The 215097-nt window shown below is 47.4% G+C and carries 194 protein-coding genes, 2 tRNA genes and 1 pseudogene; 117 read left to right on the forward strand and 80 right to left on the reverse strand.

Annotation, left to right across the window (positions count from 1 at the left end; genetic code table 11):
* Positions 1 to 74: 74 nt before the first annotated feature.
* Entirely contained in the window at positions 75 to 269 is a 195-nt protein-coding gene (locus AZ602_RS10165) for a hypothetical protein (protein WP_227525151.1), read from the reverse strand.
* Between the two features lie 18 nt (positions 270 to 287).
* Between AZ602_RS10165 and AZ602_RS10040 the strand changes: the two genes are divergently transcribed.
* The 6 genes from AZ602_RS10040 to AZ602_RS02515 all read left to right on the forward strand — a co-directional run bounded on the left by AZ602_RS10040 (position 288) and on the right by AZ602_RS02515 (position 2568).
* Positions 288 to 431: a hypothetical protein gene (locus tag AZ602_RS10040; protein WP_227525152.1), complete on the forward strand. Its 144-nt coding sequence runs from the start codon at positions 288 to 290 to the stop codon at positions 429 to 431.
* A 29-nt stretch (positions 432 to 460) separates the two neighbouring features.
* Positions 461 to 970 carry a hypothetical protein gene (locus tag AZ602_RS02495; protein WP_078318282.1) on the forward strand — a complete coding sequence of 170 codons (510 nt, stop codon included), beginning with the start codon at positions 461 to 463 and terminating at the stop codon, positions 968 to 970.
* A gap of 27 nt (positions 971 to 997) precedes the next feature.
* A complete protein-coding gene (locus tag AZ602_RS02500) occupies positions 998 to 1405 on the forward strand; it encodes a hypothetical protein (protein ID WP_078318281.1) in 408 nt (135 codons plus the stop codon).
* A 17-nt stretch (positions 1406 to 1422) separates the two neighbouring features.
* On the forward strand, positions 1423 to 1755 hold the full coding sequence (locus AZ602_RS10120; RefSeq protein ID WP_103033559.1) for a hypothetical protein: 333 nt from the start codon (positions 1423 to 1425) through the stop codon (positions 1753 to 1755).
* Between the two features lie 82 nt (positions 1756 to 1837).
* On the forward strand, positions 1838 to 2254 hold the full coding sequence (locus tag AZ602_RS02510; protein WP_103033560.1) for a hypothetical protein: 417 nt from the start codon (positions 1838 to 1840) through the stop codon (positions 2252 to 2254).
* 35 nt (positions 2255 to 2289) lie between these two features.
* Positions 2290 to 2568: a DUF4236 domain-containing protein gene (locus AZ602_RS02515; RefSeq protein ID WP_103033561.1), complete on the forward strand. Its 279-nt coding sequence runs from the start codon at positions 2290 to 2292 to the stop codon at positions 2566 to 2568.
* Here AZ602_RS02515 and AZ602_RS02520 read toward each other — a convergent pair.
* On the reverse strand, positions 2565 to 3551 hold the full coding sequence (locus AZ602_RS02520) for a GTP-binding protein (RefSeq protein ID WP_103033562.1): 987 nt from the start codon (positions 3549 to 3551) through the stop codon (positions 2565 to 2567). The two genes, AZ602_RS02515 and AZ602_RS02520, sit on opposite strands and share 4 nt — an antisense overlap.
* Before the next feature lie 140 nt (positions 3552 to 3691).
* The gene (gene ompR / locus AZ602_RS02525) at positions 3692 to 4426 is read right to left on the reverse strand and encodes a two-component system response regulator OmpR (RefSeq protein ID WP_078318275.1); all 735 of its coding nucleotides are present in this window, start codon (positions 4424 to 4426) and stop codon (positions 3692 to 3694) included.
* A gap of 321 nt (positions 4427 to 4747) precedes the next feature.
* Between ompR and AZ602_RS02530 the strand changes: the two genes are divergently transcribed.
* A complete protein-coding gene (locus tag AZ602_RS02530; RefSeq protein ID WP_227525153.1) occupies positions 4748 to 7111 on the forward strand; it encodes a Tex family protein in 2364 nt (787 codons plus the stop codon).
* 58 nt (positions 7112 to 7169) lie between these two features.
* Here the strand turns inward: AZ602_RS02530 and AZ602_RS02535 are convergent, their stop codons facing one another.
* Complete coding sequence (locus AZ602_RS02535) at positions 7170 to 7868, reverse strand: DUF305 domain-containing protein (RefSeq protein ID WP_103033564.1); 699 nt, start codon at positions 7866 to 7868, stop codon at positions 7170 to 7172.
* A 208-nt stretch (positions 7869 to 8076) separates the two neighbouring features.
* Positions 8077 to 9354, reverse strand: coding sequence for a citrate synthase (gene gltA / locus AZ602_RS02545; protein WP_103033565.1), 1278 nt, complete (start codon positions 9352 to 9354; stop codon positions 8077 to 8079).
* A 772-nt stretch (positions 9355 to 10126) separates the two neighbouring features.
* Between gltA and sdhC the strand changes: the two genes are divergently transcribed.
* From sdhC to AZ602_RS02600, 11 genes are all read left to right on the forward strand, one after another.
* Entirely contained in the window at positions 10127 to 10516 is a 390-nt protein-coding gene (gene sdhC / locus AZ602_RS02550) for a succinate dehydrogenase, cytochrome b556 subunit (protein WP_078318271.1), read from the forward strand.
* A 17-nt stretch (positions 10517 to 10533) separates the two neighbouring features.
* Positions 10534 to 10869, forward strand: a complete 336-nt coding sequence (gene sdhD / locus AZ602_RS02555; protein ID WP_199174079.1) for a succinate dehydrogenase, hydrophobic membrane anchor protein — start codon at positions 10534 to 10536, stop codon at positions 10867 to 10869.
* 65 nt (positions 10870 to 10934) lie between these two features.
* Positions 10935 to 12788 carry a succinate dehydrogenase flavoprotein subunit gene (gene sdhA, locus AZ602_RS02560; RefSeq protein ID WP_369803855.1) on the forward strand — a complete coding sequence of 618 codons (1854 nt, stop codon included), beginning with the start codon at positions 10935 to 10937 and terminating at the stop codon, positions 12786 to 12788.
* A 72-nt stretch (positions 12789 to 12860) separates the two neighbouring features.
* Positions 12861 to 13571: a succinate dehydrogenase iron-sulfur subunit gene (locus AZ602_RS02565; RefSeq protein ID WP_078318268.1), complete on the forward strand. Its 711-nt coding sequence runs from the start codon at positions 12861 to 12863 to the stop codon at positions 13569 to 13571.
* A gap of 387 nt (positions 13572 to 13958) precedes the next feature.
* Positions 13959 to 16814 carry a 2-oxoglutarate dehydrogenase E1 component gene (locus AZ602_RS02570; RefSeq protein WP_103033567.1) on the forward strand — a complete coding sequence of 952 codons (2856 nt, stop codon included), beginning with the start codon at positions 13959 to 13961 and terminating at the stop codon, positions 16812 to 16814.
* A gap of 87 nt (positions 16815 to 16901) precedes the next feature.
* Positions 16902 to 18125, forward strand: a complete 1224-nt coding sequence (odhB, locus tag AZ602_RS02575; RefSeq protein ID WP_103033568.1) for a 2-oxoglutarate dehydrogenase complex dihydrolipoyllysine-residue succinyltransferase — start codon at positions 16902 to 16904, stop codon at positions 18123 to 18125.
* Between the two features lie 89 nt (positions 18126 to 18214).
* Entirely contained in the window at positions 18215 to 19663 is a 1449-nt protein-coding gene (gene lpdA / locus AZ602_RS02580) for a dihydrolipoyl dehydrogenase (RefSeq protein ID WP_103033569.1), read from the forward strand.
* Positions 19664 to 19785: 122 nt separating this feature from the next.
* Complete coding sequence (locus tag AZ602_RS02585) at positions 19786 to 20766, forward strand: YafY family protein (protein ID WP_103033570.1); 981 nt, start codon at positions 19786 to 19788, stop codon at positions 20764 to 20766.
* A gap of 60 nt (positions 20767 to 20826) precedes the next feature.
* The gene (locus AZ602_RS02590; RefSeq protein WP_103033571.1) at positions 20827 to 22179 is read left to right on the forward strand and encodes a DUF262 domain-containing protein; all 1353 of its coding nucleotides are present in this window, start codon (positions 20827 to 20829) and stop codon (positions 22177 to 22179) included.
* A gap of 11 nt (positions 22180 to 22190) precedes the next feature.
* The gene (locus tag AZ602_RS02595; protein ID WP_103033572.1) at positions 22191 to 24170 is read left to right on the forward strand and encodes a DUF262 domain-containing protein; all 1980 of its coding nucleotides are present in this window, start codon (positions 22191 to 22193) and stop codon (positions 24168 to 24170) included.
* A 610-nt stretch (positions 24171 to 24780) separates the two neighbouring features.
* The gene (locus tag AZ602_RS02600; RefSeq protein WP_103033573.1) at positions 24781 to 29895 is read left to right on the forward strand and encodes a YadA-like family protein; all 5115 of its coding nucleotides are present in this window, start codon (positions 24781 to 24783) and stop codon (positions 29893 to 29895) included.
* A 60-nt stretch (positions 29896 to 29955) separates the two neighbouring features.
* On the opposite strand, the gene AZ602_RS02605 is transcribed toward AZ602_RS02600, so the two are convergent.
* Together AZ602_RS02605 and AZ602_RS02610 are read right to left on the reverse strand one after the other, a co-directional pair.
* Positions 29956 to 30189 (reverse strand): YheV family putative metal-binding protein, encoded by a 234-nt coding sequence (locus AZ602_RS02605; RefSeq protein WP_103033574.1) that lies wholly within the window; start codon positions 30187 to 30189, stop codon positions 29956 to 29958.
* A 1-nt stretch (position 30190) separates the two neighbouring features.
* Positions 30191 to 32311: a M3 family metallopeptidase gene (locus tag AZ602_RS02610; protein WP_227525154.1), complete on the reverse strand. Its 2121-nt coding sequence runs from the start codon at positions 32309 to 32311 to the stop codon at positions 30191 to 30193.
* A 160-nt stretch (positions 32312 to 32471) separates the two neighbouring features.
* Between AZ602_RS02610 and AZ602_RS02615 the strand changes: the two genes are divergently transcribed.
* The 5 genes from AZ602_RS02615 (at position 32472) to clpX (ending at position 37504) form a co-directional block, all read left to right on the forward strand.
* Positions 32472 to 33215, forward strand: coding sequence for an endonuclease/exonuclease/phosphatase family protein (locus AZ602_RS02615; protein ID WP_103033576.1), 744 nt, complete (start codon positions 32472 to 32474; stop codon positions 33213 to 33215).
* A gap of 24 nt (positions 33216 to 33239) precedes the next feature.
* Positions 33240 to 33833 (forward strand): RdgB/HAM1 family non-canonical purine NTP pyrophosphatase, encoded by a 594-nt coding sequence (gene rdgB, locus AZ602_RS02620; protein WP_103033577.1) that lies wholly within the window; start codon positions 33240 to 33242, stop codon positions 33831 to 33833.
* Between the two features lie 259 nt (positions 33834 to 34092).
* Positions 34093 to 35427: a trigger factor gene (tig, locus tag AZ602_RS02625; protein WP_103033578.1), complete on the forward strand. Its 1335-nt coding sequence runs from the start codon at positions 34093 to 34095 to the stop codon at positions 35425 to 35427.
* Positions 35428 to 35548: 121 nt separating this feature from the next.
* Entirely contained in the window at positions 35549 to 36202 is a 654-nt protein-coding gene (gene clpP, locus AZ602_RS02630) for an ATP-dependent Clp endopeptidase proteolytic subunit ClpP (RefSeq protein WP_078318253.1), read from the forward strand.
* Between the two features lie 12 nt (positions 36203 to 36214).
* Positions 36215 to 37504 carry an ATP-dependent protease ATP-binding subunit ClpX gene (gene clpX, locus AZ602_RS02635; protein WP_103033579.1) on the forward strand — a complete coding sequence of 430 codons (1290 nt, stop codon included), beginning with the start codon at positions 36215 to 36217 and terminating at the stop codon, positions 37502 to 37504.
* A 57-nt stretch (positions 37505 to 37561) separates the two neighbouring features.
* Here the strand turns inward: clpX and AZ602_RS02640 are convergent, their stop codons facing one another.
* The 4 genes from AZ602_RS02640 to AZ602_RS02655 all read right to left on the reverse strand — a co-directional run bounded on the left by AZ602_RS02640 (position 37562) and on the right by AZ602_RS02655 (position 39632).
* Entirely contained in the window at positions 37562 to 38110 is a 549-nt protein-coding gene (locus AZ602_RS02640) for an acyl-CoA thioesterase (protein ID WP_103033580.1), read from the reverse strand.
* 262 nt (positions 38111 to 38372) lie between these two features.
* Positions 38373 to 38897 carry a hypothetical protein gene (locus AZ602_RS02645; RefSeq protein WP_103033581.1) on the reverse strand — a complete coding sequence of 175 codons (525 nt, stop codon included), beginning with the start codon at positions 38895 to 38897 and terminating at the stop codon, positions 38373 to 38375.
* 10 nt (positions 38898 to 38907) lie between these two features.
* Positions 38908 to 39255: a hypothetical protein gene (locus AZ602_RS02650; protein WP_103033582.1), complete on the reverse strand. Its 348-nt coding sequence runs from the start codon at positions 39253 to 39255 to the stop codon at positions 38908 to 38910.
* 11 nt (positions 39256 to 39266) lie between these two features.
* Positions 39267 to 39632: a hypothetical protein gene (locus AZ602_RS02655; RefSeq protein ID WP_103033583.1), complete on the reverse strand. Its 366-nt coding sequence runs from the start codon at positions 39630 to 39632 to the stop codon at positions 39267 to 39269.
* Positions 39633 to 39779: 147 nt separating this feature from the next.
* On the opposite strand from AZ602_RS02655, the gene AZ602_RS02660 reads away from it, so the two are divergent.
* Positions 39780 to 40160, forward strand: a complete 381-nt coding sequence (locus AZ602_RS02660) for a helix-turn-helix domain-containing protein (RefSeq protein ID WP_103033584.1) — start codon at positions 39780 to 39782, stop codon at positions 40158 to 40160.
* A 34-nt stretch (positions 40161 to 40194) separates the two neighbouring features.
* Here the strand turns inward: AZ602_RS02660 and AZ602_RS02665 are convergent, their stop codons facing one another.
* A complete protein-coding gene (locus AZ602_RS02665) occupies positions 40195 to 41307 on the reverse strand; it encodes a J domain-containing protein (protein WP_103033585.1) in 1113 nt (370 codons plus the stop codon).
* A gap of 343 nt (positions 41308 to 41650) precedes the next feature.
* On the opposite strand from AZ602_RS02665, the gene fadB reads away from it, so the two are divergent.
* The 4 genes from fadB to AZ602_RS02685 all read left to right on the forward strand — a co-directional run bounded on the left by fadB (position 41651) and on the right by AZ602_RS02685 (position 45994).
* The gene (gene fadB, locus AZ602_RS02670; RefSeq protein WP_103033586.1) at positions 41651 to 43804 is read left to right on the forward strand and encodes a fatty acid oxidation complex subunit alpha FadB; all 2154 of its coding nucleotides are present in this window, start codon (positions 41651 to 41653) and stop codon (positions 43802 to 43804) included.
* Between the two features lie 21 nt (positions 43805 to 43825).
* Positions 43826 to 44998 carry an acetyl-CoA C-acyltransferase FadA gene (gene fadA, locus AZ602_RS02675; RefSeq protein ID WP_103033587.1) on the forward strand — a complete coding sequence of 391 codons (1173 nt, stop codon included), beginning with the start codon at positions 43826 to 43828 and terminating at the stop codon, positions 44996 to 44998.
* Positions 44999 to 45070: 72 nt separating this feature from the next.
* The gene (locus AZ602_RS02680; protein WP_146025215.1) at positions 45071 to 45523 is read left to right on the forward strand and encodes a hypothetical protein; all 453 of its coding nucleotides are present in this window, start codon (positions 45071 to 45073) and stop codon (positions 45521 to 45523) included.
* 15 nt (positions 45524 to 45538) lie between these two features.
* The gene (locus tag AZ602_RS02685) at positions 45539 to 45994 is read left to right on the forward strand and encodes a hypothetical protein (RefSeq protein WP_103033589.1); all 456 of its coding nucleotides are present in this window, start codon (positions 45539 to 45541) and stop codon (positions 45992 to 45994) included.
* 71 nt (positions 45995 to 46065) lie between these two features.
* On the opposite strand, the gene AZ602_RS02690 is transcribed toward AZ602_RS02685, so the two are convergent.
* From AZ602_RS02690 to AZ602_RS02700, 3 genes are all read right to left on the reverse strand, one after another.
* Positions 46066 to 46518: a hypothetical protein gene (locus AZ602_RS02690; protein WP_146025216.1), complete on the reverse strand. Its 453-nt coding sequence runs from the start codon at positions 46516 to 46518 to the stop codon at positions 46066 to 46068.
* A 43-nt stretch (positions 46519 to 46561) separates the two neighbouring features.
* Entirely contained in the window at positions 46562 to 47068 is a 507-nt protein-coding gene (locus AZ602_RS02695; protein WP_103033591.1) for a hypothetical protein, read from the reverse strand.
* Positions 47069 to 47154: 86 nt separating this feature from the next.
* Positions 47155 to 48336, reverse strand: coding sequence for a patatin-like phospholipase family protein (locus AZ602_RS02700; protein WP_227525155.1), 1182 nt, complete (start codon positions 48334 to 48336; stop codon positions 47155 to 47157).
* A 359-nt stretch (positions 48337 to 48695) separates the two neighbouring features.
* On the opposite strand from AZ602_RS02700, the gene AZ602_RS02705 reads away from it, so the two are divergent.
* The 8 genes from AZ602_RS02705 to AZ602_RS02740 all read left to right on the forward strand — a co-directional run bounded on the left by AZ602_RS02705 (position 48696) and on the right by AZ602_RS02740 (position 59782).
* Positions 48696 to 49427 carry a phosphoadenylyl-sulfate reductase gene (locus tag AZ602_RS02705; RefSeq protein ID WP_103033592.1) on the forward strand — a complete coding sequence of 244 codons (732 nt, stop codon included), beginning with the start codon at positions 48696 to 48698 and terminating at the stop codon, positions 49425 to 49427.
* Positions 49428 to 49599: 172 nt separating this feature from the next.
* Positions 49600 to 50526 (forward strand): sulfate adenylyltransferase subunit CysD, encoded by a 927-nt coding sequence (cysD, locus tag AZ602_RS02710; protein ID WP_103033593.1) that lies wholly within the window; start codon positions 49600 to 49602, stop codon positions 50524 to 50526.
* Between the two features lie 54 nt (positions 50527 to 50580).
* Positions 50581 to 51891 carry a sulfate adenylyltransferase subunit 1 gene (locus tag AZ602_RS02715; protein WP_103033594.1) on the forward strand — a complete coding sequence of 437 codons (1311 nt, stop codon included), beginning with the start codon at positions 50581 to 50583 and terminating at the stop codon, positions 51889 to 51891.
* A gap of 72 nt (positions 51892 to 51963) precedes the next feature.
* Positions 51964 to 52533: a hypothetical protein gene (locus tag AZ602_RS02720; protein ID WP_103033595.1), complete on the forward strand. Its 570-nt coding sequence runs from the start codon at positions 51964 to 51966 to the stop codon at positions 52531 to 52533.
* Positions 52534 to 52642: 109 nt separating this feature from the next.
* A complete protein-coding gene (gene recG, locus AZ602_RS02725) occupies positions 52643 to 54739 on the forward strand; it encodes an ATP-dependent DNA helicase RecG (protein ID WP_103033596.1) in 2097 nt (698 codons plus the stop codon).
* Between the two features lie 29 nt (positions 54740 to 54768).
* Positions 54769 to 55434 (forward strand): Crp/Fnr family transcriptional regulator, encoded by a 666-nt coding sequence (locus tag AZ602_RS02730; protein ID WP_103033597.1) that lies wholly within the window; start codon positions 54769 to 54771, stop codon positions 55432 to 55434.
* A 76-nt stretch (positions 55435 to 55510) separates the two neighbouring features.
* The gene (locus AZ602_RS02735; protein ID WP_103033598.1) at positions 55511 to 56710 is read left to right on the forward strand and encodes an efflux RND transporter periplasmic adaptor subunit; all 1200 of its coding nucleotides are present in this window, start codon (positions 55511 to 55513) and stop codon (positions 56708 to 56710) included.
* A gap of 9 nt (positions 56711 to 56719) precedes the next feature.
* Positions 56720 to 59782, forward strand: a complete 3063-nt coding sequence (locus AZ602_RS02740; protein WP_103033599.1) for an efflux RND transporter permease subunit — start codon at positions 56720 to 56722, stop codon at positions 59780 to 59782.
* A 74-nt stretch (positions 59783 to 59856) separates the two neighbouring features.
* On the opposite strand, the gene AZ602_RS02745 is transcribed toward AZ602_RS02740, so the two are convergent.
* From AZ602_RS02745 to AZ602_RS02765, 5 genes and pseudogenes are all read right to left on the reverse strand, one after another.
* Positions 59857 to 60111, reverse strand: coding sequence for a BrnA antitoxin family protein (locus AZ602_RS02745; RefSeq protein WP_103033600.1), 255 nt, complete (start codon positions 60109 to 60111; stop codon positions 59857 to 59859).
* A complete protein-coding gene (locus AZ602_RS10380) occupies positions 60068 to 60355 on the reverse strand; it encodes a BrnT family toxin (RefSeq protein WP_103033601.1) in 288 nt (95 codons plus the stop codon). Before AZ602_RS10380 ends, AZ602_RS02745 begins: the two co-directional genes overlap by 44 nt.
* A gap of 243 nt (positions 60356 to 60598) precedes the next feature.
* Positions 60599 to 61018 carry a WG repeat-containing protein gene (locus AZ602_RS02755; RefSeq protein ID WP_103033602.1) on the reverse strand — a complete coding sequence of 140 codons (420 nt, stop codon included), beginning with the start codon at positions 61016 to 61018 and terminating at the stop codon, positions 60599 to 60601.
* Between the two features lie 56 nt (positions 61019 to 61074).
* Positions 61075 to 61814 (reverse strand): annotated as a pseudogene (locus AZ602_RS02760) (peptidase).
* 246 nt (positions 61815 to 62060) lie between these two features.
* On the reverse strand, positions 62061 to 62828 hold the full coding sequence (locus tag AZ602_RS02765; protein WP_103033603.1) for a circularly permuted type 2 ATP-grasp protein: 768 nt from the start codon (positions 62826 to 62828) through the stop codon (positions 62061 to 62063).
* 236 nt (positions 62829 to 63064) lie between these two features.
* Between AZ602_RS02765 and AZ602_RS02770 the strand changes: the two genes are divergently transcribed.
* Positions 63065 to 63622, forward strand: coding sequence for a DUF924 family protein (locus AZ602_RS02770; RefSeq protein WP_103033604.1), 558 nt, complete (start codon positions 63065 to 63067; stop codon positions 63620 to 63622).
* Here AZ602_RS02770 and AZ602_RS02775 read toward each other — a convergent pair.
* Genes AZ602_RS02775 through betB form a run of 3 tightly spaced genes read right to left on the reverse strand, consistent with a single transcriptional unit; the run spans position 63614 to position 67536 of the window.
* Positions 63614 to 64270, reverse strand: a complete 657-nt coding sequence (locus tag AZ602_RS02775) for an NAD(P)H-binding protein (RefSeq protein ID WP_103033605.1) — start codon at positions 64268 to 64270, stop codon at positions 63614 to 63616. The two genes, AZ602_RS02770 and AZ602_RS02775, sit on opposite strands and share 9 nt — an antisense overlap.
* Positions 64271 to 64298: 28 nt before the next feature.
* A complete protein-coding gene (gene betA / locus AZ602_RS02780; RefSeq protein WP_103033606.1) occupies positions 64299 to 66014 on the reverse strand; it encodes a choline dehydrogenase in 1716 nt (571 codons plus the stop codon).
* A 46-nt stretch (positions 66015 to 66060) separates the two neighbouring features.
* Positions 66061 to 67536, reverse strand: a complete 1476-nt coding sequence (gene betB, locus AZ602_RS02785) for a betaine-aldehyde dehydrogenase (RefSeq protein ID WP_103033607.1) — start codon at positions 67534 to 67536, stop codon at positions 66061 to 66063.
* A 403-nt stretch (positions 67537 to 67939) separates the two neighbouring features.
* On the opposite strand from betB, the gene betT reads away from it, so the two are divergent.
* Positions 67940 to 70003, forward strand: a complete 2064-nt coding sequence (gene betT / locus AZ602_RS02790; RefSeq protein ID WP_103033608.1) for a choline BCCT transporter BetT — start codon at positions 67940 to 67942, stop codon at positions 70001 to 70003.
* A gap of 58 nt (positions 70004 to 70061) precedes the next feature.
* Here the strand turns inward: betT and AZ602_RS10270 are convergent, their stop codons facing one another.
* Positions 70062 to 70322, reverse strand: a complete 261-nt coding sequence (locus tag AZ602_RS10270) for a hypothetical protein (RefSeq protein WP_199174076.1) — start codon at positions 70320 to 70322, stop codon at positions 70062 to 70064.
* A 429-nt stretch (positions 70323 to 70751) separates the two neighbouring features.
* Here AZ602_RS10270 and AZ602_RS02800 point away from each other — a divergent pair, with 429 nt between their 5' ends.
* Complete coding sequence (locus tag AZ602_RS02800) at positions 70752 to 71699, forward strand: MBL fold metallo-hydrolase (RefSeq protein ID WP_103033609.1); 948 nt, start codon at positions 70752 to 70754, stop codon at positions 71697 to 71699.
* Between the two features lie 157 nt (positions 71700 to 71856).
* Here AZ602_RS02800 and AZ602_RS02805 read toward each other — a convergent pair whose 3' ends face one another.
* The 5 genes from AZ602_RS02805 to AZ602_RS02825 form a co-directional block, all read right to left on the reverse strand.
* Entirely contained in the window at positions 71857 to 73152 is a 1296-nt protein-coding gene (locus AZ602_RS02805) for an alpha-hydroxy-acid oxidizing protein (protein ID WP_199174077.1), read from the reverse strand.
* Positions 73153 to 73469: 317 nt separating this feature from the next.
* Entirely contained in the window at positions 73470 to 74141 is a 672-nt protein-coding gene (gene coaE / locus AZ602_RS02810; protein ID WP_078318218.1) for a dephospho-CoA kinase, read from the reverse strand.
* 94 nt (positions 74142 to 74235) lie between these two features.
* Complete coding sequence (locus AZ602_RS02815) at positions 74236 to 75003, reverse strand: A24 family peptidase (RefSeq protein WP_103033610.1); 768 nt, start codon at positions 75001 to 75003, stop codon at positions 74236 to 74238.
* Positions 75000 to 76286: a type II secretion system F family protein gene (locus tag AZ602_RS02820; RefSeq protein WP_103033611.1), complete on the reverse strand. Its 1287-nt coding sequence runs from the start codon at positions 76284 to 76286 to the stop codon at positions 75000 to 75002. The genes AZ602_RS02815 and AZ602_RS02820 overlap by 4 nt, the downstream gene beginning before the upstream one ends.
* Positions 76287 to 76333: 47 nt before the next feature.
* Positions 76334 to 78118: a GspE/PulE family protein gene (locus AZ602_RS02825; protein ID WP_227525156.1), complete on the reverse strand. Its 1785-nt coding sequence runs from the start codon at positions 78116 to 78118 to the stop codon at positions 76334 to 76336.
* Between the two features lie 125 nt (positions 78119 to 78243).
* On the opposite strand from AZ602_RS02825, the gene AZ602_RS02830 reads away from it, so the two are divergent.
* The 4 genes from AZ602_RS02830 to gltS all read left to right on the forward strand — a co-directional run bounded on the left by AZ602_RS02830 (position 78244) and on the right by gltS (position 85798).
* Positions 78244 to 79467: a multidrug effflux MFS transporter gene (locus AZ602_RS02830; protein ID WP_103033612.1), complete on the forward strand. Its 1224-nt coding sequence runs from the start codon at positions 78244 to 78246 to the stop codon at positions 79465 to 79467.
* A gap of 44 nt (positions 79468 to 79511) precedes the next feature.
* Positions 79512 to 80081, forward strand: a complete 570-nt coding sequence (locus AZ602_RS02835; protein ID WP_103033613.1) for a DUF2799 domain-containing protein — start codon at positions 79512 to 79514, stop codon at positions 80079 to 80081.
* A 153-nt stretch (positions 80082 to 80234) separates the two neighbouring features.
* Positions 80235 to 84179, forward strand: coding sequence for a phosphoribosylformylglycinamidine synthase (gene purL / locus AZ602_RS02840; RefSeq protein ID WP_103033614.1), 3945 nt, complete (start codon positions 80235 to 80237; stop codon positions 84177 to 84179).
* Positions 84180 to 84526: 347 nt separating this feature from the next.
* On the forward strand, positions 84527 to 85798 hold the full coding sequence (gene gltS / locus AZ602_RS02845; RefSeq protein ID WP_078318212.1) for a sodium/glutamate symporter: 1272 nt from the start codon (positions 84527 to 84529) through the stop codon (positions 85796 to 85798).
* Positions 85799 to 85855: 57 nt separating this feature from the next.
* Here the strand turns inward: gltS and argA are convergent, their stop codons facing one another.
* Positions 85856 to 87187 (reverse strand): amino-acid N-acetyltransferase, encoded by a 1332-nt coding sequence (argA, locus tag AZ602_RS02850; RefSeq protein ID WP_103033615.1) that lies wholly within the window; start codon positions 87185 to 87187, stop codon positions 85856 to 85858.
* A gap of 298 nt (positions 87188 to 87485) precedes the next feature.
* On the opposite strand from argA, the gene AZ602_RS02855 reads away from it, so the two are divergent.
* The 8 genes from AZ602_RS02855 (at position 87486) to AZ602_RS02890 (ending at position 96955) form a co-directional block, all read left to right on the forward strand.
* Entirely contained in the window at positions 87486 to 88019 is a 534-nt protein-coding gene (locus AZ602_RS02855) for a DUF11 domain-containing protein (RefSeq protein ID WP_227525158.1), read from the forward strand.
* Between the two features lie 249 nt (positions 88020 to 88268).
* Entirely contained in the window at positions 88269 to 89291 is a 1023-nt protein-coding gene (locus AZ602_RS02860) for a siderophore ABC transporter substrate-binding protein (RefSeq protein WP_227525159.1), read from the forward strand.
* Between the two features lie 69 nt (positions 89292 to 89360).
* A complete protein-coding gene (locus AZ602_RS02865) occupies positions 89361 to 90350 on the forward strand; it encodes an ABC transporter permease (protein WP_103033616.1) in 990 nt (329 codons plus the stop codon).
* An 83-nt stretch (positions 90351 to 90433) separates the two neighbouring features.
* Positions 90434 to 91429 carry an iron chelate uptake ABC transporter family permease subunit gene (locus tag AZ602_RS02870; protein ID WP_103033617.1) on the forward strand — a complete coding sequence of 332 codons (996 nt, stop codon included), beginning with the start codon at positions 90434 to 90436 and terminating at the stop codon, positions 91427 to 91429.
* On the forward strand, positions 91426 to 92190 hold the full coding sequence (locus AZ602_RS02875) for an ATP-binding cassette domain-containing protein (RefSeq protein WP_103033618.1): 765 nt from the start codon (positions 91426 to 91428) through the stop codon (positions 92188 to 92190). Before AZ602_RS02870 ends, AZ602_RS02875 begins: the two co-directional genes overlap by 4 nt.
* A 296-nt stretch (positions 92191 to 92486) precedes the next feature.
* Complete coding sequence (locus AZ602_RS02880; RefSeq protein ID WP_158245109.1) at positions 92487 to 94697, forward strand: TonB-dependent receptor; 2211 nt, start codon at positions 92487 to 92489, stop codon at positions 94695 to 94697.
* A 99-nt stretch (positions 94698 to 94796) separates the two neighbouring features.
* Positions 94797 to 96614, forward strand: a complete 1818-nt coding sequence (locus AZ602_RS02885; protein WP_103033620.1) for an ABC transporter ATP-binding protein/permease — start codon at positions 94797 to 94799, stop codon at positions 96612 to 96614.
* Between the two features lie 20 nt (positions 96615 to 96634).
* The gene (locus AZ602_RS02890) at positions 96635 to 96955 is read left to right on the forward strand and encodes a MazG-like protein (RefSeq protein ID WP_103033621.1); all 321 of its coding nucleotides are present in this window, start codon (positions 96635 to 96637) and stop codon (positions 96953 to 96955) included.
* 23 nt (positions 96956 to 96978) lie between these two features.
* Here AZ602_RS02890 and AZ602_RS02895 read toward each other — a convergent pair whose 3' ends face one another.
* The 3 genes from AZ602_RS02895 to AZ602_RS02905 all read right to left on the reverse strand — a co-directional run bounded on the left by AZ602_RS02895 (position 96979) and on the right by AZ602_RS02905 (position 100359).
* Positions 96979 to 97956, reverse strand: coding sequence for a tRNA-dihydrouridine synthase (locus AZ602_RS02895; RefSeq protein WP_103033622.1), 978 nt, complete (start codon positions 97954 to 97956; stop codon positions 96979 to 96981).
* 61 nt (positions 97957 to 98017) lie between these two features.
* Positions 98018 to 99505 (reverse strand): UvrD-helicase domain-containing protein, encoded by a 1488-nt coding sequence (locus tag AZ602_RS02900; RefSeq protein WP_103033721.1) that lies wholly within the window; start codon positions 99503 to 99505, stop codon positions 98018 to 98020.
* 125 nt (positions 99506 to 99630) lie between these two features.
* On the reverse strand, positions 99631 to 100359 hold the full coding sequence (locus AZ602_RS02905) for a UTRA domain-containing protein (RefSeq protein ID WP_103033623.1): 729 nt from the start codon (positions 100357 to 100359) through the stop codon (positions 99631 to 99633).
* Positions 100360 to 100702: 343 nt separating this feature from the next.
* Here AZ602_RS02905 and AZ602_RS02910 point away from each other — a divergent pair, with 343 nt between their 5' ends.
* Positions 100703 to 102379 (forward strand): FMN-binding glutamate synthase family protein, encoded by a 1677-nt coding sequence (locus tag AZ602_RS02910; protein WP_103033624.1) that lies wholly within the window; start codon positions 100703 to 100705, stop codon positions 102377 to 102379.
* A gap of 56 nt (positions 102380 to 102435) precedes the next feature.
* On the opposite strand, the gene AZ602_RS02915 is transcribed toward AZ602_RS02910, so the two are convergent.
* The 6 genes from AZ602_RS02915 to AZ602_RS02940 form a co-directional block, all read right to left on the reverse strand.
* Positions 102436 to 102753 (reverse strand): DUF4298 domain-containing protein, encoded by a 318-nt coding sequence (locus AZ602_RS02915; protein ID WP_103033625.1) that lies wholly within the window; start codon positions 102751 to 102753, stop codon positions 102436 to 102438.
* Positions 102754 to 102755: 2 nt separating this feature from the next.
* A complete protein-coding gene (gene tatC / locus AZ602_RS02920) occupies positions 102756 to 103523 on the reverse strand; it encodes a twin-arginine translocase subunit TatC (RefSeq protein WP_103033626.1) in 768 nt (255 codons plus the stop codon).
* Positions 103520 to 104032, reverse strand: coding sequence for a Sec-independent protein translocase protein TatB (gene tatB, locus AZ602_RS02925; RefSeq protein WP_103033627.1), 513 nt, complete (start codon positions 104030 to 104032; stop codon positions 103520 to 103522). Before tatB ends, tatC begins: the two co-directional genes overlap by 4 nt.
* 9 nt (positions 104033 to 104041) lie before the next feature.
* Positions 104042 to 104263: a Sec-independent protein translocase subunit TatA gene (gene tatA, locus AZ602_RS02930; protein ID WP_103033628.1), complete on the reverse strand. Its 222-nt coding sequence runs from the start codon at positions 104261 to 104263 to the stop codon at positions 104042 to 104044.
* Positions 104264 to 104313: 50 nt separating this feature from the next.
* Positions 104314 to 105111: a bifunctional phosphoribosyl-AMP cyclohydrolase/phosphoribosyl-ATP diphosphatase HisIE gene (hisIE, locus tag AZ602_RS02935; protein ID WP_103033629.1), complete on the reverse strand. Its 798-nt coding sequence runs from the start codon at positions 105109 to 105111 to the stop codon at positions 104314 to 104316.
* 202 nt (positions 105112 to 105313) lie between these two features.
* Positions 105314 to 105667, reverse strand: coding sequence for a YnfA family protein (locus tag AZ602_RS02940; RefSeq protein ID WP_103033630.1), 354 nt, complete (start codon positions 105665 to 105667; stop codon positions 105314 to 105316).
* Between the two features lie 181 nt (positions 105668 to 105848).
* On the opposite strand from AZ602_RS02940, the gene rpmI reads away from it, so the two are divergent.
* The 8 genes from rpmI to AZ602_RS02980 all read left to right on the forward strand — a co-directional run bounded on the left by rpmI (position 105849) and on the right by AZ602_RS02980 (position 112974).
* Positions 105849 to 106043, forward strand: a complete 195-nt coding sequence (gene rpmI, locus AZ602_RS02945) for a 50S ribosomal protein L35 (protein ID WP_078254654.1) — start codon at positions 105849 to 105851, stop codon at positions 106041 to 106043.
* A gap of 30 nt (positions 106044 to 106073) precedes the next feature.
* A complete protein-coding gene (rplT, locus tag AZ602_RS02950; RefSeq protein ID WP_078254653.1) occupies positions 106074 to 106430 on the forward strand; it encodes a 50S ribosomal protein L20 in 357 nt (118 codons plus the stop codon).
* A 273-nt stretch (positions 106431 to 106703) separates the two neighbouring features.
* A complete protein-coding gene (pheS, locus tag AZ602_RS02955) occupies positions 106704 to 107750 on the forward strand; it encodes a phenylalanine--tRNA ligase subunit alpha (protein WP_199174078.1) in 1047 nt (348 codons plus the stop codon).
* 62 nt (positions 107751 to 107812) lie between these two features.
* A complete protein-coding gene (pheT, locus tag AZ602_RS02960; protein ID WP_103033631.1) occupies positions 107813 to 110209 on the forward strand; it encodes a phenylalanine--tRNA ligase subunit beta in 2397 nt (798 codons plus the stop codon).
* Between the two features lie 197 nt (positions 110210 to 110406).
* The gene (locus tag AZ602_RS02965) at positions 110407 to 110718 is read left to right on the forward strand and encodes a hypothetical protein (RefSeq protein WP_103033632.1); all 312 of its coding nucleotides are present in this window, start codon (positions 110407 to 110409) and stop codon (positions 110716 to 110718) included.
* Between the two features lie 270 nt (positions 110719 to 110988).
* The gene (locus tag AZ602_RS02970) at positions 110989 to 111297 is read left to right on the forward strand and encodes an integration host factor subunit alpha (protein ID WP_078254649.1); all 309 of its coding nucleotides are present in this window, start codon (positions 110989 to 110991) and stop codon (positions 111295 to 111297) included.
* A 192-nt stretch (positions 111298 to 111489) separates the two neighbouring features.
* Positions 111490 to 111750 carry a type B 50S ribosomal protein L31 gene (locus tag AZ602_RS02975; RefSeq protein WP_103033633.1) on the forward strand — a complete coding sequence of 87 codons (261 nt, stop codon included), beginning with the start codon at positions 111490 to 111492 and terminating at the stop codon, positions 111748 to 111750.
* 273 nt (positions 111751 to 112023) lie between these two features.
* The gene (locus AZ602_RS02980; protein ID WP_103033723.1) at positions 112024 to 112974 is read left to right on the forward strand and encodes a cell division protein ZipA C-terminal FtsZ-binding domain-containing protein; all 951 of its coding nucleotides are present in this window, start codon (positions 112024 to 112026) and stop codon (positions 112972 to 112974) included.
* 67 nt (positions 112975 to 113041) lie between these two features.
* Here AZ602_RS02980 and mutM read toward each other — a convergent pair whose 3' ends face one another.
* From mutM to AZ602_RS02995, 3 genes are all read right to left on the reverse strand, one after another.
* Positions 113042 to 113929 (reverse strand): bifunctional DNA-formamidopyrimidine glycosylase/DNA-(apurinic or apyrimidinic site) lyase, encoded by an 888-nt coding sequence (gene mutM / locus AZ602_RS02985; protein ID WP_103033634.1) that lies wholly within the window; start codon positions 113927 to 113929, stop codon positions 113042 to 113044.
* A gap of 72 nt (positions 113930 to 114001) precedes the next feature.
* A complete protein-coding gene (locus AZ602_RS02990) occupies positions 114002 to 116368 on the reverse strand; it encodes a bifunctional (p)ppGpp synthetase/guanosine-3',5'-bis(diphosphate) 3'-pyrophosphohydrolase (RefSeq protein ID WP_103033635.1) in 2367 nt (788 codons plus the stop codon).
* A gap of 264 nt (positions 116369 to 116632) precedes the next feature.
* Positions 116633 to 116845 (reverse strand): hypothetical protein, encoded by a 213-nt coding sequence (locus tag AZ602_RS02995; protein WP_103033636.1) that lies wholly within the window; start codon positions 116843 to 116845, stop codon positions 116633 to 116635.
* 29 nt (positions 116846 to 116874) lie between these two features.
* On the opposite strand from AZ602_RS02995, the gene AZ602_RS03000 reads away from it, so the two are divergent.
* From AZ602_RS03000 to AZ602_RS03020, 5 genes are all read left to right on the forward strand, one after another.
* Positions 116875 to 118812 (forward strand): DEAD/DEAH box helicase, encoded by a 1938-nt coding sequence (locus AZ602_RS03000; RefSeq protein WP_103033637.1) that lies wholly within the window; start codon positions 116875 to 116877, stop codon positions 118810 to 118812.
* 153 nt (positions 118813 to 118965) lie between these two features.
* Complete coding sequence (locus AZ602_RS03005) at positions 118966 to 119988, forward strand: WG repeat-containing protein (RefSeq protein ID WP_103033638.1); 1023 nt, start codon at positions 118966 to 118968, stop codon at positions 119986 to 119988.
* A 238-nt stretch (positions 119989 to 120226) separates the two neighbouring features.
* Positions 120227 to 120556: a helix-turn-helix transcriptional regulator gene (locus tag AZ602_RS03010; protein WP_103033639.1), complete on the forward strand. Its 330-nt coding sequence runs from the start codon at positions 120227 to 120229 to the stop codon at positions 120554 to 120556.
* A 56-nt stretch (positions 120557 to 120612) separates the two neighbouring features.
* Positions 120613 to 121611 carry an NADP-dependent oxidoreductase gene (locus AZ602_RS03015; protein WP_103033640.1) on the forward strand — a complete coding sequence of 333 codons (999 nt, stop codon included), beginning with the start codon at positions 120613 to 120615 and terminating at the stop codon, positions 121609 to 121611.
* Between the two features lie 31 nt (positions 121612 to 121642).
* Positions 121643 to 122860 (forward strand): NADH:flavin oxidoreductase/NADH oxidase family protein, encoded by a 1218-nt coding sequence (locus tag AZ602_RS03020; RefSeq protein WP_369803856.1) that lies wholly within the window; start codon positions 121643 to 121645, stop codon positions 122858 to 122860.
* A gap of 54 nt (positions 122861 to 122914) precedes the next feature.
* On the opposite strand, the gene rlmD is transcribed toward AZ602_RS03020, so the two are convergent.
* Positions 122915 to 124402: a 23S rRNA (uracil(1939)-C(5))-methyltransferase RlmD gene (gene rlmD / locus AZ602_RS03025; RefSeq protein WP_103033642.1), complete on the reverse strand. Its 1488-nt coding sequence runs from the start codon at positions 124400 to 124402 to the stop codon at positions 122915 to 122917.
* A 153-nt stretch (positions 124403 to 124555) separates the two neighbouring features.
* Here rlmD and AZ602_RS03030 point away from each other — a divergent pair, with 153 nt between their 5' ends.
* Entirely contained in the window at positions 124556 to 125281 is a 726-nt protein-coding gene (locus AZ602_RS03030) for a sulfite exporter TauE/SafE family protein (protein WP_103033643.1), read from the forward strand.
* 6 nt (positions 125282 to 125287) lie between these two features.
* Here AZ602_RS03030 and AZ602_RS03035 read toward each other — a convergent pair whose 3' ends face one another.
* Together AZ602_RS03035 and AZ602_RS03040 are read right to left on the reverse strand one after the other, a co-directional pair.
* A complete protein-coding gene (locus AZ602_RS03035) occupies positions 125288 to 125656 on the reverse strand; it encodes a type II toxin-antitoxin system VapC family toxin (protein WP_103033644.1) in 369 nt (122 codons plus the stop codon).
* Positions 125653 to 125895, reverse strand: a complete 243-nt coding sequence (locus tag AZ602_RS03040; protein ID WP_103033645.1) for a hypothetical protein — start codon at positions 125893 to 125895, stop codon at positions 125653 to 125655. The genes AZ602_RS03035 and AZ602_RS03040 overlap by 4 nt, the downstream gene beginning before the upstream one ends.
* A 177-nt stretch (positions 125896 to 126072) precedes the next feature.
* On the opposite strand from AZ602_RS03040, the gene AZ602_RS03045 reads away from it, so the two are divergent.
* A complete protein-coding gene (locus AZ602_RS03045) occupies positions 126073 to 126351 on the forward strand; it encodes a hypothetical protein (RefSeq protein ID WP_103033646.1) in 279 nt (92 codons plus the stop codon).
* 15 nt (positions 126352 to 126366) lie between these two features.
* Positions 126367 to 126699 (forward strand): type II toxin-antitoxin system RelE/ParE family toxin, encoded by a 333-nt coding sequence (locus tag AZ602_RS03050; RefSeq protein ID WP_103033647.1) that lies wholly within the window; start codon positions 126367 to 126369, stop codon positions 126697 to 126699.
* Between the two features lie 108 nt (positions 126700 to 126807).
* Here AZ602_RS03050 and AZ602_RS03055 read toward each other — a convergent pair whose 3' ends face one another.
* From AZ602_RS03055 to AZ602_RS03065, 3 genes are all read right to left on the reverse strand, one after another.
* Positions 126808 to 127584: a 3'-5' exonuclease gene (locus AZ602_RS03055; protein ID WP_103033648.1), complete on the reverse strand. Its 777-nt coding sequence runs from the start codon at positions 127582 to 127584 to the stop codon at positions 126808 to 126810.
* Between the two features lie 6 nt (positions 127585 to 127590).
* Positions 127591 to 128514, reverse strand: coding sequence for a cysteine synthase CysM (gene cysM, locus AZ602_RS03060; RefSeq protein ID WP_103033649.1), 924 nt, complete (start codon positions 128512 to 128514; stop codon positions 127591 to 127593).
* 217 nt (positions 128515 to 128731) lie between these two features.
* Positions 128732 to 130198: an NAD-dependent succinate-semialdehyde dehydrogenase gene (locus AZ602_RS03065; RefSeq protein WP_103033650.1), complete on the reverse strand. Its 1467-nt coding sequence runs from the start codon at positions 130196 to 130198 to the stop codon at positions 128732 to 128734.
* Positions 130199 to 130571: 373 nt separating this feature from the next.
* Between AZ602_RS03065 and AZ602_RS03070 the strand changes: the two genes are divergently transcribed.
* Entirely contained in the window at positions 130572 to 133529 is a 2958-nt protein-coding gene (locus AZ602_RS03070; RefSeq protein ID WP_103033651.1) for an ATP-binding protein, read from the forward strand.
* Between the two features lie 25 nt (positions 133530 to 133554).
* Here the strand turns inward: AZ602_RS03070 and asd are convergent, their stop codons facing one another.
* Together asd and AZ602_RS03080 are read right to left on the reverse strand one after the other, a co-directional pair.
* Entirely contained in the window at positions 133555 to 134397 is an 843-nt protein-coding gene (gene asd / locus AZ602_RS03075) for an archaetidylserine decarboxylase (RefSeq protein WP_103033652.1), read from the reverse strand.
* Between the two features lie 119 nt (positions 134398 to 134516).
* Positions 134517 to 135074, reverse strand: coding sequence for a biliverdin-producing heme oxygenase (locus AZ602_RS03080; protein ID WP_103033653.1), 558 nt, complete (start codon positions 135072 to 135074; stop codon positions 134517 to 134519).
* Between the two features lie 364 nt (positions 135075 to 135438).
* Between AZ602_RS03080 and AZ602_RS03085 the strand changes: the two genes are divergently transcribed.
* From AZ602_RS03085 to dtd, 8 genes are all read left to right on the forward strand, one after another.
* On the forward strand, positions 135439 to 135852 hold the full coding sequence (locus AZ602_RS03085; RefSeq protein WP_103033654.1) for a YbaN family protein: 414 nt from the start codon (positions 135439 to 135441) through the stop codon (positions 135850 to 135852).
* 154 nt (positions 135853 to 136006) lie between these two features.
* Positions 136007 to 137515, forward strand: a complete 1509-nt coding sequence (locus tag AZ602_RS03090) for a TonB-dependent receptor plug domain-containing protein (RefSeq protein WP_103033655.1) — start codon at positions 136007 to 136009, stop codon at positions 137513 to 137515.
* Positions 137448 to 139022: a TonB-dependent hemoglobin/transferrin/lactoferrin family receptor gene (locus AZ602_RS03095; RefSeq protein WP_103033656.1), complete on the forward strand. Its 1575-nt coding sequence runs from the start codon at positions 137448 to 137450 to the stop codon at positions 139020 to 139022. Before AZ602_RS03090 ends, AZ602_RS03095 begins: the two co-directional genes overlap by 68 nt.
* Before the next feature lie 151 nt (positions 139023 to 139173).
* A complete protein-coding gene (bioA, locus tag AZ602_RS03100) occupies positions 139174 to 140460 on the forward strand; it encodes an adenosylmethionine--8-amino-7-oxononanoate transaminase (RefSeq protein WP_103033657.1) in 1287 nt (428 codons plus the stop codon).
* A complete protein-coding gene (locus tag AZ602_RS03105; protein ID WP_103033658.1) occupies positions 140453 to 141634 on the forward strand; it encodes an 8-amino-7-oxononanoate synthase in 1182 nt (393 codons plus the stop codon). Before bioA ends, AZ602_RS03105 begins: the two co-directional genes overlap by 8 nt.
* Entirely contained in the window at positions 141631 to 142419 is a 789-nt protein-coding gene (bioC, locus tag AZ602_RS03110; protein WP_103033659.1) for a malonyl-ACP O-methyltransferase BioC, read from the forward strand. Before AZ602_RS03105 ends, bioC begins: the two co-directional genes overlap by 4 nt.
* A gap of 9 nt (positions 142420 to 142428) precedes the next feature.
* Positions 142429 to 143100, forward strand: a complete 672-nt coding sequence (bioD, locus tag AZ602_RS03115; RefSeq protein ID WP_103033660.1) for a dethiobiotin synthase — start codon at positions 142429 to 142431, stop codon at positions 143098 to 143100.
* Between the two features lie 74 nt (positions 143101 to 143174).
* Positions 143175 to 143627: a D-aminoacyl-tRNA deacylase gene (gene dtd / locus AZ602_RS03120; protein ID WP_103033661.1), complete on the forward strand. Its 453-nt coding sequence runs from the start codon at positions 143175 to 143177 to the stop codon at positions 143625 to 143627.
* A 35-nt stretch (positions 143628 to 143662) separates the two neighbouring features.
* Here the strand turns inward: dtd and AZ602_RS03125 are convergent, their stop codons facing one another.
* Positions 143663 to 144250 carry an NUDIX hydrolase gene (locus AZ602_RS03125; RefSeq protein WP_103033662.1) on the reverse strand — a complete coding sequence of 196 codons (588 nt, stop codon included), beginning with the start codon at positions 144248 to 144250 and terminating at the stop codon, positions 143663 to 143665.
* A gap of 72 nt (positions 144251 to 144322) precedes the next feature.
* On the opposite strand from AZ602_RS03125, the gene AZ602_RS03130 reads away from it, so the two are divergent.
* Positions 144323 to 145078, forward strand: a complete 756-nt coding sequence (locus AZ602_RS03130) for a CoA pyrophosphatase (RefSeq protein ID WP_103033663.1) — start codon at positions 144323 to 144325, stop codon at positions 145076 to 145078.
* 104 nt (positions 145079 to 145182) lie between these two features.
* On the opposite strand, the gene rsfS is transcribed toward AZ602_RS03130, so the two are convergent.
* The 3 genes from rsfS to AZ602_RS03145 are packed head-to-tail and all read right to left on the reverse strand — an operon-like array spanning position 145183 to position 146583.
* The gene (rsfS, locus tag AZ602_RS03135) at positions 145183 to 145551 is read right to left on the reverse strand and encodes a ribosome silencing factor (RefSeq protein ID WP_078317920.1); all 369 of its coding nucleotides are present in this window, start codon (positions 145549 to 145551) and stop codon (positions 145183 to 145185) included.
* A gap of 44 nt (positions 145552 to 145595) precedes the next feature.
* Positions 145596 to 146231 carry a nicotinate (nicotinamide) nucleotide adenylyltransferase gene (gene nadD, locus AZ602_RS03140; RefSeq protein WP_158245110.1) on the reverse strand — a complete coding sequence of 212 codons (636 nt, stop codon included), beginning with the start codon at positions 146229 to 146231 and terminating at the stop codon, positions 145596 to 145598.
* Position 146232: 1 nt separating this feature from the next.
* The gene (locus AZ602_RS03145) at positions 146233 to 146583 is read right to left on the reverse strand and encodes a hypothetical protein (RefSeq protein ID WP_158245111.1); all 351 of its coding nucleotides are present in this window, start codon (positions 146581 to 146583) and stop codon (positions 146233 to 146235) included.
* A gap of 175 nt (positions 146584 to 146758) precedes the next feature.
* Between AZ602_RS03145 and uvrA the strand changes: the two genes are divergently transcribed.
* The 3 genes from uvrA (at position 146759) to ssb (ending at position 151419) form a co-directional block, all read left to right on the forward strand.
* Entirely contained in the window at positions 146759 to 149647 is a 2889-nt protein-coding gene (uvrA, locus tag AZ602_RS03150) for an excinuclease ABC subunit UvrA (protein WP_103033666.1), read from the forward strand.
* Positions 149648 to 149652: 5 nt separating this feature from the next.
* Positions 149653 to 150540 (forward strand): NTF2 fold immunity protein, encoded by an 888-nt coding sequence (locus AZ602_RS03155; protein WP_103033667.1) that lies wholly within the window; start codon positions 149653 to 149655, stop codon positions 150538 to 150540.
* 132 nt (positions 150541 to 150672) lie between these two features.
* The gene (gene ssb / locus AZ602_RS10275) at positions 150673 to 151419 is read left to right on the forward strand and encodes a single-stranded DNA-binding protein (protein WP_103033668.1); all 747 of its coding nucleotides are present in this window, start codon (positions 150673 to 150675) and stop codon (positions 151417 to 151419) included.
* Positions 151420 to 151504: 85 nt separating this feature from the next.
* Here the strand turns inward: ssb and AZ602_RS03165 are convergent, their stop codons facing one another.
* Together AZ602_RS03165 and AZ602_RS03170 are read right to left on the reverse strand one after the other, a co-directional pair.
* Positions 151505 to 152656 carry a glutathionylspermidine synthase family protein gene (locus AZ602_RS03165; protein WP_103033669.1) on the reverse strand — a complete coding sequence of 384 codons (1152 nt, stop codon included), beginning with the start codon at positions 152654 to 152656 and terminating at the stop codon, positions 151505 to 151507.
* Positions 152653 to 153210, reverse strand: coding sequence for a hypothetical protein (locus AZ602_RS03170; protein WP_103033670.1), 558 nt, complete (start codon positions 153208 to 153210; stop codon positions 152653 to 152655). Before AZ602_RS03170 ends, AZ602_RS03165 begins: the two co-directional genes overlap by 4 nt.
* A 253-nt stretch (positions 153211 to 153463) precedes the next feature.
* Here AZ602_RS03170 and AZ602_RS03175 point away from each other — a divergent pair, with 253 nt between their 5' ends.
* From AZ602_RS03175 to ccmE, 3 genes are read left to right on the forward strand one after another with little or no spacing between them, the layout of a single operon-like run.
* On the forward strand, positions 153464 to 154261 hold the full coding sequence (locus AZ602_RS03175) for a heme ABC transporter permease (RefSeq protein WP_103033671.1): 798 nt from the start codon (positions 153464 to 153466) through the stop codon (positions 154259 to 154261).
* Positions 154262 to 154269: 8 nt separating this feature from the next.
* Entirely contained in the window at positions 154270 to 154473 is a 204-nt protein-coding gene (gene ccmD / locus AZ602_RS03180) for a heme exporter protein CcmD (protein WP_103033672.1), read from the forward strand.
* A 31-nt stretch (positions 154474 to 154504) separates the two neighbouring features.
* The gene (gene ccmE / locus AZ602_RS03185; RefSeq protein WP_103033673.1) at positions 154505 to 155026 is read left to right on the forward strand and encodes a cytochrome c maturation protein CcmE; all 522 of its coding nucleotides are present in this window, start codon (positions 154505 to 154507) and stop codon (positions 155024 to 155026) included.
* A gap of 986 nt (positions 155027 to 156012) precedes the next feature.
* On the opposite strand, the gene AZ602_RS03205 is transcribed toward ccmE, so the two are convergent.
* The 8 genes from AZ602_RS03205 to AZ602_RS03240 all read right to left on the reverse strand — a co-directional run bounded on the left by AZ602_RS03205 (position 156013) and on the right by AZ602_RS03240 (position 164026).
* Positions 156013 to 156861: a MetQ/NlpA family lipoprotein gene (locus tag AZ602_RS03205; RefSeq protein ID WP_078317933.1), complete on the reverse strand. Its 849-nt coding sequence runs from the start codon at positions 156859 to 156861 to the stop codon at positions 156013 to 156015.
* A gap of 154 nt (positions 156862 to 157015) precedes the next feature.
* Positions 157016 to 157705, reverse strand: a complete 690-nt coding sequence (locus AZ602_RS03210) for a methionine ABC transporter permease (RefSeq protein ID WP_103033677.1) — start codon at positions 157703 to 157705, stop codon at positions 157016 to 157018.
* A complete protein-coding gene (metN, locus tag AZ602_RS03215; RefSeq protein ID WP_078317935.1) occupies positions 157695 to 158741 on the reverse strand; it encodes a methionine ABC transporter ATP-binding protein MetN in 1047 nt (348 codons plus the stop codon). The genes AZ602_RS03210 and metN overlap by 11 nt, the downstream gene beginning before the upstream one ends.
* Before the next feature lie 162 nt (positions 158742 to 158903).
* Positions 158904 to 160505, reverse strand: coding sequence for an ATP-binding protein (locus tag AZ602_RS03220; RefSeq protein WP_103033678.1), 1602 nt, complete (start codon positions 160503 to 160505; stop codon positions 158904 to 158906).
* Between the two features lie 92 nt (positions 160506 to 160597).
* Positions 160598 to 161320, reverse strand: a complete 723-nt coding sequence (locus AZ602_RS03225; RefSeq protein WP_078317937.1) for a response regulator transcription factor — start codon at positions 161318 to 161320, stop codon at positions 160598 to 160600.
* Between the two features lie 244 nt (positions 161321 to 161564).
* The gene (locus tag AZ602_RS03230; protein WP_103033724.1) at positions 161565 to 162572 is read right to left on the reverse strand and encodes an HlyD family efflux transporter periplasmic adaptor subunit; all 1008 of its coding nucleotides are present in this window, start codon (positions 162570 to 162572) and stop codon (positions 161565 to 161567) included.
* Positions 162573 to 162688: 116 nt separating this feature from the next.
* The gene (locus tag AZ602_RS03235) at positions 162689 to 163267 is read right to left on the reverse strand and encodes a hypothetical protein (RefSeq protein ID WP_103033679.1); all 579 of its coding nucleotides are present in this window, start codon (positions 163265 to 163267) and stop codon (positions 162689 to 162691) included.
* 9 nt (positions 163268 to 163276) lie between these two features.
* Complete coding sequence (locus AZ602_RS03240; protein WP_103033680.1) at positions 163277 to 164026, reverse strand: PP2C family serine/threonine-protein phosphatase; 750 nt, start codon at positions 164024 to 164026, stop codon at positions 163277 to 163279.
* A 205-nt stretch (positions 164027 to 164231) separates the two neighbouring features.
* On the opposite strand from AZ602_RS03240, the gene AZ602_RS10180 reads away from it, so the two are divergent.
* Both AZ602_RS10180 and AZ602_RS03250 read left to right on the forward strand, forming a co-directional pair.
* Positions 164232 to 164483, forward strand: a complete 252-nt coding sequence (locus AZ602_RS10180; protein WP_227525161.1) for a hypothetical protein — start codon at positions 164232 to 164234, stop codon at positions 164481 to 164483.
* Positions 164480 to 164992, forward strand: coding sequence for a cytochrome b (locus tag AZ602_RS03250; RefSeq protein WP_103033682.1), 513 nt, complete (start codon positions 164480 to 164482; stop codon positions 164990 to 164992). Before AZ602_RS10180 ends, AZ602_RS03250 begins: the two co-directional genes overlap by 4 nt.
* Before the next feature lie 89 nt (positions 164993 to 165081).
* Here AZ602_RS03250 and AZ602_RS03255 read toward each other — a convergent pair whose 3' ends face one another.
* The 6 genes from AZ602_RS03255 to AZ602_RS03280 all read right to left on the reverse strand — a co-directional run bounded on the left by AZ602_RS03255 (position 165082) and on the right by AZ602_RS03280 (position 170083).
* Positions 165082 to 166035: a ribose-phosphate pyrophosphokinase gene (locus tag AZ602_RS03255; RefSeq protein ID WP_078317942.1), complete on the reverse strand. Its 954-nt coding sequence runs from the start codon at positions 166033 to 166035 to the stop codon at positions 165082 to 165084.
* A gap of 185 nt (positions 166036 to 166220) precedes the next feature.
* Positions 166221 to 166296 (reverse strand) — tRNA-Gln (locus AZ602_RS03260).
* Between the two features lie 71 nt (positions 166297 to 166367).
* Positions 166368 to 166443 (reverse strand) — tRNA-Gln (locus AZ602_RS03265).
* Positions 166444 to 166541: 98 nt separating this feature from the next.
* On the reverse strand, positions 166542 to 167414 hold the full coding sequence (gene ispE / locus AZ602_RS03270) for a 4-(cytidine 5'-diphospho)-2-C-methyl-D-erythritol kinase (RefSeq protein WP_103033683.1): 873 nt from the start codon (positions 167412 to 167414) through the stop codon (positions 166542 to 166544).
* Between the two features lie 7 nt (positions 167415 to 167421).
* Positions 167422 to 167997: a lipoprotein insertase outer membrane protein LolB gene (gene lolB, locus AZ602_RS03275; RefSeq protein ID WP_103033684.1), complete on the reverse strand. Its 576-nt coding sequence runs from the start codon at positions 167995 to 167997 to the stop codon at positions 167422 to 167424.
* A gap of 85 nt (positions 167998 to 168082) precedes the next feature.
* Positions 168083 to 170083: a hypothetical protein gene (locus AZ602_RS03280; protein ID WP_227525162.1), complete on the reverse strand. Its 2001-nt coding sequence runs from the start codon at positions 170081 to 170083 to the stop codon at positions 168083 to 168085.
* 471 nt (positions 170084 to 170554) lie between these two features.
* Here AZ602_RS03280 and hemA point away from each other — a divergent pair, with 471 nt between their 5' ends.
* Entirely contained in the window at positions 170555 to 171886 is a 1332-nt protein-coding gene (gene hemA / locus AZ602_RS03285; protein WP_103033685.1) for a glutamyl-tRNA reductase, read from the forward strand.
* A gap of 78 nt (positions 171887 to 171964) precedes the next feature.
* Here the strand turns inward: hemA and AZ602_RS03290 are convergent, their stop codons facing one another.
* On the reverse strand, positions 171965 to 173626 hold the full coding sequence (locus AZ602_RS03290) for an electron transfer flavoprotein-ubiquinone oxidoreductase (RefSeq protein WP_103033686.1): 1662 nt from the start codon (positions 173624 to 173626) through the stop codon (positions 171965 to 171967).
* Between the two features lie 350 nt (positions 173627 to 173976).
* Between AZ602_RS03290 and AZ602_RS03295 the strand changes: the two genes are divergently transcribed.
* From AZ602_RS03295 to AZ602_RS03305, 3 genes are all read left to right on the forward strand, one after another.
* Positions 173977 to 174612 carry a DUF1285 domain-containing protein gene (locus AZ602_RS03295; RefSeq protein WP_103033687.1) on the forward strand — a complete coding sequence of 212 codons (636 nt, stop codon included), beginning with the start codon at positions 173977 to 173979 and terminating at the stop codon, positions 174610 to 174612.
* 36 nt (positions 174613 to 174648) lie between these two features.
* Positions 174649 to 175521, forward strand: coding sequence for a glutamate racemase (gene murI / locus AZ602_RS03300; protein WP_103033688.1), 873 nt, complete (start codon positions 174649 to 174651; stop codon positions 175519 to 175521).
* A 165-nt stretch (positions 175522 to 175686) separates the two neighbouring features.
* Positions 175687 to 175869, forward strand: a complete 183-nt coding sequence (locus AZ602_RS03305) for a hypothetical protein (RefSeq protein WP_227525163.1) — start codon at positions 175687 to 175689, stop codon at positions 175867 to 175869.
* A gap of 75 nt (positions 175870 to 175944) precedes the next feature.
* Here AZ602_RS03305 and AZ602_RS03310 read toward each other — a convergent pair whose 3' ends face one another.
* Positions 175945 to 177354, reverse strand: coding sequence for a lytic murein transglycosylase (locus tag AZ602_RS03310; RefSeq protein ID WP_103033689.1), 1410 nt, complete (start codon positions 177352 to 177354; stop codon positions 175945 to 175947).
* Between the two features lie 264 nt (positions 177355 to 177618).
* On the opposite strand from AZ602_RS03310, the gene AZ602_RS03315 reads away from it, so the two are divergent.
* Positions 177619 to 178326: a nitroreductase gene (locus tag AZ602_RS03315; RefSeq protein WP_103033690.1), complete on the forward strand. Its 708-nt coding sequence runs from the start codon at positions 177619 to 177621 to the stop codon at positions 178324 to 178326.
* A gap of 23 nt (positions 178327 to 178349) precedes the next feature.
* A complete protein-coding gene (locus AZ602_RS03320) occupies positions 178350 to 178745 on the forward strand; it encodes a hypothetical protein (RefSeq protein WP_103033691.1) in 396 nt (131 codons plus the stop codon).
* A 73-nt stretch (positions 178746 to 178818) separates the two neighbouring features.
* Here the strand turns inward: AZ602_RS03320 and msrA are convergent, their stop codons facing one another.
* Positions 178819 to 179337: a peptide-methionine (S)-S-oxide reductase MsrA gene (gene msrA, locus AZ602_RS03325; RefSeq protein WP_103033726.1), complete on the reverse strand. Its 519-nt coding sequence runs from the start codon at positions 179335 to 179337 to the stop codon at positions 178819 to 178821.
* Positions 179338 to 179412: 75 nt separating this feature from the next.
* Between msrA and cmoA the strand changes: the two genes are divergently transcribed.
* From cmoA to AZ602_RS03340, 3 genes are all read left to right on the forward strand, one after another.
* On the forward strand, positions 179413 to 180174 hold the full coding sequence (cmoA, locus tag AZ602_RS03330) for a carboxy-S-adenosyl-L-methionine synthase CmoA (RefSeq protein ID WP_103033692.1): 762 nt from the start codon (positions 179413 to 179415) through the stop codon (positions 180172 to 180174).
* Between the two features lie 14 nt (positions 180175 to 180188).
* Entirely contained in the window at positions 180189 to 181214 is a 1026-nt protein-coding gene (cmoB, locus tag AZ602_RS03335; RefSeq protein WP_103033727.1) for a tRNA 5-methoxyuridine(34)/uridine 5-oxyacetic acid(34) synthase CmoB, read from the forward strand.
* A 186-nt stretch (positions 181215 to 181400) separates the two neighbouring features.
* A complete protein-coding gene (locus AZ602_RS03340; protein WP_103033693.1) occupies positions 181401 to 182324 on the forward strand; it encodes a DUF808 domain-containing protein in 924 nt (307 codons plus the stop codon).
* Between the two features lie 149 nt (positions 182325 to 182473).
* On the opposite strand, the gene AZ602_RS03345 is transcribed toward AZ602_RS03340, so the two are convergent.
* On the reverse strand, positions 182474 to 183184 hold the full coding sequence (locus AZ602_RS03345; protein WP_103033694.1) for an SPOR domain-containing protein: 711 nt from the start codon (positions 183182 to 183184) through the stop codon (positions 182474 to 182476).
* 196 nt (positions 183185 to 183380) lie between these two features.
* Here AZ602_RS03345 and AZ602_RS03350 point away from each other — a divergent pair, with 196 nt between their 5' ends.
* The 8 genes from AZ602_RS03350 (at position 183381) to AZ602_RS03385 (ending at position 195173) form a co-directional block, all read left to right on the forward strand.
* A complete protein-coding gene (locus tag AZ602_RS03350) occupies positions 183381 to 183617 on the forward strand; it encodes a DUF2788 domain-containing protein (protein WP_078317955.1) in 237 nt (78 codons plus the stop codon).
* A 71-nt stretch (positions 183618 to 183688) separates the two neighbouring features.
* Positions 183689 to 184015 (forward strand): hypothetical protein, encoded by a 327-nt coding sequence (locus AZ602_RS03355; RefSeq protein ID WP_103033695.1) that lies wholly within the window; start codon positions 183689 to 183691, stop codon positions 184013 to 184015.
* Positions 184016 to 184211: 196 nt separating this feature from the next.
* On the forward strand, positions 184212 to 186215 hold the full coding sequence (locus tag AZ602_RS03360) for a class I SAM-dependent DNA methyltransferase (protein ID WP_103033696.1): 2004 nt from the start codon (positions 184212 to 184214) through the stop codon (positions 186213 to 186215).
* A 2-nt stretch (positions 186216 to 186217) separates the two neighbouring features.
* A complete protein-coding gene (locus tag AZ602_RS03365; protein WP_103033697.1) occupies positions 186218 to 187546 on the forward strand; it encodes a restriction endonuclease subunit S in 1329 nt (442 codons plus the stop codon).
* A 109-nt stretch (positions 187547 to 187655) separates the two neighbouring features.
* On the forward strand, positions 187656 to 190940 hold the full coding sequence (locus tag AZ602_RS03370) for a type I restriction endonuclease subunit R (protein WP_103033698.1): 3285 nt from the start codon (positions 187656 to 187658) through the stop codon (positions 190938 to 190940).
* A gap of 12 nt (positions 190941 to 190952) precedes the next feature.
* The gene (locus AZ602_RS03375) at positions 190953 to 192302 is read left to right on the forward strand and encodes an ISL3 family transposase (protein ID WP_103033699.1); all 1350 of its coding nucleotides are present in this window, start codon (positions 190953 to 190955) and stop codon (positions 192300 to 192302) included.
* A gap of 150 nt (positions 192303 to 192452) precedes the next feature.
* Complete coding sequence (locus tag AZ602_RS03380) at positions 192453 to 193580, forward strand: aminotransferase class V-fold PLP-dependent enzyme (protein WP_369803853.1); 1128 nt, start codon at positions 192453 to 192455, stop codon at positions 193578 to 193580.
* Between the two features lie 90 nt (positions 193581 to 193670).
* A complete protein-coding gene (locus AZ602_RS03385; RefSeq protein ID WP_103033701.1) occupies positions 193671 to 195173 on the forward strand; it encodes an aminoacyl-histidine dipeptidase in 1503 nt (500 codons plus the stop codon).
* Positions 195174 to 195257: 84 nt separating this feature from the next.
* On the opposite strand, the gene AZ602_RS03390 is transcribed toward AZ602_RS03385, so the two are convergent.
* On the reverse strand, positions 195258 to 195995 hold the full coding sequence (locus AZ602_RS03390; RefSeq protein ID WP_103033702.1) for a dienelactone hydrolase family protein: 738 nt from the start codon (positions 195993 to 195995) through the stop codon (positions 195258 to 195260).
* A gap of 133 nt (positions 195996 to 196128) precedes the next feature.
* Between AZ602_RS03390 and AZ602_RS03395 the strand changes: the two genes are divergently transcribed.
* Together AZ602_RS03395 and AZ602_RS03400 are read left to right on the forward strand one after the other, a co-directional pair.
* A complete protein-coding gene (locus AZ602_RS03395; protein WP_369803854.1) occupies positions 196129 to 196596 on the forward strand; it encodes a YcgN family cysteine cluster protein in 468 nt (155 codons plus the stop codon).
* A gap of 151 nt (positions 196597 to 196747) precedes the next feature.
* Positions 196748 to 197623, forward strand: coding sequence for an HlyC/CorC family transporter (locus tag AZ602_RS03400; protein WP_103033703.1), 876 nt, complete (start codon positions 196748 to 196750; stop codon positions 197621 to 197623).
* Between the two features lie 74 nt (positions 197624 to 197697).
* Here AZ602_RS03400 and AZ602_RS03405 read toward each other — a convergent pair whose 3' ends face one another.
* Positions 197698 to 198429: a folate-binding protein YgfZ gene (locus AZ602_RS03405; RefSeq protein ID WP_103033704.1), complete on the reverse strand. Its 732-nt coding sequence runs from the start codon at positions 198427 to 198429 to the stop codon at positions 197698 to 197700.
* A gap of 227 nt (positions 198430 to 198656) precedes the next feature.
* Here AZ602_RS03405 and AZ602_RS03410 point away from each other — a divergent pair, with 227 nt between their 5' ends.
* The 12 genes from AZ602_RS03410 to AZ602_RS03465 all read left to right on the forward strand — a co-directional run bounded on the left by AZ602_RS03410 (position 198657) and on the right by AZ602_RS03465 (position 210549).
* Complete coding sequence (locus tag AZ602_RS03410; protein WP_078317963.1) at positions 198657 to 198995, forward strand: zinc ribbon domain-containing protein YjdM; 339 nt, start codon at positions 198657 to 198659, stop codon at positions 198993 to 198995.
* A 49-nt stretch (positions 198996 to 199044) separates the two neighbouring features.
* Positions 199045 to 199740: a DUF1345 domain-containing protein gene (locus AZ602_RS03415; protein ID WP_103033705.1), complete on the forward strand. Its 696-nt coding sequence runs from the start codon at positions 199045 to 199047 to the stop codon at positions 199738 to 199740.
* A gap of 65 nt (positions 199741 to 199805) precedes the next feature.
* Positions 199806 to 201098 carry a glutamate-1-semialdehyde 2,1-aminomutase gene (hemL, locus tag AZ602_RS03420; protein WP_103033706.1) on the forward strand — a complete coding sequence of 431 codons (1293 nt, stop codon included), beginning with the start codon at positions 199806 to 199808 and terminating at the stop codon, positions 201096 to 201098.
* 118 nt (positions 201099 to 201216) lie between these two features.
* Positions 201217 to 204021: a preprotein translocase subunit SecA gene (secA, locus tag AZ602_RS03425; RefSeq protein WP_103033707.1), complete on the forward strand. Its 2805-nt coding sequence runs from the start codon at positions 201217 to 201219 to the stop codon at positions 204019 to 204021.
* Between the two features lie 343 nt (positions 204022 to 204364).
* A complete protein-coding gene (locus tag AZ602_RS03430; RefSeq protein WP_078317967.1) occupies positions 204365 to 204658 on the forward strand; it encodes a hypothetical protein in 294 nt (97 codons plus the stop codon).
* Between the two features lie 152 nt (positions 204659 to 204810).
* Positions 204811 to 206391, forward strand: coding sequence for an apolipoprotein N-acyltransferase (lnt, locus tag AZ602_RS03435; protein WP_103033708.1), 1581 nt, complete (start codon positions 204811 to 204813; stop codon positions 206389 to 206391).
* A gap of 125 nt (positions 206392 to 206516) precedes the next feature.
* Complete coding sequence (locus AZ602_RS03440; RefSeq protein WP_103033709.1) at positions 206517 to 206942, forward strand: hypothetical protein; 426 nt, start codon at positions 206517 to 206519, stop codon at positions 206940 to 206942.
* A 179-nt stretch (positions 206943 to 207121) separates the two neighbouring features.
* Positions 207122 to 208918 carry an aminopeptidase P family protein gene (locus AZ602_RS03445; RefSeq protein ID WP_103033710.1) on the forward strand — a complete coding sequence of 599 codons (1797 nt, stop codon included), beginning with the start codon at positions 207122 to 207124 and terminating at the stop codon, positions 208916 to 208918.
* Positions 208919 to 209061: 143 nt separating this feature from the next.
* Positions 209062 to 209583, forward strand: a complete 522-nt coding sequence (locus tag AZ602_RS03450) for a hypothetical protein (protein ID WP_103033711.1) — start codon at positions 209062 to 209064, stop codon at positions 209581 to 209583.
* Positions 209573 to 210016, forward strand: coding sequence for a nucleotidyl transferase AbiEii/AbiGii toxin family protein (locus tag AZ602_RS03455; protein ID WP_103033712.1), 444 nt, complete (start codon positions 209573 to 209575; stop codon positions 210014 to 210016). Before AZ602_RS03450 ends, AZ602_RS03455 begins: the two co-directional genes overlap by 11 nt.
* 63 nt (positions 210017 to 210079) lie before the next feature.
* Positions 210080 to 210265, forward strand: coding sequence for a hypothetical protein (locus AZ602_RS03460; protein ID WP_103033713.1), 186 nt, complete (start codon positions 210080 to 210082; stop codon positions 210263 to 210265).
* The gene (locus AZ602_RS03465) at positions 210262 to 210549 is read left to right on the forward strand and encodes a hypothetical protein (protein WP_103033714.1); all 288 of its coding nucleotides are present in this window, start codon (positions 210262 to 210264) and stop codon (positions 210547 to 210549) included. The genes AZ602_RS03460 and AZ602_RS03465 overlap by 4 nt, the downstream gene beginning before the upstream one ends.
* Positions 210550 to 210596: 47 nt before the next feature.
* On the opposite strand, the gene AZ602_RS03470 is transcribed toward AZ602_RS03465, so the two are convergent.
* The 4 genes from AZ602_RS03470 to AZ602_RS03485 form a co-directional block, all read right to left on the reverse strand.
* The gene (locus tag AZ602_RS03470; RefSeq protein WP_369803857.1) at positions 210597 to 211985 is read right to left on the reverse strand and encodes an anthranilate synthase component I family protein; all 1389 of its coding nucleotides are present in this window, start codon (positions 211983 to 211985) and stop codon (positions 210597 to 210599) included.
* A gap of 124 nt (positions 211986 to 212109) precedes the next feature.
* The gene (locus AZ602_RS03475; protein WP_103033715.1) at positions 212110 to 213765 is read right to left on the reverse strand and encodes a hypothetical protein; all 1656 of its coding nucleotides are present in this window, start codon (positions 213763 to 213765) and stop codon (positions 212110 to 212112) included.
* A 139-nt stretch (positions 213766 to 213904) separates the two neighbouring features.
* Positions 213905 to 214195, reverse strand: a complete 291-nt coding sequence (locus tag AZ602_RS03480) for a barstar family protein (protein ID WP_078317973.1) — start codon at positions 214193 to 214195, stop codon at positions 213905 to 213907.
* Positions 214196 to 214696: 501 nt separating this feature from the next.
* Positions 214697 to 214906 (reverse strand): hypothetical protein, encoded by a 210-nt coding sequence (locus AZ602_RS03485; protein WP_227525164.1) that lies wholly within the window; start codon positions 214904 to 214906, stop codon positions 214697 to 214699.
* Between the last annotated feature and the right edge of the window lie 191 nt (positions 214907 to 215097).

The following is a 215097-nucleotide window of genomic DNA, read 5'->3' on the forward strand; positions in this document are numbered from 1 at the left end:
CCATTTTTCTTTATACTGTCACTGAGGCAGGTTGGACATTTGATTTCTAGAGTTATTCGCATTTCTCTATTTTATCAAAATTCAACCTGCTTTGTTTCAGCATACTTTTTGAAACACCACCAGAAATCTGTCCTGATGCAGGTGTCGAAAAACTGTTCTTTAGTGAAGATGAAATCGATGAGCTGATCGCAAGTGGCAACGAATGGTTTATCAATGGCAATGCCTGCTTTGATAAAGATGGTGAATGGCTTGAACTTGGTAATGGTCAAAAAGTGGCGTTCAATAAAGTGTGGACAGCAAAAAGCCTAGAAAAACTACAAGCTGCTTTGGAAGAGCATGGCATTACAGGCGAAGTCGGCTCGGTGGATAAATCAGCTGTAGCAGGTTATGTCATTGATTTCGACAATAGCACGCAAACCATTGTATTTTAATAAAATTTTTATCTATTAAAGGAAAAGTTGTGAGTAAAAAAATTACCAAAGCCCAAGTAATTGGCAAAAGCCAAAACCGTACTGCACTTGGCATGATGGCAGCTTTCGTTGCGATGCATCCATCAGTCACGGCAGCAGAACTACGCACCAAATTCCCAAAATCACCGATTTGCCCTGATGCGGGTATTGATCATTTGTTTTATACCGAGAGTGAATTTGCAGAGCAGACTTCTGATTGGTTCGTCAATGGCAATGCGTGTTTTACCAAAGATGGCGAGTGGCTGACTTTGGGCAATGGTCAAAAAGTCGCGTTTAACAAAGTGTGGACATCAGGCAGCCTTGAACGCTTGCAAGCTGAGATGGCAAAGTATGGCATCACAGGCAGTGTGGGTACGGTATCTAAATCTGCACCGGCAGGCTATGAGATTCGCTACGAATACGCCGAAGAGAAAAAGGGCGGTATTCCGATGTGGTTCTGGCTGATTATCATCATCTTGGCGGTGGTTGGTTATGCTGTGACCAATATGATGGCAGGCTAATTTTTATTAATTGATAAGGAAAAAATTATGGCACTAAGTACCAAAGTTATTGCACCATTTTTGGGTGCATCGGTTGTAGCGGGAGAAGGCGTTTATGACGAAATCGCTCAAGGCTGCGTTATCGGTCTGGCCGATGAACTGGGTTTTGCTGATCTTGACGCTGCTGTGGCAAGTGAGGTTGATAAGATCTCAGCGATGGATGATGATGCGTTTGATGAGTATCTTGCCGTAGCTGCTGAAGCGGTTGCTGACCAAGAAGCGGTATTGCTAATTTGCTTAAATGTCCTAGCAGCTGATGGCGTAATCAGCGTTAATGAGCTGGCAAATTATTTTACATTTGCAGATATTTTGGGTGTCTCAGAAGATCGTGCAAGCGAAATTTTTGATGATTTTGTCGATGAAATGGATGACCTAGTCATCGAAGATGAAGAGTAATTAAGGGAGAATATGTGATGAGCACTCTAAAAAGAACCGCCAGTGGTAAAGTGGATAAGCGTACCAAAGAGTACAAAGAGTTGGTTGAGCGTGCCAAAAAAGCTCGCCTAGCAAAAGCAAAAGCCGCTAAAGCGGCGGAAAAAGCAGCGGCAAAACCTGCTGCAAAAACCACCACCAAGACAACTGCCAAAAAGCCTGCAACTTCAAGCGTGAAACGCCGTGCAGACGGCAAAGTCGATCTGCGTACCAAAGAAGGTAAGGCAGTCGCTGAGCGCATGGCCAAAGCACGCGCTGCTCGTGGCAGTGAGCAAAAAGGCATTGCAAGCCTGCTTAAAAAGCTGCTGAAGTAATCCAAATGTAGTAGTCAGCCCAAGTCATGAGTTTTTGTGGCTTGGGTTGTTTTATATTCACGGGTCAAAATTAGGATTGGATATGGTAATCGCTTTATTTGTACTTTCTTTGATTATTATGATGTTCTTGATTTTGCGCATTTGTGGCCTATTGCCGTGGGCGAGTACTGCCTTTGTCCGCGCAGTGATTGTGTCGGTGTGTTTGACTGTTTATGCGTATGGGTATGACTATGTTGCCCAAAGAATTTTTGGTTTTGAGAACGACTTTATCGGTGCAGGTATGCTGTATCTTTTTGCAATTGGCTTTGTGGCTTTGTTCTTTGTGTCATTGCCATCTGCCACTCGCAAAACCAAAAGTGGCAAGGCGGATAAGCGATTTAAGCAGCGGTACAAGCCGCAAAGTGAAGATGATTTGCATTTGACGGCCTTTTCCCTATCGATGGCGATCAGCTTATTTGTCGTGCTATATCTTGCTAGGAAGATTGTTGGTTTTATTTAAGTGGTAACAGCTTTAATGAGTGATTGGAGTGGTGTATGGGATTTCGTTTTAAAAAGAGTTTTAAAATCATACCGGGGGTAAAGCTGAATGTCAGCAAAAAAGGCTTAAGCAGCGTATCCTTAGGTGGTAAAGGCGCATCGATGAATTTTGGCAAAAAAGGTCGCCGTACCACTGTCGGTATCCCTGGCACAGGTATGTCTTATACCAGTACCAGCAAGCGTCGCCGCAGAACTCGCAAGAAATCATCAGGTGGCTGTGGTGGATTGATCCTACTGATCATCATCGTGATGGTGGTGGTTTGGTTATTTTTCTAAGATTTCATCCCCATCAGCTCTCCATCCCATGCCTGCCATACGGCATCATCCACCATCTGCCCAAAGATCATTTCAAGACGGCTATCAGCTCTCTCGTCAGTGTCGCTGATACTGATGCCATCGGGGGTGATATTGAGCATCAGCCAGCCTTCGGTGGTGTGGATGATGCCTTTGATACGCAGATAGTCAGGGCGAGACAGTAGCCATTTTTGCAGCTCATAGCTATCAAACTGCCAATCGCTTGGCAGTCGCCATCCGCCCACATGATGCTCACCGATGCTTTCGTGATAGCGGTAGGGTAGGCTGATTGGCTCATCTGTCTTGTTATTGGTGTGTTGACGGGGTGCGGTCAGTGCGACCGTGCGAGCAGGGGTGGTACTATGATGTGCCAAATCAAGCAGTGCCTGCAACTCATCTGGTGTGCCAGTCAAGATGAGCTTGGCGTGTGGATTGATGGTGCTGACCCATGCTGTGAGCGCATCGATGTCAATCTCATCGGTGCGGTTACACACCACCACATCAGCGTGACGCACATGGGCGATATAGCCGTCGTGCGAGCGGTATTTGTCCTGTGCCCACTGTGTGCCTGATAGTACACAAAGGACGGCACGGATATTCAGGCTGGTTTGCCAGTGTGGCTGGCTCAGCTGACCGAGTAGTTCATCAGGATGTGCAAGCCCTGTCGGCTCGATGATTAGGCGATCAGGCTGATGCTCGCCAAGCAGCCGCACTAGGGCAACCTGTAGGGGTAGCTGACTGCTACAGCAGATACAGCCGCCGCTCACTTCTTTGATGGTGATGCCATCATCCTGTGCAATCAGACCGCCATCGATGCCAATTTTGCCAAATTCATTAATCAGTAGTGCCCATCTGCCAGCACGAGCTTTATGCCCGATCAGTTGATTGATCAGCGTGGTTTTGCCTGCGCCGAGAAATCCTGTGATGATGGTGGTGGGTGTACTGCTGATTGGCTGTAGGTTCATGCGTTGTCCTAGTGATGATTCATCATGATGTTATTTGTGTTTCGTCGTATTTTTCAAGGAGATGATGACGATTTTTCAGGATGACCAATGAAATTGGGGCAATAAATGCCCCAATTGATGAATTGCTTAGATGGTATCAATCAGCTCTCAGCCCCATCTGGCACGAACACATAGCCCACACCCCACACGGTCTGAATGTAGCGAGCCTGTGATGGATTGTCTTCGATCAGACGACGCAGGCGAGAGACTTGCACATCGATCGAACGCTCCATCGCACCCCATTCACGACCACGCGCCAGATTCATCAGCTTATCACGAGTCAGTGGCTCTCGTGGGTGCTGTACTAGGGCTTTTAGGACGCTAAATTCACCCGTGGTCAGCGTCACTACATTGCCATCACGCTTGAGCGTACGAGTCGATAGATCCAGTGTCCAAGGGCCAAATTCCACCACTTCGACTTGCTGACTTGGTGCACCAGGTAGCTCACGGTTTTGGCGGCGAAGCACGGCTTTGATGCGGGCAAGCAGCTCTTTTGGGTTGAATGGTTTTGGCAGATAGTCATCAGCACCTGCTTCTAGTCCTGCGATGCGGTCAGCGTCCGAGCCTTTTGCGGTCAGCATGATGATCGGGATGCCGGCATTGTCATTACGCAGTCGCTTGCAGATGGCGATACCATCTTCGTCAGGTAGCATCAAATCTAGTACAATCAGCGAAAACATCTCACGATCCAGCAGCTTATCCATCTGCTTGCCATCGTGTGCCACACGCACCACATAGCCATCATCTTCCAAGAATCGCTGCAGCAGCGCACGCAGACGCGCATCATCATCGACGACCAAAATGCGATGAGCAATGTTATCAAGAGCTTCTGTCATGTCATTATCCTTACAATCAAGCGGCAGGTTGCCTTTTTATCTTAGTGTACAATATTGCACACAAAAATGTAACTAGTTTTGTGTTAATTTTGGTCAATTCGCCAAAAAGTTATGCATGATTTTGCTTATCATAGCACGGCTTTGGACAAATGCTTGAGTCTTTTATGGGGGTTTAACAATTTTTAAACAAGTATGCAAAAAAATTGGTCATCATGACTTGTCTTTGGTGTGTTTTGTGGGTAATTTTGCGTAAAACTTGTTATAATGGGCGAGTTTTGCCCTGATGTGGCGTCATTGTAGAAAACCATTATGACTGATGTTATGACCGATGTAGCAGACCCAATTAACCATCAAGCCATCTATGATAAGCTTGCCAAAGATCACGCCGTCAAGGCATCACAAGTGCAGGCATTTGCCAAGCTGTTCGACGAAGGTAACAGCGTACCGTTTATTGCGCGTTATCGCAAGGAGCAGACGGGCGGTTTGGATGATGAGCGATTACGCACGCTCGAAAAATCGCTCGTCGCTGAGCGAGAATTGGCCGCTCGTCGCTTAAAGATTTTGGATTTATTGGCTGCCCAAAATGTGCTCAATGATGAGCTGACAGAGCGTGTCAATGCTGCCAATAGCAAGCTTGAGCTTGAAGAGATTTATCAGCCGTATCGCCCACGCCGTCGCTCGATCGCTGCCAAGGCAAAATTGGCAGGACTGTTGCCGATTGCTGAGGCGATTTTGGCAGGGGCAAAGCCAAGCGAGGCATTGGCAGGCTTTGTCGCGCCAGTGACGCTAACCGATGAGACAGGCGAAAGCTTTGAGGCAGGCTTTGAGGATTATGACAAGCAGCTGGGCGGTGTGCAGGCGATCATCTTGGATGACTGGGCGACGGCACTGGAGCTGCTTGATGAGGTGCGAACCGGCTTTAATGCCACCGCATCGATTCGCTCAGAGCTCATCGGCGAAGAAAAACGAGAAGTTGGCGAGAAATTCAAAGATTATTTTGAGCATACCGAGCCATTTGCCAAACTGTCCAATCATCGCTTGCTTGCGATGTTGCGTGGTCGTCAGCAAAATGTACTGGTGCTTCATGTTGATGGCGAAGATGAGCCATTCATCACCAAGATTGCTCAGCATTTTGGGGTGGATCAGAGTGCGGATAATGGCGAATTTTTATACGACACCGCCAAAAAACTTTGGACGGCCAAATGGCGTGCGCAGATTGAGCATCGCTTATTGACCGAGCGCCGCTTGACAGCAGAGACGGATGCGATTGCGGTATTTGCCGAGAATCTAAAGCATCTATTGATGGTTGCGCCTGCTGGTCGCAAGGTAATTTTGGGCGTTGATCCAGGGATTCGTCATGGCGTGAAGATGGCAGTGATTGACAGCACGGGCGATGTGCTGGCGACGCAGACGGTATATCCGTTTAATCCTTATAATAAGGTTGATGAAGCCAAAACTGAGATTGCAAGCCTTATCCAGTCGCACAATGTCGAGCTGGTCGCGATCGGTAATGGCACGGCCAGCCGTGAAACCGAAGAGCTGGTTAAATCAGTCATCGCTGAGCGTCAATTGACCGCCAAAGCCCTTGTGGTATCAGAAGCGGGTGCGTCGGTGTATTCAGCCAGCGAAATCGCATCAAGCGAATTGCCTGACTTGGATGTGTCGGTGCGTGGGGCGGTGTCAATCGCTCGCCGTCTGCAAGATCCCTTATCAGAGCTGGTCAAAGTCGAGCCAAAGGCGATCGGTGTCGGTCAATATCAGCACGATGTCAATCAGACTGAGCTTGAAGCAAGCCTTGATAAAGTCACCGAAGACTGCGTCAATGCTGTCGGTGTCGATGTCAATACCGCAAGTCCTGCGATCTTGGCACACATCTCAGGTTTGAATAAAAATGTCGCTCAGCAGATCGTTGAGTATCGCCGTGCCAATGGTGCTTTTGTTAATCGTGAACAGCTGAAAAATGTCCCACGACTGGGCGTGAAGACCTTTGAGCAGGCGGCAGGCTTTTTGCGTATCAAAGATGGTGATGAGCCGCTTGATGCCACAGGCGTGCATCCTGAGAGCTATGGTCTGGTGTATGAGATTTTGGCTAAGCATGGCAAATCGCTTGATGAGGTACTGGGCAATGAGACTGCTGCCAAATCGCTCAATGACAGCAGTGACAGCTTTAGTCAGCTTGCTACGGTGACTAGCGAACTTGCCAAGCCTGCACACGATCCCCGTGGTGAGTTTCGCACGGCGAAATTCCGTGATGATGTCAATGAAATCAAAGATCTACAAGTCGGCATGGTGCTCGAAGGCGTGGTGACCAATGTCACTGCCTTTGGTTGTTTTGTCGATGTGGGCGTACATCAAGATGGTCTGGTGCATATCTCTGAACTGTCTGATGACTATGTCGAGAATCCTGCCGATGTCGTCAAGCCCCAAGACATCGTCAGCGTGCGTGTCATCTCGGTGGATGAGGCTCGTGGTCGTATCGGCTTTAGTATGAAATCTGAAAAATCTGCCAAAGCTGATCAGTCAGCCAAGGCGGATAAAGCAGACAAATCGGCAAATCATAAGCCCAAAGCAGATCGCAAACCTGCTCGCCAAGACCGTCAAGACAAGCCAAAATCTACCGCCAAACCTGCCAAAGCGATGGGCAGCTTTGGTGCACTGTTACAGCAGGCAGGATTGGGCAAATAATTCGCTTATCTGACTTGCCAAACCCATCAAGCGCGATTGCTTGATGGGTTTTTGTTTATTATTGGCTGATACCACGACTGGCAAGCCACTGTTTCATCAGTGCAATCTCTGGGTCTTGGGCGTCGATGATGCCTTGGGCAAGGTTTTTGATTTGATCATCTTGACCGTATTTGAGCTGGATTTTTGCCATCTCGATTGCCCCTTGATGATGCGGAATCATCCCTTGAGCAAAGGCGATGTCAGCATCTTCGTGATGCACCCCTGTCATCATCGCATCATGCATGCTCATGTCACCAAGATAGGCTTTGGCGTGCTCGCTATTGGCATCGATGGCATCTTTGTCTTGGGCGGTGGTCAGCCAATTTTGCATAAACTCAATCTCGGTTTGTTGTGCTTCAATGATGTCTTGGGCAAGCTTACGCATGGCAGCATCTTTGCCGTATTTTAGCTCAATCTGTGCCATCTGTATCGCCCCTTGGTGATGCGGAATCATCCCTTCAACGAAAGCGACATCGGCATTGGCTTTGGTGGTGGCTGCCATCATCGCATCGTGCATGGTGTTCATCGACTGCATATACTCGCTGGTGTGTGCAGCCATCGGCACGGTGGTATCGTGATGGGCGTGTGCCGAGTGCTGCATCTCTTGTGTATTTTGAGTGCTTGGTGCGGCTGTTTGCTCGGTGCTAGTGGTGGGCTGACTACAAGCACTCAAGGCAGTAGCAAAAGCGACGGCAAGCAGAGATTTGTTAATGGTCATGGCAGACTCCTTGGTAGTGATTGATCGTATTATTATAAACCCATGCTTTTGGGCAGGGTCAATGTTTATGTGTAACACCTTCTTGCTAGGATGTACACTCAGGCGATTTGGTCAGTGCGGTGCTAGAAATGATGACATCTATCGCACAAAAAATTTCCCCAAGCGATCACTTGGGGAAATTTTTATAGTAAATCCGTTATAAATCGGATTATTTACGCTTGTCCACAGGGACGAACTCACGGTGTGTCTCACCAGTGTAGCGTTGGCGTGGACGACCGATTTTGAATGGCTCTGAGTGCATTTCAGTCCAGTGGCTGATCCAGCCCACAGTACGCGCTAGAGCGAAGATTACGGTAAACATTGAGGTTGGGATACCGATTGCTTTTAGGATGATACCTGAGTAGAAGTCAACGTTTGGATATAGTTTACGCTCTACAAAGTATGGGTCGTTCAAAGCGATTTGCTCAAGTTTCATTGCAAGCTCAAGCTTAGGATCGTTGATGCCTAGTGCGCCTAGTACTTCATCACAAGTCTCTTTCATCACTTTGGCGCGTGGGTCAAAGTTACGATAGACGCGGTGACCAAAGCCCATCAGCTTCACTTCTTTCTTCTTCACTTTTTCCATGAATTCTTCGACGTGCTCGACTGAGCCGATCTCATCTAGCATCTGTAGGACAGCTTCGTTCGCGCCGCCGTGTGATGGACCCCATAGTGCCACGATACCTGCTGCGATACACGCATATGGGTTGGCACCAGTTGAGCCAGCTAGACGCACAGTAGAAGTTGATGCGTTTTGTTCGTGGTCAGCGTGTAGGGTGAAGATTTTATCCATGGCTTTGACCAGCACTGGATTTACCTTGTAGTCAGGCTCACCTGGGGTCGCGAACATCATGTATAGGAAGTTTTCAGCATAGCTGAAGTCTTTGCGTGGATACATGAACGGTTCGCCGATCGAGTATTTGTAGCTCATCGCTGCCAAGGTTGGCACTTTTGCGATCAAATCAACAGCAGTATTGTCACGATGTGCAGGATCTGAGATGTCTAGGTGGTTATGATAGAAAGCGGATAGCGCACCGACGACACCGACCATGATGGCCATTGGGTGAGCGTCACGACGGAAACCTTCAAAGAATTTACGCAGTTGGTCATGCACTGACATATGATCAGAGACGCGCGCGTAGAATTTTTCTTTTTCTTCGGCAGTTGGCAGGTCGCCGTACAGTAGTGCATAGCAGACTTCTAGGTAGTCAGCATTTGATGCCAGATCATCAATGGCATAGCCGCGGTGTAGCAGCTCACCTTTTTCGCCATCGATATAAGTGATGGCTGACTCAACAGGTGCAGTCGCCATAAAGCCTGGATCATAAGTCCATAGACCAGCTTTTGCCACTGCGCTGATGTCTAGTACAGGGCGGCCCAGCGTGCTCTCTAGCACTGGCATATCATATTCGGTGCCATCAACGGTAAGAGTAACTTTCTTTGACATAATAGACCTCGTTTGGGTTAGATAACGCCTGAAAACCTTGTATTGCACATGACAAAAGTCACCGAACTTCCTTGTGGGTGCTTGATGATGCACCATACAATCAGACGAATAATTTCACACGAATCGGCTAAGCCGTCAGCCAAAATCCATGTGGCATCCTTGTTTTGTTATCAATTTCACACCTGTAGGCAGGCGTACTCAAGTGAGCATCTTGGATAATACAAAAACTTTGGCAAACTTACAAGCTTTTTTCGCATTTTTACCAAATTTTAGTAAACGAATATCCACTGCTTCGGTTTCGATTTTAGGGGGAATCGCATCACTTGGCAAGCGCTTTTACTGCTCTGACACGCTTTGTAACAATTAAAACTGCGCTCAAACTGCATAAATTGTATTATTTTTTAAATAAATCACGGAAATTTTGCACAAAATATAGGATTTTGTTTGTAATTATCGTGCAGCCGTTTTATAATTTAAATTATTTATGACCACATTTCCATAAACGATAATCACTTGCAATAAGTCATTGCAGAGGAATGTTAAGTTTGTCCAGCAAGTTTGACCACCCTGTGTTCTGATCTGAGCAAGATCGTGTGGATTTTTGTAATTTTGGTGCTCGCTGCACGCATCGTTATGACACATCAATATGATGATTGGTTATACCTGTGTGCTCATTAAGCTGGATGAACTTTGACCGCTTGGCCATCACAGTCATCGCTTAATCAAAAGCCAGCTACTTCTTGCCATTGTTCGGCGTAAAATTAGATGAAGGATGCCCGCTGTGAAAAGCAACCGACCGATTAATCTACCATTAAGCCAAGTCATCGCTGTGAACTCAAAGTCACCGATCGCGATGGCGTCTATTTTGCATCGTATTTCTGGGATTGTCCTGTTTTTATTGGTTCCTGTGATGCTTTGCATTCTGCAAACTTCTGTGTCATCGCCAGAGGGTTTTGATACTGTATTTAACAATGTTGCTCTGCGCTTTGTTGCTTGGATTTTTGTGGCTGCCACTGCGTACCACTTTGTCATGGGTATCAAGCACTTGCTGGCTGACCTAGGCATGAACGAAGAGTTCAATTCTGGCCGTACGGCGGCTGTGATCAGCTTTGTGATCGCTGCTGTACTGATTGTCGCATCGTTTGTATGGGTGATGTTCTAATGAGAAATAATTCTGGTATTAAAAGTGCGACTGGTCTAACAGGCTCAGGCTCGCGTGATTGGATTTTGCAGCGTATCAGTGCTGTCGTTTTGGCGGTGTATAGCGTTGTGATTGTAGGATTTTTCCTATTTAATGATGTGAATTTTGATGCTTGGCGAGGATTTATGCTAAGCCTGCCAATGAAGCTATTTAGCTTGGTTGCGATTTTGTCTTTGGTATTCCACGCATGGGTGGGTATGTGGACAGTTTTGACTGACTATGTCAAATCATCAGGATTGCGTTTGGTGATTCAGTCATTGGTCATTATCGCTGTTTTGGTGTATCTGTTCTGGGGCGTGATGATTTTTTGGTAATTGACCATTTGCATGAGCAATTTGGTAAATTTGCCCCATCAACACCAATAAAAACATAATTAGGAATAAACATGGCAACACAAGATACTGTAATCAATAACATCCCAACGCTAAACTTTGACGCAGTCATCGTTGGCGGTGGTGGTTCTGGTATGCGCGCTTCTCTACAGCTGGTTAATGGCGGTATGAAAGTTGCGGTTATTACCAAAGTTTTCCCAACCCGTTCGCACACAGTCGCTGCCCAAGGTGGTATCGGTGCGTCATTGGGTAATATGAGCAATGATAACTGGCATTTCCATTTTTATGACACTGTCAAGGGTTCTGACTGGCTAGGCGACCAAGACGCCATCGAATATATGTGCCGTGAAGCGCCAAAAGTCGTGTATGAGCTTGAGCACATGGGTATGCCATTTGACCGTAACGCCGATGGTACCATCTATCAGCGTCCATTCGGTGGCCACTCAGCCAACTACGGTGAAAAAGCAGTGCCACGCGCTTGTGCGGCAGCTGACCGTACTGGCCACGCACTATTGCATACGCTATACCAAAAGAACCTAGAAAAAGGCACTCAGTTCTTCGTTGAATGGATCGCACTTGATCTGATCAAAGATGACGAAGGCAACATCAACGGTGTCGTTGCACTAGACCAAGAAACTGGTAATATCTCTGTATTCCAAGCCCAAACGACCGTCCTAGCGACTGGCGGTGCAGGTCGTATCTTCCGTGCATCAACCAACGCCTACATCAATACTGGTGACGGTCTAGGTATGGCGGTGCGTGCTGGTATTCCGTTACAAGATATGGAATTCTGGCAATTCCACCCAACAGGCGTCGCTGGTGCTGGCGTACTATTGACCGAAGGCTGCCGTGGTGAAGGCGCAATCTTGCGTAACAAGCATGGCGAACCATTCATGGAGCGTTATGCACCAACCCTAAAAGACTTGGCACCGCGTGACTTCGTTTCTCGCTCTATGGACCAAGAGATCAAAGAAGGTCGTGGCTGTGGTCCAAATGGCGACTATATCGTGATGGATATGACCCACCTAGGTCACGCTGAGATCATGAAGCGTTTGCCATCGGTATTTGAGATCAGCCATAACTTTGCAAACGTTGACATCACCAAAGAGCCAGTACCTGTTGTCCCAACCATTCACTACATGATGGGCGGTATCCCAACCAACATCCACGGTCAGGTCACTGTACCAGTGCTAGATGGTGAGCGTGATGAGCAAGGTCTATATACTGAAGGCCGTGTGATCAAAGGTCTATATGCCATCGGTGAATGTGCGTGTGTGTCTGTACACGGTGCAAACCGCCTAGGTACCAACTCACTGCTTGACCTTGTGGTATTTGGTCGTGCAGCAGGTCAGCACATCCTTGATGAGTTCGCTAAGTCTGATCGTGGCTACAAGCCACTAAACCCACGCGTACTAGATTTCACTCAAGCACGCCTAGACAAGCTACAAAACTCAACTGAAGGCTACAATGCTCAAGAAGTGGCTGACGAAATCCGCTCAATCATGCAATCACACGCTGGTGTATTCCGTACCCAAGCCTTGATGGATGAAGGTGTTGAGCGCATTATGGCACTAGCACCAAAAGTTGAGCAAATCCACCTAAAAGACAAGTCAGCGGTGTTTAATACAGCTCGTATCGAAGCGCTAGAAGTGGCGAACCTTTATGAAGTGGCAAAAGCAACCATGCTATCAGCATCGCTACGCCATGAGTGCCGCGGCGCACACAGTGTTCTAGATTATGAACGCCCAGCAGATGACGCTGAAGCACCACTAGGCCGTGATGACAAGAACTGGATGAAGCATACCCTATGGTACTCAGAAGGCAACCAAGTCATCTATAAGCCAGTTCGCAAGAAGCCATTGACTGTGGATTACTGTGAGCCACGCGTTCGTACCTTCTAATTGACAATTTAAAATTTTGATTTTTGGGCGTTTTGCTGAAGCCTACGCCCAAGCATTTTGCGGAGAAAGACTATGAGTCGTGGAACTCGCACCGTTGAAATTTATCGCTATGATCCTGATAAGGACAAAGCCCCATATATGCAGACCTATCAGATTGAGCTGCTTGAATCTGATCGTATGCTACTTGACGTGCTACTACGTCTAAAAAAACAAGACGAAACGCTAACTTTCCGCCGTTCATGCCGTGAAGGTATCTGTGGTTCGGATGGTATGAATATCAATGGCAAAAACGGTTTGGCGTGTCTAATCAACATGAACACCTTGCCAGAGAAGATTGTGATTCGTCCACTACCTGGCTTGCCTGTGATCAAAGACTTGGTCGTCGATATGAACCAGTTCTATGAGCAATACGAAAAAGTTCATCCATATTTGATCAATAATCAGCCTGCACCACCAAAAGAGCGCCTACAATCACCAGAAGATCGTGAGAAACTGAACGGTCTGTACGAATGTATCCTATGTGCGTGCTGTTCAACTTCATGCCCATCATTCTGGTGGAACCCTGATAAGTTCCTAGGTCCATCTGCACTATTGAATGGCTACCGTTTCATCATCGACAGCCGTGACAGTGACACCCAAGCTCGCCTAGCACGCCTAGATGACCCATTTAGCCTATTCCGTTGCCGTGGCATCATGAACTGTGTATCGGTATGTCCAAAGGGTCTAAACCCAACCAAGGCAATCGGTCATATCCGTAGTATGCTACTGGATCAAGCAGGTTAATAGCCTTGATCAGCATAAAGCCGTGTCGTATGATGCGGCTTTATTTTTTTGGTGAAAGGGATAATTGATGACTGCAGGCACAGTGATCAAATCTTAGACATGGATTATGTTGATTGTTATAATAAATTATGCCAAAAAATCATAAAAAGTGCACATTTGTACTGACAAATTGATGGATTTTCCAAATTGTCACAAAACTGCAAGAACATTTAGTATTTTTGCAAAGATTTATCTGCCTCAAAACGCCATCACACCCTTGTTATCTTGATGCAAATGGCGTACACTATGCAGTAATAGCATTAATTTTTGATGCAAATTGATGACCAAGCAGGCGATCACGCATGACTTGGTGCACCCAACTTTTACTCATAAGATGGCGAAAGACTAATGACAAATAGTAAAGATACGGTGGCATTTTCAAACACCGAGTTGGCAGCAGACAGTGCCGCCTATGTCGAGGCGCTGTATGAACAATATCTTGCAGACAATAACAGCGTCAGCGAAGAGTGGCAGCGTTATTTTGCGGATTACCGTCAAGATACAGATGCGCCGCACAATGCGATTAAAGAGCAATTTTTGCTACTGGCGCGCAACCAAACGGGCGCGGCTGCGATTGCTGCAGCGACACCGACTGGCGACTGCGATCCAAAGCAAATGGCTGTACAGCAGCTGATCTCATCTTATCGCCGTCGTGGTCATCGCATGGCGAGCCTGGATCCACTGGGGCTACAAGACCGCCCACAGTTGCCAGAGCTGACTTTGGCATATCATGGTCTGTCTGAAGCGGATCTAGACACCACATTTCCAACCAATGATCTTGCAATCGGCAAATCTGAAGCTAAATTGCGTGAAATCATCGAAATTCTTGAACGCGTCTATTGTGGCAGTATCGGTTATGAATATGTGCATGTATTCACTGCGACCGAAAAACGCTGGTTTGAGAACTATATTGAGTCAAATCAAGGTCATATCCGCTTTGACAAAGCCAAAAAGCTTGAAATTTTTGAACGTCTAACAGCTGCTGAAGGTCTAGAAAAATACCTAGCGCGTAAATACACAGGCGTGAAGCGTTTTGGTCTAGAAGGTGGCGAAAGCTTTATTCCTGCGGTACATGAGATGGTACAGCGTGCTGGTGGCTACGGCTCAAAAGAAGTCGTCATCGGCATGGCACACCGTGGTCGTTTGAACTTGCTTGTCAATATTTTGGGTAAAAACCCAAGCGATCTATTTGATGAATTTGATGGCAAAGTACAACCAACGGTTGGTTCAGGCGACGTCAAATACCATAATGGTTTTTCATCAAACGTGATGACTCCAGGTGGCGAGATGCACTTGGCATTGGCATTCAACCCATCGCATCTAGAGATCGTCTCGCCAGTGATGCTAGGCTCGGTGCGCGCGCGTCAAGCCCGTCGTTCTGAAGAATACGGCTATGACATCGACAACAGCACTGTGATGCCAATCGTCGTGCATGGTGATGCGGCGTTTGCAGGTCAAGGTGTCAACCAAGAAACCTTCCAAATGTCACAAACTCGTGCCTACAAAACTGGTGGTACGGTACATATCGTCATCAATAACCAAGTAGGTTTTACGACTTCTCGCCCAGAAGATGCACGCTCAACTGAGTACTGTACTGATGTGGCCAAGATGGTTCATGCGCCGATCATCCATGTAAATGGTGATGATCCTGAAGCGGTGGTATTTGCTTCTCAATTGGCTGTCGATTATCGCCGTGAGTTTGGCAAAGATGTGGTGATTGATATCGTCTGCTATCGCCGTAACGGTCATAACGAATCAGATGAGCCATCAGCAACTCAGCCGCTGATGTATGCGGTGATCAAAAAACTACCAACCACTCGCACTCAATACGCTGACAAGCTTGTCGCAGCAGGCGTGATTACCGCCGAAGAAAACGCTAAATACGAAGATGATTATCGTGTCGCTCTAGACAATGGTCAAAACGTCGCAAGTGGCTGGGTCAGTGAGCCAAATACCGAACTATTCGTGGATTGGAAACCTTACTTGGGTCATAAGCTAGAAGATAACTGGGAAACTGGTGTCGATATCAATAAGCTAAAAGCTTATGGCGAAGCGATGGCAAAAATTCCAGAAGGCTTCACCTTGCAGCGTCAAGTGGCAAAAGTCATCGAACAACGTCTGGCCATGCAAACTGGTCAAGAACCATTGAACTGGGGCGCAGCTGAGACTTTGGCTTATGCAAGTCTGGCTGATGAAGGTGCATTGGTACGTATCACTGGTGAAGACGTGGGTCGTGGTACATTCTCACATCGTCATAGTGAGCTGTACAACATGAACGATGGTAGCATGTACATTCCGCTACAGCACATCTCGCCAAACCAAGCCCGTTTTGCGACTTATAACTCGCTACTATCAGAAGAAGCGGTATTGGCATTCGAATACGGCTATGCAACCACCGTGCCAAACGCTTTGATTATTTGGGAAGCGCAGTTTGGTGACTTCGTGAACGGTGCGCAGGTTGTGATTGACCAGTTCATCTCATCAGGTGAGACCAAGTGGCAGCGTCTGTGTGGCCTGACCATGTTGTTGCCGCATGGCTTTGAAGGTCAAGGTCCTGAGCATTCATCAGCGCGTCTTGAGCGTTTCTTGCAGCTATGTGCCGAAGACAATATGCAAGTCATCACACCGACGACTCCTGCACAGATTTTCCATGCATTGCGTCGCCAAGTGGTTCGCCCAGTGCGTAAGCCGTTGATTGTCATGTCGCCTAAGAGCTTGCTGCGTCATCCATTAGCGACTTCTGAGCTGTCAGAATTGGCATCAGGTAAGTTTGAAACCGTATTGCCAGAGATTGATACCATCGACAACAGCAAAGTGACTCGTTTGGTACTGTGTGGCGGCAAAGTTTACTATGATCTGCTTGATCAGCGTCGCAAACTGGCTCAAGAACATGTGGCCATCGTGCGTATCGAGCAGCTGTATCCGCTACCAGAAGCACGTATCCTAGAAGAGATCGCTAAGTATCCAAATCTAGAAGAGATCATCTGGTCACAAGAAGAGCCGTTGAACCAAGGTGCTTGGTACTATCTAGCACCAGAACTATATCGCATCGTGGTGCCTGCACCAACCAAGGCAAAAATCATCGCACCATCAGCTCGCCCAGCGGCAGCTGCCCCTGCGACTGGTTCACCGAAGATGCACGCAGAACAACAAAAAGCCCTAGTTGCACAAGCACTTGGCGTGACTGTTGATGAGCTACAATAATTGATCCGCAGCCAAATCATTTGACTGGTTTGGCTGTTACTTTTACGACTATAAATTAACAAATTTATAAACTTGAAGGAGTTTATTATGGCTGAAATCAAAGCCCCAGTATTCCCAGAATCAGTTCAAGATGGTACGATCGTTGAGTGGCATGTTGCCGAAGGCGAAGCAGTGAGCCGTGACCAACTATTGGCTGAAGTTGAGACTGATAAAGTTGTTCTAGAAATTGTTGCCCCTGATGATGGCGTGATCACCAGCATCGTTAAGAATGTCGATGACACTGTACTGTCAGCAGAAGTGGTTGCAACCTTTGAAGCGGGTGCTGCTGCACCGGCAGGCGAAACCAAAGTGGCCAGCGAAGATGAAGCTGATGGCAACACCACAGTAGATCCTGCATCTGTTGCTGCCCCAGTACAGCCAAAAGCTGACACTGGCGCTGAAGGTGATTTTAAAGATCAAAGCCCAGCAGTGCGTAAAGCCGCCAAAGAAACTGGCGTAAACCCTGCTGATGTCCAAGGCTCAGGCCGTGGCGGTCGTGTAACCAAAGCAGATATGGTGAACCCAACCCTAAAAGGTGACAACGGTCAAGTGATCGCAACCGCTGTCGGTCAGCGTATCGAGAAACGCGAGCCAATGACGCGTCTTCGTAAGCGTATCGCTGAGCGTCTATTGTCAGCTACCCAAGAAACTGCAATGTTGACCACGTTCAACGAAGTGAACATGAAGCCATTGATGGATCTGCGTGCCAAGTACAAAGATCGTTTCGAAAAACGCCACGGCGTGAAACTTGGCTTTATGTCACTATTTGTGAAAGCGGCGACCGAAGCACTGAAACGCTTCCCAGCGGTGAATGCATCAATCGACGGTAACGACATCATCTATCATGGCTACTATGATGTGGGCGTGGCGGTATCTTCAGATCGTGGCTTGGTTGTGCCTGTACTGCGTGATACTGACAACATGAGCATGGCTGATGTGGAAGCGGGTATCCGTGACTATGCAATCAAAGCGCGTGAAGGCAAACTATCTATCGAAGAGATGACTGGCGGTACTTTCACCATCACCAACGGCGGTGTGTTCGGCTCACTACTATCTACTCCGATCATCAACCCACCACAAACTGCCATCCTAGGTATGCACGCAATCAATGAGCGTCCAATGGCAGTCAATGGTGAAGTGGTTATCCTACCAATGATGTATCTTGCGCTATCTTATGACCATCGTCTAATCGATGGTAAAGAAGCGGTACAGTTCCTAGTGACCATCAAGGAGCTGATCGAAGATCCACAAATGCTACTACTAGACCTATAATGTCTGTGGTGTAATTCATACAAAGGATTGTCAGCCGATGGCTTGGCAATTCTTTGTCCATTTTATAAATCGATAATAAAGAGTGTGTTATGAAACAATCATATGATCTAGTCGTCATCGGCGGTGGCCCGGGTGGCTATGAAGCGGCAATCCGTGGTGCACAACTTGGCTTTAGCGTTGCGTGTATCGAAAAGCGTGTACACAAAGGCGAACCAGCACTTGGTGGTACTTGCTTGAACGTTGGCTGTATCCCATCAAAAGCATTGCTTGACAGCTCACATCGTTATGAAGCAACCAAGCATGAGCTGGCTGAGCACGGCATCACCACAGGCGAGGTGAATATCGACATCGCTAAGATGCTTGAGCGTAAAGATGCCATCGTCAAAGGCCTAACTGCTGGTGTGGCAGGCCTACTAAAAGGCAATGGCGTGGACTGGCTACAAGGCTGGGGTACGCTAGTCGATGGTAAATCTGCTGAAAAACAAGTGAAATTCACTTCACTAGAAGGCGAAGAGTCTGCCATCACTGCTAAGTATGTTATCCTAGCGGCAGGTTCTGTGCCAATCGAAATCCCAGTAGCGAAGACTGATGGTGAATACATCGTTGATTCAACAGGCGCACTAGAGTTCGCCGAAGTGCCAAAACGCCTAGGCGTGATCGGTGCAGGCGTTATCGGTCTTGAGCTGGGTTCTGTATGGCGTCGCCTAGGCGCTGAGGTTGTCGTTTATGAAGCGATGCCTGAGTTCTTGGCAGTGGCTGATAAAGAAATCTCAAAAGAAGCAGCCAAGCTACTGAAAAAACAAGGTCTGGACATCCGTGTCGATACCAAAGTGACCAATGCTGAAGTGGTTAATGGCGAAGTTGTGGTTACCACTGATGTGAAAGGCGAAGTGAAAACCGAAACCTTTGATAAGTTGATCGTTTGTGTAGGCCGTCGTGCTTATAGCGAAAAACTACTTGCCGAAGGCTGTGGCATCGAGCTGACTGAGCGTGGCTTGGTGGCGGTCGATGACCAATGCAAAACCAACCTAGACGGCGTCTATGCCATCGGCGACCTAGTGCGTGGCCCAATGCTTGCACACAAAGCAATGGAAGAAGGCATGATGGCGGTTGAGCGTCTGCATGGCGAAAAAGCACAAGTTAACTACGACACCATCATCAGCGTCATCTATACCCATCCTGAGATTGCATGGGTAGGTCTGACCGAAGAAGCAGCCATCGCTAAGGGTTATGAAGTGAAAACTGGTAACTTTAGCCTATCAGCGAACGGCCGTGCATTGGCACAGGGCGAAGGCATGGGCTTGGTGAAAGTTGTGGCAGATGCCAAAACTGATCGTCTGCTAGGTATGCACATGGTCGGCGTTGGTGCTGGCGACATCGTTCACCAAGGCATGATTGCGATGGAATTTGTATCTAGCATCGAAGATCTACAGTTGATGACATTTGCTCACCCAACCGTCTCTGAAGCAGTACATGAAGCAGCACTATCTGCAGATGGTCGTGCGATCCACGCTATCCAACGCAAAAAACGTAAGTAATCAATTTAACTGATTGATTTAACTTAAGTTTGATACACCCCAAAAGTTTTGCGCTTTTGGGGTGTTTTTGTGGCAAAATAACACAAAATCTAGCACCCATCGATGACAGGAGTATCGATCAGATGGTGACAAAAGCACGCAAATCCAATAAGCAAGGGGCGGTTTACCTGCTTGAAATGCTCAAGAAAATTCCCAAGCAGCCCAAGGGTATCAGCAGTAGTGAGCTGTATCATGCGCTGACGGCACAGGGCTACACACTCAGCCTGCGTACGCTACAGCGAGATCTGCAGTCATTGTGCGATGCGTTTGGGATTATTTGTGATGATCGTCAGACGCCTTATCGTTATCAGTGGTCAGCACAGTCTCGCGGATTGAGCATCTCGCAGATGAATGATCAAGAAGCGCTGCTACTGCAGTTGGCATATCAGCATCTGAAGCATTTTTTGCCAAATTCTGCCAAGGCATCGCTGGAGTCTCTCTTTGCGCAAGCAGGTTATGAGCTGCATCATCGGGATGCGACCGATGATCATGCCAAAGCATGGATGAAAAAGGTTGCCATTGCGCCGATGGCTCAGCCATTATTACCCCCTGTGATTTTGCCTGAAGTGCTTGATGCCATCAGTACAGCCCTGTATGACAATCGATATTTGACCATCCGATATGCCAATCAAACACAGCGTCGCCACAATCTTAGCAGTGAATATAGCATAAAGCCTTTGGCGCTTGTGCAACAAGGAAGTAATCTGTATCTAGTCGCACAGTTTGATGGCTTTGATGATATTCGTCATTTGGCACTGCATCGCTGTCAGGCGGCGTCTGTGTCGTCGCTGACATTTGAGTATCCGAGTGGGTTTGATTTATCGGATTATATCAATCAGCAGGCGGGTTTTGGCTTTGGGCGAGAGCGGATTTGCCTTGAGTTTTGTATTGATGCAATTGAAGGGTTTCATCTGACCGAGACGCCATTATCAGCCGATCAAGTGATACAGGCGCATGATGGCTATTATCATGTCCGTGCCACCGTGATGGATAGTGATATGCTAGATCGCTGGCTCAATGGCTTTGGCGAGAGCGTGTGGCAGGTGAAGAAGACGAAGGCGTGATGTGCGACACAGATTGTCGCCAAATCGTGTTATCATGATAAAAAATAGCAGGAGAGTGTTATGAGTACGACAGGTTCAGATCCAAAATTGGGCGTCTATCAGATTGATAAAGTGTACGAACAAGATCTATCCATCCCTAATTATCAGCGGCCGTATAAATGGGGCGTGGAGAATGTGCGGCAGCTACTTGACGACCTAAATCATCATCGCATCCATCAACCAAACAGCGCCTATCGTTTGGGCACTTTGGTGATTCATAAAAATAAAGATAATAAGTATGACATCGTTGATGGTCAGCAGCGCTTGGTGACTTTGGCGTTGATTTTGTATCATTTGGATAATAATGATGAAAATATTAAGAAATTTTTGGATAATAAATTCGCCCACCCAATCAGCCAATATAATATCAACCATAATTATCAACTGATTAAGCAGTATCTGGGTGCATTGGATGACAACAGTAAAACAAGCTTGCGGGAATTTATCCAAAAGCAGTGTGAGTTTGTTTGGATTGAGCTGACCAATCAAAGTGAAGCATTTCAGTTTTTTGATTCACAAAATGCTCGTGGCAAAAGTCTTGCACCGTATGATTTGCTCAAAGCGTATCATCTGCGTGCCATTCCGTCTGATCATCCAAATAAGCTTGACTATGTCATGCGTTGGGAGCGAGCTGTAGATGGCAAGCCGAGCCTAGATCAAGTCATTAGCGAAACATTGTTTAGCTTGCGTCAGTGGTCAAAATCTCGTCGAGCAGATGAGTTTACGACCAAGCAGCTGTCTGTATTTAAAGGCGTAACGCTGGATACGCCTTATCCTTATCTTAACGCCGTGCGTGCCAATTTGGCATTGTACCAAGAGCATCAAGCAAACCCATGGCGTATGGTACAGCCGCCACCATCGCCGTTTCAGACCACGCAGCCATTGATTGATGGCGAGTTGTTTTTTATGTATATCGATCATTATGTGCAGATGTATCATCGGCTGTTTGATCAAGATCACGGCGTGTTAAATGGCTATTTTTTACCCTATGGCGCCAGTGATGCTAGCTCAGATAAAGTCAGCTACTTGGATGCGATGAACTATAATGGCGCACACCGTACAGGCGATGGCTATTTACGCATCTTATTTTATGCGATGGTCTTGATGTATTATGATAAATTTGCAACGCATGGCTTGGATGTGGCGTTATCTCAGATTTTTTATTGGGTGTTTCGAGTGCGTCTGGAGCAAGATCGCATTGATTGGGGTACGATTGAAAAAATCGTCGCTAAGCGTGATGACTTGTTCGATGTGTTGTTGTACGCCATCCATCCTAAGCAAATTGCCAATTTTGTCGTGACACCTTTATCTAAGCCTAATAGCAAATCCGATAAATTGGCAGAATATCTATCAGCACTAAAGCCATTATCATAAGGGGATAAGTAATGAGCAAAGCAGTCAAATTATTAACAATCAAGCATCTATTAAGCCAAGATCAATATCTAATCCCTGTCTATCAGCGCAACTATGCATGGGGTAGCGATGAGATTGGGCAGCTGGTTTGGGATTTGTATAAAGCTTTTGAGCAGGATAAGAATAAGGCTTATTATCTTGGCACTTTGGTGGTGTATCAGCGAGCTGATGGCAAGTATGAAGTCATCGATGGTCAGCAACGCTTGACGACTTTGCATATTTTGAATCAGTGCTTGTCCAAGTTTGATGACAGTCTTACATTGCGTGAAGTTCAGTGGGATGAGAAAACGATGACCAACCTTGACTTTGAATCTCGTCCAGAGTCCAAGGCGCAAATCGATAATCCAGAGATAGCGATAAAAACCGATAGCAGTATCGCTTGTGGCTTTGATGAAATGTGGCAGGCATTGATGAATCTTAAAAATTTGAATGGTGCAAATATTGATTCATTTAAAAAATTTATCAATGAACAAGTTAAAATCTGCCGCACCATCGTGCCTAAAGATACAGATTTGAACCATTATTTTGAAATCATGAACACGCGTGGCGAACAGCTTGAAAAGCATGAAATCATCAAGGCGCAGTTGATGGGTAAATTAGACCAAAAAGACCAAAAAGCGTTTGCGACGATTTGGGATGCCTGCTCGGATATGAGTCGCTTTGCGGTATCGGGCTTGCCGACAATCATACGAGCAGAATTTTTTGTGGACAAATTACCCTGTCGCCTAAAGCAGGATTTTGACTTGGGCAAGTTTAAGGGTTTGTTTATTGACAAAAAAGCAGAAGGATCAAAGCCTGAAGAGTTAGAGAAAAGAAAAGATGAAATCAAGCAAGATCTTGAAACTTGCGAATTAGAAGACGGTCTTTCTATCCGTGATATTATTGGCAAATCAATCAACAAACCCAAAGATGATAATCATACCGATGATGGCAAATACCAATCGGTGATTGATTTTCCAAACTTTTTATTGCATGTACTAAAAGTGCGAGAAAAGGAAGCAGAAAAAGAAAAAATCAGCTTGGATGATGAGTCATTGCTGACAGCATTTGAATCTTTGAAGGATGCAGATGCGGTTAAGCGATTTGCGATGAATTTGTTAAAATGCCGTTTGTTGTTTGATTATTATGTGATCAAGCAGGACAACCGCAAGGCAAATGATGGCACGGATGTCAAGTGGGCGATCTTACAGCCCAAGCTAAGTAATAATAGTATCTATGCCAAAAATACTTTTCAAACCGACAAGGGTGGGGCGTCTGAATACAACGAGCATCTGGTGATGGTGCAGGCGATGTTTCATGTGTCGCACTCGAGCCGTATTTATAAAACTTGGCTACAGGATGTTTTGGCGTATTTGTGGAAAAATCGTACTCAGACTAAAGATGAAGATTTTGATAAGAAGTTTCTTGATGAATTGCATCATTTGGCACATGTGGCACATGACTATTACCAAAAACAGCAGGGCAAGTTAAGCTATCCTAATGTGTCTTATTTTATGCTTAATTATGTTGATTATCGTTTGTGGTATCGGTGGAAAAAAGAGCGTACAGAGTTTTTTGGTCAGTATGTAGAGAGCCAAAACAAAGATGCCGAAAAATTAAAAGCAGCTTTTCATAAGTTTGTCTTTATGCATCGTTCATCGATTGAGCATTGCTATCCACGCAATCCAGAAGATCCAGCTGCCAAAAAACTGGAAGATGATCAATTGGATAAGCTGAATCAATTGGGCAATCTGTGTTTGGTGAGTCATAGTGAAAACTCACGGCTATCTAATATGCTACCTGCTGCAAAATGCGAAAAAGTCATCGCGCGGCTCAATAGTGGGCGTAGCACCCAAAGCCTAAGTCAGCTGATCATGCTGATGCATGAAACATGGGATATAAGTGCGATCGAACAATATACAGGTAAATTAAAAGACTTGATCGAAAATCAAATTGAACCCATTGCTCAATAATAAATAACCGCCATTGTGCGGTTATTTTTTATGCACTCTCCTGTATGCGACACAAAATGTCGCACTGTGTTGTTATACTGCCCTCAGTGCCTAGTAAAAAAGTGATTGTCTCACCAATAGCAAGTCTGCGCTTGATATGCTCGGCATGAGTGATCTTGATCAAAAAACATCATCTGTTGCAGCTGATTGGGTCTGTGGTGTGAGTCAATGGTGGCTAGGCACTATTAAGCGTGGTGTTATTTATAAGATTTATCTATAAATTACAGCGTATTTCAGGCATGAGATATTAATAAACTGATACTCTGATTATGCAGATATTCCGACATATTTATTAGAAAAAACATAGAATCAGCCGAGAGTTGATGGCTAAAACTTTAGACAAGGGGCAATTTATAAGTTATTTTTCTGATAATAGTAAAAATATCTGAAATATTGACAGGTGGTGCCGATGGGTGTTTTTTTATTCCAAAATTGCATAAAAATTATAATGATTTTTTAAGAAATTGGCTTTTACTTTAGACCGAATTATGGTTTAATTTAGTAAATTTAGAAACAATTAGCAGTAATTGGCAACAATTTTTATACATATCAGCTTCAATAGGATTTTGTGATGAATAAAGTATTTAAAGTGGTGTTCAATCGAACGACTCAACAATGGACAGTGACATCTGAGCTGGCTCGTGGTGCGGTCAAATCATCAAGCAGTGAGGTCAAAAAACCATCCTTAATAAAGGCGGTGAGTACGGCTACACTGGCGATGGTGGTGGCGTCTGCATCGGTGACTGCGGTGGCTTTTGATGATCTTGAGCTTGATTTTGAAATGACGGATGAGCAGTATCATAAAAATGTCGCCGCTCAGACAACGCCTACTGCACCAAACACGACGCCTTCGCACACCGTTGAGATCGATGGTACTGTGCTGCCGCCAGCAACCAGTCCGACGCCTGTGCATGAAGTTGTGATCGATGGTGAGGTCTTGGTACCTGCACCAAAAACCGAACCGATGCCAAGCACACCTGTGACACCACCGACTTCTGGGCATAATGTGACGATCGATGCTGATCCAAATGAAGTGACAAATCCGACGCCAAACACGATGCTTGCGACGGTGGCTTATGTCGATGCACAAAATCAAGCGCAGGATGCAGCGATCGCAACCAAGGCTGATCAAGTTACGCTGGATGCGCTGAATGAAAAAGTCAAACAGATCGACATTGCTAAAGCAACTAAGCAATCGGTAAGTGCTGCGACAACGCGTATCAAAGAGATCCAGACTCAGTTAACCACCTTGTCTGATCAAGTCGATGCTAAAGCCGATGCTACCACTGTCAATGATTTGACTACAAAAGTAGAAGCAAACACCCAAGCAATTGCCACTAAAGCAGATGCTACCACTGTCACCACATTGGCAGAAAAAGTAGACACCAAAGCAGATACTGAAACTGTTAATGCTTTATCTACAAAAGTAGATACCAAAGCAAGCAAACAAGAAGTATCAGCAGCACTTTCTCAAGTCGCCTCACACGCAGAAGATTATGCCGATCGTCAAGATGCAGCCATCAAAGCAATTGCTAATAAAGCACAACAAACGGCTGATGCAAACACTCAAGCAATTGCCACCAAAGCAGATGCTACAACCGTTGCTGCTTTGACAGAAACTGTGAACACCAAAGCTGACACCAGCTATGTCAATGCTCAAAACCAAGCACAAGATGCTATCATTGCAACCAAAGCAGATGCCACAACAGTCACTGCTTTGACTACAAAAGTAGACACCAAAGCAAGCAAACAAGAAGTATCAGCAGCACTTTCTCAAGTCGCTTCACATGCAGAAGGTTATGCGGATCGTCAAGATGCTGTTATCAAAGCAATTGCTGATAAAGCACAACAAACGGCTGATGCAAACACTCAAGCAATTGCCACTAAAGCAGATGTTACCACCGTCACTGCTTTGTCTGACAAGGTAAACACTAAGGCAGACACTCAAACTGTCACTGCCTTATCTACAAAAGTAGACACCAAAGCCGATCAATCAGCTTTAAATGATCTAAGCCAAACTGTTGCAACCAAAGCAGATGCCACAACTGTGACCACATTGGCTGACAAAGTAGAATCTAATACTCAAGCCATTGCAACAAAAGCAGGTAAAGATGAAGTATCAGCAGCACTGACTCAAGTTGCTTCACACGCAGAAAGCTATGCCGATCGTCAAGATGCAGCCATCAAAGCAATTGCTGATAAAGCACAACAAACGGCTGATGCAAACACTCAAGCAATTGCCACCAAAGCAGATGTTACCACCGTCACTGCTTTGTCTGACAAGGTAAACACTAAGGCAGACACTCAAACTGTCACTGCCTTATCTACAAAAGTAGACACCAAAGCCGATCAATCAGCTTTAAATGATCTAAGCCAAATTGTTGCAACCAAAGCAGATGCTACCACTGTCACCGCTTTGACCGAAACTGTGAACACTAAAGCTGACACAGCAACAGTCAATGCTTTATCTACAAAAGTAGATACCAAAGCTGACATCAGCTATGTCGATGCTCAAAACCAAGCACAAGATGCTGTCATTGCTACTAAAGCAGATGCCACCACTGTCACTGCTTTGACCGAAACTGTCAATACCAAAGCAAGCAAACAAGAAGTATCAGAAGCACTTTCTCAAGTCGCCTCACACGCAGAAGGTTATGCTGATCGTCAAGATGCTGTTATCAAAACACTTGCAGAGACCGCTCAAGCCACGGCTAACAAAGCACAAAAAACCGCTGATGCAAACACTCAAGCAATTGCAACCAAAGCAGATGTTGAAACTGTCACCGTTTTGGCAGAAAAAGTAGGCACAAAAGCCGACACAGCAACAGTTAATGCTTTATCTACAAAAGTAGATACCAAAGCCGATCAATCAGTTTTGAATGACCTTAGCCAAACTGTTGCAACCAAAGCAGATTCTACAGCCGTTGCTACTTTGACAGAAGCTGTCAATACCAAAGCAAGCAAACAAGAAGTATCAGCAGCACTAACTCAAGTTGCTTCACACGCAGAAGGTTATGCGGATCGTCAAGATGCCGCCATCAAAAAACTGGCGGATGCCGCTCAAGCCACTGCTGACAAAGCACAACAAACTGCCGATGTAAACACTCAAGCAATTGCCACCAAAGCAGATACTGAAACTGTCACTGCTTTGACTGAAACTGTCACTGCTTTGACTGAAACTGTGAACACCAAAGCTGACACCAGCTATGTCAATGCTCAAAACCAAGCACAAGATGCTGTCATTGCTACCAAAGCAGATGCCACCACTGTCACCACATTGGCTGACAAAGTAGAATCTAATACTCAAGCTATTGCAACAAAAGCAGGTAAAGATGAAGTATTAAAAGCACTAACTCAAGTCGCTTCACATGCAGAAGGTTATGCGGATCGTCAAGATGCTGTTATCAAAGCAATTGCTGATAAAGCACAACAAACGGCTGATGCAAACACTCAAGCAATTGTCACCAAGGCAGACGCTCAAACAGTCACTGCCTTGTCCGCAAAAGTAGATACCAAAGCTGACACCAGCTATGTCGATGCTCAAAACCAAGCACAAGATGCTATCATTGCAACCAAAGCAGATGCCACAACAGTCACTGCTTTGACTACAAAAGTAGACACCAAAGCAAGCAAACAAGAAGTATCAGCAGCACTTTCTCAAGTCGCTTCACATGCAGAAGGTTATGCTGATCGTGTTGTTCGCGATATGAAAGTGGATATTGACAAGGCTCAATTGGCTGCAGAAACTTCAGCAACCACCGCCAAAGCGTCACAAGATGCGGCAGCCCAATCGGCAAGCACTGCCCAAGCCGCTCAAGTTAAAGCAACTGAACAAGCAGCTGCCGCTGCAACTTCAGCTGATAAAGCGCAGACTGCTCAATCAGCTGCTGAAAAATCAGCCTTTGATGCCAATGCCTCAGTGAGTGCAGCAACTCAACAAGCAGCTGCTGCCAACGCTTCAGTAACAGCCGCCAAAGCTTCACAAGATGCGGCTAAGGCCTCTGCAGAAAAAGCAGGTGAGCAAGTCACCCTAGCAACTGAACAAGCACAAGCTGCCAAAGCATCTCAAGATGCTGCTAACACATCAGCACAAGCTGCTTTAGCTGCTCAAACCCTTGCAACCACTCAAGCTGGTCTTGCTCAAAACTCAGCTACTGCTGCAAGTCAATCAGCAACTGCCGCTGACTTATCAGCCAATGCTGCCAACGCTTCAGCCCAAACTGCCGCTACTGCTCAAGTTAAATCAGCCGAGCAAGCAGCTGCCGCTGCAACTTCAGCTGATAAAGCGCTGACTGCTCAATCAGCTGCTGAAAAATCAGCCTTTGATGCTAATGCCTCAGTGAGTGCAGCAACTCAACAAGCAGCTGCTGCCAACACTTCAGCTGCCAATGCCGCCCAATCAGCGACAACTGCTGCAGAACAAGCTAAAACCGCAACTACAGCCCAAGCTGCATCGACGCAGTCTGCAAGCGATGCTCAAAAATCAGCCACCGCCGCACAGCAGGCACAAACTGCTGCGACTGCATCTGCGACAAAAGCAGCTGATTCAGTCCAAATTGCCGCTACTGCTCAAGTTAAAGCAACTGAACAAGCAGTAGCTGCCAAAGCATCTCAAGATGCTGCTAACACATCAGCACAAGCTGCTTTAGCTGCTCAAACCCTTGCAACCACTCAAGCTGGTCTTGCTCAAAACTCAGCCACCGCTGCAAGTCAATCAGCTACTGCTGCCAATCTATCAGCCGATGCCGCTAAAGCTTCAGTGCTAGCTGCTGAACAATCAGCAACCGCTGCAGCTGGCGCACAAATCGCCGCTGCAACTTCAGCTGATAAAGCTTTGACCGCTCAATCAGCTGCTGAAAAATCAGCCCTAGATGCCAGTGCTTCATTAACCGCAGCAGCCGACCAAGCAGCTGCCGCCAAAACTTCAGCAGCCGATGCCGCCCAATCAGCAGGCAATGCAGCGACTGCAGCACAAACCGCTGAAAAATCAGCCACTGCCGCACAGCAAGCACAAACTGCAGCCACTGAGCAAGCTGCCGCTGCCAAAGCGTCACAACAAGCCGCATCTGCATCGGCCGCCACTGCCACCGAACAGGCAAGCGTTGCCCAAACTGCCGCCACTGCCGCCACCGACTCAGCGCAGCAGGCCAAAACCTTGGTGGTAAATGCTCAGCAGCTGGCCAGTGAAGTGCGCACCACCGCAGCTAATGCAGAGCAGATTGCCAATCAGGCAAATACCACCGCAGCCAGCGCTTTGAGCATCGCTGAAAATAAAGCCGATGCTGGTGTAGTGACAGCGCTGGGTCAGCAGGTGGCTGTACACAGCACAGCGATCGAGACGCTAAACACCCAGACGCTACAACACACTCAAGCCATCAGCCGCTTGGACACCCAAGTCGGTGTGCTTGACAATAAAGTCACCGAGCTGTCTGGCAGAATGGATGTGCTAGAAAAAGACTTTGAAAGTGGCATGGCGGCGAACGCAGCATTGAGCGGTCTGTTCCAGCCATATGGCATCGGCAGATTTAACGCAACTGCAGCGATTGGCGGCTATCAGTCACAGCAGGCCGTCGCCGTCGGCGCAGGCTATCGCTTTAATCAGAACTTTGCTACCAAAATGGGTGTTGCCACCAGCACCAATGGTGGTGGTACAGCCTATAATGTCGGCGTTAATTTTGAATGGTAATTCGCCATCATCAAAAAAACCGAGCCATCATCAGCTCGGTTTTTTATTTATAAATACTTATTATTTAAACTTCACCACGCCCACGCCATCGGCTTTGGCATTTTGTTCTTGGATGATGGCGGTCTCATCAGGGGTGGGACGGCGTTCGCTATGACCACAGTCGATGCACTCGATGTATTCATCAAAATCGGGCGTGAATACCTGAATCTGTACGACGACATCGACTTTTTTGCACGATGGGCAAGCGACGCCAGCCAAGAACTGCCGCTTTGGGCGAGTGGATTGATAGCGCATCTTAAGCCTCCAGATTGCCGGTGATGCCACGATGGCGCAGCAGGGCATCGGGTGTGGCAGCGCGACCACGGAAGGCCAGATAGTTATCCTTGGCGTCACGCGAGCTGCCACGAGCCAAAATCTCAGCACGGAAGGCACGGCCAGTGGCGGGATTAAAGATGCCATCTTCTTCAAATTTGGCGAAGGCATCCGCCGATAGCACTTCAGCCCAGATGTACGAATAATAGCCACAGGCATAACCACCAGCGAAAATGTGGCTAAAGCCATTGCCAAATCGCTGATAAGCAGGTGGCATCACCACCGCGACCTCTTGGCGGACGGCATCGGCGACAGATAGGATGTCTGTATAGCTGACATGGCCAAAATTTGTCATCGTAGCGGTATGCAGACGCAAATCATACAGCCCAAACTCCATCTGACGCAGAATCTGCATCCCTGCTTGGAAATGTTGGGCATTTAATAGCGCGGCTTTTTTCTCGCTTGGCAATGCCTCACCCGTATCGACATGGCGGCTGATCAGTGCCAAGCCCTCATCAGTGATGGCAAAATTTTCCATAAACTGACTGGGCAGCTCAACAGCATCCCACTCCACGCCATTGATGCCAGAGACCTCAGCGACATCGACCTCAGTGAGCAGATGATGCAGTGCATGGCCAAATTCGTGGAATAAGGTAGTGACCTCATCAAAAGACAGCAGGCTTGGCTTATCACCCAATGGCGGGGCAAAATTGCCCACGATCACGCCTGTCGGCAGCTGCAAGTCATCGCCCGCTTTGCGCCGAGACCCAAAGCCATTTAGCCATGCGCCGCCTTGCTTGCCACTGCGCGCGAACAGATCCAAATATAAGCCGCCAAGCAGCGTATCATGATCATCATCCATCACTTGACAAAACAGCACATCCTCGTGCCAAGCGCTGTAGTCGCTTTTATCCACCATCGCAAGGCGCACACCAAACAGTGTGCAAAAAATTTCAAACATGCCATCTAAGACCACAGGCAGCGGAAAATAAGGACGCAGCTCATCGGAGGTGAGGCTAAATTTAGCTTGGCGCAGTTTTTCGCTGACATAGGCGACATCCCATGGCTTGAGCTCATCAATGCCCAAGGTTTTGGCAAAGTCTTGTAGCTCGGCATATTCCGCCATCGCTTGTGGTTTGGCAGCTTTTGATAGGCTTAATAAAAAGCGTTCGATTTCATCGCTGCTGTCAGCCATTTTGGGCGCCAAAGAGTACTCGCTGTAATCGTTTAGGCCAAGTAATTTGGCTTTTTGGGTGCGCAGATTTAAAATATCGACCATGACCTTGGCATTATCAAACGCTGTGGTATCAGGGCTTTGGTCAGATGCGCGCGTGTTATAAGCATGATACAGCTCTTCGCGCAAAGACGCATCATCGGCAAACTGCATCACCGCCAAATACATCGGCACATCCAGTGTCGCTACATAATCAGTCGGCGTTTTGGCATCAGGATGGGCAGCGCGGTAAGCATCACCTGCAGCCTTGAGTAGTGCCAAGCCATTCTCACTAATCCCCGATAACTCATCGGCGGTCAGTGGGTGAGCATAGTGGCGCGTGGCATCCATCACATTGTCGGCAAATTTGGCAGAAAGTAGGCTAAGCTTGCTTTGGATGTCGCCAAATTCTGCTTTTTTGGCATCATCGAGCGCCACGCCTGAGCGGATAAAGCTTTGTAATTGTTTATCGATCGCTGCACGCCACGCATCGGTCTGATAATCGCTAGGTAGGCTGTCAAATTGATCGCTGACCAGCTGATATAGCTGATACAAGGCGGTCGATTGCCCCACACGAGTGCCAAAGTCGGATAGTTTGGGTAGCATCTCATGATGGGCTTGGCGAATCTCATCGGTGCTTGCCACGCTGTTTAAATGGGACAATGCCCCAAAATAGCGCTCGATGGCGACATTGGATTCATCGAACTTTTCTATGAGGGCGATGGCGGCAGTGGCATCGGTTGGCAGTGCTTCAGTTTCAATGGCATCCAAGGCTGTGATGGCATCGTGTAGTGCCGCTTCAATGAGCGTCATCAAGGTGTCGGGCGTGGCCTTGGCATAATCAATCAGTTGTAGGCGGCCATCAAGTGTGGTGTTTGTTAAATCAATCATCATTTTCCCCGATTTTTGTATTTGATGGCATATAGATGCGTTCGATTTTCGATTTTACAAGCAAATCAGCAGGTAAATGATAACATGAATTCACACCAAATCGCTGCCATCGTGCTAAAATACGCTGCAAAATTTCATCCAAATTCACGGATAAGCACGCATGAACACCATCACCATCACCAGTTATAATATCCATAAAGGCATGTCGCCGATGAACCGTTTGGTGCGACTTTTGGGCATGAAAAATGCGCTGGCACAAATCGATCCTGACATCATCTGCCTACAAGAAGTCCAAGGGCAAAACCTAAAGCGGGCGCTAAGTTTTGCTGAATTTCCCGATGGCGCGCAGCATGAATGGTTTGGTGAGTTTTTGGGCGTATCCTCAAGTTATGGCAAAAATGCCGAGTACGAGCATGGTCATCATGGCAATGCCGTGCTGTCACGCCATCCGCTCGACCCCAAGCACAATCTGAACATCACCGTCAATCGCCTCGAAAAGCGCGGCGTGCTACACTGTGAGGTGCATCCTGAGGGGTGGCCGCATCCTGTGGTCGTGCTGTGCTGCCATTTAAATTTACTACATAAAGATAGGCTAAAACAGTATCAAGCGATCCGCGATTATATCGCCACATTGGACACACAAGTGCCATTGATTTTGGCAGGGGATTTTAATGATTGGTCAAAAAAGTCTTGCCAAGCATTGTCAGGACTTGGGCTGATTGAAGTGTTTGATGTCTGCCATGGTGCATATCCTGCGACTTATCCTGCCAAGATGCCTGTACTGAGCCTTGATCGTATCTATGTGCGTGGACTACAGGTGCATAATGCGGTGGTGCACGGCGGTGTGCCGTGGTCAAATTTATCCGATCATCTGCCAATCAGTGCGGTGGTATCACTAGTTTAATTGAATAATATTGAAGGAAATCTTATGAATCAATGGGTTTTAGCCAGCAATAACAAAGGCAAGCTTACCGAATTTCAAGCACTGTTTGATCAGGCAAATCTAGGCGTCGAGATCATCAGTCAAGGCAGCCTAGGCATTGATGATGCTATCGAAGATGGGCTGAGCTTTGTCGAAAATGCCATCATCAAAGCCCGTCATGCCTCGGCTGCCAGTGGCTTACCTGCCATCGCTGATGACAGTGGTCTGTGTGTGCCTATCCTGGGCAATGCACCGGGGATTTATTCGGCACGCTACGCAGGTACGCATGGTGATGATGCTGCCAATAACGAGAAGCTTTTGGCGGATTTATTGCCTTATCGGGGCGATGCACCGATTGCAGGGTTTTTTGTCTGTGTGCTTGCGATGGTGCGTCATGCCGATGACCCGCTACCGCTGATTGCGATTGGCAAATGGCAGGGTGAGATTTTGGATGCGCCCCGTGGTGAGCATGGCTTTGGCTATGATCCGCTGTTTTGGGTGAATGAGCTTGGCAAATCATCCGCCGAGCTTGAAAAGTCTGCCAAAAATGCCATCAGCCACCGTGGGCAGGCGATGGCACAGCTGTTGGCGCAGCTTTAAAGCGGTGCAATGTAGTCCAACACCAGCATTAGTCGATAGCATCAATTTGCACCATTTTGCCACAATTTAATACGAAACTTTTGGCGTTTTGGTTGTAATTTTTGCCATGATTGGCTATACTGTGTTACTTTTAGTATTTTTATGTGCTTATTGTTAATTATCATTAAAAAATGGATTTAGTTAGCATTGGCACAGCCAGATTTTTGGTCAGTTTTTGACCGACCTGTTTCGTTTTTTTATTTTAATTTTAAGGTGAGTTATGAGCGATCTACAAGTATCTGTGAATGTCATCTCTGACAAAGAAACACAGCTAACCGTAAAAGTGCCAGTTGGCAATATCCAAAACAAAGTTGAAAGCCGTATCCGTAGCGTTGCTAAGACTGCGAAGATCGACGGTTTCCGCAAAGGTAAAGTACCTGTATCACACATCCGTGCCCAATACGGCGCAGGCATCCAACAAGAAGTCATCAATGATGTGATTCGTGACACCGTATTTGAAGCGCTAGCAGCCGAAAAAGTGCGTGTGGTTGGCGTGCCAAACATCGATGATGTCAAGCTAGAAAACGATTTCTTGGTATATCAAGCGACTGTTGAAACTTTCCCAGAAGTGGAAGTTAAAGGTCTAGGCGAAATCGAAGTTGAGCGTCAAGTAGCGAGCGTCTCTGACGAAGATGTCGATGTGATGATCGAAAGCCTACAAAAACAACGCCAAACTTTTGAAACCAAAGACGGCGCTCTAGAAGATGGTGACCAAGCGACTTTCGATTTTGAAGGTTCGATCGACGGCGAAAAATTCGAAGGCGGCAGCGCTGAGAACTACAACCTAGTCATCGGCTCAGGTCGTATGATTCCAGGCTTTGAAGATGGCATGAAAGGCATGAAAGCTGGTGAAGAAAAAACCATTACCGTCACTTTCCCTGAAGACTATCAAGCAGAGCACCTAGCGGGCAAAGAAGCTCAATTTGTCATCACTGTCAAAGAAGTCAAAGCAGCTGCACTGCCTGAACTTAATGACGAATTCTTTGCACTATTTGGTGTGACCGAAGGCGGTCTTGACAAGCTAAAAGCCGATGTTCGTAAGAACATGGAGCGCGAGGTGAAGCATGCAGCACGTAACCAAGTAAAACAAGCGGCATTCGATGCGCTACTTGATAAGAACGAATTTGAAGTGCCAAAAGCAATGCTAGATCAAGAGATCGACCGTCAGCGTCAAATGATGCTAAACCGTTTTGCACAGCAGTTCGGTGCAAACCCAGCGACTTTTGATGCAAATATGCTACCAAATGAGCTATTTGAAGATCAAGCACTTCGTTCAGTGCGTCTAGGCGTATTGGTTAGCCAAATCATTGAAGCACAAAAGCTAGAAGTGGATCAAGAGCGTGTTTCTGCGTTCATCGCTGAGGCTGCTGAAAACTACGAAGATCCACAAGAAGTCATCGACTACTACACCAACGACAAGCAACAACGCGCTCAAGTTGAGTCTGTGGTGCTAGAAGATCAAGTTGTGGATTATCTACTGGGTCAAGCCAAAGTGACTGACAAAGAAGTCAAGTACCAAGAGCTATTGGCGGCAGCACAACAACAAGCCATCTAATTGCCCAGTACTTAGACGGCTAAAAGTTGAATTTAGCAAATTGACAAATGCCCCAAAGCGTATGCATTGGGGCTTTTGTTCTCAAGTATGGCAATTTACTCAATACAATGTTGGAAAAATTATGAATATCAAGCAAAATCCTTTTTATGATCAGCTGGCGGATGCCTATCATGCACCGCAAAATGCACTGGTGCCGATGGTCATTGAGCAGTCAGGCCGTGGCGAGCGTTCATTTGACATTTTCTCTCGTCTATTGCGTGAGCGGGTGATCTTTTTGACTGGTCAAGTCGAAGATAATATGGCGAACTTAATCGTCGCTCAGCTACTGTTTTTAGAGGCGGACAATCCTGAAAAAGACATCCATCTGTATATCAACTCACCCGGCGGTGTGGTGACGGCAGGTATGGCGATCTATGATACGATGAACTTCATCAAGCCAGACGTCTCAACCATCTGCCTAGGTCAGGCTGCATCGATGGGTTCATTCCTATTGTCAGCTGGCGAAAAGGGCAAACGCTATGCACTGGCGAACTCTCGCATCATGATCCATCAGCCGCTGGGCGGATTCCGCGGTCAGGCATCAGACATCGAGATCCATGCTCGTGAGATCATTGAGCTAAAAGCCAAGCTGAACCGCTTATTGGCCGAGCATACCGGTCAGCCTGTGGAGAAGCTTGAGCGTGATACCGATCGTGATAACTTTATGAGTGCCGAACAAGCCAAAGACTATGGCTTGGTCGATACTGTCCTACAAAAACGCCCAAAAGAACTGTAAGAGAAGAGTGCTATGACGAAAACACAAGTGCCAAGCTGCTCTTTTTGTGGCAAGAAAAAAACCGAAGTCGAAAAACTCATCGCAGGCACTGATGCCAATATCTGCAATGAGTGCATCGAGGTGTGTGGTGATTTATTGGGCAATCAAAAAGCCGATAAGGATCAGCCCGCCAAAGCCAAAAAAGCAGACAACGCCAAGGCAGAAAAATCAGCAAGCGATGCCGATGACTGGTTAAATCAGCCTCTGCCAAAGCCAAAAGAGCTGCGAGCGCATCTGGATGATTATGTCATCGGTCAAGATGCCGCCAAAAAAGCGCTGTCGGTGGCGGTCTATAACCACTATAAGCGTCTAAAAGTCGCCCAAAATGAGATCGCTGATGCGGGCGTGGAGCTTGCCAAGAGTAACATCCTATTGATCGGGCCGACAGGTTCGGGCAAAACGCTACTTGCGCAGACGCTTGCCAAGATGCTTGATGTGCCATTTGCGATGGCGGATGCGACGACCCTGACCGAAGCAGGCTATGTCGGTGAAGATGTCGAAAATATCGTCCAAAAACTGCTACAAGCAGCGGACTATGATGTCGAAAAAACCCAAAAAGGCATCATCTATATCGATGAGATTGATAAGATTTCTCGTAAGAGCGAAAATCCATCCATCACCCGTGATGTCTCAGGCGAAGGCGTACAGCAAGCCCTACTAAAGCTCATCGAAGGCACGGTGGCAAATATCCCACCGCAAGGCGGTCGTAAGCATCCACGCCAAGAGATGATTCAGGTGGATACCAGCAATATCTTGATGATTGTTGGTGGGGCATTTGCAGGGCTGGATAAAGTCATTCGTCAGCGTACCGAGAAGACAGGTATCGGCTTTAATGCGGATGTCAAGGCGGCGGATGAATCAAGCATCACTGAGCTGTTCCGTGAAGTGGAAGTTGAGGACTTGATTAAGTTTGGTCTGATTCCTGAGCTGATCGGTCGTCTGCCTGTGATTGCAAGTCTTGAAGAGTTGGACGAAGCGGCGTTGGTGCAGATTTTGACCGAACCAAAAAATGCACTGGTCAAGCAGTATCAGTACCTGTTTGACATGGAAGGGGTGAAATTAAGCTTTGAGCCTGATGCACTGACCGCCATTGCTAAGCGTGCCATGACTCGCAAAACTGGCGCCCGAGGTCTAAGATCGATCATCGAAAATGCCTTGATGGACACCATGTACGAGCTACCAAGCATGACCGATGTCAGCGAAGTCATCGTCACCCAAGATGTCATCGAGCAAGGCGCCAAGCCAACGATTAAGCACAAATAAGCAAATCAGCTTGGCATGATTAAGCCCATCGATCATCATATCGGTGGGCTTTGTTAATTATTCGCCAGTCGGAAAGGGGCGCAACTTGTCGGCATCGATCCATGCCTGCACCCATGTATCAGGTGGTATGCTAAGCTCACCCATCCCAAGCGCATCCAAGACTTGTTTGGTGTCAATGACTTTGCCTGTCATCAGATTGGTGACACCAGTACGCAGCAGTGCATGAGAAGTCGGCACGCCTTTGGCATACATGGTCTGTTCGATATAAAACCAGCGTTCATCGATGGCGCAGATGCGAGTTTTGATAGTGATTTTATCAAATAAGCGGATGCGTTTGCGGTATTGAATGGTGCTGCCTGCCACCACCAGTCCCCAACGGTTGGTGAGGAGTTTTTTGCCCAGTCCTGTACGGATGGCAAAATCATTGCGCCCCAAATCAAACAGCGTCAAAATCCGCCCATTATTCATCTCAAGAAAATTATCAATGTCATTGACATTACACACAAAGCTGACTTCGCCAGTGTCAGTCACGCCAAGCGTCTCGCCTTTTAGTGTGTGATAGATACTTTTGCCGATGCCAGTGCCAAGGCGGATAAATGGGTACATGGGTGATTCCTAATGTATGTAATGAGATTTGCCCATGATAGCAAATTTTACCCAATTTCCGTAGGGGAATGATGACTGGTGGGTCGTAGAATTCCCAAGTTCTAGAATCTAAAAAGCCTAAAGAATAAAATGTAGACTTACAAAAAAAGAACCAAATACAAAATCAATTTGACGCCTTATATGATAAACATCAAATTGATTTTTTTGATAAATGTCGCCGAACAGAAGCTGTCAAGATGCTAAATTTGATAGTTGCCAGATGTTATTTTATGATGTTGATTTCGGCAGTAGGAAATCTAATGCCATCAATATAAACTTGATGGGTGTATTTGCCAGTCGGCGTCTCTGGGTGAAATTTCCAGCAGTTATATATGCCTTCACCATTTTGATTGACACTAGTACCCAAGACGACAGCATCATTTTGGCTTCCAAAGATCTCAAACGGCATTGTTGATTTGGCTTGTAGTCGAGCACCATTTAAGCCGCTAAAAACTTCGGTGGCATTGTAGGCACGATAAGGGTCTAAATTGCGAACAGACCAACAAAACATATCTCCATCTTTAATGGATATGCGTTTTGACCATTTGCTTGAGCCATCAGAGTTTAAAAAATCATACGAAATAGTGGGTGATGACGGATAATAGCCGTAATATCCGCTTTGTCTATTGGCTTGCCTTGCTGCTTCTGCACCCCTTTCGTAAGAGCCGAACAAGTCGGGAATAACAATGGCCTGAGCGGTTGAGATGCCAAGCGTAAGCAAGGATGCAAGTAGTGTGAATTTTTTCATGAGATTGCCTTTAGATGCAGTAATTGGTTGTATTATCGCTAAAACGCCATTTGCGACCATTTTGATCATTGCCTTCGGTTTGGAACATCATGCCGCCTAGAACATAAGGTGATGTAATTTCGACCACAGTTGTGGGCGCATTTGACCAATTGATAAATGCATAGTTGACGTAACTTTTGATATTTGGGTTGTAAGCACCACGTGATAATTCCATGCCGCTATAGATCTGAATAGTCATGGCTTGAGAACGCGTCCATTGAAATCCGCTCTGATAGCTGCCACAGACTTTTTTGACTTCATAAGCATAAGCTTGACTGCTCAACACCAAAAGAGCGCCTATTAATAGTAATTTTTTCATTGCGACACCTATCATACTAGTAAACATCCTGGGCTATGGTCAGCGACTCGCCACTGGCGACCGCCCTGATCCACACCAGTTGGGCTAAGCAACAATGAGCCGCTATACATACCATCAAGCTTGATAACGCTGGCTTGACCATAATCCCACCAAATGACCACATAGCTGGTGAAAAAATTGGCAAACAGGCTTGATTGGCCTATGGCTTCAAAGTATTCTTGTTCGCTGTAGATTTGTGCTTGCAATTCATAGGCTTTTGACCAGCCTTGTTGGGTTTGGTATTTGGCACAGATATTTTTGACTTCATAGGCGTGAGCGTTAATACCAACCGCAAGCCCAATTAAAGACAATGCGAGCGTTTTTAAAATGCTTTTCAAAATGACTCCAATGACTAAAAAATAATCAATAATCCAATGGTGACGAAACAAATTTGTCTTGGCTGATGGTTTAATGATATGATAACTCTTGCTTAATTTCTACCAACTCATAATGTGCAAACGCACCCACTGCCAGTAGGTTTTTTTATGATGATTTATGACACAATTCGAGACTATCGAGAAGAACGCCAATGGTCGCAAGAACAGATGGCAGAAAGGCTTGGTATGTCAAAAAATGGCTATGCCAAAATTGAGCGCGGGGAAGTAACCTTGAATCTTGAAAGACTTGAGCAAATTGTACAGATTTTGGGTGTGGGTATTGTGGATTTGCTACAAAATAAAGATAAAAATGTCGTGGTACAAACGCAGAATCATAACGCAATTTATTATGCAAATTATGCCAGCGATAACATGGTTCTACAGGCGGAAATTGAGAAACTACAATTAATCATCAGTCATAAAGATGAGTTGCTTGCACAAAAAGATGCTTATATCACTGCACTTCAAGCATTGTTAAATAAGCAATAAAGCAAAAGCCCGTCAGATCTGACGGGCTTTGACCTTAATAATACGCCGCCAATTCTTCGGCGCGGGCATCCATCTCAGGCACTTCACACAGATAGCGAGCGATGGTTTGTTCAGATCGGCTGGCATAATTTTCTTGGGCAAATTGTCTGCAGCGCGCCTCACGATCGGCATTGATCATGCGCTGATCCGCACGCAGCGCTTCACGCGTCTCATCAGGCAGTGCATTCCACACACCATTAAGATTGGTGACGGCATCATCATACAGTTGTTTGGCTTCAGTGGTGCTCAGGTTATACACAGGGTCATCACTGCCCTCATTGATGTAGCTTGTATCGGTGTCGCTTGGCTCATCGACATAGCTGATTTGGGCAGCATAAATTTGTAAGGCCTCTGTGCGCGCATTTAGCTGCGGCACTTCACAGCGATAGCGCGCGGTCTCGATCTCGATGGCTGTCGTAAATTGGCTGGCTGCTTGGGCTTTACAATTGGCTTCGCGTTGATTGTTGATACTGCGCTGTTCAGCACGCAACGCCTCTTGGATGGAAGCAGGCAGATTGTTCCAAACGGCGTTGATTTGATTCACCGCGGCCAGATATTCGGCATGTGCTTGATCGCGGGCGGCTTGCTGCTTGGGCGTGACAACAGGCTCTGCTGGGGCGATTGGCTTGATGGGCTGCAGGTTGGCTGGGTTTTGTTGGGCAGTTGTTACAGGGGTAACGGGCGCTTCATTATTCCCAAAAAATCCTGTCGAGGACACCAAATAATAAGCCAAAGCCGCCACAGCAGCCAGCATGATGATCAGCCCAAGGATCCATCGCATCACCGAACCAGATTTCTTCTTGGCAGGCGCGCTGCTGCGATATTCTGGCGCCGATGTCGGTGCGCCATAATGTGGCGCGCTGTAAGCATTTGGCTGATGAGGGCTTGCTTGCATATGATTAAAACGCAGCCATGCATCATAATCAGCACGCTTGATCGGATCTGACAGCACATCATAAGCCTGACGGATGAGGCTGGTCATATAAGCGGCATCATTGGGCGGCAGAGCGGCGTATTTTTTGGTGAGCGCTTGATAAGCGGCATGAATGATTTCAAAGTCGGCCGTTTGGGAGACGCCAAGCATGTCATAATAAGTTTGTTGGTTCATGAGATATTTTGGTTAAGATTGATTAAAGTGGATATTATTTCGCTTATCTTACATAAAATACGAATTACTGTAAATCATTATTATGCCAAAAGCACGCAAATTGCCAAAATGCTCAGTTTCGTCGAGGGATGACTGATAAGCAGGGTGGGTAAAGCCATAAATTTCACGATGATTGTCTTATGATTTGTCTTAAAGCTACAAACAAGCCAAAACTTTGATGACCCATCGGTCATATTTGCCGAATGGGTCAATGTATGAAATGGGGATATGGGTGTGCTATATTATGGATTACCACGGTCGCGCGAGCAGCACGGCTATGACTAACACTCAATAAGGAGTAGGCATGATTTTCCAAGGAAATAAAATTCAGGTCGATTTTCTTGACCAAGCGGCGGGCATCGTCGAGTTTCGCTATGATGCCAAAGATGGCAGCGTGAATAAATTTGACCAACAAACCAGTACCGAATACGAGCAAGCGGTCAGTGCGCTCGAAGCTCGTGATGATATCAAAGGCCTGGTGGTCACCTCAGGCAAAAGCGTCTTTATTGCAGGGGCGGACATCACTGAGTTTGTGGGACACTTTCAAAGATCTCAACAAGAGCTTGAGAGCTGGCTGTACGAATTTAACCAAGTATTTAACCGTTTTGAAGATTTGCCATTCCCAAAAGTCGCCGCCATCAATGGTGCGGCATTGGGCGGTGGCTGTGAGATGACATTGGTCTGCGAATACCGTGTGATGGGTGCATCAGGTCAAATCGGTCTGCCTGAGACCAAGCTTGGCATTTTCCCAGGCTGGGGCGGTACGATTCGTGGTTCACGCTTACTTGGTATCGATAATATCTTAGAAGCGGTGGCGACGGCGAAGTTTTATAAGCCTGATGAAGCTTTGAAAGTGGGCTTTGTGGATGCGGTCGTGGCGGATGAGGCTTTGGTGAATTCTGCTGTCGATTTGGTCAAAAAATGCATTAAAGGCGAGCTGGATTGGCAGGCCAAACGCCAAGAAAAGCTTGAGCCGATTAAGCTTAATCAACTTGAGCAGGCGATGGCGTTCAATAGCGGTAAGGGCATGATCTTTGCCAAAGCCAATCCAAAGCAGTATCCTGCCATCGCACTTGCGGTCGAGGCCATCGAAAAGCACGCCAATCTTAAGCGTGATGAGGCGGTGAAAGTCGAGGTGGCGGGCTTTGCTAAGGCTGCCAAGACCCCGCAAGCAGCTGCCTTGGTCGGTCTGTTCCTTAATGATCAGCTGGTCAAAAAGCTTGCCAAAGAGCACAGCAAAGCAGCGCACGACATCACAGAGGCTGCCGTACTTGGTGCAGGCATCATGGGTGGTGGTATCGCTTATCAAGCAGCAAGCAAGGGCTTGCCAATCATCATGAAAGACATCAAGAGTGAGCAGCTTGAGCTTGGGATGAATGAGGCGACCAAGCTACTATCTAAGCAAGTGGAGCGTGGCAAATTCACCCCTGCCAAGATGGGTGAGACCTTATCTCGTATTCGCCCGACGCTCAACTACGGCGATTTTGGTGAGACTGACATCGTCATCGAAGCCGTGGTCGAAAATCCAAAGGTTAAAGAAGCGGTGCTTGCCGAAGTCGAAAGCTTGGTCAAAGAAGATGCCATCTTGGCATCAAATACCTCAACCATCTCAATCACTCGCTTAGCCAAAGCATTAAAACGCCCAGAAAACTTCGTCGGTATGCACTTTTTTAACCCTGTGCATCGTATGCCGCTTGTGGAAGTCATCCGTGGCGAAAAGACGAGCGAAAAAGCCATCGCCACCACTGTTGCCTTGGCTCAAAAAATGGGTAAAACACCGATTGTGGTCAATGACTGCCCAGGTTTCTTGGTGAACCGTGTCCTATTCCCGTACTTTGGTGCGTTCGATTTGCTGCTCAAAGAGGGCGTGGACTTTGTACAGATCGATAAAGTCATGGAGCGTTTCGGCTGGCCGATGGGTCCTGCTTATCTGATCGATGTCGTCGGTCTGGATACAGGCGTGCATGGCGCTGAAGTGATGGCAGAAGGTTTCCCTGATCGCATGAAGCCTGATTATAAAGGCGGTATCAAGCATCTGTTTGAAAATAACCGCTTGGGTCAAAAAAATGGCGTCGGCTTTTATAAATACGAAACGGACAAAAAAGGCAAACCGAAAAAACTTGCCGATAATGCCACATATGAGCTATTAAAAGCAGTGCAAACCGACAGCCGTCAAGTGGATGACCAAGAGATCATTGACCGCATGATGATTGCGTTTTGTAATGAGACCGTCCGCTGCCTAGAAGATAATATCGTGGCATCGGCAGGTGAGGCGGATATGGCGATGATCATGGGCGTCGGTTTCCCACCGTTCCGTGGTGGCCCATGCCGTTATATCGACCAGATTGGCGTGGCTAACTATGTCGAGCTGTGCAACAAATATGCACATCTTGGCAAGGCGTATGAAGCACCTGCCAAGCTTGTGACTATGGCTGCCAGTGGCGAAACCTTTTACTAATAAAAGATAAGGAATATTATAATGACAGTATTAAGTCCAAAAGATGTAGTCATCGTCGATGGCGTCCGCACGGCGATGGGCAAGACCAAAAATGGTATGTTTCGTCATGTGCGTGCCGATGAGCTGTCGGCAAGCCTGATCAGTGCTTTGATTGAGCGTAATGGCATCGATCCAAGCGAGCTTGAAGATGTGATTTGGGGCTGTGTCAACCAAACGCTAGAACAAGGCTGGAACATCGGCCGCTACGCATCACTATTGGCAGGCGTGCCAAAATCAGTCGCTGCTCAGACGGTGAACCGTCTATGTGGCTCATCGATGCAGGCACTACACACTGCAGCCGCTCAGATCATGACCAATCAAGGCGATATGTTCATCATCGGTGGTGTCGAGCATATGGGCCATGTGGGTATGACGCACGGCATCGATCCGAACCTAAAAGCATCTAAGCACTTCGCGCGTGCCTCAAACATGATGGGCTTGACCGCTGAAATGCTCGGTCGCCTAAACGGCATCACTCGTGAAGAGCAAGACCAATTTGGTGTCAATTCACACAAAAAAGCATGGGCGGCGACCGTCGAAGGCAGATTTGCTAACGAAATCGTCGGTGTCGAAGGTCATGACGCTGATGGCAATCTACAGCTATGCACTGTCGATGAAGTAATCCGACCTGATGCCAACATCGAAGCATTCCAAGCACTCAAGCCTGTCTTTGACCCAAAAGGTGGTACAGTCACCGCAGGCACATCATCAGCACTATCAGATGGTGCATCGGCGATGCTGGTGATGAGTGCTGCCAAGGCAAAAGCACTGGGGCTAAAACCACGCGCTCGCATCCGCTCAATGGCGGTCGCAGGCTGTGATGCTGCCATCATGGGCTATGGCCCTGTGCCTGCCACCCAAAAGGCACTCAAGCGTGCAGGCTTATCACTGTCTGATATTCAGACCATCGAGCTCAACGAAGCATTCGCCGCCCAAGGTCTATCAGTGCTCAAAGGTCTAGACCTACTGGACAAGCAAGACATCGTCAATCATAACGGCGGTGCTATCGCTCTGGGTCATCCGCTTGGCTGTTCAGGTGCTCGTATCACCACGACGCTACTGAATGTCATGGAGCAACAAGACACCCAAATCGGTCTTGCCACCATGTGTATCGGTCTGGGTCAAGGTATCGCCACGATTATTGAGCGTGTATGATGGACTGACCGTATTTACAACGCCAAACCCAATTGTGTACAATGCAATTGGGTTTTTTGTTGAGAGTAAATGATGAATAAATTTATCGTATCATGGATAAGCTGTGCATTATTGGGCATGGGTGGTATCGCACACGCCGAGTATCAATTCCCCAAAGAGATCTATCAAGGCTACTGGGCGATGACCGAACCAGTATTTGGCGACTATGGCGTGATTAATTTTCGTCAATCAGATAGTGGGATTATCGCTAGTAATCATCTGCGATTTGAATGTTTGGCGGATGGCAAATATCGCCAAGTGGGGCTTGAGATGACAGTCTTTGAGCCTAAGCAGGATAAGATGGCGATGATTGATATCAAGACCAAAGCACCTTTTGCTTATCTTGAAACTATGATGATAGTCCCAGAAGAAGGCATGATACTCAAGCAAACTTATGCAGACGAGACAATGCAAGAGCTATTCCCCGATGGCTTGTTGTTCGCCTATGTCCACACGCCAATACCGACACCGCTTTGTCCGCAATAAATTTGGTGATGGGGTATGGTAGATGTGGCAGATAATATATTAGAGTTTACACCTTGGCAGTCAGTTGGGCTTTTTAAATTTGATGATGATATTGCTAATTATCATGATTGTTTAGCTGATTGGCGATTTGAGCCAATGGACGAATATGGTGATGAATTTTACCATCATCCTAATGGCACAGTTTTTATAAGTGTTTATCGGGGCAAAAAAATTGGCAGTATTTTTTGCTATGAAACACTCATTTATCAAGGTATAAATCTTATCGGCTTGACCGTTGATGAATTTAAATCTGTTGTGGGAGCGGATTATGTAGGCGATGTTGATGTGTTGGATTTTGAAGATGATGACCACCCCCAAAGCATTTATGACTTTGAAAGTATTGGGGCGAGAGTCTGGGAAAAGCAAGGCAAAATCATCGCCATTATCGTAGCAGGCAAAGACAGCTACTCTGATGAGTTATGTGATGATTGAGTATAGTAAGGTGCGTACCACGCACCATAAATCCAAACCGTTTCAAGGGTGCGTTGTAGTACCTTACTGTACTATTTTTCATAAAAAGTTATACCAAAATCGCGGTCTTCTTCAAAAATAAGAACTTCAAAATCTCTGTCTGGATATCTGCCTTTTAAGGTATGCTCCCAGTTATTCTTAATTAGATTTGCTACATTCATCAATGTTTTGCGTTCTGTAACATTGGAGCGTGTATGCAGAAAAATACTACTCATATACTCTACATTGATAGCTCTTTGTGCTAAAGCTTTATCTTTTGTATGATTGAGCCAGTTATCAAAATTATCCATAATTTTTTGATTGTAATCTGCATCAACCGATATTAAAACACAGTTTTTATAAATCATTGTTGAAGGAATCAAAATGGACATAAAAATTTCTATGTCTTCTGGTTTGATATTAAAGGAAATATAATCCTCATAATCAACCTCAGAAAGCATTTGTTGTTTCCAATTGGTATAAACATAATTAGCATATAATTTCATTAAAATTCTCTAGTGATGGGGTGAGTACAACGCACCAAACCAATTATAATGGCTTATACATCCTAAATTGTTCATGGGGAATACTATCTAGATAACAAGTTTTGCTAAAATCGCCAAATTCTTCTGCATCAAAAACAATCTTTTTTCCTTTATTATTGATACACCAAGAACAGAAAAAAGTCCAATCCAATATCTCTGTTTCAATATCATCCCATGGTATATAAATATTCATATCAAGAAAAATTGCCAAGTCTTTAAAAAATTTTCTCATAAAATCAGTATCTAGATTGTTTATATAAAATAAACCCCTTGCTTGAATGTCTTCATACATATATTTATTGTCTTCAATCAAATCAATGATTGTTAATTGACAAAAAGATTGATGACTGTCGTTTTCTTTATAAAAAACCTTTGGGTTATCTGTATTACGAATAATTTCTACAAAGCTGATGTATGGCAAATTTTTAGCAATCCATTCTCCCAAAGTATCAATATCAGGAAGGGTTTCAAAGTCAATGTTATAATACCCATCAAAACCATTTAGTCGCATGATAAATCCCTGTTATTCTATCAAAATTATCTTATCCAACAAAAACGGTCAATATACCATTGACCGTTGTTTAAAACAAGAAAGCATTATTGAGCGTTGCCCACATAGCGATATTGTGCGGTGGCGATGGCTTGTTTGATGGCATCGATTTGGGCATCGGTGGCGGTTTTGCCAGCTTCAATCAGTGCGGTACGACCTGTGGTATCAAACACTGCCGACTTGGACAAATCAGGGGCAATCACCACATCACTGGCTTTGATATCGGCAGGATTGGCTTTGATATTGGCGCCGACATTGCCAAACAGTTGCCAAAATTCTGAGGGACTCTTTGGCAGGGTTTTGGGCAGTTCTTTTGGCAGTTCGATTTGGGTGTTTGCAGGGATGGCTTTTAGCACATTGCCAAAAATATCCCCAAGTGGCAGCTCAAACGGCAAGCCCTTGGCGGCATCATTCATCTGAGCGAGATCAATCGGAATACGGATGGTCTCATTGCCCCATTTGGCATGGACGCCTGTGTCATCACGGCCGATGCTGACGGTGTTTGGGATGTCTGGCTTGTCGGTGCTTGTCTTGGTATCGCTGTCGGCATCGACGGTATCGGCATTTGCCATCAAGTCCACCGCAATCACCACATCAGCGCCCATGTTCTTGGCGATGCGAGCAGGCAGTAGGGCAGACTGTGAGCCGTCGATGTATTTTTTGCCGCCGTTTTCGGGGATGCGTGGCGGGATAAATAGGTTTGGCACACTGGCAGAAGCCTGTACAGCTAGACCTGCTTCACCTTGGCGGAAAGTGACCGCTTGCTTGCTTTGCATTTCGGTGGCGACAGCAGCAAAGCGAATCGCAAATGCTTCTATCGGGCGATTGCCCACTTTGGTATTGATATACTGACGCAGGCGAGAGCCATCGATAAAGCCTTGTTTGGATGGTGTGATGTTGATCAAATCGCGCTCATTGAGCGTGGTTGCGATGTCGTGCAAGTGCTGCGGTGACATACCGCTGGCATACAGTGAGCCGACCATTGCGCCTGCACTGGTGCCGACGATGAGATCTGGGCGAATGCCATGCGCTTCGAGCGATTCGATGACGCCCACATGGGCAAAGCCACGCGCGCCACCACCGCCAAGCACGAGCGCTACGACAGGACGCTGTGGCGTATCGACTGTTTGGCTGATGGTTGATGTGGGTGTCGGCGTCGTACTGGCACAAGCACTCACAAATAAAGTGGCAAGCACGGCACTGACAGCAGGTACAAGGCGTGTCATCATCGCAAATTTTTCCTAATTTGGGTCAATTTCATGGTTCAATGCCATCCTGATGTCAGCATTGATGGATTGATTGTACACACTATAGCATAATTTATTGGCACAATTTTTATCATTTGACGGTGTTGTGTGGCAGATTTGTAGCGACAAAACCGACCAAAAAACAAGCAAAAAATCAGCGTCTGCTCAGCATCTGTGATGGTTATAATTTTCTAATGCCAAAAAGCGATTTACTTTGTACAAAAAGTAATTTTTGATTTTGCCGTTTCAGTGATAATTTTATCATGTTTATTTGAATGCTCATTTTCACGCCGCATTGACATCATTATAACAAGGCAAGCCACCTGCAATAGGGAGCCACTATGATTACTAAGCCAAAATTTTGGCAGATACCCACGCCAAGCGACGCCGATTTTGCCGCTTTGGATGACAAAATTATCACGCTACACGAGCGACTACGCCAAATCGATAGCCAACACAGCCAAGTCAAATTTGCAAGCTCTCTTGCGGTCGAAGATATGGTGATTACCGATGCTTTGGTGAATGTCGGTGCCAAGATTGAAGTCTTTACCCTTGAGACAGGGCGTCTGAATGCTGAAACGCTGGCTTTGATTGATGTGGTCAAAACTCACTATCCAAACTTGAATTTTAAACTCTACGCTCCTAATGCAACAGCGGTCGATGATTATGTCAAAACACAAGGGCTCAATGCCTTTTATGACAGTGTCGATGCACGCAAACAATGCTGTTTTATCCGTAAAGTTGAACCATTAAACCGAGCATTGGCAGATGCTGATGCGTGGCTAACAGGACAACGCCGTGAACAGTCGGTTACTCGCACTGATTTACCGTTTGCTGAACATGATGATGGCCGTAATATTGCCAAATATAATCCAATTTATGACTGGTCAGAAATCGATGTTTGGGCGTATATTTTAAAGTTTAACATTCCATTTAATGAATTATACCGTCAAGGTTATCCAAGCATTGGCTGTGAGCCATGCACCATGCCTGTCAAAGAAGGCGAAGACATCCGCTCTGGGCGTTGGTGGTGGGAAAACCGAGACAGTAAGGAATGCGGTTTGCACAAATAATTATTTTTCTTGTTAAATTGCTCAATGGCGTCGTTAAACTCGCTCGTAGTACTACTTGTACAACTTCGCTCGTTTGCCTAGCCCTTGAACAATTTAACGCAGAAAAAATGTAGAAGAATGTGGAAAAATCCCAGTTTGCACTTTTAAGATTCAATAAAATTAGGTACTGATTATGACAGAACAAACAACCTTGCAAAATAAACACCTTGACTGGCTCGAAGCTGAGTCGATTTATATCATTCGAGAAGTCATTGCCGAATGTAGCAATCCTGCTTTGTTGTTTTCGGGTGGCAAAGATTCGGTGGTGCTGTTGGCATTGGCACGCAAAGCCTTTGCCATCGAAGGACGAGACATTGAACTGCCGTTCCCACTTGTGCATATCGATACAGGGCATAACTATCCAGAAGTGATTGCCTTCCGTGATGAACAAGTGAAGAAATTAAATGCTCGCTTGGTGGTGGGTCATGTTGAAGATTCGATTGCCAAAGGCACGGTCGTTTTGCGTAAAGAAACCGATTCACGCAATGGTGCTCAAGCCGTCACTTTGCTTGAAACCATTGCCGAGCATAAATTTGATGCCTTGATGGGCGGTGCAAGACGAGATGAAGAAAAAGCCCGTGCCAAAGAGCGTATTTTCTCTTTCCGTGATGAATTTGGACAATGGGATCCGAAAGTCCAACGCCCAGAATTATGGTCATTGTACAATGCCAAACACCATAAAGGCGAAAATATGCGTGTTTTCCCAATTTCAAACTGGACAGAATTAGACATCTGGCAATATATCGCGCGTGAAAACTTAGAATTACCATCGATTTACTATGCACATGAACGTGAAGTTGTGGCAAAAAATGGCTTACTTGTACCTGTTACCCCATTAACGCCAAAAGGTGCTGATGATGTCAGCGAAATTCGCTCAGTGCGTTTCCGTACGGTTGGTGATATTTCATGTACTTGTCCTGTGGCAAGTACGGCAAGCACCCCAGAAGAAATTATTGCTGAAACTGCTGTGGTTGAAATCTCTGAACGCAGTGCCACTCGCCTTGATGACCAAGTCAGTGAAGCGGCGATGGAAGAACGCAAGAAACAAGGTTATTTCTAAATTGCCTGCCAAATGACTTGACCGTGATTAAACAGAATTAAAAAGGATAATAAGATGTCAAATTTAAATCAATATGCACCATTACGCTTTATTACTGCAGGTAGCGTGGATGATGGTAAAAGTACGCTCATTGGACGCCTGCTATACGATAGCAAGGCATTATTGACCGACCAACTCAACAACCTTGCTAAAACTAAAAATCAATCTGAAGTGATTGACTTCTCTGTGTTAACTGATGGCTTGGAAGCCGAACGAGAGCAAGGTATTACCATTGATGTGGCGTATCGCTACTTTTCAACGGCAAAACGCAAATTTATCATCGCTGATACACCAGGGCATGAACAATATACCCGTAACATGGTCACAGGGGCATCAACTGCTCATGCGGCGGTGGTATTACTTGACGCATCACAAATTGATTTTAGTCAAGAACCCGTCCAATTATTACCACAAACCAAACGCCATTCAGCGATCTTAAAGCACCTACGCTGTCCACACGTTTTAGTAGCGGTCAATAAAATGGATTTACTTGGCTTTAGTGAAGATAAATTTAATGCCATTGTCCGTGCTTACGAAACTTTAGCGGAACAATTAGGCTTAAATGATGTACGATTTATCCCAATTTCAGCGTTAAATGGCGATAATATCGTCCATAAAAGCGACAATACACCGTGGTATCAAGGCGGTGCATTGCTCGGTATTTTAGAAGATTTACCGACAGGCGAATTTGTCCAAGAAGATAAAGCGAATTTCCATTTCCCTGTACAATTTGTCCTGCGTGCAGATGGTGATAAACAAGATGATTTCCGTGGTTATCAAGGGCGTATTGAAGCAGGTCAAGTGGCTGTTGGCGATGAAATTCGTGTTGAGCCATCAGGTCATGTGAGCCGCGTTCACGAAATTATCAGTCCAAATGGGATTGTACAATCTGCCAGTAGTGGTGAACAAGTTACCATTCGCCTTAGCGACGACATCGACATTTCTCGTGGTGATACGCTGATTTCAAGCAATTCAAACCGTATGCCAACCAAAGAAATTAAAGCAACTTTATGCTGGTTTGATAGCCGTGCGTTAAACCCTGCTCGTAAATATTTATTAAAACATACCACGCAAACCGTGTTTGCCAAAGTCGATAGCATTAATCATGTGTGGGATGTACATACTTTAAGCAACTTTAGCGATAAAGATACTTTAAATATGAATGACTTAGGTGAAGTTACTTTACGCCTACAAAAGCCAATTTTAGCGACACCATATGCCGAAAATACAGCAACAGGGTCATTTATTTTGATTGATGAAGCAACCTACCATACCGTTGCAGGCGGTATGATTCTACAAAATGATAGCGAAGATGATGATTGGTAATCTTTATTTGTGTTAAACTTGAAAACCAGCGGTAACAATTTATCGTTGGTTTTTTTAATTAGTGAGTAAAAAATGTTTGATTTTATCAATTTGGATATTGAGCGGCAACTTGAGATTATGACTCAACTAGGTATTCATTCTCAGGCACGACTTTATACAATTTATCATGAAGAGTTGTATGCTCCAGATGAGTTAGATTCAGTATGGCTGCAACAGACAATTAATCAACTTTATGCCAAGCATGAAGCATACAAACAAACTTGGGAATATGAGACGGATAATGATAAATTAACAAAAGCATTTGCCGAATTAAATAGCGAAGGGATTATTTCTTTAGAGCATGCAGGGTTTACCAACAGCGATGGCTATGAAGATGTGATGAGTGTATATTCTAAAGCAAAAAATCCATCTTTATTTTATGGTTATGCGTTTTATCATGAGCAAGATGCGATATCTGCCGTTATGAATGGTACGCTTATGCTGTCTTTTGGTTCATTGGATAGTGAAAAAGAGCAAACTTTAGGAATAGAAGTTGGTCAAAAAATCGTAAATACTTTAAATCGATATGGTTTGCAAACCAGTTGGAATGGCACATTTGAGCAAAAAATTCAAATTGATAATTTTAAATGGCAAAAACGCTAAGAGATGGTAATCAATAGAATATGGCAAAAAGTCGGCAGGGTGTCGGCTTTTTGCTTTTTTGGGTGAATTATTTTAAAATTCTCTCATACAATTCATACTAGGTATCATCATGAACGCATCTGCCATGACCATCCATCTGCCTGTCACTGCCCTTGCTGGGGTGGGATCAGCCTTGGCAAATCGCTTGGCAGAGCTTGGGATTTATCGCATTTTTGATATGCTGATGCACTTGCCACGAGATTATGAAGATCGTAGCCGTATCGTGCCGATCGGTGAGCTTGAGCATGGGATGAGTGCGTTGGTGTCAGGGACGGTGACTTGGGTCGAAAAAAACAAAACTGGTCTGTCGGTGACTTTGGAGGATAAGACTGGGCTTGTGGTGCTCAGGTTTTTTAAGACTTATGCCAGTTTGCTATCTACAATGGAAGTGGGGGCGAAAATCACCGCTTTTGGTGAGGTGAAGATCAGTCGTTTTGGTACGCAGATGTCGCATCCTGAGTATCACATCACAGGCAGCAAGTCCTTTGAGACGGGGCTGTTACCCATTTATCCTGCGGTCAAAGGACTGCACCAAAATAAGCTACGCCAACTGGTGCGATTGGCACTACAGGCCGTGAGCCGTGAGGGCATCAGCTGTCTGTCGGATGATGAGCTGCGTGCGGTGGGCGTGGGGCTGTCGGGCGATTTGTTGCCTGCTTTGCATCAGATTCACTTGCCCAAGCAAGATGCGGATATTTTTGGGCAGACGGCACTGCTAAACGGACTCAAAGACCGCTCACACCCTGCGTGTCGGCGTATCATCATCGAGGAGCTGGTGGCGCATCAGCTAAGTTTCTTATTTCGTCGTAATAATGTCTATCATCACAAAGCGCCAAAATGCCAAAGTCATAGCCCATTGGCACAGAGTCTGGCAGGCAGTTTGCCATTTGCACTCACAGGTGCACAGCAGAGAGTGATCGGTGAAGCGGTGGCGGATATGGCGACATCGCAGCCGATGCTCAGGCTCATCCAAGGCGATGTCGGTGCAGGCAAGACCTTGGTAGCGGCGATGACGGCGTGCTATGCACTCGATAGCGGCTGGCAGGTGGCGGTGATGGCACCGACGGAGATTTTGGCGGAGCAGCATTTGCTGAATTTTAAAAAATGGTTTGAGCCACTGGGTATCGGTGTGGGTTGGCTTGCTGGCAAACAAACTGCCAAAGAGCGAGCGGCTGCCCTTGAACAAGTAGCCAATAATGAAGTGCAAGTGGTGGTAGGGACGCACGCGCTGTTTTCAGATACGGTTGCCTTTGCCAAGCTTGGACTGGTTATCATCGATGAACAGCATCGCTTTGGGGTGGAGCAGCGGCTTAAGCTGACCAACAAAGGCGTCGCAGGTGGTACGCCGCATCAGCTGACGATGACGGCGACACCCATTCCCAGAACGCTTGCGATGAGTATGTATGGCGATATGGATGTGTCAGTGATTGATGAGCTGCCGCCCAATCGCACACCGATTACCACTGTGACCATCAATCGTGATCGCCGTGATGAAGTCATCGAGCGTATTCGTGAAAACTGCAAACAAGGTAAGCAAGCCTACTGGGTCTGCCCACTGGTCGAAGAGTCAAGCGTGCTTGATGCTCAGTCGGCAGAGTTGTTGTACGAGGATTTGACCGACAGGCTGGATATCCGCACGGGACTTGTGCATGGTAAGATGAAGCCTATAGATAAGCAAGCGGTGATGACGGCTTTTAAAAATGGTGAGATTGATCTACTGGTGGCAACGACCGTCATCGAGGTGGGCGTGGATGTACCAAATGCGTCCCTCATGGTGATCGAAAATGCTGAACGACTCGGCTTATCTCAGCTGCATCAGCTGCGTGGGCGTGTCGGCCGTGGCAGTGCCAAAAGCTTCTGCGTGCTATTGTATCAGCTGCCGCTGTCACCGACAGGCATCGAGCGGCTCAATGTACTGCGTGATAGCACCGATGGCTTTGTCATCGCCCAAAAAGACCTTGAGCTGCGTGGGGCAGGCGAGCTACTTGGCAAGCGACAAACGGGCGATATGGGCTATTATCTGGCGGACATCGTGCGTGATGAAGCACTGCTAGAGGCGGCAGGCAAAATCGCCCATCAGCTGATTGCTACCCCTGATGCCATCCCAAAAGCCATGTCCATCATGAATACTTGGATACCTGCTGCCAAGGAATATGTCGGTGTGTGACATAAATTATTGAATAATAAGGAAAAACTGTGCCATTATCCATCCAAGACAAACCCAAGTTTGATATCTCGCCTGATGAGATCTGGCGGATGAATGCTGTTGACATCAAGCAGGTGATTAAGGCGCATCTGGGCGAGTGTATGCCTTCATTGGGTGATGATAAGCTTACCGCCATCACTGCGCCGATGACGGTGGTGCGTCTGCCCGCCAAGCACTGTTGGTGTCAGGCAGGACAAAGTATGGATAAGATGGCATTTATCGTCTCAGGTCTGTGTAAGCTTAGCTATCAGACGACGGATGGCGATGAGGTGAATGTGCAGTTTATGGCAGAGCAAGACGGCGTGGGTGATTATATGGCGGTGATTGAGAATCTGCCGAGCAAATACAGCGTCTATACCATCGAACCGACGATTTTGATGGCGTTTGATAAGTCGCATTTTGAGCGGTGTTTAGAAGAGTTTCCAGAATTTTTCCGCTATGTGCATGAACATACGCTCAAGTTGCTATTTAAATATATCGAACGCACTGAGAGTTTTTTGATCAGTGACGGCACCGCACGCTATGTCAGTTTTGTCACGGACAATCCCGAGCTTGCCAAACGGCTCTCCATTCAAGATCTCAGCTCGTATCTGGGCATGACTCGCCAAAGCATCACTCGTATCCGCAAAAAACTGGGGTGCAGTCGCAGTCACTGAATTTTCAGGCATAGCCAAGCTTTATCAGGTATAATAGACATCATTTGACAGACTTTTACAGACTAATGGAGCATTCATGACGGCGCGCCATAATTACAAAACTTCTTCACAAGCTCAGCGTCCGCTATGGCAGTGGCTGCTGCTATTTGCCATCGGTATCCTGCTAGGGGTGCTGATCGGTCGCCTGATGTGGTCGCCTGATCAGACAGTGCAGAGCGCTGCGACAGATGAGACAGTGACCAAAGAAGCTGCTGTGATGGCGGTTGAGGCAGCACGCCCTGCGCCTTTGATGATTGAGAATACTTTGTCAGCAAATGGGGTCATCGCAGCTGTCGAAACGGCAGAAGTCAGCGGCCAAATCAGTGGCGTCGCCATCGAGCGCGTATTGGTAGAGGTGGGTGATCGCGTGCGTGCAGGGCAAGTGCTGGCGGTGCTGGATACACGCACCTTTACTCAGCAGCTGCGTTCGGCTGAAGCGGAGTTGGCTACTGCCATCGCCGCCAGAGAAAAGGCACAGGCGGATCTGGCGCGCACCGAGCCTTTGCTTGCCATCGATGCGGTGAGCCGCCAAGAGGTCGATGCCTATCGCACCGCGCTAAGACAGGCTGATGCCAATGTCGCTGCCGCCCGTGCCAATGTCGATACTGCACGCACCAACCAAAGTCGCGGCAACATCACTGCACCTGTTGATGGTATCATCAGTGCCAAAAGCGCTCAGGTCGGCACCGTCGTGTCAGGCGCGCCTTTATTTAGTATCATCAAAAATGGCATCCTTGAATGGCAAGCAGCTGTCAGCCCAAGCAATGCCACCAGTATCCGTGTCGGCCAAAGCGCCCAAATCGATATCGCAGGCCGTATGGTGACAGGTCAAGTGACGCGCTTAAGTCCTGTGGCCAATGACAGCCGTGATATGACGGTGCATGTGCGCCTGCCAGCAGGCAGTGGCGCCAGTGCTGGCATGTATCAATCGGGTAAATTTATCTTTGACACCCAGACGCATCCTGCGATTCCGATGGCCAGTGTCATGACCTCTGATGGCTATGACTATGTGTGGCTGCTGACCGCCACCGACGAGCATCGTGGCTTTTATCGAGTGCAGCGTCAAAACATCACCGTCATCGCTCAACAAGATGGCCGTATCGCCACTGATCTGCCAACAGAGGCGCTGGTGGTCGCCAGCAGTGTCAGCTTTTTAAATGATAATGATCTGGTGACAGTGGCCACCATCGATGGCAAGGCAGTCGACGCCGTCGAAGCGACTGATGGCACGCGCTGAGGTGATCTGATGAATTTTTCTGCCTATTCGATCAAAAACCCGCTGATCGCCATCTTATTTTTCACGCTCATGACGCTGTTGGGGTTGTATGGATTTTCGCAGATGAAAGTTCAGCAGTTTCCCGATATTGACCTGCCGGGTGTGGTGACCACCATCACGCTGCCAGGGGCGACGCCAGATCAGCTAGAAAGCGACATCGCCAAAAAAGTCGAGAACAAAATCACCAACATCGAAGGCGTAAAAAACATCCGCACCACGCTACAGACGGGTGCGGTGACTGTCTTTACCGAATTTGAACTAGAAAAGCCCAATGACGAAGCGCTCGATGATGTGCGCTCAGCTGTCAGTGAGGTTCAAGGCGATTTGCCTGCTGCCGCCAATCCGCCGATCATCTCAAAGGTCTCGACTTCTGGATTTCCAGTGGCGACCTATTCGGTCTCTGTCGATGGCATGAGTGAGGCGGAGTTGTCTTGGTTTGTCGATGATACCTTAACCAGACAATTTTCGAACATCGCAGGCGTGGGTAGCATCAGCCGCATCGGTGGCATCGAGCGGCAGATTTTGGTGAAACCAAAGCTTGATGTGATGACAGCCTTATCAATGCCGATCAGTCAGCTGTCGCAGCAGGTGTTTGCCAAATGGCAGGATGCCTCAGGCGGTGAAGCTAAGATCGCCAATCAAAATCAGACCATCCGCGTGCTTGGCTCAGGTCAGCGCATTAGCGATTTGAATGACTTACAGATCACCACACCCACAGGTACCGCGATGCGACTTGATGGCATGGCAATGATCGAAGATGGTCATGCTGACCTCAGCTCACTGGCCGAGCTTGATGGTGAGCAGGTGGTGGCATTTAGCATCACCCGTTCAAAAGGTGCTGGCGAGGTCGAGGTGGTGGCCGCAATTGATGAGGCCATCGCTGAGCTTGAGGCTCAGATGCCGAATCTGAAGATCGAAAAAATCGTCGATTATGCCGCACCGATCGAAGAGAACTACGACGCCACTATGCGCATGCTGATCGAAGGCTGTATCTTGGCGGTGATCGTGGTCTTTGTGTTTTTAAGAGATTGGCGCGCGACCTTCGTGGCGGCGACTGCTTTGCCGTTGTCGATCATTCCGACCTTTTTTATCATGCATCTGTTCGGCTTTAGTCTGAATATGATTTCTCTATTGGCGCTGACTTTGATCATTGGAGTGCTTGTCGATGATGCCATCGTCGAGATCGAGAACATCGTCCGCCATCTGAACATGGGCAAGCCGCCAATGGTCGCTGCGATGGAGGCGGCCGATGAGATCGGACTTGCGGTGATTGCCACCACCTTTACGCTGATTGCGGTGTTTTTGCCGACGGCGTTTATGAGTGGTGTGGTGGGGCAGTTTTTTAGTCAGTTTGGCTGGACGGCGGTGATTGCCATTTTTATGTCGCTTTTGGTGGCGCGCTTATTGACCCCGATGATGGCAGCCTATATGCTAAAGCCCTCCAAACACTCCGAAAAACCTGCCGGCAAGCTCATGCGCCGTTATCTGGATATGGTGACTTGGACGCTGAAGCACCGTGCCATCACTGTGCTGGCGGCGATCGCGTTTTTTATTGGTTCATTGGCATTGGCAGGGCTTTTGCCATCGGCATTCATTCCGCCTGATGAGATGAATCAGACGCAGGTCACCATTGAGTTGACGCCTGATGCCACCATCGATGACACCTTGCGCATCAGTCGGATGGTACTGGATAAGGTGCAGGCAATCGAGGGCGTCGATAGCGTGCTATTGTCAGTCGGTGAAGGTCAAAGCACAGGCGATCCGAGCAGCATGCGCGGCGGCTCGGTGAATACAGCCAAGCTTGAGGTGAAGCTCATCGATCGCACCGAACGCCCAACCAAAACCCAAATTGAGGCTCAGATCAATCAGGCACTCTTGACAGTGCCATCAGCTCGGTTTAATGTTGGCATGTCAGCTGGCGGCGGCGAGAGCGGCTATGTATTTTCGGTGACCAGTAACGATGCCGATCGCCTCAATACCGCGGTGAATCAAATCGTCAATGACATTCGCCGACTGCCGACGGCAGCTAGCGTCATCAATAACCAAGCGCTGCCAAAGCCTGAGCTGTCTGTGATTCCTGATGAGTTGGCGATGGCGGATAAAGGCGTGACCACCACGGCGCTTGCTGATACTTTGCGCATCGCGACGATGGGTGATTATGATCAAGCATTGCCCAAGCTGAACCTGGACACGCGCCAAATACCGATCTTGATCCGTTTGGATAATACAGACAAGCAGACCTTGAGTCATCTGGCAGATCTTTATGTGCCAAGCAGTACAGGTGCACCTGTTCAGGTCAAAGATGTGGCCAAGCTCAGCTTTGGTACGGGTGAATCTTCAGTGAGCCGCCTCAATCGTGAGCGCGCCATTAAGATCACGGTGCTGCCTGCCGATGGTGTATCACTGGGTGATCTGATGAACTCTGTCAAGTCCGTGCCAAGCATCGAGACTCTGCCGATGGGCATCAGCATCATTGATGAAGGTGAAGCCCAAAACATGGCTGAGTTAGCGCAGGGTTTTGCTTTGGCGATGGCTGTGGGGGTGTTTTGTATTTTTGCGGTGCTGATGCTACTGTTCCACCGTGTGCTGCAGCCATTGACCATTTTGATGGCGCTGCCCTTGTCAATCGGTGGTGCGTTCGTGGGCTTGCTCGTCACGGGCAGCAGCATGTCGATGCCTGCCATGATTGGCTTTATTTTGCTGATGGGCATTGCCACCAAAAACTCAATTTTGCTTGTCGATTATGCCATCATCGCCCAAGATGAGCATGGCCTATCGCGCTTTGAGGCGCTGATCGATGCCTGTCGTAAGCGCGCTCAGCCGATCATCATGACGACCATTGCCATGGGGGCGGGGATGCTGCCGTTGATCATCGGCTTTGGCGGTGTGGATTCGACCTTTAGCCGTCCGATGGCGGTGGCGGTGCTGGGTGGGCTCATCACATCGACGCTGCTTAGCCTCGTTGTGATCCCTGTGTTTTATACACTGATGGATGATTTGGGTAGGGTGTTTCGTCGCAAGACTGCCCAATGATATCCGCTGATTAAACCAAACCCCAAAAGTTGTTCGGCTTTTGGGGTTTGGCTATTTGACGGTCTGTCTTTTTTCTAGTGTGTGGCGATATATTCACGCAGTGCTAGATTTAGGCGCGTCTGCCAGCCTTTGCCACCTGCTTTGAAATACTCAATCACATCTGCATCGAGGCGAATGGTCGTGGCTTGTTTGGGGTTATCAAGGCGTGGTCTGCCTTGGCGAACCAAAGTATTACCATGATACACATCCGCACGCTCAAAAAACGCATCATCAAGCTCTGGCGCATCATCGGTGGATAGCAGCGGTAAATTTCTTAATTTCTCGGTCATTGGCTCTCCTCATTGAAATAATACGGCGGTGTGTCGGTGCGTCGATAGGGCGATAAGTCCAAACACAAACCACTAATCTGCCTTGTAAATACCCCATGCTGATATAACGCATCTCACCATAATCTGTACGGTCATCAACGGCGGTCAGGTGTATGCCATCGAATAGTTGGGCAGCGTGGGCAAAGTCCAAACCACGCTCATCTAAGGTGCGCTGTCGTTTGTTTTCGTCGTATTCAATTAACACGGCAATGATCCATAGAGTTTGATTTATTGTAATAACAAAAAGTCAGGCTGTCAATATATTGATGATTGAACGCTATCCAAGTCGCTAATGAGATGGCAAGATGATTAAAAGAACAGAAACTGGATAAATAATGTATAAAAACCAAACTCATGGCGTAATGTCATGGGTTTGATTTAGCCAAAAGTAAAAAACTTAACCCCAAAAACATCACATATTTTTGGGGCTTAAAAACTGATAACAAAATCAGTCCACTCGCTGACCTTGTTTGTTGATATAAAATTCTTCACCGTCTTTGTAAACCCATGCCAATCCTTCATAAAAGGCACCAACATCATCATATTGCAAAGGAACAATTATTTTGCCTGTTTTATTAATAAAACCGTATTTGCCATCTTTTTTAACCACCGCCAAGCCTTCATAGAAGCTATAAGCATCATCATATTGCAAGGGAATCACCACTTTACCTGTTTTATTAATATATCCCCATTTGCCATCTTTTTGAACCCATGCCAATCCTTCGGATAGACAGCTAACGCGAGTATATCCTGCAACTTGCGGTTTGTGGCATTCCCAAATGTTCGCCCATGTAGGTTGGGCAAAACAGGCGGCACTGATCAAAGCAATAAGCAGAAGTTTGCGCAGGCCTTGGGGCAGATGGTTCATGATGATCTCTTTAAGTGTTATTCGCTGAGTGTGTTGACGGTGATTTAGGAAAATGACTACACCCAATAATCCTCTGGCGACTCTGGCACAGTATCAAAAATCTGCCTTAGTCCCTCTGACCAACGAGTGCGCAGCAGCCTAAAATACTCATCATTTTCATCGATACGCTTGCCGACGGGCAGGGCTAGGCTGTCGGTTTGATACACCATCAAATCAATCGGCAGACCGACCGATAGATTTGATCGCAAAGTCGAATCAAATGAGATTAAGATCGCCCTCAAAGCATCTTGTAAGCTGGAATCATAATCCAGCGAACGACCTAAAATGGGCTTGCCGTATTTAAATTCACCCAGCTGAAAAAACGGCGTATCGGTGGTGGCTTTGATGCAGTTGCCTTCAGGATAAATCAAAAAAATCTCAGGCGCTTGGCCTTTGATTTGACCACCAAGAATGAAGCTGCTGGTAAAGCCGCCACTGTCTTGGGCGAGTGTCTGTGAATAGATGGTCACCTCGCACACGCATTCACCAACCATCTGCGCTGCCTCAAATAGGCTGCTGGCGTTGTGCAGATTGCGCTCAAGGTTTTGGTCGATGGTCTGCTGAATTTTGCCAAACACTGCTTGGCTTGTGGCAAGATTACCTGCTGTCTGTAGGCTCAAAAACCGCTCACCTTCGATGCCGTATCGGTACATCTTTCGAAAGGTAGAGTAGAAATGTTATCAATCCCCGCATTGGTGCGTGTATCACTGGCAAAAATCATACCCACTTTTAGGCGAATGGCGACACAATAAGTCATAAAAAACTTCCAAATCAATCAGCGCCCAAAACCATCTTGGGCGCAATCGGCCAATTATACTGTAAGTCTTGGACGGATGGCGATAAAATTTTGTATCTGTCTTGTGCAAAATTTTATCACGCCATCACTGCTGATCCATCCGTTATAGCTGATGAATCAGTACTTGGCTGTACAGATTTTCATAGCCGCCGCCGATTCTGAGATACGCCGATAGATGACATCGACCTGCAGTCTGCCGCGCACACCTTAGATATAGACTTTGTTATCTTCGACGATCAGATCATAACCATGTACCAACGGTACATTCATCTCTCGTGCTAAATACGCATGCTCATAGTAAGCAGAATTAAAGCGGCCAGGGGTCAGCACGACGATTTGGGGATCGTATTTATTGGTGGCACTGCTAAGGCAGCGCTTGAGCCTTTTGGGATAATCCATGATCGGCTTGACCGCCATGCTGCGATACACATCGCCCATCAAGGCTTCTGAAATGCCGCGACTCTCTAGCATATAAGACACACCCGATGGCGTACGCAGATTATCCTCGAGCACTCGGTATTGACCATGCTCATCGCGGATCAGATCGATGCCTGAAATGTGCGAGTAGATCGGCTTATCCAACTTGATATTCATCATCCATGGCTCATAGCAGCCGCTGGCATAGACATAGTCGGCAGGGACGATGCCGTCTTTGATGATGGATTGATGATGATAAATGTCATCCAAGAAGTGATTGAGTGCTTTGATGCGCTGTTTGCAGCCCGCTTTGATCATCTGCCATTCAGACAGCTCGATGATGCGGGGGATGATGTCAAACGGAATCATCCGCTCGATGTTGTCAGCGTCGCTATAAACGGTAAAGGTGACACCTTTGCGATAAAAAATATTCGCTACTTGTTCGTTGAGTCCATTTAAGGTGTCGTTATTGGTGGCGGATAACCACTCACCGATGGCTTTGGCGCTAGTGCGATAACTGCCATCGCTGTTTTTGAGCTCATCAAAACTTCTGCTCATAATTCACTTCTCCTTATGACCCTATGACAGAAATTTATTATTAATGAGTTTATCACATTTTATCAAAAACCAAAGAGGCTGGATAGTAAAATTTTATCAAGCGCATACTTTGAGCGATCATCTGTGTACGCAGTGTATCTTAAGATGAGCAAATAACGAATTGATCAGATAAATAAAAGGGCGGATTTGCTTTTTGAATCTGTGCTACAATGGCCAAAATGATTTGGAGCATCCTCATGACAAGACAGTCACAAGATCAGGCACAAGCGGTATTGGATTTTTGGTTTGATGATCAGACCAAGCCTTATTGGTTCGCTAAATCAGATGAATTTGATCAGCTGATAGCAGATCGCTTTGGTGAGGTGTTGGTGCAGGCCAGTCAAGGCAAACTTGATCACTGGCAAGATACCGCCAAGGGCAAGGTGGCACTGATCATCGTTCTTGATCAGTTTTCGCGCAATGTCTATCGAGACACGCCAGAGGCCTTTGGTCAAGATGCGATGGCACTCATGATCGCCCAAAATCTTGTGGCATCGCCAGAGTTTGAGCAGCTCAATGAGGCCGAGCGCCACTTTGCCTTGATGCCGTACATGCATTCAGAGTCGGCGACGGTGCATGAAGAGGCGGTGAAGCTATTTGAGCGATATACAGATGCCAAGACTTTGGATTTTGAGCATCAGCACAAGGTGATCATTGACAGATTTGGGCGTTATCCACACCGTAACGCCATTTTGGGGAGAGCGTCGAGTGAGGCGGAATTGGCGTTTTTGAGTGAGCCGAATTCATCATTTTAGTGATGATGACGCCAGTTGCCAAATATCTTTAGGCTCCAGAATCTCGACACCTGCCTGCTTTGCTTTGGCAGATGTGATCATCGCAGTCGCCAAAGTATCCACCGCCATCGGACGCATATTTTTGAATATTGCAACGCTGCCAAGTGCCTTTAAGATGGGCAAGCTGATTTTTTCGCTCAGTCTGTCGGTATCAGGACGAATCAGGCTTGGTGGACGCAAAATGCTCAAGCGCTCAAAGCCAAGCGCCATCACATCTTGCTCAAGTTGTCCTTTTAGATGCATATAAAAGCTGCGCGAGCCTGCATCGGCAAAGGCGGATGACACCAAGACCAAGTGCTTGATGCCACCTGCTTTGGCAAGCTTGGCAAAGTGATATTGATAAGTGTGATCAATCCGCCACTGGGCATCTTGGCTGCCAGCGGCTTTGATCGTCGTACCAAGACAGCAAAACAGCACATCGCCAAAAATCAGCGCTTGATAATTCTCTAAATGTTCAAAATCAATCACATGCACAGTTAATTTGTCATGCGTGATGGCGACAGGCTTACGCACAAAAATACTCACCTGTGTAACGCTGTCATCTGCCAAAAGCTGCGATAGCAGTGCCAAGCCTGTTGCACCTGTGGCGCCAATGATCAGTGCGTGCATGATCGTCTCCTTATCAAGGCATCAAAGCTTATCTTAACATGCTGTCATCAAATGCACGCATCGGCTCTGCTCGTAAGACACTCGGATCGGCTTTATAGTAGCCTGCGGTGGATTTTGGCAGCTTTTTGCCACGGATGGCATCAGCGATCTTCTCACCGATCATGATGGTGGTGGCGTTGAGATTGCCTGTGATGATCAGCGGCATGATGGAGGCATCAACCACGCGCAAGCCTTCCATGCCATGCACGCGACCCTCGCTGTCCACGACTGCCATGTCATCTTCGCCCATTTTGCAGCTGCATGAGGGGTGATAAGCGGTCTCGGCATGCGCACGCACAAAGGCATCCAGCTCGGCATCGGTCTTGGCTGCGGCGCTTGGGCTGATCTCACGACCACGATAAGGGTCAAGCGCAGGCTGATGCATGATTTCGCGGGTAATGCGAATGGCATCACGGAACTCCTGCCAGTCTTGTTCGTGCGACATGTAGTTAAATAAGATGCTTGGGTGGTCGTGCGGATTTAAGGATTTTAGGCGGATGCGACCACGAGACGGTGAACGCATGGAGCCGACATGCGCCTGAAAGCCGTGTTCATTGACTGCATTGGTGCCATTATAATTGATGGCGACAGGCAAAAAGTGAAACTGAATGTTTGGCCATTCAAATTCTGGACGCGTGCGGATAAAGCCACCTGCCTCAAACTGATTGCTTGCGCCGATGCCCGTCCCCATAAACAGCCACTCAGCGCCGATGGCAGGCTGATTGTACCATTTTAGGGCAGGATACAGTGAGACAGGCTTGGTGCATTCGTACTGTAGATACATCTCTAAGTGATCTTGCAAGTTTTCGCCGACGCCAGGCAGGTCATGCACAACAGGGATGTTAAATTCATCGAGCAGTGCTTTATTGCCCACACCAGAGCGCTGTAGGATCTGCGGTGAGGCGATCGCGCCTGCTGAGACAATGACTTCGCGATTGGCGTGTACCACGGTCGGATTGGTGTCGTTGCCTTGTAGGTACTGCACACCGATGGCTTTTTTGCCTGAAAATAGCACTTTATCCGTCACGGCATGGGTTTTGATGGTGAGATTTGGGCGATGTTTTGCCATGTCCAGATAACCACGCGCGGTCGAAGAGCGACGACCGTTTGGGGTGACGGTGCGATCCATCGGTCCAAAGCCCTCTTGTTGATAGCCGTTCAAATCATCGGTACGCGGATAACCTGCTTGTACGCCTGCTTCCACCATGGCATTAAACAGCACATTATTGCCGATGTTTTGGCCGCGCTGTGAGGTGGTAACGCGCACAGGGCCATCACCGCCATGGTAGTCATTTTCGCCGACATCGCGTGTTTCAGATTTGCGATAATATGGCAAGCAGTCGGCATAGCTCCAGTTTTCAAGCCCTTTGATCGTCGCCCAATTATCCAAATCCATCGCGTTGCCACGAATATAGCACATGCCATTAATCAGCGATGAGCCGCCCAAGCCCTTGCCGCGGCCGCACTCCATGCGGCGGTTGTTCATGTGTGGTTCAGGGTCGGTCAGATATGCCCAATTATAGCGGCGACCTTGCAAAGGATAGGCCAGAGCAGCTGGCATCTGCGTGCGAAAATCCAAGCGATAATCTGGGCCACCAGCCTCTAATAGCAGCACACTGACATCAGGGTCTTCGCTCAAGCGCGTGGCCAGCACATTGCCTGCTGATCCTGCACCGATGATGATGTAGTCATAATGTTGGCTCATGGTTTTTCCTTATAAATTATTTATTAATATTAAAATTATACTTCACTTATTCGCTAAATACCGATGCAAAGTCACCCATCTCCACCTGTACCGATTTGATGCGGGTATAATGGTCTAAGGTGGTCATGCCGTTTTCGCGGCCAACGCCAGATTGCTTGTAGCCACCCACAGGCATCTTGGCGTCTGACTCGCCCCAAGTGTTGATCCAACAAATACCCGCTTGCAGCTGATGGATGATCTGATGGGCAGCATTGATATCGCGCGTCACCACACCGGCTGCCAGGCCATAATCGGTATCATTGGCGCGCTCGATGGCCTCTGCCGTCGTCTGATAAGTCAAAATGCTCATCACAGGGCCAAAAATCTCGTCACGCACGATGCTCATCTCATCGCTGCAGTCGCTAAAGACCGTCGGCACAACAAAAGCACCTTGTGCCAGATCACCCACCTCTGCTTCTGTGGCGCGGTAGCCGCCGTATAGCACGGTCGCGCCCGCTTGTTTGCCTTGTTCAATATAATCCAGCACTTTATTCATATGATCAAGACTGACCACCGGCCCCATGTTGGTGGCAGGATCGGTCGGATCACCAAGCTTAATGTACTGCATGCGTGCCAAAATCGCTTGTTCAAATTTTTGTTTTAAAGATTGTGGGACAAACACGCGCGTGCCGTTGGTGCAGACTTGCCCTGAGCTATAAAAATTTGCCATCATCGCCACATCGGCAGCCAGATCAATGTCAGCATCTTCACAGATGATGAGCGGTGATTTGCCGCCCAGCTCCATGGTCACTTCTTTTAATGATGAGCTGGCTGCACCGGCCATCACTTTTTTGCCGGTCGGTACGCTGCCTGTAAAGGAGATCTTTTCAATGTCGGGATGGTTGGTGAGCATTGCGCCGACATCGCCACCGCCTTGCACCACATTAAACACGCCATCAGGCACGCCAGCTTCGGTGTAGATCTCAGCAAGCTTTAGCGCGGTCAGTGGCGTCACTTCGCTTGGCTTAAATATCATCGCATTGCCCGCGGCCAGTGCAGGCGCGGATTTCCATAGGGCGATTTGGATGGGATAGTTCCATGCGCCAATGCCTGCCACCACGCCCAAAGGCTCACGGCGGGTATAAAAAAAGCTCGATTCGCGCAGCGACACCTGAATGCCCTCAACAGCCGCGGCCAGTCCAGCATAATACTCAAGCACATCAGCGCCTGTGACGATGTCCACTGTGCCAGTCTCGCTGATGGCCTTGCCTGTATCGGTGGTCTCAAGCTTGGCAAGCGCATCGTTACGCTCGCGCAAAATCGCCACCGCCTTTAATAAAATGCGGCTGCGCTCTACAGCAGTCATACTTGCCCAGACTTTTTGGCCTGCTTTGGCGGATTTGACGGCTTTGTTGACGTCATCTTGTGAGGCCGATTGGATGCTTGCGATCACCTCGCCTGTGGCAGGGTTGATGGTGTCAAAGGTTTTGTTGCTTGTGGCATTGACATAGCCGCCATCGATGTATAAAGCAAGTGCAGACATGAGATTATCCTTAATTAAATATCATAAATTTATCAACTTAAGGTTGGTTGATGTTAAATCAGTGCTGCTGATAGCACGCAGATTAAAATCAACAGACCAAGGGCAGCACTAAGTGCATCGCAAGTGTTGCCGTTCATCAAAAACTAAGCTATCATAACAAAAATGCGATATATTCGCAAATCATTGATTTTTATCATAAATTCTGTTACTCAACTGTAAATTATGTCGATGTGAGTGGTATTTTTACAGTTTTTTTGTAACCAAAATCGCCATGGCGCTATGATTGCCCATTGGATTAATGACTAAAAATCAGTGAAACTGGCAACTGCCACATGCTTTATGGGCTGATCGTCAAGCCTGTGAGTGTGATGGCTTGGGATTTACAACAAAAATCGGGACGCTTATGACAACCAACTCATCGTATGATGTCAAGGCCAATGACACTAAGCCTGCGCTTCAACCAGCAAGTACGCTCAATCGCGTGGTGTTCTTTTGTTCGGCGGCGATTATTGTGTTTTTTAGTTTATATACCATGCTGTTTAATGACAGTGCGGCGCTGATCTTGGATACTACTTTAGATTGGGTAAGTAATACTTTTGGATCTTATTACTTTTTTGCTGCCAGTGTGTATATCATTTTTGTGCTGTTCATCGCCTGTTCGCGATATGGCGATATTAAGCTTGGGCCCAAGCATTCGCAGCCAGAGTTTAGCTTGCTTAGCTGGTCGGCGATGCTGTTTGCAGCAGGTATTGGCATTGATTTGATGTTCTTTTCGGTGGCCGAACCCATCATTCAGTACATGAACCCACCTGTGGGCGATGCGCAGACGGCAGAGGCAGCCAGGCAGGCATTGACTTGGACGATTTTTCACTATGGCTTAACAGGCTGGTGTATGTATGCACTCATCGGCATTGCGCTTGGCTATTTTGCGTATCGCTATAATCTGCCGCTATCGATCCGCTCAGCGCTATATCCGATGATCGGCAAAAAAATCAACGGCGTCGCTGGTGATGCGGTGGATGTGGCGGCGATATTGGGGACGATTTTTGGCATCGCTACCACCTGCGGCATCGGGGTGGTGCAGCTAAATTATGGCTTGCATGTGATTTTTGATCTGCCTGAGAATATGGGTTGGCAAATTGCGCTGATTGCTTTGGCGGTTGCCATCACGGTCGTGTCAGCGACGACAGGCGCATCTAAGGGCATCAAAATTTTATCTGAGCTTAATATTTATTTTGCGCTTGGGCTGATTTTGTTTGTGCTGTTTTTGGGCAATACTGAGTTTTTGTTGGGGGCGCTTGCCACCAATGTCGGCGATTATTTAAGCCGCTTTCCGATGCTGACTTTGGATACTTTTGCGTATCATCAAACGCCAGAACAAGAGCAGTGGATCAAGGATTGGACGCTGTTTTTCTGGGCATGGTGGATTGCTTGGTCGCCATTTGTCGGACTGTTTTTGGCAAAAATCTCTAAAGGGCGCACCATCCGTCAGTTCGTCGTCGGCACGCTGTCGATTCCGTTTATGTTTACCTTGGCGTGGCTGTCGGTGATGGGTAATAGTGCGCTGGATCAAGTGTTTGCAGGGCATTTGGACTTTGCTAATGCGGTCAGTTTGCGCCCTGAGATCGGCTTTTATGAGCTGTTGTCGTTTTATCCATGGTTTGGGGTGACGGCGGTGGTGGCTTTCATCTCTGGGCTATTATTTTATGTCACCTCAGCGGATTCTGGCGCGATCGTGTTGAGCAGTTTTAGTTATAAAAGCGAGGATAATGATGCGCCAGTGCCTGTGTGGAATCGCATCTTTTGGGCGGTTGCGATCGGGACGCTGACGGCAGCGATGCTGATGACCGATGGGGTGAGCGCACTTCAAAAAGCCACCATCATCATGGGACTGCCGTTTAGTTTTGTGATGTTTTTTGTGATGGCAGGATTATTCAAATCCTTGCGCCTTGAGGATTTTCGCGAGGCATCGACCAAGCTGCACGCCGCACCAGTGGCTGGCAATGTCGATGTCCAAAATTGGCGCGCCAGACTCAACCGCATCACCGCCTACCCAGATGCCTCAAAGACCAAGCTTGCGCTGGATGTCGTCTGCTTGCCTGCCATCGAATCGGTGGCGGCGGCACTGCAGGATAAAGGACTGCCTGTGACGGTGACGGTCACGCCAGATGAGCAGACTGATTTATATCACATTGATCTGCAGATCAGCTACCAAAATGAGCATAACTTTATCTATGGTATTCATCCGATCGCCTATCCTGTGCCGATGCGCCCTGTGGTGCCAGATGCCCAAGAGGATTATTATCGATTGGAGACGATGCTGTTTGATGGATTGCAGGACAATGACTTGTCAGGCTATAACAAAGAGCAGGTGATCAATGACATCTTAGATAAATACGAGCGCCATCGCACATTCTTGCACATCAATCGCGAAACACCAGGCAGCCGTCCTGTGTTTGATGAATAAGATCAGCTTCGTGGATGGTTAATCCTCATACAAACCCAGCGCATCTGCTGGGTTTGTGTTATTGCGCCATCAATAAATAGCGCTCATGCAGCTTGCCAAGCTTGGCGTGCAGCTCATCGAGTGCGCCTGTATTATCCACCACATCAGCACCCAGCTCATAGGCCAACTGTAGGCGGTCATTATGGATGATCTGCTTATCGATGATGGCGACAGGCTTACGCACAAAAATACTCACCTGTGTAACGCTGTCATCCGCCAAAAGCTGCGATAGCAGTGCCAAGCCTGTTGCGCCAGTTGCGCCAATGATCAGTGCTTGCATGATATTCTCAGAGTTTTCTAAATTAATACAAAAATTTCAATCAACATTGTATTTAACATAGCGCAATTTTACTCAAATGCGATGATTTATTTTGAATTTTCAGGATCTTGATTGTATTTGGCAAGTGCGTTAAGTGCATCGCAATATTGAGCCACTATGGTGCATTGTAATTCATCTGGGTGTGGAGTCTTTAAGTTAAGACCAATGCCGTTTGATGCGCCTGTGATTTTTGCGTTTTGTTTCGTCTGCTACCTTATGGTATCTGATTGTCAAAAATATATCATCTGTGGTCACTGTTTGCTGTTGCCAAGCTTGGATTTTGGGCGTATGATGTGTTGCTAGATAAATGCAATTTTTGCATGATATCAGATATGATTAAATTTCTATTAATCATATATAACTTTATAACAAAACTAAGCGAGAATTATTATGCTAAAAAAAGCTTTGGCTGCGCTGATGGGTGTAACTTTGTCAATGACTGCGATGGCAGCATCCGATACAGGCACGCCATTTGACCGTTCTGCTTATGCTGATCGTGAGACTTTGCCGGATTTTACAGGGGGTATGTGTGACACTTATGCACCGACTTTGGTGCATATCAAGGACAATATCTATCGCCATACCAATGGTGGCGGACTAGCGGTGCATAGCGGTCTTGTGATGATCACCAAAGAAGGGGCGTTGGTTGTCGATAGTGGGGCGACTTGCGCCGCTGAATGGCTCAATAAAGAAATCAAAGCTCGCTTTGGTGTGCCGGTCAAATATGTCGTGATGACGCACGCTCATGCCGACCATATCACAGGCACCAAAGTGTTCCAAGATGCTGGCGCAACTGTCGTCGCCAATCAGCGTGCAGTTGAGCCGATCATCGGCGAAAAGCTACCAGTCGCACTGCCTGATAAGATTTTTGATAAGGACATGGAAATCGAGCTTGGCGGCGAAAAAGTACTACTACATCATGTCTCACCAAGTCACTCTGACAGCATGGTGATGGTGCTATTCCCACGCCAAAAAGCCCTGCAATGCACTGATGTCTGCGAAAGTAAATCAATGCCGTATAATGATTTTCTAGATTTTTATTATACTGGCTGGATCGATACGCTCAACTGGGTGCTCAAACAGGATGTCGAAGTCATCGATGTCGGCCACTACAGCCCTGCGACCAAGCAAGATCAAGAAGCGCTGCGTAATTATATGGTGGATCTGCACCAGCAAGTGCTTGACTTGACTCGTCAAGGTCAGTCATGGGATCAGCTGTATCGCAATGTCAAATTCAGCCCAGAAGTCCAAAGCTGGATCGGTTATGACACCATGCGTATCCCAAATACTTTGGGTATGTACCGCTGGGTATCAAATCACCGCCGTGGCAACTGGTAAGCTGATCAATCCCGCCATCTGATAACCATATCTGATGGCAAGCAGCCCAAAAAACCGTGCGTTTTTTGGGCTGTTTTTTTGGTGATATTTTTGTTTATACAGTTGAGCAATAAAAAACTGGCAACTTGTGATGCCAGTTTTGTTTTTGGGATGTTAATTAGACTCGATTGACATTGAATCTGGCATTTTCGCCGACGATGTCGATGAAGTTTGGGTTGAGATCACCAAGCTTGCCTGCACCTGTTAATAGCATGGCGGTTTTTAGATCGTTAGCAAGCCAATCAAGAGTGGATTGGACACCTTCGGCACCACCCATCGCCAGACCATACAGCATTGGACGACCGACAGCGACCGCATCTGCACCCATAGCGATCGCACGCACGATGTCAATACCACGGCGTACACCACCGTCCAAGATAATTGGTACGCGGCGATTCACAGCTTTGGCGATTGCAGGGAGAGCAGTTATACTGGCAGGTACGCCATCGATTTGGCGACCACCATGGTTGGAGACTTGGATGGCATCTGCGCCAGCATTGATGAAACGATCAGCGTCATCAGCACGCAAGATACCTTTGATGATGACAGGCAGACCAGTAAAGTCTTTGATAAATTTGATGTCATCAACAGTCAGATTGGTTTTTTGGGCGAAGAAGTTGCCTGAGCCACCACGCTTTGGATCGTGATTACCAAACACCATGTCAGAGCGGAATGGACGACCCATGGCGATGAAGGCATCAGATTGACCAGGACCAAGTGCATCAGCGGTCAAGACGATAGCACTATAGCCGGCATTTTTAGCACGAGTCAGCAGTGAACGAGTGACTTGTTCATCTTTGTTGTAGTATAGCTGAAACCATTTTGGACCTGTAGTAGCAGTAGCAATCTCTTCTAGTGATGCGTGCGATGCGCCTGATGAGCAGTAGAGCGTCTTGGCAAGTCCTGCGCCTTTGGCGGTCAGGATTTCGGTGCCTTCATGCACCATGCCATGCACGCCCATTGGTGCAATCATGATCGGCATCGGTAGGGTGAGATCTAGTAGCTTAGTGGAGATGTCAATGTCGCTGGCTTGTAGTCCGACCAAGCGTTTTGATGCGATGCGATAGTCATCAAAGGCACGGCGGTTTTCACGCAGTGTCCATTCATCGCCAGCGGCACCAGAGACGAATTTATAGCCGGCTTCTGGGATGACTTTTTTAGCTTGTTCTTCAAGTAAGTTTAGATTGACGATATTGATTTTGCCTTGTCGAGTACTTGCACCGTAGGCAGTCTTGGCGAGTGTAGGCGTACTAGCAGTAGGGGCGACGGTGGTGGCCACGCCATTACCTGCGGCCAAAGCAGCCTTACTCATCAAAGGCAGTGTGGCAAGCCCAATGCCAGTGGCGGTCAGCAGCTTGCGGCGAGAAAGTGAAATGCTGTGATCGTCTTGTACTATCGTTTTGTTATTTTCCATGATAATTCTCGATAAAAAGTTAATTTATTTTATATAGTTTATTTTAGATAACCGCTGAATTAATCCGCTCAAGGCTATCGTGTGATATGATATACCCATCAGTAGATCTATGCAACAAATAATATATTTCTATTTAATCAATGAAATTAACAATAAAGTCACAAAATCCTTGTGGAATGTGTAACAAAGCGCAATGATCACTTGATTTGGCGAAAATTTTGGCGGAATGATGGGTATTTCGCCCGAATTTCATCATATTTAGCATGGTTATCGCCTTCAGTCAGGTGACAAATCAAGGCGGAGTGGTCACACCAGATTTATCGATTTAACGGTCTTGCTTGGGCTGGTCTTGCCATCAATAAATAGCGCTCATGCAGCTTACCAAGCTTGGCGTGCAGCTCATCGATCGTGCCTGTATTATCCACCACATCAGCACCTAGGCTTTTGGCGAGGCTTAGGCGGTCATCACGGCTGATCTGCTTATCGATGATGGCTTGGATCTGGGTGATGGCATTGGCATCACGGCGACTGGCGCGCTCTAGCTGCACAGATACTGGCACATCGACGACGATGAGGTGACTGCACAGCGCGAGCAGATTGGACGTTTTGTGCCGACCCTCAAACAGCAGCGGCACCGATAAGATGGCATAAGGTGAGGTGGCGTGTGACAGTTGATGAAGTATCTGCTCATAAATGGCAGGGTGCATGATGTGGTTTAATTTGGCAAGCTCATCAGGCTTATCAAAGACATAAGCACGCATGGCAGCGCGGTCATAGTTGCCATCAGCATCGACGACCCAGTCGCCAAAGGTGTGTTTGAGCGTATCCAAAATAGGACTGCCCTTGGCGGTCAAAGCATGGGCGATGACATCAGCATCGATGACGGCTATGCCCATCGTGGCAAAATAATCACTGACCGCGCTTTTGCCGCTGCCAATGCCGCCTGTCAGACCGATGACGATGGGCGGTGTGTGTGCTGAGGTGTCCATAGTACTCCTTTGTTGTTTGAGTGATTTTGTTGTTTGGGTAATTTACTGCTAAACTGTGAAAGCGGTGAGCTGTTGGCCGCTCGTATCTAAAATATCACTGCTCAAACAGCCCTAAATACAGCTGTGTGATCTGATCGCCATACAAAAGCGACAGCCAAGCAGCGATGATCAGATAAGGACCAAAGGCAAATGGCTGTGAGCTGCCCAAACGCATCTGATGCATGATGCCGACCAGCACCCCAAGCGTGGCTGCGATCAGCACCACCACAGGCAGCTGATGCACCCCTAACCAAGCACCGCAAGCGGCCAATAACTTGGCATCGCCCAAGCCCATGCCATCATGGCCACGCAGCAGTCGATACAGCGCATTGATGCCCCATAACGCCACAAACCCGATCACCGCACCAAAACTGGCATCGCTGGCACTGGTGATCAGCCCAAAGCCATTGGCAAACAAACCGATCATCCCCAAAGGCAGCACCAAGCGATCAGGCAGCAGCTGCACGCGCAGATCGATGCCGCCAAGCACCACGCCAAACCACATAAAAGCCAGCGACAGTGCGTACAGCATCGTCCAGCCATGCACAGCATAAGCCCAAACGCTCAGTAGTGCGCACAGCAGCAGCACAGCCAGCTTGCCTGCAGGGTGGGGTGCCTTTGGCGTCATCACTTCTGATGCGTGGTCTTGTTGTGTTGGATCTGTTTGGGTGTGTTTGTATCTAGTCAGAACATCCAAGGCATCGCGATGCCATTCATCATACATCTGCTCAGGCACGCGCACGATCGTGTGCCAAGCTGCCATCCCCAAGACTGTGCCAATACCAAGCGCCAACGCACCGATCATCCACTGTGACTGTATCATCCGCCCATCCCTAAGTTAAAAATCGGTAAATACATCGCCAGCACCAAGCCGCCAATCAGCACGCCCATCACCAAGATAATCGCAGGCTCAAGTAGACCAATCAGCGCATCGGTCGTCTGTTGCACTTGCTTGTCATGATGGGTGGCGACCTCATCGAGCATCTGGGTCAGCCGTCCTGCTTCTTCGCCCACTGTCACCATCTGCACGCTCATCGGCGAAAACAGTCGCGTCTTGGCCATCGCCGCACCAAGCGAGCTGCCTGTGGTAATGGCTGCCGCGATGTGTTGACTGGCTTGTTCAAATAACGGATGATCGCACGCCTTACCTGCCAGTAGCACACTTTGGGCAAGTGGTACGCCTGAGGCGAATGTCAATGCCAAAGTCTGTGCAAAACGGGCGCTGCCCACCGCTTGAATCACCGCACTGATGACGGGCAGTCGCAGCATGGCTGCCGCGCACCACAGGCGTAGGCTGGGACGGGTTTTATAAAGCCATCCAAACATCAGCGCGCTGATCACGAGCATACCGATCAGCCACCAAAAACTTGCCCTAAGCCAGTTAGACAGCGCCAGCACCCATACGGTGATGGCAGGCAGTCGCGTATCGATGCCATCGAATGTCACCGCAAAACTTGGCACAATTTTTAATAATAAGATGGCGCTCACAACCCAAGCCACCGCCATCACCAAGGCAGGATAGCGCAGGGCTTTGGCTAACTGAGATCTTCTGATGGCTTGCAGTTGGGCGTGCTGCGCTGCGCGCTCAAGCATGGTGTCTAGCTGGCCTGATTTTTCGCCAGCATCGATGAGTGCAAGGGTGATCTTATCAAACTCACGATGTTTGGCGATGGCTTGATAAAAGCTTGAGCCTTGCTCGATGTCGGTCTTGATTTGTTTAAGTGTGTTGGCAAGTTTTGGGTGCTGAGTAGTGCTGGCGGCGATCGATAAAGCCTTTGTCAGCACCACGCTGGATTTTAATAAGGTGGCCAGCGTTTGCAGTGCCAATAAGATGTGCTGGCGAGGGATCGATCGAGGTCGCTGCCAGCGCATGGTGCTGCTGCTGATTTTGATGTCGGTCAAACCCTGCTTTCTAAGCCGTGCTTTGGCCAAGATCGCAGTACTGGCGCTGATCTCACCACGAACCACTCTGCCGCGCGCATCATAAGCACGATAAGAAAACAGGCTGTCGGCGGTGGATTTTGGTAAGTTATCCACAGTCAAAGTACGTTGGGAGTCATCTGAGTTAAGTTGATGATTTAAATTGTCTTTTTTAATTTTTAGCATATATTTTTAAAACTTATCCACAGATTAACAGTCAGTTATCCACATGATCACTGGCTGATGACGCGATGCATTTCGCTTAGGCTGATGTCTCCAGATAGCACTTTTTGGATGCCTGCTTGTCTGAGCGAGTCATTGCCAAGCGCACGATTTTTTTGGTCGATGTCGGCAGCACTGGCACCAGATAAGATCAGCGCAGCGATGTCAGCGGTGATGGGCAAGCACTCAAAGATGCCGACGCGTCCGCGATGGCCGTTTTTGCATTTGGGACAGCCTGCCGCCTCAAACAGCACCATGCCATCTTGGATGTCAGCGCGATCAAAGCCAGCTTCTAGCAGGGCGTCGGCAGGCATCTCGATGGGTTGTTTGCAGTCATCACACAGACGGCGTGCCAGACGCTGAGCGATGATGAGCGTCAGGCTGCCTGATAGATGAAACGAGGGTACGCCCATACTGTGCAGGCGCGTGATGGTCTCGCTGGCTGAAGTGGTGTGCAGGGTTGACAGCAGCAGATGGCCGGTTTGGGCGGCAGCGGTGGCGATCTTGGCGGTGTCGGCGTCGCGGATCTCACCGACCATGATGACATCGGGGTCTTGGCGCAAAAATGCTCTGAGCGCATCTGCAAAGTCCAGCTGCACTTTGGGGTTGATGTTGACTTGATTGATGCCCTCGACATTAATCTCCACAGGATCTTCACAGCTTAGGATGTTTACCTCAGGCTGATTGAGCAGGCTTAAGGCGGTGTATAAAGTGACGGTCTTGCCGCTGCCGGTGGGGCCAGTGACCAAGATCATTCCTTGAGGGCGAGCCAATGCCTCCAAAAATTGCTGTTTTTGAACCGCGGTCATTCCCAGTGCATCCAGCCCGATCAGTGCATGCTGTGAATCCAACAGCCGCAGCACGATCTTTTCACCATATAAAGTGGGCAAGGTGCTGACGCGAAAATCGACAGCACGACCATCGGCAGTCGGGAACTTGATGCGACCATCTTGGGCGCGGCGGCGTTCGGCGATGTCCAGATGAGCCAGCACTTTTAGATAAGAGGCGACTTTGATGGCAAGACCAACAGGCGGTGTGTGCATCACTTGCATCATGCCATCGATGCGAAAGCGGATGCGATATTGATATTCATAAGGCTCAAAGTGAATATCAGAGGCCTTTAGGCGAATGGCATCGATAAGTAGCTTTTGCACGAAACGCACCACAGGTGCATCCTCAGCCACGCTGGCGTCGTTCGTGGGTTCGACTTCCTCGATCTCATCAAACTGCATGTCATTGCCCAGATACAAAGAGTCGAGCACCACAGACAGCTTGTCATCTTGAACCAGTATCGGCACGATGCGTCTTTGTGCATGAAAGCGAATGGTGCTGATCGCCTCAGTGTCATACAGATCGCTCATCGCCAAATACACACTGCTGGCATCGGCACGCATCGGCAGCACACGGTGTTTGATGAACAATGTCTCATCACAGCCGATGTCCACAAACGAGGCATCCATCACCAAAGGATCTTCGATGGGCGTATTTTGGGCTTGGCTTTGGATGGCGGCCAGTGTCTGCGCGTCCAGCAAGCCTTCGCGCACCAGATGATGCACCAGCGTGATGCCGCAGGCTTTGGCATCATGGCTGGCTTGATGGGCAGCATCAAGGCTCATCAATCCGCGCTGCACCAAAAGATGCCCAAGACCCGATAAGGCCGCTGTTAAAGATGTCGATACAGGTGCGTTCATGCGTTTTTTTGATGGATTGTTGATTGGATTGGTCAATAAAGATCTTAAGTGTGCGCCAAACTCGTCCCTTACGCCGCTGAGTTGGCAGTCAGCTTTGTTTGTCAAAATGGCGACAAGCTGTGATACAATAGCATTTTTACGAATGTCTTGACAACACAAAATAAGAGAATTTAACGCATTTTAATGATCTAAAGCCAAGCGTTAATGAAATTAAATAAATAAAAGATGTAATGATGACAACAAAAAACCATGAATCTCATTTTCCCGCCTTATGGGTAATGATGCTGGGGGTGATGGTCGCCATCGGCCCTTTATCGATTGATATGTATCTGCCAGCTTTTCCAAGCATGGCGGAGGATTTTGGGGTGAGTGTGTCGGTGATCGCCAAATCGGTGCCGGCGTACTTTATCGGGCTGGTGTTTGGCCAGTTGTTTTATGGGCCATTTAGTGATCGTGTGGGGCGCGTCAAGCCCATGTATCTTGGGATGACCATTTTTATCATCGCCTCGATCATTTGTGCCACCACCAATAATGAATATGTGCTGTTCGCCGCGCGTACGCTGCAGGCCTTGGGCGCTTGCGTGACAGCGGTGGTGACACGAGCAGCGATCCGCGATACCCTAAACCCTGTCCAAACGGCCAGAGCCTTTAGCCTGATGGTGCTGGTGATGGGTGTGGCACCGATTTTGGCGCCGAGTCTGGGCGCGATGATTTTGCAAGTGGCAGACTGGCACGCGGTATTTTGGTTTTTGGCAGGGTTTGGGCTACTCAATCTGATCTTAACCAAATTGTTTTTAAAAGAAACCCTTAAGCCTGAATATCGCAACACCAAGCCGATGCGCGAGACTTTTGGGCAGTATCTTAGCTTGATAAAAGATGGCAGGTTTATGTTGCCAGCTTTGGCAGCAGGACTGCTTCAAGGTGCTTTTTTTATTTATTTGTCGATCTCAAGTGAGCTGTTTATGGTCAATTATCATCTGACAGAGCAGCAGTTTGCCATCGCGTTTGGGACCAATGCATTTGGATTTATTGCATTAACTCAGGTCAATCAGCTACTAACCAAGCGCTTTGATTTGGTGCAATTATTACGCGTAGGTGCTCTGATTCAGCTGATCGCATCAAGCTGTCTGCTCGTACTTGGATTGATGTTTGGCGGGCAGGCTGATTTTTATTTGGTGTTCTTAAGCATCTTTATTTGTATTGCTGGATTGGGATTTACTCAGCCAAACGCTGCTGCCATCGCGCTGGCATTCCAAAAAAGCAGAGCAGGTATGGCCAGTGCCATGCAAGGGGCGCTGCAGTTTTCGGTGGGGATTTTTGGCGGCTTGTTGATCGGGTTATTTGAGTTAAATCCAGTGACTAAGCTTGGCATCATCGTCAGCATTTTGGTGATGCTTGGCACTTGGCTGGTGTTTCGCATTGACCCAAAAACCGATTTATCAAGCATGCAGTAGCATCGGTGTTTCAAGCTGGGTAGCAATTTAATCAAGGAGATGAAATGAAAGCTGTCATTTTAACCATCATGGGCGCATCGCTTGCCATCACAGGCTGTGCCAGCTTATCAAAAGCAGAGTGTCAAGTCGCGGACTGGTATCAAATCGGCGCTAAAGACGGCGCCAATGGTCATGACTGGAACCGTCTAGCCAGCCACACCAAAGCCTGCGCCAAAGTTGGCATCATCCCAGATCGTGATACATGGGAGCGCGGCCGCCAAGCAGGATTGCACAGCTACTGCACCCCTGCCAACGCTTACCGTGTGGGCAGCCAAGGATCATCGCTAAAAAATGTTTGCCCAGTTGAGCTGCAAGATTATCTCAATCGCGCCACCAGTTACGGCAACAGTATCTATCGACTTAGAAGAAATCTGGAGAATGGCCGAAAAGAGCTGAGCACCCTAAAAGATCAGCTCAAAAAACTGCAAGAGGGCGATAATCTGGAATTTAAAACCGAAAAAGAAGCGCGCGCTTATATGCTGCAATTGCCTGCCAAAATCCGCGAGCTTGAGGCGAATTTGGCGTATTATGATGCGCAGCTAGATCAAGCAATCGCAAACAATCCATTTCTCTGATCACTGCCAGCCTAAAAAGGACGATAATGCTGAAATTTTCGTCCTTTTTTATCACTTGTCAAAAATTTTGCCTTAATTTTCTGTTATAATAGACAGTATTTATTTTTTGATCATCTTGCCAGTTTAATGGCGTCATTTGCAAGGGTAAACACCATGATGAGCACCATCGCCGGTTTGGGTTTTTTGACCGATTTTCAAGCACAAAAATTAGCCGAACAGCTCAAAGACAAAGCAAATCTCACTGTGAGTGCGTTGAGCAGCCAGCAGGTTTATGTATTTGATGCACCATTGTCTGATAGCGACCGCAAAAAAGCCTTGGATCTATTGAACCAAGGTCAAGCACCAGAGCTTGTGGGTGCTGGTGATGGACAGGTACAAGTCGTGGTCGCACCGCGTTTTGGCACGATTAGCCCATGGGCATCGAAGGCGACCGATATTTTTAATAACTGTGGTGTGGATATTCACCGTGTTGAGCGTGTGGTGGTTTATACCTTGACAGGCGAAAATCTGCCAAGCCGTCTGCCACCTGCTGCCGAAGCCATCTTGCACGATCGCATGACCCAAAGCTTGGTTTATGAGCTTGGTGATGTATCAGCCTTATTCGTCGATGGCGAGCCTGCACACCTAAGCACGGTGGATATCATGGGCAAAGGCCGTGATGCACTGGTGTCTGCCAATACTGAGTTTGGCTTTGCGTTATCGAGCGAAGATATTGATTATTTGGTCGAAAACTTCACCAAGCTTGGCCGCAATCCGACCGATGTCGAGCTGATGATGTTTGCCCAAGCCAACTCTGAGCATTGCCGTCACAAGATTTTTAATGCTGAATGGACGATCGATGGTGAAGTACAGCCAAAATCACTGTTCAAGATGATTCGCAACACCCACGAAAAGCACTCTGAAGGCATCCTATCGGCCTACAAGGACAACGCAGCGGTGATGGAAGGCTTTGTGGCTGAGCGTTTTTATCCAACTAAAAACGATGCAGGCGAAGCGCAGTACGGTTTTCATAATGAACAAGTCGATATCTTGATGAAAGTCGAAACGCACAACCACCCAACGGCGATTGCTCCATTTGCAGGTGCAGCGACAGGTGCTGGCGGTGAGATTCGTGACGAAGGTGCGACAGGTCGTGGCGGTAAGCCAAAAGCTGGCTTGACAGGCTTTAGCGTCTCACATCTGCACCTGCCAACGATGCCTGAAAAATGGGAAACATCAGGCAAGGTATCGGCAGCTGACTATGGCAAGCCATCACGCATGGCATCGGCACTGGATATCATGATCGAAGGCCCATTGGGCGGTGCGGCTTTTGCTAACGAATTTGGTCGTCCGAACCTAAACGGCTATTTCCGTACCTTCCAGCTGGATACATCCGCTGAGCAAGACGGCAGCCAAATGCGTGGCTATCATAAGCCAATCATGATTGCCGGTGGCTATGGTAATATCAAGCGTAATTTGGTTCAAAAAAATGCCATCCAAGAAGGGGATTTGCTCATTGTACTGGGCGGTCCTGCGATGCAAATCGGTCTGGGCGGTGGCGCGGCAAGCTCGGTGGATAGTGGTGAGTTGGACGAAGGCTTGGATTTTGCCTCTGTACAGCGTGATAATGCTGAGATGGAGCGTCGCTGCCAAGAAGTCATTGACACCTGTTGGGCGATGGCAAAAGATGGCAATGATAACAACCCAATCGTCTCAATCCATGATGTCGGTGCAGGCGGTCTGTCAAATGCCATGCCTGAGCTTGTCGATGATCATGAGTTGGGCGCACACCTAAACCTGCGTAAAGTGCCATCACTAGAAGCAGGTATGTCGCCGATGGCTATCTGGTCAAACGAAGCCCAAGAGCGTTATGTGCTGGCTATCCGTCCTGAGAGCGAAAAGCTATTTGATGACATCTGTGCGCGTGAACGCTGCCCATATGCTATCTTGGGTACAGCAACTGCGGTGCGTCAGCTACAAGTCGATGACAGCCTATTACCAGAGCAACCTGTCGATATGCCAATGCAAGTGCTGCTTGGTGGTACGCCAAAGATGAAGCGTAGCTTTAGTCGTCGTGACACTGACCTGCGCGCCTTGGATGTCTCATCAGTGGATTTGGCAACGAGCATCAAAGATGTCCTACGCCACCCAACGGTCGCCAGTAAGTCATTCCTAATCAGCATCGGTGACCGCTCAATCACTGGCATGGTGACCCAAGATCAGTATGTCGGTCGCTACCAAGTGCCTGTGGCAGACTGTGCGGTGACCAGCACAAGCCTAACCGCCACCACGGGTGAGGCGATGGCGATGGGTGAGCGTGCGCCAGTGGCATTGATTAGCCCAACGGCATCAGCACGCCTAGCAGTCGGTGAAGCGGTGACTAATATCGCATCAGCACGCATCGCCAAAATCAGCGATGTAACCCTATCAGCCAACTGGATGGCAGCCTGTGGCGACGAAAAAGAAGATGCTGCACTGTTTGATGCGGTGCACGCAGTCGGCGAAGAGCTGTGCCCTGCGCTTGGTATCACCATTCCTGTGGGCAAAGACAGCTTGTCAATGAAAGCCAACTGGCAAGATGATGGCGTGGATAAGACAGTCAGCTCGCCGATGAGCCTGATCATCACTGCCTTTGCACCTGTCCAAGATGTCGCAGGTACGCTGACGCCAGCACTTGTCAATAGTGACTCGGTGCTGTATCGCATTGATTTGTCAGGCGGCAAGCTGCGTTTGGGCGGTTCGATTTTTGCACAGACCTTGAGCCAATTGGGTAATGATTGCCCTGATTTGGACAAGGCAGCCGACCTTGCCAATTTCTTTGCCTTTATCCAAGCGGCTGCCAAAGCAGGCGTGATCAAGGCATATCATGACATCGGTGATGGTGGCTTGGTGGCGGCAGTAGCTGAGATGCAGTTTGCCAGCCGTATGGCGATCAATCTTGCCCTGACTGATGAAAACCTGCTTGGTCAGCTATTTGCCGAAGAGTTGGGTGCGGTGGTACAGGTATTGCCTGAAGATGTCGATGCCTTTGTCGCATTGGCAGATGAGCATGGTGTATCAGCATTGACAAGCCTTGTCGGTGATGCCAAGGCGACACCAGCAGGTGGTGCAGGCGTGGATAAATTGACCATCACGACGCCAACGGTACAGCTTGCCTTTGATCGCAGTGAGCTACAAAAAGAATGGGCAAAAGTCAGCCATGCCATCCAAAGCCTGCGTGACAATCCTGCCTGTGCCGACCAAGAATTTGCCCTAATCAGCGACATCAACCATCATGGTTTGATTGCTGATGCCAATTATGACCTAGATTTGGCGGTCGAAGCACCATACATCAACAGCCGCACTAGCTTGCCAAAAGTCGCCATCTTGCGTGAACAAGGCGTGAACGGCCATCTTGAGATGGGTGCAGGCTTTGTACGAGCGGGCTTTGATGCCATCGATGTGCATATGAGTGACTTGATGAGTGGTCGTATCAATCTGCGTGACTTTGAAGGCTTGGTGGCGTGCGGTGGCTTTAGCTACGGCGATGTCTTGGGTGCAGGCTCAGGTTGGGCGAACTCGGTACTGTTCCACGACGAGCTGCGTATGCAATTTGCCCGTTTCTTCCATCGCCCTGAGACCTTTGCATTGGGTGTGTGTAATGGCTGTCAAATGATGAGTCAGCTCAAGGACTTGATGGTCGGTGCTGAGCATTTCCCACGCTTTAGAGCCAACAAATCTGCCCGCTTTGAAGCACGCACGGTCAATGTCCGTGTTGAGCGTACCAAATCAGTCCTACTAAAAGGTATGCAGGACAGCATCTTGCCAATCGCCATCGCACATGGTGAAGGCTATGCCGATTTGGATGATAAATCAATGGCAGAATTGGTGCGTCATGGTCAAATCGCACTACGCTATGTCGATAGCCAAGGCAATCCAACCGAACATTATCCACTGAACCCGAACGGCTCACCAGAAGGTGTCACGGGTGTATGTAGCAATGATGGCCGTGTCACCTTGATGATGCCACATCCAGAGCGTAATCTGCGTGCGGTGAATCATTCATGGAAGCCTGATGAGTGGCAAAATGACGGTGCGTGGATGCGTCTATTCCGCAACGCTCGAGCATTCTTGCGTTAAGCACAGTTTAATAGCCGAATAACAACTTGCCCCAAATCACTCATGGTGGTTTGGGGTGTTGTTTTGGGTTATTCATATTCAGATAGATAATTTATAAATAACTATATAAAAAATTCGCATAAATTAGATTAAATTTTATCCAATATTAACCAAATATAAAAATAATTTGACAAATCAATGAAATGTTATCAGAAATTTTGCCCAATTTATCTCAAAAATAACTTATAATTATAGGGTTTGCTCATGGGGTCATGAGTATTGCAATAATTGTTCTGATTTTCTTATAAATCATGCTTTGTCGGCTCGATGCTTGATAGGTGCGTGATGATGTTTTAAAGGAGAGTTGTGTGGAAATTACACTCAACGGCTACTATACGCTGATTTTGGCGACGCTGGTGTTGCTATTGGGGCGTTTTTTGGTTAGAAAAATCAAATTTTTAGGCGATTTTAACATTCCTGAGCCTGTGGCGGGCGGTTTGATCGCTGCGGTGATTGTTTATTCTTTAAACTTTTTCTTTGGCTATAGCTTTACTTTTCAAAAAGAGCTACAGACCGCGTGTATGCTAATGTTCTTTGCATCCATCGGTCTGTCAGCGGATTTTGGCCGTCTAAAAGCAGGCGGTAAGCCATTGTTGATTTTCTTATTCGTGGTGTCAGGATTTATCCTGTTCCAAGATCTGATCGGTGTGGGTCTGGCGACGGCACTGGGACTTGATCCGTTGATGGGTCTGGTGGCAGGTTCGATTTCTTTGACGGGCGGTCATGGCACAGCAGGTGCTTGGGGCGCCACATTTGAAGACAAATATGGCGTGGTGGGCGCAACCACACTGGGCATCGCTTGTGCGACCTATGGTCTGGTGGCAGGTGGCATCATCGGCGGTCCTGTGGCCAAACGCCTGACCAATAAGCTTGGCATTCGACCGACAGCTGATAAAGCCAACTTGTCAGATGTGGAGCAATTGGCAGACGATCAGTCACTGTATAGCACCAAGCATAACTTTGATGACGACACCGCGCACAAAGAGATGTTCGAGCGTCCTGATAACATCCGCCTGATCACGGCATCATCGACCATCGAGACGCTGGCGCTGTTTGCGGCGTGTTTGGCATTTGCTGATATCATGACAGGCATCGCCAAGGATACTTGGATTGAGCTGCCGACCTTTGTATGGGCATTATTTGGCGGTGTGGTGATTCGCAATGTCTTGACCACTTTCTTTAACTTTGACATGTTTGACCGTGCCATCGATGTCTTTGGTAATGCGGCGCTGTCATTGTTCTTGGCGATGGCGTTACTGTCGCTAAAACTGTGGGAGCTGACGGATCTGGCTGGGCCAATTTTGATCATCTTGGTGGTGCAGACACTGGCGATGATTGCTTATGCGTATTTTGTCACTTTCCGTATCATGGGCAAGGACTACGATGCCGCGGTGCTGGCAGCAGGTCATTGTGGTTTTGGTCTGGGCGCGACGCCGACGGCCATCGCGAACATGCAGGCCATTACCGATCGTTATATGCCATCGCATAAGGCGTTTTTGATCGTGCCGATGGTGGGTGCGTTCTTTGTGGATATTATGAATGTGGCGATTTTGCAGGCATTTATTGGTATCATCGGTTAATCACCCAAAAAAATCAACCCTTTTATCATCTGGTAAAAGGGTTGATTTTTTTTGAGATTATAGCTGTTTTTTTAGGACTTTAGAGTTGCGGCTGTGATCATAGATCGCTTGGCGTTCGACAGGCAAAGCATCGACCCCAACCTCATTAAAGCCTTGTTCGACGAACCAATGTGATGTGTGTGTCGTCAGTGCAAACAGCTGATGGCGACCGTGACTGCGCGCTTGCTGCTCCAAAAATGCCAACAGGTCAGCACCACGACTGCCCTTGCGATAGTCAGGATGGATGGCAAGGCTCGCCACTTCAGCCGACTGCTCATCGAGTGGATACAGTGCAGCACAGCCCAAGATGGTGCCGTCTCGCTCGATGACATTATAATGCTCGATCTCTTGTTCTAGGCGTTCTTGGGTACGACGGATCAAAATGCCTTGCTCTTCAAGGGGTCTTAACAGTTCTAATAAGCCAATCACATCATTGACCGTGGCACGGCGAATCTCTTCATAGGGGTCATGGCTGACCAGCGTGCCTGAGCCATCGCGGGTAAATAGCTCTTCGATCAGGGCGCCGTCTTTGGCATAGCTGATGATGTGCGTGCGATGCACACCTTCGCGGCAGGCAGCGGCAGCACAGCGCAGAAAGTGGGTGATCTCTTCTTGGTCATTGCGATCTCGTAGCAGACGATCGACCTCGTTTGGGATCATCTCGCGCAGCAGGCGACCATCACGGCTGATGATGCCATCGTCTTCGCCTAAGAAAATCAGCTTATCAGCGCCCAACGCCACCGCAGTCTGTAAGGCGACATCTTCAGCCAAGAGATTAAAAATCTCACCAGTTACCGAAAAGCCTGTCGGGCCTAAGATGACAATGTGGTTATTATTCAGATTATGGCGGATGGCAGCGACATCGATAGAGCGCACCTCACCAGTCATCTGATAATCCACACCATCACGAATGCCAAAAGGACGCGCGGTGACGAAGTTGCCTGAGATGGCATCAATGCGAGAGCCATGCATCGGCGAGTTGGCAAGACCCATCGACAGCTGCGCTTCGATCTGCAGGCGGATGGAGCCGACCGCTTCAAGCAAGGCTGGCATTGCTTGCTTGGGGGTGATGCGCACATCGTCGTGGATATTGGTGGCAAGCCCTTGTTTGATGAGGTTTTGCTCGACTTGTGGGCGCGCACCATGCACCAGCACCAGCTTGATGCCTAGGCTATGTAGCAGGGCAAAATCATGAATCAAGGTGCTAAAGCCATCGCGCGCGACTGCCTCACCGCCGAACATGATGACAAAGGTCTTGCCACGATGCGTATTAATATAAGGGGCAGAGTTGCGGAACCAATGCACTGGCGTCAGCGCTGGCACAGCCTCAGATGAGCTGATGGGATTCATGGGTACTCCAAAAGGCACAAGCGGTAATCATGCCGACAATGAGAAAATTTATCCAAAAAAATACATCTGTATCAGATGATCGATCATCGTGATACGATAGCAAAGTTTTTGGCAGATGCCAAGCGATTTATTAAGTTTTTATGAGGTGTTGAGTGTTGGCAGTGATTTGGCTGTGATGGTATGATTGATGATCATCATAGCGCGGTTACTATAATTAAACAGTCGAGAAATTCACTCTTTTGCCAAGCTGTGCTATGCTTAGTGTACATTTGGTTTTTATCTAATAAAAGGATGACTTATGAAACTGTCTGCTGCTTTATCTTTGGGTGCATTGACTCTGGCTTTGGCTGCATGTTCGACCACACCGACCAACACCACCAACACGGCTGCCACGCCATCTGTACAGGCGTCTGCCACCACACCGACGGTGGTGACCAGTAATGATGTCGATACGGTGATGAATGCCTTTTTGGTACGCACGGTCGATGGCGCAGAGGTTTTGGAGCCTGTCACAGCTCAGACTCAGATCAAAAAAGGCGACTTGGTGGAATATCAAGTCCTACTCACCAATAATGGCAAAGATCGCGTGCGTGACATGCGTGTGGCGCTGAGCCTGCCAGCAGGCGCTGAGTTTACAGGATTTGTCTCACCAAGCATCGGCACACAAGCCAGCGCTGATGGTTCGCGCTTCGTGTTCATGCCGATCCGCTCATCGGTCAATGGCACCACCCAAAACCTGCCATTCGCCCAATACCAAGCACTGCGCTGGAGCATCCAAGATCTGGGCATTGGTGCGACCACCGTGGTCAAATACCGCGCGATCATCCGCTAATCAGTGCTTGATAAGACACCAGATTCTGATGAGTCTGGTGTCTTTATTTGGCATCATCTGGATGCCGATGGGGTGTTTGCTTTTCTTAAGCATCACCCAAGTGTGTATTTTTTGTAATATAAATCATTTACAAATAAAAAATATTCTTATTTGGTTTGAATCCTTGTCCAAGCTGTTTTATAATGTAGGATGTGATGCCGCGATGGCAAAGATATTTACAACAAATCAATTAAGCGAAGGGGTACTGCGATGACCGCACCAACCAAAAAACACATCTATCTTGCGACTGTGACGCTGATGAGCGCCATCGGCTTGGCAGCCTGTGCCGACAAGCCTGCTGAGCAGAGTGCGACAGCCGACACGCAAGCGCAAACCAGCACCACCGAAGCGGCTACCCCAAGCGCGGATGCAGCAGCTCCAACAGGCGATATCACCATCAAAACTGCCACAGGTGATGTGACCATTGCGGGCAATCCACATCCACTGGCGGTGTATGATATGACAGCGATGCAAAACTTGGCGGTACTCGGCGTTCCAGTCGAAGGTATGCCAGCCGATCTTCGTCTGACCAACCTAAAAGCCGCCAACACCCCAGATGCTGCCGAGATTGGCACTGTACTTGAGCCAAATCTAGAAAGCTTGAACGCTCTACAACCAAAAGCCATCATCGTCGGTTCTCGCATGGCCGAAAAAGCCGAAGAGCTTGGCAAAATCGGCACTGTGCTGAATCTCACCATCGACACCAAAAATCCTTATGAAGCGACCAAGCAGCAGCTGACTGATTTTGGTAAGCTATTTGGCAAAGAAGCTGAAGCGACCACCGCCATCAGCGACATCGATGCAGCGATCGCAGCCGCCAAGCAAGCAGCGACAGGCAAGGGCAATGGCCTAGCCATCATGGTCAATGGCAATAAGCTGTCTGCCTATGGCGACAAATCTCGCTACGGCTTTTTGCACACGGCATTTGGTATCCCGATGGCAGATGCCAATATCGAAGATGCACGCCACGGTCAGCCGATCAGCTTTGAATACCTACAAAAAGTTAATCCAGATTGGCTATTTGTCCTAGATCGCGGTGCTGCCATCGGTGAAGAGGGTGAGTCTGCCGAAGTGGTGCTAGATAATCCACTGATGCATGGCACCAAAGCTTGGAAAAACAAACAAATCGTCTATCTAAGCCCAGACAGCTATTTGGCATTTGGTGGTTATTATCAATGGCTCAATGACGCCCAAATCGTCACCGACGCTTTCAACGCCAAAACAGCACAATAATCCCAATGATGGCAGGTGTGATACTTGCCATCTTTTATTTCGTCAATTTGTGTGTGTCCTAAGAGTGTTATGAATACCGCTGCATTAATCAATCCTTGGCAAAAAGCCATCGGCATCAATGCGATCAGCCTAGTGCTGATGGCGGTGCTGATTTTGGTGAGTCTATCGGTGGGTGTGGCAGAGTTTAGTTGGCAAAGTCTTATATCAGGTCAAGTCAGCCAAGATGCCCAAATCCTAATCCAAAGCCGCATCCCCCGTACGCTTGCCATCATCTTGACTGGTGCAGGTATGGCGATCAGTGGCATGATGATGCAGGTGGTGCTCAAAAACCGCTTTGTCGAGCCATCGATGGTGGGCGCTACCCAAAGTACGGCACTGGGTATGCTCATCACGGCACTCACACTCCCATCAGCACCCATCATCGCCAAAATCAGCATCGCCACCGTCTGTGCGATGGTGGGTATGATGATATTTATGAGACTGATTAAGCGGCTGCCAGCGACGGATTATTTGATGATTCCGTTGGTGGGGATTGTCTTTAGTGGCATCATCGATGCGATGAGTACGTTTATTGCTTATCAAACCGAGATGGTGCAGATGCTTGGTGTGTGGCGATTTGGCGATTTTTCCAGTATTTTGGCGGGTCGCTATGAGCTGTTATGGCTGGTTGGCGGTGTGTCGCTGATGGCTTATATTTTGGCTGATAAGCTGACCATCATTGGGCTGGGTGATCATATCGCCACAAACTTGGGCGTCAACCGTGACACAGTACTTCGGCTGTCGGTTGTAATGGTCGCCTTGGTCAGCTCGGTGGTGGTGGCGACGGTTGGCATGATTCCTTTTGTGGGTCTTGTGGTGCCAAACATCATCAGCCGTATGATGGGTGATCGGCTCAGACTCACGCTGCCTGCGGTGGCACTGCTTGGTGCATCCGCGGTGTTATTGTGCGACATCATCGGGCGACTGATGATTTATCCGTTTGAGATTCCGGTCACGGTGGTCTTTGGGGTGCTGGGTGCGGCAGTATTTTTATATTTATTATTAAAAAATCCCAAATAACTCTCTATAACCTTCGATAACACTCACTAAGATTTTGCCAATTTTTTAGGCTTTTTAACGATTAACAATTAACCTGATTCATCATGCCCGCTCTCCAAATTTTTGCCCGTCCCGTTTCTCTGATCAAGGACAGACCGCTGACCGTGATGGCGATATTGCTTGTCATCGCTATCTTGCTGTTTATGAGTGTCAATGTCACAGGCAGCTGGTCATTTATCCTAAGCTTGCGTGGCAAAAAACTGTTGGCACTGATGACTGTTGGTTTTGCCATTGGCACATCGACGCTATTGTTTCAGACCTTGACGCACAATCCGATTTTGACGCCAGCACTGCTTGGCTTTGATAGCTTATATGTGCTGATCAAGAGTCTGATGGTGTTCTTTTTGGGTGCAGTGGGGATGGCATCGATACCGACTTTGGGCAAGTTTGGCTTTGAAGTCATCATCATGCTTGGCTTGTCACTGGTGATGTTTCGCACGCTATTTGGGCGGCACAGTCAGGATTTGACACGGCTGATTTTGGTGGGCGTGGTCTTTGGGCTGTTGTTTCGCAGTCTGTCATTTTTGGTGGCACGAATGATTGACCCAGAAGAATTTGTGACCATCCAATCGGTGAGTTATGCAGGGTTTAGCACCATCAATACCCAAGTGCTTAGCGTCGGCATGGTGCTGTGTGCCATCTGTGCACTGCTGATGTATCGGATGCGTCACAAGCTTGATATTCTGCTGCTTGGGCGACTGCCCGCGATCAATCTGGGCATCAATTATACGCGTCTGACACTGGGCGTGCTTGCGATGATTGCACTGCTTGTTGCGGTATCGACGGCGATGGTGGGGCCAGTGACTTTTTTTGGGCTGCTTGTCTGCGCCTTGACCAATGCCATCAGCCCATCGATGCATCATGGCAAGCGATTGCTACTGGTTAGCCTAATCGCCATGTTGTGCTTGGTAGCAGGGCAGATGATTTTTGAGCATTTGCTCAAGATGGCAGGCGTGCTTGAGGTGGTAATTGAGCTGGTGGGCGGTTTGGCATTTTTGTGGATTATTTTTCATCAATATCAAAAGCAGGCAACACGATGATACAGGTTCAAGGTGTCGGATTTCGACTGGATAATGGCACGCAGATTTTGGATGATGTCAATCTGTCCTTACAGACAGGGCAAGTGGTGGCATTGATCGGCCCAAATGGTGCGGGCAAATCGACGCTGTTCAATCTGATGGCGCGCATCCTGCCGCTACAGTCAGGACAGGTGAGCTTCGGTGGCTATGAGGTGGCGACGACAGATAGCCGAAAGCTTGCCTGTACGCTTGCCATGCTGACCCAAGAAAATCATGTTCAAGGCAGGCTTCGGGTGCGAGAGCTGCTGATGTTTGGGCGCTATCCACATCATCAAGGCACACCAACGCCAGAGGATGTCCAGCGTGTCGAAGCGGTGTTGGCAGAGTTTGAGCTGACGGCACTGTCCGAGCGGTTCTTGTCCGATTTATCCGGTGGTCAGCGTCAGCGAGTGCTGATAGCCATGGTGGTATGCCAAGATACACCGTATCTGCTGCTCGATGAGCCATTGAACAATCTGGATATGTATCATGCAGGGCGACTGATGCGAAAACTGCGAGTGCTTGCCAAAGCTGGCAAAACCATCGTCATCGTCCTACACGATATCAACCAAGCGGCACAGTTTGCCGATACGGTGGTAATGATGAAATCAGGACAAGTCATCGCCACGGGCAAACCCATCGATGTGCTGACTGCAAGCACAATGAAACAGCTGTATCAAGTCGATGTCACCGTGCTATATCACGATGATAAGCCGGTGATTGTTGATACAATGACAAGCTAAAGCGTGCATAATAAGCCACCTGCCATATTGGTACGGTGGTTTTTTTGCGGCACGCCATTAGAATTAACATTTTTTTATTTATCATAAAAATCCATAAAAAAATTTTATCATTTAACTGGACATCATAATAGTTCTTATTTATAATTGATAATAGCTATCATTATTGATAATATTCTTAATTGGGAATAGCCATCCGCTCACTATGAATATTGCAAAGTGAGCGGATTTTATTTGCCGATCATTTGGGTGTTATTGGTTGTAGTTATTGTTTTTTGTTGTTTTATAGGATGTTTTATATGAAAACGCATCGCCCAACTGTGTTTGCCCCATCTGCATTATCGCTGGCTATGGCTGCTGTCACTGCTTTGCCAGCTGCTGCACTGGCTGAGACTGATCATGCCGACATCGAGCCAACTGTCATGCTTGAGACAGAATATGTCACCATCAAGCGCGACCAAGGTAAGTTCAAAGAGTCTGCCCAAAAAGTGCTGATCATTGATCGCCAAGCCATCGATGACCAACTGCTACTGAGCGATGACACGTCTGAAGCACTGTCGAAGCTGATTCCTGGCTATGCACCAGCGAGTGAGAAGCTGGGCACGGTGGGCGAGAGCTTCCGTGGTCGTGATGTGCTTTTTATGATCGATGGTGTGCCGCAGTCCAATCCACTGCGTGATGGCAGTCGTGAAAGCCGTACCATTGATCTGGCGATGGTGGAGCGTATCGAGGTGGTCTATGGGGCATCTGCCGAACAAGGTCTGGGTGCGACAGGCGGTATTATTAATTTTATCACCAAATCCAACCGCAAAGATGGCATCGCTCAGCAAATCGCCATCACCGCGAGCAGCGATAATCATGCCAATTCTGATGGCTTGGGTGGTAGCGTGCGTTATCAAGCAAGCTTTGGCGGTGAGAAGACTGATGCCTTATTTGCTGTCAAATATGCCAAAGAAGGTATGTACTACCAAGCTGATAACCGCATGACAGGCATTTATGGCAACCAAGGCGATGTCCAAGGTTCGCAAAGCTACGATGTATTTGCCAAAGCAGGGTATCAGATCGATGCGGATAAACGAGTCGGTGCATCGGTGAATTATTATCACCTAGATTCTGATGCGACACTCGATTATGAAAATGTGGCAGGCAATCGTGCCACTGGCTTGACTGATACCGCTGTCAAATACACAGGCACGGCATATCGTGGCAAGACACCTTATAATGATGCTTTGACGGTGAATGCCACTTATAGCGATGATGACTTCTTTGGCACTCGTCTGTCAGCACAGGCGTTTTATAACGACTTTACCGCGCGTTATGGGGCGAACTATGCCGATAATTATCAAATAAGTGTTGCTACGGCTGGCACATTGCTTGACCAATCCCAAAACGAATCGACCAAAATCGGTGCAAAACTTACGCTCAACAAAGACAATCTATGGCAAGATCGCGTCTCTGTGACGGCAGGCGTGGATGCGCTACAAGATGAAACCGAACAAAAACTGATCCTAACCAATCGCAGCTGGGCGCCTTTGATGCAGTACCGCAGTGTTGCACCGTTTGCACAGGCGCGCGTGCGTCTGGCCGACCGTCTCAATCTCAGTGCTGGTGTGCGTTATGAGCATGGCGAGCTTAAAGTAGATGATTTTGAGACCGTTGCAGGTAATACTCGGGATGATAAATTCGGATCTCGTCAGTGGACGCAGACACCAGTTGAGGGCGGTACGGTGAAGTTCGATGAAGTCTTGCCAAGTGTTGGCTTGGTCTATGATATCAATGACAGTACGCAAGTGTTTGCCAACTATGCCAAAGGTCTGGGTATGCCAGATGTGGGGGCGAAACTGCGTACCATTACCGACCTGGGACATAGTGTACAGACCGTCAATCTTGAGCCGATTGTCACTGATAATACCGAAGTGGGCGTGCGTTATACTGGCGATAAGCTGTCAGCGGATTTGAGCGTATTCCAGTCCAAATCAGATCTTGGCTCGACGCTTGAATACGATGTAGCAGTCGAAGGCTATCGTGCTAAGCGTCAAGCCACCGACATCAAAGGTGCTGAAGTGGCACTGCGTTATCAAGCAACCGATAATGCCCAATTCACCGCAAGCTATGCCCACACCCAAGGCGAGTACGATGCCAAGGGTGATGGTGTGATGGTGGATATGCCAGCACGCAACATCAGCCCTGACAAGCTATCTGTCGGCGTGAACTATCGCTTTGGAGACAGTGGCAAGCGATTTGGTATGACGGCAACCCATTATTTTTCAAGAGATTATCCTGCCATTCTCTCAGGGAAGAAGATTTACGAGTCTAGTGCCGATGCTTATACCTTGGTGGATATGACTTATAAACAGCCACTGGGCAAAGGCGTGGTCGGATTGGGCATCAATAATCTGCTGAACGAAGAGTACGATGTCTTCTTGACCGATGCAGTCTTGCCGACTTCTGATCGTTATACTGGTGGTCGTGGCCGCAACTACAATGTGAGCTATACCATTGATTTTTAATTAGAAAATTTATAAACCGTTTGTGGGTAACTGCAAACGGTTTTTGTCTTTTTTCTATGTGCAACTGTGTTGTTGTGATTAACTAATAAGCGGTAATTTATGGATTGGCAAAGTGAACTGACTGGCTCAGCCATGTGGTTTGTGCAGACATTGACTTGGGTGACGGCAGTGTTTGCGGTGGCGTTTTTTCTCTTGACACGCTACACGGATACAGGGCGTAAGTTTTGGCATATTACTAAGCCATGCTTAACAAATACCAGTATCATCAAGACAGTGCTGATGGTCGTGGTGCTCATCGCTTTTGTGCTGATCGAAGTGCGTATCAGTGTGCTGAATACCTTTTTTTATAATGGGCTTTATACATCACTACAAGAGATGAAGCCTGATGCGTTTTGGTTCTTTGCATTGATTAATGCCAGTTTGGTCGGCATCAAGGTCATCCAAGAGATCATCGATGTGCTGATTGGGCAAGTGTTTGAGATTCGTTGGCTCGAAAAATTAAACGCCGTGTTATTGAATCGCTGGCTGGATAATCAAAACTACTACCGCCTAAGTCGCCCAGATAATGCCAAGCCTGATAACATCGATCAGCGTATCGAGCAAGATGCGACCGCCTTTATCACCGATACGCTTGAGATGGTGCGTGGGGTGCTAAACGCCATCTTATCATCGATTGAGTTCACCATTATCTTATGGGGTTTGTCAGGGGTGCTGGTGCTGGCTGGCATTGAGATTCCAAAGGGCGTGGTGTTTTTGGTGTATGGATTTATCATCACTGCTACTGTCATTTCGGTTTGGATTGGGCGACCACTGATTCGTCTGAATTTTGAAAAAGAGCACCGCCATGGCGACTATCGCTATGCACTGGTGCGGGTGCGTGACCATGCTGAGAGCATTGCATTTTATCAAGGTGAAAAACAAGAAAAGCTCAGCTTGAGTGCTTATTTTCGTGCCATCATTGATAATCGCTGGGCGATTGTCCGTCGTTCGCTGGGCTTGGGCGGCTTTAATACTGGGGTGACGCAGTTTGCGATGCTGTTGCCGATTATGCTACAAGCACCGAGATTTTTTGCAGGGCAAATCAAGCTTGGTGATGTGCATCAGACGGTGCAGTCGTTCAACCGCTTGATGCGCGCTTTGTCATTTTTCCGTTTGTTTTATGAAGATTTTACCTTGTATCAAGCGCGGGTCAATCGTCTGTACGGATTTTTACATTCTTTAGATAAAATTGATAAAAAACCCGATACCACTGAGCCAGTCAGCACCGATTTGTCTGCCCAGTCGCCATCAGAAGCAAAGCTTGCCTTGCAGAAATTTGGACTGATCAATAAACAAGGCCATCTGCTGTTTTCGCCTGTGGATGTGGTGCTCAATCGTGGTGATCGCCTATTAATCCAAGGCGAATCAGGTGTGGGCAAAACCAGTCTCTTGCGAGCGATGGCGGGGATTTATCCACTGCCGACAGTGGGCGCGATGCACATTGCCTTGTCGCAAAAACTGCATTTCACACCCCAAAAAAGCTACATTCCCCAAGGTAGCCTGCGTGATGTCGTCACCTATCCTGCGATGATGGCGGATGATGCGACCATTGCCCATTGGCTAAGTGTCGTAGGGCTCAAAAAACTTGCCAAACGCCTAGACGATATCGAAGACTGGCAGGCGTATCTGTCCCCAGGGCAAGCACAGCGAATTGGCTTTGTGCGGATTTTATTGGCACGCCCTGATGTGATATTTCTTGATGAAGCAACATCAGCACTCGATGAAGCCAATGAGAAGCTGATGTACACGCTACTTGCGACGCACTTGCCTGATAGTGTGGTCGTGAGTATCGGTCATCGCAGCAGCTTGCATGAGTTTCATCATAAGACCATACAAGTAACAAGAGCGGTACACAGCAATGCTCACGATGGGCTATAATGGATGCTTTGGAGAATTTTATGACTGATTTTAAACAAATTATCGAACGCTCGATGGCAATCCGTGCCAAATATCATGCGCTAGAAGACAAGCATCATGGTTCACATTGGACGGTCGAAGAAGATGCTTTGGCATTTTTGACCGATGCAGGCTTGGTGGGTCGCTTGACGATGGCGCACGAAGGACGTTGGACGAAGTCAGATGGCGATGTGGATAGCGAGCTTGCCCATAAGCTTGCCGAAAATATCTGGTGGCAAATCGTACTTGCCGAGCGTATGGGTATTGATATTAATGATGCGATGGAAACTTTTTTAACAAATCTAGAGCGTCGATTATCGTAACTCACAGCCAAAGCCAGCCCGTATCACTGGGTTGGCTTTTTTATACTCGCCAAAATCGTTTGCTCAATCTCACCCTTATCCTTGATTTTTTTGATGATATGCCACAGCGTATCCGCCTCGGTATAACCTTTGGTGAGCATACCCAGCCATTGCTTATAGCGACCAATCAGCCCATTTTGGTTCTCTGTCTCATCCGCCAAAAACTGCAACTGATATTGGCATAAGCTTGCCCAGTCCATACCTTCCAAGCCTGCAATGCTTGCAATCAAATCAGGACGAGTGACCGCACCACGACCAAGCATCAGATGGGGTGTATTGGCTTTTGCCATGCAGCGTTTGGCATCATCTGCCGTCCAAATCTCGCCATTGGCAATCACTGGCATCCCAAGCGTGGTAAAGGGGGCGACCTTATCCCAATAGGCAGGGGGTTTGTAGCCGTCCACCTTAGTGCGAGCATGGATGGTCAGCCAGCTGGCATTTGCCGAGCGTACCGCATCGCCGATGTCGGTCATGAGACTCGTGTCGGTATAGCCTAGGCGGATTTTGGCAGAGACAGGGATGTCACTTGGTACAGCCTGTCGCACAGCGCTGATGATGTGGTATAGCACTTCAGGTTCTTGTAGTAGTACCGAGCCGCCTTTGTGGTTATTGACTGTTTTGGCAGGACAGCCAAAGTTTAGGTCAATCGCCGCCGCCCCAAGCTCTACCGCCGTCACGGCACTTTGCGCCATCGTCTCAGGGTTGTTGCCCAATAGCTGAATGTGCACAGGCGTACCGCTGGCAGTCCGAGCGCCATGGTGCAATTCTGGGACGAATTTATAAAACACATGTGCGGGCAAAGGGTAATGTGTGACACGGATAAACTCACTCACCGCCCAGTCATAAGGCGCACCAAGTGTGCAAGCGATATCGGTCAAAATCCGTCGCATCAATGGGTCGGTAAGACCTTCCATTGGCGCAAGCAGGCGGACAGGATGGGGGAAAAAGTGGTCAAAATTCATAAACTAAAATGGCTGTGATTAAAATTCTTGGAATGGGGTTGATGCAATCATTGATGGTAAATTAGCCATAAATCACTTTTTTGTGCACCAAGCCATGCAGTAGATCAGTGATATGATGAATGTCCAAATTGGTCTTGCCACGAGTGCAGGCGACATAGAGTAGGCGTAGCTCTTCGGGGGTGATTTTGACGGACAAGGTATTGGCATCATACAAAAAATCATCGCTGATTTGCACGCGATTCCACTCAAGCCCCTTGGATTTATGGGCGGTGGAGACGACATAGTCAGCATGGCTTTGGGTGGTTAGGCTATTGATGGCTTTGGTGATGGTGGCAGTGCCATGCTCTTCGATGAGTTTGACCCAAGTTTTTAGGTCACTGCCTTCACCAGTTTCGCTAAACTCTTGGACTTCGCCCCAGTGATTAAAATACGCAAGCTCAGGGATGCCATAGGCGGATTTGCCATTTTTTAGGCTGTCTGCCCCTTGGCAAAACCGCAAAATCCGCTGACTGTCGGCTTGTAGTGCGACTTTATGCCCAAGCTTGAGCCCATCAAGCAGATGGCTCATGGCGGTGGCATTGGTACGACAAAGAATGGCATCTTTGGCACCATGCACAAGGCTTTTACCGACGGTGGATGGCTGATTGGGATTGCCTTTGAGCGGAATGTCTTCTTGTAAGGCAGTCAAAAACACATTGGCAACATCAGCAATCGACTGCCCAAAGCGAAACGACTGCGTCAATAGCGTCTGCGGATAAGGCAGGCGTTTCATGGCGTTTAACGCACCCCGCCACTCATAAATCTGCTGATGCGCATCGCCGACATAGATGGTCTGCTTGTCTTGGCGAATGAGTGCACCCATCATCAAAGGGTCAGCATCTTGAGCTTCGTCAAATAAGATAAAATCAGCCGGAATGACAGGATTGGACAGTGTCCAAAGTTTTAGATAGACATCATGGCTGATACCCGATTGATGGCGTGGATCAATCGACTGTAGCCATCGCCGCTCAAAGGCAGGGTAGAGCATCTCTTGTAGGCGGCTAGCATCTGCTTCATCCATCCATGATGGCGCACTGATGTGGCGTGGTGCAGGGTAGGCAGATGAGGTCTTACAAAATGTGGTAATCGACTCGCTGATAATATTGGCAAGCTTGGCAGGTGTGAGCGTGACAGGTTTTTTGATGCCATCGACCACTCGCTCAGTGCTGATGCCTTGCAAATCAAGCTCAGATGCCAGTCGTGATGGCGTTAAGCGTGGCAAACTGATCTTGGCGGTGATGTCGCGATTGACATGACGAAAGGCGAGCGAATGAAAGGTTTGACAGCGGACATTGGGCGGAAATTTGCCTTGTGCTTCGGTGGCGATCGCCTTATTGAATGCCAAATATAGCCCACGACCTCGTAAATTTTCGCTAATCAGCCGCAGTGTGGTCGTCTTGCCCGCTCCTGCATAAGCGACAATCTTGAACGACTGTCCTGTCATCGCCATGTCCAAAGACGCCAACTGTTCGTCAGTCGGCGTAGGCGTGGTAGAATGTGGGTGGTGCATCGGCATCATTGGCTAAAAGTGGCAAAAATGCCATTATACCACAGCTTTATCCAGATTCGCGGTGCGTAAGTCATAAAGCTTAAAATCCATCACATCTGGTAAGATGGCGGTATCTTGGGCTTTACTTATAAAGTACCGCCAAATGAAAAGCGACTGCCAGGATGCCACATATTGGCAAAAGTGACAGGTAGGCCTTGGGATTTGGTGTGGCGCACATGCAGCAGAGCAGGCTCTTGGCTGTTCATTTGCAAAGCTTGGCGCACATGATCTGGCGGCAATTTGGCTTGAATTTGATAATCGCCATACTCCAAAGGGACATGACCGATCAGATAGTCGCTGGTGTTGATGGTGTTAAAATCTTGATTGATAAAATCAGGCACGACGCCAGCATTTACCCATCGCTCTTCGTATTGGATCGGCAAATCATCACCATAATGCACGATACAGACCTGATATAGCTGATCATCACTGCTGGGATTGCCATCAAAAAACATCATGCCAAGCCAATAATTATTCGGTTGGCGTAATGCCTCAAAATCAAGCGTGTCTTGTGAGACGACCTCGGCATGATAAGTGCTATAATGCTCTCGGATGTCTTTGGCGATATTGCGAATCTCGATGTACGCATTGTTGTATTTTTGTTGTGCCACATAAGTGCCAGAACCTTGGCGACGCTCCAAGATGCGCTCTGCTTCTAATTCTTTGAGCGCGCGATTCACCGTCATGCGCGAGACTCCGAAAGTCTCGGCCAAGCTGATCTCGGCAGGGATGGCGCTGCCCTCTTGCCATGTTCCTGAATGAATATTGGCCAAAATCGAGTTTTTGATGGTCAGATACGCAGGTTGTTTTGGCACAGTTTACCTCTTGTGTGGATAGAATGCTTGGATGATCGCGCATGGGTGTCTGATTGATGCATCGATGCGGTGTACGAAATTTGACCGCAATAAATGCGATTTAACATGATAACATAAAGCAAAAAAGAATGGGAAGTGTTATGCAGACGAATGCGTCAAATATCGGCGAAAACAGCAGCCTAGCACAGTGATGGGGCGTTTTTTGCCAGTTTTTATTTATTTTATTGATAGGTTTATCATTATTATCAAATTATGATAATAAATGTGCTGTGATATAATTTGCCAAAATAATAACATCAGGGTGTGCTGCGGCATACCCTTCATTGCATTGTGGATATGAGTGATGCCCAACCTAAAACCCGATAACCATTCTGCCAACTTTTTCTTTTTGGTATTGCCGCGCTTTGCCTTATTTTGGGTGTGTGTGGCGCTGATTCCCATCTCGATTTTGTTTAAAATCTGGTGGCTGTTGTTCATCGCCACTTGTTTGACCTGCCTTGGGGTGTATAACATCCATCAAAAGCGGCATGCGATTTTGCGCAATTATCCGATCAGCGGACACATTCGGTTTTTGTTTGAAAATTTCCGTCCAGAAGTGCGCCAATACTTCATCGAAGGCGATCGCGAAGAGGTGCCATTTTCACGCTTGCAGCGCTCCATCGTCTATCAGCGCGCCAAGGATCTGGACAGCACCACCGCCTTTGGCAGCTTAAATGACTTAAGTAAGCCAGGGACGGATTGGTTTTTGCATTCAGGCCGCAGCCATAAGATTGACAACCACGATTTTCGCGTGCGTGTGGGGAATGAGCGCTGTCTTCAGCCTTATGATTTGTCGGTGTTTAATATCTCGGCGATGAGTTTTGGCGCACTATCAGCCAATGCCGTCGAAGCATTGAATAAAGGCGCCAAAGAAGGCGGCTTTGCCCATGATACAGGGGAGGGCAGTATCAGCCCTTATCACCAAAAGCATGGCGGGGATTTGATTTGGCAGCTAGGTACGGCATATTTTGGCTGTCGTGATGAGCATGGCCGCTTTAATCCTGGGACATTTGCCGAGCGTGCCAAATCGCCGCAGGTCAAGATGATCGAGATCAAGCTGTCCCAAGGCGCTAAGCCAGGTAAGGGCGGTGTATTGCCAGCCACCAAAATCACCCATGAGATCGCCGCCACGCGCGACATTCCGATGGACATCGACTGCATCTCGCCGCCGACACATCCTGAATTTAGCACTCCAAAACAGCTGGTTGAGTTTTGGCAGCGGCTGCGCGATCTGTCTGGCGGTAAGCCTGTGGGCATCAAGCTGTGTATTGGTATGCCATGGGAGTTTATGGCGATCGTCAAGGCGATGAAAGAGGAAAATAACTACCCTGATTTTATTGTCATCGACGGTGCTGAGGGCGGTACGGGTGCGGCGCCTGTGGAGTTTATGGATTCAGTGGGGATGCCACTGGTCGATGCGCTGATTTTTGTCCAAAATACTTTGGTTGGCGCTGGCATCCGTAATAAAATCAAAGTCGGTGTCAGCGGCAAAGTCATCACTGCTTTTGACATCGCTAAAATGATGGCGCTTGGGGCGGATTGGTGCAACTCAGCGCGCGGCTTTATGTTTGCCGTCGGCTGTATCCAGTCGCGTTCTTGTCACACCAACAAATGCCCGACAGGGGTCGCCACCCAAGACCCTGCGCGTCAAAAGGCATTGGATGTCCCTGACAAATCCCGCCGCGTCAAAAATTATCATCACAATACCCTAAAAGCACTGGCAGAAATCGTCGGCTGCTCGGGGCTGGATCATCCCAGTCAGTTGATGCCGCATCACATCGTTCGCCGTCAGCCTGATGGCTGGATCAAGCTGTTATCAGAACATTATCAATTCATCGAGCATGGATCGCTATTGACTGGCGACAGCGGCCGCCGCGTGCTTGATGATATGTGGAAGCTGGCTGATCCAAACAGCTTTCAGGCAATGACCATCGCTGATGAGATCGTCGATGCCGAAAATGAACGCAATCGCATGCTATGATTTTGATAAAAAAGACCAGGCAAAAGCTTGGTCTTTTTTACATGGTGATTCGGCGATTATCTTTGTAGATGCTTAATGCACAGCTTAAGATGCGCCCACAATAGCTGCTCTTTGTCAATCAATGCATTATACACAGCATCCTCGCTTAACACACTGTACTCTCCAGGCGTTCTGGTGTCTAGCAGGCCTTTGGCATCGGCATCGTGCAGCTGCATGAATGCATCATCAAAATACGCCGCCTCAAGCTTTGCCATCACTGCCATCGCATGCACTATGGTGGCATAAGCCTCATCGGCCTGCTCTTTGGCGCTCAGCCATTCGCGGTACAGCGCTTGGGTTTCATCAAGCTTGGCTTGTAGCTGCTTCTGATCCATGTTCACCCCTCATCTGCCTCAAGATCATCTGAAGGCTTATCCCTCACCAAGACTCTGGCCATCAACAATCCCAGCTCAAACAGCAAGCACATCGGAATGGCCAGCATCAGCATGCTTGCGCCATCAGGTGGTGTGACCACAGCCGCGACAGCAAAGCAGCCGACGATGATATAGCGACGCTTGTCCGCCAAGGCTTGAACGCTGACCAGCCGCATCAGCACCAAAATCAGCGTCACCACAGGGATCTCAAACATCACGCCAAAGACCGCAAACAGCTTAAGCACAAAGCTTAAATAGCTGTCAATGTCGGTCATTGGCAGTACATTATCTGGCGCGAACATCACAAAAAATTTCAGTGCAGGCACCAGTACGATAAAATATGCAAATGCCACACCGGTATAAAACAGCACAATCGCAGACAATAGCAGCGGCAAGGCGGCGCGTTTTTCGTGCTTATATAATCCAGGTGCAATAAAACCCCAAATCTGCGCCAAAATAAACGGCACGGTGACAAATAAAGCAATAAAAAAAGTTAGGCGAATCGGTGCCAAAAAGCCTGAGGCGACATCGGTGGCGATCAGACTGGCTTCGGCTGGCAGCAGCGCCACCAAAGGATTGGAGATAAAATCATACAATTCACGGCTAAATCCCACCAAGCCCAAAAACACCAGCAACACCGCCAAAAACATGCGGATAAAGCGGCTGCGCAGCTCAATGAAATGTGACATCAAAGGCGTGTCAGTAGCGTCTGGAAAATTGGCTTGGCTCATGAATTATCCATGTGTTGATACAACAAAGGGTCAGCCAGATAGTTTGGCATCCTAGGTGCAGGCGGCAGGCGGCGCTGGGCGTCATAGTGGCTTAATAAAAACCAGCGATTGGCCATCGGTAGGGTGCCAGCAGGGGCGGCGACAGGTGGTGCGCTGTCAACTTGTGCATCCTGTGATGGTTGAGTGTGCCAAGCATCCATCGTTTGGCGCTTGGCGGTGTCAAACTGCGCTTGGTTCTGCTTGAGTGAGCGCTGCAATTCATCCATCTGAGCTTTCATCTTCGCTTCAGAGTCGCGGATTTGCTGTAGCTCTTTTTTAAGTAGCTCTTGGGTTTCGAGCAGTTGTAATTCGCTTGAGATGTCGTTTTGCAGCTTTTGACTGGCACGGCGCAGAGTGCCATACCAACGGCCAAGCGTACGAGCAGCCACTGGCAGCTTTTCAGGGCCTAAGACAATGAGCGCGATGATGCCAAGCAGTGTCAGCTCAAAAAAACCAAGATTGCCTATCATAAGTGAGGATTAGCCTTGATGATGGTCTTTGGGTTCGACCTTAACCTCTTCGACGACGATGGTTTTTTCGCGGTTGTCGATTTTTGGTTTATCTTCTTCTTTGACGGCATCTTTAAAGCCTTTGACTGCACCGCCCAAGTCTTTGCCAGCGTTTTTTAGCTTACTGGTGCCAAAGACAATGACCACGACAACCAATAAAATTAACCAATGTGTGATAGAAAATGAACCCATAACCACTCCGTTTTAATGTCAATAATAAATTGTTCAACCCAACTGGGCCATTAATTGTTCACTCGGCTGTTTTTTTCATCGATGCCTGACACGCCAAAGCGACGCGCCAACTCATCGATCACAGCTTGTGATGACAGATCGAACATCGATAATGCCACCATCTGATGAAACCAAGTGTCAGCCACTTCATAGACCAAATCATGCGCCATCTCAGCCACATCACTGCCAGATTTTTTGGCGCGTTCTAACTCTTTGGCGGCAATGATACTCTCCACCGACTCTTCACCGACTTTTTCTAGGATTTTATTTAAGCCTTTATGGTATAAGCTTGCGACATAAGAGCTGTCTTTGTCCGCGGATTTGCGATCGGCCAAGATCACATCCAGCGCGCCCAAAACATCTGCTGAGGATGGCTTGGTGGCCTCGTTGTGTTGTGCATCTTCACCATCCAGCACTTTGGCGGTTTTACCATAAATATCTTTAGGATCTTTTAAGACATCACTGATGGTTTGCCAGTCACCATTGTCATCGAGTTTTTGATAAAAGCATGAAGCGCGACCTGTGTGACAGGCGATGCCACCGATTTGGGTGATCGACAAAATGATGACATCTTGATCACAGTCGGTATAGATGTCATGCACGATTTGCGTATGCCCTGAGGTCTCGCCCTTGTGCCATAGCTTGCCTCGTGAGCGCGAAAAATACACCGCTTGCTTGGTTTGGAAGGTGAGTTCTAAGGCTTGTTTGTTTTGCCAAGCGACCATCATCACCTGTCCTGTGGCACGATCTTGGGCGATTGCAGGAATTAAGCCATCGGCATCAAATTTTAGGGTATCAAGCCAGTTCATGTCGTCTCTTTGTGGATGTTATCGATGAATAAGAAATCAGATGCTCAGCCGATGAGCATTGGCGGTGCTGAGGGTTACTGCCACGCAATTTTAGCACTGACCCAGCTTTGATGGCAAAGACAGCTTATCTTAGGCCACAATTATGTCATCATGATGACAGTTTGATGGCAGCTTTGTCATAGTGATCAATGATGGGGCTAAATCAGCGTCCAAAGCCATTGGGCTGTAAGATGATGACCAATGCGCCCGCCATCACCAAAGCACCACCTGCCAAATCCCACGCGCTTGGCATGATCTTATCGACAGCAGCCAACCACACCAATGCACAAAGAATATAGATGCCGCCATAAGCAGCATAAATGCGCCCCGATGCAGCTGGATGTAGTGTCAGCAGATAGACAAATACCATCAAACTCAACGCAGTAGGCAGCCATAACCATGTGCTTTTTTGATGCGTCAAAATCAAATAAGGCAAATAACACCCAATGATCTCAGCGATGGCAGTCAAAATAAACAAACCTAGGGTCTGAACAGTTTGAAGTGGTGTCATAAGCATGTGCCAAATACAGTTATTGTAACGCTTGTGGGGGTGTAAGTAAAGAAAGATTCGGCTTGTTTTTGATCAAAGGCTTTGATATAATGTGCGCTCCCACCTTTAGACAGCGTTTGGATTGATTCCAAATCGACTGGCGAACAGGTATTCATCAAGCCGATAGGCTTTTGATTTTAAAGAGGTTATTATGAAACTTAAGACCAAACGTGGTGCCGCTAAGCGTTTCAAGAAAACTGCAAACGGCTTCAAGCGTAAGCAAGCATTCAAGCGTCACATCTTGACCAAAAAATCTCCAAAGCGTATCCGTCAATTGCGTGGTTGCACTATGGTGCACGCATCAGACGTGGCTTCAATCCGTCGTATGTGCCCATACATCTAATCAACTTTTCGGATATTTTAGGAGAATAAAATGGCTCGTGTAAAACGTGGTGTACAAGCAAACCGCCGTCACAAAAAAGTTCTAGCTCGTGCAAAAGGCTACTATGGCGCACGCTCTCGTGTGTATCGTGTAGCAGTACAAGCTGTTATGAAAGCTGGTCAATACGCTTATCGTGACCGCCGTAACAAAAAACGCTCTTTCCGCCGTCTGTGGATTGCTCGTATCAATGCTGGTGCTCGCCTAAACGGTTTGTCATACAGCCGTCTAATCAACGGCCTTAAAAAGGCAAATGTTGAGATTGACCGCCGTATTCTAGCTGACATCGCTATGCATGATGCTGCTGCTTTCACTGCAATCGCAGAAAAAGCAAAAGCTGCTCTAGCATAAGCTGTCAATCAGACACAAAGCCCTGCTCATTGAGTGGGGTTTTTGTTTTTGGTGCTGTTTGAATTGTCATGCTTGATAAGCAATCAAATCAGTGAATGCTAGCGATAGGCAGACAGATGGTAAAAATCAGCCAGATACAGAAAAAGTTTTTTAATTTTGCTGATTTACCAACCCAAAATCATTTACAAAATAGACCCAATTCTTTAGAATAATCAGTTTTACTATGATTAAATAACGCCTGCCTATTTGGGCGAGATTGATAAAAGAGATATTATGACACAGCCTGAGATTACCGTGAATTTGCCCACTTTGGACGCACCGCTTGCCACCATCAGTCCTGATGAGCTGACCGCATTTGGCGATCAGGCGGTGGCGTTGATTGAGACTGCTTGTGACGAAAAGACTTTGCAAGAGTTTCGTGTGAATTTGACGGGTAAAAAAGCCGCCCTGACTGCACTGTCTAAGCAAATGGGTAGTCTAGATGCCGATGCCAAAAAGCAATACGGTGCTTATCTGCATGACTTGCGTATGCGTATCGGCAGTGCTTTGGATGCCAAAGCCCAAAGCCTAGCGGCGGCAGCAATGAATGCCAAGCTTGCCAGCGAGCAAGTGGACATCACCATGCCAGCACGCGGTGCAACAAAAGGTACGCTACATCCGATTACCCAGACGACCGAACGCATGAAGCAGTTCTTTGTGCAAGCTGGCTTTAGTGTGGCGACAGGCCCTGAAGTTGAAAGTGATTATTATAACTTTGAAGCCCTAAATATCCCCGGCCATCATCCTGCCCGTGCGATGCATGATACCTTTTATTTTGATACGCATTATTTGCTACGCACACACACCAGTAGCGTACAGATTCGCACGATGGAAAAGAGCGAGCCGCCGATTCGCATCATCTGTCCAGGCCGTGTGTATCGCTGCGACTCTGACCAGACGCATTCACCGATGTTCCATCAGATGGAAGGCTTGATGATCTCAAAATCAAGCAATTTTGCTGAGCTTAAAGGCTTGATTCATGAGTTTTTGGATGCGTTTTTTGGCAAAAAAATGACCGTGCGTTTTCGTCCATCATTTTTTCCATTCACTGAGCCGTCAGCTGAAGTAGATATCTTATCGGACAATGGCAAATGGCTAGAAGTGCTTGGCTGTGGTATGGTGCATCCACAAGTGCTCAAAAACTGTGGCATCGACCCAAATGAATACACTGGCTTTGCCTTTGGTATGGGGATTGAGCGATTTGCGATGCTATATTATGGCATTGATGATTTGCGATTGTTCTTCCAAAATGATTTGCGATTCTTAAAGCAATTTGGCTAAACATTGAACAAGTTTTTCAACAATTCAACCAAAAATTTAAAAATTACAAAGAGACAAATCGTATGAAAATCAGTGAACAATGGCTAAGACAATGGGCAAATCCAAGCGTTGACAGCCAGACTTTGGGCGAGCAGCTGACCATGGCAGGGCTTGAGCTTGATGGCATGGAGATGGTCGCACCACCGTTTAGTGGTGTCGTGGTCGGTGAAGTCATCGAATGCACACAGCATCCAGATGCCGACCGTCTGCGTGTCACGCGTGTCAATATCGGCACGGGCGAGCTGTTACAAATCGTCTGCGGTGCACCTAATGTGCGTGTCGGTCTAAAAGTTGCTGTGGCAACCATCGGTGCGGTGCTACCAAGCGATGATGACAAGGGCTTTAAGATCAAAAAAGGCAAACTGCGTGGCGTGGAGTCACAAGGGATGCTGTGCGGCGCATCTGAGCTTGGACTTGAAGATAAAATCGATGGCCTGCTTGAGCTGGCTGATGATGCCCCGATTGGTGTGAATGTGCGTGATTATTTGAACCTAGATGCCAAGATTTTTGAGATTGCCATCACGCCAAACCGTGGTGACTGCCTAAGCGTACTGGGTCTAGCCCGTGAGATTGCAGTGATCAATCGCTTGCCGCTTAACCGTGTACAGTTCGATGTCATCAGCTCAAGTACGACAGCAAGCACGGGCGTGCAAGTAGCGAATACGACCGCTTGCCCACGCTATTTGGCACAGCGTATCGATGGTATTGATCGCAGTGTGGCGACACCTGAATGGATGGAGTCGGCACTCGTCGCATCAGGTGTGCGTACGCATAATTTCTTGGTGGATGTGACCAATTTTGTCCTGCTTGAGCTGGGTCAGCCGCTGCACGCCTTTGATGCTGATAAGATTGTCGGTGATATCGTGGTGCGTGATTCTGTGGCAGGTGAGACGGTTGAGCTGTTGAACGAGCAGATCATCACATTGACAGGTGATGAGCTAGTGATTGCTGATGATGTTGGCGTACTTGCCTTGGCAGGGATTATGGGCGGTGCTCGCTCAGCGGTGAGTGATGAGACGACCAGTATCGTGCTAGAAAGTGCGCATTTTGATCAGCTTGCCATCGCAGGGCGTGCGCGTCGCTTTGGCCTGCATACGGATGCATCACAGCGTTTTGAGCGTGGGGTGGATTTTGAGTTGCCACGCACGGCGCTTGATCGAGCGACCAGTCTGATTATCAGTGTCGCAGGCGGTGCAGCAGAATCAATCACCACAGTCGAAGCGATGGATAAACTACCTGCCCGCCACAGCATCCGTGTACCTGTGGCAAAAGTTGAGCAGCTACTGGGTGTGACTATCTCAACCGATGAGATTGTCGATATTCTAAACCGCTTAGAAATCGCCACCAGCTTGGAGGGCGACACACTCATCTGCCAAGCACCAAGCCATCGCTTTGATATGAATATCGCCGAAGATGTGGTCGAAGAAGTCGCTCGCATCTATGGTTATGATCATATCGACGTACGCCTGCCAAGCTTTGCTGTGGATATGCGTTATGATGATACGGCGGATTTGATTCATGTTGCCAAGCTTACCCTAGCTGATGCTGGCTACCATGAAGCGGTGAGCTTTAGCTTTAGCGATGCTAAGATCGAATCGCTATTCGATGATGAAAGTCTGGGTGCGGTATTACCGCTTGCCAATCCGATTTCAAGTGATTTGGCGGTGATGCGTCGCACACTACTATCAAGCCTATTGCCTGTGGTCAGCTACAACCTAAACCGTCAGCAGGCTCGTGTGCGTCTGTTTGAGACGGGTCTGAGCTTTGTTGGGGCAGATGTGGCAAGTCTTGTGCAGACACCAAGCCTTGCTATCGTGGCGACAGGCACGGTATATCCTGAACAGCACCATGCCAACCGTGCGATGGACTTTTTTGATCTAAAGCGTGATGTCGAAAGTCTGTTGCCTGCGACCTTAAATAAAGCACACATCAGCTATGAGCGTGCTGATTTGGACTTCTTGCACCCGGGTCAAAGTGCTTATCTGTCGGTGAATGGCGAGCGTCTGGGCTGGTTTGGTCAGCTACATCCAAGCATTGCCAAAGCGATGGATCTGCCGAGCGTTTGGGTTGCTGAGCTGAACCTAGATAAGCTGATTGCACTCAATCACACGCAGTCTGCCATCAAAGCGCCAAGCAAATTCCCAAGCGTACGCCGTGATTTGGCGGTGCTTGTGGATGCTGATATTGCTTGGCAGTCGCTTGAAGCAGACATCCGTGCGGCAGCAGGTGGTTATCTACAAGATGTATGGCTATTTGATGTCTATACTGGCGAGCGACTACCGACAGGTACGCGTTCACTAGCGTTTGCGATGGTGTTCCAAAACCATGATGCGACGCTTGAAGATGAACAAATCAAAAAAGCGGTGGATAAAGTTGTCGCTGTACTTGATGACAAGCACGGTGCCAAACTGCGTGACTGATGCGTGATGATGCGTGATGATGCGTGATGATGCGTGATGATGCGTGATTATCATACGCTAAAACCATCAAGCCAAGACCGCCACAGTGTGCTTTGTGGCGGTCTTGTTTATAGGGCAAAGGATTTGGTATACAATGGGTAGTGGTGCGGTGCATCGTACATACTCTACCCACCAGAGTAATCGTTAAGGGATGTATTATGGATGTGCAGATAAAATTGGATATTCTAAAAGATAATTTACTGATAATTGAAAGATGTAATCAGGAAGTTCAATCAATATTAAATCAAGCGGAATACTCCATTCGCTTTAAGATGGAGCAGGCAAAGAATTTGGATTTTGATCAGTCAAAAGATTTAATTCATGAGCTTTTCTTAATACAAGAGCAAATAGCTTTCATTGTTTTTCAATTTAATTATCAAGTTAGTGATTTTTTATATAATTTCATCCGTGATTTCGATAGATGTGATGAATATGCCGCTCGGTATGTCTTTGAAAAATATATGGCTTAGCTGAATGAATCGGAGTGCTTAAAATTGGTATCATTAAAAAAGCAGTGGTTTGCCCTGTGCATCTTATATATTTGACCGATGACTGAAAATATCAATAAGACCCGCTCGCCACATTTGCTAATTTTTGGTGCTTGCCCAAATAATTGACCAAAAATCACCTTGAGATAAAAATTTAAATTGCATTAAGCATACAATCAAGTGTACAATGATAAATACGATTGAATTTGAAATCGTGCATTAGGTAGCTTATTGATACATAAGGATAAAATCATGAGTGCACTGACCAAGGCGGATATGGTAGATCAGCTGACCATTCGCCTACGATTGACCCGTCAGCAGGCGCGCAAGCTGGTGGATGGATTTTTTGAAGAGATTAGCCAAAGCCTTGCTGATGGCAAAGAAGTCAAGCTGTCAGGATTTGGTAATTTTGAACTCAAGGACAAAAAATCACGCCCAGGACGCAACCCAAAAACTGGCGAGAGTATCCCTGTCGAAGCACGCCGTGTGGTGACTTTTAAAGCAGGTCAAAAACTGCGTGGCTGGGTCGATAGCCAAAATAACCAAAACGCCAAAAAGTAAGCAAAATTGCTTGATACTCAAGTTGGTTTTTGCTAAAATATTGGCTTTATGTTCCCACTTAAGATGGCTAATAACATAGACAAACATGGTGCGGCATGCCAAATAGGTTGGTGATGGCGTGGCTATGTTCCACTGATCTGGTACGCCAGCAGTGCTTATTAGTGCTTAGGTTAATTGGATAAGAGATTTATCATGCGTAAAGACATTCACCCAGAATACCGCGAAGTATTGTTCCACGATACCAATGCTGATGTATATTTCCTAACTCGTTCAACGGTCACTACCAAGACCACTCGTGAATACGAAGGCCAAGAGTACCCATACTTCCCATTGGATATCTCAAGTGCATCGCACCCATTCTATACTGGCGAACAACGCAAAACCTCAAACGAAGGCCGTGTTGCAAGCTTCAACAAGCGTTTCGGTGCTTTTGCAAACCGTGGCAAAAAATAAGCCATCGCTTGATATTAAAATCGTCTCTTCGGAGGCGATTTTTTGTTTGTTAAGGAAAAATTGTAACAATTTTTCATGTTTTAAAGTTCAAAGGATGACGAAAAAATCAAATTCTGCTAAACTAGTATAAAATACCCGTGTTTTATTTGACCAAACTATGATTTTTAGCATTTGTTGATTTTTTGTGGGTATGATTTTTGGGTGGTGTTTTGCCATAATTGAATAATTTTTTTGTCATCTGGTGTGTGATGGCGATATCTGATGGGGCTGGCTATGCAGTGGAACGGAATGTGGGTGGTGTTGGCGCTCGTGGTAGTGCTGGTGGGTGTGCTGATTGTACTGCGCAATTTGCGACGCAGTCAAGTGGCGTTGGACTCTGATGAGTTCGCCGAAAAAACCAAATACGGGCTGCCGATCATCCCACGCGAGGACAGACAGCTGCCTGATCGCAGTGCTAAGCTTTTAATTGATGATCAAATTAGCGATCAAGAAGATGCCTTATCCAGCATGGCGGCAGCGGTCGCTAGCGCACCGATAATCAGCCACGATCTGCATGCCACGACACCAACAAGCAGCGATGTGCAGCCAATGCGCGCACATGCATCCACCAAGTCAGATGCCGATGAGCATCTGCTGGCCGAGGAGTTTGATGCCGATGAAGAAAAGCTTTGGCAAGACGATGCGTCTGATGAAAATGCGGCGCAACAGATGGCTGACATGGCATTTCAAAAACAATCGCCTGTGCTCGACCGACATCTCGATGAGCGTCAGGCATTTGACCAAAATAACGACCCCTTGCTTCACGCCACCGAAACCGTAAGCATCGCCATCATGCCGCGAAACTCATTTGCAGGACTGCCAGGCAAAACAGTGCTGGAAATCGTGCGCACTTATGGGATGAAATATGGCGTGATGAACTTGTTTCACCGTTATGAAAACGAAGATGGCACAGGTGATCTGTGGTTTAGTATGATGGGGGTGGGGCATGAGGGCGTGCGCGCCTTTGATCTAAATAGATTGCCCGAAGATCATTTTATGGGACTGACGGTCTTTTTGCCACTGCCGCATCCGCATGCACTGCGCGGTTTTGACAGCATGGTCTCGGTCGCCAATATGATCGCACAAGATCTGTCGGCAGATATGCTTGATGAGCAGGGTAATTTGTTTGATGATACTTATTTTGCCAAATTGCGCTCGGTGGTGGCCGAACAGCACGGCCAATGAGACTCAGTTTGGCTGATGGATGCAGATGATAAAAAGATGGTGGCTGATGGCACCATCTTTTTTTTGGCTAAGTGCTGAGAGCTTGGATTGGCTGGCAGCTGGGGCAATACACACTGGCTCGTCCGCTGATTTTGGTGTTTTCAAGTAGGCTGCCGCAGTGATAACAGTGTTCGCCTTCACGCCCATAGACCAGTAGCGTTTGCTGAAAATAGCCAGTTTTGCCACCGCCGACGGTAAAGTCTCTAAGAGTTGAGCCGCCTTGAATGATGGCTTTGGCAAGGATGTCTTTGATGTTGGTGACGAGCTTTTCAAGCTTATCATCATCAATGTGGCACGCCGGCGTCAAAGGGTGAATGTGCGACAAAAACAGGCTTTCGGCAGCATAGATATTGCCTACGCCAACGACCACCGACTGATCCATGATCAGCGTTTTGATGGGTTTGGCGACAGGTTTTTTGTTGGCAGGGAAAATTAACGCTCGCAGATAATCGACATCAAAGGCATCATCGAGTGGCTCAGGGCCTAGGTGGGCCAAGAACCGCTCGGCAGTGTCTGGCGTATCGATGTAGTCGTCATTGTGCGTCCACAATATCATCCCAAAGCGTCGGGGATCATGATAATGCAGTGTCGTCACCATGCCGTCATCATTGATAAAGTCGATGAGCAGATGATCGTGTTTGCGTGGTTCGATGTCGTGATGTTGCTGTAGGCTACCTGACATACCAAGGTGTACAAGCACGGTTTTGTGGCGATTATCCGCTTGATGATAAAAATCCAGCAATAGATATTTGGCACGGCGATGCACTGCCACCAGACGAAAGCCAATGAGCGAATCTAAGTCCTTGGGGATGGCATAACGCAAAGTCGGATAGCGAATGCTGACTTTGGCGACAGTTTGGTGCAAGAGTGGCTCAAGGCTTGCCTTGGTGGTTTCGACTTCGGGTAATTCTGGCATGGTATCTGGCTGTATGGGCTAAAAAAGCCAATGCCGCTTGCTATCACGGCATTGGTCAATATCATTAAAGCGTTAGGCGGTCGCTCGACGCGCGTGTAATACGCCTGGCTGTTGTTCGATTTTGTTGAGCAGGCGTGATAAGTGCGATATGCCCGCCACTTCCACATAAAACTTCATATGGCTCATTGCACCGTCATTGCTCACTGTTTCGGCTCGGCTGATATTGACCTTTTCGCGGTCAATGACATGCACAAGATCTCTGAGCAGTCCTGATGTATTTTGTGCTTCGACATGAATCACCACAGGCTGATAGCGACCGAAGCTGTCTTGCCAATGTGCATGAATGCCACGATCAGGTTCTTTTTCGATCAGTCTTAGGTACTCAGGACAGCCTTGATTGTGAATACTGACGCCATTTGATAAAGTCACAAAACCTGCAATCGGCTCGCCATGCACGGGATTGCAGCACTTGGCAAGGTGCATCTCGACATTATCAAAGCCATCAAGCTCAATCTTAAATTTATTGGTGCGAGCAGGTGTCTTGATGTCGATGGTCGGCACATCTTGGACAGGTTCTGCGATGTGCAGTTTTTGGGCGACCAAGTTGCTGATTTGGGTGACGCTGATATCACCGATGACCAGTGCGACATACAGATCATCTTCGGATTTGACATTAAGCGTCTGAAAATAGTCGCTTAAGTTCACCTGATTGGCGGCGATGGATAGGCGATCAAATTCTTTGAGCAACAGCCCTTTGCCTGTCTCGATATTCTTATCGCGATCTTGTTTGTTGAACCACTGACGCAGTTTGGACTTGGCACGGCTCGTGTGAATATAGCCCAAGGATGGCATCAGCCAATCACGATTCGGCTCACGGCTAGATTTGGTGATGATCTCAATCTGATCGCCTGTCTTTGGCTGATGAGTCAGTGGTACATAGCGACCATTGACACGAGCGCCTTGGGCACGGTTGCCGACTTCGGTATGTACATAATAGGCAAAGTCTAGCACTGTTGAGCCTTTTGGTAGCTCGGTGATATCGCCATCACGGCTAAAGACATAAATCCGCTCGGCATTATCCACATCCAAATCGATCTCATCTTCGCCATCAGGGATGTCTTGACCCAGTAGCTGACGCAATGAGCTGATTTTTTGGGTGAGATAATCGTCTTTTTTGGCTTTTAGACCTTCTTTATAATTAACATGCGATGCCTTACCAAGCTCTGCCTCAAAGTGCATATCAAAGGTACGAATTTGCACCTCAAGCGTGCGATTCTCAGCGATCACCGCTGTGTGCAGTGACTTATAGCCGTTGGGCTTGGGGTTGGTAATATAGTCGTCAAACTGCTCAGGAATGTGCCGCCACAGACCATGCACGATACCCAGCGTATAGTAGCATTCGGCATTGGTATTGACCATCACTCGCAAAGCACGGATGTCATATAGCTGATCAAAAGACAGATTCTTTGATTTCATCTTACGCCAGATGGAGTAGATGTGCTTGACACGCCCAGAGACTTCGCCTTGGATGCCGGCTCGTTCAAGCTCGGCACTGAGTTTGGCTTTGACTGACTCGATATAGGCTTCTCGTTCGCTACGCTTCTCGGCAAGTAGTGATGCGATTTTTTTGTATTCTTCGGGGGCAAGATAGCGAAATGCCAAATCTTCCAGCTCCCACTTCAGCTGGGCAATCGATAGGCGATGTGCCAGTGGGGCATAGATGGTCATCACCTCACGAGCCACCCGTTTTTGGCGATCAGGCGGTGAGAATGACAGCTCACGCATCGCAAAGGTACGCTCAGCAAGCTTGATCAGTACCGCACGCACATCATTGGTGGTGCTGATGAGCATACTGTAGATATTGGATAATTGGTCTCTTTGATTGCTCTCAAAATAATCTTCAAGTCGCTTATTGCTCTCGATGCTCTCAGACAGCTTACCCATCGCAAGCGTATCTGTGACAAGCTGAGCGATGTCTTCTCCGAAGTTTTTCTTAATAGTATCAATACTCACAAGCTCACGGCGAGCGGTGCGATACAGCATGGCAGCAGCTAGGGCGTTTTCGTCTTGGAATAGATAGGCCAAAATATCTGCCATGCCGATGCCTGTGATGTAGGCGCCTGAGCGGGTGACATGGGGTTTATTGACTTGGATTTGGACAAATTGGCAGGCTTTACGCAAAATGGGCAAATCATCCTTACCGATACGAGCAGCCACTTTGGCAATCCATGCTTCGATGTCGATGTCTGAGACATTCAGATCGCTTGGATTGATGGTGCTGTTGGTGTGGTCAAGGGCGCTGACCAGCTTGTGATTGGCAAGCTGTGCCTTAAAATCAGGATGCAGCTGTTTGGCGACCAAACTTGCCGCTAGTGTCGCACTATCCATGCTGCTACTGTTGCCACCCAATAAGGGCAGGCTGTCACGAATCTGTACCACGGTTGTATCCTTGTCCAAACCAGTTGTATTTTATATAGTATATCCCATGTATTATGGCACCTAAAAGGGTAATTTTAAAGATGAAATCGATAAATTTTATGCCAAAAAGTCATGACGCATAATTTTTTAAAATAATCCAAGTAATTTTATCCAAGCTGTGCTATAATCTCATTTTTCGTGAATAATTCACACACGCTTTTGATGACATCGCACCGATTTTGATGGGTAAGCTTGGCTTGACCCATGTGATGATATGATTTCTTGCTAAGTTTGTGGCTTGCCACCTGCTTTGTCTATTTTATCTTTATTAGTCCTAACTGTCGCGATGATTTTGGCTTGTTCTTTATTGTGCTTTTGCACCACGACAAGCAGTTGAGCGACAATACGCCACCCAAATCCAAAATGCAATTTTGTAGCAAGCCTTAAGCATCTGCTTAAAGTTGGCTTGTCGGTTTTTTGACCAAAAAATTGGCTCATCGTGGGGGCATGACTGATACAAGGTTCTTATGACTGATCAATTACACACCACAGACACCGCCCACGCAGACGAGCAAGCAGGCGAGTTCGTATTACAATTTTCTGACCTAGGTCTGCACAAAGGCATCATCAAAGCCCTGACCAAAAGCGGCTACACCACCCCAACACCCATCCAAGCCCAAGCCATTCCGCACGCCTTGAATGGCCGTGATTTGCTGTTATCAGCTCAGACAGGCTCTGGCAAGACAGCGGCGTTTGTACTGCCAGTACTGGATAAGATGAGCCGCTTACCAAAGCTTGAAAAGCATATCCATGCACTGATTTTGACCCCGACGCGTGAGCTTGCTTTGCAGGTGCATGACAGCGTGCGTCGCTATGGCGATGGGATGCGCGGGATGTTTAGTGTACCTTTGGTGGGCGGTGCGCCTTATGGTGGGCAGCTGCGTGCACTACGCAAGGGCGTGCAGGTCATCGTCGCCACCCCAGGTCGTCTGATTGACCATATGCGTGAAGGTCGCATTGATTTATCAGGTCTGGATATGCTGATTCTTGATGAAGCCGATCGTATGCTGGATATGGGCTTTGCTGATGATATCAAAGAAATCCTAGAAAACACCCCAAGCACTCGCCAAACGGTGATGTCGTCTGCCACTTGGGATGGTGCTGTGGGCAAAATTGCTGAGAGCTTCACCACCAATCCTGAACGCGTCTCGATCAAGGTTGAGTCAGCGCATATCGATGAAAGCGTGTATTTTTGTGATGACTTTAACCACAAAAACAAAATCCTGCTTGAAGTACTGAACAACCCTGAAATCAAACAGGCAGTCATCTTTACCGCCACCAAGCTATCTACCGAAAAGCTTGCCGACACCCTAAACGAAGTCGGCTACAAGGCACGCTATCTGCATGGCGATTTGCCACAAGGCAAGCGTAACCGCATTGTCGGTGATATGAAATCAGGCAAATGCGATCTGCTCATCGCCACCGATGTCGCTGCTCGTGGTATCGACATCTCAGCCATCAGCCATGTGGTGAACTATGATTTGCCACGCCAAGTCGAAGACTATGTGCATCGTATCGGTCGTTGTGGTCGCGCAGGTCGTACAGGTGTGGCGGTGAACTTGTGTAGCCTAGATGATAATAAACAACTTGCCAATATCAACCGCTATCTTAAGCGTGATATGACCACAGCCACCATCGAAGGGCTAGAGCCACGCCGTAATTTTGGTATCATTGATGAGCCGCGCCGTAAGGGTGGTCGCAATCGTCGCCGTGATGATCGTGATGGTCAAGGTCGTGGCGATCGTGGTGGATATGGTCGCAAGCCACGTTCTGAAGGTCGTTCGGATCGCTTTGAGCGTTCGGATCGCCTCGAAGCTCGTGGCGAGCGTTTCGAGCGTCAAGACCGCTTTGATGGCCGTGATCGTTCAGGGCGTTTTGACCGTGGGTTTGATCAGCCAAGATTTGACAGCCGTGAGCGTGCCGATAGCCGTGAGCGTCGTTCATTTGATCGTGCGGAGCGTCAAGACCGTTTCAACCGTAGCGACCGCCCAGAGCGTTTTGATCGCCAAGACCGCTCAGAGCGTCAGTTTGATAAGCCGAAGTTTGAGCGTGATCGTGATTTTGGCAAAGCTTATGACAAGCCGTACAAAGCCAAAGACAGTGCGGAGCGTCGCCCATCAGATCGTTTTGAGCATCGTGGCGATCGTGGCTATGGCCGTGAGCGTGCTGATAGCCGTGAGCGTTTCGGTGGTAATGAGCGTCGTTCGTTTGATCGTACAGAGCGTGATGAGCGTTTTGATCGCCGTGAGAAGTTTGGCAAAGATAAGCCAAGCTTTGATAAAGGGGCAAAATCAAGCGGCAAGCCATTCGCCAAAGCGCGTTCATCACATCGCCCAAAAGCAGTCGAAGAAGTATTTTTTGCCAAACGCCAAGCCAAAAAAGCTCGCAAATTTGGCGATGCTTAAGTGCCAAGTCAGTAATACATCAGTGCTAATTAGATGACAAAAACCCAAGAAATTGATTTTTCTTGGGTTTTTTTGGGCAGTGAATAAAAGCAACTGCATGTCAATGGGGTTTAGCCATGCTATAATTTACAGTAGTAGATTTAGGAAAGTGTCATGAAAATACGACAATTTACCACAGTGCTTATATTGTTTGTTGCCACGCTTGGCGGCAACAGTTATGCTGAATCAAAGCCATCACCCAATCAACCGAACGCACCAGATGCGCCACAAAAACTGCCGTACTCACCATCGCAGGCATCTTGGATGGTATTGTATGATGATGTTGTAGCGTCTCAAGGGAAATATATTGTAAAGAAAAGCGGGCGATTTGGCGTGCTTGATCAATCAGGCAAAGTGGTTGTTCCTGTTCGACATAATGAACTGTATGACCTAATGCGATATGAGCAGGTACAACAAGGTGGTACGGCTTATTTGGCCAAATTGGATGATCAGTACGGCATCTATGATGGAAAAGGGCGTATCATACTGCCATTTGAATATGATAAGCATGGCAAGTTTGACAAGGGTGCATTGCCATTATCCAAAGATGGTAAATGGGGCGTGATCCAGTTTGTAACCGATGCTGATGGCACGCCAAATTTTAATCAGCCTTATTGGGTATTGGTGGATTTTACTTTGGATTATGATTATTTGCGCAGTTTTTCCAATGGTCTGGCACTGGTGCGTAAAGGGAATCTCTTTGGTTATATTAACCAAAATGGCAAAGAAGTCATCTCGCCATCCTATGATCAAGCATTGCCATTTTATCCAGTATCATTTGCAATCGAAGACAATCAAAACTCGAAACTGAGCAATCAGCCAGTTGCATTTGTCGGCATCCAGTCTGACGAACGGATGCGCTATGGGGTGATAGATGTCACAGGCAAAGCCGTGATTCCGATTGAATTTGATGCGATACATTCCAACATCAAAGATTATGTTATCGTCGTATCAAAGGATGGTAAATTTGGTGCATTTGGTCGTGGTGGCGATGTAATATTGCCTATTGAATATGATAATATTTTTATGCATCATTGTTTGTTTATTGAGTCCAAACCGGATGATGGACAGTCGCGCCAATGCCAAGTGCTTGTGACTAAAGACGGTGTAAAAGATACGCTCGGCATTGAATATTAAAAAACCACCATCGCCCAAAAGCAGTCGAAGAAGTATTCTTTGCCAAACGCCAAGCCAAAAAGGCCCGTAAATTTGGCGATGCCTAAAATCGCCATCTAATCGGCTAAATCCAAAACCAAGCTTTGTAAAAAAAGCTTGGTTTTTATTTGACAAATGGACGGTATCAAGGTATTATATGTTTAAGTTTTTAAACCTATCAACTTAATATTGAGAATTAATATTGCAAAAAAGGTGAGTTATGCCAAAACAAACCATGGCCCTGATGAAAGACTGTATTCCTATTTTTACCGTACTTTCCGATGAAAATCGCCATAAAATCTTACAACTGCTGCTTGAAAATGGCACAATGAATGTGGGTGATATTACTGAGCGATTGCATTTATCTCGTCCTGCGGTGTCGCACCATCTCAAGATTATGCTACAAGCGGGTACCGTCAGCGTCGAGCAGGTGGGTAAAGAACGTTTTTATAGCATCGCCATGCATGATGCCACCGAAAAATTGGGGCAACTGGCACAGCTGATGGCGTATCATTGTCCATCAAAGCAAAATCCGCCAAATCAAGGTTAATTTTTTTGTTCTATCAGTTTAAATTTTTAAACTTATCAACTTAATAAGAGTCGATGATGAAAGCTTATTTTATTAATAAATATCAAAAAGCCCCTGCGATTTTGGGCGATATGCCCGAACCCGTGATGAATGATGACGATGTGCTGGTGGAAGTCCACGCCGCAGGGTTGAACCACTTAGATTTACGCATCAAAAGTGGCGAATTTAAACTACTTGTGCCGTATTCATTCCCCTTGATTTTAGGACATGATGTGGCAGGCAAAGTGATTGCGGTGGGTAAAAATGTACGTCAATTTGCGGTAGGTGATGAAGTGTTTGCCCGCCCTAGAGATGGCAGAATTGGCGCGTTTGCCGAAAAAATTGCGATTCATCAAGATGATGTGGCGAAAAAACCAAGTGATTTGTCTATGGTAGATGCGGCAGGTTTACCGCTTGTGGTTTTGACGGCTTGGCAAGCGTTGGTGGAAATTGGGCAAGTGAAAGTGGGGCAAAAAGTCTTTATTCACGCAGGGGCAGGCGCTGTCGGTACAATCGCTATTCAGCTTGCCAAATATTTGGGGGCATTTGTAGCGACCACCACCAGCACAGCCAATGTGGATTTTGTGAAAAGTTTGGGTGCAGATGTCGTTATTGATTATAAAAAATCAAATTTTATCAATGAATTAAAAGATTATGATGTAGTGCTTAATAGTTTAGATGAAACAACGTTGTTGCAATCTTTACAAGTGATGAAAGCAGGCGGGCGTTTAATTTCAATTTCAAGGCCACCAACGCCAAGTTATGCCAAAAATGCAGGATTAAATATTGTGCTTCAATGGGTGATGGGCTTTTTAAGTCGCAAGGTTCGCCGTGAAAGTCAGCAAAAACAGGTGGATTATCAATTTTTGTTTATGAAGGCCAATGGCAAACAGCTTGCCCAAATTGCCCAGTTGATTGAACAGGGACACATCAAGCCTTATACGCAATCGGTGTATCCGTTTGAGCAAATCAATCAAGCATTTGATGAATTGGAGCAAGGTCGCACACGCGGAAAAATTGTGGTGAGTATGCGATAAACTGTATTTTTTTATGAAATTTTATTAGGATATTTTTATGTTATTTCAATCATTCACTTTCCCAAACGGCAAAATCGCCAAAAATCGTTTTTTTAAATCGGCGATGGAAGAGCAACTTGCCAAACACAATCAGCCAACCAATGAACTTGTCCGCCTATACGACACATGGGCGAAAGGTGGTATCGGCATCTCGGTAACGGGCAATGTGATGGTGGCGGAAAACGGCAAAGGCTCTATCAATGATGTGGTCATTACCGATGAACGCAGTATGGACATGCTCAAAGCATGGGCAAAAGCAGGTACACAAAATGACACTTTGCTCATCATGCAAATCAACCATGCAGGCAAGCAATCACCAAAAGTCATTAATCCTGTGCCTGTTGCACCAAGTGCGGTTGCCTTAAAAGGCATGGACGGTTTTATCAACCCACCACGAGCCTTGGCAGACAATGAAATTGAGATGATTATCCGTCAATTCATCCACACCGCCCAAATTGCCGAAAAAGCAGGCTTTAGTGGTGTACAAATTCATGGGGCACATGGCTATCTTGTGAGCCAATTTCTATCACCGCATCACAATCAGCGTACCGACAAATGGGGTGGTAGCCTTGAAAATCGTATGCGGTTTTTGGTAGAAATTTATCAAGGGATTCGTGCGGTGGTGAGCCCAAGCTTTTTGGTCGGTCTTAAGCTAAATTCCGCCGATTTCCAAAAAGGCGGTTTTGATGAAACGGACAGCATTCAAGTCGTGCAAAAAATGTCAGAATTAGGCATTGATTTTATTGAAATTTCAGGTGGCAATTATGAAAGCCCTGCGATGATGTCCACCAAAGCCAGTACGAAGCAGCGTGAAGCCTTTTTTATTGATTATGCCGAAAAAGCAAGAAAGGTGAGCCAAGTGCCACTGATTATTACAGGGGGATTTCGTTCAGAACAGGCGATGAATGATGCCCTAAACAGTGGACATTTGGATTTTATTGGTATTGCTCGTCCGCTTGCTATCCTGCCTGATTTACCAAACCAAATTAAAAATGGTACTTATCAGGCCATTACCACCGAACGCATTAAAACAGGTTTTGCACCTGTAGATAAAAAGCTCGGTGCAGTGCTTGAAATGGATTGGTATATGTATCAGATGGCACTTATCGGACAAGGCAAACAGCCAAACCCTAAACTTTCGCCGTGGAAAGTGTTGGCTAAAACCATTATTGTCAATGGAAAAGCAGGGTTAAGTACAGGGCGGTCGTAAGCCTAAAAAAGAACAGCATGGCATCAACGTGTCATGCTGTTTTGCAGCTATGGATCAAACCTTCTCAAACCGAGCGATACTCTCCACATGACCAGTATGGCTAAACATATCCATCACCCCAGCATGAGTCAAGCGATAGCCAGCGTCGATGAGTGCTTTGGTATCACGGGCAAGCGTGGCAGGGTTGCATGAGACATAGACGATGCGTTTGGCGTTGAATTTTGGCAGATACGCCATCACTTCCCATGCGCCAGAGCGGGGCGGGTCGATGAGTAGCGCATCAAACTGATGTTCGCCAGTCGCCCATGGCTTATCTGAGAAATCCTGTGTCAAATCTTGGGCATAAAATTCGGTATGATGGATGCCATTGGCGATCGCATTCATCTTGGCACGTTCGGTCATCTGCTCTGAGCCTTCGACACCGACGACAAAGCCTGTCTCGCCCACCTTGCGGGCAAGTGCTAAGCTAAAATTCCCAAGTCCGCAGAACAAATCCAGCACCCGTTCACCAACTTGTAGGTCCAGTAGCTCACACGCTAGATCCATCATCTTGCGGTTCACCGACAGATTCACCTGCGTGAAATCCAGTGGTGAGAATTCATAAGTCAGCTCAAAATTTGGCAAATGATAAAACAGTCCGCCAGTCGGTGGCACAGTCAATGAACTGTCTCGAGCGCCATCGGTATCAATGCGATGCACAGTGTCTGAGCCTTTGGGCTGTAAGAACAGCTGCCAATGACGCTCGGCAAAGAAAGCTTTTAGTTTGGCAATGTCGTCATCACTCAGCGGTACCATGTGGCGTACGATGATGGCGACAGACTTGGCGCTGTCAGGGACATGAGAGAGTGTCTCACCCATCGCCACTTCAAGCTGTGGGATATGATCACGAGCATCGAGCGTGGTGATTAGTGCTTTTAGGTTTTCAATCTCAAAGCCAATGCGTGGATCTAGGATGTGGCATTCGTTCAGTTCGGATAGAAAGTTGCTGCCGCGTTCACGAAAGCCGACTAAAGCCGATTCTTTTTTGGCAACGAAGCGTACACCCATACGAGCCTTGGTGCGATAACCTAGGCGATCACCAACCAGTGGCGGTAGCCAGTTATCTGGCTGTACACCTGCTTGATGGGCGAGCAGTTCTGAGAGTACTGATTGCTTAAAGGCGATTTGACCATCGGCATCCCAGTGCTGAAGACTGCAACCACCGCAGACGGTGAAATGCGGACATGGCGGTGTCTGACGCTGTGGATGGGGGTTTGAGATGATGGCTTTGGCATCACCTTCTTCAAAGGTCTTTTTGCTGCTGGTGACTTTGACTGAGACGGTTTCGTTTGGCAGAGCGAAGCTTACGAAGATTTTTTTGCCAGCTTTATCAGGATTATGCGATTCGTTATCGGTTTCATAGACCGCTACGCCACGCCCATCATGGGCAAGATTGGTGATGGTAAAGTCAATCGGTGGGGCATCTGCCAAGCGTTTGCGCGCTCGAGCGATGGGCTTGCCTTTTTTGCTTGGGCTTATAATTAAGGAATGTTGTGCGGTCATGTGCTGCCTGTCTGATCAATAAAATAGATAGATGGGTAAACTGCTCATTATAACACAGTTTAACAGTGGCTTTTTGATGATTTTGTCATCAATCACCGACGTTGGCTGTGGTAATTGGGTTATAATATTGCCAGACAAATAAAGGGTGTGATGATGGGAAATGATCTATTATTGGCCTTGGTCAATCTACTGACTTCGGTCATCTCAGGGATTGCAGGGATGGGCGGTGGGGTGATTTTGGTGGGACTGTTGCCGCTATTTTTGCCTGCTGCTGCCATTGTGCCAGTCCATGCTGCAGCACAACTGGCGAGCAATGCCAGTCGGGCATGGTTTGGGCGATCGCAGATGGATTGGCGATATATGCTGCCTTATGTGGTGGGGGCGGTGGGCGGTACGGCGGTATTTTGGCTACTTGTGCGAGTGATTAGCCTTGAGTGGGTGCCGTTACTGATTGCGGTGTATATCTTGCTGACCCAATGGGTTGCACCTGTCAATCGTTGGCTGAAAAACCGTGAAAATTTCTATCTCATCGGCTTTATCCAAGTCGGTATCGGTATGTTTGTCGGCAGTCCAGGGCCGCTACATATGCCACTATTGACCAAAAAATACGACGATACACACACGGTGGTGACGGTCGCATCGGCGATGATGACCTTTTTTCATACGCTAAAGCTTGTGGCATATTTGGCACTTGGCTTTGTATTTATGGAGTATTGGCAACTGATTGTCTTGATGAGTATCTCGGCAGTCATCGGCTCATGGCTTGGGGTGCGACTGCGTCATCGTATGCCGATGGCGTGGCTCAAAGGGGCGATGCCGTGGATTTTGACGGTGATTGCCTTGCAAGTGATGGTGAAATTTGTGCTTGAGCGGGTTTGAGTGGGCTTATTCGTCAATAGGATTGATGAGTGTGATTGGTAGATGCTCAAAGTCTTTGTGATTTCTACTGGCAAGTTTTAATTGGTGACAAATTGCTGTTGCACCGATGATGGCATCAGGCAATTTGATTTTCTTTTCACGGCGCAGTTCTGCACTTTTTAAGATAATTTCACGACTAATTTCAATCCATGTAAATTGCTCGTGCAACATTTTTTCAGTCATTGCCAAAGCTTGTGCATTTGGTGCAAAAGAAAGCACTTCAGCAACAGTAATCATGCAGATACACATATGACCACGATGCTCGTACAAAAACCGAGTGGCTTGTGCGACACCATTTAAATGATAGATGATGATATTGCTATCAACTAAGATCATTTTTCCCACTCTCTATCCCATTCATCGCGAATCTTACGCTCATATGCCAAGCCATCAATTTGATTATTTTTCCATAGCCCAAATGTTGCCATCAGACTATCACTATCATCAGTGGCTTGGTTTTGCACCAATTCACCGATGATCTGACCATGATTGGTGAATTGCACTGTTTCGCCGTGTTGGATTTGTAAAATCTGCTCTTGGATAATGGGTGGCAAGGTGCTGATTTCGATTAACATGGTATTTTCCTTATTTGCTATTATTATTGATTTTATTCTACTGGTATTTTTATTAAATTGCAAAATATGCTTTGTATCAAAATAGCTGTAAGAATCCCTGCGATGGCTTGTCTTATCACTTCAATTCCACTACAATAAGAATAAATTAGAAAACTTTCTAATCCTAAGGAACTTACCATGCTTGCGAGTATCAGTGCCAAAATCCAACCTGAACTAAAAGACAGACTCGATGCCATCTTAAAGCAAGAAAAAACCACCGCCAACCACTTCATCAATGAAGTCATCGAAAAAGCCGTCATCGCCAAAGAGCAAGAATATCAAGCCGATCGGCGAGCTGATGCAATCTTGACTGAGCGGATTGATGCGTATTATGCCAATCAAGCACCTATGATGGATTGGACGAGTGCCAAGCAGGATTTACAGGCGTTTGTCGCCAATTTACATCAAGCGAAGTGATATATCAGTGATGTCATGAGTTTTCAAATCACAGTTTTATCATCAGCTTGGGATGATCTGAAATCACTGCTTGAATTTTATGACAAGGTGTCAAGCGATCAAATACTCATTGACCGCATTGCTGACTATGTCATGCAGAGTATTGAGACTTTGCAGACTTTTCCAGAGCGTCATGTGGTGGCATTTTATCGGTATGAGTCCCCTATTTATAAGATGATATTAACAAGATTTCCCATCTTGATTTATTATTTTATCGATCATCGCTATCACACTGTGGTGGTGGCACAAATACGCCATGCCAAGGAAAATCCACAGACGGCTCGCCGACTCTTTGGCGTGGAAGACTAAGATAAAGTGGCGAAAGGTGAAAAACCGCTCATGCCAATTGTGATCATCATCAAGGTATGAGCGGTTTTATTGTTATTGAGTTGGGTGAAGATTAAGCAGTCAAAAAATCTACCGCACCCACGCATCCAAGAATCCTTGATGGCGCAATGAGCCATCGGCATTGTGCAGTGATTCCACAAAGCCATAAGTCGCATCGATCAGCCCATCAGCGGCAGGCGTGTCCATTTTGCCAGTCAATATCAGCCATCTAAGGTAAATCAGCCAAGTGTTCAGTACATCTGATTCACAGTAAGTGGTAAGCTTTTGCCAGTCGCCTGCTTGCACCATCGGTACGACTTGTGAGCCATCGATATCACCTTTGCCAGCGAACCCGCATAAGCTTGCGATGGTGTCGAGCTTTTGGCGTTGATAGCCGTTATACAAAGACATCTTATCCATCAAATCAATGTGCATCTCACCATAGCGATACAGATAATCAGGCTTGATGGCAGGATTGAATAGGGCAGGGGCGGACAGCTTGTGATGCATGGCTCGGTACATGATGACAGGAATGTCAAAGCCTGCACCGTTCCAGCTGACTAAGGTGGGTTTTTTGTCAAAGGCACGCAAAAAAGTCGCCAAAATCTGATCTTCGCTCATCGTCTCAAGCGATAGCGATTTGAGACGAAAACTCACCCCATCAAACCACAAAAACGACAGGCACGCCACCTTGTGCAAGGGCAGGCGCATAAAATCCGTGCCTGCTTCAGCCTGACGCAGTGCGGTCAAGGCAGACAGTGCATCGGCATCATCCAAGTCCTTGAGCGTCGGATACAGACGGCGACCCGTCTCAACATCAGGGATGGTCTCAATGTCAAAGACCAGTATCGGTGATTGGCTATTCATATCAGCTTACTCTGAATCTGATGGTGTATCGACGACACCAAACAGTCCTGTGGATAGATAGCGATCACCACGGTCGCACACGATAAAGGCAATCACGGCATCAGGATTGTCTTTGGCGATCTGATGTGCTGCCCACGCCGCACCACCTGATGATACACCGCAGAAGATGCCTTCTTCGCGAGCCAGCTTACGCATATAGCGTTCGGCGTCAGCTTGGCTGACATCCATGATGGTATCGACCAATGACGCATCAAAAATCCCTGGTAGGTACTCAGCAGGCCAGCGGCGAATCCCTGCGATGCTTGAAGCGTCATCTGGCTGTAGTCCGATGACTTGGATGGTGGGGTTTTGTTCTTTGAGATATTGGCTCACGCCCATGATGGTGCCTGTGGTGCCCATGCTGCTGACAAAGTGTGTAATCTTACCATCGGTTTGCTCCCACAGCTCAGGGCCTGTGGTTAGGTAGTGGGCTTGCTTGTTGTCAGCGTTGTTAAACTGATCGAGCACGATGCCCTTGCCTTCAGCTTGCATCTGTAGTGCCAGATCTCGTGCTGCTTCCATACCGTCAGCGACTTCGATCAGTGTCGCGCCATAGGCAGTCATTGCATCTTTACGCTCTTGGGTGGAGTTGGCAGGCATCAGTAGTGTCATCTGATAGCCACGCATGGCAGCGACCATCGCTAGGGCAATGCCTGTATTGCCACTGGTGGCTTCGATGAGCGTATCGCCTGGTTTGATATCGCCACGCTGTTCGGCTTGATAGATCATATTAAAGGCAGGGCGATCTTTGACTGAGCCTGCTGGGTTGTTGCCTTCTAGCTTGGCAAGCAGTGTCGCACCTGTGTTCTTGCCAAGTGTGGATAGCTTGACCAGTGGTGTATTGCCCACGCAGTCAGATAGCGTGGTGGTATGATGGATAAAGTCTGTCATTGTTTGCCTTATTCTAATTGCTATGATGGGGCAATTATAGCATATTTTAAATCAGCCAAGCAGTATCAACTTCATATAAAGGCACTTGTGGTACTGCCTTGAGATTTTGGCTGAATATATTGAAATTTACCTTATAATATTATTAATATATAAGTAAATTTTCTTCGTGCCAAATTTTAAAAATTGGTCGTTTGAGTTGATGATATGCATTTGGGCATTATGCGTTCACATCCATGCACCAATATTTGGTGGTGATGTACTCTTCGATGCCATATTTTGAGCCTTCACGCCCAAAGCCTGATTGCTTGACACCGCCAAAGGGGGCAACTTCGGTGGATGGCAGCCCTGTGTTTTGGGCGACCATGCCATATTCCAAAGCTTCAGATACTCGCCACGAGCGACCCAAATCATTGGTATAAAAGTACGCTGCCAAGCCATAGATGGTATCGTTCGCCATAGTGATGACTTCTTCTTCGCTTGAGAAGGTAAATACAGGTGCAATCGGGCCAAAAATCTCTTCACGGTAGATGTCCATCTCAGGAGTGATATCACTGATGATGGTTGGGTTGAAGGTTAATTTGCTGGCATCATTTTTATTGCCACCTGTGATGAGTGTTGCACCTTTATCCAAAGCATCGTTTAAAAGATGTTCCACTTTTTGCAAGGCTTTATCATTGATGAGTGGCCCGACTTCCACGCCTGATGTCATGCCGTTACCGACTGTTAGGGCATCAACTTTTGCTTTAAAAATTTCTAAGAATTTATCTTTGATGCTGTCTTGGACATAGACACGGTTGGCACAGACGCAAGTTTGTCCTGCGTTGCGGTATTTTGAGCCAATCAAGCCAGCAGCTGCCTTTTCAAGGTCGGCATCTTCAAAGACGATGAATGGGGCATTACCGCCAAGCTCTAGCGAGAGTTTTTTGACGGTACTGGCGCATTGCTCCATCAGTAGGCGACCGACAGCAGTCGAGCCTGTAAAGGATAGCTTATGAATGCGTTCGTCTTTGGTTAGTACACTGCCGATGGTTGGGGCATCGCCTGTGACGATTTGCAGTACGCCTTTTGGCAGGCCTGCTTGTTCGGCAAGCACCATCATGGCGATGGCAGAAAATGGCGTTTGGCTATCTGGCTTGACAATCATAGTACAGCCAGCTGCGAGTGCAGGAGCGGCTTTACGAGTAATCATCGCCGCTGGGAAATTCCACGGCGTGATGGCAGCACAGACACCGACGGGCTGCTTTAGGATAGTGTAGCGTAAGGCAGGGTTGGTGGCTGCGATGACATCACCATAGACACGCTTACCTTCTTCGGCAAACCAACGGATAAAGCTGTTGGCATACGCCACTTCGCCACGGGCTTCGCTAAGCGGCTTGCCTTGCTCAAGCGTCATGATGACTGCCAAATCATCCATATTGGCATCAATCAAATCTGCCCATTTGTGCAAAATCTCGCCACGATCTTTGGGGGTGAGTTTTGCCCATGCGTGTTGGGCAGTCTCGGCAGCGGCAACCGCAGTACGCACTTCATCGGCAGATAAATCAGGCACACAGCCGAGATGCGAGCCATCAAATGGATTGGTGATGTCAATGGTTTTACCGCTTTGGGCGGCGATCCATGCGCCATCGATATGGCAAGATTCACGGATGAGAGCAGGATTTTTTAGGTGGGTAGTGATTGTCATTGAAAGACTCCTCTTTGTACTATTTAAGATGGGATGGACCGATCATGAATGGTGGTGGTATTCGATGTTATGTCACTGGTGCATCTTGGTGTAGTAATGACTTATTTAGGTATATTCTTGCATTATAAAAACTACGGTTGGTACTGACAAGCGTTTCCTGTAACTGAACCGTCAGTTATTTTATGGTGTTGTCTTTGAAGTATGCAACGCCCCAAGTCCAGCAGCGACATCCGCCATCCCCATCGGACGCTACATTTGCCAAAAAGTCAAAGATCAGCAGGCAAGCTGAGATCCATCAAAGCATCATGCTACTCATGGTGCTTTTTTTGTGATTTTTTGCTATAGTGCGTTTATCTATCGTGATGGACATATTATGCAAATCGAAAAAAGCTATGGCATCAAAAGCGCTTATGGGCAGCTGATTTTATTGGTATTTTTGCCGATTGTGATTTTGGCATTGGCAGGTTCGTACATTGTCATGACTGAGGCGCGCCGAGCGATTTTGGCTGAGCAAGACACGATGGCACAGGCGGCGCTCGTGCGCTATGAGGCCATTGTGCGCCCTTTGTTGACCGACATTCAGCATCGCCAAGCCCGCTTGGATGAGCGTGCAGCACAGATGACTGATGATGAGATTTTATCAGCCATCGCCCCAAACAACGACAAGCAAGCTGCAGCCACAGCGCTCGATGTTGATGGCTCGTTTTATAATGAAAATTGGTTTGTGCAGCTACAACAATCGCGTAATCAGCATGTGCAGCGCGTCGCGGTGATGGATGGCGTCGGACAAGTGCTATTTAGTACGGGGATGCAGACGGATCTGTCATGGGGCGATTTTGATTTGACCGCCAATGAGATTTTTCGTTTACCTACCGCGGTCGGTACTGCTTATGGCAAGTCGTTTATTTTTGATGATAAGCGCTACTGGCTTTTGGTGGATATGGATAGCACGCCCTTGACGATCGCTTCATATCGCGTGGCGCTGGCGCTGACCATCACAGGTCTTACGACGATTTTGCTGCTGTTGTTGATTTTAAATATCTACTCTAAGCGCTGGATTGCACCGATTTATGAGATGCGTCTGTATTTGCAAAGGCTCAATGCCGATAATCTGTCGCGGCTGCCGACTTTGAGAACCAATGGTGAATTTGCGCTGCTCAAGGATGATTTCACCCGTGCCATCAAGCGGCTCGACAGCAGTTTTACAGAGCTAAAAAATCACGCCGACGAGACCGAACGAGACTTGCAGCAAGCCTTTGATGAGATGGAGATGCAAAATATCTCTATCCGCAATGCCCGTGATGCCGCGATCTCAACCAGTCAAGCCAAATCTGCTTTTTTGGCCAATATCAGCCATGAGCTGCGCACGCCATTGAACAGTATCGATGGCTTTATCAATTTATTGGCAAAAAAAGCCACCTTCACTGGCGAACAAAATCTATATGTACAGACCATCAAAAAATCCAGCGCGCATTTATTGGCTTTGGTCAATGATGTGTTGGATTTTTCTAAGATGGAGGCAGGCAAGCTTGTCTTGGAAAGCCATCAATTCGATCTGCGTGCCGCGGTGTATGATGTGGTGGATATGCTGTCGCCAGCAGCGTTTGAAAAGCGGCTGCGCTTGGCGGTGCTGTTTTATGATGATGTGCCAACTCAAGTCATTGGTGATAGTTTAAGAGTTAAGCAAATATTAACAAATCTGGTCGGCAATGCCATCAAATTCACCGATTCAGGCGGTGTGGTGGTGCGTGTGAGTTTGGCACAGCAGTCAGGATTTTTACGCATTGAAGTTGAGGACACGGGCAAGGGCGTGAGCGAAAGTGACAAGCAAAAGCTGTTTGTCAGCTTTGGCCAAGGCGATCTGTCTGTCACTCGGCGCTATGGCGGCACAGGCTTGGGGCTTGTGATATCCAAGCAGTTGACACAGCTGATGGGCGGCGCGATTGGCTTTTATGATAATCGCGGTGAAAACATTGCCAATGCGGGTGCGACTTTTTGGTTTGAGATGCCAACAGGCGTCGAGGATGAGCTGGATATTGATCATCATACGCAGATCCCATCGGCGCTACAGATGCCGATGCAGCTGTTGGTGTGGATCAATCATGCGCCGACACTGCAGGTCTTAAAGGCTGGCTTATTAGGCACCAAAGTACAGCTGACTGTCGCCATCGGATTGGCAGATTTATTAGAAAAAATTGATAAAAATGAGGTGCAATACGACTGGGTCATCGTCGATAACTTCGGCCAAGATGCCGCCAAAGATGATGTCGGTGCCATCTTGCGCCAGATACGCCTGCGCTATCAGGGCAAGCTTGCCAGCTTTGGCTATCAGGTGGGCATCAATGAGCAGCTGTTGATGCGCTATCAGACACATGCACTGTACGAGCCTTTGGATCGGCGTCAGCTGCACGCGATGCTGTCCAATCAGCAGACGGTGGCGGCGACCATATCCGCTCAGGCCAAATTTGTCGGTCGGCGCATTTTGGCTGTCGATGACCATTTGCCAAATCTGTTGGTACTTGATGCACTGCTGGGTGAGCTGGGTGTGGAGGTGGTGACAGCCAGTAATGGCTTTGATGCCATCGAAAAAATGACCCAGAGCATCACAGGTTCGATGGCGCCGATTGACATGATTTTTATGGATGTGCAGATGCCTCGCATGTCGGGACTTGAGGCGGCGCTTGAGATTCGCAAGATCGAGCGCGCGCACATGGTGGCGCCAGTACCGATCATTGCATTGACTGCACATGGCTTATCCGACGAAAAAGATCGCTTGGTGTCATCAGGGCTTGATGACTATGTCGGCAAACCTGTGGGTGAGATGCAGTTGATACAGATTTTGCAAAAATGGCTGGAGCGTAGCGGTGATAGCCATCGCGATGCCGATCTGCTACAGGTGATTCAATCGCTGCCCGAAGCACAAGCTGACGCGATGGATGCGCCGATTGAGGCAGCTGAGCAGCTGATGGATGTTGATTGGCAAGATGCGCTGACACGCTCAACCCACAAGCCAGATCTGGCCAAAAAACTCTTACAGATGCTCATCGACAGCGCCGAGGGCGAGCGTCAGGCACTAGAAAGAGCGTGGGCAGACCGCGATCGCGTGGCGCTGGCAGACATTAGCCATCGGATGGTTGGAGCGGCGCGCTATACAGGCGTACCCAGACTTAGGGCGACCTCTGAGGCATTTGAAGAGCGGTGTCGAGCAGACATCACGGCGGTGAGCGCCAGTCAGTTCATCGCCATGCGACCTGCTTATCGCGCACTGATCGATGCGCTTGATGCGCTGCAGTCGATTGATCTTGGCAGCATCATTCAGCCATCGATTTGAACATGATGGCTGAAGCTTGGGCAGCTTATGCTGACGCTTGCGCCAATGTGCCGATGGCTTGACCCATCACTACTTTTTGACCATGAGTGATGCCATCGAGCCAAGTATTGCCTGCTGATTTTGGCAATACAACAATCGCTGTCGAGCCCAGATAAAATCTGCCAAGCTCATCGCCTTTTTTCATATCCATATCATGCGTACGATACTGAATGTACGGTGTACGGCGAATCTGACCAGTCGCGACGCACTCAATCCCCGCCACAATCATCGCACCGACCAGTACCACCGCAGCACGACCAAACCCAGTCTCAAACAGACATACCAAGCGTTCATTGCGTGCGAACAAATCAGGTACTGACTCGGCAGTGGCATTATTCACCGAAAACAGTGTGCCTGGTACATAGCGAGTGGCAATCAGCTTGCCATCAAAAGGCAGATGCACACGGTGATAGTTGCTCGGTGCTAGATAAATCGTCGCAAAACTGCCATCAATAAAATACTGCCCATCATCATAATCAGCCAGTAGCTGACCGACTTCATAATCACGGCCTTTGGCTTGCAAGATGGATTGGTGAAGGATTGTGCCTGCTTGCGAGACTGTACCATCAGCAGGGCAGATGATGCTGTTTGTATCTGCATCAATCGGGCGAGTATTATCCTTTAATTCACGGGTAAAAAAGTCATTAAAGCTGGCATAATCATCCAGTGAGCCACGCTCATACTCATCGAGTGTGATGCCGTAGGCTTTGGCGAAGCTGTGGATTAGGGCTTTTTTGACATAAGGATTTTGGCTTTTGGCAAGGCTGCCAGCCAGCTCACTCAAGGCTTGTTGTGGGATAAGATTTTGGGCAAGGGTAAATAGGCTCATAATGATGATATTCGCTAAAAAATTAACTCATTTTAGCACATCAAAGCAGATTTGTAAGTTGATAAATGTGAAAAACCCAGACAATCATCTGACCATCTGGGCTGTTTTTGATGATGAGATTATTCACCATAAATCGCACGAATCACTTGCTTAAAATACGCAAAGGCATCATCAGCACCTTTGAGTGCAGATGCCTTGTCGATGGTGGTTTCTAGCGTATCAATCTTTGCTTTGGTGTCTTTCCAATGTGCCAAGCGGCCATCACTATGCGCTGCTAAGTGGCTTGCGCCATGCGTATCAGACAACTCAATTTTGCCTGCTTCTTTGTACAAAATCGCAGCACCGACATTAGAGCCTTCGACGCAGTATAGCCAGCCGATGGCTTCATCATCGCTAAAGCTTGGCGTTGGTAATTCACCAGCAAATGGCTCAACTTGCAAATCCGACATATCTGACTTGACTCGTTCAAATCGAGCAAGCTCAGCTAAGCCATCGATACGCTCGGCAAGTGCATCATGATGGTAGATGGGATTGACTGTTTGGTGAAAGGCGTATTGTGCTTGCAGAAATTTGCGATAATTATCCAATGATGCAAATGGCTGCATCGACATCACCAGATGATCAACGCTGTCGTGTGTGGTGCGTGAATGTTCTTTGAGTGCTTCGGTCAGTGTCATGCGATAATCTCCTTGGACTCATAGATGAGTGGGTTTGGCGTGTGTCAATTTTTTTTGGCAATAAGGTAACAAATTTTCGTCCATTTGTAAATAAGATAAATAATGATAATCATTTCTATTTACAACAAAAACCTGTCATGCTACCATATTTATGATGCACCAAATAAAAATTTGCCCAAACAGTCATCAAGCAGTGATTAGCCACAGCACGCCAAAGATAATGATTGATTTTATTGATTGTTTATTTGATTAATGATTGGATAAAATAATCAAAAAACTGATGGCTGATCAGATTTTGCCGTTAATTCCCAATGATTAATCAAATATTGCGGCCAAACATTGCTTAGTGCTTTTGGAGTTTGATATGCTTAATACCATGAAACGACCTGCCGACAGCCTGATCCACAACAATGCGCTCATCCGAGGCGTATTTTTTGGCTTGGGCGTGGTTTTTTTGGTGCTTGGGCTGATTGGTGTGGTTGTGCCAGGGATGCCGACGACGGTGTTTGTGCTGTTGGCGGGCTATTGCTGGGCGAGAAGTTCGCAGCGGTTTTATGACTATTTGCTGTCGCATCAGCTGTTTGGCAAGATGATCACCGACTGGCAAGAACGCCGCGCGATGCCACGCTTTGCCAAATATCTGGCATGGACGATGATGGCGATATCGACGGTGGTGATGTTTATAAGGTTGCCCGATGACTGGCTATGGCTGGGTGTCGTGATGGCGGTTGTGTCTGTCTTGGTGGCGGTTTGGATGGCGCGCCTACCCAATGCTTGAACAAACGCGCCTGTTGACCAATTCCAATCTTTGAACGAAGATTGGAAATTTTTTTATTTTGATAATGATAATAATAACAATTCTTATTTACAATATAAACACAGTTGGTTATAATTGGGCAATCATTGAGCAATTTTGATTACAGGAGCTAATCATGACCCATGCAAAACCAACCGCACTTGCGCTTAGCATCAGCATTGCCTTGGCCATGTATGCCACAGCAGCGCAGGCTGATGAAGGTGCTGGTGAGACAGATCTGCCGACGGTGGTGCTAGATACCCAGACGGTGACAATCATCCGCCAATCCGCCTTGGCCAGAAGCCATATTGATCAGGCGCAGATCGCGCGCACGATGGCATTGGATAGCAGGGATTTGGTTCGATACGAGACAGGCGTGTCGGTGGTTGAGACAGGGCGCATGGGCGCAAGCGGCTTTGCCATTCGGGGTGTCGATGAAAACCGCGTCGCTGTCACCGTCGATGGCCTGCACCAAGCACAGACGCTGTCATCACAAGGGTTTAAAGAGCTGTTCGAGGGCTATGGTAATTTTAATAACACCAGAAACGGTGTCGAGGTCGAGCATTTAAAGCGCGCCATCGTCACCAAAGGTGCAAGCTCACTTGTGGTTGGTAGCGGTGCTTTGGGTGGCATGGTGCAATACCAGACCAAAGCTCCACAAGATTTTTTGCAGGACAAAGATTATTTTGCCAGCCATAAAATTGGCTATGCCACCGCCAATAATGAACGCATGAACACCACCACATTGGCTGGGCGCTTTGCCGATCTTGAGGCGCTGATCATTCGAACCGAGCGCGAGGGGCATGAGTTTGAGAATTATGGTTATGATGGATATGATGAATTTTTGCAAGGTCGCGAACGCGAAAAGGCCGATCCTTATACCATACACAAAGAAAGCTGGCTGGGTAAATTATCCTACGCGCCAAATGATGAGCATCGATTCACCATCATGGCAGACACCAGCAAGCTTAGCTCCCAAGGTCATGATTTTTCATATAATCTAAATGCCAGTGATTATTATGATCGCAGCGAGATCCGACTAAGACACACCGATGATAAAAGTGAGCGCAGCATGTTCGGTGTCAGCTACGAAAATCATCATGCCAATGCGCTGCGGGATGGGCTAAAGCTGTCTTATCATCAACAAAAAATCGACAATGTCGCGCGCACCGATGACTACTGCGAGGGTAATTTGTCGTGCAATGAGATTGCCAATCCGATGGGCTGGCAAGTCAAAGATGGCAAAATTGTGGACAAGAATGGTAAGTTGCCCACCGTCACAAAAGTCGGCTATGACACTGTGGTCAGTATCGATGGCGTGCCTGTGGATGGCGCGGCATTTTCATTGAATCGACGGCTGAATCAGTCGTGGTTCGATTGTTCGGTATTTGATTGTACTGGATCGATTTTGGGCTATCACTCGGGCTATGATGATCAGTGGAATCCAACATTGAGCGAGAAGCAGTTTGAATTTGATACAGATAATATCGTGACTGACCATGATGGCAAGCGATATGCCAAAGTCAAGGATGCAGGCTATAGTGATTATCTACTGACGCCAGTCGGGCAGGGTTTTCTTGAAAGACTGTACAAACAGCGCCCATCTAAAGACCGACACCAAGCAGCTGAATGTCGATGCGGATAAATATCTACACATCGGCAATATGGCACATCAGCTGAGCTATGGCGGCATGTACAGCGAAACCGACACCTCGATGGTCAATCAAGATGGCTCTTTTGCGCATCTGCCGCAGTGGTGGGCGCAGGGATTTATCGGCCTTAGAAAAGATGGCAAGTCTTTGTATGACAATTGCGCTGAGGCCAAAGACACGGCCAATGTCGATCGATGGCATTCGCGCAATACCAATACTTATGCCTGCCCAAGCCATTCACCGCTTAGCTCATTTTTGATTCCTGTCACCACAAAGACAGGGGCGCTGTATTTTGCCGATAAAATTCAAGTGACTGACAAATTGCGTCTGGATGTGGGCTATCGTTATGATAAGATCAAATATCAGCCCAATTATGTCGCGGGTGAGAGTCCAGCCATCGTTGATGATATGGTCAAAGGGCTGTTCGTGCCATTGCCAACACCGACACATGGCACCAAACCAAATTGGTGGGATGATCAATATCAAGGCTCATCAGATCCAAAGTTCATCGCCGATTTAACCGCTTGGCAGAATGCTGAGGATGTGTATCAGCAAAGCGTGGCGGATAATCCTGCCCAAAATATCGCCTACTTTGCTCAGCCGAAACAATATTCAGCACACTCTTATGCATTGGGTGCGACATATGACCCAACGAGCTTTACCAGATTGCAATTGAAATATGCCCGTAGCTTTAGAACGCCTACCAGTGATGAGATGTATTTTACTTTCAAGCATCCTGACTTCACCATTTTGCCAAATACCGATCTAAAACCTGAGATCGCGCACAATAAAGAGCTGGCTTTGACCCTGCATGGCAAATTGGGGCATGTGACTACCAGTGTATTTCAAAGTGATTATGACGACTTTTTAAATTTGGATTATCTGGGTCAAAAAGCCTTTAAAAACCCTTATGAAAGCAATATTCCGACCTTGCAGCATCAACTGTATCAGAATGTCAATGTTGATAAAGCCAAAATTACAGGTGTCGAAATTGATGCTAAGCTCAATGTCGGCGAGGTTTTCCCATCACTACAAGGGGTGAATGCCAGCTACAAATTTACCGATCAAAAAGGCCGCATGGCTGGCGACATACCGATCAACGCCATTCAGCCGCGCACCTCGGTGATCGGCATCGGCTATGATCATGCCAATGAAAAATTCGGTGCCAATCTGTATCTGACGCATGTGGATGCCAAAAAAGCTGAAGACACTTATAATATGTTTTATCGCGAAGAGGGTGCGGATAATAGTCAAGTCAAATGGCGCAGTGATGCTTATCGTCTGTGGGATTTGACCGCGTATTATCGCCCGACAGATCATGTGACATTGCAAGCAGGCGTGTATAATCTGTTTGACAAAAAATACTTAACTTGGGATTCGGCACGATCCATCCGCTCATTTGGCACCAGTAATATGATTAATCAAACGACAGGTCAAGGCATCCATCGATTCTACGCACCAGAGCGTAATTTTAAACTCAGTGCTGAATTTAAATTCTAATCAGACCGCCCATCTAATCCCCTTGAACATCTTTCAAGGGGATTTTTACTGCTTATCAACAACTACCATGACCACAGCCGCGCATCAATTTAGTTGGTTTTGCCATGCTGTGTGCTATAATTTGGATTTCTTAACCAATTAGACGACTGCCATGACCTTGCCGACAGATGATTTTGATACCGCTCACATTTGGCATCCTTATACATCGATGACTCAGCCGATTCCTGCACTAAAGGTAGCACGGGCGGATGGCTGTTTGATTCATCTGACAGATGGTACGGTGCTGATTGATGGGATGTCGTCTTGGTGGTGCGCCATTCACGGCTACAATCATCCTGTGCTCAATCAAGCAATTCAAGATCAGCTGACCAAGATGTCGCACATCATGTTCGGTGGTCTGACCCATGAGCCTGCCATCGAATTGGCTCGGTTATTGATTGATATCACACCCGAGCCGCTGGAGCACATCTTTTTTGCGGACTCAGGTTCAGTGGCAGTCGAGGTGGCGCTCAAGATGGCAGTGCAGTATCAGCACGCTCTAGGCAAACCTGACAAATCTAATATCATCACCACGCGTTCAGGCTATCATGGCGATACTTGGAATGCCATGAGCGTCTGCGATCCAGTGACAGGGATGCATGGCCTGTTTGGTGAGAGTCTGCCCAAGCGTATCTTTGTACCAGCACCGAGCATCCGTCCTGATGAGCCATGGTCGGCGGATGAGATGCTGCCTGTGTATCAGGCATTTGAGCAGTATGGCGATACTTTGGCGGCATTTATCATTGAGCCTGTCGTCCAAGGTGCTGGCGGTATGCGATTTTATCATCCCAATTATCTCAAAGCCCTGCGTACACTGTGTGATCAGTACGGGGTATTGTTGATTTTTGATGAGATTGCCACAGGCTTTGGGCGCACCGGCAAATTATTCGCCTGTGAGCACGCCGATGTCACACCCGATATCCTATGTTTAGGTAAGGCATTGACCGGCGGCTATATGACGCTGTCGGCGACCTTGACCACACGCCAAGTGGCGCATACCATCAGTGATGGCGAGGCAGGCGTATTCATGCATGGCCCGACTTTTATGGCAAACCCCTTGGCGTGCCGTGTGGCGTTGGCAAGCACGCAGTTATTATTATCCCAAGACTGGCAAGCCAAGGTTGCAAGCATCGCGCAGCAGTGCCAAGATGCGCTTGAGCCACTAAAACAACTACCCATCGTGGCAGATGTGCGAGTGCTTGGGGCGATCGCGGTGGTGGAGCTTGATCGTGCTGTGGATATGCGGTGGATACAGGCGCAGTGCGTCGCTCGGGGGATTTGGATTCGGCCATTTGGACGGCTGGTGTATTTGATGCCGCCGTTTGCCATCAGTGAGGGTGAGCTGGCTACGCTACTGACCCAGATGGTATGGATGATTGGAGAGATGGCAGATGTCTGAGCGAATGTTGGCACAGTTTGCCGAGCATCTAGATCAGCTCAAGCAGACAGATAATTATCGTAGTTTTCGTAAGCTACATCATCAAGGTGCATCTATCCATCTGGATGGTCAAAAGCTTGTCAATCTGGCGAGTAATGACTACTTGGGCGTGGCAAGTGATGAGCATCTACAGGCACAATTTTTGGCAACTTATCAGGATTATCTGCCATTTGGTTCGTCATCATCACGACTGCTGACGGGTAATTTTGCAGTGTATGAGACGCTTGAAGAGCGCATGGGCGAGCTGTTTTTGGGGCGTGCTTGCTTGCTGTTTAATAGTGGCTATCATGCCAATGTTGGGATTTTGCCAGCGATTTGTGATGGGCGGACACTGATTTTGGCGGATAAATTGGTACACGCCAGCATCATTGATGGGATGCGTTTGGCGGCTGCTAATGGTACAAAAGGCGTACGCTATCAGCACCAAAATCTGACGCATCTTGAGACACTTATCCAAAAATATCATGATGATATGAGCATCGACCGCATCGTGATCGTTACTGAGTCAATTTTTAGCATGGATGGGGATGTGACCGATTTGCCTGCCTTGGTGCGTCTGAAGGCGACATATCCCAAGCTGATACTGTATATCGATGAAGCACACGCCATCGGAGTGCGTGGTAAACAAGGGCTTGGCTGCGCTGAAGCCTTTGGCTGTATTGATGAGATTGATTTGATTGTTGGGGCGTTTGGCAAGGCGATGGCATCGGTAGGTGGCTATGTGATTTGTCATCAGATGATCAAGGATTATCTGATTAATACCATGCGCCCCTTGATTTTTAGTACGGCTTTACCACCGATGAATGTCGCTTGGACGGCATTTGTCCTTGATAAAATCATCAGCATGACCGCTGAACGAAGCAAGCTTCAAATACGGCATGAACATCTGATTATGCACATCAAAAGCTTGGGTCTAGAGTGTCCATCAGACAGTCAGATCGTGCCCATCATCCTAAAGGACAACGCACGCACGATGCGTGCTACCGATGAGCTGACCAAGCAGGGCTTTTTTGTCCTAGGTGTACGACCACCAACTGTACCGCAGAACCAATCACGGCTCAGAGTCTGCCTAAATAGCACCATCAGTGATGATGAGTTTACGCAGTTTTGCCATGCCATCGGACAGCTGACATGACAGCAGAAAAATGCCATTCGGTGACGATGCAAACTGTGCAGACATCGCACATCGCCAAACGCTTTGCACGGGCTTATGATGGCTATCAGCAACAGGCAGTTGTGCAGGCGATGATGGCAGAACGCTTGGTGGATGAGCTTGTGAACATGGGCGGTCATCATTTTGATCAAGTGCTCGAAATTGGCTGCGGTAGTGGTTTATTAAGCGATCGCTTTGCCAAAAGATGCACGGCCAAGCTATTGATTTTAAATGATTTATATGATGATATCATGCACAATCCAAAGCATCTGGACGCTGCTGACTATCACTATCTGATTGGTGATATCAGTACGGTCAAGCTGCCCGATGGATTGGATTTGGTGCTATCGGGCGCCAGCTTACAATGGATTTATCCACTGGATCAACTGATGGCAAGACTGTATCAGGTGTGTCGGTCGGGTGCGGTTTTGGCGTTTAGCAGTTTTGGCGTGGACAACCTGCGTGAAATCAGACAGCTGACAGGGCGAGGGCTTGAGTATTATACAGTTCAAGCACTTCGTGAGTGCATCACAGCACAGGGCTGGCAGATTTGCCAACTACACGCATGGCATGAAGTGCTGTATTTTGATAATCCGATGGCATCACTTCGCCACCTAAAGGCGACAGGTGTCACTGGATCAGATCGTGAGTATCGCTGGACACGCACAAGACTGGATGAATTTTGTCAAGCATATCAATCACTTGCCACAGATCATGGTGTACCATTGACTTATCATCCGCTTATCATACTTGCCAAAAAACCCTAAGGAAGACCCATGCAAGGCATCTATTTTATCACTGGTATTGATACCGATATCGGCAAGACCATCGCAACAGGCATCATCGCAAGACGGCTGATGGATGATGGCATCAAGGTCATCACCCAAAAACTGGTGCAGACCGGCAACTGCGATATCAGTGATGACATCATCATGCACCGCCAACTGATGGGCGTGCCAATGCTCCCTGAAGATCTGCCTGATGCCGATGGTGTCAGATTGACAATGCCAGTATTGTTAAGCTATCCTGCATCACCGCATTTGGCAAGTCGGCTGGATGATCGGCCGATCGATCTTGGGTACATCACTGCGTGTACCGATGCACTGGCGCGCCGTTATTCGGTCGTATTGGTCGAAGGGGCAGGGGGTGTGATGGTGCCACTGATTGATCAAGATGGGCGAGATGTGCTGATGATTGATCATATTGCCCAGCACGATTATCCGGTGATTGTCGTGACTTCAGGCAGATTGGGCAGTATTAATCATACGCTACTTACTTTAGAAATACTAAAAAATAATGGCATCAGTGTTCATGCTGTCGCCTACAATCTTGCTGATGATAGCCAAGATGAAACCATCGCCAATGACACCAAACGCTATCTACAGGCATATCTTGCCAAGTACCATCCAGAGGCGAGGTGGTGGGAGATTCCTGTGGTGACTGGCTAAAGTTTATTTTTGGCAAGTCAAAACAGCAGTATCGGTAATTTTACTGTTAATTTTCAAATACTTAGGAAAAACTCATGAAAGCACTGATTCAACGAGTCACCCATGCCCAAGTCGATGTCGATGGACAAACCATTGGGCAGATTGATGCAGGCGTGCTGGCCTATATCGGCATCGGTCATGACGATGATTATGATAAGGCGTGCCGATTGGTGGATAAGGTGTTAAGCTATCGTATTTTTGAGAATACCACTGATGCTGATAAGCTTGGTAAGCTGGATAAAAGCGTCGTCGATGTCGGTGGCGGCTTACTGCTGGTATCGCAATTTACTTTGATGGCAAAGACGGACAAGGGTCGCCGACCAGATTTCGGCCCTGCGATGCCGCCCGCTCAGGCAAATGAGCTATTTGCACGGCTGATCGACTATGCCAAATCTCAGCATCACACCGTCGCCACAGGGCAATTTGGCGCCAATATGCAAGTGATCGCCCAAAATGATGGGCCGATTAATTTTATATTGGAAGTGTGATTTGGTAAATCATGTGGTGGATGCTATCAAGTCGATTAAGTCAATTCATCCACCACAATCTCATCCAAGGTGATTTGGTGCAGTGGATAATTGGCAAAGTCATTAGGGTCAAGCCCTTTATCAATAATCGCCTGCTTGTCCGCCAAATAATGCTCAAGCGTCAAGCGAATGGTGCGAAACGCAAGCTCATCCCACGGCAAATCCGCTTCATCAGATAACGCACACTCAAGACTCTCCACACCCACACCAAAGCGACCATCAGCAGTGAGATTGGACAGATACATCGCATGAATCTGACCCAAAAACGGCAGATCAAATAAGCAATACAGCTTGGCGTCGGTGGCGATGGCGGCAGCTTCTTCGATGGTCTCACGCAGCGCGCCTTCGAGCATGGTCTCGCCGATTTCCATAAAGCCTGCCGGCAGTGTCCATTTGCCATACTGTGGCTCAATCGCTCGGCGGCACAAAAGCACCTGATCATGATGACGCACAAGCGCCCCGCAGATCATCTTGGGATTGTCGTAATGGATATAGTGGCAAGCAGGGCAGACGATACGGACTTTGCTGTCACCTGGTGGGATGATTTCTTGGGCTTGGGTGCCGCAGTGTAGGCAGTAGGGCATGAGCTTAAGCCTTGACATTTGATGAGTGATAATTTAGTTTAAAACAAATCCATCGCAATTACAAATGCTGTTATGCCAAATTTGACCCAGCAGACCGATGTCACATTCATCGATCGTGAATATATCCCAACCACCCAAGGGCAATTTGCCATGCTGACTGCTAAGCTTGATCGCTATTGGCAAGATGGCGGCTTGGACGTGTTGCCCTTATCCAAAGGGGATAATCAGCTGCTGTCAGCCGATGTTGTCGCCAAATCAATATTGGCTGAACAGACTTCGCCTTTGCCTGATGCGTGTGTGCTCGTCGCCATCAGTGATGAGCCTGTGCCACGACTGCTTCTGACACGCCGTGCGGTGAATCTGAATAGCCATGCTGGCGAAGTGTCATTCGTCGGTGGCAAGCGAGATGATACGGATGTATCAAGCCTATCGGTGGCGTGCCGTGAAGCCTTTGAAGAAGTGGGGCTGTGTCAGCATCATATATCGCCGATTGGTTATCTGCCGATGCAGATGTCTCGCAGTGGGCTGTTTGTGCGTCCTGTGGTGGCAAGTATCGAGCAGTCGGCGATCGAAGGGCTGATTGCCAATCAGGATGAAATTGATGCGATATTTTGGCTGGATTTTGAGCGGATACTCACACCGCCTGTGGCGTATGCGATGCCTAGAATGCTTGGCGTGCGGCGATTTACCTTGCATACACCGGCATGGCTTGGCGATGACGGGGCAGGCGAGCAGGTGGTCTGGGGGCTGACAGCTCGAATTTTGGCAAATTTGGCTGAGATTGGCTTTGGTAAGCAGTATCCGTGGTACTATCAGCTTCGAGCATAATTCAAAGCGCCAGACGGCTATTGGCTGATTCATTCAGCAAGAAAAAACCGTTCATACTTTTGCCGTGTTCGGCTTGGTATGAACGGTTATTTTGTGTGACAGGCCTAGTCTTTTGGTGCAACCGCCAATGCGCGCAGTGCTTCAGGTGATGACCACAGACCTTCTAAATCATAAAACTCGCGTGCCTGTGGCGTCATCACATGGACGACCACAGAGCCTAGATCGACCAGTGTCCAGTCGCTATCTTTGTCGCCTTCACGACCTAGTGGCATAAGTCCTGCTTCTTTGGTGGCGGCACCAAGCTTATCAGCGAGTGCTTTGACATGACGCTTGGAAGTGGCTTCGCAGATGATGATGCGTTCGGCGACTTCGGTCAGATGCTCAATCTCAAGCGTGGTGATGTTTTTGGCTTTTAGGTCATCGAGTGTCTCAATGACAAGTGCCAAGGTTTGCTCTAAAGTTAAAGTAGTCATAAATTCAAAAAAATTAATCAGAAAACTCAATATTATAACACAAATTAGCCGTCTTGGTATAGCTGATGTGTATCAATATAGTCAATGACCGCAGGGTGCAGATAGTCTGTCAGTGTATCTGCCTTGCCATCAGCGATTAGCTGTCTGATGTGGCTCGATGACATTGCCGCGATCGGGCTAGGATCTTGATAAATCAAGCCATCATCTGACAAAAACTGAGTCAAATCATCCGTCAGGCGCGCCGATATCGATGGATCGATAGATTCGGTTTCGCCCACACGATTAAATGCCCAAAATTTCACCAAATCAGGCAGTTGCTCACCACTTTTCCATCTTGGCAGACTGCTTAGGCTGTCCTGTCCAATCAGATAAATCAGCACATCATCGGCAAACTCGCCACGCAACTGCCGCACGGTATCGATGGTATAAACCGGTGGCGGCTCGTGAATCTCTCGCTCATCGATACCAATCGGCAGATGAGCGGTGGTAAGCGTTAGCATGGCAAGGCGATGTGCTGTGGGTGTCGGCACTCCTTTAAAGGGATTGCCAGCGGTGGGCAGTAGCGTCACTGTCACAGGCAGGCGCAGAGCGGATAACTGTTCGAAGGCTGTCATCGCCATCTGTAGATGTGCGTGGTGAACAGGGTCAAACGAGCCGCCAAGATAGATGCGATAGGTCATGTCAGTCTTGATTGAGATGGCTGGGGTCAAGATTGGGGTGCTTATGCAGTGCTTGTCCAGCACGCCAACCGTCTTCATCACCAAAATACAACAAGCCTTGTGCATCATCTCGATAAAACTTTAGCGTCTTGCCTTTTGGATCGGTGACGACAAGCGTATCTACCACTTCTTGGCATAGGCGCTTGATTTCATCTTCGTGATTACCAAGCATCGGACGAGTAATGGCGTTCAGTGTCTGACGCTGCTCATCGGTCAGTATGGGATTTTTTTGGTCACGAGCAAGAATGCGTTCGGCGATTTGTTTGGCATAAGCGACCGAAAAATCTTTGGGGTTAAGAGTTATAAAAAACACGGTAATGCTCTCACTACAAAAATATAGCCAATATTTTACAGTAAGTCTATCATCATGGCTTGATTCGATGGTATAAAAATTGTTGTACGCCTTACAATTTACCACTTTAAAATCCATCAACTTTGCCCCATTATGCCTTATAATATCTATTTAAAATATCAAAAAAGGCAAGTCTATGGCACACGACAAAATCAGTATCCGTGGTGCGCGCACGCACAATCTCAAAAACATCGATGTCGATATCCCTCGTGATAAATTTGTCGTCATCACAGGCTTGTCAGGCTCGGGCAAATCATCGCTTGCCTTTGATACGCTGTATGCCGAAGGTCAGCGTCGCTATGTCGAGAGCTTGTCCGCTTATGCGCGCCAATTTTTGAGCCAAATGGAAAAGCCTGATGTCGATAGCATCGAAGGTCTATCCCCTGCCATCGCCATCGAACAAAAATCCACCAACCACAACCCACGCTCCACCGTCGGCACGATTACTGAAGTGTATGATTATCTGCGCTTGCTATTTGCTCGTGTGGGCGTACCGCATTGTCCTGAGCATGGCGAGCCGATGGTAGCACAGACGGTCAGTGAGATGGTTGATGGCGTGCTCGGCTTGCCTGCTGATACTAAGCTTATGATTCTTGCGCCTGTGGTGCGTGAACGCAAAGGCGAGCATACGGCACTACTTGAGCAGCTGCCATCGCAGGGCTTTACCAAGGTGCGTATTGATGGCGTGATTTATGATACCGATGAATTGCCAAGTCTAGAAAAAAACAAAAAACACAGCATTGAGGTGGTGGTCGATCGCTTTAAGGTGCGTGATGATTTGGGTAATCGTGTAGCAGAGAGCCTTGAGACAGCACTCAAGCTTGGTAATGACATTGCTATCTTGCACCACATGGATGGCAACCCAAATGGTGATGATGAGCAGATTTTATCCGCCAAGCATTCTTGTCCAGTCTGCGATCGTGCGGTGAGCGAGCTTGAGCCACGCCTGTTTAGTTTTAATAACCCTGCTGGGGCGTGTCCTGCTTGTGATGGCTTGGGCAAACGCCAGTATTTCGCTGCCGAACGCATCGTTACCCATCCTGAAAAGTCGCTCAACCAAGGGGCGATTCATGGTTGGGATAAACGCCATGCGTATTATTTTGGCATCTTGAGTACGGTGTGTCGTCATTTTGATATTGATATGGATGCACCATGGCAAACCTTACCCAAAAAGCATCAGGACATTATCCTGCATGGTTCTGGCAAAGAAAAAATCGAGTTTGATTTTGTATTTGAGACCGGTCGAAAAAGCAAAAAAACCGTGCCATTTGAAGGTATTTTGCCATATCTTGAGCGTCGCTATGCATCGACGACGAGTAACCTTGTGCGTGATGAGCTTGCCCAATACCTATCTGACACGGCGTGTAATGTCTGCGATGGCGTGCGTCTCAATGACATCGCGCGTCATGTACAGGTCGATGGCAAAGGCATCGGCGAGATTATTCATCTGCCGATCGGTGAGGCGTGGCAGTATTATGAGAATCTGCATATCGATGGCGCCAAAGGCGAGGTGGCGGATAAGATTTTCAAAGAAATCCGTGAACGCTTGGGCTTTTTGACTAAAGTTGGGCTTGAATATCTTACTTTGGCTCGCAGTGCCGAGACACTCTCAGGTGGTGAAGCACAGCGTATTCGCCTAGCCAGTCAGATTGGTGCTGGCTTGATGGGTGTGATGTATGTGCTTGATGAACCGTCGATTGGTCTGCACCAAAGGGATAATGACCGCTTGCTTTCGACCTTGACTCATTTGCGAGATTTGGGCAATACCGTCGTGGTCGTCGAGCATGATGAAGATGCCATCCGTCAAGCCGATCACATCATCGACATCGGTGTCGGTGCAGGCGTGCACGGTGGGCGAGTGGTCGCTCAAGGCACGGCTAAGCAAATCGCCGCCACCAAAGGCTCTTTGACTGGTGAGTATCTATCGGGTAAGCGTCGCATCGAAGTGCCAAGCGTGCGTCATACGCCTGCGACCATCACCGTCGAAACAGGTAAGGGCAAAAATAAGTCCAGCATTGAAGAGCCGCTGTACATTAGGCTTGATGGCGCAAGTGGTAATAACCTAAAAAATGTCAATCTATCCATCCCAATCGGTGTGATGACTTGTATCACGGGTGTGTCAGGCTCAGGCAAATCCACCTTGATTAACCGCACCTTGATGCCACTGGCAGCCACTGCACTCAATAACGCCACGACACTTGTCCCCGAAAAATACGACAGCATCACAGGGCTTGAGCATCTGGATAAGATGGTGGATATTGACCAAAGTCCGATTGGTCGCACGCCACGCAGTAACCCTGCGACTTATACAGGTGTGTTTACCTTGATTCGTGATTTATTCACTCAGACACCCGAGGCGCGAGCTCGTGGCTACAAGGCAGGGCGATTTAGCTTCAATGTCAAGGGCGGTCGCTGTGAGTCATGCCAAGGTGATGGCTTGATCAAGGTTGAGATGCACTTTTTGCCAGATATGTATGTGCCGTGCGATGCCTGTCATGGCAAGCGGTACAACCGAGAGACGCTGGAAGTCAAATATAAGGGCAAATCCATCAGTGATGTGCTCGATATGACGGTTGAAGAGGCGATGGTGTTCTTTGAGGCGATTCCAGTGATTCATCGCAGACTTGAGGCGCTACACGAAGTGGGGCTGGACTATATCCGTCTGGGTCAGTCGGCGACGACGCTATCAGGGGGTGAGGCGCAGCGTGTCAAGCTTGCCAAAGAGCTTGCCAAGCGAGATACTGGCAAGACCTTGTACATCTTAGATGAGCCGACCACAGGCCTGCATTTTCATGACATTGCCAAGCTATTGCACATCTTGCATACCTTACGTGATCGGGGCAATACGGTGGTGGTAATTGAGCATAATTTGGATGTCATCAAGACCGCTGATTGGATTGTGGATTTGGGCTACGAAGGCGGTAGCGGTGGCGGTGAAATCGTTGCCACAGGTACGCCAGAGACGGTGGCGATGGATGATAAATCGCATACGGGGCGGTTTTTGAAAGCAGTTTTAATGGATTAAAAGTAATGTCATTCAAATTTGATTTTGAGCAAGCCAAGAAAGATGGACTGGTTAATGTTTATAATATTAACTTAGAAAATCTACCCATTGCTGATGATGATATTTCTTACCTTTGTCAAAATATCACTGCTAAGCAGATTGTAAATGTGAATTTAATTGGTACGAAAATCACTGACAAATCCTTAGAAAGTTTGGCAAAATTCCCCAATTTGCAATATTTATTTATTAGCAATACTAATATTACAGGACAAGGATTTTGTTATTTTGTAGGGCATAAAAAATTATCAACGCTATGGTTAGAAAACACTCAAGTGAGCGATGGAGCTTTGTCACTGATTGCACAAATTCCCAATTTAAATATCATGCTGATAGAGGGTACACCAATTACATGGCAGGGACTGTTGACACTAGCTCAGCACTCGCATATTACGCCGATAGCTCGAGGTGGACAATTTTCTGATGAGCAATTGGCTGAATTTCGCCATATTCAGCGTCAAGCAAATAAAAAGAATAAAAAACAGATTGATGATGGTGATTTGAAGCAGATTATTACCCATCTATCGACATTTTTTGATGCAATCCATGCTTGGGAAGAGATTGCCGAACTGGATTTGACTGATGAAATCATTCAAAAAAGTACAGAGATTTATCGGCAGTTTTTTACCGAAAATTGGCATGATACCAAAAGAATGCACTTACAAGGTGGTGGCAGTTATAAAGACCATAAAGTCGTGGACAGTGAATACATTAGCAAAAATCGGCTTTATCTTTACACCGAAAATGATTCAAATACACTGCATCGTTTTATATTCATTCGTCAAGAAAATAATTCATGGCTATTGGATAAAATGCAAATTAAGTTTGATAGCAAATGGTCAAGTTACGACCCTTAATTTGACAAAATAATTTGTAAATTTGCCAAAAACCCCTAGCAATTTTACTTTAAATTTCGTAAAGTAAGCAGTAAAATTGATGCGATATTTCAGCTGATTTTTATCGTTTTTAACAACAAAAAAGGAAATCTTATGAGCGTAAATAAGGTCATTCTTGTGGGTAACTTAGGTAACGACCCAGAAGTGAAGCAATTTGAAAATGGCGGCATGATCGCCAATGTCTCAATCGCCACCAGTGAGCGCTGGACTGATCGCAACACCGGTGAGCGCAAGGAACACACCGAGTGGCACCGTGTGGTGTTTAATAATAAACTGGCTGAGATCGCTCAGCAGTATCTGCGCAAAGGCTCGCAGGTCTATGTCGAAGGTAGCCTGCGCACCCGTAAATGGACGGATCCACAGACAGGGCAAGACCGTTATAGCACCGAGATTCGCGCTGACAGCATGCAGATGCTCGGCACTCGTGGTGGCAATGATAATGGTGGCGGTGGCTGGCAAGGCAATCAAGGTGGTAATGGTAACTACAACCAAGGCGGTTATCAAAACACCCGTAATCAAGGTGGATACGATGGTCGTCAACAAAACCAGGCACCACAAAATCGCCACTACGGCAATCCAAATCAGGGTGGCAATCAGTTTGGCGGTCAGCCGTATGCGCAGGGCGGTCAGCAGTCATATCCAAGCCAGCCAGCGCCGAGTCATCATGATGAGTACAATCAAGACTACGCACCACAAGCGCAAGGCAACCCGATGGCACAGAATAACTCATTCCAGCAGCCTGCTGTCAGCGCGCCTAAGCCGAATACGCCAGCACCTGCCGCGAATAAAAATGTCATCAATCCAGCCGTCGGCGTGACGGATGATGATATGCCATTTTGAGTGTGATTTTAAGATCTGATCTTATCCAAAAGCCCTAATGTTAGGGCTTTTATTTTGGATGGGTGGGTATGATGGCGGTTGTGCATCACATAAAGGCGTGCGGCACAAAAAGACTGGTGTCCTTGGTAATCAGCGTACTGTCTTCACGCACGCCAATCCCTGCAGGGCTATGACCAATCACCCAGCTACCGATTACCGTATAGACGGCTTGACCCTGATGATTGGTGAACTTTGGCAGCGGTCTAAGTGCTTGATAAACATAACCTTCTTGCCCATAGATGCCATCGGTTGCGATGTGCATATCACCTTGATGCAGGCTGATGTTCGCCCCTTCTCGAGAGAAAAACGGCTTTTTGACCACATCAGATGCGATGGCAGATGCGTTTAGGCTTGCTGGTAGTAGGTTCGGGTGATTTGGAAATAGCTCCCATAGCACAGCAAGCAGTGCTTTGTTGCTCATCAACAGCTTATAGGCAGGCTCGATAAACTGCGTGCCACTATGCTCGATATGACTGCCAAACGCTTCGGACAGTAGCCACTCCCATGGATACAGCTTGAATAGATGGCTGATGGTATGGTCTTTTAGATCCGTAAATCGCCCATCGGTCGCACGATGACCAATCGCACCGATATCGATATAATCGGTGGCAAGTCCTGCTTGGATAGCGACATCTTGTAGGTAGCGAGTGGTGGTGTAGTCTTCGACACTGGCAGAGACTGCGGTAAAATACAGCTTATCTTGGCCAATCACAGGCTTCATCGCCCCAAACTCTACCAACAGTCGCTCATGAATGCTATTAAACTGGTCAGCGCCACTCAGCTCACCGCCTTGAGCCTGTAGCCAATACCACTGGGCAACACTGGCTTCAAACAGTGATGTCGGTGTATCAGCATTGTATTCATACAGCTTAGGCTCAGTTGTGCCATCAAAGCACAAATCAAAGCGACCGTACAGGCTTGGCTCACGGTTTTTGAAGCTTTGCTCAATCAGTCGTGCAGCAGTGTCTGACAGCCCAAGCCGTGCATAGTCGCCCGTTTTGACGACATGGGCGACGGCTTGTAGATACATCTGGTGCAGTGCTTCGGTGGCAGTTTCGATGATATCGATTTGGCGTTCATCGAACACATAGCACGCATCTTCTTGCCAATAATTACCATCGATACTGTGATAATCAAAGCCAATGCGAGCCATCTCACCTTGCCAATCAGGGCGTGGCGCGACCTTGATGCGTCTCACGATGCCGCACTCGTGCTACCGCCAGTTGCTCCAAAGCCTTGGCGAGTCGTACCAGTCTTATTATCTGCTGTCGCCTGTGCCAATGATTGGCGGTTTTGGTTGGCAGCTTGTTGCTGGGTGTTTTGGACAGGCTGCTGAGTGGTGGTTGGCGTTTGGGCGGTTTGTGAAGCAGCGGCTGTCTGCGCTTTGCCTGCACTGGCAGCTTTACTTGCTAAGTAACCTGCAGCAGCACCAGCAGCGGCAGCACCCAGCATAGTACCAACACCGCTACCATTTTCAGCGGTGGCTTCGCTATTTTCGGCTTGTGAAACGGCTTGTTGTTCAGCTTGAGCCTGCGCTTCAAGCTCAGCGGCTTGGGCTTGTAGGGCAGCTGCTTGCTCCTGTAGGGCTTGCGCTTCAGCACTGGTGTACTGCTGGGTCTGCTCTTGTGGTGCAGGTGCGGTCGTTTGCGGTGCTTCGGCAGGCGAGCAGGCAGTCAGCCCTAGACCTGTTGCACCAAGTAGTACTAGTGAGATTTGGCGAGATGCTTTTGAAGGTTTTGTCAATTGAGTCATCAACGTATCCAGTTTGGTGAATGAATTTACAACGATTATCCTATCATTATGCAGTTAAATCACCGATTTTACAAGGGATGGCAGGCGGATTGTTGATGAAAATTGTCCAGATAGCTTGCCAAATTTTGTATAGAGTGGGGCGAATTGTGCTATAATAATTGAGATTTGCCACTGATTTTGGCAAAGTGATTCGCGTGATTTTCCTTCAAAACTTTTTTGCAACTTATAGCAAGCCTTTGAGCTAGGTAGAAAAATGCCAAAAAATAGCCAAGCCACCAATAGCACGAGCCAAGCCAGTTTTTTTGGACGACTTTGGCAAGGATTTTTGACCACTGTCGGCACCGAGCGATTTTTTCAGATTTTCTCACCTTGGGTAAAATATCTTGCCGCCATTGCAGCGATTTTGCTTGGTGTTGGCACGGTGTGGGGCTTGGGTTTTGCACCGCCTGATTATTTGCAGGGCAACAGCTATCGCATCATCTTTATCCATGTGCCAGCGGCAAGCCTTGCGATGAGTATTTATTTTGCGATGAGTGTGCTTGGGGTGATTTTTTTGGTATGGAAAATCAAAACTGCCAACATCGTCGCCCAAGCCATTGCACCGATTGGCTTTATCTTTTGTGTGCTGAGTCTTTTGACAGGGTCAATTTGGGCAAAGCCGACTTGGGGGACTTATTGGGTGTGGGATGCACGCCTGACATCGATGCTGATTTTGGCATTCTTGTACACAGGGGTGATGGCGTTGTTTGCAGCATTTGAGCATAGTAGCAACCGTGGTAAGGCAGCGGCGATTTTGTCCATCGTCGGTGCGGTGAATCTGCCCATCATCAAATATTCGGTGGAATGGTGGAATACACTGCACCAAGGGGCAACTTTTACGGTGACTAATGCACCCAAAATGAGCGCGTCGATGTGGGTGCCACTACTGATTATGATGCTTGGGATGTATTTTTTGGTGGCGGCATTGGCGATTTATCGCACTAATTCTTTGATTTTAAGCCGTGAAGCCAACAAGGCTTGGGTAACTCGATTGGTTAATTCGGATAAATAGGGCGAGCGATGACACCGTATTTTAAGACTTTTGGTGATTTTTTGGCGATGGGTGGGCATGGCTTTTATGTATGGCTGTGCTATGCGATCACTTTTTTGGCAGTCATTGGCTTGATTATTTATGCCAAAAATGAACGCAAACAGACGCTAGATAAACTTGGCAGACAGCAAGCGCAATCTCGCCTAACCAATAAACAACGCAAACAATCTTAATTGATGAATTATTAACGATAAGGGTGACATCATGAATGCAGTCAGACAAAAAAAGCTGATGTGGGTCATTGCCGTGCTACTCGGTGCGGTGGTGGCGGTGAGTTTGATTTTGTATGCCATCCGCAATCAGACCGATTATTATTTTGACCCGACAGCCATCGCTGCAGGTCAAGCACCTGAAGCCAAGCGTATCCGTGCGGGCGGCATGGTCGTGGCAGGCAGTGTCAAGCGTGATCCAGCTGATCAGCTCAATGTGCAGTTTGAGATTACCGACTTTAAATCAACCGTACCTGTCAGCTATCGTGGCGTATTGCCTGATTTATTTGCCGAAAACTCTGGCGTCGTGGCAACGGGCGAACTACAAAACGGCACCTTTATCGCCAGTGAAGTGCTTGCCAAGCACGACGAAAACTATATGCCGCCTGAAGTCGCCAAGTCACTCAAGACCGAGCACGCCGCGCGTGGCACAGATGTCAATAATGGACAGTTTGTCCCTGCGACACCGATGAGTGAGATCGATGAGCGTAATGCCAAAGAAGCTGAGCAAAAGTAAATGGCTCAAAACTGATAAAAGCGTATCGATGGATGCGCTTTTATTTTAAAAGGAAGTTTATTATGGTGATATTGATGGCACTAATGGCGCTCATTGCTTTGGTGTTTTCAGGGTTTAGCATTAAGTTGTGCTATGAGCTAGTCAAAGCACAAAGATGGTTTGCTGCAGCACTCATGGCGATTGTTAGTGTGTTGGGTTTGGGTGCTGTGGCTTATTGCACACTCGTCATTTGGGCGGTTTTTCATATCTCTGTTTAAAGTTCAATGACTTATGATAAATCGAATTAAGTTAAAAACAAACAACAGCGTCATAAACCCCAGACTACCAAGATAAATCCATTTGCTTTGTCTAAAAATCTGTCTGGGCAATTCATCATTTTGTAGATTGGCAACCAATAAATACACAAGATTTAATCCCACAAAAATCATCACATTCAGCTGAAACATCCATAATATTGTGCTAAATAAACCTTGCTTGGGTAACTGTAGTATCAGTGATACAGGGATAAAGACAATATGTAAAAATAATAAAATTCTCTTTGCCAAAATAAGTGTTGCCATCACAGCCCTCACACATCCGCACAATCAAGATAAAAAAACCTCAGCAGACCCAGCAGATAAGTGGCGATATGGATACCAAAGCTTGTGGCATATACCCGTTTTGATTGTGATAATAGTAATTTGGGCAAGCGGTGGTGATGCGTCCAAAGTACAAATAAATATAATAAATTCAATAAGATGTATATTATGCTAATCAGGATAAAGTTAATGGTTGGTCTGGCATAAAACCCATTTTCAAGAATGTATAAGCAGTCTTGGTAATGAGAATTTAAGCCAATACCAAACTGACCGACCAAGAAGAGTGGTAAAAATGGAATATGTAGTAGCACCAAAACTTTTTTGGCGAAAGAAACTTGGCTCATATCTATGATTGAAATAACAAAATCCCCATCACCGAGCGATGATAGGGATTTAAGGGTGCTTAGATTACCAACCTTTGACCACGCCGTCTTTAAATTGCTTTTTGGCTTCGGCTTCGACTTCATCAGTTTGATAGGCTTTGACGAAGTTCTGGATGGCTGCAGAGTCTTTATTGTCGGTGCGAGCGACGATGATGTTGACATATGGTGATTCTTTGTCTTCGACAAATACACCATTTTCGCTGGCAGTTAGGCCGACTTGACCAGCATAGTTGTTATTTACCACAGCGATATCCACATCATCCATGGCGCGAGCTGCCACAGAGGTATCCACTTCTTTGATCACCAGATTTTTTGGATTTTCGATGATGTCGATGGTGGTTGAGAATAGGTTATTGTGGTCTTTTAGTTTGATCAGACCTTGTTTTTCAAGCAAAATCAACGCACGAGCTAGGTTCGATGGATCGTTTGGCACAGCGATGATGGCACCGTCTTTTAGCTCAGAGAGGTTTTTAATTTTGGTTGAGTAGCCTGCCAATGGATAGACAAAAGTATTGCCAACGATGGCTAGGTTATCCAGACCTTTTTCTTGGCTGTCTTTATCCAGATATGGCTTATGCTGCATGGCGTTAGCGTCCAGCTCGCCTTTAGAGACGGCAGTATTTGGCAGCGCATAATCGTTAAATTCAACCAATTCAACGGTCAAATTGTACTTATCTTTTGCCACTTGGCTGGCCACTTCGGCGACAGCTTGCTCAGGGCCTGCCATCACACCAACTTTGATGGTCTCGGCAGCAGGTGCATCACCAACAGGGGCGGCAGTTTGTTGTGCTGCTTTGTCTTGGTTGCAGCCAGCTAAGGCGATGCCTGATGCGATGGCGCACACGCCAAAAAATTTGCTCAAATTAAAAGTCATAATCAATTCCAAAAATAGACCAGATCAGATGGGATAATAAAAAATTGCTAAATAGCAACAATTATCATATTAAAGCAAAAAAAGCCATCCAATGCAAGCATCAAGCGGCATCAGATGACCAAATTTCTCGATAAATCTTATAAAACTCAACCAATCAGCGATGATCGACTTTGGCAGCCAGCATGTCACCTGCTTTTTGGCAGATCATCACGATCGCGACGATGATGATGGTGGAGATCCATTTGACATACACCATATTGCGATGCTCACCGTAGTTGATGGCCAAGCTGCCCAGGCCGCCTGCACCAACGACGCCTGCCATCGCCGAATAGCCGATGAGCGACACCAAGGTCAGCGTCACGGCATTGATGAGAATCGGCAGGCTCTCGGGCAGATAGTATTTGCTCACCACTTGCCAATGCGTCGCCCCCATCGATTTGGCAGCTTCGGTCAGGCCAGTTGGCACTTCAAGCAAAGCATTGGCGGTCAAGCGACCAAAGAACGGAATCGCCGCCGCGCTCAGTGGCACAATCGCCGCTGTCGTACCAAGCGTCGTCCCCACCAAAAAACGCGTCACTGGCATCAATACAATCAATAAAATAATAAATGGCACCGAGCGGCCAACATTAATCAAAGCATCCAAGATGACAAAGATACTGCGATTTTCAAGGATGCGGCCTTTGTCGGTCAAAAATGCCAAGAAGCCAAGCGGCAGACCCACCAGTACAGCGATGGCAGTGGCAGTCAGCCCCATGTAAAGCGTCTCCCAAGTGGACTGGGCGACCATGCTCCACATCTTTGGGTGCATTTCGGTTGTAAAATCGATGAGTAATTCATCCCACATAGCCAAGTATCTCAATATTTACCCGATGGGTCTGTAAAAAATCAATCGCTTGAGTGATCGCAGCATCGTCACCAGTCATCTGTGCGATTGTAAAGCCAAACTTCACACCACCAGCATAATCCATCTGCGATGTAAGGATGTTAAATTCCACGCCAAAGGCCTTTGAGGCTTGGGAGAAGAGCGGCTGATCGACCGACGCACCAGTAAATTCAAACTGAATCACAGGCGACAATCCTGCCGCAGGCGATGACTGTAGGGCGCTCATGTAGCTGTCTGGCAGACCGATGTGAAAGGTTGAGCGGATGAACTCTTTGGCAAGCTCGGTCTGTGGATTGGCAAAAATCTCACTGACTGTGCCTTGTTCGATAAGGATACCGCGATCCATGACAGCGACCTTATCACAGATGCGCTTGACCACATCCATCTCATGGGTGATGAGCAAGATGGTGATGCCAAGTGCCTGATTGATTTGTTTTAATAGCTTAAGAATCGACTGCGTGGTCGCAGGATCGAGCGCTGAGGTGGCTTCGTCGCATAGCAGCACTTTTGGATCAGATGCCAAGGCGCGAGCGATGGCGACGCGCTGCTTTTGACCGCCTGAGAGACTGGCAGGATAGGCGTCTTTTTTGTCAGATAGGCCGACCAATGCCAACAGCTCCGTGACCTTTTGGGCGATGGCAGCTTTTGGCATGCCTGACAGCTCAAGCGGCAAAGCGACATTATCAAAAGCAGTGCGAGAATGCAGCAAGTTAAAATGCTGAAAAATCATGCCGATTTTGCGGCGTTCAGCGATCAGCGCAGGTTCGGTCAATGCGGTCAGATCCGTGCCATCGATGATGACGCGGCCCGTGGTTGGGCGCTCTAAGAGGTTTACGCAGCGGATCAAAGTGGATTTGCCAGCGCCAGAGGCACCGATAATGCCGTAGATCTCCCCTTGATCAATGGTCAAATCTGTGGGCTGTACAGCGGTAAAATCATGGATTTTGCCATCTTTTTCGATGCGAAAAACTTTGCTTAAGTTTTGCAGCTCAATCATGGCGGTAGAAGACCGTGTGTTCATGCTAAAGAATCAAAATAAAATAACTGATTATTATAACATGAAAACGCGGCATGTGGGGCTTAATATGATTTTCTTGTTGTGATCAGATTCAGTGATATGGATGGCAGCTGATGCCATCTGCTAAGGCGGATGTGCTGTTTATGACGACAATTTGGCTTTATCGGTCTCGGATGTCATCGATTTTGGTTTGAGTGGCAATACAACCAAGAATCGGGTATGACCTTGCCAAGTATCGGTACTGATCTTGCCTTGATGTGCTTCAACGATTTGTGAGACCAAGGACAGGCCAAGTCCCGAGCCTTTTTTCTCTTGTTTTAGGCGAACAAAGGGGCTAAAGATATCCTCTCGCTTATCTTCAGGGATGCCTTCACCTTGGTCAATAAAGGCCAGTACAGCAAAGTTTGGCTGTGATTTGGCTTTGTCTTTGTCTTTATCTTTACGAGCAAAGCGCTTTAAAATCTCAGCAGGCAGGCGACTACCAGCCTCGGCCGATTGAACTTCGCGAATGTCGCTGCACAAAATATCACCGCTGACATCGAGTGCTTGTCGCTGCTCAATCAAGGCAGATGGAATGATGGCAGCATCGCCAAGCGTTTGGGCGTAATACAGGTACACTTCAATCGGTGGCACGCCATGGATCATGGCATTGTTCAATAGATTGCGCACCAGATGGGTTAATAGCTTGGGCTGTGCAAGCAGGCTGACAGGCTCGGCCAATAGCGTCGCTTCAGGATAGTGCTGACACTCTTGGCGCGTCAGCTCATACAGATCGACCTGCTCGGTGGCTTGCAGGGCATGACCTGCATCGAGCCGCGAGACCAATAAGATGCTCTCGACCAACTCATTGAGTCCGGTCAGATCTCGATTCACGGCCGCTGCGCGCTTGTCAAACTTTGCCTTGGTGTCATCATCTAGGCGAGCTGCGAGCATATCCATCATCTCGATCTGTAGGCGAATACGAGTAATCGGCGTGCGAAACTCATGCGATGCGTGCGCCAGTAGCAGGCTATTGGCGTTGATCAGCTGTTCGATTTTTTGTGCCGATTGGTTAAAGCCATGCGCCAGTACCGCGATCTCATCATTGCCATGCTCACTGACTCGTACGCTAAAATCACCCTCACCAAGACGGCTCATCTGACGGCTCATTTGGTTGATCCGCCAAGTGATGCTGTGCGAAATCCACCACAGCACCGCTGACATGATGGTGAATAATAAAATGGTACCCGAAAACAGGTTAAACCATGCCATCAATGGGCGCTCGGGGCTTGGAATGCGATTTTCATACCAAAGCGAGTAGCCAAGCGCGCTATCGACGATGGTATGTGGCGGTGCAGGGGAGAAAATTTGACTGATCCAAGGCGGCTCTGGCGCTAGGACATCGGGCAGGTTGGTGTTTTCGGTTTGTAATACCAAGCGACCTTGAGGATCGTACAGGCCGATCTTGGCATTGAGACTTTCATCAAAAATATCGAAGCTTTTTTTGATCACCACCAGTGAAAATCGCGCCTCAAGCAGGTTGTTTTCGGCGGATAAAGCTTGAGCCTCTGCCAAAAATGGCTCAATTTGCGTCATGATTTGGCTGGCGATGGCGCGAGTTCTGGCGTGGTCAGAGTTGTTATGAGCGAACTGTGACAACACGACGAACGCAATGGTAAATGTCAACAGCGCCAAAAACACGCTAATGAACAAGCGTGATGAGATGGAGTGAAAACCGAATTTACCGTGATGAGGCGCGCGCATAAATCAAAAAATCTCAATCAATCTGAAGAGCATACCAAAAAACACCCAAAACCATCAAACACATGGCTCGATGGTTTTGGGTGAATTTGGGCTTATACTTGGTCAGTGGCGAACTGATAACCGACACCGCGCACGGTGATGATGCGCTTTGGTTGACGCGGATTATCCTCGATCAAGGCGCGCAGACGCGAGATGTGGACGTCGATGGCGCGATCGATGTTCTCTGAGCTGTCGTCATTTGGCATGGCTTGCCACAGTTGTTCGCGGTTTAATACTTTGCCTGCATGCGTGGCGAAGTAGTGCAATAGCTGGAATTGATGCGTGGTTAGGCGCACCGTTTTCTCGTCGATGGTGACTTCGTGGCTGTCTGGATAGACAGTCAGGCGGCCAAAGGTCAAGCTACCAGAGTTGGTATCAGCTTGATTTGGGGTCTCATGGCGACGCAGTACCGCACGGATGCGAGCCAATAGCTCTCGTGGCTCAAACGGCTTGGCGATATAGTCATCAGCACCCATCTCAAGACCCAGCACGCGATCGGTGGTGTCGCCTTTTGCCGTCAGCATGACGATGGGGACTTTGTTGATGAGGGTGTTTTTTGAGGCGCGGACTTTTTGGCAGACTTGCATGCCATCCATGTCAGGCAGCATCAGATCCAGTACGATCAGACTGATGTCGCGCTCTTTGGCCTCCAAAATATCCAAACCGCCTTGGGCAGTTGGTGCATGATGCACTTCATAATAGTTCATCGACAGATAGTCGCTGATCAGTTCGGCCAAATCTGGATCGTCTTCGATGAGTAGAATTTGTTTATTCATATCAATGCCTTTTTACCTTATTATCAAAATTACTGTACGCCAATGACAATCAGCGCTTAACTTATGTTTATCACTATTTCATATGAAAACTTAATAAGCATATCTTGCCAAGTTTTCTTGCGCTTATCAAGCATTAAATTGTAGTTAAATTGCATAAATCAGGGTGCGATAAGCAAATTTTAGCAAACAATCTCAAAAATCTGTAACATTTATGCGGCGCTGTGACACACCCGCCATTAAAGCTTCATTTAAGATGAACTTCCTGATCGTGCGCCTCTTTGGGCAAGGGCTGGGTGACGACTAGGCTGTCCTCGGTGATGCCTTGTACCAAAAATTGCTGATTTTTTGGATAATATTCCAATAGCTTCACAGGCGATAGCGCCAGACGATGGTTTTGTTTGATGACCCAAATCTGGCCATCGATGGGCGATTCGGGCTTGTGCGGCGGCTTGGCAAAAGGCTCAAGATCAATCGCATTCATCTGTGCATCATATACCGCCATTTTTGGCATCATCACACCAACCTGAATCTGACCATAATCAATGTGACCGACGACACTGCGACCCAAAAGATCGTTGGGGTCTTGGGCGGGTTCAAGTGGAATCATCACATGCACATCGATCAGGCGATTGTCATTACTGGCGCTCACCACCTGACTGATCTGACCTGTGTGCGTGACGCCATCGACGCCAAAAGTCACGGCATCGCCCACCTTGATATAATCCATCAAGGTCGCTGACAGCCGACTGATGAACTTGAGCGCATTAAGATCTTGGATCTCGACCAGCGGTGTCTTTTTGGGATAATGCGTGCCAGATACGGCATACAGTTGGGTGATGGTGCCATCAAATTCTGCCGTCAGCACAAGCTCATCTGATTGATTGGCTGCATTGTCGGTCAGCATATCAGGCGTGTAGCTGAGCAGCGCATCGCCTGCAGTCACCTCATCACCAGCTTGGACAAAGACCTCATTGACTTGGGCGGCATCGATCAGATCCATCACTGCGCTTTTGGCGGGTATGATGGTGCCATCAAAAGCAAAACTTGGCTGATATTTTGACATTTTTACCGTCATGACGCTTTGTTTATCTAAGCTGATGCGTGTATTTGCACTGCCATCTTGAGGGTCACTACAGCCACAGATACAGACGATCAATGTTGTGATGATCGCTGTCAGCCATGGCTTGGGGTGAGCTTGTGAAGTGGGATGATGCGCTTGTTGATGGTAGTGGGTGACTGCGCCAGTTGGCATGATGAGCTCCTGTAGATCCATAAGCTATCTTAGCATGCTTTGGCTCTGGCGTATAGATAAGACAGCGATCTTTGGTAGGGTGAGCCATCGCCAAGCTGCTTACTGAAGCTTTAGTGTCAATCGCGCGAATACAATACATCCACCACAGCTTCATCACCCATACTCTTGCTACTATCCAGCGAATAAAACAACAGTTCTGCCTCTTCACAAGCAGATAAAAATGTAATCTGCTCATTAAAGCCAAAATCACCATTAAAAATGCAAAGCTGTCTAGATGATCTGATGCTTTTTGATTGATCAATGATCATGTCAATCCGCTGATCGCCCATGCCGATGCATCTTTGATGATCAAATACGCAGCCTGCCAATGCTGTGAGCAACTCAACCAGATCAATTCTCAACAAACCGTTGGTGACGGCATTACAAATCAATTCAGCGACCAGTCTTGCATCATCACAGCAGATCATCGAAAACGCCTGTTCTGGCAGCTGTCTGTCATCGTCAGCATCCACCAGTGCCACCAGATGCACGTCATTTGCTTGTAGCTGATTGATTTGATTACGATCACAGTGATTATCTGGATGATAAAAAGCCAAAATAATCGACTCATTCTCTGGCACTTTATCAAGCGGCATCAAGTGATCGGTGTGATAAGTGGCACCACCAATACATAAGCATAATATTTCATTTAACATCTTTATTCCTCATTGAATGCATCGCACCAAGATAGCGCTGATATTATCAAGCTGTTGTTTTGGCTTGATTTGCTTGATTTGATCGATGCTGTCGATGAGCCATTGTTTTAGGCTGATTGCCTCATCCATCGGCAAAAACTGACCATGCAATACTTCATAAAAGCCATCACTGCACAGCAGCAGACACTCTGCTGATTTTAGACTCAATGTCTGATGGCTTGCTAACTGAACTGCCGACATATCCGCCACACGATCAACGACAAAATAACCCATCAATGCACCATAACAGCTGGCATAGTCATCATCGCTGGCTGCGCCATCTGCTCTAAGCTCATTGATAAAGCTGTGATCTTGGGTTAAGCACGCCCATGACACGCCATCATAATGATACGCCCGACTGTCACCAAGATGCTGAAGCACAATCTCATCACCCACCGAATAAGCGCACACCAAGGTGCTGCTCGCGCCATCATGCCGATCATCTGTCAGTGCTTGATTGAGCCGATGTTGTAACTCTACAAAATCCACCGCGCCTCTATCAGCGTACATCGCGCTTGTCAGCTGCAACAAAGTCCGTGATGCCAGTGCTGAATAAGGACTGGCAGATACACCATCAGCGACAGCGACACAAAATTGCCCAGTGTCATAACAGCGGCTAATCCGTCCTTGGTGCTGATAGATTTTAGGTGCGATCAGTACCGCATCCTGCTGGTGTGCCATACCGCCGCGCCAGTTGACAGCTTGAATGTGATATGTCATCTTGACTCCAAAAGCTTGGTTGTGATGGCTATGATAACTTACTCATGCGTCAGATTGTGTCGTGCTGTGTACACCCAGCGCTATTTTCGTGATTTGTCACACGCCATCGCCAAGACCAAAATGACCTTTTTTTGGATCTGCTTTTATAGATCACAATCACCTGAAAAATCATCCAGCTTCATCTGTATTGATGATCGTATGTTGATTGAAAGGTCAAATCGGCGATGGGCGTTGGTGTGCCATCATTTTGGTAAGTTTGATGGGATTGGATTGGCTGTTTGGTGTGATGGTATATCACAAGCGTCGGTCTAAGTCGCCAGATACAAAACCGCTACAGTTTGCCCAAGCAAGCTTTTGCATATATTTGGTAAAATATCAAACATTATTTATTAGAAATGATATGAGTGACTTGGCCAAGCGCTTTGCTTGCTGCCAAAATGATGGGAAAATTTCATGACACACACAGCAACTGCGACTGTACATAAATACAGCGTGGCAGCACGCGTTTTTCATTGGGTGGGTGCGCTGCTCATCTTGGCTGCATGGTTGATCATTGAGCAGGGTGATGATTTTGTCAGCCTGCATAAATCGGTGGGCTTTAGCTTTTTGATTTGGACGGTATTGCGTATTTTAAACCGTCTTGTCAGCAAAACGCCGCCGGCACCTATGCCAAAATTACACAGCATTGCCTCGGCTGTGGTGCATTTTTTATTATATGTCGTGATGCTTGCGATGCCATTGACCGCCTTTATGGCCTCGATGTATGGCGGCTATGGCGTGAATGTTTTTGGGCTGTTTCAGATTCCAGGCTTTGGCAGTGCCAATGATTCATTGGCAGGCACATTGATGGATTGGCATACTGGGCTGATTTGGCCGCTGCTGCTGGCTTTGATCGCAGCGCACATCATCGGCGCACTGTATCATCAGTTTATCCTAAAAGACAATCTGCTGGCTCGCATGCGCTAAGCTGCCCTAGGATACGAACAGCGCACTATGCGGTGTTTTTTTAATAAAAAATCCGCCAAAAGCTGGCGGATTATAGTATGACAGGGTCATCAGACATCATATTCAAACATGGCGCTGATCGATTCTTCGTTATTGATACGGCGCAGTGATTCGGCGATCATCGCAGCGATACTGACTTGGCGGATGTTGCCACAGGCCATCGCAGCTTCTGACAGCGGAATGGTGTCGGTAACGACCAGCTCATCCAAGGCTGAATTTTTGATGGTTTCGATGGCTTTGCCAGACAGAACAGGGTGGGTGATGTAACCGACAACACGGCGTGCGCCATTGTCTTTTAGAGCTTGGGCGGCCTTACACAGCGTGCCTGCAGTATCGACGATGTCATCGACGATGACGCAGTCGCGGCCAGAGACATCACCGATGATGTGCATCACTTGTGATTCATTAGCACGGGCGCGGCGCTTGTCGATGATGGCCAGATCTGCCTCACCAAGTAGCTTGGCCATCGCACGAGCGCGAACGACACCGCCGACATCTGGTGAGACAACCATCAGATTTTCATAGTTTTGTTGCTTTAGGTCGCGCAGTAGCACAGGCGTGCCGTATAGGTTATCCACAGGCACATCAAAGAAGCCTTGGATCTGATCTGAATGCAGATCAACCATCATCACACGGTCAATACCTGCGATCGATAGCATATCTGCAACCACTTTTGCTGAGATGGGCACGCGTGCCGAGCGTGGGCGGCGGTCTTGGCGCGCATAGCCAAAGTAAGGGATAACCGCAGTGATACGGCCTGCGCTCGAACGGCGCAATGCATCGGCAAGCAGGACGATTTCCATCAAATTGTCATTGGTGGGTGCGCAGGTCGGCTGTAGGATAAAGACATCTTTACCGCGGACATTTTCTTTGATCTCGACGGCGATTTCGCCATCAGAAAAACGGTTGATGTCAGCCTTACCCAGAGGAATGTGCAGATTATCAGCGACGGTTTGGGCAAGTTGAGGGTTGGCACTACCTGAAAAGACAGCCATATATGACATGGGAAAGATCCTATAAAAGCAAATCGAAAAGGGCTTTGGGCGTATGAGGCCGATTAAGGGTATATTTTAGCATTTTTGGTTGTGATTTTGCAGGGGGTGCGATAAGTTTTTTGTAAACTTGGAGGGCGGTGGAAAATGCTACAAAAAAAATCAAGCCAATCACGAATGACTGGCTTGATCGGATTTGGCAGAGGTAGCTGGACTCGAACCAACGAATGTCAGGATCAAAACCTGATGCCTTACCAACTTGGCGATACCCCTAGATGCAAATTTTTTAAAAGATTTGCAAACTTTGTTTTAAAGTCAATCTGTGCGATTTACTTTAAAAAAATTGGCAGAGGTAGCTGGACTCGAACCAACGAATGTCAGGATCAAAACCTGATGCCTTACCAACTTGGCGATACCCCTGTATAGGGCAAAAATTATACCAAATTTTTTGGATAATACAAGTAAATTTTATGATTTTTGGATAAAATTTTATAAACCATTGAAAAATATAGCATTATTTAATATAAATTCTCCGCAACCACGCAAGGACAGGGCGAAGACAGCTGCCATGCGCTGAGTGTGGCGGCATCGATATGCTCAGGTATTGGCAAAAACACCGTACTGCCAGTGCCGGTCAATCGTGCACTGGTGCCTGTCTTAGCCTCCAGCGTGCGCAGATAGCCGAGTGCCTCAGCCACAGCAGCTGAGTGCTGGGCAGCGATGCGCTCAAAGGCATTAAAAAAATCCACCGATAAGCGTTCGCCATAGTCACTGTAGCGATCGGCGATGTCGGGGATGGGTTGGGTGTTTTTGATGAGATCAGGGTGATTAAATAAAGCGGCGGTTGCCAGATGCGCGCGCGGCAATAACAAAAGATAGCGCGCGCTAGGCAGTTTAAGCGCAGTGAGTTTTTCACCAATGCCCAACGCATGCGCATCGGCATGATGGGCTTGGCTAAAAATAAAAAACGGCACATCGGCGCCCAGCTGCTGCCCAAAATCCATCAGCTGCTGCGTCGAAAGATTCAGCTGCCAGAGTGTATTTAGCGCCATCAATGTAGCAGCACAGTTGCTGGAACCACCGCCCAGACCTGCACCTGTGGGAATGACCTTGTCCAGATGGATGCTGACAGCACGCGCTTGATCGGGATGATGTGTGGATAGTAGCTTTGCTGCTTTGATGATGAGATTGTCATTAATATCATCGGTCAAGGTGTCGGCGCCAGTTAGGGTGACAAGCTGTGCCTGTGATGGCGATAGCTCAAAGCTCAGCACATCTCCAAAATCGATGGCACGGAACACGCTTTGTAGATCGTGATAGCCATCATCACGCTTGGCGGTGATGTGCAAAAACAGATTAATCTTAGCAGGTGAAAATACGATCAGTGACATAAGCTGCCTACGAATGCGCGATGGTCAGGGTGACGCTGTGACCCTCTTGGTGTACGATGCGCAGCCGCGTCGGTAGAGCACCTTTGCCATACTCAAAATTGGCTTGCCAATCGCCATTGGTGGCAGCGATCAGACGACCATTGGCATCGTGCGCAAGTGCGCTGTCAACAGGCGCTGGGCGTCCCATGATCCAATAAGGCAATCTTGAGATCGGGGCTTGCCAACCAGTGGCTTGATACAGCAGCGCTTCTGGCGAATCGGCAGTCAGTGTACCAGTGCGTTCACTGCTCAAGGTCGCGCTCTTGCCATCATAGCGGATCTGGGTGGCACCAATGCCCAAAGCGCCCGTCAAATCGATGCTGAATCTGTCCTCATCTTGAGCCCAAGCATAAAAAGCGCTGCCAGCTTGTCTGCCCTCGGAGCTGACACTGATCACCCCGATTTTGCCTGTGATGCCAAATTTGATCGGCGCTTGTGCGCTTGGTAGGCTGCTGGTCGTGGGCGTGATGCTCGGCTGAGTACTGGCGCATGCGCTGAGTAGTAGTGCAGCTGCCGATGCGGTGATGAGACTGAGTTTTTTCATGATAAGTCCAAATGTCTGATCTTAAGGTTGGGTAAATCATCTGCCATCGGCTGCCACGGCAGCGGCCAATGCTGATGCTTATCGATTAATAAATCTGACTGTCGCCTGTGGCAGCATCATTGCCGCCAAAGCGCGCTTGCAGATCTGCCAGCAGCTGTGCCATCGCGGTTTGATCATTGATGCCTTGATAGGCGCGCAATAAGGTGATGCCGACATCGAGCCTTGGGCTGACTTCATACGGCGCTTGTAGATGGTCGATGACGGCAGCAAAATCGCCTTGGGATAAGGCATGATTGGCCAGCACCAATAACGCATCTAGCTGCAGCTGACTGTCATAATCAGGGTGATCAAAGCTGATATTGCTGATGGTTCGCGCGATGTCCAGAGCCTTGGCATCTGTCGGATTTTCGCTTAGGCGCAGCTTGGCGTCGGCCAGTTGATAATACGGATTATAATCAGCCAGCTGCAACAGGCGATCGATGGCTTGGCGCTTGTCGTTATGATCAAGTTCAGCTTCGAGCAGCTGGAAGCTTGCGTACAACAGCCGATCGTCGTCTGGATATTCTCGATTGGCAATGGTCAGCAGATCTTTGGCTTTTTGTTTATCGCCTTGACGCAGATAAATCTCGGCCTGCAAAATATAGCTGTCGGTGGCATAATTTTCAAATTCATCTCGCAGACGCACCAAGGTCTTGATGGCGGCGGCGGTGTCATTTTCGGCCAAATAAAAGCCCACCACTTTACTGCTGGCATCGAGCATATGCTCATAATGATTGACTTTCTCAAAGTGGCTGCGCGCATGCTGAATGTCGCCCAATCGTTCATAGCCGATGCCCAGATAATAATGCGCTTGGCTTTTTAGGTCGGGCAGCTCGGTGAGCGGCATCAGCATGTCGATGGCATCACGGTAGCGGCCGCCATCCAGACCGACAAGGCCAGCCAATAGGCGGATGTCTTTATCTTGGGTGTGTTTGACCGCTTGAGCCAACAGATCCCATGCTTGGGTCAGATCACCAGTTTCGATCAGATAGCGCGCTTCGTAGAGATACAGCTCTTTTTCTTTGGGCAGCTTTTTGCGCATTTGGTGCAAGTATGACCACAGCTCATCCATGCGCTGATCGGCGCGCAGGATATTGAGCTTTAGGGTAATAAATGCCAGATTGTCAGGTTCGCTTTTTAGGGCTTGATTGACATGCAGGCGCGCGGCAGCATAATCCTCAAGCCCCATCAAAATACCCGCCCGCAGCACCGCGACCGAGGCATTGTCCTGCCGCAATCCTTGTAAGGCATAGAGCAAAGCGCGCTTATCATCGGCATTTGGCGGAATAATGCCAGTCAAAATCTGCCCCAAATCAGAACGCGGATCATAGTGCAAAATGGTCGAGATCATGCTGGCGGCTTGGTCGTATTCGCCAGCCTTGAGCGCCAGATGCGTCACATAAAACCAAGCAGGAATATGCTCAGGATTGCTGTCTTGCCAAGCGGTCGCAAAGGCCAGTGATTTATCAGGTGTCTCAAATTCGATGGACAATGACAGCGCTCGTTCAAAGACGCTGGTGGCATTTTGTTTGAATGATTCGGCCTTATACAGGGTCAGTGCGCGCGCAATATCGCCACGATCCGCCGCAAATTCAGCATCCATCAGTGCATACAGATCGGGCGTATCGAGCATCGGTTCGATGTCATCGGCGATAAGCGTATCATCCAAGAGTACGGCAGGTAGGTTCGGGACGCTGCTTGGGGTCAGTGCCTCATCAGGCTCATCACCCAAATCAGGCTGCGATGCGGGCAGCTCCACGATCTCGGTGTCGGCCATATACTCAGCCTCTTCTTCGATGCCGCTTTTGGGTTTGGGTTTATAAAAAGGTAATAAAATTTTTAATAATGGATCAAAGACATTGGCATGCGCGCTCGTGGCGGTGATGCCTGTGATGCCGATGGCGCCGACACAGGCGATGGCGATGGCAAGCTTGATCGGCCGTCTGGTCAACTGCGCTTTTTTTGGCGTGCCGATGCCATGATGACTCATCAGAGCATCATCAGCGCTGGGCGGTATGCCTTTGGGTGGATGTCGTCGCAGTATCATGACCATCAGCCAATTTAAAAAAGATTGGATTGGCAAAACAAGAACAATGCTTGCCAAATATGCTGTATTATAAAAGTACGCTCTATTATAAAAGTATTTTTGATAAGTGCAAATAAAACCGCTGAAAAACACCGACAAATCACAAATTTTAGCAATTTGCTGCCAATTTGTTAAGAAATCCGCGCATTTATCAAGCTTGTCGTAACACTTGGGTAGGTTAATACGCTTTATGGCAAACGACAAACCGACAGATGCTTGATGGGCAGCCGATGACTATAAGACAAAGGATGATACAGCTTCATCAAGTTATCAAAGCTGTGATCTTTAAACAACGGCTTAGCCAAGCGGCATCATTAAGATTGTCGCTAAATTTGGCAAAATAAACTTGCAAATTTTTTGCTTGAAATGCGTGAAAAGCTGCTATAATAACGAGTTTAATTTACACAAGCCTCATCGATTGTTGGTTATTTTATGAAATTAGCAGTTATCGGAGTCAATCATAAGACTGCCCCTGTGTCATTACGGGAGCGGCTGTCTTTTGGCTCGGATATGCCTGAGGCAATTCAGGCATTGTCTGCGCTGACCCGTGGCTGCACCATTGTCTCTACTTGCAATCGCAGTGAGCTGTATGTCGGCATCGAGGATGAGTCGCTTGGCGATGATGAGCAGGTCGATGGCGTGATCTCGCCAAAGCTGCGCGCCATCGGTGAATGGCTGGCTCAGTTTAAGGGAGTGAGTTTCGATGACATCGCCCCTTATCTGTATGCCTATGAGGATTCGCGTGCGCTCAATCACTGGCTGCGCGTGGCGGCAGGGCTTGACTCGATGATCTTAGGCGAGCCGCAGATTTTGGGTCAGATTCGCCAAGCAGTCGCCACCTCTCGCGAACATGGCGGGGTGAGTAGTGAGTTTGGTTGGCTTACTCAGCAGGTATTCGCCGCCGCTCGCACGGTGCGCCGTGATACCAAAGTCGGCGCTCAGGCAGTGACGCTGGGTTTTGCCACCGCCAAGCTTGCCACACAGATTTTTGATGATCCGCGTGAGCTGACTTTTTTGTTGGTGGCAGCAGGGGAGATGAATCGCTTGGTGGCGCATAATGTCGCTGCACTCGGCATCAAAAGAATCATCATCTGTAATCGCAGTGCCGAGCGTGCGCAGGCGCTGAGTGATGAGCTGGTCAAGATGGCGGATCAAGCGGCTCGACCGCTGCAGGTGGACATTGTACCGCTGGCTGAGCTATCGATGGTGCTGCCTGAGGCCGACATTGTCAGCAGTTGTAGTGGCAGCATGCAGGCACTGATCGACGCTGATATGGTCAAAAAAGCACTCAAGCAGCGCCGCCATCAGCCGATGCTTTTGGTGGATTTGGCAGTGCCAAGAGACATCGAGCCTGCCGTCGGCCAGCTTGATGACATTTATCTGTATTCAGTCGATGATCTGCAACATGTGATCGCAGGTAACTTGGCTGAGCGCAAACAAGCTGCCGTCGAAGCTGAGCTGTTGGTCGGGCAGCTGGTGCTTGACATCGAGGCGAGGATGCAGACGCAAAGGGCGCGCGCTTATATCCGCGACTATCGTCAGATGGCACAGCGCCGTAGCCAACAGCTTTTGGATGCTGCGATGGCGCGCATCGATCAGGGCGAGGATGCCAAAGTGGTGCTGGCTGAGTTTGCGCACGGCATGAGTCAGACCTTGATGCACAGCCCATCTAGGCTGATTCGTCAAGCCGCCAAAGTCTATGATGCCGACACGCTCGATGCCATCAGTCAAGAGCTGATCCACAGCCATCGTAAGCCGATCTGATCGGACAGCGCAGCATACTTTTTATTAATAATACATCCCTTAAAAAAGCACCAAGAGGCTCTTGGTGCTTTTTTGGGTTTACATGTTAGGATAATTTGGGCCACCGCCACCTTCTGGCGTCACCCAAGTGATGTTTTGGGCAGGATCTTTGATATCACAGGTTTTGCAGTGGACGCAGTTTTGACTGTTGATGACAAACTGCGGTTCTTCACCCTCTTTTTGGACGACTTCGTACACGCCAGCAGGGCAATAGCGCTGCGCAGGCTCGGCATACAGCGGCAAGTTGACAGCGATTGGCACCGTCGGATCAGTCAAGCGCAGATGGCATGGCTGATCTTCAGCGTGGTTGGTATTTGAGATAAAGACGCTGGATAACTTATCAAAAGTCAGCTTGCCATCTGGCTTTGGATAATCAGGCTTGTACGACTGCGCTGCTTTATCCAAAGTGTCATAATCTGGGGTGGTGTCATTGATGGTCAATGGCATTTTGCCGCCGAATAAATTTTGTTCCACAAAAGTGAACGCGCCACCCATCCACTGACCCATGCGATGCATCGCAGGCGCGAAGTTTCGTGCTTGATAGGCATCTTCATACAGCCAAGAGTTTTCAAAGGCGCTTTGGTACTCGACCACCTCATCACCGCTGCGACCTGCTTTGATCGCCTCAAAGACGCTTTCGGCAGCCAGCATGCCTGATTTCATCGATGTGTGCGTGCCTTTGAGTTTGGCAGGATTTAGAAAGCCTGCATCATCACCGACCAGTACGCCACCTGGGAAGGTGAATTTTGGCAAGCTGTTCAAACCGCCTTTAGTCATCGCACGCGCGCCATAGGACAGACGCTTGCCACCTTCTAGGATCGGGCGGATCAATGGGTGTAGTTTTAGGCGCTGCAACTCATCAAATGGCGAGATGTGTGGATTATGGTACGCCAAATCCACGATTAAGCCGAAGCTGACTTGATTATCTTCAGCAAAATATAAGAACCAGCCACCAGTTGAGCCAGTCTCGGACAATGGCCAACCTGTCCCATGCATGATGACGCCTTCTTCGTGTTTTTCGGCATCGATTTCCCACAGCTCTTTTAGGCCGATGCCGTAGTGCTGCGGATCTTTGTCTTTGTCCAGATGAAAGCGGCTAATGAGTCGTTTGCCCAGATGACCGCGGCAACCCTCAGCAAAGATGGTGTATTTGGCAAGCAGCTCATAGCCTGGCTCGAAGCTGCCCTTTGGCTGACCTGCAGCGTCGATGCCCATATCACCAGTTTGTACGCCGCGTACCGAGCCATCCTCGTGGTAGAGGATCTCACTGGCGGCAAAGCCTGGGAACATCATCACCTCAAGGGCTTCAGCTTGTTCGGCAAGCCAGCGCACCACATTGCCCAGCGAGACGATGTAATTACCCTCATTATGCATACTGGCAGGAACGATGGAACCAGGCAGTTTGGTGGTGCGAGTGGCGCTGCCTAGCATATAGACGCGATCCTCTTTGGCCTCGACTGTGATCGGTGCGCCGCGCGCTTTCCAGTCTGGGATCAGCTCGTCAAGGGCGCGCGTTTCCATGATGGCGCCTGACAAGGTGTGTGCGCCAAATTCTGAGCCTTTTTCTAAGACACAGACGGTGAATTCATCCATGCCGTTTGCGATGGCCAACTGGCGCAGACGAATGGCAGCTGACAGACCTGCAGGCCCACCGCCGACGATGACGACATCAAATTCCATAGATTCGCGTTCGATTTGCATGAAGTATCCTTAATAATAAAATAAAAACTCTCAAATGATATCCAAAGTAGCAGAGGCTGGCAGTTAGCTTGCGATGCTACAGTTAAGCATGTGTCTATTTTAGCAATCTTGGCTAATTAGGCAAGTTTTTTTAAAGCCAGCTTAGTATTTTTGAATGGCCGATGCATGGTTTTTTAAATTTTTACCAAAAAAATTGGCTACCGTGTTGGTGGGTTTGTGCGGTAAATCTTAGCCAAAAATCGCTTGAAATTCCCCAAAAAATCGCCCATCATAACAAAAAATGGCGATGGCATTGACAAGCATTGCTTGTATAGTTGAGCAATATGATCAATCAATCAGGGAGTATACAGATGACACAACATGAATTAAAATCAAATAAAAACAATGAGTTAACCAAAACCCTTACCCAAGATCTACAAAAGCTGGCTGCCGATGGCGTCAGTGATGATAAGCCTGTGCGCAAAATTCCGCCTTTGGAGCGCTGGCAGCCTGAACGCAGCTCACCGATCGATATTGAAATTCGTGATAATGGCGAGTGGTGGCACGAAGGCACAAAAATGACCCGTCAGTCACTGGTGGATCTGTTTGCCAGTGTGTTGTGGGTTGAGATGCATGATGGCCAAAAAGTGCATTACCTAAAAACGCCGACAGACAAATATCAAATACGCGTTGCTGATGCGCCTTTATTTATCAATCAAGTCGATCAAGTGTCCGACAATGGGCAGCTGTGGATCGAGTTTGGCACCACCAATGGCGATCGCATTCGCTTGGATGATCATCATCAGCTGTATTTTAAGAGCCATGAGGGTGGCGAGCGGCTGTATATCGATACGCGCTTTGGCCTCAGCGCGCGACTGATGAATAATGCAATGTATCATCTGATCGAGATGGGCGAGCTGGTGCAGATCAGTGATGATAGGCAAAATAAAACCGTGCTAAAGCTGTCAAGTGGTGGTAAAATTCACCAAATTGATCAGCACGCTTAAGCGGCAGTTTGTAGTTTTTATGGACCATGTACGCGCATGATACACCCACAGTTTGACCCGATGAAGCCCACTAGCCAAGCCCCGATCGGTATTTTTGATTCGGGTGTTGGCGGGCTGTCGGTGTTTCGCCATCTGGCGCGGCTGATGCCCAATGAGCGCTATGTGTATTATGCTGACACCCAAAATGTGCCGTACGGCAATAAATCAGGGGATGAGATATTATTTTTGACTTTACAGGCGGTGGATTGGCTATGTAAGCAAGGCTGCAAACTCATCGTCATCGCCTGCAATAGCGCATCGGCGCACAGTTTGACAGCACTCAGAGCCAGATGCAGCGTGCCGATCGTGGGTCTGGTGCCTGCGGTCAAGCCAGCCTGTGAGATCACCACCTCGGGTCAGATCGCTGTGCTGGCCACCCAAGCAACGCTTCAAGGCAGGCTACTACAGCAAGTGATCGATGAGATCGCTACCCCAAAGGGCGTGACCGTGCATAAGCATTTCGAGCCGATGCTCGTGCCGTGGGTGGAGTCTGGCATGCCCATCGATCATCATGTGGCAGATCTATTGATCAAGCAGACTGCAGCGTGGCACGAGGCGGGCATTGATGTGATCGTGCTAGGCTGTACGCATTATCCGTTTTTTAAGGAATTTTTGCAAGCATGGATCGATGACTCTCATCTTTCGATGGCGCTGCTGGACTCAGGCACCGCGATTGCTGAGCGCGTGCGATCGTTGCTTGGGTATTTTGGTTTAAGTGCTGATTCTAGTGAGCGGGATGCGGTGCTGTATTTTTATGCATCGAGTTTGGCAGATCATGTGGTCACGACCGCCAAGCGCTTATCAGGTACGCGGATGGTGTTTGTGGACAGTGATTTTTTGCCACTGGATGATGAGTTATCTCGTGCTTGATGGCTTGATGGTTGGCGTCGATTGTGCCAAGAATGTTATATTTTGTGAAAATCGGTAAAAAACGCGCCGATGATTTGCAATTTTCCTCAAAATTTGTTGTAATGCCACTAAGTGATGCCAATTTTGCATCTGATGAATGTTCCATACCACAACAAGGAGAATGAGATGGCAACAGACACTAACAGCACCCTGCGCGAACAAATCGAAAAATTCGACGAGCTATCCGAAGCGATGCACGACGCCGAAAAAAAGCGTACGCTCGAGGAGCAGGTCGAATACCTAAAAAAACAAGGCATCAACCCATCGAAGACCTATGCCGAGTGGGATGATAAAGAAGACGACGCTTGATGGCATAGTCGATGTCGATAATAAAAAGCTCAAAGTGCGTACTTTGAGCTTTTTTTATGCGGTGTCATTGAAAGATCAAGGCGTCGCCACCAAAGAAGTTGAGCCATCGGCATTGACGACTCGGCGATAAACGGTGCCAGTCGGTGAAGCGGTGGCAGGGCGCGCAACAGGTCGAACCACAGGCGTCTGATGGCTGTTGGCAGACTGGACTGTTGACGCAGGGGCACTTGATAGCGGTCTGCTGCTATTGATCGTGGCGGCGGTCGGTCTGTGCGTCCCTGTAATAAGGCGATGGAATTTTTGACCCGCTCGGCCATCGGGCGTCACGCCGACCTTACGCTGATAATCCATGATGGCACGGCGAGTATTATCCCCGATGATACCATCCACTGCACCGATGTCATAGCCAGCATCGATGAGCGCTTGCTGAATCTCTTTGGATTCACGGCGACCGATACCTGGGTCGTCTGTCGGCCAAGGCGTGGCAAAATTGGTGTTGGTATTTTCGCTCGTCACCAAATCTGACAAATGAGCAATGGCAAGTGCATAGCTTTCCGACGCATTATAGGCATAAAACGCATCAAAGTTTTTGCCCACCAAGAACGCAGGGCCATGCTTACCTGCAGGTAGCAGCAAGCCTGCCGATGCCATGTTATTTGGCAATGGACGACCATCAGGTAGGGTCAGCCCCATATTTTGCCAATGGCTGATGGATTTTTTGTCACGGCGACCGCTTGTGCCATCATAGCCGTTCAATTTTACTTCATAGCCCCAAGGCTCGCCACTGCGATAACCGCGTTTGGCAAGGAAATTGGCGGTACTGGCTAGGGCATCTGCTTTTGAATTCACCAAATCTTTGCGGCCATCACCATCAAAATCCACCGCCAATTCTAGGAATGTACTTGGCATAAACTGCGTCTGACCAAATGCCCCCGCCCATGAGCCTGTCATATCCTGCGGACGAATGTCACCATTTTGGACGATTTTTAGAGCATTGGCGAATTCACCACGGAAATAACTCTGGCGACGGTCAAAGCATGATAAAGTCGCCAGACTATCAAACAAGTTTTTCTTACCCAACGTCTGACCAAAATTACTCTCCACACCCCATACGCCTAGCACGTGCTCTGCCTTGACACCATAACGGCTCTCGATACGGCGTAAGACATCGGCCTGCTCGTGCTTGGCGCGGATACCATCTTCGACACGCTCGCTATCGACCAGTGATGCCAGATAATCCCAAACATCTTTTTTAAATTCAGGTTGATAATTGAGCGAGCGAATCACCGTCGGGTCAGGCTGACTTGGGCGATAGGTTTCAAAGGTTTGGCTTGAGACACCACGAAAAGCACTGCTGTTTTTTAGGCCATCAAGGCATTGTTGAAATTCGCTATTGCTAAGATTTGGCAAGTCATTTGCCGTCGCCGTTTGACTAAGCACCAAACCACTGACCGCCAATGATAGGACTGAAAGTGTTTTTTTCATAAAAAAATCCTTAGAACCATAATGAAAATTGCAAATAGCCTAAGCTTACCCAATTTTGCCCGTGATTTCAAAATAAACTTGCTAAAATCCGACAATATCAACCATCATGCAACAAATGCGTAACTTAAGCCGAGCAAACGCCAAACAAGATACACTGCTGTGCCGATGCTAGAATTACGACAGTTTGACAAGGCAACAGTGCTTTGGCATAATCTTAAAAAACCTTAGCAAAAAAACCACCACACAACAAACAAGGACTTACCCATGACCACCCAAGACCAAACTACTATCGTAGATAGCGTGATCACCGCTCGCCACTCAGTACGGGCATTTTTGGATACGCCCGTCGATACACAGACCATCAAAGATATTCTCACCGTGGCAAGCCGCGCACCATCAGGCGCGAACACACAGCCGTGGAAAGTCTATGTGGTGACAGGCGACAAGCGAACCCAGCTGATTGACAATATCTTTGCTGCCAAACAAGCCATCGCCGATGATCCAAGTCTTGCGGACAAATTCCAAGAAACTTTCCCCTACTATCCGACCGAATGGATCTCGCCATTCATCGATCGTCGCCGTGAAAATGGCTGGGGGCTGTACGGTTTACTTGGCATCCAAAAAGGCGATAAAGAAAAAATGGCAGCACAGCACGATCGCAACTTCAAGCTATTTGATGCGCCTGTTGGTCTGTTTTTCACCGTCAATAAAGTGATGGGCATCGGCTCAAAAATGGACATCGCCATGATGATCCAAAATGTGATGATCGCCGCCAAGGCTCGTGGGCTTGACACTTGCCCGCAAGCTGCATTCAACCACTTCCACCCTGTGGTGCTTGAGACGATCGGTGCAGGCGATGATGAAGAGCTGGTTTGTACCGTCGCACTTGGCTATGCCGATGAATCAGACATCGTCAATACCTTTATCACGCCACGCGTGCCTATGGATGAATTTGCGGTGTTTTTGGATTAATAGGAGCAAAGGTACCAATTAATATGAAACATACATTATTCAAAATTTCTGCCCTCGCCATGATGATGACTGCGATAATCAGCTGTAGCGATGCCAACATTGCCAGTTACAACACACGAAAATCAGCGGATAATTTTGAAGTTAATCGCCGTATTGTGTTTTATAATGGTATCACGGATAACTACATCCTTGAGATTGAAGGCAGATGCTCATTTGATTTGAATGATAGCAAAACTGCTTTTAATGTCATTTGCAAGACAGGTGAAAAAGTATTTAAAAGACATACATTAGTGCTATCTGACAATGTGACAGCATTTGTCGAACAAATTGAGCCCAATCAGGCTGATAGTTATTTTTACCGAGTTATATTCAAGCCGTCCGCTATCGTACCTGATATGGAAGTTAAACTGCCAGAGTAAACTGGCATAGCAAACATACTGGATTGATTATCGCACAATCCAGTATGTTTTGTTAGTATTTATAAACGAAATATCACTTTAATAAATCGGTGAATTTTTCACGCAGTTTTGCCAATTTTGGTGGAATGGCAAAACTACAATACGGCTGAGTGGGGTTATTGGCAAAATAATTTTGATGATAGCTTTCTGCTGGATAAAACTGCGGTGCCATCTCAAGGCGAGTCACGACAGGGATGCCATCTTTGATAAGCTCATTTATGAGTTGCTCAGCAATGGCTTTATCGGTGTTATCCTCATAAAAAATCACCGACGCATATTGTGTGCCGATGTCATTGCCTTGGCGGTTCGGCGTTGTCGGGTCATGGGTGGCAAAAAACACTGCCAAAATCTGCGATAAATCAATCACTTGATCATCATAGACCACCTGCACCACTTCGACATGACCTGTCGTACCCGTACAGACCGCTTGATAATTGGCGGTATCGGCACTGCCACCTGCATAACCACTGACGACACTTTGCACGCCTTTTAGCGCGCCAAACACCGACTCAGTACACCAAAAACAGCCACCACCCAACAAGATTGATCGAATCATCACCACATCCTTAATTTCAAATTGATAAATCAATGCTATAATAAGTCATTTTTACCAGTCTATCATAAGCCTATGTCAAATACCAAGCACGACACGCTATTTACGACACCGCTGGATAAATCGGCTCGTTTTAGCTTTGATGAAGAAGTGGTGGCGTGTTTTCCTGATATGATTCGCCGCAGTGTCCCAGGCTATGGGCAGATGCTTGCCATGCTGCCGATTTTGGCTCGCCGTCATTGCCTATTTCGCCAAAATACGCATGATGGTAAAAAAGTCAGTCGTGTCTATGATCTTGGCACATCGCTTGGGGCGGTAAGTTTTGCTTTGGCGGATAAATTTCGTCCTGATGAGCTTGAAATCCATGCCATCGACATCTCAAAGCCGATGATCGATCGTGCCAAAAGTGTCGTCGTTGAGCATTATCCTGATCATGACATTCGCTTTGAGCTTGCCGACATCACGCAGATGGACTTTGAGCCGTGCGATTTGATTGTTATCAATCTGACCTTGCAATTTCTCAATCCTGATGCCCGCCTAGCCCTACTACAAAAATGCCACGATGCACTGGCTGATGGCGGTATTTTGATTCTCACCGAAAAAACGCACCTAAGTGATGAACAAGATGATGCATGGCGAGTCGAACGCTATTATGATTTTAAGCGAGCCAATGGCTACAGCGAGATGGAAATCAGTGGCAAACGCAATGCACTTGAGAATGTACTCATCACCGACACGCTTGAGCTGCATCATCACAGGCTGCAGCAAGCAGGATTTGAGCGTCGTTTGACTTGGTTTATGTTTTTGAATTTTGCGTCGATTGTGGCGTTTAAATAGCGATTTTTAGTATGATGAACACCATTGCCCGTACCGAAAAAGCCTTATTTGACACCTTGTTTGACCTAGCTCAGCATCATCCTGTGGCGTATGAATGGCTCAAACGCCTACCTGATTGGCTTGGTAGTATCAAAAATAAAGAGCGGTATGCACACGCACCGTATTATGAATCAGTAATTAACAAACTGCCTGAAGTATCGCCAACGCATATCGATCTTAATGCCAGCTGTGTCACTGCTCATGTCAGCTTGACTCACAGTGACTATCGCAAAGCCGAAGCACTGCTAAGAAACCTGATGCCATGGCGAAAAGGCGGCTTTATCATCGGTGATGAGACGCATCAAATCCATATCGACACTGAATGGCGTAGCGATCACAAATGGGATCGCGTCTTGCCACACATCAGCGATCTTAGCGGCAAACGCGTGCTCGATGTCGGCGGTGGCTCGGGTTATCATGGCTTTCGTATGCTTGGAGCGGGTGCCAGTAGCGTGGTGGTGATTGACCCATCTTGCTTGTTTTATCATCAGTTTATGGCGATACGGCATTTTTTGGGTGAGATGACCAACCGCTTTGGCCAGTCACCGATTCACTTTATTCCTGTGGGTTTGGAAGAATTGCCAAATGGCGGATTGTTTCATACCGTCTTTTGTATGGGCGTACTATATCACCGTGCTTCGCCGTTTGATTGTTTATTACAATTAAAAAATCAACTGCTAAAAGGCGGTGAACTGGTGCTTGAAACTCTGGTCGTAGAAGGTGATGAAAATACCGTACTTGTACCAAAAGATCGCTATGCGATGATGAATAATGTGTATTTTTTGCCATCGGTGGCGGCACTGACACTTTGGCTTGAAAAAGCAGGCTTTGTCGATGTCCACTGCGTCGATATCAGCACCACCACAAGTGATGAGCAGCGTGCAACTGATTGGATGACTTATCATTCACTATCAGACTTTCTAGATCCTAATGATGACAGCAAAACCATCGAAGGCTATCCACGCCCTGTACGCGCGGTGATGGTCGCCAAAAAGCCTTGACCTGCGATGATATAAATTGGCATTTGTGCCAATTTTATACAATTTACTACACATCATTTGCCAAAGCTTGATTATAATAAGCCAGCTGTCATGCGCTTGGCTTATTTTGTATTTTTTGTATTAATAAATCCAACTTCAGCGCATGGCCAACCAGTTAAAACAATACTCTAAAATTAAGGTGAAAATATGGCAGGTGGTAGCCTACTGATGTTACTTGATGACATCGCAACGATTCTTGATGATGTCTCAGTAATGACAAAAATGGCAGCAAAAAAGACTGCAGGCGTACTGGGTGATGATTTGGCGCTGAACGCTCAGCAGGTGACTGGCGTGCGTGCCGATCGTGAGCTGTCTGTCGTATGGGCAGTTGCCAAAGGTTCGTTCATTAATAAAGTCATCCTAGTGCCAGCTGCCCTACTCATCAGTGCGGTGGCAGCTTGGCTGATTACACCCCTGTTGATGCTCGGCGGTGCGTTCTTGTGCTATGAAGGTGCCGAAAAAGTCGTGCATAAATTCGCCCCAAATCTACTGCCACATGAGCTTGACGATGATGCCGCACATCATGACCGCCTAGTCGCCAATGCTGATGAGCAGGTGGATTTGGTCGCTTTAGAAAAAGACAAAATCCGTGGTGCGATTCGTACGGACTTTATCTTATCTGCTGAGATCGTGGTCATCTCACTGGGCGTGATGACCGCAGCGACACTAGCAACCAAAGCGGCAGCACTGACAGCAATTGCTATCTTGATGACTGTCGGTGTGTATGGCTTGGTGGGTCTGATTGTCAAGCTTGATGATATGGGCGTGCATCTACTGAACAAACCTAGCTCATCATCACAGGCGATGGGTCGTGCACTGCTTGCTTTTGCACCAAAGCTGATGAAGTTCTTATCATTCGCCGGTACACTTGCGATGTTCTTGGTCGGTGGTGGTATCTTGGTACATGGGATCGATATTTTGCACCATCAAGCCGAAGATCTGGCGGCATTGTCAGGCGTATTTGGCGGCTTTACCGAAGCGCTATATAATGGGATCGTGGGTCTGATCGCAGGTTTGATCATCCTTGCGGTGGTGATCGTGGCGAAGAAGGCGTTTGGTAAGAAGCATTAACTCGCCTCAAGCGATGTGGCATTGAATAACTGACATTGCCAATCAAAAAAGACGCTTGAATGCGTCTTTTTTTGCATATTGTGATAAATTGTTCGGCTGATTTATGAATCACTGGGGTAAAGTGAAACGACCCTTGATGCGGATGGCTATCACCGCGTCCGCTGTTCGATGATGATCGAATCGATGCCATTATTACGCAGGCGGATGCTGGCAGCGGTGGCCTCGCTTTGGCTCATCGGCGTGGAGATGACTTGGTATAGAAAGCTGCCATCGTTTAATTCGCGACGCACGACGATGGCATCGACGCCTGCCATCAGCACTTCAGCGCGCTTTAGGTCGGCTTCGTGGGCTTGTTCGTAGCTTTTGATTTGTAGGATGTGGCTGCCTTGACTAGCTTGGACTTGGCTGATGCCGCGCTCCGATTCACTCATCGTCAGTCGATTGGTTGGCTCATCCGCCTCGGCTGTGTCGATGGGCGCAGGCTCGACTTGGCTTGGCGCGCTGTTATTGGCATTAGAATGCACGATCAAGTCCGTGCTTGGCGTGGGCAGACTGACCACCTCGCGCTCTTGGATGCTGACGCCCTCAGGGATGCTTTGAAATTTTTGTTCAGGCAGCACTTCATAAAACTCAAATTCCATCGCAGGACTGGTGGTTTTGATGGGTTCAACCGGCGCTTCGAGTTCAGCGGTACTGCGGCGAAAACCATCAAACAAAGGCGAAAAATACAAAAATACCGACAGCATCACCACCACCAAAGCGCCCACCAGCATCCATAATAGGCTGCTTAAGCCTCTGCTGCGGCGGCGCATCTCATCTTTATAGATGGCAGAAGGTTGTTTTTGGGGTCTTGGTGACATGGTAATATCCTTGGGCTGAGCGTACTGGCCAAAGCTGCATCGAGCGGCGCAACTGGACTTAAGATGACAAAATCAATGAATGATGACTATTGTAACAAATTTTTCTAAAAATATCGTGCTTATTGTTGCATGGTGGTTGGTAGTTGGGATAAATATTGTTATAATATGTGGATGAATTATCACAAAGGTGCTTAGCATGTCTGCGATGGCGACGCTATTTTTGGTATCGGCCGAGACGATTACCAAGTTGGGCTTGTATGTATTACTGCCTGTTTTTATTGCATTTTTGATTTTTATTATGTGGGACATTTCCAAAAAATCAAATGCAGGCAGAGCAGGAACATTCTGGATTTTTGTGGCTTTGGGTATGGGTTTTTTTGGATTCATCGCCAAACTTGTGATCGAATTCGTCCTTGAAAAATGGGTTTTATAAGCTTTAAATTGTTCATCGGCATTGATGGCTTGATTGACAATTTTAATTGATCTTAAACTTGGAGAAACGGTATGAAAAATTTTGCACTAATTGCCGTGATGGCAGCAGCAGTGGCGTTGAGCGCTTGCAGCAAGGACCATGAGAAAGTCTATGCGGTAGATCGCGTTGAAGAAGCGCAGGCAGCTGCACTACAAAAGGCGCCACAAGCTGAAGAGATGATTTTTGATGATCATGGACAGCCGACTTTTGTTGAGTTGTCAGGTGGCGCGGCGACTACCACCACGCCTGCAGCCGATGCTGCCGCTCCAGCCGATGCTGCCACCGATGCCGCTGCGCCTGCTGCAGCCGATGCGACCACGGAAGCTGCGCCTGCAGCCGATGCAGCCACCACCAATTAATCAAATTGGGCTATTTGCATTTTAAGGTGGGATTTTTAAAAATCTCACCTTATTTTTTAACTTAACAAACTCTAATTTTTGTAATCTAAGGTTGAAACTACTTGAGCAAATCAATTTTAAAATTTGCATTTCAAGGTTGAAAAATCTACGTTTATTGCATAATATTTAACTATTGCAAAATAAGGTTGAAAATAAAATGGCATCTGCACCAAACAATACTGAATCGACACTGGCAAGTTTTATTTGGAACAATGCGAATGATCTTTGGGGGGATTTTCCGCATACAGAGTTCGGTAAAATCATTTTGCCCTTTACGGTATTAAGACGTTTGGAATGTGTACTTGAGCCAACGAAAGATGCTGTCCTCAATACTTATGAGCAATTCAAAGATCAAGGGATGGCGCTTGACGATATTCTTACTAACGTAAGCGGCAATCCGTTCTATAACAAATCGACTTATAACCTTTCCAATTTAGGCGGTACAAAAACCAAAGCCAACCTTGAAGATTACATTTCTAATTTTTCTGAAAACGTGCGTGTAATCTTTGAACAGTTTGATTTCAATACAACAATCAATAAGCTTTCTAAAGCGAATTTACTGCTACGCATTTGCAACAACTTCGCTGCCATCGACTTACATCCGAATGTTGTTCCTGACCGCACCATGAGCAATGTCTATGAACATTTGATTGCAAGATTTGGTGCGGAAGTCGGTACGGGGTCAGAGGACTTTATGACCCCGCGTGATATTGTGCATTTGGCAGCGACTTTATTGCTTGAGCCTGATAATGAGTTGTTTGAACAAAAGAATGGTTTAATCAGAACTATCTATGATCAAACGTGCGGTACATCGGGCTTCCTAACCGACATGATGAACTATGTAGACGGTTTCAAAGACCGCTATAAAGTTGCCCCTGTACTTGTACCCCACGGACAGGAATTGCAGCCTGAAACTCATGCAGTCGCATTGGGTTCAATGTTGCTCAAAAAACTGGAATCTGACCCAAGCCGTGATTTATCGCAGAATATTAAATTGGGCAGTACACTCAGTAATGACTTATTTGCAGGACAGCGTTTCCACTATCAATGTTCTAACCCGCCTTTCGGCATGTCATGGGCGAAGGATGCCAGTGCGGTTCAATTAGAGCATAAAGAAAAAGGCTTAAATGGGCGTTTTGGTGCGGGTTTGCCTAAAGCCAGTGACGGCTCAATGCTGTTTTTACAAAATTTGATTTCCAAACTAGAACTACCTGAAAATGGTGGTGGTCGTGGTGCGATTGTACTATCAGGCTCACCATTGTTTAACGGTGGTGCAGGCTCAGGCGAGTCAGAAATTAGACGCTTTATTTTAGAAAATGATTATCTCGAAGCAATTGTGGCATTGCCGACTGATATTTTCTTCCGTACAGGCATTGGAACGTATATTTGGTTGATTTCAAACCGTAAACCTGAACAGCGCAAAGGCAAAGTACAGCTCATTGATGCAACAGGTATGGGTTCATCTATGCGCAAAAATGAGGGCAACAAGCGCAAGTTTATTGACCAAAACTCGATTGATGAAATTAGCCGTATTTATGCCGACTTTGAAGAAAGTTCGGTCAGTAAGATTTTTGATTACACTGACTTTGGCTATCGCCGAGTAAAAGTCTTGCGCCCTCTACGGATTGATCTTCAATTTGATGCGGAAAAACTGGAATCGTTTAAAGCATCGAAAGAATTTGGCAAGTTATCCGACAGCGACCAAAACACGGTATCAGCTTATATTGAGCAGCAATTTGGTGACAGTAAAGAATATGCTTGGTTTGAGAATACATTCCTAAACAATCTACCACTCAGCAAAGTCAGTAAGGGCTTAAAGAATGCTTTGATCGCTGCGTTTGGGGTGCAAAATCCTGATGCCGAAGCCGTTGAAATTAATGGTGAAGTACAAATGGACAGTGACCTCACCGACTATGAAAATATTCCTTTAAATCAAAATATTGAGGACTATATGGCAAAAGAGGTACTTCCTCATGCGCCTGATGCGGTAATTGATACCAGTTATACCGATAGCAAAGACGGTCAAGTGGGGGTGGTAGGTTATGAAATTAACTTTAACCGCTATTTCTATGTATTCGAGCAGCCACGCCATCCGAATGACATTATGGCGGAGATCAAAGAGTTGTCTGCCGAAGTCGCACAATTGCTTGGGGAGGTTTAAAAATGGAATTTAAACAATACCCAAGTTATAAAAATAGCGGTGTGGAATGGTTAGGTGATGTGCCTGATGAATGGGATATTTATCCTTTTTGGCATCTATTTAACCGAAAAGAAATCACTAACAAGACTCAAGAACAATTGTTATCTGTTTATTTGGATAGAGGAGTCATACTCCATTCTGAGGGTGGTGGGATGGTCCATAAACCAGCAGATAATCTTGAAAAGTATCAACTTGTTGAAGTCAATGATTTCGTAATGAATAATCAACAAGCTTGGAGAGGGTCTGTAGGAGTTAGCCCGTATCGGGGTATCGTCAGTCCTGCATATCTTATTTTTTCATTTAACAAAACATTATGTGAACCTAAGTTTTTTAAATACTTTCTGCGTGATAAGGGGATTGTTGATCAGTTTATGATCGCATCTATGAGCGTAGGTACGATTCAACGTCAAGTTAAGTGGCATTTACTAAAAACAATTCAGTTATCTATCCCAAGTCTTATTGAACAAAACACGATCGCTAATTTTCTCGACACCGAAACTGCCCGAATTGACAACCTCATTACCAAGCAAGAAAAGTTAATTGAGCTTTTAGAAGAACAGCGTAAGTCGATTATTTCTCATGCTGTCACTAAAGGTTTAAATCCTAATGCACCGATGAAAGACAGTGGTGTGGAATGGTTGGGGGATGTGCCTGAGCATTGGACGGTGTTAAAGAACAGACACATATTCAACTTTAGTAAAGGCCTAAGTATCACGAAAGAAAACTTACAGGAATCAGGAATTCCGTGTGTTAGTTATGGTGAGGTGCATTCAAAATTTGGATTTGAATTTAACCCTGAAATTAATGACATGAAATTTGTGTCAGAAGAATATTTAAAAACCTCAAAAAACTGCCTTTTGAATAGTGGTGATTTTATCTTTGCTGATACATCAGAAGATTTTGAAGGTTCAGGTAATTTCTCATATTTAAATAGTAATTCCCAAGTTTTCGCAGGGTATCATACTGTTATTGCTCGTTTAAAATCGAAACAAAAACCGAGATTCTTTGCATACATATTTGATTCAAATGCACATCGCAAACAAATTCAAACACAAGTTAAAGGTATTAAAGTTTTTAGTATTACCCAAGGTATATTAAAAGACATATATTCTTGGCTGCCGCCAGTTCATGAACAAGATTTAATTGTTGAGTATTTAGATAATGAATGTAAAAAAATATCATTATTAAAAGCCAAGCAAATAGAACTAATCGAAAAACTTAAAGCATATCGTTCTTCGATTATCTCCCATGCGGTTACAGGTAAAATTGACGTAAGGGAGTTTGGCGCATGAATTTTTTAGCAAACACTATCTAAAGCCAATATGGGAATGCCTGAGTTATGGCATCAAGCCCCGTTTTGGCAACACGCATTACAACAGAATTAAAAATTAGGGGAATCGCATGAATATCTTGGCAGACAAAGCCCATTATGAAAGTCACTTAGAAGCCTATATTGTGCAAAAACTGCAAGCGCAAGGTTGGGTGGTTGGGCAAAGTAAAAATTATCATACCGAATATGCACTCTATCCCGAAGATTTAATCACATGGATTCAAGCCACACAGCCTGAAAAGTGGGAAAAACTGCAAGCCTTGAATGGCAATAATACCGAAAAGCGCATCATCGACCGCTTGGATGATGAACTGAATAAGAAAGGCACAATCCATATCTTTCGTAATGGCTTTAGCATGGCGGGCGCAGGCACGATAGACCTCAGTGAGAGCGCACCCGAAGATGGACGCAATCAAGCTGTCATTGACCGCTATAACGCCAATATCCTACGTGTTGTTCCACAACTTAAATACCACCCTTCTAAAGATGCAGGCATTTTAGACCTTGTATTCTTTATTAATGGTTTGCCAATGGCAACGGTAGAAATTAAGACCGAGTTTAATCAGTCTTTAGAAGATGCCATTGAGCAGTATAAAAATGATCGTAAGCCGATTGACCCTAAAACAAGACGTAAAGAGCCATTGCTGACACCTAAGCGTGGTGCAATTGTGCATTTTGCTTTGTCTGAATCTGAAATTGCCATGACCACGGCTTTAGATGGTGAAAGCACCTATTTCTTGCCGTTTAATAAAGGTAATGAGGGACATGCAGGCAACCCCCCTGCGGATGCAGCCCTAGGTGAAGATTATCCAGTAGCTTACTTTTGGGATTATGTCTGCCAACGTGATAATTGGCTGAAAATATTCCATAACTTTGTCTATGTGGAAAAGAAAAACAAAGTCGATCTATATGGCAACTGGACGGTACAGGAACGCTTGATTTTTCCACGTTACCACCAGTTTGATGCGGTGAATAAAATCATTGCCGATGTGCAAGAAAAAGGCGTAGGACTGAATTATCTGTGTGAACATAGTGCAGGCTCAGGCAAAACCTCTACGATTTCTTGGGTGTGTCATTCACTGGTGCGTTTGCGTCACAATGACGGTACACCGTTTTATAACTCCGTCATTGTGGTGACAGACAGAACGGTACTGGATGACCAGTTACAGGAAGCCATTCAACAATTAGACCATCAGAAAGGCTTAATTGCTGCAATTAACCGTGATGACAAAGAACATGCAGGCAAATCGAAAAGCAAACAGCTTGAAGATGCACTGTTGTCCAATAAACAGATCATTATTGTGACTATTCAGACTTTCCCGCATGTGATGGAAGCAATTCTGACCAATACCAGTTTAAGCGACCGTAACTACGGTATTGTGATTGATGAAGCACATACCTCGCAAACAGGCTCAACAGCATCTAAACTGCAAGCGACATTGGCATTGCAGTCAGGTGAAGCAATGGCTAACCTGACTGTTGAGGAATTGCTTGAGCAGATTCAAAAAGCGCGTGTACAGTCTAAAAATATCAGCCACTTTGCCTTTACTGCAACTCCAAAGCACTCGACTAAAATGCTGTTTGGGCGCACTAAAAATGGTGAGCCTGCCAGTGATGACAACTTGCCTGAATCCTTTCATTTATATCCACAACGTCAAGCCATCGAAGAAGGCTTTATTTTAGATGTACTGCAAGGCTACGTGCCTTATAAAACAGCTTTTAAACTCGGCGGTGAAGCTGTTGATGATGATAAACGGGTCAATTCTAAAGCAGCCAAGAAAGCCTTAGCCCGTTGGATGGCTTTACACGCGACCAATGTCACCCAAAAGGTGCAGTTTATTATTCAACACTTTCACCACAATGTTGCCAATTTGCTTAATGGTCAAGCCAAAGCCATGATCGTGACCAGTTCACGCCCTGCGGCAGCACGATATAAAATTGCCTTGGAAAAATATATTGAAGATAACCCTGAATACAGTGCCTACCGTGTCTTGGTGGCATTTTCGGGTAAGCTCACGGGCAAACAGATTAGCCATGAAGCAGATGGTGATAGCGAAAACGGGGCGCTATTTCAAGTTGGTGAAGATGCTGAATTTACCGAAGCCAATATGAATGCCGATGCACCTAATTCTGATTTACGCATCGCATTTGACCGCCCTGAATATCGCTTAATGGTAGTGGCGAATAAATTCCAAACAGGCTTTGACCAACCCAAACTCTGCGCCATGTACATTGATAAAGTCATTGCCAATGAAGTTGAAGTGGTACAAACCTTGTCACGCTTAAACCGTACCACCACAGGCAAAGATCAAACCTTTGTAATTGACTTTGTAAATGACCCTGAATGGATTTTAAAGTGCTTCAAAAAGTACGACAACGGGGCAAAAATGGTGGATGTACAAGACCCGAATGTGGTTTATACCATCAAAGATAATATTGAAGAACTTGATCTGATTACCGAAGATGATTTGGAGGAGTTTAAAGCAGCTCGTTTTAAAACCATCCGTGATATTAGTAATCATGATTTCAAAGAAACCACACATCCCGACCTGTTTAAAGCAACCGATCGTGTCGCCCGCCTGTTTAACCAAAAACTGAAAATGCTCAAACAGGCGATTGAGCTACAGGAAACCGCATTTGATCAAGCCAAAGCAGACGGCAATGATGAAGGCGCAGAAAAAGCGGAATTTGAGCGCAAGCAGTTAGACGTAGAATTACAAACCTTGATGCGCTTTAAGGGCAATTTGGATAAGTTTAGCCGTATTTATTCCTATGTGGCACAGCTTATTGACTTTGGCGATCCTGAACTTGAAAACTTCTCGGCATTTACCAAGCTCTTATCCAAACGATTAAATGGTATGTCTGCTAAAGAAATTGATATTTCAGGCTTGGTACTGACTGGCTTTGGCATCTTTAAAAAGAAACTTAAAACCGATGATACCGATCATCCCGAAGCGGATGAACCTCAACCATTAGCCCCCATCCAAGGCACAGCCAATGGTGATTTACAGCCAACCAAAATGACTTATCTGAAAGAAGTCATTGATCTTATTGCTCAGACTTTTGGCGATATTTCCACCCGTGAAGAACAGGTGGTATACATCAATCATTTAGTAACCATTCTACGAAATAACGATGTAGTTATGGCTCAGATTGAAAATAATCCTGAATCCACAGCCTTGCAAGGTAATTTGCCATCGGCAACGAAAGGCGCAATTATTCAAGCACTGACCTCACATCAAGACTTATCAGCATTGTTGCTCAAGACCGATGCACAAGCGATGCAGAATGTGATCAAGGTGCTGTATAAATTGCTTAAAGATGGTGAAACCATTGATGTGCATCGTCTAACATAACGGAGTATTAGAATGATTGATATTCTGCAACTGGAAGGTGTACAGCCGATAGATTACCGTAATGAAGATGGCTGTATTATGATTACCGTACAGCCAAGCGGTGAGCATTTGGAAACATGCCCTGAATGCGGCGGACGTTTATACAAACACGGTCAGCGTATCAATCATTTTGCCGATACCCCCTTACAGATGCAGCCAGTAAAAATTGAGGTGATACGAACACGCTATCGCTGTTCTGAATGCAAAAGCATGATTACCCCTCAACTCAGCTTCTTAGATGAAAAGCGTAGAGCGACCCATCGGCTGATTCAGCAAGTACGCAAGCGTTGCTTAGATCGAACATTTACGCAGCTTGCCGAAGATACGGGTGTAGTGGTGAACACCATTAAAAACATTACGCTCGATTTCGTGGAGGAATTAGAACGAGATATTAAGTTTGAAACGCCAACGATTATGGGTATTGATGAACTTAAATTGATGGGAACATATCGCTGTGTCATCACCAACCTTGCTATGAACAGCTTATATGATATGTTGCCTGAAAGAACTCAAGATACATTGATACCATACTTCGCCAAACTGCCTGATGCAGAAAAAGTAGAATGGATTTGTAGTGATATGTGGCGACCCTTCAAAAAGTCATTCCGTCTGCACCTACCAAATGCCAAGTTGGTTATTGATAAGTTTCATGTAGTGAGAATGGCAAGTGAAGCTTTAGACACTGAACGTAAAACATTACAAAGTAGCTTGGATCGCGATGCCCGACTGAATATGAAAAAGCATTTACGGTGGATACTGCTTAGACGACCAAATTCATTGACCGAAGATCAACAAAGAATTTTAGGAAATTTAGAAAAATGGCATCCTGAATTTAAGGAAGCTTATGACCTCAAAGAGCAGTTTTATAATATTTATGAAGCAACAACCAAAGACGATGCCATACAAAGGTTTCATGAATGGGAAAGCAGTATTCCCAAATATTTAAAGTCTTTCCGTGACGTTGCTAAAACTGTGAATAATAACTTTGAGGAAATATTCACCTATTGGGATGCGCCAATAAGAATTACCAATGCTTATACTGAGGGGCATAATGGTATTACAAGGGTCGCAAATCGAATGGGACGAGGATATACCTTTGAGGTGCTTCGAGCAAAAATGTTATATAACAAAGTGGCTCGATCTATTACAACTTTAAAGACACCATCATCTTTATTAAAATCAACCAAAGGTTATGAGGGTTTAACTGCATTTCCAACCAAGCAAGAGAAAACTAAGTTGGAATATGGCGCTTATATTCCAACTTTGGTTGAATTGTATGGCGGTGAGGAAGATTTGGATGAAGAACTAATTTCAACCATATAATGCAAATAGCCTCAAATTGATGAATGCTGTTTATAAGCCTGTGGATTGCCGCAGGCTTTTTTGTATAAATCTGTCATAAGCTGGGTGCTTGATTTTTTTGGCGCAGCTTGATACAGTAGAGCTGATTTTAATGGAATAAGGAAAATACCCATGGCACTACGACACGACATCGACCCTGATGGACTTTTGGAATATTCGGTGGTCTATACCGACCGTGCTTTGAACCATATGTCAGCACAGTTTCGTCAGGTGATGACTGATTTATCCAGCGAGCTCAAATCACTGTATCATGCTGATGCCATCGCCATCGTACCAGGCTCTGGCACATCAGGCATGGAAGCGGTTGCGCGCGCTTTGGCAGCGGACAAGGACTGTGTGGTGGTGCGTAATGGCTGGTTTAGCTATCGCTGGACGCAGATTTTGGATGCCACAGGCGTGGCTAAATCTGTTGAAGTATTTAAGGCAAGTCAGTTGGACAATGATGGCGTGGTGCAGTTTGCCCCTGCCGATATTGAGACGCTGACAGCTTATATTCGCAAAAATCGCCCGCAGATGGTCTTTGCACCCCATGTTGAGACAGCCTCTGGCATGATGCTGTCGGATGACTATATCCGTGCACTTGGTGAAGCGGTGCATGAAGTCGGTGGTCTGCTTGCCATTGACTGTATCGCTTCAGGTTGTATTTGGCTGGATATGCAGGCGCTTGGCATCGATGTGCTGCTATCTGCACCCCAAAAAGGTCTGTCTAGCACCCCGTGTGCAGGGCTTGTCATGCTCTCAGCGGCTGCCAAAGAAGCGGTGCTTGCCAGTACGCCATCAAGCTTTGCCTTGGATCTTAAGGCATGGCTCAATATCATGATTGCCTACGAAAACGGCGGTCATGCCTATCATGCGACCATGCCAACTGACGGTATCAAGCAGCTAAGAGATACGCTGTTTGAAGCTCGTGACATTGGCTATGACACCCTAAAAGCTGCCCAAATCAAGCTAGGTACTCAAATCCTAGCCTTGCTAAATGCCAAAGGCATCCAAAGCGTCGCAGCACCTTCTGCTCAGGCTTATGGCGTCGTCGTCTGCCATGCGCCAAATGATGCGGTGCATAAGGGTGCAGCATTTGCCGAAGTGGGCTTACAGATCGCTGCTGGCACACCGCTACAAGTCGATGAGCCGAGCGATTATAAGTCGTTTCGCATTGGACTGTTTGGGCTTGATAAGCTGATCGATGTCGATGGCACGACCGAGCGATTTGCCCGTGCAGCCGAGCAGGTGTTTGGCTGATCCAAGTTTAAGCCTTTTGTCACTACTTGAAAAATCAACAGGCTAGGTGTATGCTTAGCCTGTTTTTTTTGTGTTTTTTAAGGATAAAAAATGAGCCTAAATCAACTTGCTTATGAGCAAAATTTATCAGTCGTCAAAGACCTAGCCCCCCAAAGCCTATGGCAATGGTTCGCCCGCATCTGTGCCACACCGCACCCAAGCTATCACGAAGAAGCCCTAGCCAATGACATCGTGGCATGGGCGAGCTCTCGTGGTATGACAGCCTATCGTGATGGTGTGGGCAATGTGATTATTAAAAAAGGCGCAAGCCAAGGCTATGAGCATCATCCGACCATCGCACTACAAGCACACCTAGATATGGTGCCCCAAGCCAATGCCGATACGGTACATGACTTTGCCACCGATCCGATACGCCTACGCATCCATCCTGAAGATGGCGAATGGCTGATGGCGACAGGCACGACACTCGGTGCGGATAATGGCATCGGCATGGCAAGCTGTCTGGCTGTTTTGGACAGTGATAACATCGCTCATCCACCGCTTGAAGTGCTACTGACCATGGCCGAAGAGACGGGTATGGTGGGCGTGTTTGGACTGCAGCCGCAGACCTTATCTGCACAGATGATGATCAATACCGACACCGAAGAGATTGGTGAGGTGTATATCGGCTGTGCTGGTGGTATCGATGCGGATATGAGCCTAAAGGTGGATTGGCAGGCATCAACATTTGATACGGCAATTGATTTGACCATCAAAGGCTTGCGTGGTGGACATTCAGGGATTGATATTCATAAAAATCGTGGTAATGCCATCAAGATTTTGGCGCGCATTTTGGCGGATGTTGAGGCACAATTTGCCGACCGCTTTGGTATCAGTGCCATCACAGGTGGTACGCTACGAAACGCCATTCCCCGTGAAGCATCGGTGAGTATCGCTTGCCAAACGACGGATAAAGATGCCATCTTAGCCATCATTGACCAAAGTATCGCTACCATCACGGGCGAGATTTGCCAAGTCGAACCCAAATTCACCACCGTCATCAATGATACCAATGCCCCAAGCCAAGTGCTTGATGCACAAAGTACCGCCAAGGCCATCCATCTGATGAATATCCTGCCAAGTGGCGTGGTGCGATATAGCGATGTCGTGGCGGATACGGTGGAGACTTCATTGTCATTTGGCAAGACACAGCTGACCGCTGATACGCTTGAGTGTACGCTACTGATTCGCTCATTGATTGAGTCGGGCAAGGCGGCGGTGTGTCAGACGCTCTCAAGTATTGCTACACTGGCTGGTGCTGATGTCAAATTTGACGGCGATTATGTCGGTTGGACACCAGACACAGGCTCTGCCATCACAGCGACCACCATGCGACTTTATACCGACATTCTAGGTCATGTGCCAGAGATTAAGGTCATTCATGCAGGGCTTGAGTGTGGATTGATCAAGACCAGCCATCCGACGCTTGACATCGTCTCTATCGGGCCGACCATCAAAAATGCACATTCACCTGATGAAATGGTGCATATCCCATCGGTGGCGACTTATTGGACGCTGTTGACGCAGATTTTGGCGAATGTGCCAAAGGCGTGATGATAAAACCGTTTGAATGTACTTCAAACGGTTTTTTTTGATGACTAATCACTGGGTTAAGCCAGTGATCGTATTATTGAAAGTTTACAAATTCCCCTTCATAAACCGCACCATCTTATCCCAGCTTGCCTTGGCAGCATCGGCATGATAGCCTAAGTCCACGCCATTTTCACGAGCACGGTCATCGGCGTGCGGATTGCTAAAGCCGTGTTTAGCACCTTCATAGACATCGATTTCATGGCTGACTTTGGCAGCGGTCAGCTCATCACGCAGACCATCGATGGCGGCCATCGACACCATGCTGTCGGCAGCACCATGAGCGACGAGTACTTTGGCGGTGAATTTACCTTCGGCGGCAGGGGTGATTGGGGTAGGGTTGCCATGGAAAGTGGCGACGGTTTTGAGCGGCGTGCCTAGGCGTGCCATATCTAGAGCGATTTTACCACCAAAACAAAAGCCGGCAATGCCAATGCGTGCGCCATCGACCTGCGGCAATGACGCCACCGCATCAAAAATCACTCGGCAGCGATTCATCAGCTCATCAGAGTTTTCAAGCATTTGTGTCATCCATTCGTTGGCTTGATGCGCATCGGTGGTCATTTTGCCATCGCCATAGATGTCCATCACCACCGCCACGAAGCCTTCATTTGCCAAGCGTTCGGCGACTGTCTTTGGATGTTCGACCACGCCCCACCACTCAGGTGCGACGAGTACGGCAGGTGATGTGCCATCAGTCGGTGTATCTATCGGCATGGCGACATAGCTGTGCAGGGCAGTGCCATCTGGTGCGGTGGTAGTGAGTGTCGTAGTGCTGATTGTCATGATGCTTATCCTTAATATAAACCAAAAATTCACGGATGTGATGGGGATAACTTAACAAGGGATTTTGGGCAAGTCAAGCGGTTTTTTGTATGGATTTAGGGTACAATAGACACTTTGATGATAACTAATGATTATGATGACAAACAATCAACTTCGCCCACGATTTTGGGAGACCTATTCGCTTAATGAGCTGACCGACGATGAATGGGAAGCGCTGTGCGATGGCTGTGGCGTGTGCTGTTTGGTGAAGTTTTTGGATGATGACGATGTCCGCTACACTGAGTACACCGATGTGGCGTGCCAGCTACTTGACTGCACGACAGGACATTGCTCAGATTATGCCAATCGCCAAAAGACAGTGCCTGACTGCATTCGCTTGACGGCAGATGAGTTGCCACAGATGCTATGGCTACCCCGTCACTGTGCCTACAAGCGACTGTATCTAGGGCAGCAGCTGCCACCTTGGCACAAGCTTTTGCATGATGGCATTAGCCATAAAGCAGGCTTTGCCAAAGTATCGTCAGCAGGTCGCTGTGTCAGCGAAGTGGGCATGAGCGATGAAGCCATCGAAGAGCGGATTATCCGCTGGGTAAAGCTTTAAGTAGTTGTTTGGAAAGGGTTTGGTGTGGGCTTGGTGGTACACTTGTAAGCAAAATTATCCAAAATCCGCAAAAAGCCACTTGAATAATCTGCCCCAATACGCTAAATTAAAAGCGAAAATTTCAATCACACGAGGTTAAATTATACCGCAGATGTCTGATGACAATTCGAGTAGTTGGTCAATGCAAGGGCTGAAGCGTTGGTTATCCACCGCACCTGAGACCCGAGATGATTTATTAAAACTGGTGCAGGATTCACGCCAGTTTTTGGAGCCGGATACGGTCGATATGCTAGAAGGCGTACTGGATTTGCCTGCCACCCAAGTGCGTGAAATCATGACGCCACGCCCGCAGGTACACGCTGTGGCGAGCGACGATGATTTATCCGACATCCTATCGGTGGTGCTTGAGACTGAGCATTCTCGCTATCCTGTCTTTGACAGCCACGATGATAATGCGGTGCTGGGGATTTTGTTGGTCAAGGATTTGATCCCATTTTTAAAAAACAAAGCCGAAGGTATTGATACACCACTGCGTATCTCAGACATCGTGCGTAAGCCGTTGTACATCAGCGAGACAGCGCGTTCAGATACGCTACTGCGTTCGCTACAAAAAGCCCAAGTGCATATGGCGGTCGTCGTCGATGAGTTCGGCTCGGTGTCGGGCGTGGTGACGATGGAAGATCTGCTTGAGGAGATTGTCGGTGATATCGTCGATGAGCATGATGATATGGATGAAGATAGCGATATTAATAACATCGTCCCACATCCTGACAAAGCAGGCGTGTGGCTCGTGCAGGCATCGACATTGATTAGTGATTGTAATGAAGTCTTGGGTAGTCATTTTGATGATGCCGATGTCGATACCATGGGCGGTCTTGTGATGCAGGCACTGGGCTTTGTGAGTCATCTTGAGGGTGAGACGGTGCTGATTGATGATTGGCAAATTACCATTGTCGACGTCGAAGGGCGATTTATCCATCTGCTTGAGCTGACATTAGTGGCGCAGGCAGAGGTGGCTGATCAGTAAGCCGATGGCCTTGATATTGACCCAAAAAATACGCATTGAACATACATCAATGCGTATTTTTTTGGCTCAGTCATTTATGGCTGGCTGGATGCTCGACCGACATCAGCTTGCAGCGCATCGGGAAGTGCCAGCTCAACCACGCCGTGAGCTGCCGCCGCCCTGATGGCATCGGGACGCGCGATGACCAAGGCCTGTGCGCCCTCATCTGTGCTGCTTACATTCACAATCGCCAAGCCCAGCGCCTCGGCTTGGCCATCAAAAAAAGCGGCATCAGCATGAGCCACACGATGCAGATAGGCTTTCGGACTTGCCTTGAAATACAATCGAGCGATGATTTCTTGACCCAAATAACAACCCTTATCATAGGCCACGCCGCCGCGCTGATGCAGGCGCAGTTCTTGGGGCTGAAACAACTCACTGTTGTCTTTGGTCACCCAATAGTTGCCTTGGGCAATGCTGGCCAGTTGCCATGCGGCATCAGCTTGGCTGTCATTGGCATCAAAGCTTGGCATGCCATCAATCATTGCAGGATAGATCGGCTGTGGCGCTGATAGTGTGATCTTGGAAAATGCGCCAAATTTTTTGACATGTTTGGCAAAATCCTCCGCCATGTCTTGGCTGATCACAATCTGTATGCCATCAGCAAGACGACGCAGCCATAGCCCAAACTGCACACGGCCTTTGAGATTACAAATCGCGCTCGGCAAAAATACCTCGTCAAGTTTTGCCATATCGGCAGTCACTTGTCCTTGCAAAAACTTCTCGGCATCAGCGCCTGTCATGATAAAACTGCTAAATTCTGTCATTGTATTATCCAAGTTATCTATCTAAAATCGCATCCAAAATCATGCATTATGAATTTTATGATCAAGTCATCTGACTGATATGGGGTAATTTTAAAAAATTATAAGGCAAAATATGGCAAAAGTGTTAAAATTTTGTATGAATTGCCAATCAACACAAGAAATTAGCATAAAAATCGGTTACAATAAGCAGTTAAGTTTTCATTTGCAATTTGCCCGTAGAGGATAAAATGACCCTGCCAGCCTGCCCAAACTGCCACGAAGAATTCACCTATGCCGACGGTGATTTATTGATTTGTCCCATGTGTAGCCACGAATGGAAAGAGGGCGAATCAAGCGATGATCTGCCAGTCATCAAAGATGCAGTCGGCAATGTGCTTGCCGATGGCGACGCGGTCACGGTGATCAAGGATCTAAAAGTCAAAGGCTCATCAACTCCCATCAAAGTTGGCACCAAAGTCAAATCGATCCGCTTGATTTATGATGCGCCAGATGATCATGACATCGACTGCAAAATCGATGGCTTTGGCGCGATGAAACTGAAATCATCGGTGGTCAAAAAAGCGTAGTACTTGGCAAGATGGCATTGACAGCCGCTGTCATGAGTTGGAAGAATTAATGAAAAAATTCATTATTATTTTGACGAAATTTATTAGAAATAATTGGCAGCTTTTGTTTGCTTTGGCAGCGGCTGGCGTGACTTATTCCATTTTATTGGGCGAGCTTAGATATTTTCGCAGTTATGTGCCAAGCTTGCATCGCCCGACGGCGTATTTGATCGTTTGGGATGTGTTTTTGCTCAGCTATTTGACGGTCACAGCGTGGATGTTTGCCAATGTTAAGCGCGAAGATATCGAAAAGCGCGCGCATCGAGAGTACGAGAAAAAAGAAAAAATGCTGGTGTTGGTGCTGATTACCAGCGTGGTCAGTATCGTCACCATCGTCCGTGAGATGAGTATTGGCGCAGAATTGGTGGGTTGGCAGACGGCATTTCATGTGGTGCTGACTTTCATCACTTTGGTGGCGTCATGGCTGTTTATTCATGTGTTATTTGCGCTGTATTATGCGCACGCTTATTATGATATGAATAATAACAGCATTTATCCGCTGGATTTTCCTTATGAGGATAATCCTGATTATTGGGACTTTGTGTATTTTTCTTTAGGCATTGGCGCAACAGGGCAGACTGCGGATATTTCATTTACCAGTCGTAAGCTTAGACGGGTTGGGACATTTCACAGCGTGTTGTCTTTCTTTTTTAATACAGCCGTGCTTGCGCTGATGATTGAAATGTCCGCCAGTCTGATTTCTTAATCATCGCCGCCAAACCATCCAGACAGCAGCAGATCTGACCGATCTCAAATCAAGGAACTTAATTTATGACTCATCAAAGCCAAGCTGACCAAATTTTATTTGAAAAAGCCAAACGCCACATTGCAGGCGGTGTTAATTCGCCAGTGCGCGCCTTTGCTGGCGTGGGTGGTACACCTGTGTTTGTTGCGCGTGCCAAAGGGGCGTACATCTATGACACTGAAGATCATGCCTATATCGACTATGTCGGTTCATGGGGGCCGATGATTTTGGGTCATGCACATGATGATGTCATCACAGCGGTCAAACAAGCTGCCGAAGACGGCTTGTCATTTGGTGCGCCGACGCCATCAGAGACGACGATGGCGGATTTGATCGCTAACATCGTACCGAGCATTGAGCTTGTGCGTATGGTGTCATCAGGCACTGAAGCGACGATGTCGGCGATTCGTTTGGCGCGTGGCTATACAGGGCGTGATAAGATTGTCAAGTTTGAAGGCTGTTATCATGGACATTCAGACAGCTTGCTTGTCAAGGCGGGCTCTGGGATGCTGGATATCGGTGAGCCGACCTCAAAAGGCGTACCTGCGGACTTTGCCAAGCATACTTTGACCCTGCCTTATAATGACATCGATGCACTAAAAGCGTGCTTTGAGAAATTTGGGCAACAGCTTGCTTGTGTGATTCTTGAGCCGATCGCGGGCAATATGAATATGGTCATCCCAAGCCAAGAATTTCACCAAACTTTGCGTGCGCTATGTACCGAGCATGGCGTGGTGTTGATTTTTGATGAAGTGATGACTGGTTTTCGTGTGGCATTGGGCGGCGCGCAGTCGCACTTTGGCATCACGCCTGATTTGACGACATTTGGCAAAATCATTGGTGCAGGTCTGCCGGTGGGTGCATTTGGCGGTAAGCGTGAAATCATGGAATGTATTGCACCACTGGGCGGTGTGTATCAAGCAGGCACCTTGTCAGGCAACCCACTGGCGATGCGTGCAGGTAAAGCGATGTTTGATAAACTCACCCAAGACGGCTTTTATGAAGAGCTGACTGCCAAGACTGAATATCTGGTCAAAGGCCTAAAAGATGCCGCTGCTAAGCATGGCGTGGCATTTGAAGCTTGCTCGGTGGGTGGTATGTTTGGCGTGTTCTTTAGCGATAGCTTGCCGCAGAATTTCAATGATGTCGCCACCAAATGCGATGCCAAAAAATTCGCCAAATTCTTCCATGCGATGCTTGATGAAGGTGTGTATCTTGCCCCATCAGCGTTTGAAGCGGCGTTTATGTCATCAGCACATACTTATGAAGATTTGGATAAGACCATTGCTGCTGCGGATAAGGTCTTTGCCAGTTTGTAAAATTTTGATTAAATTCACTGATTTTAAAGGCTTGTGGCTTGATTTTAAGCCATCAAAAGCCATATAACTCAAATCAAAAAATGATTGTCATGGGTTCGCCCATTTTTCGGAAAAAACTATGTTAGCAAAAATCGTCGGTGCGGTCATTGGCACCAAAAATGAACGCGAACTCAAGCGTATGCGTAAAGCAGTCGCCAAGATCAACGCACTAGAGCCTAGTATCCAAGCACTGTCAGATGACCAACTTCGCCAAAAAACCGAAGAATTTAAAGCGCGTCATCAAGCAGGTGAGAGCCTAGATAAGCTATTGCCTGAAGCCTTTGCGGTATGTCGTGAAGCGTCACTGCGTGTCAATGGGATGCGTCACTATGATGTGCAGCTGATCGGGGGTATGACTCTGCACGAAGGCAAAATCGCCGAGATGAAAACCGGTGAAGGTAAGACCTTGATGGCAACTTTGGCGATTTATCTCAATGCCATCAGTGGTAAAGGCGTGCATGTCGTGACCGTGAACGATTATTTGGCCAGTCGCGATGCTGAATTGAACCGTCCGCTGTTTACATTTTTGGGCTTGACGGTGGGCGTGGTCTATAGTCAGCAGATGCCACAAGAGAAGTTCGCTGCATATCGTGCTGACATCACTTATGGCACCAATAACGAATACGGCTTTGACTATCTGCGTGATAATATGGTGTTTAGCTTAGCTGAAAAGAAACAGCGTCCGCTCAACTACTGTATCATTGACGAGATTGACTCAATTTTGATCGATGAAGCGCGTACACCGCTGATTATCTCAGGTCAAGCTGAAGATTCAGCACATCTGTATGCCTTGATTGACAAGATTGCAGAGCGTTTGGTGCGTTCAAAAGATGAAGAAGCCAATAAAAATAACGAAGAAGGCGACTTTTGGATCGATGAGAAAAACCGCACCATCGAAATCAGCGAAAAAGGCTATGAGAAAATTGAGAAATTCTTAATTGAAGTGGGTGAGTTGGGCGAGAATGAAAGCCTGTATAGCCCAGCTCGTCTGCCACTGCTGGCTCATGCGCAAGCGGCGATTCGTGCGCATCATTTATTTGTCAAAAATATCCATTACATCGTCCAAGATGGTGAGGTTATCATCGTCGATGAGAACACTGGTCGTACCATGCCAGGTCGTCGCTGGAGTGATGGCTTGCACCAAGCGGTAGAGGCCAAAGAAGGCGTGGAAATCCAAGCCGAAAACCAAACGATGGCCACCACCACTTTCCAAAACTATTTCCGCCTGTATGATAAGCTGTCAGGCATGACAGGTACAGCTGATACTGAGGCAGCAGAGCTCAAATCAACTTATGACTTGGATGTCGTGATTATTCCGACACACCGTCCGATTGCTCGTATCGACATGGATGACCAGATTTTCTTGACCAAGCTTGGTAAGTACAGAGGCATCATTCGTGAAATCAAGGCAATCACCGAAAAGGGCGCGCCAGTGCTTGTAGGTACGGCGACGATTGAAGCCTCTGAAGAGTTGTCATACCTACTTGACCAAGAAGGCATCGCCCATGAAGTCCTGAATGCCAAACAGCATGAGCGAGAGGCGGACATCATCGCACAGGCGGGTCGTCCAAAGGCAGTCACCATCGCAACCAACATGGCAGGTCGTGGTACAGACATTATCCTAGGCGGTAACTGGCAAGCTGAGCTTGAGGGTGTTGAGGGTGTTACTGATGAGATGCGTCAAGCTGCCCAGGCAGCATGGCAACAGCGTCATGATGCAGTACTGGCGGCAGGTGGTCTGCATATCATTGGTTCAGAGCGCCATGAATCTCGTCGTATCGACAACCAGCTGCGTGGTCGTGCCGGCCGTCAAGGTGACCCAGGTCAATCTCGCTTTTTCTTGTCGCTTGAAGATGACTTGATGCGTATCTTTGCTGGTGATCGCATTACCAATATGTTCCGTGCGATGGGTCTAAAAGAAGATGAAGCGATTGAGCACAAGATGGTCTCTCGCTCGATCGAAGGCGCTCAAGGTAAGGTCGAGGCTCGTGACTTTGATGCGCGTAAGAGCCTGTTAAAATACGATGACATCGCCAACGAGCAGCGTAAAGTCATCTATGGTCAGCGTGATGAACTGCTGGCTGAGATGGATCTACAAGAGGGCATCAAAGCCATGCACCATGAGGTGTATAATGCGCTGATTAGTCAGTTTGTACCACCAGGCTCGGTCGATGATCAGTGGAATATTGACGGGCTTGAAGATGAAATCGAAGAAGCGTTCCGTTTTTATATGCCGATCAATGACTGGCTGGACGCCGATCGTCGCCTTGACGAAGAAGGCTTACGCGAAAAAATCATCAACACCGCCATCGAACGCTATGAGGCTCGCCGTGAGCAGATGGGTGCTGAGACCGCGGCATCGCTTGAGCGTCATTTTATGCTCCAAAGCCTAGATCGCCACTGGAAAGAGCATCTGACCCAAATGGATCAGCTGCGCAAAGGTATCCATCTACGCAGTTATGCCCAAAAAAATCCAGAACAAGAGTACAAGCGTGAGTCGTTTGAGCTGTTCCAAGCGATGATGGGCGCGATCAAATCTGATCTGGTGCAGGATTTGGCTCGTGTGCATGTACCAACGCCTGAGGAGCTGGCCGCTTTAGAAGAAGAACGCCGCCTACAAGCCGAGCGCATGCAGATGATGTTTGAGCATAATGAAATGAATCTGGATGGCAGTCAAACGCCAGATCCAAGTCTTCAGACACCACCATCTCGCCCGATGCAGCGTATGACGCTGACCTTGGGTGCAGGCGGACCTGTGATGAGTGAGCCAACTGAGATGGTGCCTGACGATGAGTTGTTCATTCCAGCCAATATCAATCGTAACGCGCCTTGCCCGTGTGGTTCGGGGCTTAAGTATAAGCAGTGCCACGGCAAAATCGCTTAAGTTAAAAAAGCTGGGTATAATCTTTGGTGCAAAGCTGGGTTGATGAGTTTTTCTGCCCTTTTGCACGGATACGATTTTTTGGTGAATTGGGCAAGAAATTCTCACCAAATTGCGGCCAATTATTATTTGTTTGCAGTAAAATTGTGTTATACTAAGCTTATTGAAAATCAATTTCATTTACCAAGATTCAGTGAATCTCTGCCATCACAAGCTTAAGGCGTGAGATGCATCACATGATGGCAGCTGCATTGATGGCAAATGAAACGATGGATGGCTTGATTTACCAGATCTACTTGATTGAGATTTGGTTGGCAAAAGACAAATAAGATCAGCGGAGTCACAAATGAAAAAATCTGTTTGGCATGTATTGCTGTTATCTGGGGTAGTGGCATTGACTGCCTGCGCCCAAAAAACCGAAGAAGCAACTGCAGATCCAGTCGAAGAGCAGGATGTACCGATGTCAGCCAAGCCTGCTGAGCCGACTGTGGTGGTGCAAAACGACGCTGGCGAAATCGAAGAGGTGGTGCCAGAGGCGTTTGCTCAGACTGAAGAAGAGGTGGAGATTGCTGAAGTGGTGGAGATTGATGAAAGCTCTGAAACTGCCACCCAAGATGCCGAAGTTCAAGAGGGCAGATAGGTTCATTGGCTATTTAAAATTGATAACCACCCATCATATTTACCTTGTGTTTGATGAGTTGGCCGACCGCTTGCGTTTGTGAGTGGTTTTTTTCGCCAAATACCAAAAATTTTGCTATAATAATTAATTTTTTTAATTGATTAATTAATACGATGACCAAAGCAGCCACCTCTTTTCGCGCCAAAGCGACCACTCACCGCACTTTACCTCTGGGCATCGCCTGTTTGTTGGCATTATTTGCTGGTGCTATTTTTAGTCTGGCATTGGCGCCATATTATCTATTCCCCATCGCCATCATCTCGCCGATGGTCTTGTATGTCCTGCTGCTTGGCGCCAAAAATCCGCGACAGGCATTTTGGCTGGGTGAGAGTTATGGCTTTGGTGTTTGGGCGGTCGGGGCATTTTGGCTGTATCATTCGATTCATAATTATGGCGGCGTGCCTGCATGGGCGGCAGTGATGCTCATTGGCGTGATGGCGCTGATTATGGGGCTATTTCATGCCGTGATGGCTTGGGTTTTTGCGCGCTTTACTGCGCGTCAGCCGCTGGCTTTTGCTGGCCTGTGGGTGGTACAAGAGTGGGCGAAGACTTGGCTATTAACTGGTTTTCCGTGGTTATTTGTCGGTTATGCATTCACGGATGTCAGCTGGCTAAATGGCATTGCGGCAGTGACAGGTGTGTTTGGCTTGTCATTTTTGGCGGTTTTATTGGCGGCGGCTTTGGTTGAGCTGCTGCGCCGAAAAGCAGGCTATTTTGCCATCGCCATGAGCTTGTGGATGGTGACGCTTTCGATTTCTTTGATTGATTTTGCTTGGACCAAGCCAACTGGACAGACAACGAGCGTATCTTTGATCCAAGGTAATATCCCTCAGGATCTAAAATGGCAAGAGGGCGCCGGCATTCAGACTTTGGGCATTTATGCAGGCCTGTCTCAGTCAGAATGGGGGCGTGATATCGTCATCTGGCCTGAGGCTGCCATTCCGATGTTCCAAGATGAAGCGCAGGCGCAAATTGATGCCATCGCCAAACAGGCGGCGCAGGCTGGCAGTGCTTGGATGACGGGGATTTTGTATCGTGATAGCCAAGATGGCGCCACCCAGTTGTATAACAGCGTGCTGCTGACCGATCAGGCCACGAGCGGCATCTATCATAAGCAGCAGCTGGTGCCATTTGGCGAGTATATTCCGATGGGCGGCTTGCTTGATGTGCTGCCTGGACTGGAAGGTATGCAAGGGTTGGCCAGCCTTAGCCGTGGTGATGCACATCAGGCACCGCTATCGGCCAAAGATCAGCGCGTGGGTGTGGCAATTTGTTATGAAGTGGCGTATCCTGATACCACACGCCGTAACGCCATTGGTACGGACTTTTTATTGACTGTATCAAATGATGCCTGGTTTGGCACATCAGCAGGTCCGATGCAGCATCTACAGATGGTGCAGATGCGCAGTCTTGAGACAGGGCGGTATTTTGTGCGAGCGACCAATAATGGCGTGACAGCCATCATCAATGACAAAGGACAGGTTATCTCAAGCCTACCACAGTTTGAACGAGCTGTCCTGCGTGGTGATGTGCCAAGTATGACAGGCAAGACGCCATTTATGATCTTTGGACATTATCCAGTACTGATTATTAGCATCTTGTTGATTTTATTAAGTATCTTGGCAAATCGTATGAATAATACCAGTGCCAAAAAAGAAAAATACTACACCGCCAAAGGTGTCGCTGACCGCTGAATGTGATGAATAATTCCATAAATAGTAAAAGGAATTGTACAAAAAGCGATAATTTGGTATATAATAGAGAAAATTTATTTCTATTGATCAAAATTCATTTCCAACCCATTTTAGGCAGGTGACTTATGGCACATGATGCTTCACAAAATAATCCATTAAAAGAATCGGTAACGGCACTGGTAGGTATCGTGCTGCTGCTTGTGATGATTGCAGGTATTGCCATCTCGGCATGGTTGCGCCCAGCTGGTGAGCATCAACCTGCCGAAGCGCCAGCAGCAGAAGTTGCAGCGCCTGAACAAGCCGCGCCAGAGGCCGCAACTGCTGAAGCACCGGCAGATACACAGCCTGCAGATGCTGCTGCACCTGAAGCAGATGCGACAGCTGCCACCGAACAGCCTGCAGATGCAGCGGCACAGCCAGCTGATGCTGCGACAGCTGAGCCAGCAGCTGCGACCGCCACCGCTGAAGCGACTGCACAAGCCGCGCCTGAAGCGACAGAGGCTCAGCCAGCTGAAGCGACTGCAGAAGCAGAAGCAACTCAAAGCAAATAATCAAAGCGGATATCGCTACATAAAGCCCTTGTTTCTACAAGGGTTTTTTGTTGGATTAATCAGCTTTTGTGATAAGCTTATCAAGAGCCCATGATTTAAAACACATCAGGCTTGTGATAAAATGCTTGGGATTTGGGTGGGTGTTGCCCACGGTTTTTCACATGATTTAGGATAAAATTATGACTGATTCGGTTCAAGTGCGTCGTGAACGCCTACAGAACGCTCGTACATTGATGGCAGAACATGGCGTGGATGCACTGATTATCCCATCTGCTGACCCGCATATGTCGGAGTATTTGCCAGTGTATTGGCAGGGTCGTTCGTGGTTGTCAGGCTTTACAGGCTCGGTGGGTACGCTGGTGATTACCGCTGATTTTGCTGGGGTGTGGACGGATAACCGCTACTGGGTGCAAGCACCGATGCAGCTTGAAGGTACGGGTATTGAACTACAAAAAATGCAAATTGGTCGCCCGACGTTCTCGACATTTTTGGCTGAGCATCTGCCAAGCGGTGCCAAAGTCGCCATCGATGGCAATGTCTTATCGGTCAATGAATCAGACACGCTAAAAGCGGCTTTTGGTGATAAGTGCATTGAGCTTGTGACAACCCTTGATTTGCTTGCCAAGATTTGGTCGGATCGCCCAAGCTTGCCAACAGATGCTATCTATGAGCATCCTGCCGAGTTTGTCGATACGACGGCAGCGGACAAGCTTGCCAAAGTCCGTAGTGCCATGAGCGAAAAAGGTGCTAATGCCCATCTGATCAGTAGCCTAGATGACATCGCATGGCTGGTCAATCTGCGTGGCAGTGATGTGGTATTTAACCCAGTCTTTTTGTCGCATCTACTGATTACGGATACGGCTGCGACATTGTTTGTCGATCAAAACAAGCTTGATGATACCATCAAAGCAAATCTTGCCGCTGCAGGCATCAATACGGCGGATTATGGCGACATCATCGATGCGGTGGCAGATGTGCGTGGTACGCTACTGATTGATCCTGCTCGTGTCTCGGTCGGCACACTCTCAAAACTGCCTGCTGATACCGCCATCGTGCGTGCGATGAATCCAAGCACCTTGCTAAAAGCCATCAAATCGGATGCAGATATTGAGCATATCCGTGAAGCGATGCGTCAAGATGGTGCGGCTTTGTGCGAGTTTTTCTCAGAGTTTGAAGCAAAACTTGCTAAGGGTGAGAAATTGACTGAGCTGGATGTCGATCGTATGCTCAACGAAGCTCGCAGCCGTCAGCCGCATCATATTTCGCCAAGCTTTGGCACGATTGCAGGTTACAAGGGTAACGGGGCGATTGTCCATTATTCAGCCACCGAAGATAATTTTGCTACCATCGAAGGTGATGGCCTGCTACTGATTGACTCAGGGGCACAGTATTATAACGGCACCACCGACATCACACGTATGGCAAGCTGCGGCACCGTCAGCGATGACGAAAAGCGTGATGTGACTTATGTGCTCAAAGCACACATTGGACTTGCCAATGCACACTTCCCAGAAGGACTGCCATCAGGTCAGATTGATGTGTTGGCTCGTATCCATCTATGGCAACAAGGCTTGGATTATGGTCATGGCACAGGTCATGGTGTGGGCTACTTTATGAATGTCCACGAAGGCCCACAAGTCATCTCAGTACACGCACCAGCCACCGCCGAGCGTGTGCTAAAACGCGGCATGATCACGACCAATGAGCCAGGACTGTATCGTGAAGGTAAATGGGGTATTCGCCTAGAAAACTGCGTCGTACATATGCCAGCACATGAGACTGAGTTTGGAACTTTCTTGAAGTTTGATGATTTGACCTTGTGCCCGTTTGATACGCGTCTGATTTTGCCAGAGCTATTGACCACCGAAGAAAAAGCATGGCTGAACAGCTACCATCAGCGTGTCCATGATGAGCTGATCGACCGTGTTTCAGGCGATGCTAAGGCGTGGTTGATTGAACGCACCAAAGCGGTTTGATTTGACAGATTCAAGCTGATTGAATGGCAAAAGCTCCATCGGGTGATGGGGCTTTTTTGTGGTGATGTCATCGAAAATGGCAAAATGCACCAAGTGATTTTTTTGATATAATTTAAAAAAACAAATAAAAATCAGCAGGGTTTATGCTTTACGAAGAATTATCCAAATTTCACTATTCGCCATCGCTGTACATCAGTGGCTTTCGAGCGTTAAATACGCAAGACTATGAGCGTAACACAGGCGATTGGCATAATGTTGAAACTTGGTTTCATCCAAAATCACGGATTAAACGCTATAATATAGTTGGCATCGGCCAAGAGTTAGATACCGTGCCGTATTTGGGCAGTATTGGCGTTTTTGAGAGCAGTGGAGTATTTGCAAAAATGGGTATTCCCAAATTTGCTGATACGGTGTACTGTGCAACTCATGCCAGAGCGATTGCTGATTTGGTGATTGCTGAAGCATTTTTTGCCACGCCGTATTATGGCACAAAGTTATTTAGAAAAATGCAACTCACTGATTTTGATGATTTTATGAGTACGCCAGCGGATAAACAGCGAGTATATGATTTATTACAAATCGCCATACCAAAGCTACCAAAGGCACAATCAGACCATGTGTCTGCATGGCTAAGGCTCGCCAAGGACAAAAATTATGATGTATAATCAGCAAACGCACACAGAATTAATGCTTGCAGTATTGGCAAAAATCCAAGATAAGCCATTGATTCTAAAGGGCGGAACGGCATTGATGTTGTGCTATGGCCTTGACCGTTTTTCAGAAGATTTGGATTTTGACATTCAGGGTGATTTTGTTGGCAAGGGCACGATTAACCTTGTTCATACGCTAAAATCTGTCACGGGACAAAATTTTGAAGTGCTTGATGTGATTATCAAAAAAGACACGCCAACTGTCACCAGATATATGCTAAGATACCATGACAGGCGTGAAAATCAGCATACAGCTTTGAAAATTGAAACATCTTACCGAACGCCAAACCATGATTATGCCATCGTCAATGGTCTCAAAACAGCAAAAATCCAAGATATTGCAGCGTTTAAAATCAACTGCGTGCTTGATGCACAACATGACAGCTGAACCAAAGCTAGAGATTTATATGCGACCAATTTTATCATCAGAGAATTTGCTGATGACATCTCGGTGGATATTCTCAAGCAATTGGCGGATTTGGATATTGACCAATTAAGTTCACGCTATGCTTCAGCATTTTGTGAAGATGAGTTTCTTAATGATAAGACGGATGTCGATTCTGTGGTTCTTGAATTACAACAAAATGCACAAAGGGCATTTGACCACAAAACTAAAGCGTCTGGAGCGGATATATGAAAACAGGTGAAAAGACTTATTTTGATTTGGATGTTGTCCAATTGGCTGGTAGTATTCTAGGTGTATTATTGGATGATATTGAGCATCTGTCCTGTGCTGATGAGTTTGATCAATGGATTTATGGTTCGACGCTTGGCGTGGGTGCTAATGGCGAACGGGTAGTGTATTTGCACGATTGGGAGTTTTTCGCTCGCCGCTATTTAAATGGTCAGCCTGCCAAAAGTTATCTTGAGATTCAAGGCGAAGTCATGAAACAACTATTCTCATCCAAACAATCAAAATAGCCAAAGCCAACATTGTGATTGATCGGCAGCCCGCTTGTGGGTAAAGCTCACCCATCCGCCAAGGTCCTTAAAATCATCCCAACTTTATCCATGCATTCTTGATACTCATCATCGACTTGTGAACGGATGGTGATACCGCCACCTGCCCAGACACTGATGCCATCGGCATTGGCTTGGATGGTGCGAATCAGCACATTAAATTGCCCTGTCCCATCAAAATTCAAATAACCCATACTGCCACAGTACGCACCACGCGGGCGCGCTTCAAGCTCATCAATCATCTCGCAGGCACGCTTTTTGGGTGCGCCAGTGATAGAGCCTGCCGGCAATGAGCCAAACAGCACAGCGATAGGGTGGCTATCATCTTTGAGCGTAGCGGTGATGGTGCTGACCATGTGATGTACATTGCTAAAGCTTTCGATGGCGAAGCGAATGGGCGTTTTGACACTGCCGATCGTGGCATATTTGCCCAAGTCATTGCGGAGCAAATCGACAATCATTAGGTTTTCGCTGATGTCTTTACTGCTCTGGGCAAGTGCTTGTTTGTACTCATCATCGAGTGCTTTGTCCGCTGAACGGGGGCGAGTGCCTTTGATGGGCTTGGTGATGATATGAAGCTGATGATCTTGTTGATAAAAGGTAAAAAACAGCTCGGGCGATACGGATAATAATTCAAAATCGGTAAGCTGTAAGTAGCCGGCAAATGGCGCTTGGGTCTGCTGCATCAAAGATGGCAGATGTGCTGATAGATGTGCTGTTTGCGTGGTATGCCAAGCTTGAGTGAGATTGATCTGATAGCCATCACCAGCCAGTAGATAGGCTTGGGCTTGCTCAAAGGCGTGTGTATAGTCGGCTTTTGACCAGATGGGTTGTAGGCACAAGGCGTGTTTGGTGGGTGATTTGACCAAGTTCAGCTGCTCAATCATCGAGATCAGTAGGGTGGTATCAAACTGTTCGTTATGACAAATCAGCTCATAACCATCTGCACACGGACTCAAAATCAAATCATAATGCCCAAAATAACACGCAGGCTGAGCATGGTCAATCTTGATGTTAGGATTGAGTGCATGAGCGGCGATGTCATAGCCGACAAAGCCCATCAGTCCATGCTGATAAGATGGTGTCGCGTGGCTTGTGTCGGCATAAGCTGTCTTTGATTGATAGGGGAGCGTATATTCACCAAGTATCTGCATTAGCTGTGTATAACTGCTTGGCATCTGCTCATATTGATAGTCATCAAGCGTGCGACGAGTGGCTGTGGTCAGCGTCATTTGTCCGTCGCATGGCGTCATCTGCCAGCTGATTTTTGGCAAAATCCCAATCACAGGTGCGTGATGATTATTCAAAAAACACACCTGCCACATAGGATAATGATGGGCGATGCGTGCAGTTAGTTCATCAGGGCGAAGGCTACTTGGGATAAAGTGGGTCATGATGATCAGCGAATAAAAAAAGACCAATTGTATAGCAAATTCCCCAAAAACAAAACCCTGCAACGATCAATGGCGTGCCAAATGCTCATCTGTTTGCAGGTTTTGTTTGTAGGTTTTGAATGAGTTTTCACCAAAAATCCACACTGCGTACCACGACAGGGCGGTCAGTGGTGATGGTCACTGCGGTAATGGTGCGATTGTAAGCCGTAGGGGGTAGGGGCAGATGTGCGGTACCAAGTCGATAGCTACCACTGTCATGCTCGCTGGCTCGATCCATCAAGGCAGGATGTGTGGCAGGGATGGTTAGGCTGATAGTTTCACCATTATCCAGTATTAAAGCGATATCAACACTTGTGCCTTTGCCATCTGCATGACTGCCTACAGGGGCGATGTGTAGTGCAAGAGCGGTTGCACCTTTGATGTTGGCGGCAGCTTTGGTGCTTCGCTCGATATACGCGACTGGGGTAAGTGTCTGCACCACGCCCATCTCAGGCTCAGGACAGGCAGGCATGATGGCAGCGGCAGGGTTCATTGGGTCTGAATAAGCACAGTATTGTACGCCTGCAGATTTATCCAGTGCAGTCTCGCTGAGCGCCTTGGCATCGACATAGCCGATGGCTTTTGGACTTAGGGCGAGCCATCTTGCACTGTGGGTGGCGACTTGCTCAGGTAGTGGTGCGTGTGGGGTGCTAGGCAGTGGACTGGTTTTGCCTTGTAAGCTTGCACCAAACCAATCACTGATGACATCAAGTATCATCTGCTCATGTGCCTTGTCATCTTGACAAGCGATCATATCACAGCCACGACGGTCATCAATGCCTGCTTTGGCGGCGGTGCGGTTGATGGGCATATGACCAAAATGCGGCAGTTCCACCGTGCTTGCCACCGTGTTTCTCGGCGTGGTGGCATAGTGCGACAGCCACAGATTGGCAGATGCACCGACATCGGTATCACGACTGCCGACCACCGCCAAATACGGGATATCAAGCGGTGCAGGTGAAATCTCGGCCAGCTCAAAGGTCTCATACGATGGTGCATAAGCCAGTACACTCTTAAGATGCTTGCCAAACAGTCGCTCGGCAGTGTCGGTCATCTGTGCCGAACGAGAATGGACAAACAAGCCAATATTGGTCAAATCCACAGGCGCAATGCCAAAACCAAGCTTCTCATCATGCGCATTGCTGCGCTCGATACTGCTGACAAATCGGCTGATGATATCTTGCCAAAACAGCGTCTGATCATAAGGTTCTTTGAGATCCAGTCCGATAAATGCTGGTGCCAAATCAGGAATCACCACCGCAAAACCAAGCTTGGCAAGATGTTCGCCTGCATATCGCATCCCTTCATCATAGCGTAGCTCATCGACACCATTGGCACAAGGATAGCGTGATTCTAGATCAGCACAGTTGGGTGCACGCAGATGACTTAGAATAATCAGTGGTACAGGTGCGTCCGACTGTGCAGGTGCGATGATGAATCCACGGGCAGGTGCACTGTATTCACCGACTTTGGCATTACCGTAGTCGATGGCGATGGTGGTGAGTTGACCATCAGCACTGTGTTCAATCTTGGTGGCGACTGGTGTGCGATTGGCAGGTGCTTTTGGGCCCATAGTAGCTGTATCATCCAAGACTTCGGTGCTGACATCCTGTGTCAGACTGGTGGCGGACTCGATGGTGTCATTGGACTGCTCGGGTTGCTCGGCTTTTGGTGTGCAGGCGGTGAATAGGGCGGTGCATAGCAGGCCTAGAGTGATGGCTTTATAAAGTGGCAACGGGTGCATGGTATCATCAGGTGTTATTGGTTGAAAGCTTTATTGTAAAGCACTTTGGCAAAAAACAAAACCCTATGGGGTGATGTGCATTTCATCGTAATGATTTTGCAAACTAATCCATGAGCTAATTTAATATAATAATTAGTGTTTATTTTAATATATAATCAAAACGTTCCGCCCATCCAAAACCTTCATCTTGTTCTTTGGTTCGTTGCAATACATTAATAATCCCATAAAAACTTACCCCCATGCTATTTTTTGATTTTTCAGAATTATTCCAAACAATACAAACAGGTCTTTCCACTCCCCAAGACAACAAATCCCAAAGAGCATCAAGATTATGCCCATAAAACTCTGTCACACCGCACTGTATCGCCAAAGTCTTATGAAAATCTTGCTCAGTCTTGACAGTATTGCCATCAATGATGATTTGATTCATGTTTATCTGCCTATATAAGTCCAGTAGGGTGCGTACAACGCACCATTAACCTAAAAATCATCCGAATTAGGTCTGTCACAATGCTGACATTTTTTTGCAAAAAGTACATTCCCAAGGTTTTTATCACCTAACTGACCAAAGTCAAAAAAACTTTCTTTACACCATGGACAGATATTCTTGCTTAAAAAATAAAATATTGAAAAATATATACATCCGACTACCAATGTTGTAACAATTACAATAGGCAAACCTGTTTTAATCAGGAATACAGCCAATACAAGTAATGCAAGTGGCATGTAAAAAAATACTCTTAGCCTTATTTGCATTAATGAATGATAGTGAGACAGGCATGATTGTTTCATATTTTCATCTTTTTCATAAATCTTAAATGCAAGCCCAGTAAGCTGCGAACCAAGCACCTTTGTTTTGAATTATTTTTTCATGGTGCGTTGTACGCACCTACCGCTACTGATTCTCTATAAAAAAATCCACTTAGTGAGATTATAGGAATACAGCTTGGGCTATATAAAATTCTTCCAACTTACGATAAACATCCCAAAATATTTTTTCACATTCAGGATTTCCATCATGAAACTCGTCCCAAAATTCGTTTAAAAATTCTTTTGGTCTTAATGAAACACTTCCATTATTATGTAAAATAAAATTCCAATTTTGTGGCAAATCTGAGTTAATTATCTCAAAATCACTCAAATCAAATACACATGGTGTGTGGTTATCTTCGCTTTTTACAACAATCTCTATTTTTTTATCATAAAAATTAGGTGGTGTTTCAAAAAGTATGCTGAAACAAAGCAGGTTGAATTTTGATAAAATAGAGAAATGCGAATAACTCTAGAAATCAAATGTCCAACCTGCCTCAGTGACAGTATAAAGAAAAATGG

Origin of the sequence: Moraxella sp. RCAD0137 (genome assembly GCF_002894025.1) — a bacterium.
Classification (GTDB): domain Bacteria; phylum Pseudomonadota; class Gammaproteobacteria; order Pseudomonadales; family Moraxellaceae; genus Moraxella; species Moraxella porci.

What these genes read in the sequence shown, in the direction of transcription:
- AZ602_RS02500 (WP_078318281.1), top strand. Translation starts at nt 998, where the DNA reads ATGGCACTAAGTACCAAAGTTATTGCACCATTTTTGGGTGCATCGGTT.
- AZ602_RS10120 (WP_103033559.1), top strand. Translation starts at nt 1,423, where the DNA reads ATGAGCACTCTAAAAAGAACCGCCAGTGGTAAAGTGGATAAGCGTACC.
- AZ602_RS02510 (WP_103033560.1), top strand. Translation starts at nt 1,838, where the DNA reads ATGGTAATCGCTTTATTTGTACTTTCTTTGATTATTATGATGTTCTTG.
- AZ602_RS02515 (WP_103033561.1), top strand. Translation starts at nt 2,290, where the DNA reads ATGGGATTTCGTTTTAAAAAGAGTTTTAAAATCATACCGGGGGTAAAG.
- AZ602_RS02520 (WP_103033562.1), bottom strand. Translation starts at nt 3,551, where the DNA reads ATGAACCTACAGCCAATCAGCAGTACACCCACCACCATCATCACAGGA.
- ompR (WP_078318275.1), bottom strand. Translation starts at nt 4,426, where the DNA reads ATGACAGAAGCTCTTGATAACATTGCTCATCGCATTTTGGTCGTCGAT.
- AZ602_RS02530 (WP_227525153.1), top strand. Translation starts at nt 4,748, where the DNA reads ATGACCGATGTAGCAGACCCAATTAACCATCAAGCCATCTATGATAAG.
- AZ602_RS02535 (WP_103033564.1), bottom strand. Translation starts at nt 7,868, where the DNA reads ATGACCATTAACAAATCTCTGCTTGCCGTCGCTTTTGCTACTGCCTTG.
- gltA (WP_103033565.1), bottom strand. Translation starts at nt 9,354, where the DNA reads ATGTCAAAGAAAGTTACTCTTACCGTTGATGGCACCGAATATGATATG.
- sdhC (WP_078318271.1), top strand. Translation starts at nt 10,127, where the DNA reads ATGCCCGCTGTGAAAAGCAACCGACCGATTAATCTACCATTAAGCCAA.
- AZ602_RS02565 (WP_078318268.1), top strand. Translation starts at nt 12,861, where the DNA reads ATGAGTCGTGGAACTCGCACCGTTGAAATTTATCGCTATGATCCTGAT.
- AZ602_RS02570 (WP_103033567.1), top strand. Translation starts at nt 13,959, where the DNA reads ATGACAAATAGTAAAGATACGGTGGCATTTTCAAACACCGAGTTGGCA.
- odhB (WP_103033568.1), top strand. Translation starts at nt 16,902, where the DNA reads ATGGCTGAAATCAAAGCCCCAGTATTCCCAGAATCAGTTCAAGATGGT.
- lpdA (WP_103033569.1), top strand. Translation starts at nt 18,215, where the DNA reads ATGAAACAATCATATGATCTAGTCGTCATCGGCGGTGGCCCGGGTGGC.
- AZ602_RS02585 (WP_103033570.1), top strand. Translation starts at nt 19,786, where the DNA reads ATGGTGACAAAAGCACGCAAATCCAATAAGCAAGGGGCGGTTTACCTG.
- AZ602_RS02590 (WP_103033571.1), top strand. Translation starts at nt 20,827, where the DNA reads ATGAGTACGACAGGTTCAGATCCAAAATTGGGCGTCTATCAGATTGAT.
- AZ602_RS02595 (WP_103033572.1), top strand. Translation starts at nt 22,191, where the DNA reads ATGAGCAAAGCAGTCAAATTATTAACAATCAAGCATCTATTAAGCCAA.
- AZ602_RS02600 (WP_103033573.1), top strand. Translation starts at nt 24,781, where the DNA reads ATGAATAAAGTATTTAAAGTGGTGTTCAATCGAACGACTCAACAATGG.
- AZ602_RS02605 (WP_103033574.1), bottom strand. Translation starts at nt 30,189, where the DNA reads ATGCGCTATCAATCCACTCGCCCAAAGCGGCAGTTCTTGGCTGGCGTC.
- AZ602_RS02610 (WP_227525154.1), bottom strand. Translation starts at nt 32,311, where the DNA reads ATGATTGATTTAACAAACACCACACTTGATGGCCGCCTACAACTGATT.
- AZ602_RS02615 (WP_103033576.1), top strand. Translation starts at nt 32,472, where the DNA reads ATGAACACCATCACCATCACCAGTTATAATATCCATAAAGGCATGTCG.
- rdgB (WP_103033577.1), top strand. Translation starts at nt 33,240, where the DNA reads ATGAATCAATGGGTTTTAGCCAGCAATAACAAAGGCAAGCTTACCGAA.
- tig (WP_103033578.1), top strand. Translation starts at nt 34,093, where the DNA reads ATGAGCGATCTACAAGTATCTGTGAATGTCATCTCTGACAAAGAAACA.
- clpP (WP_078318253.1), top strand. Translation starts at nt 35,549, where the DNA reads ATGAATATCAAGCAAAATCCTTTTTATGATCAGCTGGCGGATGCCTAT.
- clpX (WP_103033579.1), top strand. Translation starts at nt 36,215, where the DNA reads ATGACGAAAACACAAGTGCCAAGCTGCTCTTTTTGTGGCAAGAAAAAA.
- AZ602_RS02640 (WP_103033580.1), bottom strand. Translation starts at nt 38,110, where the DNA reads ATGTACCCATTTATCCGCCTTGGCACTGGCATCGGCAAAAGTATCTAT.
- AZ602_RS02645 (WP_103033581.1), bottom strand. Translation starts at nt 38,897, where the DNA reads ATGAAAAAATTCACACTACTTGCATCCTTGCTTACGCTTGGCATCTCA.
- AZ602_RS02650 (WP_103033582.1), bottom strand. Translation starts at nt 39,255, where the DNA reads ATGAAAAAATTACTATTAATAGGCGCTCTTTTGGTGTTGAGCAGTCAA.
- AZ602_RS02660 (WP_103033584.1), top strand. Translation starts at nt 39,780, where the DNA reads ATGATGATTTATGACACAATTCGAGACTATCGAGAAGAACGCCAATGG.
- AZ602_RS02665 (WP_103033585.1), bottom strand. Translation starts at nt 41,307, where the DNA reads ATGAACCAACAAACTTATTATGACATGCTTGGCGTCTCCCAAACGGCC.
- fadB (WP_103033586.1), top strand. Translation starts at nt 41,651, where the DNA reads ATGATTTTCCAAGGAAATAAAATTCAGGTCGATTTTCTTGACCAAGCG.
- fadA (WP_103033587.1), top strand. Translation starts at nt 43,826, where the DNA reads ATGACAGTATTAAGTCCAAAAGATGTAGTCATCGTCGATGGCGTCCGC.
- AZ602_RS02680 (WP_146025215.1), top strand. Translation starts at nt 45,071, where the DNA reads ATGAATAAATTTATCGTATCATGGATAAGCTGTGCATTATTGGGCATG.
- AZ602_RS02685 (WP_103033589.1), top strand. Translation starts at nt 45,539, where the DNA reads ATGGTAGATGTGGCAGATAATATATTAGAGTTTACACCTTGGCAGTCA.
- AZ602_RS02690 (WP_146025216.1), bottom strand. Translation starts at nt 46,518, where the DNA reads ATGAAATTATATGCTAATTATGTTTATACCAATTGGAAACAACAAATG.
- AZ602_RS02695 (WP_103033591.1), bottom strand. Translation starts at nt 47,068, where the DNA reads ATGCGACTAAATGGTTTTGATGGGTATTATAACATTGACTTTGAAACC.
- AZ602_RS02700 (WP_227525155.1), bottom strand. Translation starts at nt 48,336, where the DNA reads ATGATGACACGCCTTGTACCTGCTGTCAGTGCCGTGCTTGCCACTTTA.
- AZ602_RS02705 (WP_103033592.1), top strand. Translation starts at nt 48,696, where the DNA reads ATGATTACTAAGCCAAAATTTTGGCAGATACCCACGCCAAGCGACGCC.
- cysD (WP_103033593.1), top strand. Translation starts at nt 49,600, where the DNA reads ATGACAGAACAAACAACCTTGCAAAATAAACACCTTGACTGGCTCGAA.
- AZ602_RS02715 (WP_103033594.1), top strand. Translation starts at nt 50,581, where the DNA reads ATGTCAAATTTAAATCAATATGCACCATTACGCTTTATTACTGCAGGT.
- AZ602_RS02720 (WP_103033595.1), top strand. Translation starts at nt 51,964, where the DNA reads ATGTTTGATTTTATCAATTTGGATATTGAGCGGCAACTTGAGATTATG.
- recG (WP_103033596.1), top strand. Translation starts at nt 52,643, where the DNA reads ATGAACGCATCTGCCATGACCATCCATCTGCCTGTCACTGCCCTTGCT.
- AZ602_RS02735 (WP_103033598.1), top strand. Translation starts at nt 55,511, where the DNA reads ATGACGGCGCGCCATAATTACAAAACTTCTTCACAAGCTCAGCGTCCG.
- AZ602_RS02740 (WP_103033599.1), top strand. Translation starts at nt 56,720, where the DNA reads ATGAATTTTTCTGCCTATTCGATCAAAAACCCGCTGATCGCCATCTTA.
- AZ602_RS02745 (WP_103033600.1), bottom strand. Translation starts at nt 60,111, where the DNA reads ATGACCGAGAAATTAAGAAATTTACCGCTGCTATCCACCGATGATGCG.
- AZ602_RS02755 (WP_103033602.1), bottom strand. Translation starts at nt 61,018, where the DNA reads ATGAACCATCTGCCCCAAGGCCTGCGCAAACTTCTGCTTATTGCTTTG.
- AZ602_RS02765 (WP_103033603.1), bottom strand. Translation starts at nt 62,828, where the DNA reads ATGAGCAGAAGTTTTGATGAGCTCAAAAACAGCGATGGCAGTTATCGC.
- AZ602_RS02770 (WP_103033604.1), top strand. Translation starts at nt 63,065, where the DNA reads ATGACAAGACAGTCACAAGATCAGGCACAAGCGGTATTGGATTTTTGG.
- AZ602_RS02775 (WP_103033605.1), bottom strand. Translation starts at nt 64,270, where the DNA reads ATGCACGCACTGATCATTGGCGCCACAGGTGCAACAGGCTTGGCACTG.
- betA (WP_103033606.1), bottom strand. Translation starts at nt 66,014, where the DNA reads ATGAGCCAACATTATGACTACATCATCATCGGTGCAGGATCAGCAGGC.
- betB (WP_103033607.1), bottom strand. Translation starts at nt 67,536, where the DNA reads ATGTCTGCACTTGCTTTATACATCGATGGCGGCTATGTCAATGCCACA.
- betT (WP_103033608.1), top strand. Translation starts at nt 67,940, where the DNA reads ATGACAACCAACTCATCGTATGATGTCAAGGCCAATGACACTAAGCCT.
- AZ602_RS10270 (WP_199174076.1), bottom strand. Translation starts at nt 70,322, where the DNA reads ATGCAAGCACTGATCATTGGCGCAACTGGCGCAACAGGCTTGGCACTG.
- AZ602_RS02800 (WP_103033609.1), top strand. Translation starts at nt 70,752, where the DNA reads ATGCTAAAAAAAGCTTTGGCTGCGCTGATGGGTGTAACTTTGTCAATG.
- AZ602_RS02805 (WP_199174077.1), bottom strand. Translation starts at nt 73,152, where the DNA reads ATGGAAAATAACAAAACGATAGTACAAGACGATCACAGCATTTCACTT.
- coaE (WP_078318218.1), bottom strand. Translation starts at nt 74,141, where the DNA reads ATGGACACCTCAGCACACACACCGCCCATCGTCATCGGTCTGACAGGC.
- AZ602_RS02815 (WP_103033610.1), bottom strand. Translation starts at nt 75,003, where the DNA reads ATGATACAGTCACAGTGGATGATCGGTGCGTTGGCGCTTGGTATTGGC.
- AZ602_RS02820 (WP_103033611.1), bottom strand. Translation starts at nt 76,286, where the DNA reads ATGCTAAAAATTAAAAAAGACAATTTAAATCATCAACTTAACTCAGAT.
- AZ602_RS02830 (WP_103033612.1), top strand. Translation starts at nt 78,244, where the DNA reads ATGATGACAACAAAAAACCATGAATCTCATTTTCCCGCCTTATGGGTA.
- AZ602_RS02835 (WP_103033613.1), top strand. Translation starts at nt 79,512, where the DNA reads ATGAAAGCTGTCATTTTAACCATCATGGGCGCATCGCTTGCCATCACA.
- purL (WP_103033614.1), top strand. Translation starts at nt 80,235, where the DNA reads ATGATGAGCACCATCGCCGGTTTGGGTTTTTTGACCGATTTTCAAGCA.
- argA (WP_103033615.1), bottom strand. Translation starts at nt 87,187, where the DNA reads ATGAATCCCATCAGCTCATCTGAGGCTGTGCCAGCGCTGACGCCAGTG.
- AZ602_RS02855 (WP_227525158.1), top strand. Translation starts at nt 87,486, where the DNA reads ATGAAACTGTCTGCTGCTTTATCTTTGGGTGCATTGACTCTGGCTTTG.
- AZ602_RS02860 (WP_227525159.1), top strand. Translation starts at nt 88,269, where the DNA reads ATGACCGCACCAACCAAAAAACACATCTATCTTGCGACTGTGACGCTG.
- AZ602_RS02865 (WP_103033616.1), top strand. Translation starts at nt 89,361, where the DNA reads ATGAATACCGCTGCATTAATCAATCCTTGGCAAAAAGCCATCGGCATC.
- AZ602_RS02870 (WP_103033617.1), top strand. Translation starts at nt 90,434, where the DNA reads ATGCCCGCTCTCCAAATTTTTGCCCGTCCCGTTTCTCTGATCAAGGAC.
- AZ602_RS02875 (WP_103033618.1), top strand. Translation starts at nt 91,426, where the DNA reads ATGATACAGGTTCAAGGTGTCGGATTTCGACTGGATAATGGCACGCAG.
- AZ602_RS02880 (WP_158245109.1), top strand. Translation starts at nt 92,487, where the DNA reads ATGAAAACGCATCGCCCAACTGTGTTTGCCCCATCTGCATTATCGCTG.
- AZ602_RS02885 (WP_103033620.1), top strand. Translation starts at nt 94,797, where the DNA reads ATGGATTGGCAAAGTGAACTGACTGGCTCAGCCATGTGGTTTGTGCAG.
- AZ602_RS02890 (WP_103033621.1), top strand. Translation starts at nt 96,635, where the DNA reads ATGACTGATTTTAAACAAATTATCGAACGCTCGATGGCAATCCGTGCC.
- AZ602_RS02895 (WP_103033622.1), bottom strand. Translation starts at nt 97,956, where the DNA reads ATGAATTTTGACCACTTTTTCCCCCATCCTGTCCGCCTGCTTGCGCCA.
- AZ602_RS02900 (WP_103033721.1), bottom strand. Translation starts at nt 99,505, where the DNA reads ATGCACCACCCACATTCTACCACGCCTACGCCGACTGACGAACAGTTG.
- AZ602_RS02910 (WP_103033624.1), top strand. Translation starts at nt 100,703, where the DNA reads ATGCCCAACCTAAAACCCGATAACCATTCTGCCAACTTTTTCTTTTTG.
- AZ602_RS02915 (WP_103033625.1), bottom strand. Translation starts at nt 102,753, where the DNA reads ATGGATCAGAAGCAGCTACAAGCCAAGCTTGATGAAACCCAAGCGCTG.
- tatC (WP_103033626.1), bottom strand. Translation starts at nt 103,523, where the DNA reads ATGAGCCAAGCCAATTTTCCAGACGCTACTGACACGCCTTTGATGTCA.
- tatB (WP_103033627.1), bottom strand. Translation starts at nt 104,032, where the DNA reads ATGATAGGCAATCTTGGTTTTTTTGAGCTGACACTGCTTGGCATCATC.
- tatA (WP_103033628.1), bottom strand. Translation starts at nt 104,263, where the DNA reads ATGGGTTCATTTTCTATCACACATTGGTTAATTTTATTGGTTGTCGTG.
- hisIE (WP_103033629.1), bottom strand. Translation starts at nt 105,111, where the DNA reads ATGAACTGGCTTGATACCCTAAAATTTGATGCCGATGGCTTAATTCCT.
- AZ602_RS02940 (WP_103033630.1), bottom strand. Translation starts at nt 105,667, where the DNA reads ATGCTTATGACACCACTTCAAACTGTTCAGACCCTAGGTTTGTTTATT.
- rplT (WP_078254653.1), top strand. Translation starts at nt 106,074, where the DNA reads ATGGCTCGTGTAAAACGTGGTGTACAAGCAAACCGCCGTCACAAAAAA.
- pheS (WP_199174078.1), top strand. Translation starts at nt 106,704, where the DNA reads ATGACACAGCCTGAGATTACCGTGAATTTGCCCACTTTGGACGCACCG.
- pheT (WP_103033631.1), top strand. Translation starts at nt 107,813, where the DNA reads ATGAAAATCAGTGAACAATGGCTAAGACAATGGGCAAATCCAAGCGTT.
- AZ602_RS02965 (WP_103033632.1), top strand. Translation starts at nt 110,407, where the DNA reads ATGGATGTGCAGATAAAATTGGATATTCTAAAAGATAATTTACTGATA.
- AZ602_RS02970 (WP_078254649.1), top strand. Translation starts at nt 110,989, where the DNA reads ATGAGTGCACTGACCAAGGCGGATATGGTAGATCAGCTGACCATTCGC.
- AZ602_RS02975 (WP_103033633.1), top strand. Translation starts at nt 111,490, where the DNA reads ATGCGTAAAGACATTCACCCAGAATACCGCGAAGTATTGTTCCACGAT.
- AZ602_RS02980 (WP_103033723.1), top strand. Translation starts at nt 112,024, where the DNA reads ATGCAGTGGAACGGAATGTGGGTGGTGTTGGCGCTCGTGGTAGTGCTG.
- mutM (WP_103033634.1), bottom strand. Translation starts at nt 113,929, where the DNA reads ATGCCAGAATTACCCGAAGTCGAAACCACCAAGGCAAGCCTTGAGCCA.
- AZ602_RS02995 (WP_103033636.1), bottom strand. Translation starts at nt 116,845, where the DNA reads ATGAGCCAATTTTTTGGTCAAAAAACCGACAAGCCAACTTTAAGCAGA.
- AZ602_RS03000 (WP_103033637.1), top strand. Translation starts at nt 116,875, where the DNA reads ATGACTGATCAATTACACACCACAGACACCGCCCACGCAGACGAGCAA.
- AZ602_RS03005 (WP_103033638.1), top strand. Translation starts at nt 118,966, where the DNA reads ATGAAAATACGACAATTTACCACAGTGCTTATATTGTTTGTTGCCACG.
- AZ602_RS03010 (WP_103033639.1), top strand. Translation starts at nt 120,227, where the DNA reads ATGCCAAAACAAACCATGGCCCTGATGAAAGACTGTATTCCTATTTTT.
- AZ602_RS03015 (WP_103033640.1), top strand. Translation starts at nt 120,613, where the DNA reads ATGAAAGCTTATTTTATTAATAAATATCAAAAAGCCCCTGCGATTTTG.
- rlmD (WP_103033642.1), bottom strand. Translation starts at nt 124,402, where the DNA reads ATGACCGCACAACATTCCTTAATTATAAGCCCAAGCAAAAAAGGCAAG.
- AZ602_RS03030 (WP_103033643.1), top strand. Translation starts at nt 124,556, where the DNA reads ATGGGAAATGATCTATTATTGGCCTTGGTCAATCTACTGACTTCGGTC.
- AZ602_RS03035 (WP_103033644.1), bottom strand. Translation starts at nt 125,656, where the DNA reads ATGATCTTAGTTGATAGCAATATCATCATCTATCATTTAAATGGTGTC.
- AZ602_RS03040 (WP_103033645.1), bottom strand. Translation starts at nt 125,895, where the DNA reads ATGTTAATCGAAATCAGCACCTTGCCACCCATTATCCAAGAGCAGATT.
- AZ602_RS03045 (WP_103033646.1), top strand. Translation starts at nt 126,073, where the DNA reads ATGCTTGCGAGTATCAGTGCCAAAATCCAACCTGAACTAAAAGACAGA.
- AZ602_RS03050 (WP_103033647.1), top strand. Translation starts at nt 126,367, where the DNA reads ATGAGTTTTCAAATCACAGTTTTATCATCAGCTTGGGATGATCTGAAA.
- AZ602_RS03055 (WP_103033648.1), bottom strand. Translation starts at nt 127,584, where the DNA reads ATGAATAGCCAATCACCGATACTGGTCTTTGACATTGAGACCATCCCT.
- cysM (WP_103033649.1), bottom strand. Translation starts at nt 128,514, where the DNA reads ATGACAGACTTTATCCATCATACCACCACGCTATCTGACTGCGTGGGC.
- AZ602_RS03065 (WP_103033650.1), bottom strand. Translation starts at nt 130,198, where the DNA reads ATGACAATCACTACCCACCTAAAAAATCCTGCTCTCATCCGTGAATCT.
- AZ602_RS03070 (WP_103033651.1), top strand. Translation starts at nt 130,572, where the DNA reads ATGCAAATCGAAAAAAGCTATGGCATCAAAAGCGCTTATGGGCAGCTG.
- asd (WP_103033652.1), bottom strand. Translation starts at nt 134,397, where the DNA reads ATGAGCCTATTTACCCTTGCCCAAAATCTTATCCCACAACAAGCCTTG.
- AZ602_RS03080 (WP_103033653.1), bottom strand. Translation starts at nt 135,074, where the DNA reads ATGACACTGACCGAAGCACTCAAAGAACATTCACGCACCACACACGAC.
- AZ602_RS03085 (WP_103033654.1), top strand. Translation starts at nt 135,439, where the DNA reads ATGCTTAATACCATGAAACGACCTGCCGACAGCCTGATCCACAACAAT.
- AZ602_RS03090 (WP_103033655.1), top strand. Translation starts at nt 136,007, where the DNA reads ATGACCCATGCAAAACCAACCGCACTTGCGCTTAGCATCAGCATTGCC.
- bioA (WP_103033657.1), top strand. Translation starts at nt 139,174, where the DNA reads ATGACCTTGCCGACAGATGATTTTGATACCGCTCACATTTGGCATCCT.
- AZ602_RS03105 (WP_103033658.1), top strand. Translation starts at nt 140,453, where the DNA reads ATGTCTGAGCGAATGTTGGCACAGTTTGCCGAGCATCTAGATCAGCTC.
- bioC (WP_103033659.1), top strand. Translation starts at nt 141,631, where the DNA reads ATGACAGCAGAAAAATGCCATTCGGTGACGATGCAAACTGTGCAGACA.
- bioD (WP_103033660.1), top strand. Translation starts at nt 142,429, where the DNA reads ATGCAAGGCATCTATTTTATCACTGGTATTGATACCGATATCGGCAAG.
- dtd (WP_103033661.1), top strand. Translation starts at nt 143,175, where the DNA reads ATGAAAGCACTGATTCAACGAGTCACCCATGCCCAAGTCGATGTCGAT.
- AZ602_RS03125 (WP_103033662.1), bottom strand. Translation starts at nt 144,250, where the DNA reads ATGCCCTACTGCCTACACTGCGGCACCCAAGCCCAAGAAATCATCCCA.
- AZ602_RS03130 (WP_103033663.1), top strand. Translation starts at nt 144,323, where the DNA reads ATGCCAAATTTGACCCAGCAGACCGATGTCACATTCATCGATCGTGAA.
- rsfS (WP_078317920.1), bottom strand. Translation starts at nt 145,551, where the DNA reads ATGACTACTTTAACTTTAGAGCAAACCTTGGCACTTGTCATTGAGACA.
- nadD (WP_158245110.1), bottom strand. Translation starts at nt 146,231, where the DNA reads ATGACCTATCGCATCTATCTTGGCGGCTCGTTTGACCCTGTTCACCAC.
- uvrA (WP_103033666.1), top strand. Translation starts at nt 146,759, where the DNA reads ATGGCACACGACAAAATCAGTATCCGTGGTGCGCGCACGCACAATCTC.
- AZ602_RS03155 (WP_103033667.1), top strand. Translation starts at nt 149,653, where the DNA reads ATGTCATTCAAATTTGATTTTGAGCAAGCCAAGAAAGATGGACTGGTT.
- ssb (WP_103033668.1), top strand. Translation starts at nt 150,673, where the DNA reads ATGAGCGTAAATAAGGTCATTCTTGTGGGTAACTTAGGTAACGACCCA.
- AZ602_RS03170 (WP_103033670.1), bottom strand. Translation starts at nt 153,210, where the DNA reads ATGACTCAATTGACAAAACCTTCAAAAGCATCTCGCCAAATCTCACTA.
- AZ602_RS03175 (WP_103033671.1), top strand. Translation starts at nt 153,464, where the DNA reads ATGCCAAAAAATAGCCAAGCCACCAATAGCACGAGCCAAGCCAGTTTT.
- ccmD (WP_103033672.1), top strand. Translation starts at nt 154,270, where the DNA reads ATGACACCGTATTTTAAGACTTTTGGTGATTTTTTGGCGATGGGTGGG.
- ccmE (WP_103033673.1), top strand. Translation starts at nt 154,505, where the DNA reads ATGAATGCAGTCAGACAAAAAAAGCTGATGTGGGTCATTGCCGTGCTA.
- AZ602_RS03205 (WP_078317933.1), bottom strand. Translation starts at nt 156,861, where the DNA reads ATGACTTTTAATTTGAGCAAATTTTTTGGCGTGTGCGCCATCGCATCA.
- AZ602_RS03210 (WP_103033677.1), bottom strand. Translation starts at nt 157,705, where the DNA reads ATGTGGGATGAATTACTCATCGATTTTACAACCGAAATGCACCCAAAG.
- metN (WP_078317935.1), bottom strand. Translation starts at nt 158,741, where the DNA reads ATGATTGAGCTGCAAAACTTAAGCAAAGTTTTTCGCATCGAAAAAGAT.
- AZ602_RS03220 (WP_103033678.1), bottom strand. Translation starts at nt 160,505, where the DNA reads ATGCGCGCGCCTCATCACGGTAAATTCGGTTTTCACTCCATCTCATCA.
- AZ602_RS03225 (WP_078317937.1), bottom strand. Translation starts at nt 161,320, where the DNA reads ATGAATAAACAAATTCTACTCATCGAAGACGATCCAGATTTGGCCGAA.
- AZ602_RS03230 (WP_103033724.1), bottom strand. Translation starts at nt 162,572, where the DNA reads ATGCCAACTGGCGCAGTCACCCACTACCATCAACAAGCGCATCATCCC.
- AZ602_RS03235 (WP_103033679.1), bottom strand. Translation starts at nt 163,267, where the DNA reads ATGTTAAATGAAATATTATGCTTATGTATTGGTGGTGCCACTTATCAC.
- AZ602_RS03240 (WP_103033680.1), bottom strand. Translation starts at nt 164,026, where the DNA reads ATGACATATCACATTCAAGCTGTCAACTGGCGCGGCGGTATGGCACAC.
- AZ602_RS03250 (WP_103033682.1), top strand. Translation starts at nt 164,480, where the DNA reads ATGACACACACAGCAACTGCGACTGTACATAAATACAGCGTGGCAGCA.
- AZ602_RS03255 (WP_078317942.1), bottom strand. Translation starts at nt 166,035, where the DNA reads ATGTCATATATGGCTGTCTTTTCAGGTAGTGCCAACCCTCAACTTGCC.
- ispE (WP_103033683.1), bottom strand. Translation starts at nt 167,414, where the DNA reads ATGTCACTGATCGTATTTTCACCTGCTAAGATTAATCTGTTTTTGCAC.
- lolB (WP_103033684.1), bottom strand. Translation starts at nt 167,997, where the DNA reads ATGAAAAAACTCAGTCTCATCACCGCATCGGCAGCTGCACTACTACTC.
- AZ602_RS03280 (WP_227525162.1), bottom strand. Translation starts at nt 170,083, where the DNA reads ATGATACTGCGACGACATCCACCCAAAGGCATACCGCCCAGCGCTGAT.
- hemA (WP_103033685.1), top strand. Translation starts at nt 170,555, where the DNA reads ATGAAATTAGCAGTTATCGGAGTCAATCATAAGACTGCCCCTGTGTCA.
- AZ602_RS03290 (WP_103033686.1), bottom strand. Translation starts at nt 173,626, where the DNA reads ATGCAAATCGAACGCGAATCTATGGAATTTGATGTCGTCATCGTCGGC.
- AZ602_RS03295 (WP_103033687.1), top strand. Translation starts at nt 173,977, where the DNA reads ATGACACAACATGAATTAAAATCAAATAAAAACAATGAGTTAACCAAA.
- murI (WP_103033688.1), top strand. Translation starts at nt 174,649, where the DNA reads ATGATACACCCACAGTTTGACCCGATGAAGCCCACTAGCCAAGCCCCG.
- AZ602_RS03305 (WP_227525163.1), top strand. Translation starts at nt 175,687, where the DNA reads ATGGCAACAGACACTAACAGCACCCTGCGCGAACAAATCGAAAAATTC.
- AZ602_RS03310 (WP_103033689.1), bottom strand. Translation starts at nt 177,354, where the DNA reads ATGAAAAAAACACTTTCAGTCCTATCATTGGCGGTCAGTGGTTTGGTG.
- AZ602_RS03315 (WP_103033690.1), top strand. Translation starts at nt 177,619, where the DNA reads ATGACCACCCAAGACCAAACTACTATCGTAGATAGCGTGATCACCGCT.
- AZ602_RS03320 (WP_103033691.1), top strand. Translation starts at nt 178,350, where the DNA reads ATGAAACATACATTATTCAAAATTTCTGCCCTCGCCATGATGATGACT.
- cmoA (WP_103033692.1), top strand. Translation starts at nt 179,413, where the DNA reads ATGTCAAATACCAAGCACGACACGCTATTTACGACACCGCTGGATAAA.
- cmoB (WP_103033727.1), top strand. Translation starts at nt 180,189, where the DNA reads ATGAACACCATTGCCCGTACCGAAAAAGCCTTATTTGACACCTTGTTT.
- AZ602_RS03340 (WP_103033693.1), top strand. Translation starts at nt 181,401, where the DNA reads ATGGCAGGTGGTAGCCTACTGATGTTACTTGATGACATCGCAACGATT.
- AZ602_RS03345 (WP_103033694.1), bottom strand. Translation starts at nt 183,184, where the DNA reads ATGTCACCAAGACCCCAAAAACAACCTTCTGCCATCTATAAAGATGAG.
- AZ602_RS03350 (WP_078317955.1), top strand. Translation starts at nt 183,381, where the DNA reads ATGTCTGCGATGGCGACGCTATTTTTGGTATCGGCCGAGACGATTACC.
- AZ602_RS03355 (WP_103033695.1), top strand. Translation starts at nt 183,689, where the DNA reads ATGAAAAATTTTGCACTAATTGCCGTGATGGCAGCAGCAGTGGCGTTG.
- AZ602_RS03360 (WP_103033696.1), top strand. Translation starts at nt 184,212, where the DNA reads ATGGCATCTGCACCAAACAATACTGAATCGACACTGGCAAGTTTTATT.
- AZ602_RS03365 (WP_103033697.1), top strand. Translation starts at nt 186,218, where the DNA reads ATGGAATTTAAACAATACCCAAGTTATAAAAATAGCGGTGTGGAATGG.
- AZ602_RS03370 (WP_103033698.1), top strand. Translation starts at nt 187,656, where the DNA reads ATGAATATCTTGGCAGACAAAGCCCATTATGAAAGTCACTTAGAAGCC.
- AZ602_RS03375 (WP_103033699.1), top strand. Translation starts at nt 190,953, where the DNA reads ATGATTGATATTCTGCAACTGGAAGGTGTACAGCCGATAGATTACCGT.
- AZ602_RS03380 (WP_369803853.1), top strand. Translation starts at nt 192,453, where the DNA reads ATGGCACTACGACACGACATCGACCCTGATGGACTTTTGGAATATTCG.
- AZ602_RS03385 (WP_103033701.1), top strand. Translation starts at nt 193,671, where the DNA reads ATGAGCCTAAATCAACTTGCTTATGAGCAAAATTTATCAGTCGTCAAA.
- AZ602_RS03390 (WP_103033702.1), bottom strand. Translation starts at nt 195,995, where the DNA reads ATGACAATCAGCACTACGACACTCACTACCACCGCACCAGATGGCACT.
- AZ602_RS03395 (WP_369803854.1), top strand. Translation starts at nt 196,129, where the DNA reads ATGATGACAAACAATCAACTTCGCCCACGATTTTGGGAGACCTATTCG.
- AZ602_RS03400 (WP_103033703.1), top strand. Translation starts at nt 196,748, where the DNA reads ATGTCTGATGACAATTCGAGTAGTTGGTCAATGCAAGGGCTGAAGCGT.
- AZ602_RS03405 (WP_103033704.1), bottom strand. Translation starts at nt 198,429, where the DNA reads ATGACAGAATTTAGCAGTTTTATCATGACAGGCGCTGATGCCGAGAAG.
- AZ602_RS03410 (WP_078317963.1), top strand. Translation starts at nt 198,657, where the DNA reads ATGACCCTGCCAGCCTGCCCAAACTGCCACGAAGAATTCACCTATGCC.
- AZ602_RS03415 (WP_103033705.1), top strand. Translation starts at nt 199,045, where the DNA reads ATGAAAAAATTCATTATTATTTTGACGAAATTTATTAGAAATAATTGG.
- hemL (WP_103033706.1), top strand. Translation starts at nt 199,806, where the DNA reads ATGACTCATCAAAGCCAAGCTGACCAAATTTTATTTGAAAAAGCCAAA.
- secA (WP_103033707.1), top strand. Translation starts at nt 201,217, where the DNA reads ATGTTAGCAAAAATCGTCGGTGCGGTCATTGGCACCAAAAATGAACGC.
- AZ602_RS03430 (WP_078317967.1), top strand. Translation starts at nt 204,365, where the DNA reads ATGAAAAAATCTGTTTGGCATGTATTGCTGTTATCTGGGGTAGTGGCA.
- lnt (WP_103033708.1), top strand. Translation starts at nt 204,811, where the DNA reads ATGACCAAAGCAGCCACCTCTTTTCGCGCCAAAGCGACCACTCACCGC.
- AZ602_RS03440 (WP_103033709.1), top strand. Translation starts at nt 206,517, where the DNA reads ATGGCACATGATGCTTCACAAAATAATCCATTAAAAGAATCGGTAACG.
- AZ602_RS03445 (WP_103033710.1), top strand. Translation starts at nt 207,122, where the DNA reads ATGACTGATTCGGTTCAAGTGCGTCGTGAACGCCTACAGAACGCTCGT.
- AZ602_RS03450 (WP_103033711.1), top strand. Translation starts at nt 209,062, where the DNA reads ATGCTTTACGAAGAATTATCCAAATTTCACTATTCGCCATCGCTGTAC.
- AZ602_RS03455 (WP_103033712.1), top strand. Translation starts at nt 209,573, where the DNA reads ATGATGTATAATCAGCAAACGCACACAGAATTAATGCTTGCAGTATTG.
- AZ602_RS03465 (WP_103033714.1), top strand. Translation starts at nt 210,262, where the DNA reads ATGAAAACAGGTGAAAAGACTTATTTTGATTTGGATGTTGTCCAATTG.
- AZ602_RS03475 (WP_103033715.1), bottom strand. Translation starts at nt 213,765, where the DNA reads ATGCACCCGTTGCCACTTTATAAAGCCATCACTCTAGGCCTGCTATGC.
- AZ602_RS03480 (WP_078317973.1), bottom strand. Translation starts at nt 214,195, where the DNA reads ATGAATCAAATCATCATTGATGGCAATACTGTCAAGACTGAGCAAGAT.